The sequence below is a fragment of the Chitiniphilus eburneus genome (assembly GCF_005048205.1).
GTDB classification, from domain to species: domain Bacteria; phylum Pseudomonadota; class Gammaproteobacteria; order Burkholderiales; family Chitinibacteraceae; genus Chitiniphilus; species Chitiniphilus eburneus.
Genome location: NZ_SUMF01000004.1, coordinates 1 through 198,110, shown reverse-complemented (window position 1 = coordinate 198,110; position 198,110 = coordinate 1). Strand labels below are relative to the sequence as shown.

Here is a 198,110-nt window from a genome sequence, read left to right as displayed (position 1 = left end):
GTCCTGGGTGAAGGCGCTGGCGAAGGACGCCAGCAGGTTCGACATATCCACGTCATCTACCCAACAATTTTTGTCAGGCGCGATGGTAAAGATGCCAGGGGCATTCGGGCAAGCCCTCTGCCATTGATTGGCCTTCGGTCGGGGCTGGGCGGATTGTCATGACATCGCGAACCGCGTTTTCCAAAGCTCGGACCCGGGATAAGTAAAGGGTCAGGGAAGCGGGGTTCTCAGGGCAAGGCTAGCTGGCTGGCACGCTGCGCTTCTATGGGAGGGGCAGGTTTGGTAACAACCCAATGGGTGGAGGCAGAAGCGCTGGGAAAAGAAGCTTCAGAGGCGTGAAGAGGAACGAAGCAATTCAATTAGCAAAACAGGGTAAAGGCGCTGGCATGGCCCAGCCCAGCGACACGCCAGGTAGCATGCAAAAAACAAAGCCCTGAAAATCAGGGCCTTATGGCAGAGCGGTGGCGGAAGCGGTGAGATTCGAACTCACGGAGGACTCGCATCCTCGCCGGTTTTCAAGACCGGTGCCTTAAACCGCTCGGCCACGCTTCCGCAGGGTTGCCCCTTGCGGGCAGAGCCGGCATTGTAACGAAGCCGCCGTGGGCGGTCACGGATAAAGTCGCATGAAAGGCTATGGTGTTGAGAATTCTTATCATTTAAAATGAGGCGATGTTGACCTCACGCTATACCGTCGTGGGCGCCGTTTGCGCCGCGCACTTGGTACTGATCTATGCCGCCATGCGGGCTTCGGGCCTGATGGCGCTTCCCGAACCAATTTCGGCCCCGGTGCTCACCTATATCGAGCTGCCCATGGCGCAGCCCGATCCCGTGCCGCAGCCCAAACCCCTGGCGGAACCGCCCAAGCCGCAGTCGGTCAAGCCGGCGCCGCGCCAGCCGGTTCCCAAACCCGCGCCGCGCCAGGCGGAGCCCAAGCCGGTACTGACCGAGCCTTCCGAAACCGCGCTCAGCGCGCTGGCCGAGCCGGCACCTGCCCCGGCGCCTGCTCCCGCCCCGGCGGCAGCGCCGGCACCCGCTCCGGCGCCTGCTGCGGCCGGGCCGGCGACCGACCCGATTTTCGATGCGGCATACCTCAACAATCCCAAGCCCAGCTATCCGCGCCAGTCGCAAATGCTACGCGAGGAAGGCACGGTGCTGGTGAAAGTAAGGGTGAGCGAAGGCGGCCTGCCGTTGTCGGTCACGCTGGCGCAGTCGAGCGGATTCAGCCGGCTGGATAACGCGGCACTCGATTCGGTGAAGCGCTGGCGCTTCAAGCCGGCAATGCGCGGCAAGGAGCCGGTGGAAGCCAATGTGAACGTGCCGGTGCGCTTCGAGTTGCCACGCTAGGGCGTGCCATCCAATGTTTCGCGGCAGCGCTGGTCGCAGCCGAAGAAAAGCTCCCCTCGTGGAGCTTTTTCTTCGACGGGGCGGGCTTTCGAGGCTGTTCCATTGACCGAAGAGTGTCGAGGCCACCCTTGCACCGCCTGAGTCGACCCGCTGGATTTGCATTGCCAGACGCATCTCATGCGAAAATGCGTGCAATTCTCATTTGTATGTCAACCAAGTTTGTGAAGCATGCGTTGCTTGCGACGCCCGGGGCGAGCACGCCCCGACTCCGCAAATGTCGAGCCTTTCATGGATAAGAATCCGGACCGTCAAAACCGGGCATTCTGGTTGAAGCACCTGCACCGCTGGCACTGGATCAGTTCAGCGGCCTGCCTGATCGGCATGCTGCTGTTCGCCATCACCGGCATCACGCTCAATCACGCAGGGCAGATCGAGGCCCATCCCACCGTCACCACGCGTGACGCCCGCTTGCCGCAAGGGTTGCTGCCATTGCTGGCGCGCGCGCCGACTTCGGACAAAGCGCCGCTGCCTGGTGTGATCAGGGATTGGGTCGGTAGTCAGCTCGATGTCGATCTCGCCGGGCGCGAAGCCGAATGGTCGGACGACGAAGTGTATGTCTCGCTGCCACGCCCCGGCGGCGATGCCTGGTTGTCGGTGGATCGCGCCAGCGGTGACATCGCCTACGAACTGACCGAGCGCGGCTGGGTGTCGTATTTCAACGACCTGCACAAAGGACGCAATACCGGCGCGGCCTGGAGCTGGTTCCTCGATATCTTCGCCGGTTTTGCACTGCTGTTCTGTATGACCGGGCTGTTCCTGCTGCACCTGCACGCCGGCAACCGGCCGGCCACCTGGCCGCTGGTTGCGCTTGGGCTGGCGGTGCCGCTGGTGCTTGCCCTGCTGTTCATTCATTAACGTTGCCCCATCACGCGGGTAAACGGGCATCGGTCGTGTACCCCAGGCCCTGTCCGGACACCGCAAAGAGGAGGGAGCAGGTGGAAGGCCGGCACCGGCATTCCCGATCAGGCCCACGGCTTTGCCGGCGGGTGCATCCCTGCTCATCGTTCATAACAGGCTAGGAAAACAAAAAATGCGTAACTGGATACACGTGGCCAGCGTGCCGGCCCTGGTCGGCGCTTTCGGCGGTCAGGCCCTGGCCGCCGATCTGGCGGTGAAACTGGAAATCCCCCGCCTCAACGTCGCCGAGTACCACCGACCCTATGTGGCCGTGTGGCTGGAAAACGCCGACCAGAATGTCGCCGCCAACCTGGCGGTCTGGTACGACCTGAAGGCCAAGGGCACGGAAGGTGCGGGTACCAAATGGCTGAAGGATCTGCGTCAGTGGTGGCGCAAGAGCGGCCGCGATGCGCAGATGCCACTGGATGGCGTGTCGGGCGCCACCCGGCCGGCCGGCGAGCATCAACTGAATTTCAGCGAAGGCAAGGCGCCGCTGGGCAAGCTGGCGCCGGGCCAGTACACCCTGGTTCTGGAGGCGGCGCGCGAAGTGGGCGGGCGCGAACTGGTGCGTGTGCCGCTGACCTGGCCACCCAAGTCGGCGCAAACCCTGAAAGCCGCCGGCGAGCATGAGCTGGGCGCCATCAGCGTGGACCTGAAGCCGTAATCGTCCGCCTTTACCTCCAATGATCAGGATCGACCCTATGAACCGTGTTACCCGTGCCATCGTCCTTGCCGTTGCCGCCGCCTTGCCGCTGGCAGCCCAAGCCCACAGCTACTGGCTGCTGCCATCGTCCACGGTGTTGTCTTCGCCGCAATGGATCACCGTGGATGCCGCCGTCTCCAACGATATGTTCCAGTTCAACCACAACGCGCTGAATGTCGAAGCGCTGGCCGTGGTTGCGCCGGACGGCTCGCGTGTGGCGCCGGAAAACGCCAGCAAGGGCAAACTGCGCAGCACCTTCGACCTCAGCCTGACCAAGCCGGGCACCTATCGCCTGGAAATCGTCCGGGGCGGCATCCGCGCCAACTGGAAGGTCGATGGCCAGCCCAAGCGCTGGATGGGCAGCGCCGAGGCGTTCGCCAAGGAGGTGCCGGCCGATGCCGAAGGGCTGGAAGTATCCGAAACCGCCAGCCGCCTGGAGACCTTCGTCACCGTCGGTGCACCCACCGCGCTCAAGACCACCGGCAAAGGACTGGAGCTGGCGCCGGTAACGCACCCGAACGATCTCTTCGCCGGCGAGACCGCAACCTTCCAGTTCCTGGCCGACGGCAAGCCCGCCGCCGGGGTGGAGGTCACGCTGGTTCGTGGCGAGCGCCGCTATCGCAACCAGCAGGACGAGCTGAAGCTCACCACCGACAAGGATGGGCGCGTCTCGGTGAAATGGCCGCAGGCCGGCATGTACTGGCTGGACGCCGACCTGGAGGACGACAAGGTCACGGTCAAGGCTGCCAAGCGCCGGACGATGGCCTACACCGCCACGCTGGAAGTCCTGCCGCAGTGACGACGGCAGCCGGAACGATGCCCGGGGCGCGGTCGGCGAATCGTGTGCTGATTCCGCCGCGACTGGCACCGTTCCGGCCCGACCCCTTGCTCAGCCATGCCCACGACCTGGCGGGGCAGACCATGGGCACCACCTGGTCGGTGCGTCTGGCAGGCCCTGCCGTCATGCCGCTCGATGCGCTGCGCGCCGGCGTGCAGCGCGAACTGGACGGCGTGGTGGCCCGCATGAGCCACTGGCGTGCCGATTCCGACCTGGGACGTTTCAACGACGCGCCGGCCGGACAATGGCGAACGCTGGCACCGGATTTTTTCGAGGTGCTGGCATGCGCGCAGCAGGTGGCGGCGCAAAGCGACGGCGCGTTCGACGCCACGGTCGGTGCGCTGGTGGATGCATGGGGCTTTGGCCCGCGTGGCCACCGCGACGCGTTGCCCACCGCCGATGAAGTGGCCGCGTTGCAGGCTGCCTGTGGCTGGCGACGATTGATGCTGGACCACGATGGGCTGCGCGCATTGCAGCCGGGCGGGTTGCGGCTGGATTTCTCCGGCATCGCCAAGGGTTACGGTGTCGATCGCGTCGCCGCGCTGCTTCAGCGTTGCGGCGTGCCGGGCTGGCTGGTGGAAGTGGGCGGCGAACTGCGCGGTCATGGCATCAAGCCCGACGGGCAACCCTGGTGGACCGCTCTGGAAACCCCGCCCGACGCGCCCGGCGATCTACCGCTCACGGTGGTCGCGTTGCACGGTCTGGCGGTTGCCACTTCCGGCGACTATCGGCAGCGGTTCGAGCACGATGGCCGCCGCTACGCCCACACGCTCGACCCGCGTAGCGGTTGTCCGCTGCACGACGCCCCGGCCTCCGTCACGGTGCTGCATCCACGCTGCATGCTGGCCGACGCCTACGCCACCGCGCTGACCGTGCTCGGCGTGGCGCGCGGGCTGGATTTCGCTCAGCAGTACGATCTCGCCGCGCGCTTCCTGTCGCGCACCGCGCAGGGTCTGGAAGAACATTACTCACCGGCGTATGCCGCCATGCTCGAATGAAACGTTGCCTGATTCCCGCGCTGACCTTGCTGGCGACGCCGGCCCATGCCGCCGCCCTAGGGCGTCCCGCTGCCGCATTGGGCGTGGTGGTCGCCTACCTTGCCTTCTGCGGCTGGACCGCGTTGCGCCATGCTGGAAAGCAGCGTCGCCTGCGTTCGACTGGCGCAGCGGGAGAGGGCGCCCTGCTGGTGGCCTATGCCAGCCAGACTGGCTACGCCGAACAACTCGCCATCCAGACCGCGCAATCGCTGCAAGCGGCTGGCGTGGCCGTCACCCTGCAACCGTTGGGCGCACTCGACGCGGCCGGCCTGGCGCGTCATCGCCGCGCGCTGTTCGTGGTCAGCACCACAGGCGAAGGCGACGCGCCCGACAACGTGGCAGGGTTCGCGCGAAGGACGATGCCGGTCGGCATCGTGCTGAACGATCTGCAATATGGCGTGCTGGCGCTGGGCGATTCAAGCTATGCGCAATTCTGTGCCTTCGGTCGCGCGCTGGATCACTGGTTGCGGCAGGCCGGCGCCCAATCGCTGTTCGATCGCGTGGAAGTGGATAACGGCGATGCGGGCGCGTTGCGTCACTGGCAGCAGCAACTGTCCGCGCTGGCGGGGCATGCCGAGATCGCCGACTGGCGCACACCGGAGTACCAGGTCTGGCGGCTGGCAGGGCGCGCATGGCTCAACCCCGGCAGCCAGGGCGGTCCGGTCTACCGTATCGCGCTGACGCCGGAACAGGGCGCGCCCACCTGGCAGGCCGGCGATGTCGTCGAGATCGGCCCGCGCAATGCACCGGAGGCGGTTCAGGCCTGGGGCCGTGCGCTGGGTCTGGCGGCGATGCCGGATGATCTATGCCACGCACTGGCCGACCGGCTGCTGCCCGATCCGCATGGCATCGACCCGGCGCAGCTACCCCGGCTGGCGGCGATGCTGCCACCGCTGCCGCATCGCGAGTACTCGATTGCTTCCTTGCCGGCCGATGGCGTACTGGAACTGGTGGTGCGGCAGGAGCGTCGCGCCGATGGCTCGCTGGGCCTGGGTTCCGGCTGGCTGACCGCGCACGCCGGGATTGATGCGGAAGTGGCGCTGCGGATCCGGCAGAACACCGGCTTCCACCCCCCGGCCACACCTTGCCCGCTGATCCTGATCGGCAACGGCACCGGTATCGCCGGCTTGCGTGCGCAGCTCAAGGCGCGTGCGGCGGTGGTGAGTGCAACCGGCCAGCGCGGCGCATGGTTGCTATTCGGCGAGCGCAACGCTGCACACGATGCACTGTTTGCCGATGAGATCGCCGGCTGGCTGGAGAACGGCACGCTGGCGCATGCCGACCTGGTGTATTCGCGCGACGGCACCGCACGCGAATATGTGCAGCACCGCTTGCAGGCCCAGGCCGGGCGGTTGGCGCAATGGGTGGCCGACGGCGCGGCGATCTACGTCTGCGGCAGCCTGGAAGGCATGGCGCGCGGCGTGGACACTGCCTTGCGCGCCATCCTGGGTGACGAGGCCGTGAACGCGCTGAGCGAGCAGGGGCGCTATCGGCGCGACGTCTATTAGCGACTCGTTCCTGCTTCCAAGCGACGCCCACGGCTGTCGTTGGCTTCGGGTATAATCGCGTGTTTTCCGTGGCTTATGGCCGCCGACAGAACCCGTCGGCGACACGGGGCGCGGCATTGTCGCCCCACCCGCCCGTTGCCACGGCACCCCATGCAATCCGCTTGAGAGACAGGTTTCACCCATGCCGATCTACGCCTATCGCTGCACCGCTTGCGGTTTCGAGGACGAGCATATCCAGAAGATGGCCGACTCACCGCTGACCGACTGCCCGAGCTGCCATGCAGCCACCTATGCCAAGAAACTGACCGCTGCCGGCTTCCAGCTCAAGGGCTCGGGCTGGTATGCCACCGATTTCAAGGGTGGCGCATCGTCGTCGGGCGCGTCGTCCGCCCCTTCCGAATCCACTGGCGCCAGCTCGGCTGGCGGTGCCTGCGGCACGGGGACCTGTGGCTGCCACTGAACCCCGCGAAACCACGATGGATCGGGTCAAGCGCTACCTGCTGACCGGGCTGCTGATCTGGGTGCCACTGGCCATCACGCTGTGGGTGGTGCAGTTGATCGTGGGCACGATGGACCAGATCGGCGCGCTGCTGCCGGTACAGTTGCGGCCGGATTACTGGCTGCTGCGCCTGCTGGAACCCACCATGCCGTGGCTGGCGCAACGGCGCGCCATCCCGGGCTTCGGCGTGTTCCTGACCGTGTTCGTGGTGCTGCTCACCGGTGTGGTGGCGGCCAACGTGCTGGGCCGCCGCCTGTTGATCCTGGGCGAGAAGGTGGTCAACCGCATTCCCATCGTCCGCTCCATCTATTCCAGCGTGAAGCAGGTATCGGATACCTTGTTCTCCGATTCCGGCCAGGCGTTCCGTCGCGCGCTGCTGGTGCAGTTTCCGCACCAGGACGCCTGGACCATCGCCTTCCTTACCGGATCGCCAGGTGGCGAAGTGGCGGATCGCCTCGGCGGCGAATACGTCAGCGTCTACGTACCCACCACGCCCAACCCCACTTCGGGCTACTTCATCATGGTGCGGGTGGAGGACGTGCGCGAGCTGGATATGAGCGTGGACGAAGCACTCAAGTATGTGATCTCCATGGGCGTGGTCGCCCCGGCACCGCGTCCGGCCGCCTTCCTCGAAGGCCGGCCCGATAATCTTCCGGGTTGAGCCGACGGCTCAACCCGCCCCGAATCCCCGATCCGAACTCTCGCTAATTTCAAAGAAAGAGCACTCATCATGCGTACCGATTACTGTGGCCTGATCGACAAGCGTTTCCTCGGCCAGACCGTCACCGTCCAGGGCTGGGCCCATCGTCGCCGCGATCACGGCGGTGTCATCTTCATCGACCTGCGCGACCGTGAAGGCATGGTCCAGGTGGTGATCGACCCCGATACCCCCGAAGCCTTCAAGACCGCCGACGCCTCGCGCGCCGAATTCGTGCTGGAAATCACCGGCATCGTGCGCGAACGCCCGGCCGGCACCGCCAACAAGAACCTGATCTCGGGCGAGATCGAACTGCTGGCCAAGGACATCGTGGTCCTGAACAGCGCCGCCACGCCGCCGTTCCAGATCGACGACGAAAACCTCAGCGAAACGGTGCGCCTGCAAAACCGCGTGATCGACCTGCGTCGTCCGCAGATGCAGAAGAACCTGCGCCTGCGCTACAAGGTGGCGCTGCTGGTGCGCAACTTCCTGGATGGTCGCGGCTTCATCGATATCGAAACGCCGATGCTCACCCGCAGCACACCGGAAGGCGCGCGCGACTACCTGGTGCCGTCGCGTGTGCATGACGGCCTGTTCTTCGCGCTGCCGCAATCGCCGCAACTCTTCAAGCAACTGTTGATGGTGGCCGGGTTCGACCGCTACTACCAGATCACCAAGTGCTTCCGCGACGAAGACCTGCGCGCCGACCGCCAGCCCGAATTCACCCAGATCGATATCGAGACCTCGTTCCTCAGCGAGAACGAGATCATGGATATCACCGAATCGATGGCCAAGCACGTGTTCAAGGAAGCCATCGGCGTCGACCTCGGCGACTTCCCGCGCATGCCGTTCGATGAGGCGATGCATCGCTACGGTTCGGACAAGCCCGACCTGCGCGTGTCGCTGGAATTCACCGAACTGACCGAAGTGATGAAGAGCGTGCCGTTCAAGGTGTTCTCCGGCGCGGCCAACATGGAAGGCGGCCGCGTGGTCGGCCTGCGCGTACCGGGCGGCGCGGCGTTCAGCCGTTCCGAGATCGATGCCTACACCCAGTTCGTCGGCATCTACGGCGCCAAGGGCCTGGCCTACATCAAGGTCAACGACGTCACCCAGTTGAACGAAACCGGCCTGCAATCGCCGATCGTCAAGAACCTCACCCCTGAGGCGCTGGCGGCCATCGTCGAGCGCACCGGTGCACAAAACGGCGACATCGTGTTCTTCGGCGCCGACAAGGCCAAGGTGGTGAACGAAGCCATCGGCGCGTTGCGCCTGAAGATCGGCCACGAGAAGGGCGAGGCCGGCGGTTATTTCGTCAAGGAATGGCGCCCGCTGTGGGTCGTCGATTTCCCGATGTTCGAATACGACGAGGACGACAAGCGCTGGAACGCTTGCCACCACCCGTTCACCAGCCCCAAGGCCGAGCACCTGGAACTGCTGAAGACCGAGCCGGGCCAATGCCGCGCCCGCGCCTACGATATGGTGCTGAACGGCTGGGAAATCGGTGGCGGCTCGATCCGTATCCACCGCGCCGACGTGCAGTCCACCGTGTTCGAAGCGCTGGGCATCGGTGCCGAAGAGGCGCAGAACAAGTTCGGCTTCCTGCTGGACAACCTACAATACGGCGCGCCCCCGCACGGCGGCCTGGCGTTCGGGCTGGATCGTCTGGTCACGTTGATGGCCGGTGCTGAAAGCATCCGTGACGTGATCGCCTTCCCCAAGACCCAGCGCGCGCAGTGCCTGTTGACCAATGCACCGAACTCCGTGGATGAAAAGCAGTTGCGCGAGCTGCATATCCGCTTACGCAACAGCCAACCGGCAGCTTGAGGGTGATCAGCGTCGGTTGACAAGCGGTGTTGTTTTATTGAAAAGGCGGCTTTTGCCGCCTTTTCTTTTTTCTGTCTCTCGATGTAAAATGATCTATCTGACAACTGGAGTAATGGGCCATGGACAGGCTGACCAGCAGTTTCCTGACCCACCGTTGTGGGCACACCTTGCAAGAGATGTCGCCGGTTTTCGACCAGCACGAAGCCTACCTGATCCGCGCGGCCTTCCCATGTCCGCACTGCATGGCCGAGCTGGCGCGACGCTACGAACTCCAGACCCGCGTCTATACCAACATGCAACAGGTTGCGCCCGGCATGGCGGCCTTCGTGGTCGAAGTGTCGCGTCCGGTCGATGAGCTGGGTGACCTGCTATCGGTGGTCGGCTATGGTCGCCGCCGCCCATCGCTCGACGAACTGAACCCCGGTGGCACCGCCGAAGGCGCTGCGGACGAGGTGTGGCGCAAGGAATTCTGGTTCGCCACCAACACCGATCCGTTGCACGTCGTCGCGCTGGTCGAGCACATCAAGCTGGAGATGAACTGGCTCGGTGGCTACCTGCCCGCCGGCATGGGCGGAGTGGAGTTCTGTAAATTCCCCGAGTAAGCCCGCCCACGCTTGGTTTCTTCCTCGGCAAGACATGAGGCCCGCATTGGCGGGCTTTTTTTTATAGTGACGCCACACAGCCCATCTACGAGCGATTGCCGCGCACCTTGGCCAGCCACCAGCGCACGCCGACCAGCAGAAAGCGCCAGTCCTTGAAGAACTCCGGCGGCTTGCCTTCGACGGCATGACCGGCGAATTGCAGCACCCAGCCCAGCACGAACAGCGTCAGCGGCAACAGCCACAGGTTGTCCACCCAGATCGCCGCCAGCGCCAGCGGCAACGACAGCACGATCAGTGGAATCCCCACCGTGTGACAGGCGCGGTTGAACGGGTGGCGATGGCTGTGGCCATAGCGCTCGATCCAGTCGTCCCAGCTTTTCCCGGCCAGCATGATTCGTCTCCTTGTCGAGCCGTTGTCGCGTCAGTTCGCCTCGCCCAGCAATGTTTGCCACAACGCCCGTACCACGGCCATCCCTTCGGCCAGCGGTGCCAGCGCGTCCTGCGTCGGATCGCGCCCGGCCAGCCGGCTGGCGTGTTGCAGGCGACGCAGTGCGCGGTAGGTGGTGCGGGCGGTGTCCGCCATCGTGGCGTCGATCAGATTGTGGGTGGCGGCGGTGGCCAGCAGCGCGATGTTGCCCCGGTTGGCCGTCAGGTCGGGATAGAGCCAGGCATAGCCCAGGACCAGGTATTGCACGATGAACTCCACATCGACGATGCCGCCGCGGCAGTGCTTCACCTCGCCGGGGCGCCCGGGATGCGTTTCCAGCATGCGGTTGCGCATCTTCACCACCTCGGCGGACAACGAGGACAGGTCGCGCTGGCGACGCAGCACGGCATCGCGTACCGCTTCGAAACTGCGGCCCACCCGTGCATCGCCCGCGACAAAGCGCGCCCGTGTCAGCGCCTGGTGCTCCCACACCCAGGCCGACGCGCACTGGTATTGCTCGAATGCCTCCACCGTGGTGACCAGCAGGCCAGAGGCGCCGTTGGGGCGCAGGCGCAGGTCGATGTCATACAGCGTGCCAGCCGGGGTCGGCGCGTTCAGCCAGTTGACGATCTTCTTGGCGAAGCGGGCGTAGTTCTCCGCCGCATCGGGGTGGTCGTCGTCGTAGACGAACACCAGGTCCAGATCCGACGCATAACCCAGTTCCTTGCCGCCCAGCTTGCCGTAGCCGATGGCGGCGAACTGCGGCACCTCCACATGGCGGCGCGGCAGCTCGCGCCAGGCTTCTTCCATGGTCACCGCCAGCACCAGGTCGGCCAGGTCGGACAGATGGTCGGACAGCTTTTCCAGCGGCAGCAGCCCGGCGATGTCCTGCGCCACCAGCCGGAACACCTGCGTGTGCTGGAAGTGCCGCAGCAGGTCCATCTTCGCTTCGGTGTCGTCCTCCACCTGCGCCAGTTCGTGGCGGATGGCGTCGCCCGCCGCCGGCCAGTCCGGTGCCTGGTACAGCAGGCGCTGATCGAGCAGCTCATCGAGCAGAATGGGGTGGCGCGTCAGGTACTGCGATACCCACGGGCTGGCGCTGTACAGGTCTGCCAGCCGCTTCAGCGACTGAGGATGTTCCGCCAGCAGCGCCAGGTACGATTCGCGACGGCCAATGGCTTCCAGCAGGTCGAGGATGCGGGCGAAGGTTTCATCCGGATTGGGATAGCCGGCGGCGACCTCGATCAACGGCGGCAGGATGGCGCCGATGCGGCGCTGGCTGCGTTCGCTCATCTGCTGATAGCGGCCGCTGCCCCGGAACATTGCCAGCCGGCGCTGGATTTCCCCGGTATCGGCATAGCCCAGCTTGGCGAGGCCCTGCATGGTTTCGTCGCCGGCCTCCGCGCGTTGCCACAGCGCAGCGTGCGGATGGGTGCGGTCCTGATCGTCCGGCAGCACGAATACCTGCTCGAAATGCCGGGTGACGGTGGCGCGGTGGCGATCCAGCGTGGCGCAGAATTCGTCCCAGCCAGCAAAGCCCATACTGCGGGCGATACGCAGCTTGTCTTCATCATTGGACGGCAGCATCTGGGTCTGCGCGTCGTCCAGATACATCAGACGGTGTTCCAGATTGCGCAGGAACTCATAGGCGACCAGCAACTCGTCCACCGCTTCCGGCGCCAGCAGGTTGAGCCGCGCCAGTTCGCGCAGCGTGGCGCGGGTACTGCGTTCCTGAAGGCTTTTCACCCGGCCGCCACGAATCAACTGGAACACCTGCCCGATGAACTCGATTTCCCGGATGCCGCCCGGACCGAGCTTGATATTGTCGGCCATGTCGCGCCGCGCCACTTCACGCCGGATCTGGCTGTGCAGTTCACGCATCGACGCATAGGCACCGTAATCCAGGTACTTGCGATAGACAAAGGGCGAGATCAGTTGCATCAGGCCGCTGGCCTCGCCGGTCAGCGCGCGGCCCTTGATCCAGGCGTAGCGCTCCCATTCCCGCCCCTGGGTGAGCAGATAGTTTTCCAGCGCGGCAAAGCTGGACACTAGCGCCCCGGAGTCGCCGAACGGGCGCAGCCGCATGTCCACGCGGAACACGAAGCCATCCTCGGTGGTATCGGCCAGCAGATTGATCAGCCGCTTGCCGATGGCGGTGAAATACTCCTGATTGCTGATCCGCCGCTCGCCGTCGGTTTCGCCGGCCTCGTCGTAGACGAAGATCAGGTCGATGTCCGACGATACGTTCAACTCGTAGCCGCCCAGCTTGCCCATGCCGACGACGATCAGCGTCTGCGGCGTGCCGCTGTCTTCGCCGATGGGGGTGCCGTAGCGCGTTTCGTGGCTGACTGCCCAGTCCAGCGCCGCGCACACGGTCAGGTCCGCCAGATCGCTGACGGTGCGTACCGCTTCTTCCAGATCCGAGTAGCCGCCCAGCTCGCGCGCGATCAGGCGCGCCATCACCACCTGGCGCAGCGCGCGCAACTGGCGCTTGAACGCGGCTTCGTCGGCCTCGGGCGGGGTGAGCATCGACTGCATCGCGGCGGCGTCGAATGGCTGCGCCAGTTCATCGGCGGTGCGATCGGCCAGCGCGGGGGTGCGCTGGAACAGACGGGCGAGGCAGCGGCTATGCGCGAGGGCGGGGGCGAGCGTGGGATGATTCACAGCGTCGTTCATGGCGGATGGCGAATGGCGGATTGCAGTTAGAATACGGGCCTGGTCCGCATGTTGCGGACGAGGCCCTACTTTAGACGCTAACGCGCTGCTTCGGGGCGCTTCTCTTTTTCCTGTCCCCAGCATGCCGCGCTTCCTTCCCCCTTCCTGGCTGTCCCTGCTTTCCACGCTTTGGCGCGGCGGCTGGCACGTGCTGGGCTGGCACTGGCGTTGGCTGCGCCGCCTGGTATTCGCGGCGGTGGCGTTGCTGGCCTCCATCGCGCTGACCTGGAACTTCTACCTCGCGCCCCGGCTGGATCAGTATCGTCCCACGGTGGAGCGCATGTTCTCCGATGCCGTCGGCAGCCGGGTGACGATCCGCACGCTGTCGGGCGGCTGGCGCGGACAGCGTCCGCACCTCGCCATCGACGGTGTGACGCTGCACGCCCGCGACGGTCGCCCAGCGTTGAGCTTTTCCAGGCTGGACGCCGATCTGTCGTGGTGGTCATTGCTGGTGGGGCGGTTGCAGTTCAGCCGACTGGCGATCCAGGCGCCCGACATGCAGGTCCGGCGCGACCCGCAAGGTATCTGGCACGTGGCCGGCGTCCGGCTGGACCCGGATCGACACCGTGGCGACGCACGCTTTTTCGACTGGCTGCTGGAGCAGGGCGTGCTGGAAGTGCATGGCGGCCGTCTCGAATGGTTGGACGAACTGCATGGCGTGCCGGCGCAATCGCTGCATGATCTGGTGCTCACCGTCGAGCGCAGCCTGGGCGCGCATGAGTTCAACCTGTCGTTCCAGCCCCCGGCCGGGCTGGCCGATCCGATCCAGGTCAGTGGCCGCTGGCGGGGCGGCCCGCTGGCCGAGTGGCGCGGCTGGCGTGGCCAGGCAAGGCTGTCGCTGCCCCGGCTGACGCTGGATACCGCCGATGCGCAATGGCCCGTGGTCGCCAAGCTGTTCCAGAGCATGCGCGGCACCATCGGCGGTGAAACGCAGGTGTCCTTCGCGGACGGGCGCATCACGCGGGCCGAGGGCGAGTTGTCGATCCAGCGCCTGCGGCTGATGCGCGAAGGTCAGACCCTGGCGCTGCCACGCTTCCAGGGCAAGTTCGACTGGAGCGACCTGAGCCGGCAGCGTGGCCTGCGTATCGACGCCACGCGCATCGACGGCGCCAATGGCCCGCTGTGCACCAATTGCGAACTCGACTTCACCCGGCGCGCCGACGGCAGCGGTGCCATCCGCCTGACCCGGTTGCAACTGGATGCGCTGTCGAGCTATCGCCCCTGGCTGCCCGCCGAAGTGCGCGAGCGCCTGCGCGACATCGAGGTCGCGGGCAGCCTGCGTGAAGGTCAGTTCCAATGGAGCGGTGACCGCAAGCGCTACCAGGGCGAAGTGATACTGGACAATGCGCGCCTGTCGTGGGGCGAGACGCTGCCGCTGTTGAGCGGGATCAGCCTGAACGCTCGCTTCGACCAGGACAGCGGGCGGATCAACGTCAGCAGCCAGGACTTGACGCTGTCGGCGCCGCGCTGGATGCCGGAACCGCTCGACTTCTCCCGCCTGGACCTGGGCGGAAGCTGGCACCGCACCGCCTCCACCTGGGAGGTCCAGGTGGATCGGCTGACGCTGCGCAACGACGACCTCACGCTGTCGGGCAGCGGACGGTATCGCCACGAAGGCCAGGGGCCGGGCACGGTGGAAATGAGTGCCGACCTGCCGCGTCTGCGCGCCGAGCGCGTCCATGCCTACCTGCCGCTGGTGATCGGCCCGCATACCCGCGAATGGCTGGTGACCGCCTTGCGCGATGGCGACGGCGAGGGGGGCCGTATCGAACTCTCCGGGCCGCTGGCGCGCTTCCCGTTCCCCGACGATCAGGGCGGGCGCTTCCGCGCCTTCGCGCGCGTGCGCAACGGGCGGCTGGCATACGCGCCGGGCTGGCCGGAAATCACCGGCATCAATGGCAGCATCGAGTTCCACGGCGACGCAATGGATATCCGCGCCAGCCAGGCGCGCATCCTGGGCGCGGCGGTGGGCGAAACCCATGTCTGGGTGCCGGACCTGTACCACCATCAGCAGCACCTGTACGTCGATGGCCGCACCGCATCCGCCACCGCCGACTTCCTGGATTTCCTGCGCCAGTCGCCGCTACACCGGGTGTCCGCCGCCTATACCGAGGGCCTGAAGGCCCAAGGCCAGGGCGCGCTGGCGCTCAAGCTGGATATCCCCCTGCACGATGTGGCCGCCACACGCGTGGCTGGCGACTACCGTTTCACCGACAACACGCTGGACTTCGGTGGCGTGGTGCCGCCACTGACCGCCGCTGCCGGGCAGATCACCTTTACCGAGCACGCGCTGGCGATCCAGGAAGGGCGCGCCCAGTTGCTGGGCGGCGCCACCCGCTTCTCCGGCGCCAGCCAGAACGGGGATTTCATGCTGCAACTGGCCGGGCAGATGCGTTTGCGCGACGCGGTGGCGCGTTACGACGTGCCACAGCCGGAACGCTTCTCCGGCACCATCGACTATCGGGCAAGGCTGAATGCCGGGCGTGGCGGCTACGAACTCAAGCTGGATAGCCCGCTGGCCGGCGCGGCGATCGATCTGCCGGCGCCCTTGGGCAAGGCCGCGGGCGAAACGCGGCCGTTCAGCCTGGACATCACCGACAAGACCGGCGAAACACACCTGAACCTGGGCTACGGTCGTTTGCTGCAAGCCGCGTTGGTCCGCACCCCGGGCAAGCCATTGAGCGGTACGGTGGCGCTGGGCGCGCAGCCTCCCCGCGTGTTGCCCGCCAGTGGCCTGACGCTCACCGGCGGCTGGCCCGTGCTGGACCTGGACGAATGGCTTTCGTTGGGCGGCATGGCGGGCGGTGAGGCCACCGATGGGCCGTCGCTGTCGCTGCAACTGGCGTTCGCCCAGGTGCGCCTGCGTGGCCGGCGGTTGAACGAAGTGCGGGTACAGGCCAGCCAGGCCGGCGACGGCTGGCGCGGGGCCGTGCAGGCGCGCGAAACCGAAGGCCGGTTCAACTGGCGCGGCGGCACCGCCTCGCCGGTCGAGGTGCGTCTATCGCGGCTGGCGCTGCCGTTGCAGGGCGGCGATGACGACACTCCGACGCAGGTGGCCCCCACCGCGCCGTCCGACACGCGTGCGACATCGGACAACGACCACTATCCCGGTGTGAAACTGACGGTTGACCAGCTCAGCTACCGCATCCGCGAGCTGGGCAAGCTCACCGTGGTGGCATCCCCGCAGGGCCCCAACTGGCGATTGAACGAGGTCACGCTCGAAAGCGACGAAACACAGTTGACGATGAGCGGCCTGTGGCGCCGCCTGCCGGATCGCTCGCGAACCTCCGGCAAGTTCAGCGTCAAGACCACCGACCTGGGCAAGCTGCTGGGACGGCTGGGTTATCCCGATACCCTGTTGCGCGCGCCGGGTGCGTTCTCCGGCGAAGTGGCATGGGACGGCGCGCCGTTCCCGCCCGACTTCAACAGCATGCAGGGCTCGCTGGCGCTGGAGTTGGGCGCGGGGCAGTTCCAGCAGATCGATCCGGGCGCGGCGCGGCTGTTGTCCATCCTCAGCCTGCAATCGCTGGCGCGCCGCGTAAAGCTGGATTTCCGCGACGTGTTCTCCGAGGGCTTCGAGTTCGACACCATCAAGGGCGATGCGCTGATCGAACGCGGCATCGCACGGACCGACAACCTGGTGATTGCCGGTCCTTCGGCGCAGGTGCTGTTCCGGGGGCAGGCCAACTTCGTTGCCGGCACGCAGGACCTGCACGTGCGTATCGTGCCGGTGGTGGGCGACACCGTCGCCATCGCGGCCGGCATCGTCAACCCCATCGCCGGCGTGGCCGCATTCCTGGTGCAACGCGCGCTGAAAGACCCGCTGGGCCAGCTTGTCGCCTATGAATACGACATCAACGGTACCATGCGCGACCCGGTGATCCGCCGCATCAACGGCCAGGAACGCAGCCCCGACCTGCCGCAGCACCGATAGCCGCGCCGGCATGCCCGCGCGCAAGGGGCGAAGGTGGCGGCATTGCCGGCATGCCGCGCAAGCGGATTGCGGTAGCCGGTGCGATAAAGAGACAAGACGCTGAACAGACCCAGAGGTGTCCCATGCAGACCTTCATCGCAGCCGCCATCCAGATGGTTTCCACGCCGGATGTGGTCGGCAATCTCAAGACCGCCGAACGCCTGATTGCCCAGGCGGCGGCCAGTGGCGCGCAGTTGCTGGTGCTGCCCGAGTACTTCGCCATCATGGGCCAGCGCGATAGCGACAAGCTGGCGGTCAAGGAGGCGTTCGGCGGGGGCCCGATCCAGGATTTCCTGGCGGCGCAGGCGGCGCGGCACCAGGTCTGGCTGGTGGGCGGCACCATCCCGCTGGTGGGCGACGACGCCATTCGCGTGCGTAACGCCTGTCTGGCCTACGATCCCCACGGCCGTTGCGTGGCGCGCTACGACAAGATTCACCTGTTCGGATTCGATAACGGCGAGGAACGCTACGCCGAGGCCGACACCATCGAGCCGGGCGGCGAGGTGACTGTTTTCGACACCCCGTTCGGCAGGGTAGGGCTGGCCGTGTGCTACGACTTGCGATTCCCCGAGCTGTTTCGCCGCGAGGCGGTGGATGTCTGGGTGTTGCCGGCGGCTTTCACCGCCACCACCGGCCGCGCGCACTGGGAAGTACTGCTGCGCGCGCGGGCCATCGAGAACCAGTGCTTCGTGGTGGCGGCAGCGCAGGGCGGGCTGCACGTGACCGGGCGCGAAACGTTCGGGCATAGCGAGATCGTCGATCCCTGGGGCCAGGTGCTTGCCTGTCTGCCCACGGGCGAAGGGGTGGCGCAGGCCGAACTGAAATCCAGCCAGCTCGACCGGGTGCGTCGCATCCTGCCGGCGTTGCGGCATCGGCGGCTGGGTTGAACGCCCGCCCCGGCATCGGCATGCCAGCCCCCAGCACCGCCAATTCATAACAGCTTGCCAAGGCCTACGTCTGCTGGCAGTGTGAACCAATCGTAATCAACCAGACTCTCCATCACCCACGCATGAACCCACTCGTCATCGCCGACCAGACCCTGCTCACCCCCTACGATCTCACCGACGCCGCGCTGGAGCGCGTATTCGGCGAGTTGTCCCGCCATGACCTCGACTATGCCGACCTGTATTTCCAGTACAGCCGCTCGGAAGCCTGGAGCCTGGACGAAGGGATCGTGAAGTCGGGCAGCTTTTCCATCGATCAGGGCGTGGGCGTACGGGCGGTGGCGGGTGAAAAAACCGCCTTCGCATATTCGGACGACATCCGGCTCGACCCATTGCTGGAAGCGGCACGCGCCACGCGCGCCATCGGCCGCCAGGGCGGTAACGGCACCGCGGTGCTGCGGCGTGATGTGAACGGGCACCAGTTGTATCGCCCGATCGATCCGCTTGCCAGCCTGGATGAGGCCGCCAAGGTGGCGCTGCTGGGCCGGGTGGAAACCGCCGCACGCGGCATGGACCCGCGCGTGGTGCAGGTGATGGCCAGCCTCGCCTCGGAGTACGAGGTGATTTTCGTCGCGCGGCACGATGGTCACCGCGCCGCCGACGTCCGCCCATTGGTGCGCTTGTCGGTCCAGGTGATCGTCGAGGAAAGCGGCCGGCGCGAGCAGGGCAGTGCTGGTGGTGGGGGGCGGTTCGATTACCGTTACTTCAGCGACGAAACGATCCACGACTACGCCAGAAAGGCGGTGGATCAGGCACTGTTGAACCTGAATGCGCAACAGGCGCCCGCCGGCGAGATGACCGTGGTGCTCGGCTCCGGCTGGCCCGGCATCCTGCTGCACGAAGCCATCGGCCACGGCCTGGAAGGCGACTTCAATCGCAAGGGCAGCTCGGCGTTCTCCGGACGCATCGGCGAGCGCGTCGCCGCGCCCGGCGTCACCGTGATCGACGACGGCACCATCCCGGATCGTCGCGGCTCGCTCAACATCGACGACGAAGGCAATCCCACCCAGCGTACGGTGCTGATCGAGGACGGCATCCTGCGCGGCTATATCCAGGACAACCTGAATGCGCGGTTGATGAACATGCCGGTCACCGGCAACGGCCGCCGCGAATCGTATGCGCACCTGCCGATGCCGCGCATGACCAACACCATCATGCTGGGCGGCGAGCGTGATCCCGCCGAAATCCTGGCATCGGTGAAAAAGGGCCTGTATGCGATCAACTTCGGTGGTGGGCAGGTGGACATCACCAGTGGCAAGTTCGTGTTCTCCGCCGCCGAGGCGTGGTGGGTGGAGGACGGCAAGCTGCAATACCCGGTAAAGGGCGCCACGCTGATCGGCAACGGCCCGGACGTGCTGACACGCGTATCGATGATCGGCAACGACCTGGCGCTGGACCCCGGCGTCGGCACCTGCGGCAAGGACGGCCAGAGCGTCCCCGTCGGCGTCGGCCAGCCCACGCTGCGCATCGACGGCGGCCTGACCGTGGGCGGCACGGGTTGATGGGAAAAGAGGGCTCGTGTCAGTTCTGAAGTTTTTGGTTAGCGCCACAGCCCTCCCTCGGTGACATCCCCCATTTATCCCCCGCGCGGCAGCCGTTAGGCTGCCGTGGTCGTTTCAACGGATGCCCCCATGGTTCATTGCGAACTGCTGCCTGTCGCCAATGGTTTTCAGATCGGCGTGCTGCGCCTCGACTCCCCCGCCCGACTCAATGCCCAGACACTGGCCATGGTGCACGCGCTGGATGCCGCGCTCGGTGCATGGCGCGAGCGCGACGACGTGGTGGCGGTGCTGGTATTGGGCGAAGGCGAACGCGGGCTGTGCGCCGGGGGTGATCTCAAAGCGCTCTACGAGGCGATGGGGGCCGCGGAAACGCTGGCCGACGGCGATGCCTTCTTCGCCGAGGAATATGCGCTGTGTCGGGACCTGCACTTCTATCCCAAGCCAGTGGTGGCCTGGGGACACGGCGTGGTCATGGGCGGCGGCTGGGGGCTGTTCGCCGGTGCCCACCATCGCGTAGTCACCGAATCGACGCGGCTGGCGATGCCGGAAATCGCCATCGGCCTGTTCCCCGATGTCGGTGCCAGCCGCTGGCTGCATCAGCTCCCCGGGCACCTCGGGCGCTGGCTGGCGCTGACCGCCAGCGAACTCAACGCCACCGATGCGCTCTGGGCAGGCGCCGCGCATGCCGCCTTGCCCGACGAAGCGCGGGCTGCATTGCGTCCCTGGCTGGCGGCACTGCCATGGTCCGGCGTACCGCTGGCGGACGCCACCATGCTGCGCACCGCCTTGCTGGCCTGGGCGGCGGCGACGCCATGCAGGCTGCCCGCGCCACGCTGGGCACCTCTGGCGGAGCGGATCGACGCGCTCTGCGGCGGCGCGACCCTGGCCGAGGTCGCCGATGGGTTGCGCGCGCATGCGGACGATCCGGCACTGGCCGATGCGGTGGCACGTTTCCAGGTCGGCTCGCCGACGTCGGCCTGGCTGATCTGGGCGCTGGAACAACGGGCGCGGCAGGTGGCGTTCCACGAAGTGTTCGCACTGGAGACGCAGGTGGCCTGGCATGTCCTGCGCAGCGGCGAGTTCCGCGAGGGTATCCGCGCCAGGTTGATCGACCGGCACGACACGCCGCACTGGCATGCACGCGATTTTTACGGCAATCTGCCCGATGAGATTGCTGCCTGGCTGTCGAGGGACATGCGAACGGCTTGAAACTTTAGCCGCCGCCATCCATCTTATCCGGGCGGGCGATTCGCCCCGATCATCCCTACGGAGACTTGAACATGGAACTGAACACCGCCCGATACGGCGGCGCGTCGCTCGCCGTCGAGCGCAACCGGGTACTGCGCAACACCTACTACCTGTTGTCGCTGTCGATGATCCCGACCGCAATCGGCGCCATGCTCGGCATCGCGATGCAGTTCCGCGTCGGCCTGGGGCTCGGTCTGCTGTTGTTCTTCGGTGTGAGCTTCGGTGCCTTCTATGCCATCGGCAAGACCAAGAACAGCCCCATCGGCGTCGGCATCCTGCTGGCCTGGACGGGCTTCATGGGCCTGTGGATGTCGCAGATGCTGCAACGCGTGCTCACCTTCGCCAACGGCGCCGAACTGATCGGCATGGCCGCCGTGGGTACCGCCGCGATCTTCTTCACCCTGGCCACCATCGCCACCGTGACCAAGAAGGATTTCTCCTTCATGGGGAAATTCCTGTTCATCGGTCTGGTCGTGGTATTGCTGGCCGCGCTGGCGAACATCTTCTTCCAGATTCCGGCGCTGTCGCTGACCATCTCCGCTGTTTGCGTGCTGCTGTTCTCGGCCTACATCCTGTATGACGTGAGCAACATCGTGAACGGTGGCGAAACCAATTACGTGAGCGCCACGTTGTCGCTGTACCTGGATCTGTACAACCTGTTCATCAGCCTGCTGAACATCCTGTCGATCTTCTCGGGCAACAGCCGGAACTGACGCAACCCAAGCAATCGCGTCGCGCAACGCCGCCTTCGGGCGGCGTTGTCGTTTCCGGCGCGGGGAGCGGGACAAGGGTTACTCTGCATAACACCTGGCGATCACCAGCGGCTATCCTTGGCGCATGCGTGTTCCTTCATTCCATGTTTCTCCGCACGGCCGCATGCCGTGGCTGCTGGCCCATGGCGCCATCGGCCTGGTATTGCTGGTGCTGATCGGTTACGCCTGGGTCGATCATCGCCAGACCCACATCACCCAGCAGGCCACGCTGGCGCAGGATCTGCTATGGCAGCAACAGGGCATCCGCCTGCATCTGCAAACCAACCAGAATGTGCTGGAAAACCTGGCTTACGGCCTGGCCGCCCGCGCCATCACGCCGCGCGATTTCGTCGCCCGAGCCGATGCGCTGCTGAAAGTGAATCCGGAAATGCAGTCGCTGGAGTTCGTCAACAACCTGGGCGCGCGCCAGGGCGGGTTACCGATCTATAGCGATCGCCCCAACAGCCTGGTGCCGCTGGGCAACGATCAACTGGTCGAGGCCATCGACGGAGCCGCGACGCTGGGCCATGCGGTCTACTCCAACGTCATCCTGCGCAACGAGCCGATGGTGGTGCTGGTGGTGCCGTACTTCACCGGGTCGGTCTACAGCGGCGCGGTGCTGGCGACCTATTCGCTGCCCCAGTTACTGCAACAGCGCATTCCCTGGTGGATGGTGCAGCGCTACGACCTGGTGCTCACCGACGGGCGCGGCGCGGTGCTGGCGCCCAGCCGGGTGGAGGCGGTGCCGGCCGGCGTGACGCAGACCATCGGCTTCGAGCCACCAGGCCACGCGCTCAAGCTGGTTGCCAGCGTGCGGGAGGCCCCGCGTTCGGCCCGTCATCTGTGGCTGCTGGGGGCGGTGATCGTGCTGCTGGCGGTGCTGTGGTGGGTGCTGGTGCTGCTACGCCAGCGCATGGGCGAACGCCATCGCGCCGAAGCGGCATTGCAGGACGAAATGCGCTTCCGCTCGGCAATGGAGGATTCGCTGATGACCGGCCTGCGCGCGATGGACCTCGATGGCCGCATCATCTACGTGAACCCCGCGTTCTGCCGTATGGTGGGTTGGCGCGCCGACGAACTGCTGGGCCATGTGCCGCCAATGCCGTACTGGCCGCCGGAGGCGCTGGAGGAGTGCGCGGCGGCGCATCGCGCCATTCTGGACGGGCAGACGCCACCCAACGGCTTCCCGCTGCGCTTCATGCGCCGCAATGGCGAGCGCTTCGACGTGCGGTTGTATTCGTCGCGGCTGGTGGACGGGCGTGGCGAATACCGGGGCTGGATGGCATCGATGTACGACGTCACCGAGATCAAGCGCGAGCGTGAGGCGCTGGCCGCATCGCGTACCCAATTGCTGACCGTACTCGAAGGGCTGGAGGCAGCGGTGTCGGTGACCGATGCGGAAACCGGCAAGTTGCTGTACCGCAACCGCCACCACGCCGATACCTTCATGCTGCATGCCGAAGCCGATTGCTGCCTGGTACCCCTGCTACCGGCCGGTTCGCTGGCGGCCGACTGCAACGACCCCGCGTCCGGCCACTGGTACCACATGCAACGGCGCAGCATCGATTGGGTTGATGGCCGCCGGGTCTGGCTGGATATCGTTTCCGACATCACCGAACAGCGCGTGGCCGCCGAAGTCACCCGCATGCAGAGCGAAAAGCTGCAACATACCGCGCGGCTCGTCAGCATGGGCGAGCTGGCATCCAGCCTGGCGCACGAGCTGAACCAACCGCTCGCGGCCATCGGCAGCTATGCGGCGGCGGGCGAGGAGATGCTGGCCCTGCAACCGCCGCGCGTGCAGCGCGCCCGCGAAGTCATGGTCAAGATGGGCGAGCAGGCGCACCGTGCCGGGCAGATCATCCGGGGCATCCGCAACTTCGTTGCCAAGCGCGCGCCGCGTGCCGAGGCCTGCCGGCTGGATGAACTGCTGGCGGTGCCATTGCAGTTGCTCGAACCGCTGACGCGCCAGACCCGAGCCCGGATCAAGGTGGACCTGCCGCCGTCGCTGCCCGTGTTCCCGGGCGACCCGGTGATGCTGGAGCAGGTGTTGTTCAATCTGCTGAAAAATGGCCTGGAAGCGATGGCAGGCATGACCGACGGTGGCGCACGCGAGATCCGTATCGCCGCGCAGGTAGTGGACGACGCGCTGGAAATCAGCGTTGCCGATCGCGGGCCGGGCATGCCGCAGCCCGATGGGCCGTTCCAGCCCTTCTTCAGCACCAAACCCGACGGGATGGGCGTCGGGCTCAATATCTGCCGTTCGGTGCTGGAACAGCACCGGGGCCATCTGCGTGTCGAGCCCAACCCGGGCGGCGGCACGCGCTTTATCTGCCGCCTGCCACTGGCTGGCGCGCTCATCACCGAGGACATCCCGCAAGCATGAAACCAATTGGCATCATCGATGACGACGTGGCGGTGCGCGACGCGCTGACGCTGCTGTTCGAAACCCGCGACTGGCAGACCGCCGCCTTCGAAAGCGCGGAGGATTTCCTGGCCCATGCCGACGTGGCGAACTATGGCTGCCTGATCGTGGACGTGCGCATGACCGGGGCCAGCGGGCTGGAGTTGTTCGACCGCCTGAAGAACCAGCCCTATCTACCGCCGGTGATCTTTCTCACCGGCCATGGCGATGTGCCGATGGCGGTGGCTGCCGTGAAGGAGGGCGCCACCGATTTCCTGGAAAAGCCGTTCGATCACCGGCAACTGGTGACAAAGGTGGAGGCGGCGTTGCTACAGGACGCGTCACACCGTGGCAACTGGGAGGCCCGGCAATCGCTGAACGCCCGCCTGTCCGAACTGACGCCGCGCGAGCGCGAGGTCCTGCGCGAACTGCTGGCCGGCCGGCTCAACAAGCAGATCGCCGATGTGCTCGATATCAGCATCAAGACGGTGGAGGTGCACCGGGCTCGCATCTATACCAAGCTGCGCGTGCGCTCGGCGGTGGAACTGGCGGCCTTGCTCAAGGATGTACCGCTCAACGAAATCGCGGGCTGACGGTCGGCAGGGTGCGCGCGGCAGGTGCCTGGGCCGGGTTTTCGGTCGCGCCGGGCGCTGGTGGAATCCGATGATGTTCGGGCCATCGGTAGGCGCCTGGCTGGCGGTCCCTGCCGATGCCATCGAATCGGCGGATAGGGTTGCCACTGTTCGACGCGGCCCCCGCCGCGCCGGGTGTCGTGCCTTACTTTTTCTTGGCCGCAGCCTTGGCCGGTGCTGCTTTGGCGGCTGGCTTGCCGACGCTTACCTCATCCTTGAGGCGCGCATAGGTGCCTTCCTTGATGCCCGGCACGCGGGTCAGGTCCTGCGTACTCTTGAACGGCCCGTTCTTGCCCCGGTAATCGACGATTGCCTTTGCCTTGGCCGCGCCGATTCCGGGCAGCGTTTCCAGTTGCTCGGCGGTGGCGGTGTTAATATCCACCGCCGCCCAGGCCGAAGCCGCCAACAGCAACCCGACCAGCAGGCCCACGATCTTTTGCATCATCTCTCTTCTCCTGATTTTGAATTTGTGTGCAAATGAATGCACAAAATGAATTTAGAAGTTATTCCCAGAATTTCCAGTAAATTTTGTCAGGCTGTATTCAGACCATGAATGGATTGAGCGCGCAGGCGTCGGTATCCCATTACGAGAATTTCCCGGTGGCATCGTTGCTGATGCCGCGCCGCTATCGCAAGCCGGTGGCCGCCGTGTACCACTTCGCCCGGCACGCGGACGACCTGGCGGACGAAGGCGATGCCCCACCCGAGGTGCGGCTGGCCGCGCTGGCGGAATGCCACGCGGAACTGGCACGTATCGAGCACGGCGAAGTGCCGCAGACCGTGCGTTATCAGGTACTGGCGCAAGCGGTGCGCGATTTCGGCATTCCGGTTTCGCTCTGCCATGACCTGCTCTCCGCCTTCGAACAGGACGTCGTAAAAACGCGCTACGCGGATTTTGGCGAGGTAATCCAGTACTGTCGCCGTTCCGCCAACCCGGTGGGGCGCATCCTGTTGCATTGTTTCGGCGAGGCGGACGAGCGTCATCTGGCGATGTCGGACGGCATTTGCAGCGCGCTGCAACTGATCAATTTCTGGCAGGACGTGGCGGTGGACTGGCGCAAGGATCGCGTATATCTGCCGCAGGATGACCTGGCCCGCTTCCGGGTGACCGAGGCCCAGATCGCCGAAGGGCGGGTCGATGGCAACTGGCGGCGGTTGATGGCCTTCCAGGTGGACCGTACCCGACGCATGCTCCAGGCCGGTGCCCCGCTGGCGCTGGCCTTGCCGGGCCGGATCGGCCTGGAATTGCGGCTGACGGTGCTGGGCGGTGACGCCATCCTCACCAAGTTGCAGCACGCCGGCTACGACATGTTCAACCAGCGCCCCGTCCTGGAGCGCGCCGACTGGCCGCGCCTGCTGTGGCGCGCACTGCGCAAGAAATGAGGCGCCATGTCCTGTGGCTGGCGGCATGGCTGCTGACCGGCTGTCTACAGCTCGACCTGCCCGCTGGCGAGGCCGGGCGTGGCGAAACGGTGTCGGGGCGTGTGGTGGGCGTCGCCGACGGCGACACCCTGACCGTTCTCGACGATACCCTGCACGAGCACAAGGTGCGGCTGGCCTATATCGATGCGCCCGAAAAGGCCCAGGCCTTTGGCGACGTGGCGAAATGGCGGCTGTCGGCGTTGGTCTACGGTCGCGCCGTGCGTGCCGAGGTGATCGAGACCGATCGCTACGGCCGGGCGGTGGCGCGCATCTGGCAGGATGACCAGGACATCAATCTGGTTCTGGTGCGGGAAGGGATGGCCTGGCATTACCGCCAGTTCACCCGTGGGCAGAGCGACGCCGAGTTCGCGCAATACCAGGATGCCGAGACCGGTGCGCGTGCCACGCACGCCGGACTATGGCAGGGCAGGCGGCCGCAGGCGCCGTGGGACTATCGGCACAACCGGCGCAACAAGGGCTGAGTCCGGCGCGGGCTCAGCCGGCTGTCGTCGTGGGTTTACTCGACGAAGCTGGCCGTTGTCACGGCCGGCGCGGAAGCGGCTGGCGTGCCGGGCACCGGTGGCGGATCACCGATGGCGGGTGCGCTGGTTGCGCCTTCGACGGCGGCCGGGATGGGTGTGATGGCCGCAGGGCGGGGTTTGGATTTGACCGTCTGAGGGGGCAGATAAAGATCGCCCTTGAAGCCGCAGCCGGCGAAACCCAGGACGAACAGCAGGGGGAGAAGTACGCGCATCGCCGTGCTTTGGTGGCAAAATCGCGATGTTATCACGCGCCCATTCCGCCGATCCCATGACCGAATCCGAATTCCTCGCCCTGACCGACGCTGTGTTTGCCCAGATCGAGGCCGCGCTCGATGCTGCCGGGATCGACGTCGATCCGCTTCTGGCCGGCAATGTGCTGGAGCTGGAGTTCGACGATGGCAGCAAGATCATCGTCAATCGCCACGCCGCCAACCAGGAGTTGTGGATCGCCGCCAGGAATGGCGGCTTCCACTATCGCCTGGCCGGAAGCGAATGGCGCAATACGCGCGGCGAAGGCGAGTTCTACGCCGATCTGGCGGCGGCCGTGCGCCTGCATGCCGCTGAGGATTTCTCGTTCTGACGCTGTCCTGGCTGCCGGACGCCTGGGCCGCCGGGTTGTTCGCATCGGCTTTCCTTTCTTCCACGCTGCTGCCGGGGAACTCGGAAGTGGCGCTGGCTGCCTATCTGCTCAAATACGACCAGGCCTTCTGGCTGCCGCTCATGCTGGCGACGCTGGGCAATACGCTGGGCGGCATCGTGACCGTATGGCTGGGGACGCGCCTGCCGGCCACGGCCATTCCCCAGCGTGCGGCATGGTTGTCGCGCCACGGCGCGGTGACGCTCGCGCTGTCCTGGGTGCCGGTGCTGGGCGACGCGCTCTGCCTTGCCGCCGGCTGGCTACGCTGGCCGTGGCGCCGGGTGTTGCCCTGGCTGGTCCTGGGTAAATTCGTGCGCTATCTTGCGCTGGCTGCGTCGCTACGCGGCCTGCTTCAATAAAAGTGGTCACGAAGGGCGTTGCATGCGGGTTTTGCCGCCGGACGTGCGACGTGGTTTTTGACAGGGGAAATCAATCGATGTCTTCGCTTCGGCGTCGTTGCGCTGCCGCTGCGCTTGCCTTGCTGGTCGTTCTGCCGACCCACGCCTATGAAAGCCCGCTGCCCGATCTGGGCGACACGTCGAGCGAAGGGCTGTCGGCCAGCGACGAGCGCCAGATCGGCGCATCCGTGATGCGCGAACTGCGGCGCAGCGGCATGTTGCTGGATGATCCCGAGCTGACCGCCTACGTGAATCAACTGGGCGGGCGTCTGGTCGATGCCAGCGAGGACGCGCGGGCCTCGTTTACCTTCCTGCCGCTGCGCGATCCGTCGGTGAACGCCTTTGCGGTGCCCGGTGGCGTGATCGCGGTACATAGCGGGTTGATCGTGATGGCGCAGCACGAATCCGAGCTGGCCAGCGTGCTGGCGCACGAAATCGCGCACGTCACGCAGCACCATATCGCGCGGATGATCGAAAGCCAGCGCGTCACGCCCTGGATGACGCTGGCGGCGTTGGGGCTGGCGATCCTGGCCGCGCACGCCGGTCATGGCGATATGGCTGCCGCCGCTGCCGCGGCCGGCCCGGCCATGGCGATCCAGCGCCAGCTCGATTTCACCTACGGCTTCGAGCAGGAGGCCGACCGCATCGGCATGCAGACGCTGACCCGCGCCGGTTTCGATCCGTCCGCCATGCCGGTGTTTTTCGACCGCCTGCAAAAGCACAACCGCCTGGTCGAGAACAATGCCCCGGAGTTCCTGCGCACCCACCCGGTGACCTACAAGCGGATCGCCGATGCACAGGCGCGACTCAAGGACATGCCCTACCGCCAGGTGCCCGATTCGCAGGACTTCCTGTTCATGCGGGAAAAGGCCAGGGTGTTGCAGGGCGATCAGCGCACCATGCTGGATTTCTACGCCAAGACCCTGAGTGAAGGGCGTTTTGCCAATCGGGCCGCGCACCTTTATGGCTATGCGCTGGCCCAACTGCGTAACCGCGATTTCGCCGGGGCGCAAAAAAGCCTGGATGGCGCCCGCACCGCCTACGGCCGCGCCCATCCGGCGCTGGAGTACCTGCAAGGACAATTGCTGCTGGCGCAGGGCCGGCCGGTGGAGGCCGCCGCGCAGTTGAAACAGGCGGCGCAGCGCTTTCCGGGTAGCCGCGCGCTGGTCTATGGCGAGATCGATGCGCGTCTCGCGGCCGGACAACTGAACGATGCGCTGGCGCTTACACACGACGCACAGGAACTTTATCCCTCCGATGCCGAGCTGTATCAGCGGGAGGCGAAAGCGTATCAGGGGCTGGGCAACGCGCAGCGCCAGCATGCGGCGCAGGCCGAATACTACGTGCGGCTGCTGGAATACACCGCGGCCATCGAGCAATTGCAGATCGCCCAGCGTCAGCCCGGCGACGATTTCTATCTGTTGTCCCGCATCGAGGCGCGGCTGCGCGAGTTGCAGCAGGACGACGAATCGCAACGCCGCAAGGCTGGCAAGCCGTCGTCACTGGACAGCAGCCAGGCCCTGCCGGCTCAGCCTCAGCCGCCGGTGGAGGTGGGGGCGCCGACCAATGCGCGCAGCACGTCCAGATACCGGTCGGGATCGGGCGGCATGCCCTGGCGCTGAGCCTGCCAGATCATCTCGGCCAGTCCTTCGGTCATGGCGTGCAGGGCCGCGTGCTCGTCACCGAGCTTTTCGCAGAGCGCACGATGGAGCGCGCGCACGCCGGCCGGCTGGTCGATCGACAATTGCTCTTCGATGGCCAGATGCATCGAAACATGCAGGAACGGATTGGTCTCGCCGAATTCCGGCGGCCAGTCGCGGTCGAGGTAGTCCAGACTGAGGAAAGGATGGTATTCGGGGTGGCGCAGCAGCACGCCCACCGTCATCAGCTCCAGGTCGGTCAGCGGGGCGGCGGCCTGGTGCTTTTGCCAGGATTCGATGAAGAAGCGGCGGGCTTCGTCGCGGGATGGATTGAACAGCATGGGCGATCTTGAGGCGATGATCGGGCGATTATCCCTCAGAACCGCGTCCATAATCCGCCAGGTGTGCGCAGTGCATGAAGAACGGTTCCGCCCCGGCGAACGGGCGCGGCCGCATCGGACAACGAAAGGAGCAGGGCATGACCACGGTTTATGATTTCCAGGCGCAGGACATCGATGACAAGACGGTGGAGCTGGCCAGCTATCGCGGCCAGGTGCTGCTGATCGTCAACGTCGCCAGCCAGTGCGGGTTCACGCCGCAGTACGAAGGGCTGGAATCGCTGTATCGCCGATACGGCTCACGCGGCCTGACGGTGCTGGCGTTTCCCTGCAATCAGTTCGGCGCACAGGAGCCGGGCGACGCGGCGGACATCAAATCGTTCTGCGCCAGCCGCTATGAAGTGACCTTCCCGGTGTTCGCCAAGATCGACGTGAACGGCGATAACGCGCACCCGCTTTACCAGTTCCTGAAAAAGTCGGAGCCGGGCGTACTGGGTACCGAGGGCATCAAGTGGAACTTCACCAAGTTCCTGGTCGATCGCGAAGGACACGTGGTGGAGCGCTTTGCGCCGACCACCAAGCCGGAGGAGCTGAGCGGGGACATCGAAAAGCTGCTGGGCTGAGCGCCAGCGGGCAGGGGATGCGGCGGTGGGGCGCTCCGATGGATTGTGCGTCGCCGTGGGGCTGGCCGGGCGTTGAAAGAAAAGGCGTTTTGCGGTAGTATCCCGGCAATTTTGCACAGCAAACGGGATGGGGGCGACCTATCCCGTTTTTGTACGTGTACCCCCGGAAATTCGCATTATTTGGGCGCAATGCCCAGGAGCCGCCAGTGTCCCAACCCGCCCTGCTCGCGCTAGCCGACGGCACTCTGTTTCACGGTACTTCGATCGGCGCCGATGGTGAAACCATCGGTGAAGTGGTGTTCAACACCGCGATCACCGGATATCAGGAAATCCTCACCGATCCATCCTACAACCGCCAGATTGTCACGCTGACCTATCCGCATATCGGCAACTACGGCGTCAACCACGAGGATGCGGAAAGCCGCACCGTGTTCGCCGCCGGCCTGATCATCCGCGATCTGCCGCTGTTGCATTCCAATTTCCGCTCGTCGATGAGCCTGGGCGAGTATCTCAAGACCAACAACGTCGTCGCGATTGCCGATATCGATACCCGCAAGCTCACCCGTATCCTGCGCGAGAAGGGGGCCCAGCCCGGCTGTATCGTCAGCGGGGCGAACATCGATGCGGCCGCCGCCGTGGAAAAGGCCAGGTCGTTCGGCTCGATGGCCGGCCAGGATCTGGCCAAGGTCGTCGCCAGCGATAAGCAATACGACTGGAACACCGCCGAATGGCAGCTGGGCGTCGGCTATACGACGCAGCACAACCCGCGTTTCCACGTGGTGGCGTACGACTTCGGCGTGAAGCAGAACATCCTGCGCATGCTGGCCGAGCGCGGCTGCAAGCTGACCGTGGTGCCGGCGCAGACCCCGGCCGCCGAGGTGCTGGCACTCAAGCCGGATGGCGTGTTCCTCAGCAACGGCCCGGGCGACCCCGAGCCTTGCGACTACGCCATTGCCGCCACACGCGAGTTCATCGACCGACGCATTCCCACGTTCGGCATCTGCCTGGGCCACCAGATCCTGGGCCTGGCCGTCGGCGGCGCCACCAGCAAGATGAAGTTCGGCCACCACGGCGCCAACCACCCGGTGCAGGACCTGGATACCCGTCACGTGATGATCACGTCGCAGAACCACGGCTTCCAGGTCGATGAAACCAGCCTGCCGGCCAATGTGCGCGTCACCCACCGCTCGCTGTTCGACGGCACGGTGCAGGGCATCGCGCTGACCGATGCCCCGGCGTTCAGCTTCCAGGGCCACCCGGAAGCCAGCCCTGGCCCGCACGACGTGGCATACCTGTTCGACAGGTTCATCGCCATGATGGGCGCGCCGCGCCAGTAAAGAGGGAAGAAAAAAGGGGGCATTTGACCTGTCCCCTTCGTTTTTTCCGTTACGAAGGTTTTTTCAGGGAGTAGTGGAACCAGGGTCGGCAGGTCGGTGCGGAGGTGTGTTTTGGCCCTTCCCCCTTCCCCCTTCCCCCTTCCCAAACAAGCAATGCCCAAGCGTACAGACATCAAGACCATCCTCATCATCGGCGCCGGCCCCATCGTCATCGGGCAAGCGTGCGAGTTCGACTACTCCGGCGCGCAGGCCTGCAAGGCGTTGCGCGAGGAGGGCTACAAGGTCGTGCTGGTGAACAGCAACCCGGCCACGATCATGACCGACCCCAACATGGCCGATGTCACCTACATCGAGCCCATCACCTGGCAAGTGGTCGAGAAGATCATCGACAAGGAACGCCCCGACGCGATCCTGCCTACCATGGGTGGCCAGACCGCGCTGAACTGCGCGCTGGACCTGTGGCGCAACGGCGTGCTGGACAAATACAAGGTCGAGCTGATCGGCGCCACGCCGGAAGCCATCGACAAGGCCGAGGATCGCCAGAAGTTCAAGGCCGCGATGGAAAAGATCGGCCTGGGTTCGGCGCGTTCGGCCATTGCCCACACGCTGGAGGAATCGCTGGCGGCACAGGCCGACATCGGCTTCCCGGTCATCATCCGCCCGTCGTTCACCATGGGCGGGTCGGGCGGCGGCATCGCCTACAACATCCAGGAATTCATCGAAATCTGTACCCGTGGCCTGGACCTGTCGCCGACCAAGGAACTGCTGATCGAAGAATCGTTGCTCGGCTGGAAAGAGTACGAGATGGAAGTCGTGCGCGACCGCGCCGACAACTGCATCATCGTCTGCTCGATCGAGAACCTGGACCCGATGGGCGTGCACACCGGTGATTCGATCACGGTCGCTCCGGCGCAGACGCTGACCGACAAGGAATACCAGATCATGCGCAACGCCAGCCTGGCGGTGCTGCGCGAGATCGGCGTCGATACCGGTGGCTCCAACGTGCAGTTCTCGGTCAACCCGGCCGACGGCCGCATGATCGTGATCGAGATGAACCCGCGCGTGTCGCGCTCGTCGGCGCTGGCCTCCAAGGCCACCGGCTTCCCGATCGCCAAGGTGGCGGCCAAGCTGGCCGTGGGTTACACGCTGGACGAACTGAAGAACGAAATCACCGGTGGCAAGACGCCGGCTTCGTTCGAACCGTCGATCGACTACGTGGTCACCAAGGTGCCGCGTTTCGCTTTCGAGAAATTCCCTCAGGCCAACGACAAGCTCACCACCCAGATGAAGTCGGTGGGCGAGGTGATGGCCATCGGCCGTACCCAGCAGGAATCGCTGCAAAAAGCGTTGCGCGGGCTGGAAACCGGCATGTCCGGCTTCGACGAAGTGACCACCGACCGCCAGGCCATCGAATCGGAACTGGCCGCGCCCGGCCCGAACCGCCTGTGGTACGTGGCCGACGCGTTCCGCATCGGGCTGTCGCTGGACGAAGTGCACGACCTGTCCAAGATCGACCCCTGGTTCCTGGCGCAGATCGAAGACATCGTACTGATCGAGAACAGCCTGCGCGGCCGCTCGGTGGATAGCCTGGGTCGCGACGAAATCTGGAAGCTGAAGCGCAAGGGTTTCTCCGACCGCCGCCTCGGCGCGCTGCTCGGTTGCGACCAGAACGCGGTGCGCAAGGCGCGCCATGCCGTCGGCGTGCGCCCGGTCTACAAGCGCGTGGACACCTGCGCGGCCGAGTTTGCCACCAACACCGCCTACATGTACTCGACCTACGAGGAAGAGTGCGAATCGCAGCCGACCAATGCCAAGAAGGTGATGGTGCTGGGCGGCGGCCCGAACCGGATCGGCCAGGGCATCGAGTTCGACTACTGCTGCGTGCACGCGGCGCTGGCGCTGCGTGAAGACGGGTACGAGACCATCATGGTCAACTGCAACCCGGAAACCGTTTCCACCGACTACGACACGTCCGACCGCCTGTACTTCGAGCCGCTGACGCTGGAAGACGTGCTGGAGATCGTCGAGGTCGAGAAGCCGTTCGGCGTGATCGTGCAATACGGCGGCCAGACCCCGCTGAAGCTGGCACGCGCACTGGAAGCCAACGGCGTGCCCATCATCGGCACCAGCCCGGACATGATCGATGCCGCCGAGGATCGCGAGCGCTTCCAGAAGCTGTTGCAGGACCTGGGCCTGCGCCAGCCGCCCAATGCCACCGCGCGTAACGAAAAGGACGCGCTGGCCCTGGCCGCGCGCATCGGCTACCCGCTGGTGGTGCGCCCTTCCTATGTGCTGGGCGGCCGCGCGATGCAGATCGTGCACAGCGAGGACGACCTGACGCGCTACATGCGCGAAGCCGTGAAGGTGTCCAACGACAGCCCGGTGCTGCTGGATCGCTTCCTCAACGACGCCATCGAAGTGGACGTGGATGCGCTGTCCGACGGCCAGCAGGTCATCATCGGCGGCATCATGGAACACATCGAGCAGGCCGGCGTGCACTCGGGCGACTCCGCCTGCTCGCTGCCGCCGTACTCGTTGTCCCGGGAACTGCAGGACGAACTGCGTCGCCAGACCGTCGCCATGGCGCGTGCGCTGAATGTCATCGGCCTGATGAACGTGCAGTTCGCGATCCAGGGTCAGGGCGAGAACGCCGTGGTCTATGTGCTGGAAGTGAATCCGCGCGCCTCGCGCACCGTGCCGTATGTGTCCAAGGCCACCGGCATGTCGCTGGCCAAGATCGCCGCGCGCTGCATGGCCGGGCAGAGCCTCGCCAGCCAGAATGTCACCGCCGAGGTGATTCCGCCGTACTACTCGGTGAAGGAAGCGGTCTTCCCGTTCGTGAAGTTCCCCGGCGTGGATACCATCCTCGGGCCGGAAATGAAGTCCACCGGCGAAGTGATGGGCGTGGGCGATACCTTTGCCGAAGCGTTCGTGAAGAGCCAGCTCGCGGCCGGCGTGGTACTGCCGAGCAGCGGCAACGTGTTCATCTCGGTGCGTGAAAGCGACAAGGCGGGCGCGATCGAATGCGCCGGCATCCTGACCGGGCTGGGCTTCAAGGTGATTGCCACCAAGGGCACCGCCAGCGCCATCGCCGCTGCCGGCATCGATGTCACTGCGGTGAACAAGGTGACCGAAGGCCGTCCGCACATCGTGGACATGATCGTGAACGGCGGCATCGCCATGATCGTGAACACGGTGGACGAGCGTCGCCAGGCGATTCAGGACAGCTACTCCATCCGTCACGAGGCGCTGAAGGCGAAGCTGCCGCTGTATACCACCATCGCCGGAGCCAAGGCGGCATGCGTCGGCTTGCGCGACCTGGGCGAGATGCGGGTGTACGACCTGCAGAGCTTGCATCGCCAGTTGAAAGCCTGATACCGTAAGCCGGTACAGCCGCCGTCCTCCGAGACGGCGGCTGTCCTTTTTCCGAGCCGTGGCCGGGCACCGTATCGATGATGCGGAGGCGGGCGGCGGTGAACTGTTCGGCCAAGCCCTGTCTTGGCCCTTTGATTTTACGGGGCATCGCGTGGCGATCCCCGAGGGAGTGAACGATGATCAAGATCCCGTTGACCGTGGTCGGCGCGGAAAAACTGAAGGTCGAACTGCAACGCCTGAAAAGCGTTGATCGACCTGCCGTGATTGCCGCGATCGCCGAAGCGCGCTCGCACGGCGACCTGTCGGAAAATGCGGAATATGACGCGGCCAAGGAAAAGCAGGGCTTCGTCGAAGGCCGCATCGCCGAGCTGGAAGGCAAGCTGTCCAACGCGCAGGTGATCGATCCGCGCGATCTGGCGCACACGGCCGAAGGCCGCGTGGTGTTCGGCGCCACGGTGGAACTGGAAGACCTGGATGCCGCCAGCAAGGTGACGTATCAGATCGTCGGCGACGACGAAGCCGATCTGAAGGATGGCAAGATTTCGGTGTCCAGCCCCATCGCGCGCGCACTGATCGGCAAGTACGCCGGCGACGTGGCCGAAGTGGTTGCGCCGGGCGGCATCCGCGAATACGAAGTGCTGGACGTGCGTTACGTCTGAGCGAGCAGCGTCCCCTTCACTCCTGATACAGCGCAATCATCATGGCCAACGGCTTCAAATCCATTTTCACGGTGCTCTGGATCGGCGGATTGTGGGTGATCGGCGTGATGGTGGCGCCCATCCTGTTCAAATCGCTGGATAACCGCGTGGCGGGGCAGGTGGCGGGGCAATTGTTCCGCGCCATCGGCTGGGTGGGCATCGTGGCGGGCATCTACCTGTTCGTATACTGGCTGTGGGCCGAAGGCCTGCGCGCCTTCCAGGAGGCCAAGCTGTGGCTGGTGATCGGCATGCTGACCTGCACGCTGATCAACCAGTTCGCCGTGTTCCCGATCATCGCCGGCATCAAGCCGGGCATCTCGCAAGCGGCGACCGGCATGTTCGGTGGTGGCCTGGAGCAATGGCATACCATCTCGGCGCTGATCTATCTGGTCCAGACCGTGTTCGGGGTGATCTACGTCTGGCGCGACGCCCGCTGAGTGCCAGACCAATTGCAAACGTCTGCTGAGGCTGATCCGGCAGCGAATTCTCGGCAAAGCCGTGAACCTGAGCATGGGTGGTTTGCATGTGCCGATGCTCCCTTGATCGATGCCACTCCCTCGCCCTCGCCGCCGCGAGGGCGCCTCGGTTTGCCCGGGCTGAGATTTTTAACGTGGATTGGTAAGGTGCCCTTGGCGCATGCAACGAAAAAGGACGGCCTTGGCCGTCCTTGTCGCGCGGATCCGCAAGCGGGATCAGCCGCTCTTCTTTTTGCTCTTGGGCAGCGCGATGCGCGGCTTGTCGATGCTGGACGGGCGGTAGACGATCAACAGCTTGCCCAGATGCTGCACCGGCGCGGCGCCGAGTTCATCGCAAATCTGTTGCAGCAGTTGCTCGCGCAGTGCGCGGTCATCGCCCAGCACACGGATCTTGATCAGCTCGTGGGCATCCAGGTTGATGGCGATTTCGCGGATCACCGCTTCGGTCAGGCCATTGTTGCCGATCATGACCACCGGGTTCAGGCTGTGGGCCAGGCCACGCAGATATTGTCGCTCCACCGGGGACAGTTCGATTTTCATAAGGGTGCTTCGTTTTTCTAAAACCCGGATTTTACTTGATTTTACTGGCGTGAGCGGCGCGTTTTCCGCGCGGACGCCGTGTTTTTGAAATGCAGGCTCGCCTGACCGCTGGGGCGGGCGCGATGTCGTGGAAGAAAGGATAGGCCGATGGCCCGCAGCAAATCGAGCAATGCCTGGTTGCAGGAGCACGTGAACGACCATTACGTGCACATGGCGCAAAAGGACGGCTACCGCGCGCGCGCGGCGTACAAGCTGCTCGAAATCAACGAGAAGGACAAACTGCTCAAGCCTGGCATGTGGGTCGCCGACCTGGGCGCCGCACCCGGTAGCTGGTCGCAGGTGGCCGCGCGCGCGGTGGGCGAAAAAGGCCGCGTGTTCGCGATGGACCTGCTGGAAATGCCGTTCATTCCGGGGGTGGAGTTCATCCAGGGCGATTTTCGCGAGGACGAAGTGCTGGCGCGCTACGCCACGCTGCTCGGCGGCCGCCAGGTGGATCTTGTGATTTGCGACATGGCCCCCAATATCAGTGGCAATGCCGTCACCGACCAGGCCCGCAGCATCTATCTGTGCGAACTCGCCCTTGCATTCGCGCAGGATCATTTGAAACCCGGCGGCGATTTGCTGGTCAAGGTATTCCAGGGTTATGGCTACAACGAATTCCTGGCCGCCATGCGGGAGACCTTCACGCAGGTGGTCACCCGCAAACCCAAGGCATCCCGTGACCGCAGCCCCGAGATGTATTTGCTGGGCAAGCAGAAAAAGGGTTGACGGGGCTGCTGTCGATCATCCTTCGCATTCGCGCTCGAAGGTCGATTCACCCTAGAATGCACATCGTGATTTCGCGTCCGTCGCGCAAGGAGTAAGCCGTGAACAATCTCGGCAAGAACATCGCCATCTGGCTGATCATCGGTCTGGTGCTGATGACCGTGTTCCAGCAGTTCACCAAGCAGCAGGAAACCGCTGGGCAGGTGCCGTATTCGCAGTTCATGAAGGACGTGGAGACCAACCAGGTCACCGACGTCACCATCGAAGGCAACATGCTGCGCGGCTACATCATCCGCGGGCAGCGTACCGATGGGCAGAAGTTCTCCACGCTGGCGCCGTTCGACTTCCGCATGGTCGATACGCTGATCAAGCACAACGTGAAGTTCGCCAGCAAGGCCGAGGAAGAGCCGAGCATGCTGATGAATATCTTCATCAGCTGGTTCCCGATGATCCTGTTGATCGGCGTGTGGATCTTCTTCATGCGCCAGATGCAGGGTGGCGGTCGCGGCGGCGCGTTCAGCTTCGGCAAGAGCCGCGCCAAGATGCTGGACGAAAGCAATAACGCGGTGACCTTCGCCGACGTCGCCGGTTGCGACGAGGCCAAGGAAGAAGTCACCGAGATCGTCGATTACCTGCGCGATCCCTCCAAATACCAGAGCCTGGGCGGCCGCATGCCGCGCGGCATCCTGATGGTCGGTTCGCCCGGTACCGGCAAGACGCTGCTGGCCAAGGCCATTGCCGGCGAAGCCAAGGTGCCGTTTTTCTCGATCTCCGGCTCCGATTTCGTTGAAATGTTCGTCGGCGTGGGCGCGGCCCGCGTGCGCGACATGTTCGAGAACGCCAAGAAGAATGCGCCTTGCATCATCTTCATCGATGAAATCGACGCAGTCGGCCGCCAGCGTGGCGCCGGCCTGGGCGGTGGCAACGACGAGCGCGAGCAGACGCTGAACCAGATGCTGGTGGAGATGGATGGCTTCGAGGGCAATTCGGGCATCATCGTCATCGCCGCAACCAACCGCCCCGACGTCCTGGACCCGGCGCTGCTGCGCCCGGGCCGTTTCGACCGCCAGGTGGTGGTGCCGTTGCCCGACATCCGGGGCCGCGAGCAGATTCTGGGCGTGCACATGCGCAAGGTGCCGATTTCCAACGACGTGGACGCCACCATCCTGGCGCGTGGCACGCCCGGCATGTCCGGCGCCGACCTCGCCAACCTGGTGAACGAGGCCGCGTTGTTCGCCGCGCGCCGCAACAAGCGCCTGGTGGACATGGACGATTTCGAATCGGCCAAGGACAAGATCTACATGGGGCCGGAGCGCCGCACCATGGTGATGACCGAGGACGAGCGCCGCGCCACGGCCTACCACGAGTCGGGCCACGCCGTGGTCGCCGAACTGCTGGAAGGTACCGATCCGGTCCACAAGGTGACGATCATGCCGCGCGGCCGCGCGCTGGGCCTGACCTGGCAACTGCCGGAGCGCGACAAGTTCTCGCTCTACAAGGACCAGATGCTCAACGAAATCACCATCCTGTTCGGTGGTCGCGTGGCGGAGGACCTGTTCGTGCACCGGATTTCCACCGGCGCGTCGAACGACTTCGAGCGTGCCACCCGCATGGCGCGCGACATGGTCACGCGCTACGGCATGAGCGACAAGATGGGCCCGATGGTCTACGGCGAGAACGACGGTGAAGTGTTCCTCGGTCGCTCGGTCACCACGCACAAGAATGTGTCCGAAGCGACCATGCAGCAGGTGGATGCCGAAATCCGCCGCATCATCGACGAACAATACGCCTTGACCGTGAAGCTGCTGGATGGCCATCGCGACATGGTGGAAAAGATGACCGCCGCGCTGATGGAATGGGAAACCATCGATCGCGATCAGGTGCGCGACATCATGGAAGGCCGCGACCCGCGTCCGCCCAAGTACCCGCCGCCGCCGCGTCCGCAGCCGGCGTCCGACCAGCCCAGTGGCGATGCGCCCAGCGCAACCACTACGCCGGCAACGGAAGGCTGATCGTTCGTGTCACCCCAAAGGCGGCCCTCGGGCCGCCTTTGCTTTTTAGAGGCCAATCCATGCAAACCCTTCAATGCGGTCGCTTCGCGCTGCCGCTGTCGCGCCCGCTGGTCATGGGCATCATCAACGTCACGCCGGATTCGTTCTCCGATGGCGGACGGTACGATTCGGTGGCGCGCGCGGTATCGAGGGCCGAGCGCCTGGTCGGCGATGGCGCGGACATGTTGGATATCGGTGGCGAATCGACCCGTCCCGGGGCTGCGCTGGTGACCGAGGACGAAGAAGCGCGGCGCGTGGTGCCGGTGCTGGCGGCTTTGCAATCGCTGAATGTCCCGCTGTCGGTCGATACGCGCCGCCCGGCCGTGATGCGCGCAGGGCTGGAGGTCGGCATCGACCTGATCAACGACGTATCCGCACTGGAAGGGGAGGGAGCATTGCCGCTGGTGGCGGCCTCCGGCGCGGCGGTATGCCTGATGCACAAACAGGGTGAGCCGCAGAGCATGCAGAGCGAGCCGCATTACGACGACGTGGTGGCCGAGGTCTGCGCCTATCTTGCGGGGCGCCGCGATGCCGCGCTGGCCTGTGGTATTGCCGCAGAGCGCATCGTGCTCGATCCGGGTTTCGGCTTCGGCAAGTTGCTGGAACACAATGTGGCGTTGTTCCGTGCCCTGCCTGAAATCATCGCGCAATTGGGCTGCGCACTGCTGGTGGGGGTTTCGCGCAAGACCATGCTGGGCCAGCTTACCGGTCGTCAGGTCGACGAACGCCTTGCGGCCAGTGTGAGCGCGGCCGTGGTGGCAGCCCAGGCCGGCGCTCATATCGTTCGCGTACACGATGTGCGGGAAACAGTGGATGCACTCAAGGTGTGGGCCGCTTTAAAATAGTCGCCAAGCTTTCATGACCTTTTCATAGGAGTAGTGGGATACATGGCTCGCAAGTATTTCGGCACCGATGGCGTGCGCGGTCTGGTTGGCGAATATCCGATTACGCCTGATTTTGCGATGAAGCTGGGCTACGCCGCCGGGCGTGTGCTGGCGGCATCCGAAAAACGCTTGCGCGGTGAGCACGCTGCCGTGTTGATCGGCAAGGACACCCGCGTTTCTGGTTACATGCTGGAGGCCGCGTTGCAGGCCGGCTTGAATGCCGCTGGCGTCGATGTCCACCTGACCGGCCCGTTGCCCACCCCCGGCGTTGCCCACCTGACCCGCGCATTGCGCCTGTCTGCCGGCGTGGTGATCTCGGCCTCGCACAACCCGTACTACGACAACGGCATCAAGTTCTTCGGCGCGGGCGGCAAGAAGCTGCCGGATGAGGTCGAACTGGCGATCGAAGACGCCATCGACGATCCGCAACCGTGCGTTTCCTCCAAGCAACTGGGTAAATCGTGGCGTGTGACCGACGCCAATGGCCGCTACACCGAATTCTGCAAGTCCACCTTTCCCAATGAACTGGACCTGCGCGGGTTGAAGCTGGTGATCGACTGCGCCCACGGGGCGACCTACCAGGTTGCACCACAGGTGTTCCACGAACTGGGCGCCGACATTGTCACCATCGGCAACCAGCCCAACGGCTTCAACATCAACGAAGAGTGTGGCGCCACCCACGTGGAGTTGCTGCGCAAGACAGTGCTGGCCCAAGGCGCCGACTACGGCATCGCGCTCGACGGCGACGGTGACCGGCTGATCATGGTCGATGGCGACGGTACCGTGATCGATGGTGACCTGCTGATCTACGTGCTGGCGCAATACCGCCATGCGCGCGGCACGTTGCCCGGTGGCGGCGTGGTCGGCACCCTGATGACCAATCTGGGCGTGGAGAACGGACTGAAGTCGCAAGGCATCGCCTTCGAACGTGCCAAGGTGGGCGACCGCTACGTACTGGAGCGCATGCTGGCGCGTGGCTGGGTACTGGGTGGTGAGGGCTCGGGCCATATCCTCAGCCTGGATCGCCATACCACGGGCGACGGCATCGTTTCCGCGTTGCAGGTGCTGGAAGCCGTGATCGAACAGGGTAAGACGCTGTCGGCGTTGACCGATACCCTGGCGCTGTCCACGCAGGTGCTGAAGAACGTACGCATCGCCAAAGGCTTTGACGCGATGGCTTCGGTGGCGATCAAGGAGTCGGTCCAGCAGGCCGAAGTGGCGATGGGTCAGTCGGGACGAGTGCTGTTGCGCGCGTCCGGCACCGAGCCGGTGATCCGCGTGATGGTCGAGCATGTGGACGCGGGCGTCGCCGAGAATTGGGCGCAACGCATCGCCACGGTGGTGACCAGCGAGGCCGATACCGAGTAAGCGGCTCTTGCCGGATGCGACAACGCCACCTGAACGGTGGCGTTGTCGTCTGGAAGGCTGGCAGCTCAGCCTGCGCAGCCGCAGTCCTCGGCGTCGAGCGCGCAGGTGGCGGCATCGCCGGCGGTCGCGTAGCCGTCACGCTTCCACCAATCCAGGCCACCCATCAACTCCTTTACCGTGAAGCCCAGTTGAGCCAGTTTGTACGCACCCTTGGTCGAGGCATTGCAGCCGATGCCGTCGCAATAGCTGACGTACAGCGTGGCGCGATCCAGGTGGGCGGTGGTGGCGTGATCCATTGAGCGGTGCGGCAGGTTGATGGCGCCGGGGATGTGCTCACGGGCGTAGGCCGAGGGCGAACGGGCATCGACAACGATCACGTCCTGTCCGGCACGCAGGGCTTCGGACAGATCCCAGGCATCGATCTCGTAGGCGAGCTTGTTGGCGTAGTGTTGGAGTTGGGCATCCATGATGTCTTCAGGTCGCGAACGGATGCCTCAATGTAGCGCTGGTGTGGCACGTCTTGAATGCACAGATTGAGCGGAAACGACCATGACAGTGGGGGGCTGGTATGGCCGAGGCAGAAAAACGGCCCCTGAGGGGCCGTTCAGCATGATCATGCGCGTGTGATGCCGATGGTCGATCAGTGCAGATCGAGCCAGGCGACCACTTCGGCGGAGGTCGGTACGCGACCGCAACTGACGATATGGCCATCCACCTCGATTTCCGGCGGCGCCGTCACATGCGCTGCGCGGATATGCGCGGTATCGCGCACCATTTCCAGTTCCACCGATGCGCCCATGGCCTTCAGCGTTTGGCGCAGCACGACTTCGGCGCGATGGCAGACCTTGGTGTTGGGTCCGTAGAGCGTGACTTTCATGATGCCCTCCTCGGCGAGTATCGCAACCTTTCCACCATACGCCGGGGGAGGGCAGGGCGCATTTTTCGCCGATGATCGAACCGCGGGCGCGGGCGACTCAGCCGAACTTGCCGGTGATGTAGTCTTCCGTGGCCTTTTTCTTCGGCGTGGTGAAGATGCTGTCGGTCTCACCCACCTCCACCAGTTCCCCCAGGTACATGTAGGCGGTGTAATCGGAGACGCGCGCCGCCTGCTGCATGTTGTGGGTGACGATGGCAATGGTGTAGTCCTGCTTCAGCTCATGCACCAGCTCCTCGATATGCGCGGTGGAGATCGGGTCCAGCGCCGAGGTCGGTTCGTCGAGCAGCAGCACTTCGGGCTTCACCGATACCGCGCGCGCGATGCACAGCCGCTGTTGCTGGCCGCCCGACAGGCCCAGGCCGGACTGCTTGAGCTTGTCCTTCACTTCGCCCCACAACGCAGCCTTCTGCAACGCCCACTCGACGCGGTCGTCCATGTCGGCCTTGTTAAGGTTCTCGTAGAGCTTCACGCCGAAGGCAATGTTGTCGTAGATCGACATCGGGAACGGCGTCGGCTTCTGGAACACCATGCCCACCTTGGCGCGCAGCATGTTCAGGTCCACGCCGCTGTCCAGGATGTTGCGGCCGTTCATGTTGATCTCGCCCTCGGCACGGAGCTTGGGGTAGAGGCCGTACATGCGGTTGAAGGTGCGCAGCAGTGTCGACTTGCCGCAGCCGGACGGCCCGATGAAGGCCGTGACCTTGCCTTCGTCGATGTTCAGGTTGATCTGCTTGAGCGCGTGGAAATTGCCGTAGTAGAAGTTCAGGTTGCGAACAGTGATCTTCGGCTGCTTGAGTTCTGCGGTCATTATCGGTCTCGGTCTCGGATTCGTGGGCCGTTCAGTGCTGCGACGGGTTGCGCACCAGCGTGCGGGCAAGAATGTTGATCCCCAGGACAAATACGCCGATCAGCAACGAACCGGCCCAGGCCAGCGCGTGCCAGTCCTCGTAGGGGCTCATCGCGTATTGGAAGATCACCACCGGCAGGTTGGCCATGGGTTGATTCATGTTGGAGAAGAACTGGTTGTTCAGCGACGTGAACAACAGCGGGGCCGTTTCGCCGGAAATCCGCGCAACGGCCAGCAGGATGCCGGTCACCACGCCGGCCTTGGCGGCGCGCAGCGAGATCAGCAGCACCATCTTCCATTGTGGCGCACCCAGGGCGTAGGCGGCCTCGCGCATGGCGCTCGGTACCAGGCGCAGCATGTTCTCGGTGGTGCGCACCACCACCGGGATCACCAGCAGCGACAGCGCAAAGGCCCCGGCCCAGCCGGAGAAGTGCCCGACCTGGCGCACGTACACCTCGTAGATGAACAGGCCGATCACGATGGAAGGCGCGGAAAGCAGAATGTCGTTGATGAAGCGCGTGGTCGGCGCCAGCCAGCCGCGCTGGCCGAATTCGGCCAGATAGGTGCCGGCCAGGATGCCGATCGGAGTGCCGATCAGTGTGCCCATGCCGGCCATTGCCAGACTGCCGACGATGGCGTTGGCCAGGCCACCGGGGCTGCCCGGGGCCGGCGTTTCCATGTACAGCAGCGCGGGAGTGAGGCCGCCCAGGCCGTTCTTGACCAGGGTGTAGAGAATCCACAGCAGCCAGAACAGGCCGAAAGCCATGGCCAGCATCGACAGGGCGAGGCTGATGTAGTTGACGATGCGGCGACGCAGGTAAAGGTTCATGGTCATGGTCCCGGTCAGGCGTTGGCGCCTTCGTTGCGTTGCAACCGGAGCAGCAACAGTTTGGAGAGCGAGAGCACGATAAAGGTGATCACGAACAGCAACAGGCCCAGTTCGATCAACGCGCCGGTATGCAACTCGCCGGTGGCTTCGGTGAATTCATTGGCCAGCGTGGCCGCGATCGATGTGGCCGGATCGAACAGCGATTCGATCGAGCGTTGTGCATTGCCGATGACGAAAGTGACCGCCATCGTTTCGCCCAGCGCACGGCCCAGGCCCAGCATCACGCCGCCGATCACCCCGTTCTTGGTGTACGGCAGCACCACGTTCCACACCACTTCCCAGGTCGTGCAGCCCAGCCCATAGGCCGATTCCTTCAACATGGGCGGGACGACTTCGAACACATCACGCATCACCGACGCGATGAAGGGAATCACCATGATCGACAGGATCAGGCCGGCGCTGAACATGCCGATACCCATCGGCGGGCCCTGGAACAGGCTACCCAGTAACGGAATGCCTTCGGTCCAACTGGTGAGCTTGGGCTGGATATTGTCGGCAAACCAGGGCGCGAAGATGAACAGGCCCCACATGCCGTAGATGATCGAGGGCACGCCGGCCAGCAGCTCGATGGCCATGCCCAGCGGGCGGCGCAGCCATACGGGTGACAGTTCGGTGAGGAAGATGGCGATGCCGAAGCTGACCGGTACACCGATCAGCAGGGCGATGAACGAGGACAGCAGCGTGCCGGTAATGGAGTTCAGGCCGCCGAACTGCTCGGTGACGGGGTTCCAGTCGCCGCTGAACAGGAAGCCGAAGCCGAAGGCCTTCAGCGCGGGCATGGCGCCCCAGATCAGCGAGCCGATGATGCCCAGCAGCAGCACCAGCACCAGGAACGCGAAAAAGCGGGTGGAACCGCGGAAGATCTGATCTTGGATTTTCTGCGCCTTGAGGCGCTGTTCTTGCGATGTCATTCATCGTCTCCGGATTCGCCCTGATGAACAACAGGAGCCCAGGGGGCTCCTGCTGCGAACCGGGGTCGGCCAAGGCGTTGGCCGACCCGGGATTGCCTTACTTCCAGACCGGGCTGTTGGCGGAATCGGTGATCTGCTTCCACGACGCGCGGATGGTGTCCTTCACGTTGGCGGGCATCGGTACGTAGTCCATGTCCAGCGCAACCTTGTCGCCTTCCTTGTACGCCCAGTCGAAGAATTTCAGCGACTCGGTGGCCTGGGCCGGCTTGTCCTGCTTCTTGTGCATCAGGATGAAGGTGGCGCCGGTGATGGGCCAGCTATCCTTGCCGTCCTGGTCGGTCAGCACCACGGCGAAGCCCGGAGTGGCGGCCCAGTCGGCGGATGCGGCAGCGGCCTTGAACGAAGCATCGTCCGGGTTCACGAACGAACCGGCCTTGTTCTGCAACTGGGTGTGCGCCATCTTGTTCTGCTTGGCGTACGCGTATTCCACGTAGCCGATGCCGCCCTTGATGCGCTGCACGTACTGGGCGACGCCTTCGTTGCCCTTGCCACCCACGCCGGTGGGCCATTGTACCGATGCTTCGTTGCCAACCTTGGACTTCCAGTCACCCGACACCTTGGACAGGTAGTTGGTGAAGATCCAGGTGGTGCCCGAACCGTCGGCGCGATGCACCACGGTGATGGCCTGATCCGGCAGCTTCACGCCCGGGTTGGCCTTGGCCAGCGCCGGATCGTTCCACTTCTTGATCTTGCCGAGGAAGATGTCGGCGAGCAGCGTCGGCGTCAGCTTCAGTGCGCCGGCCTTCACACCTTCGACGTTGATGACCGGCACCACGCCGCCCATCACGGTCGGGAACTGGGTCAGGCCGCCCTTGTTCAGTTCTTCAGCGGTCAGCGGCTTGTCGGACGCGCCGAAATCGACGGTCTTGGCCTGGATCTGCTTGATACCGCCGCCCGAACCGATCGACTGATAGTTGAGGCCGTTGCCGGTCTTGCCCTTGTATTGTTCAGCCCATTTCGCATACAGCGGGTAGGGGAAAGTCGCACCGGCGCCGGTAATGTCGGCGGCGTTAGCATGGGCGACGGTCAGGCCGGCGGTCGTGCCGATGATCACGAGCAGATTGCGCGCGAACGTCATGGTCGGTTCTCCAAGATGTGAATAGCGGTCGGTTGACACGCTGCGCATGCTATCGGCGACGTGTTTCCGAAATATTACAAGTGTCCGGTTTTGCAACCGGGCTGCAATCTTCTACCCGCCGGGCGGCCCCCGCGGTTTGACGGAGGAATAGCGTGAGCCTAGAATCCACAGCTTTTGCGAACAGGGCGCCTGCGCGGATGCCGAAACAGACCGTCATCGGCAACTGGAAGATGCATGGCAGCATCGGGCAGATCCGCTCGGTGGTGCCGGAGCTGTTGCGGGCAGGACTGGGCGCGAATGTAGCGCTGTGCGTGGCCTATCCCTATCTGGCATTGGCCAAGTCGATGCTGAGCGAGGCGGAATCGGCCATTCAGCTTGGCGCGCAGGACGTATGCGAATACCACATCGGCGCCTATACCGGCGAAGTATCGGCCGGCATGCTGGCTGATGTGGGATGCGAGATGGTGATCGTCGGGCATTCGGAGCGTCGCCGCTATTTCGGCGAAACCAGCGAGACGGCGGCGCGCAAGGTGCGTGCGACGCTGGATGCGGGGCTGCTGCCGGTGTATTGCGTGGGCGAGACGCTCAAGCAGCGCGATGAAGGTATCGCGCGCGACATCATTGCGGAAGAACTGCAAGTGCTGGCCGGCGTGCCGACCAGCCTGTACGCGGTGGCTTATGAGCCGTCGTGGGCGGTGGGGACGGGTATCGCCGCCACGCCGGAACAGATTGCCGAGATGCATGCCTTCATCAAGAAGACACTCGATGTACGTACAAGGGTGTTGTACGGGGGCAGCGTGAAGGGCGACAACGCGGCGCAGGTGCTGGCCGTGGACGGTGTCGATGGTGTGCTGGTGGGTGGTGCGGCATTATCGGCAACCGAGTTTCTTGAGATATGTCATGAAGCCGCGTAAGGCTCTGTGGCATTGCAATAAACCCTTATCGGCGCTAGAATGCGCGCCTGTCTGAAGAGAGAAGATGGAACTGATTCATAGCCTCGTTTTGGTCTTCAATGTGGTGTCCGCCCTGGCGGTCATCGTGTTGGTCCTGATGCAGCACGGCAAGGGTGCGGACATGGGCGCTGCCTTCGGTAGTGGCTCCGCTGGCAGCCTTTTCGGCTCGTCGGGTTCGGCCAACTTCCTGAGCCGCTCCACGGCCGTGTGCGCCACGCTGTTCTTTGCAACCTGCCTTGCCCTGGTGTTCATGACTTCGCCGCGGCAAACCGCCTCCCTCGGTGTCATGGGCGATGTCAAGCAGGATGCTGTGGTGCAACAACCGGCTTCGGCGCCTGCCCAGAACAAGATTCCCGAATAAGCTCTTCCTCGCTGTTCAGACCGCTATAAAAGCCGACATGGTGAAATTGGTAGACACGCTATCTTGAGGGGGTAGTGGCTGCGGCCGTGTGAGTTCGAGTCTCACTGTCGGCACCATATTCAAAAAACGCCGGGTTGTCCCGGCGTTTTTGCGACCAATAACCATAACAATAACTTTCAGTAGTTTTCCTGTCGTCGTCATTAGAAACTGTCGGGGATCCGAATGCTGCATAACTACTTCCCCATCCTGATGTTCCTGGTGGTGGGTGTCCTGGTCGGTGTGCTGCCGATGCTGCTTGGCTGGGGGGTGAGCAAAGTGCTCGGCACCAGTCGTCCCGATCCTGCCAAGTTGTCTCCTTACGAGTGCGGCTTCGAAGCCTTCGAAGATGCGCGCATGCAGTTCGATGTGCGTTATTACCTCGTCGCCATCCTGTTTATCCTCTTTGACCTCGAAGTGGCTTTCCTGGTGCCGTGGGCCGTGGTGCTCGACGACATCGGCCTGTTCGGGTTCCTGTCCATGATGATTTTCCTCGCGATTCTCGTGGTGGGGTTTGTCTACGAGTGGATGAAAGGCGCGCTGGAGTGGGAATGATGGAAGCTCAAAGCCTCGAAAAAGGTTTTATCACGACCACGGTCGATACCGTGGTCAACTGGACTCGCACCGGTTCGCTGTGGCCCATGACCTTCGGGCTGGCCTGTTGCGCGGTCGAGATGATGCACGCGGGCGCCGCGCGCTATGACCTCGACCGGTTCGGCATCGTGTTCCGCCCCAGCCCGCGTCAGTCCGACCTGATGATCGTGGCCGGCACGCTGTGCAACAAGATGGCGCCGGCATTGCGCAAGGTCTACGACCAGATGCCCGAGCCGCGCTGGGTGCTGTCGATGGGCTCCTGTGCCAACGGGGGTGGTTACTACCACTACTCGTACTCGGTGGTGCGCGGTTGCGATCGCATCGTGCCGGTGGATGTCTACGTTCCCGGTTGCCCGCCGACGGCCGAGGCGCTGCTTTACGGCCTGATCCAGTTGCAGAACAAGATCAAGCGTACCAACACCATTGCTCGTGGCAACGCGCTTGCCGCGGCGCGTGCGTGAGGTAGTCATGACAATCACGCTCAATACCCTGGTTGATCAACTGCGCGCCAGCCTGCCGGAAGCCGCTATCGGCGCACTGAAGGTGGCGTTCGATGAAGTCACCGTCGAGATTCCCGCCGCGCAGTGGCAGGCCGCCTCGCTGATCCTGCGCGACCAGCTGCATTTCGAAGGCTGTGTCGATGTCTGTGGCGTCGACTACAGCGCCTACCAGGATGGTGTCTGGGAAGGCCCGCGCTTTGCCGCCGTCTACCATCTGCTGTCCTACGCCAACAATGTGCGCCTGCGCGTGCGGGTCTATTGCCCGGACGACGATTTTCCGGTGATCCCTTCCATGGTCGAGGTATGGCCCGGGCTGAACTGGTACGAACGCGAGGCGTTCGACCTGTACGGCATCGTGTTCGAAGGCCATCCGGATCTGCGCCGCATCCTGACCGACTACGGCTTTGTCGGCCATCCGTTCCGCAAGGACTTCCCGGTGTCCGGCTATGTCGAGATGCGCTACGACCCCGAACAGGGTCGGGTGATCTACCAGCCCGTGACCATCGAACCGCGCGAAATCACGCCGCGCATCATTCGCGAGGAGAACTACGGTGGCCGCTGAAATCCGTAACTACACGCTGAACTTCGGTCCGCAGCACCCGGCCGCGCACGGTGTGCTGCGCTTGGTACTCGAACTCGACGGCGAAGTGGTCGAACGTGCCGATCCGCATATCGGCCTGCTGCACCGCGCCACCGAGAAACTGGCCGAGAGCAAGACCTTCATGCAGTCGCTGCCGTACATGGACCGCCTCGACTACGTGTCGATGATGGCCAATGAGCACGCCTATGTGATGGCAATCGAAAAGCTGGCCGGCATCCAGGTGCCGCTCCGCGCGCAGTACATCCGCGTGATGTTCGACGAAATCACCCGCATCCTGAACCACCTGCTGTGGATCGGTTCGCACGGTCTCGACTGCGGCGCAATGACCATCTTCCTGTACGCCTTCCGCGAACGCGAAGACCTGATGGATTGTTACGAAGCGGTTTCCGGTGCGCGCATGCACGCCGCCTACTACCGCCCCGGCGGCGTCTATCGCGACCTGCCGGACACGATGCCGCAATACCAGGCGTCCAAGGTGCGCAATGCCGCCGCGATCAAGAAGCTGAACAGCAACCGCGAAGGCTCGCTGCTCGATTTCATCGAAGATTTCACCAACCGCTTCCCGACCTACGTCGACGAGTACGAAACCCTGCTCACTGACAACCGCATCTGGAAGCAGCGCACCGTCGGTATCGGCGTGCTGACGCCCGAGCGTGCCAAAGCGCTGGGCCTGACCGGCGCCATGCTGCGCGGTTCGGGCGTGGAGTGGGATCTGCGCAAGAAGCAGCCGTACGAAGTGTACGACCGGCTGGATTTCGATATCCCCGTCGGCAGGAACGGCGACTGCTACGACCGCTATCTGGTGCGCGTGGAAGAGATGCGCCAGTCCAACCGCATCATCAAGCAATGCGTGGAGTGGCTGCGCAAGAATCCCGGTCCCGTCATCGTCGACGACCACAAGGTGGCGCCGCCTTCCCGTCTGGACATGAAGTCCAACATGGAAGAGCTGATCCACCACTTCAAGCTGTTTACCGAGGGGATGCACGTGCCCGAGGGCGAGGCCTACGCCGCCATCGAGCATCCCAAGGGCGAGTTCGGCATCTACATGGTGTCCGATGGCGCCAACAAGCCTTACCGCCTGAAGATCCGTGCACCCGGCTTCGCGCATCTGGCCGCGCTTGACGAAATGGCGCGCGGCCACATGCTGGCCGACGTGGTGGCGATCATCGGCACGCAGGACATCGTATTTGGGGAGATCGACCGCTAATGCTTACCCCGGAATCCCTCGCGCAAATCGACCGGGAACTGGCCAAGTACCCGGCAGACCAGCGCCGTAGCGCCACCATGAGTGCCCTGCGCATCGCGCAGGTCGAGCATCGCTGGCTGACCAACGAACTGATCGAGTTCGTCGCCGGCTACATCGGCATTGCGCCGGTGGCCGCCTACGAGGTCGCCACGTTCTACAACATGTTCGACCGCAAGCCGGTCGGCCGTCACAAGCTCACCGTCTGTACCAATCTGCCCTGTGCTTTGTCGGGCGGCGCGGACGCCGGCAAGTACCTGCAGCAGAAGCTCGGGATCGGCTACGGCGAAACCACCGCCGACGGCCGCTTCACGCTGATGGAAGGCGAGTGCATGGGCGCCTGCGGCTATGCCCCGGTGATGCTGCTGAACAACCACAGTATGTGCAGCCACATGACGCCGGACGCGATCGACAAGAAACTGGCGGAGCTCGAATAACATGACCGTATATGTAAAGGGCGTCGTGTTCGAGGGCGTCGATTTCGACGATCCGAACAGCTGGAAACTGGACGCATACGTGGCGCGCGGCGGTTATGCCGCGTTGAAGAAGATCCTGCAGACAGGCATGACGCAGGACGAGATCATCGCCGAGATGAAGGCGTCCAGCCTGCGCGGCCGTGGTGGTGCGGGCTTCCCCACCGGGCTGAAGTGGTCGTTCATGCCACGCAATTTCCCGGGTCAGAAATACCTGGTCTGCAATACCGACGAGGGCGAGCCGGGTACCTTCAAGGACCTGGACATCATCGTCAACAACCCGCATGCGCTGATCGAAGGCATGATCATCGGCGGGTTCGCGATGGGTATCACCGTCGGGTACAACTACATCCACGGCGAGGTATTCGAAGCCTATGAGCGCTTCGAGGCCGCGCTGGAAGAAGCACGCGCCGCCGGCTTCCTGGGCGACAACATCCTCGGCACCGATTTCTGCTTCCAGTTGCATGGGCACCATGGTTACGGCGCCTACATCTGCGGCGAGGAAACCGCGCTGCTGGAATCGCTGGAAGGCAAGAAGGGCCAGCCGCGCTTCAAGCCGCCGTTCCCTGCGAGCTTCGGCCTGTATGGCAAGCCGACCACGATCAACAACACCGAGACGTTCGCCTCCGTACCGTACATCATCCGCGAGGGCGGCCAGAAATTCCTTGAGCTGGGTAAACCGAACAACGGCGGTACCAAGCTGTTTTCGATTTCCGGCCACGTCAACCGTCCCGGCAACTACGAAATCCCGCTCGGCACCCCATTCAGCGAACTGCTGGAAATGGCCGGTGGCATGCGTGGTGGCAAGAAACTGAAGGCGGTGATCCCGGGTGGTTCTTCCGCCCCGGTGCTGCCGGCCGACATCATGATGGACTGCACGATGGATTATGACTCCATCGCCAAGGCCGGCTCGATGCTGGGCTCGGGCGCGGTGATCGTGATGGACGAGACCGTCTGCATGGTCAAGGCGCTGGAGCGCCTGTCGTACTTCTATTTCGAAGAATCATGCGGTCAGTGCACGCCCTGCCGGGAAGGCACCGGCTGGCTTTATCGCGTGGTCCATCGCATCGAACACGGCCAGGGCCGTCCGGAAGACCTGGACCTGTTGCTGTCGGTGGGGGCCAACATTGCTGGCCGCACCATCTGTGCGCTGGGCGATGCCGCGGTGATGCCGGTACAGGGGATGCTCAAGCATTTCCGCGCCGAATTCGAACACCACATCGAACACAAGCACTGCATCGTCCCCGGCTACTGAGCCGTGAGCGGGTGGTTCCTGGGTTCGTCGAAGAATTGGATATTGGGATCGAATCGATATGCTCGAAATCGAAATCGACGGTAAGAAACTGACAGTGCCGGGTGGCAGCACGGTGATGGACGCGGCGAATTCCGTCGGCGTGCACATCCCGCACTTCTGCTATCACAAGAAGCTGTCCATCGCGGCCAACTGCCGCATGTGCCTGGTCCAGGTGGAAAAGGCGCCCAAGCCGTTGCCTGCCTGTGCCACGCCGGTGACCGACGGCATGAAGGTCTACACGCACTCCGACATGGCCGTGAAGGCCCAGAAGGGCGTGATGGAGTTCCTGCTGATCAACCATCCGCTGGATTGCCCGATCTGTGACCAGGGTGGCGAATGCCAGTTGCAGGATCTGGCCGTGGGCTATGGCCAATCCGCGTCGCGCTATGAAGAAGAAAAGCGCGTGGTGCCCAACAAGAACCTGGGCCCGCTGATCTCCACCGACATGACCCGCTGCATCCATTGCAGCCGCTGCGTGCGTTTCACCGAGGAAATCGCCGGTTTCCAGGAGCTGGGCATGCCCGGCCGCGGTGAGCACACCGAGGTGATGAGCTTCATCGGCAAGACGGTGAGCTCGGAAATCTCCGGCAACGTCATCGACCTGTGCCCGGTGGGCGCGCTGACCAGCAAGCCGTTCCGCTACAGCGCCCGCACCTGGGAGTTGTCGCGTCGCAAGAGCGTCAGCCCGCACGATGGTCTTGGCGCCAACCTGGTGGTCCAGGTCAAGGATCATCGCGTCAAGCGCGTGTTGCCGCTGGAAAACGAAGCCATCAACGAATGCTGGCTCGCCGACCGCGATCGCTTCAGCTACGAAGCGCTCAACAGTGAGGAACGCCTGACCCGGCCGCTGATCAAGCAGGGTGGCGTGTGGCAGGAAGCCGACTGGCAGACCGCGCTCGAATACGTTGCCAATGGCCTGAAGGACATCGTCGATGCCCACGGCGCCAACAGCATCGCCGGCGTTGCCACCGAGCATGCCACGCTCGAAGAGCTGTACCTGCTCAAGCAACTCTTTGCCGGCCTGGGCAGCCAGAACGTCGAAACCCGTCTGCGTGCCGCCGACCATGGTCTGAAGACTGTCGGCGCCACCTGGCTGGGCCAGTCGATTGCCGATCTGGCCGCGTCCGACGCCGTCCTGGTGATCGGTTCCACGCTGCGCAAGGAACAACCGCTGCTGGCGCAACGCCTGCGCCAGGCCGTGAAGAAGGGTATGAAGCTGTCGGCGCTGAACCCGCACGCCGACGACCTGCTGACCACGCTGGCCGGTCAGATTGTGGTCCGCCCCGACCGGATGGTCGAAGGCGTGCTGTCGCTGATCAAGGCCGTGGCCGAAGCGAAAAACATCGCAGCCGTATCGCAGATCGATCTCGCCGGCGTCGAAGTGACTGACGCGGCACGTGCCATCGCCGCCTCGTTCGACGGCAAGGAAAAGACCGCCATCGTGCTGGGCAACATCGCGCAGCAGAACCCGCGTTACGCCGAACTGCACGCCGCCGCCGCCGCGCTGGCCGAGCTGACCGGCGCCACGCTGGGGGTGCTGGGCACGGCCGCCAACTCGGTCGGCGCGCAACTGGTCGGTGCCACCGGTGCCGGCAATGTGTTTGCCGAACCGAAAAAGGCCTACGTGCTGCTGAACACCGAAGTGGAATTCGATGTCGCGGACAGCCTCCAGGCACTGCGCGCCGTACAGGGCGCCGCAATGGTTGTGGCACTGTCGTCGTTCGGTAGCTGCGCACTGGAACACGCCGACGTGATCCTGCCGGTGTCGCCGTTCTCCGAAACCTCCGGCACCTTCGTCAACATGGAAGGCAAGGCGCAGAGCTTCAATGGCGTGGTGCGTCCGCTGGGCGAAACCCGCCCTGCCTGGAAGGTGTTCCGCGTGCTGGGCAACCTGCTGGGCCTCGCGCAGTTCAATTTCGACAGCTCCGAGCAAGTGCGCGATATCGCCCTGAACGGCGATGTGGCCGCCCGCCTGTCGAACGCGCTGGTCACGCCGCTCACCATCAAGCCGCAGGCCGCCACCGGTGTGGTGCGCCTGGGCGAAGTGCCGATCTACCAGGCCGACATGCTGACCCGGCGCGCACCGGCCTTGCAGGCCACCGTCGACGGCGCCGCCGCCGAACTGAAAGCCAACGGTGTAACGCTGGCCAGGCTGGGCCTGACCATCGGCGGCAAGGCGGTGATCCGGCAAGGGCAGGGCGATGCGCAGTTGGTGGTCGCGTTGGATGCCGGCCTCGCCGACGACGTGGTGCGCGTTCCCGCCAACCACCCGCTGACCCGTGCGCTGGGTGCCTTTGTCGGCCCCGTCGAAGTGACCCAGGCATAAGGACGAGACCAAGATGGAACTGTTGCAAAGCTATCTCGGCGCTGAGCTGGGTTACGTGGTCTGGACGCTGCTGAAGATTGTCTGCATCGTCGCGCCGCTGATGGGCGCCGTTGCCTACCTCACGCTGGCCGAACGCAAGGTGATCGGCTTCATGCAGATCCGGATCGGCCCGAACCGCGTCGGCCCGTTCGGTCTGCTGCAACCGGTGGCCGACGGCGTGAAGCTGCTGCTCAAGGAGATCATCTCCCCGAGCGCGGCCAGCAGCGGCCTGTTCTTCCTGGCGCCAGTATGGGTGCTGGTGCCCGCGCTGGCGGCCTGGGCGGTGGTGCCGTTCTACCCCGGCTTCGTGCTGGCGGACGTCAACGTCGGCCTGCTGTACGTGATGGCCATCACCTCGATGGGCGTGTACGGCGTGATCCTGGCCGGCTGGGCATCCAACTCCAAGTATGCATTCCTTGGCGCCATGCGTGCCGCCGCGCAGGTGATCTCCTACGAACTGGCGATGGGCTTCGCGCTGATTGGCGTGATCATGGTGACCGGCTCGCTCAACCTGTCGGACATCGTGAACCAGCAGGGACATGGCATCGGTGGCGGTTCGATCCTGTCGTGGAACCTGATCCCGCTACTGCCGCTGTTCGTGGTGTATTTCATCGCTGGTGTCGCCGAAACCAACCGCGCACCGTTCGACGTGACCGAAGGCGAATCGGAAATCGTCGCCGGCCACATGATCGAATATTCGGGCATGAGCTTCGCGCTGTTCTTCCTGGCCGAATACGCCAACATGATCCTGGTGTCGGCGCTGGCTTCCACGCTGTTCCTGGGCGGCTGGTTGTCGCCGTTCCCGTCGAGCTGGGCCTTCATCGGTGCGCCGAGCTTCATCTGGTGGGTGCTCAAGGTCGGCTTCCTGCTGTTCTGCTTCCTGTGGTTCCGTGCCACGTTCCCGCGCTATCGCTATGACCAGCTGATGCGCCTGGGCTGGAAGATCTTCATCCCCGTCACCCTGGTGTGGATCGTGTTTATCGGCGCGTGGATGCAAACCCCGCTCTCGCTCTGGAAGTAAGGAACCGGGACATGGAACGAATCAATCATTTCTTCAAGACCTTCCTGCTCGTCGAGCTGGTGAAGGGCCTGATGCTCACCGGGCGCCATTTCTTCCAGCGCAAGATCACCGTGCAGTTTCCGGAGGAAAAGACCCCGCTCAGCCCGCGTTTTCGCGGCCTGCACGCCCAGCGTCGCTACGCCAACGGCGAAGAGCGCTGCATCGCGTGCAAGCTGTGCGAGGCGGTCTGCCCGGCGATGGCGATCACGATCGAGTCGGACCAGCGCGACGACGGCACCCGCCGTACCACGCGCTACGACATCGACCTGACCAAGTGCATCTTCTGCGGCTTCTGCGAGGAAGCCTGTCCCGTCGATGCCATCGTCGAGACCCACATCCTCGAATACCACGGCGAGAAGCGTGGCGACCTGTACTACACCAAGCCGATGCTGTTGGCGGTGGGGGACAAGTACGAGGCCGAGATCGCGGCGCGCAAGGCCGCGGATGCCCAGTATCGCTAGAGCCAGCCATGAATCCGCGACCTATCGCTGCCAACCTCCCGACGTCGAGCCCCCGGCCAAGCCGGGTGCAGACAATTGCTGGGTGCCGGAAACGGCGCTCCCTGATCGATTCCGCTTTCCCCGCCCTCGCCGCCGTGAGGGAGCCTCGCTTTGCTCGGAGGGCTGTTTGATGCGTGCTGATCGATCAACGACGTTGTTTAATCGCCAACGGATAAAGTCATGACCGAAGTGCTTTTTTATGTCTTTGCCACGGTGTTGCTGCTTGCGGGGTTGCTGGTCATCACGGCCAAGAACCCGGTGCACGCCGCGCTCTACCTGGTGCTGTCGTTCTTCACCGCCGCCATGCTGTGGATGTTGATGAAGGCCGAGTTCCTCGCCGTGTCGCTGGTGGTGGTCTATGTCGGCGCGGTGATGGTGCTGTTCCTGTTCGTCGTGATGATGCTGGACATCAATTTCGAAGAACTGCGCAAGGGATTCTGGAAGTTCGTGCCGCTGGCCGCCCTGGTGGCTGCGATCATGGCGGCCGAGATGGTGGCGATCCTGCTGCACCCGGCCGCGCAGATTCCCGGCGCGCAACTGGTCGAACCGCCCCCGGGCTACAGCAATGTCCATGAACTGGGCCGCGAGATCTACACCACGTACTTCCTGCCGTTCCAACTCGCCGCGGCCTTGCTGCTGGTGGGCATGGTGGCCGCGATCGCACTGACGCTGCGCAAGCGCAAGAACAGCAAGTACCTGAACCCGGCCGACCAGATCAAGGTGAAGCGCGACGACCGCGTCCGCATGGTCAAGATGTCGACCGAAGCCAAGCCCACCTTCGAGCAACCGAAGGCGGACGGCGAGTCGCAGAGCTGAGAGAGAAGATACCGTGCTGACACTCAATCACTACCTGGTGCTGGCGGCGATCCTGTTTGCGATCTCCGTATTCGGCATCTTCATGAACCGCAAGAACCTGATCGTCCTGCTGATGGCGATCGAGCTGATGCTGCTCGCGGTCAACATGAACTTCATCGCCTTTTCGCAGTTCCTCGGGGATACCGCGGGCCAGATCTTCGTCTTCTTCATCCTGACCGTGGCGGCTGCTGAATCCGCCATTGGCCTGGCGATTCTGGTCGTGCTGTTCCGTAACCTGCGCTCGATCAACGTCAAAGACCTCGATCACCTCAAGGGTTAACCGGAAAATCTACGGGTACACGCAATGGACATGAAAACAATCTACCTGCTGATTCCGCTCGCACCCCTGTTCGGCGCGATCATCGCAGGCCTCTTCGGCTGGGCCATCGGCCGGCGTGCGGCGCACTGCGTCACCATCGGTGGCGTGGCGGTTTCGTTCGCGCTGTCTGCCTACGTGCTGAACCATCTGGTGTCCGGCGGCGAGTCGTACAACGGCACCGTCTACACCTGGCTGACCATCAACGGCATCGACTTCAATGTCGGCTTCCTGGTGGACAAGCTCACCGCGATGATGATGTGCGTGGTTACCTTCGTTTCGCTGATGGTTCACCTGTACACCATCGGCTATATGCACGAAGACCCGGGCTACCAGCGCTTCTTCAGCTATATCTCGCTGTTCACCTTCTCCATGCTGATGCTGGTTATGGCGAACAACTTCGTGCAACTGTTCTTCGGCTGGGAAGCGGTGGGCCTGGTGTCCTACCTGCTGATCGGCTTCTGGTTCAAGCGCCCGACCGCCACCTTCGCCAACCTGAAGGCGTTCCTGGTCAACCGCGTGGGCGACTTCGGTTTCCTGCTCGGTATCGGCCTGGTGCTGGCCTATTTCGGCAGCCTGGATTACGCCGAAGTGTTCGCCAAGGCGCCGGAACTGAAGGACACCACGATCACGCTGATGACCGGCCATACCTGGTCGCTGATGGCCGTGACCTGCATCCTGCTGTTCGTCGGTGCGATGGGTAAGTCGGCGCAGTTCCCGCTGCACGTGTGGCTGCCCGATTCGATGGAAGGCCCGACCCCGATCTCGGCGCTGATCCACGCCGCGACCATGGTGACTGCCGGCATCTTCATGGTGGCGCGCATGTCGCCGATGTTCGAGCTATCGGATACCGCGCTCAACTTCGTGCTGGTGATCGGCGCGATCACCGCGCTGTTCATGGGCTTCCTCGGCATCATCCAGAACGACATCAAGCGCGTGGTCGCGTACTCCACGCTGTCGCAACTGGGCTACATGACCGTGGCGCTGGGCGTGTCGGCATATTCCGTTGCCGCCTTCCACCTGATGACGCACGCGTTCTTCAAGGCGCTGCTGTTCCTCGGCGCCGGTTCGGTGATCATGGGCATGCACCATGACCAGGACATCCGCAACATGGGCGGCCTGCGCAAGTACATGCCCATCACCTGGATCACCTCGCTGCTGGGTTCGCTGGCGCTGATCGGCACACCGTTCTTCGCCGGGTTCTACTCCAAGGATTCGATCATCGAGGCCGTGGAGTTCTCCACGCTGCCGGGCGCCGGCTTCGCGCACTTCGCCGTGCTGGCCGGGGTGTTCGTCACAGCGTTCTACTCGTTCCGCATGTATTTCCTGGTGTTCCACGGTAAGGAACGCTGGATGCAGAAGGGCCATCACGATCATCACCACGATGATCATGGTGATGAGCATCACCATGGCCTGGGCCCGAACGACAAGCCGCACGAATCGCCGTGGGTGGTGACGCTGCCGCTGATCCTGCTGGCCATCCCGTCGGTGGTGATCGGTTATCTCGCCATCGAGCCGATGCTGTACGGCGGCTTCTTCGACGGCGTGATCAGCGTGAATCACGAATCGCACCGCGCGATGGAAATGATGAAGGAAGAGTTCCATGGCCCGCTGGGCATGGTGACCCACGCCTTCAGCACGCTGCCGCTCTACCTCGCCATTGCCGGTGTGGTTGCCGCCTACGTGTTCTATCTGGTCAAGCCGTCCATTCCGGCCGCCATCGACCGCTTCTTCAGCGCCATCGGCGTGCGCAAGTTGCTGGAAGAGAAGTACTACATGGATCACCTGTACATCAACGGCTTTGCCGCGGCCGGTCGCGCTGTCGGCACCGTGCTGTGGAAGGTGGGCGACGCGCTGCTGATCGACGGCCTGCTGGTGAACGGCTCGGCCAAGGTGGTCGGTTTCTTCGCCGGCGTCGTCCGTCGCCTGCAAACCGGTTACATCTACCACTACGCCTTCGCCATGATCATCGGCGCGCTGCTCTTCATCACGGTATGGCTGGGCGTGGCGCTGGGCTGGTTCGGTCCGGGCGTGTACGAGTGGGTCGGTGGTCTTCTGTATCCGCAAGCCTGATCGCGGCATTGAATCGATAACAAGCAGGTAGATTATGACGGGACAACTTCTGAGCTGCGCGATCTGGGTGCCGATTGTGGCCGGCCTGATCGTGCTCGCCACCGGCGGCGACAAGAACGCCGGGCTCCAGCGCTGGCTGGCGCTGGCGGGGGCCTTGCTGGGCTTCCTGGTGACCATTCCGCTGTATACAGGGTTCGACGTGGCCAGCGCAGGAATGCAGTTCGAGGAACTGCGCCCCTGGGTTTCCAGCTTCAACATCAATTACCACCTGGGTGTCGATGGCCTGTCGGTGTGGTTCGTCATCCTCAATGCCTTTACCACGCTGATGGTGGTGCTGGCCGGCTGGCAGGTGATCGAGCGTCGCGTCGGCCAGTACATGGCCGCCTTCCTGATCATGTCGGGCCTGATCAACGGCGCCTTCGCCGCGCTGGATGCGATCCTGTTCTACGTGTTCTTCGAAGCCATGCTGATCCCGATGTACCTGGTGATCGGTATCTGGGGGGGGCCGCGTCGCGTCTACGCATCGATCAAGTTCTTCCTGTACACCTTCCTGGGTTCGCTGCTGACCCTGGTTGCCTTCATCTACCTGTACTACCAGGCGGGTGGCAGCTTCGAGATTCAGGATTTCCATCGCCTGCCGCTGGGCATGACTGCCCAAGCGCTGGTGCTGGTGGCGTTTTTCTTCGCTTTCGCGGTCAAGGTGCCGATGTGGCCGGTACATACCTGGCTGCCCGATGCGCACGTCGAGGCGCCCACCGGCGGTTCGATGGTGCTGGCAGCGATCACGCTGAAGCTGGGTGCGTATGGTTTCCTGCGGTTCGCGTTGCCGATCGCACCGGATGCCTCGCGTGAATACGCCTGGGTGTTCGTGGTGTTGTCGCTGATCGCCGTGGTCTACATCGGCTTTGTCGCGCTGGTACAGACCGACATGAAGAAATTGGTCGCGTATTCGTCGATCTCGCACATGGGCTTCGTCACCCTGGGCTTCTTCATGTTCGCGCGCGGTACCGATCTGAATTCGTTCGCGGTGGAAGGCGCCATCGTGCAGATGATCTCGCACGGCTTCGTTTCGGCCGCCATGTTCTTCTGCATCGGCGTGATGTACGACCGCGTGCACAGCCGCAAGATCGCCGACTACGGCGGCGTGGCCAACAAGATGCCGATCTTCGCCAGCTTCTTCATGCTGTTCGCCATGGCCAATGCGGGCCTGCCGGGTACCAGTGGCTTCGTCGGCGAGTTCTTCGTGGTGCTGGGCGCTGTGCAGGTGAACTTCTGGTACGCCGTGCTGGCCGCGACCACGCTGATCTTCGGCGCCGCGTACACGTTGTGGATGTACAAGCGGGTGATCTTCGGCGAAGTGGCCAATCACCACGTGGCCGAACTGCTGGACGTGAACAAGCGGGAGTTCCTGGTGCTGGTCATCCTGGCGGTCGCCGTGCTGGGCATGGGCCTGTATCCGAAGCCATTCACCGACCTGATGCACTTCTCGGTCAACGACCTGATCTGGCATGTATCGCAGACCAAGCTGCCCCAATAACGCATTGAAAGAATCAAAGGGTTGAAAGCATGACCTGGACCAGTCTCAACGCCTGGGTGGCGGCACCGGAAATTTTCCTGTTCTGTGCCACCTGCGTCATCCTGTTGCTCGATCTGTTCGTCAGCGACGCCAAACGCGGCATCACGCACGCACTGGCGCTCATCGCGCTCGTCGTTACCGGCGTGCTGCTGGTGTACGGCTATTCTCCGGCCCAGCAGTTTGGCTTCAGCCACATGTTCATCGCCGACCCGCTGGCCACGCTGGCCAAGGTGGGGATGGTGATCGGGGTGGCGCTGGTGCTGATCTATGGCCGCAGCTACGCGATCGATCGCGGCATCTTCAAGGGCGAACTGTATTCGCTGGCACTGTTCTCGCTGCTGGGCATGATGGTGATGGCCTCGGCGATCAACATGCTCACGCTGTACATCGGCCTGGAATTGCTGTCGCTGTCGCTGTACGCGCTGGTTGCGTTGCGCCGCGATTCGGTGGAGTCGACCGAAGCCGCCATGAAGTACTTCGTGCTGGGCGCGCTGGCGTCGGGCATGCTGCTGTACGGCATGTCGATGGTCTACGGCGCCACGGGTAGCCTGAACGTGTTCGAGATCAGCCAGAAGCTGCTGATCGACCACGAGGGCAACAAGCTGCTGGCCGTGTTCGGGCTGGTGTTCATCGTGACCGGTATCGGCTTCAAGCTGGGTGCCGTGCCGTTCCACATGTGGGTGCCGGACGTCTACCAGGGCGCGCCGACGCCGATCACACAACTGATCGGTTCCGCGCCCAAGCTGGCCGCGTTTGCCTTCACCATCCGCCTGCTGGCGCAGGCGCTGGAAGGCTTCACGCCGGAATGGCGCCAGATGCTGGTGGTACTGGCCGTGCTGTCGCTGGCCATCGGTAACCTGACCGCCATCGCCCAGACCAACATCAAGCGGATGTTCGCCTACTCGACCATCTCGCACATGGGTTTCCTGCTGCTGGGCATTCTGGTCGGCAGCGCGGTCGGCTATGCCGCGGCGTTCTTCTACGCCGTGACCTACATGCTGACCGCCGCCGCCGGTTTCGGCGTGGTGATGCTGCTGGCGCGCCAGGGTTTCGAGGCCGATCGGCTGGACGACTACAAGGGGCTGGCTCGCAACCATCCATGGTTTGCCGGCATGCTGCTGATGGTGATGTTCTCGATGGCCGGCGTGCCGGTGTTCGTGGGCTTCTTTGCCAAGCTGGCGGTGCTCAAGGCCGTGATCAACCTGGGCATGGTGTGGCTGGCGGTATTCGCGGTCGCGATGTCGCTGGTCGGCGCCTTCTACTACCTGCGCGTGGTCAAGCTGATGTACTTCGACGAGCCAGAATCCAGCGGTGCGTTGTCGGGTTCGCTGTTCAGCCGCGTGGTGCTGTCGCTGAACTGCCTGGCGTTGCTCTTCATCGGCCTCTACCCCAACGGGCTGCTGTCGCTGCTGACCGACGCCGTCGTGTTCTCGCTGCCGCTCTGACATGGCCGAGTTGTACGTGCTGTACGGGCTGGCGGCGCTGGCCGCCAACCTGCCGTTCCTGAGCGATCGTATCCTGTTCGCGATCCGTCCGGCCGGGCGCAAGGCGTTTGCGTGGCGCGCGGTGGAGATGCTGGCGCTGTACCTGCTGGTGGGCGGGCTGGCGCTGGTGCTGGAGCAGCGCCTGTCGCCGATCCATGCCCAGAAATGGCCGTTCTATGTCACCACGCTGTGCCTGTTCATCGTCGCGGCGTTCCCGGGGTTTGTCTGGCGCTACTTCTGGCGCAAGCCGGGGTTGTAAAAGTTTTGTTTCGAGGCTTGCCAAGGCGGGCCGGAGCGGCTAATATTCGCGCTCTTCGACAGGCACGTAGCTCAGCTGGTTAGAGCACCACCTTGACATGGTGGGGGTCGTTGGTTCGAGTCCAATCGTGCCTACCAACGAATACAGGGAATCAGACCAATGTTCCGAACTCGTACGACTACCCACAGATAACCCGGGTAGCCGTGCGCTGGTCAGAACCAGTCGATTCGATAAAAGTGCGGCCCAGGCCGCACTTTTTTTTTGCCCTGCGGGGCGACAACTCAAAAACTTGGATACAGGTGGCCCCGATGCCAGTGATTACGCTTCCCGATGGTTCGCAACGCCAATTCGACGCGCCCGTGACCGTGGCGGGCGTAGCCGCCAGCATCGGCGCTGGCCTGGCCCGCGCCGCGCTGGCCGGGAAGGTGGATGGCAAGCTGGTCGATACCAGCTACCTGATCGATCGCGACGTGCAGCTTGCCATCGTGACCGAGCGCGATGCTGACGGACTGGACATCATCCGCCACTCCACGGCGCACTTGCTGGCCTATGCGGTGAAGGAGCTGTTCCCTAGTGCCCAGGTCACCATCGGCCCGGTGATCGAGGACGGCTTCTACTACGACTTCAGCTACGAGCGCCCCTTCACGCCGGAAGACCTGGAAGCCATCGAGAAAAAGATGCTCGAGTTGTCCAGAAAGGACATTCCGGTCGAGCGCTATGAGTTGTCGCGCGATGAAGCCGTGGCCTACTTCAAGGGGATTGGCGAAGCCTACAAGGCGGAGATCATCGAGAGCATTCCGCAGAACGAAGTGCTCAGCCTGTATCGCGAGGGTGAGTTCACCGACCTTTGCCGTGGTCCGCACGTGCCGTCCACTGGCAAGCTCAAGGTGTTCAAGCTGATGAAGGTGGCCGGCGCCTACTGGCGCGGCGACTCCCGCAACGAGATGCTGACCCGCGTCTATGGTACGGCCTGGGTCAAGAAAGAAGACCTAGACGCCTACCTGCATCGTCTGGAAGAAGCGGAAAAGCGCGACCACCGCAAGATCGGCCGCGCGCTGGACCTGTTCCACATGCAGGACGAAGCGCCTGGCATGGTGTTCTGGCATCCCAAAGGCTGGAGCCTGTGGCAATCGGTGGAGCAGTATATCCGCCGCCGTCTGGCCAAGGCCGGCTACCAGGAAGTGCGTACGCCGATGATGATGGATCGCTCGCTGTGGGAGAAATCGGGCCACTGGGAGAACTACCAGGAAAACATGTTCATCACCGAATCGGAAAAGCGCACCTACGCCGTCAAGCCGATGAACTGTCCCGGACACATCCAGATTTTCAGCAGCGACTTGCGTTCCTATCGCGATCTGCCGCTGCGCCTGGCCGAATTCGGCGCCTGTCACCGCAACGAGCCCTCGGGCGCGCTGCATGGCCTGATGCGCGTGCGTGGCTTCACGCAGGACGATGCGCACATCTTCTGCATGGAAAGCCAGTTGATCGACGAGGCCAGGACCTTCCACGCGCTGGCGATGAGCGTCTATGAAGACTTCGGCTTCGAAGGCATCGCCATCAAGCTGGCCCTGCGCCCGGACAAGCGCGCCGGCAGCGACGAGGGCTGGGATCGCGCCGAGCACGGCTTGCGCGAAGCGTTGCGCGCCTGTGGCGTCGAATGGGAAGAGCTGCCGGGCGAGGGCGCCTTCTATGGCCCCAAGATCGAATATCACATCAAGGATGCGATTGGCCGCTCATGGCAATGCGGTACCTTGCAGCTCGACTTCGTACTGCCGGAGCGCTTCGGCCCGGAGTACGTGGCCGAGGACAACTCGCGCCAGCGCCCGGTCATGCTGCACCGCGCCATCGTCGGATCGATGGAGCGCTTCCTCGGTATCCTGATCGAAAACTTCGCCGGTTCCTTCCCGACATGGCTTGCGCCCGTGCAGGCGGTGGTGATGAATATCTCGGAATCGCAGCGCGAATACACCGAGCAGGTGGCGCAAACGTTGCGCCAGAGCGGCCTGCGGGTCGATGCCGACTTGAGAAACGAGAAAATAACCTATAAAATCCGCGAACATAGCTTGCAGCGCCTGCCGTACCAATTGATTGTCGGCGACAAGGAAAAAGCTGCGGGCCTGGTGGCCGTGCGTAGCCGTAGCGGCGAGGACCTCGGACAAATGACGGTGCAGGCGTTCCTGGAACGTGTGCAGGCCGAACATCCCGTAGCCTGAAGCCGCGCTCATGCGCACGGTTTTTCTTTTGTCTGATTTGGAGAATAGCGATAGCTGCTCAGGATAAAGAGCCGCGGATCAATGGTGAGATCACCGCGCGCGAGATTCGTCTGCAAGGGTTGGAGGGTGAACAACTCGGTATTGTGAGCCTGGTGCAAGCCATGGCGCTGGCCGAAGAGGCGGAAGTCGATCTCGTGGAGATCGCGCCGACCGCCACACCGCCCGTTTGCCGCATCATGGACTACGGCAAGTACAAGTACGAAAAGTCCAAGAAAGAACATGCGGCCAAGCAGAAGCAGAAGCAGATCCAGGTCAAGGAAGTGAAGCTGCGTCCTGGCACCGACGAGAACGATTATCAGGTCAAGCTGCGCAACCTGGTGCGTTTCCTGGAAGAGGGCGACAAGTGCAAGGTCACGCTGCGGTTCCGTGGCCGCGAAATGGCCCACCAGGAAATCGGCATGGCCCAGTTGAAGCGGATCGAGAGCGATCTGGGTGAGCTGGCCGTGGTGGAGCAGTATCCCCGGCTGGAAGGCCGCCAGATGGTGATGATGCTGGCGCCGAAGAAGAAAGTCTGATTCGTCGCAGCAAGGATTCAAGCGGGGTGGCGACAACCCCCGTCGAGGCCGCAAGGCCGGTTGTCGCGAAAAAGCGTGGTGCCAGGCATCAAGTTCCGGTTCTCCGGGCGCCTGTCGCCAGATCCAACTAGTTCGGAGCATTTCCATGCCCAAGATGAAAACCAAGAGCAGCGCCAAAAAGCGCTTCAAGGTTCTTGGCGGCGGTGGTGTGAAGCGCAGCCATGCGTTCAAGCGCCACATCCTGACCAAGAAAACCACCAAGAACAAGCGCCAGCTGCGCGGCACCTCGATGGTCGATGCGACCAACATGGGCCACGTGCGCGCAATGTTGCCCTACGCGTAACTAAGGAGATAACACATGCCTCGCGTTAAACGTGGTGTAACCGCACGCGCTCGTCACAAGAAGATTCTGGACCTGGCGAAGGGCTATCGCGGCCGTCGCAAGAACGTATACCGGATCGCCAAGCAGGCGGTGATGAAGGCCGGTCAATATGCCTATCGCGACCGTCGTCAAAGGAAGCGTCAGTTCCGCCAACTGTGGATCACCCGGATCAACGCGGCTTCGCGTGAACTGGGCCTGGCCTACAGCCGCTTCATGAACGGTCTGAAGAAGGCCGGTATCGAGGTGGACCGCAAGGTGCTGGCCGACCTGGCCGTGTTCGACAAGCCGGCATTTGCCAAGTTTGTCGAGCAAGCCAAGGCGAGCCTCGCTGCCTGATCGGCAAGTCCTTGAAAGGGGAGGCTCTCAGCCTCCCTTTTTTATTATCAGACGCAAGCAGAACCGATACCCAAGCACAGCTTCGGTATCGCTTCTGACCAGAGAAACCGGGCCCAACCATGGTTGCCAACGTACAAAGCATTCTCGACGAAGGGATCGCGGCGCTGAACGCGACGAACGATCCGGTCGAGCTGGAAAACGCCAAGGCGCGTTACACCGGCAAGGAAGGCGCGATCACCGCGCTGCTCAAGCAACTGGCGACGCTGCCGCCCGAGGAAAAGAAAACCTTCGGTGCTACCGTGAACCAGGCCAAGCAGGCGTTCGAGGCGGCGCTTACCGCGCGGCGCGAAACGCTGGCGGCCGAAAAGCTGGCGCGCCAGCTTGCCGCCGAGGCGCTGGATGTCACCCTGCCGGCGCGCGGGCGCGCCAGTGGCGGCTTGCACCCTGTGACGCTGGTGCAGCAGCGCATCGAAGCGCTGTTCCGCTCCATCGGCTTCGAAGTGGCCGATGGCCCGGAGATCGAAACCGATTTCCACAACTTCAAAGCGCTCAACATGCCGGACAACCATCCGGCACGCGACATGGCCGATACCTTCTACGTAGAAGGTGGCGAGGTGCTGCGTACCCACACCAGCCCGATCCAGGTGCGCTACATGCTGGATCACCAGCCGCCGATCAAGATCGTCGCGCCGGGCCGTGTCTATCGCGTCGATTCCGATGCCACCCATTCACCGATGTTCCACCAGATGGAAGGGCTGTGGGTGGAAGAAGGCGTATCGTTCGCTGATCTGAAAAGTGTGATCACCGACTGGTTGCGCAACTTCTTCGAGGACGAAACGCTGCAAGTACGCTTTCGCCCCTCATTCTTCCCGTTCACCGAGCCCTCCGCCGAGGTCGATGTGCTGGGCCAGCGTGGCTGGCTGGAGATCGGGGGCTGCGGCATGGTGCACCCCAACGTGCTGCGCAACGTGAACATCGATCCCGAACGCTATACCGGCTTTGCCTTCGGCTTTGGGCTGGATCGGTTTGCCATGTTGTATTACGGCGTGAACGACCTGCGCCTGTTCTTCGAAAACGATTTGTCCTTCCTCGGCCAGTTCAAATGATGGCCCGTCGGGCCACCACCGGCCCGGCTAGAAACCGGACTCGCCCGCGCGCCAGAGCCGCGCGGGTGGCAAACGAACTCCGCTGGAGTCTGCATCATGAAATTCTCTGAAAACTGGTTGCGCACCTGGGTAAACCCCGAACTGAGTTCCGAAGAACTGGCGCACCTGCTGACCATGGCCGGACTGGAAGTCGAAGAGACCGAAAGTGCCGCGCCGGCCTTCGACAACGTCTTTGTTGCCGAAGTCCTGTCCACCACCAAGCACCCGGATGCCGACCGGCTCAATGTCTGCACCGTGAACGTGGGCGAGGCGGAGCCGTTGCAGATTGTCTGTGGCGCGCCGAACGTCAAGCCGGGCCTGAAAGTGCCCTGCGCACGCATTGGTGCAGCCTTGCCGGGCGACTTCAAGATCAAGCGTGCCAAAGTGCGTGGCGTCGAATCGTTCGGCATGCTCTGCTCCGGTGACGAACTGGGCATTCCCGATGGGGTGGACGGCCTGCTGGTCCTGCCGGCCGATGCGCCGGTCGGCACGCCGCTGCGCGATTACCTGCAACTGGACGACCAGTTGTTCACCATCAAGCTCACTCCGAACCGTGCGGATTGCCTGTCGATCAAGGGCGTGGCGCGCGAGGTATCCGCCCTGACCGGCGCTGTGGTCAACGCTGGTGCCACACCGCCGGTGGCGGCGACCATCGATGACCAGCGCAACATCAAGCTGGCCGCGGGGACTGCCTGCCCACGCTACGCCGGCCGCGTGATCCGCAATGTCGACCAGGCCGCACCGACGCCCGACTGGATGAAGCAACGCCTGGTCCGTGCCGGCCTGCGTCCGATCTCCGCCATCGTCGACGTCACCAATTACGTACTGCTGGAACTCGGCCAGCCGTTGCATGCCTTCGATAACGCCAAGCTGCAAGGCGACATCACCGTACGTTTTGCCCAGCAAGGCGAGCGCATCACGCTGCTCAACGACAAGGATGTCGCGCTCGATGCCGACATGCTGGTCATCGCGGATGCCACCGGGGCCGTGGCCCTGGCGGGGATCATGGGAGGCGGCCACAGCGCCGTCGAAGCGGGCGCTCGCGACATCTTCCTCGAATCCGCCTATTTCGCGCCCGAAGCCATAGCCGGTCGCGCACGCCGCCTGGGATTTTCCTCCGACGCCAGCCATCGCTTTGAACGGGGCGTCGACTTCGGCGAAGCGCGCGACGCCATGGAACGCGCCACGCGCCTGATCCTCGATCTGTGCGGTGGCGAGCCCGGCCCGGTAATCGAGGCCGTCGAACAACTGCCGGCGCGTCCGCCTGTAGCATTGCGCGTATCGCGCGTCGAGCGCGTGCTGGGTCTGGCGCTGCCGGCCGCCAGGATCGTCGCCATTCTGGAACGCCTGGGGTTGTCCACGACCGTGGATGGCGACACCATCGCCGTCACGCCGCCTTCCTACCGGTTCGACATCCAGATCGAAGAAGATCTGATCGAGGAAATCGCCCGGGTTTACGGCTACGACAACATCCCCGTGAGCATTTCCGTCGCGCGGACACCGATGCTGCCGCAACCGGGGGACGTACGTCCCAAGATAGCGCTCAAGCATATTCTGGTCGCCCGCGACTATCAGGAGGCCGTGAATTACGCCTTCGTCGAAGAACAGTGGGAGGCGGATTTCGCCGCGAATACGCAACCGGTGAAACTGCTCAATCCCATCGCCAGCCAGATGAGCGTGATGCGCTCGACATTGTTCGGCGGCCTGATCAACGGGCTCAAGCACAACATCAATCGCAAGCAGGATCGCGTGCGCCTGTTCGAAGTGGCGCGTGTTTTCCATGGCAAGGGCGCGGATCAGCAGCCGGAAAAGATCGCCGCGCTGGCGTGGGGGCCGCGTGAGGCCGAACAGTGGGGCATTGCGCGCGAACGCATCGATTTCTTTGATATGAAAGCGGATGTGGCCGCGTTGCTGGCCCCGCGCGTAGCGCAGTTCCAGCCGGTCGAGCATCCGGCGCTGCACCCTGGCCGTGCGGCGACGGTACTGCTGGATGGTCAACCCATCGGCGTGCTGGGCGAACTGCATCCGAAATGGGTTCAGGCCTATGAGCTGGTTCATGCGCCGGTGCTGTTCGAACTGGATGTCGCAGCATTGCTCCACGCCCGTAAGGCAGAGGTCGTTGCGGTTTCCAAGTTCCAGCCGGTGCGCCGCGACCTGGCGCTGATCGTCGATGAAGATCGCGCCGCCGGCGAAGTCCTGGCCGTGCTGCAAGAGGCCGCCGCCGCGTTTGTTACCGAGATCGCGTTGTTCGACGTTTACCGGGGCAAGGGTGTTGCAGAGGAGAAAAAGAGCCTTGCTTTCAAGGTGTTAATGCAAGATACTCACAAAACTCTGACCGATGAAGAAGTCGATGCCGCGGTGGCGAAACTCATTCGCCGAGCGGAGGCCGCAGGCGCGACATTGAGAGTTTGAGATCCCATATATGAACTTTCCCTTTCGCCTAAGTACCGACACGAGCGGTACCGAGAAAACAACAATGACGTTGACCAAAGCCGACCTGGCCGATTTGCTTTTTGACAAGGTGGGCCTGAACAAGCGAGAAGCGAAAGACATGGTCGAGGCGTTCTTCGAAGAAATCCGGAGCGCGCTCGAGACCGGCGACGCCGTCAAGCTTTCCGGCTTCGGCAACTTCCAGCTACGCGACAAGCCCCAGCGCCCGGGGCGCAATCCCAAGACCGGTGAGGAAATCCCGATCTCCGCTCGCCGCGTGGTTACTTTTCATGCGAGTCAAAAGCTGAAGGGGCTGGTGGAAATCCACTATGCAAAGCAACAGCAACGTCGTTCCGACCAGTGAACTGCCCTCGATCCCGGCCAAGCGCTACTTCACCATCGGTGAAGTCAGCGACCTGTGTGGCGTCAAGCCGCACGTGCTGCGGTATTGGGAGCAGGAATTCACCCAACTCAAGCCGGTAAAGCGGCGCGGCAACCGTCGCTACTACCAGCATCACGAAGTGCTGCTGGTACGCCGGATCCGTTCCCTGCTCTATGAACAGGGCTTCACCATCAGCGGTGCGCGCAACCAACTGGCCCATCCGGGCGAGGAAGGAAGCGAGGTCGACCCGGTGGTGGAAGTGCGCGCCGCGCTCAAGGAACTGCTCGATTGGCTGGATGAAAGCGAAACCGCGATAAATAGCTAGGCAAGCAGTACGACCCTCGTTATAATCGCGGCTCTTCTTCGGAGCGTAGCGCAGCCTGGTAGCGCACTTGCATGGGGTGCAAGGGGTCGCGAGTTCGAATCCCGCCGCTCCGACCAGAATTAAGCAGTAAAATCAGTATGTTGTACTCGAAAGCGACCGGTCATCACCCGGTCGCTTTTTCGTTGTGTGCCGGATTTTGTGCGGAGCGTGCAATTCTCTCCGCGTGCTCCACCAAATGCTCGGCACCGAAATGGGCATACTTCCGCACCATATCTACGTCCGACCATCCCCCCATTTCCATCAGCGCATGCAGCGATGTTCCCGACTGGATGTGCCGACTGGCCCAGGTATGCCGCAGGCAGTGGAACGTGAAATTCTCCACCCCAGCGCGCGCAACCGCCTCCCTCCATGCTCTGCCGTTCACGCGCAACAACGGTTCGCCGCGGTAGCTGAACACATGGGTCAAGTGCTGGCCCATCTGCTCGCGGAGAATCGTCGCCGCATCGCTGTTTAGCGGAACAGGGATGGCCTTTCTGGCCTTTGCCTGGTCTGGATGAATCCACGCCACGCGCCGTGCCATATCGATTTGCGACCATTCCAGACTGAGGATATTGGACATCCGCAACCCGGTGCATAGTGCAAACCTAACGATGGGCTTCACATGTTGCGGCACTTCCTGAATCAGCCTTGTCTCTTCGGTCTCAGTCAGAAAACGCACCCGGCGAGCCGGTTCGGCCATCGTTTTGACTACCGGCACGCGATCAATCCATTCCCACTCGTGAGCGGCCCGCAACACTGACCGCACAACGTTCAGCACGTCATTGACGGTGCGCGGCTTCACCCCCTCACGTTGCTTGGCCTTCTTGATGTTCTCTATCCGCTCGCGCGTAATGTCGACCAACTTGGTGCCGTGCAGGTGAGGGTGGAGCCACCTCAGTGTGAGCCGCCAGTTGTAGGCCGCTGGCCGATCAATCCGCTCCCCAAACCACTTTTCTACAGCTTCCTCCCACCGGTACTCCGGCCGCTCTCCCAGCTTCACTTGGCGCCAGAGCGACGCCTTGAGCTGGTCGCGCCATTCTTCTGCCGCGACCCTGTTGGTAGTCCCAGTAGACTTTCGTATTTCTCTGCCTTGGTGGACGATCCGCACCCACCAGATCTCGCCCCTTTGGTAGAGGCCGCCATCTTGCTTTCGCGCCATTCTGCATGTCCTTCGTTTGCAGCCTGCGCATCTTGCCGGTGGCTACTGTCGCGCAGCATATTGATCAGGTCAACTTTCCAGAACCGCCACTCACCGCCCGGGCATGGCCTCCACCCTTTGAGGGTTCCGGCCTTGGCCAGGCGGTTGGCGGTCTTGTAGTGGATGCGTAGGAAGTCGGCGGCCTCCCGCAACGTCAGCACTTCGTTTGGCTCTGGCATCACGGTTCCTTTTCCACTTGGGCTACGTAGTTTTCGTGTGAGTCCAACAGCCGCAGGATCGCCCGTGCGTGCATCGGATCGGCCCGGTTCCATTCTGATGTCACCACGAATCCCACTTCGTCGCCGGGAAGCCGGCAGCACTGTCCGGCGAGACGCGTTGCTACCATGCCGATCAACACACCGCCGACCCGTACGTCGTGCCAGCACAGCGGCTGAATTCGATCCGGCGAACGTGGCGTGACGGTACATGCCGCAATGCGTGCCAGATCCGCAGGAGGGAGAGGGGATGGTTCGGTGTAGTCCTGGCGGCCCCAGATGCGGTGGTTTCCTCGCATCACGCACCTCCCTTCACAGACATATCTGCCGCGCGCACATCCTGTACCGCGTTTTCATCACCACCCAGCGGCATCAGATACTGTGGCAGCGCCATCCCAAAACCCGCGCTGCGTCGGCCAGAGTCGGTCACTCCAGTAATTTCAGGGGCAACCACCAGCCATGCAGGCTCGTCTCCCGTGTAGATGTTGAGCACACCGTGAGGGTCGCGGAACTCTTCACCCGGCGACAGCAGTTGAACCAGCTCTACAATCTTTCCGATGTTTTCATGGATAACCCGCGCGTCAATGACGCGCGCCATGTCGCCGGGCTTGAATTGATGCGCCATCACGCACCTCCCTTGGCGTCTGCGGCCTCGCGTCCCATTCTCGCGCGCGCTGCCCAAGTTTCGCCGTCGTCATCCTCGTCCCAGCACTTCGCCATCGCCGCGCAGCAAGCAGCGCAGAAGCGATAGCGCATCAGTTGCCCGTCGAATATTGCTGCGATGACGCGCGATCTCTCGCCGGGCTGGGCATCCTGCATGCAGCAACCGCATTTAGCGGCCTTCCTGGTGGTGACGATCTTGTCCTCAAGCACGCGGTCATCTGGCGCGCCGAAGTCACCTTCAAACGGGTTTACGTCTAGGCACGCTACCTCATCAAACGTACCCATCACGCCTCCACGCCGGCTTCTGCGGCTATGGCTGCGTCAAGGGCTGCATCCAGTTCGTCGGCTCGTAAGGCATCGCCGATGCCGTCAACGACGGACCACTGCTGGCCGCGGCTTAAGAGGCGATACCGAGCCGCATCTCGCGCCACGCGCTCTTCGACGCGCGCTGCGCTCTCGCCAATGAGGCGTGCCATTTCCTCCCGGCCTTGCTTCACGTCTGCAACGCGCACCGGATTGGCGTGGTGGCGCTGAGCAGCCTCAACCACGAGCCTGCTCGACACGCCCGCATGGAAATTGATGCCGCCGACGGTTGCCGGCGCCGACAGGATCGGCCAGCTATCCACCTGCACCGCTGCTGCGGCATTGCCGGGTGGCTGCGGGGCGGGGCGCTCCGGTGTCAGCAATGACTGGAGTCGGCCAGCCATGTCGATTTGCATTTCCGCCACGTCAGCGTTTCCAGCCACTGCCGATTCTCTCGCATCGCAATTGAGGATCGAAACCGCGTAGCTGATGGCCTGCCGGAGTTCTTCCGGCACCTGCGGGGCGGCGGGTGGCAGATATTCGCAATCGGGAAACTGCATCCAGCGCTTCACGATCTCCGCCTTCATGTAGGTTCCGTCTGCGGTCTTGAATGCGTAATTGCCTCGATGCTCGCGCCCTTCGTCCAGGGATCGGAGCACGACGCGATCACCGTAGATCGTTTCAGCGATGAACCACTCTTGATCCTGCGGGAACGGTGGCGAACCCTCGTACCAAGGCAATGGCTGCGGCGCGGCGGGGTGGGTGTAGAGCGGCGACCAATGTGTCGGGCCGTCGTGCGGCGACAGGTGGCTGCCGTCCCATACGATCACCCAGCGGCCGTCCTGATATCTCACCGAGTGAGGAACGTCGCTATCTGTGAGCCTGCCGAGCACAACGGTTCCATCGGTAGGCGCGGTTGCGATGGGCTGCCACGCCGCCTCATCAGCGGCGAGACGGTCGGCGTAGGCGCGGAGCATTTCCCCCACTGACGCAGTTGTTATCTTGGCGGCAGTAGCTCCGTGTTTTGCTCGGTTCAGAAAGTAGTCCGCCATCTCGCGCACTTCCGCTTCGGTGTGTTGGTTCATGCTGCAATCTCCGAAAACAGTCCCCGAGCGTTCATCGACGTCGCCAGGAGCGATATGGCCGGCTGCGATCAGGTTGCGGAGCCATTGCGCGGCGAATTTGTCGTGTTCGTTGTAATAGGCGGGGGCTTTCATGAGGTGGTCGGCTACTCGCATAGTCCATACGCCGAGGCGCAGGCGGTGGGTTCGATCAGGCTGGCCAGCAGGTCGTATTGCCGGCCGCCGCGGCTGGTGCGCGACCACTCGACTACCGAGTAGATGCCATGGTCAGAAGCTTGATCTGGAGTGATGCCGGGCGCAGGTATGAACGTTGCGGCTTGCCGCTTGCTGGCCTGGGACACCAGCGTTTCCCACTCGGCGATGCGGGCAATTTCATCTGGGAACCGGGTGGCGATTTCGCGCATCTCGTTTTTGTTGACGTTGATGCACGGCATGCAGCCGACGCGTGTCATGCCCTGGCGGTACAGGGGATTCGGCTGAATGCCTTCTGCGGCGCAGTGCTTGAAGACGTCTGCCGCAGACCACTCAACCAATGGCCGGTAGATGTAAAGCCCTGGCGCCTGCCGCTCGAACTTCAGCGCGTTCTTACGATTTTCGGATTCATCCCGGCGCACGCCCTGCCAACTGACAACGGAGTGACCTTCGTCCACAAGGCCGAGCTGGTACTCAACTGCGGGAGCCACTTTCAGTTGCTCGGTGCAGAACTGAGCCTTGGGTGAGGGGAACCGTCCTCGCCACAGGCACAGGTCCAGAAAAGAGTTGCCGGTGGGTTGAAGGACACTCAGAGCGCGCCGCTTACCTCGATTACTCCATCTGACCTTGTGTCCGCCGCCGACCTTGCGGGTTTTCTGGATGAGGGCGCAGTACAGCGCACCATCATCCTTGGCCAACGTCCATCTGAGATTGCCTCGGCCGTCGCGTGCCCAGACCGGGTTGTTGTCCGCATCGAAAACCGGCCGGGTGTGATACGCCCGCCTTGTGCGCCGGTCGCGCGCGATGAACATGCGCTTGTTGGCGATCTCTTGGTCAAAGCGGGCCTTGAGGCGGTCAATCGTGATGTCGAGTGCCAGTTCCAGATAGCTGAGGTAGTCGTAAACCGCCTGGTGCTCGTTGCCCGTGTCGCAGAAGATCGCGCGCACTCGATGCCGGCCGAATCGCTGCAGGGCAACCAGAAGCGTCGCCGCGCTGTCTTTCCCGCCCGACACTGAAACCACGTGGATGATGCTCATAGCGCACTCGCTTCAGCCGCATCAACGGGGTACCCAGGGCAGCCGCCATCCTTGTAGTCGAAACCTGCACAGGCGTTGCTGTTGCGGCATGGGTTGCCGCAGCCTTTGTGCATCGGAATCACTTCGTGGCCCTTGGCCAGCTCGTCCATCAGCGCGTCGATCGCTTGATCGCGGTTGAGCGGGCGGCCTTGATCGTCGGTGTACCCGGTGTGCTTCTTGCTGCGGCGCCGGCCTTGTAGATCACGAATGGCACCGCGCACGCAGAGGAACATGTAACTGCGCTGGTGGAAGGTGGTGGGAGTGCTCACAGTTCACCCCCGTCGCTTTCGACCAGATCACATTGGAGACTTTTCATTTTTCACCCCAAAAACTCATGAATGAAAATCGGCGAGAGGATTGCCAAGATGAGAGTGACGAAGACAATTAGTGGCCCATACAGAAGCACCGGCTCTCCAAACCGCTGCAACCAGCTACGTCTTTTCATAATTAATCCTCGATATGGCCCATTCGGCGGTTGCAATCACTACGAGCAACGCAATTGATGAGCATGATGCAGAGATGGCAATTCCATAGCCGAACGCACCATGCATCCAGAGCGCCGCGCCTACTACAACTGCTATAAAGAGGATAACGGCAACGTATGCGAACAACGCGTCATAGGCCCTAGGCATCCCCGCACTCCAGCAAAATCTTTGCTGCTTTCACCAGCGTCCAATCATCGCGATCCATTGCAGCGGTCAGGGTGTTGATGACCCGCTCATCGCGTTCGAAATTGCGCTGTGCCAGTTCGTGATTGCGTTCGAGCAATTCACGCTCGCGATCTGTTTGCCAGTCGTCATCAGGATCGACATGCAGCGGCACCGCGTAAGCACTGCCAATGTGATCGTTGCCCATGTGGTGCTCCAAAATGATTAGAGCCACCTATCTTGTGGCTCTATTGATGTTGTTGGATGATTAATCGCCCCTTATCAGGGACCAGTGATAGGAGCCTCGTTGCTTGTCCCTCATTGCTACGCCTAGATCCATTAGACGCAACAGGGTTTTATTTGCCGTCTGCTGGGTGCAATTGCAATCTGATGCAATTGCCTTGGCTGTTGATAATTCGTTTCGCAGCAGATATGCAAAAATGCGATAGGCAACTGGCATAACTGGCATGATGTCACCCCACTTTGCGTCGGAGTTGATCAAGGGCAGATTGGACATCGCGCCAGAATGCCAACAGGCCAGGCTGAAGAACGCCATCAATATATTGGTCGTTCCTACTGATCCGCTGCACGAACAGCCTCATTTCTGGAGTTTGCCTCGGATCGAAGCTGACGAAATCCCACCATTTCCTGCCAGTGACGAACATGCCGCCCTGAATCTGAGCGATATGTTCATCCGGCATGCCCTCCATCCATGTTTTGATGTGGATCTGCGGATCCTTCGGGCATTTCATTTCGAGTCCGCCATCGTCGTCGATCAGCCCATCGGGGCTGGCTGCGATGAAGTCGAAATCGGGATGGACGACGAGACCGGTTTGCTCGACGAAGTTGCCCGATTTGAGTTCATAGAGTTCTCGAGCCAAGGGCTCATGCTCTTTCCCCCATTCCAATGAGCGAGAGGACACCTCAGGCTTTGGCTGACCGCTCAGAATCTCGGCAATCAGGCTACGCATATAGGTGTTGCGGGTATCGGTCGGCACCAATTTCGTTTTGCGCTCCAAGCCCTGTTTTTTGTTCTCTCGCTGGGTAACTACCTCCTTCATCGCAATGGCCTCAGCGAAACAACTGGCGGTGATCCGCCCAGCGCGGCCATCTCGCCACGCTTGAGAGCCCTGTTCATTCATTCTCGACCTCTCGCGCATCACCTTCGATCACTTCGCCCTGCGGAGCTTTGGCCATCCTATTGATTCGATTGCGTTCTTCAAGCCCGACGTCCGCCTTCTGTTGCTCGGCAAGTGCCGCCCATGCGGTCCGGAAAGCCTGTACTCCGCTCTTCGCCGCCTCCTCCAAGCCCGCGACAAGGGCCTTGGTGGCCTCATCGCTTTTCGGCTCAGGAATTACGCCACTGCTGTAGGTAACATCCTTCTCGACTCCTTCTCCGCCATCTGTGTCGAGATGGTGAATGGCCGTCTGAAGGCGTTCGCGATGAGGCCAGTACTTGCTGGCCTGCTTCACCACCGTCTTCTTGGCCATTTCCTCATAGTCAGTGCCCCATGGGCCTTTCTGCCCGCTTTTCCATGCCTCGGAACGATCACGAATGTCATTGATCTTTTTCGCCGGCATTGTGTGGGTGAGGTAGTCTCCATCGCACGTCTTGACGACGACATATGCGCCCACCACCTGGCCACGATCATCAGGCACGGCGAATGGATCAAACGCATGCTCTGGTGGCGAATCGAGTCCCGTCATTCGGAATTGGTCACGCTCGCGCACGATTTCCGCTTTGCCCCAATAGATAGCGCCGGTCTGCTGCGCCAAATGCAGCAAACCTATGTAGCTGATGTCCAGGCAGATGGATTTAACGCCGTTCTTGTTCTTGCGCGGCACAAGATATGCTTGCTTCTTGGCTGGATTCAAACTTATGCCGAGCGCGGCAACATTCACCACCGCATTGCGCAATGAATCTGGATTGCTGTAGGCGGTTTCGAGCAGATAGCTGCTTTCTTGGAGCAATTGCACCGCGAAACCCGCTTCGCGGTTGAAATTGATCGACTTATCACTGCACACACGGGCGAACTCTTCGCCGAGCGACAGCACAATGCCTTTGACGCTATCAAAGGTTTTGAGCTGGGTAGACATCTTTTCTCCTGAGCCCGAGACTCTGCCGGGCATAGTGGTTTCACATCACCTGTCGTGGTTTGATTCGGCCGGCCAGCTCTTTCCTGAATTCAGTGCACACCTGTACCCCATCATCGGGCGCATCGCACAGCAGGATCTCTGCCTGAGATGGCTCGGGTTCCTTCTGGTATTCAGCCCAATATACGGGCAGCCACATCAGAAACAGCATCGCCAGGACGAAAACAGTGGCCGATAAAAAACCGCCCCAGGTGAGACGGCTCTTGGCGCGGCCGCGAAGTGCGGGATAGTGGTCGGTCATGTCAATTGCTCTTTCGGCTGATATGGATCGAGGTTCCGCCACTCTTTCTCCGTAAGGACAAATGGCATCGCTCTTGGACGGCGACACATGACATAGCCGCCGCTGCGGCACATGAAGACAATCTTGCTTATTTTGTCCTGCCGCTCATAAGGAGCAATTTCTATCTTGCTCATACTGAATTACTCCATATGGCAGCAGCCAAAACACAACTCGTCATTGTGCGACTGTCGGTAGATACATGGGATTGGCTGGTCAACCTGGACGAGATTGCCCGCGCCATCATTCCATTGAGTGTGCGCGGCTATCGTTCGGCCGTTGCCGTGCAGCACTGGCGCACCTGAAAGCGGTCGCGGCGCGTTGTAGCATCCATATGGGTTGCTATCATGCGGTACGCCATTGAGGAGGTATTTCATCGGGCCCGTCTCATGCTGCCACCTCCACTCGCGTGAACTCGACCACCCAGACCCACGGGTTAGCCTGCCAGCTACCAGCGCCGTTGATTGATTCCCACAGTTCCCTGTACCAGTCGAGAGTCGCCAATTCCTCCTGTGCATACCGAGTCCCGGGCGGGGATTGGTATCCCTCGGCGATACAATCGGCAGGGCTGATGTCCTGTAGGCGCTCGACGCGCATGGCAGTGATTTCCAGCAAGATTCGGCTGGCCGCGCGCGGCATGAACATGCCCGGCCGGTATTTGCCAGGCCCTAGGCCGGGGTGCAGTGGAGTCAGATCGCCGTACAGGTCGGCGTCGTACCAAAACGGGACAGCCAGCGTCGATTTCGTGCGTGCGACGGGTAGGTCTCGGGGTTTGATGTGGTCATACTGGAAAGATGTGCGGTATGCCTCGCGCACCCACAGCCGGTCTCCGGGCCGGCCGTAGGGGCACTTTCGTCCAAGTTGCTCAAACAGTGACATCAACTGCTCTGGGCTGCCTTGCCACGGCCTTGTCGCGTGGTCGGCGACCATCATGGGTGGCGGCTCAATAACCCGCCGCGTCTGCGTTTTCCGGCCGTCGAGGATGGCGCGCACCATCGGCGCGCTGAATAGGATGGGGCGCTCTTTCATGCCGCTACCCGCTCCATAGCTATTTCATCGAGACGATCATCTCGATGCTCTTTGACGAAATCAGCCAGGTCGGATGGATGCTTGTCGAGGTAGTCGCTCGCTACATTCCACCAGTAGTCATCAACGATCCTGCCGATTTCCAGATTGCCAACGGCGTAGGCCTGTTCCAGCGCGGATAGCGCCATTTCGCCAAGTGCCTCGGCGATGTTGATGCCACGGCGCGGATTGAATCGCGGATTCGACTCCATCATCTCCGCGATGAGGCGTGCGCGAGCGGTTTCCATGTTCATGATCAGTCTCCAAAAAAGATGCCCCGGACATGCCGGGGCTAGGAGGAGGAGATGAAGCGGTGGTCGCCCACCGGTAGCTATGCGCCCCTCATGTTTCGCGTCAAAGGGTATGAGTTGCGGGGCACATAGCTGCCGCTGGAGACCAGCGGTCGGGTCACGCTTCGATGAATTCACCTTCAGCGTTGAGCGTGTAAAACACGCCAGGCTTGATGCCGTTCTCGCCAACTTTGCTCGCGCGGATGTGGACGATTTCGTCGTCGTCGTTGCGGTAAACCAGCACGATTGCGCCGTTCTCTCCAGCCAAGGCGCGCCCTTCCGAACCGGTCGCGATAGCAACGCTATGAGCGCCTGTGGCCGACGCTGCGCCCTGGTAGCCTGTGGCCGACGCTGCGCCGTAGTCGCCTGTGGCCGACGCTGCGCCCCGGCCGCCTGTGGCCGACGCTGCGCCCTGGTAGCCTGTGGCCGACGCTGCGCCCTGGTAGCCTGTGGCCGACGCTGGCGAATCCTGGTTGATCGGTTCACACCTGGAGGTCGTGTATTCAATCGCCGCCTTCACCAGACCCGCGATCGAGATTTCTGCTTTGACTTCCAGCTTCTTGCTGGCGACCTTCGAGTCATCGCTGTGCCGGCTCAATTCGCCCGACTGCTGCACGACGGCGAACCGGCTTTGCGCGGGCGGGTAATAGCCGAACACATCCAACGGATATTCGCAGGCGTGGAAGCCAGATTCGCAGGCTTTTACGTCGCCTTCATGCTCGAACTTGCCGCCAACCGCGAACTGGTAGCCGCGGCATTTCCAGTTGCTGTCGAAGCCCTTGTAGGACGTGACCACCTCTTCCTGTACTTCCTTCACAGCTTCTTTCTTCTTGCGCGTAGCCATTGCGTGCTCCATGCGTGGGCAAATAAAAACGCGCTGGCATTGCTGCTAGCGCGTGTGGTGGTGTTCGGGTTGTAGCTGGTTACGCCAGCCAGTCGGGCGCGTAGGGTATATGCGCCGCCATCGTGTCGCCATGGCCCTTCCCAAGCGTGTTGGTGGCCGGCGCTGTGACCCGCGGCTTGCTGGTGCACACCGGCCCTATTTCATCCGGCTAAAACGTTGCCAGCGCGTATCCTCTTTGCGCATCAGCCTGCGCATTCACCAACACAGAAGCGGGCCGGTCGCACTGCCGGCTTTGCGTTGCCCAGGGGATTTCAACTGCGCCACTGCCCCCTGTACTCCGTTTCTCGCGCCTTGGGCCGCGCTACCTCGCTATACAGGCTGCCTCGTGGATGCATTCGCCACGCCGCCGCTTTTGTGTTGGTGCCCTACCGCAACGCCCGGGCTGGCGGTTTAACTCCCTCGCGAGCGGTCCTTCGGCCGCGTTGCATGCCCTGCGATTAGGCGTTAGGGATACCTCAACGTACTCTTGCGAATCCGCTCAGGTACTCCGGCTCTTTCGAACCGGATTCCGCACACCACCTTCCGTCCTCTGCGCTCGCGGCCCTTGCCATCGCACCGTCGCCTGCCTGTCGTTGGCCCAGCTCCGGTACGCGCATCCGTCGTGTGGTGTGCGTTGCTCTACCATCGGCCCGTGCATTGCGAGTGGCGGTGCCGTCATTGGCGCCAGGTGGTAGTCGTGGCGCGTTCCCTCTACCGATGTATTCCACGCCGAGGCGGGGAGGGGGGTGCTGGCTGGGTTGTGAAAGATCGGGGCGCTGTGTGTTGCGCTTGGTTGAGTAAAGTCTGCTTTGCGATGGTGCCATTGTCAAGCGTGCTTTGCGATTGACAGTCAATTGAACTTAACAATTTCGACGAGCGGTAGAGTCCAGGCTGTCTGTCGGGCAAGAAAAAGTCCCGCTGAGCGGGACCGGCAGAAGGGGTTACTTGGCTAGGTGACTATCACGTGAATGGCGACGGTTAACCTCCGCGCCATACTACCTTCCCAAGAACAAGCAGTTCTGCATTGCCAGGGACTGATCGATCAGGATGGATTGCCTTGTTCGGGTTGTCGCTGGTCAATGTGATAGAGCCGAACCCTTTTTGTACGCGCTTGATCATAACCTCATCCTCATCCAGGAACGCGTATATCAAACCGTTCTGAATGCGAGTCTCCGCTCGATTGAGTAGCACCAAGTCACCATCGCAAATATAAGGGCTCATGCTGTCACCTTTCGCATGGATGAGCGCTGCATTCTGTGCTGTAACGCCAAGCCGGTCCAACAAGGTACGCGGCATGGAGAACTGACCTTCAATCTCAACACTGTCGTTCATGTAGCCGAAGCCGCACGCCCCGTGAGTGGAATAGATCGGGACGGCTACGTACTTGGCTTCGCCTGCGTTTTTCCCTTGAGAATGGTCTTGGTTCTCATCAAATTGGACGCGTCCCTTACCTGTAGCTAGCCACTGCGGTGATACGCCCAAATATTCCGCCGCCCGCAGAAGATTTTCCCCATCCAACTTTTGTGTCGCTCCGCTGAACCAAAGGCTAACAGCGGTTCGCGACACTCCGGCATGACGGGATAAACCTGCCATGGATTTGTTGGGGCCAGCAGCAGCCAGGGCCAGCTGTAGGCGTTCTTTTAGTGTGTTCATAGTAAGCGAGCTTACCAACCGAGATGTTATCTGCACTTTGCATTTTCTCGTAAAGTATGCTTATCATTGGCATATGAAAGTAAAAGATGCTTTGCGGGCATTCGGCTCTAAAGCCGAGATCGCCCGTGTTCTCGGGATCAGTCGAGCCGCTGTGGCCCAGTGGCCGATGGACGGGTCTGTGCCTTTGCTCCGCGCCTACCAGCTGCAAGACGTGTTGTGTAAGCGCTCAAAGCGAAAGCGAGTTGCCTGATGCACATCCGACGAGCCCAGTTTCCCAGCAACAGCGTGCATAGGCACGCAACTCCGGCTGCACGTGATTGCGCCTTTCTGACTGCGAGTGAATCCAAATTATGAGCCTTGAACAGGAACTACTGCGCCGGCGCTCCGGCAAGAAGGACGCCGAAATTGCCGCGGGAATGGGCAAGGACGCTTCTACGGTGAGCAAGCTGTTCGGCGGTGGGATCGGCGTGCAACTGGCCGACCTTGGGGCGCTGTTGGATTCGCTGGGCCTGAAGTTCGTGGATGCCAAGGACATGACCATCACGCCCTCTGAGATGGATGCGCTGGAGGAGATGGCATACCGCTATCTCGAACTCCGCCGTCGTGGCGCCGTGCGGAGCTGAACGATGCATCTTCATATCGATACGTTTGAGCAGCACATCCAGACTCTGCGCGATGGTATCCGCACCTGCGATGGGCTGATTCAGGACTACCTCATGGCCGGCGAGATGGAGGAGGTGGAGCACATCCGCGTGACCCGCGCGCGCTGTCTGCATGAGCTGGATGCACTCCAGTCCAGCCACGTTGAGGTGAGCGCATGAACGCCGCACGGAATGTCATCCCGTTCCGCAGGCCGGAACAACGTGAGCATCGGCAGATGCAGCAACAGGACGGTTTCATCGCGATCCCCAACGTGGTTGAAGATGCACTGCTACGTTCCCCGCTAACACATCGTCAGGAACGCGTTTATCGCGCGATCCTTCGCAAGACGCTGGGCTACGGCAAAACGTATGACTTCATCGCTACCAGCCAGTTGGCTGTCATGACAGGCGTCGATGAATCGGACGTGCGCAAGACGCTCGCACAACTGGTCGAGATGCAACTGATCGAGCGCGGAAACCGCAAATCCATTGGTACGGAGATGACCCCGAATCTCATGCCTGAATCGTGGAATTTCAAACAGGGCGAATCACCCCGTTTACCACCCCAAACAGGGCGAATCACCCCGAATAAACAGGGTGAATTGCCCCCCACAAAAGACAACTCCAAAAGACAAGAAGATCCCCCTGTAGTCCCCCCAAGCGAAAAGCCGAAACGCAAACCCAGGGCCAAGGGCTGCAAGACCACCTTCGCGCAGTTCCTGGAAGCCTGCCGTGCAAACCATGAGCCACTGCTGGCGGAGGACGACACCATCGTCCAGCAAGTGGAGGACGCTGGCATCCCGGCAGAGTGGATTGGAGTTGCCTGCCATGCATTCAAGTGCCGCTACTTGGACAGCGCCAAGACCTACATCGACTGGCGAGCGGTGATTCGCAATGCGATCCGCGAAAATTGGTTCAAGCTCTGGTACGTCGCAAAGGAAGATGGTCTGCACCACCTCACCACTGTCGGCCTGGAGGCTCAGCAGGCCCGTGAAGCCGCACGAGCGAGGGCTGCGCAATGACTGCCGCTCGCTACGACTCCGCGACTGAACTGGCGCTCATCGGCGCCGTGCTGGCCGACAACAGCGCATTTGACCGCGTAGCCGACCAACTGTCGGTCGAAGATTTTGCTACGCAGGCCGGACAACTGATGTGGGCCGGATTGTGCCGGTTGCTGTCCAACGGGGTGCCGGCTGAAATTTTCTCTCTGGCCGAAGCGCTAGACGAATCTGGCGACCTGGAACGCATTGGCGGGCTGGCGCAAATCTCCGAGGCCGCAACCGCTCTCTTCGTTACCGGCAGCGTAGCAACCTATGCCAGGATCATCCGCGACCTTGCCAAGCAGCGGAAGCTGGGTGCCGCTGCCGTGCAGATCCACGAAATCCTGGAGGGTACTGGCGACACTGACAGCAAAATCGCCGAGTCCGTTGATGTGGTGATGCGTGTGGCTGAGCACTCGACTCGCGCCAACGTGATGAGCGCGGTTGAGATGGCAATGATGGCTGGCAAGGCCATCCTGGACCGTGACGAGAAAGGAGAGTCGGGGCTGCGCTGGGGCTTCCGCGATATTGATGCCATTGCAGGTCGGATGAAGCCCGGGCAATTGATCATCATCGCCGCGCGGCCCGGAATGGGGAAAACGACGTTCGCCCGGAACGTGGCAGAGCATGTCGCACAGTCCCATGGCGTGCTGCATTCATCACTGGAGATGGAGCACGATGAGCTGAGCGAGGGCTACGTCGCCAGCCTAGGGCAAACGAGTTACGAAAGCCTCCAGACCGGGAAGCTAGAGGACCAGTACATTCACGTCACCCGCGGCATTGAGCGATTGTCGTCGCTCAACCTGGCCGTGGTAACCGGCCTGGATACGGTGGCTGCGCTGGCGTCTACCGTACGCATTCAGGCGCGCAAGCTGGGTGGCATCAAGCTGGTGATTGTCGATTACCTGCAACTGATGCGCTCGCCTGGGCAGAAGGATCGCCGCGTTGAGGTTGACGAAATCAGCCGCGACCTGAAGAAGTTGGCCATTGCCAACAAGTGCACGGTGATCGCGCTATCCCAACTCTCCCGCAAGGTGGAAGAGCGCAGCGACAAGCGCCCGATGATTTCGGACATCCGCGAATCTGGCGGAATTGAGGCCGATGCCGACAAGGTGATCGCGCTCTACCGCGACGATTACTACCACCCAAGCAGCCCGTACAAGGGTTTGGCCGAAGCTGGTGTGCTGAAAAATCGACGCGGCAAAACCGGGAAGGTGCCGTTGGCATTCCTGGGCGATCAAGCCCGCTTTGCTGATTCAGCACTGAGCCTGGATGACATTGAGTATGAGGTGCCTAGGCCAGCCAAGCGTTTCGGCGGAGAACCGGCATGAGGCGCAATCGCCCCTGCGGCCACCCTATGACCACGCTCGATTGCGACCAGTGCATCGCCTGGGCAATTGCTGGCAACAAGAATCTGGTCGCTCGTCGCAAATGGATTGAGCAGTTAGAAAAGGAAGCGCCGTTTCGAGTTGGGCGCATTAAATCTTTGGTCATCCAGTACAGGAGCCAAGCATGACACAGTTACAGCACAGCATGTCTCAAATAATGCGCCGGTCGTTTATGCCACAACGCCCGCCAAATCGATTTGAAATCGCCCGAGAGAAACGAGTCATTGAGTTGATCGACCTCATCGCCAAACAGTTGAAGCAGGGGCCATCCACAACGCGCGAATTGGCTCGCAAGGTCGGCGCATCACGACATCACATTGGGATGGCGATTGAGCACCTGATGGCAGATGGCGTTGTCGAGGAATCGTCGGTGCACGCCGACAATGGTCGCGTTTATCCAGGATTTGCACTGAGGGCGGAGCAATGACTACGGATCGTGAATTGCTGGAATTGGCTGCTAAGGCGGCGGGAAGGATCGGCTGCTATTTGGAATGCCCCATGACTGACCTGGTGGGCATCAGCGATGGTGGTTCTGATTCTGGATTATGGAATCCGCTGCGCGACAATGGAGATGCGCTGGCGCTGATGGCTCAGCTTGAACTCCATAGTTCCCCTGAGTTCAGTCATTTCCTCAAGCTGGAGCGTTGTTTAAGTCGCAAGGCAGTTGGATGTGCCACTTATCGTAGAGCGATAGTGAGTGTGGCGGCCGCGTTCGGCAGGGCCATACCATGAGCACCTACCCGACATTTTTCCTCCGCGATCCGCGTATTGCCCACAACGCGGCGCAATACATCGCGGGGCTGCCTACGAGCGCCGATAGCCCGCTCGTGGTCGAAGTGAAAGAGCCGACGCGCACGCTGGAGCAAAACGCACTCATGTGGCCGTTGCTGGAATGCCTATCCAAGCAAACCGATTGGCATGGCATCAAATTGACCGAGCTGGAATGGAAGGACCTTATCTCAGCCGGCCTAGTCAAGTCGAAAGTGGTTCCCAATCTCGACGGCACCGGCTTTGTTATCGTTGGCCAGCGCACCAGCAAAATGGGTAAGCGCATGTTCAGCGATCTGATCGAATTGATTTATGCGGTTGGCGCGGAGCGTGGTGTGGATTTCGATGCGCGGAAGGTGGCATGAAGATCGCCCCACGATCTTCGCAACAGATCGCGGCCAGTGCCGCCTATGGCGAGATCGGCCAATTTGCCATCGCGAAACAGCGCCCGGTTCGATCAAGTGCGTGGCTCGATGCAGTGCGATCCATTGACCACTGCATGTTGTGCGGGTGTGTGTGCCAGGTCCAGGCCGCGCATCGCAATGAAGGGAAGGGCAAGAGTCAGAAGGTTGATGACTGTCTCACCGCGGCACTCTGCCCCGCGTGTCATGCAGAGATCGATCAGGGCAAGAATCTGACGCGCGAGCAGCGCCGCGAGCGCATGAATCACGCAATCGTTGAAACGCTGCGCGAGCTGGCGCGGCAGAACCTGGTGGGAACGATTTGAGCACGAAGGAATTTCTTGATTCGCTGACATATGACCAGCTCGTGTTCTGCCACGAAGAAGCCGGGAAGTTGATTGCGATCCAGCGGCAAAAGGCGCAGGCAATCGTGTACTGCGTCACTGACGGCATCACGAACGATGGCTGGTATCGGGCCAGCGAATATGAAAAGGCGGCGGAACACCTGTTGCGGATCTACAAGGACCGATTCGTTGAGGTCGCCGCGCGATTTAACGAAAGACCCTGTGGGACACAGTATTTCGAAGAGCAATTGCCTTCCATCGAGGTGCGGTTTATTCACGAAGCGGACTGGAAAGAGTGGTTTCCAGATCATCCTTTTGAACCAGCGCCACATATCAAAAGAGGTGACGAATGACCCCTGTCCCGACATTTCGCGAATCGATGCGGGAGACGGTCATTGTGCTTGGTACGACCTGGCGCAGGATTCCTGGCGAGTTACGATCGCTCATATCCGCTCTGGCTGATCTGTATTGGGCTGGTGTAGCTCTGTTACTAGCTGTATTTGGGCCCATTCTGCTACCGCTTGCGCCCCTCTTTGCATGGCTTTACATCGCCGACATCAAGAAGCGGAATGTGGATGAAGTACGTTACATGGCGCAGCTAAAGAAGCATTTCCGAAGAGAAGGGGATGAGGCATGAAAGTCCTATTTCTTGATTTCGATGGAGTGCTAAATAGCGTCAGAACGGCAACTGCCTTTGGCGACTATCCGCACAAGCTCGATCAGATTCAGAAGTTCGATGCCGTGGCTTTGCAACTCATTCGGAACCTGAACGCTGCTGGCGTTTCAATTGTTATCTCCAGCGCCTGGAGGACGTTTTGTACCCAGCGGGATATCGAGCGAGCAATGGGTTTGCGCTTGGCTGGAGAGACGCCCAAAAGTGCAAGTGGTCGTCGCGGCGAAGAGATCAAGACATGGCTTGATGCAAACCCCGATGTGACCGAATACGCCATTGTGGATGACGACAGCGACATGCTCCCGGAGCAGATGGAGCGATTCGTGCAGACCAATCGCCAAGAGGGTCTATCGCTGGCCGACTACTACCGGATTTGCATCATTCTCGGAATCGACCCGAGTTCAGTCATTGCCAGGGATCGGAACTGGAACAACACCAGAAGAGCGCTCGACTGGGGGCAAGGATGAAGCCAAATATCACCTGGGACAGATACGCCAAGTGCTGGCGGTGCCAAGGCTCCGAGTGCACTGCATATGGCAAGAACCCCTCTGCTGCTTTTCTGGCCTGGGGTGATGCAGTGCAGATGACCCGGTTCAAGGAAAAGCATGGATGGGCTGGTGTATGAGCACGATGCAACGACGCAAAGGCGCGGCAGCAGAGCGCGAATTGTTCGGGATTCTGGAGGAAGAGCTTGGCATTGCCGTGAAGCGCAACCTCACGCAGACCCGTGAGCGAGGGTGCGACACGCTCGATATCGCCGGCTGGGCCATTGAATGCAAGCGGCAAGAGTCGCTACAGCTTGGCGCATGGTGGGCACAGGCTCTCCGGCAGGCGGACACAGCCCAGCGCCGGCCCATCCTCTTTTATCGGCAATCTCGGCAGCCGTGGCGCGCAGTTGTTCGTCTCCATGATGTGGCCCCGGCCATCTACGAGCCTGATCACGGCACCACCACGATGGATCTTCAGGCCGCATGTCAGTTGATCCGGTCTCTTGCGCAAATCCCCATGTTCGAGGAGGCATGACCATGCTGGAAACGATCAACATCACGAATCGAAGAGTTGTCACTCAGCGCCCAGCGCCGTCGACCGCGCTGCGTCACTGGGCTATGTGGTCGCTGGACTATGGCTCCTGGCGCCGCTGCTGCCATTCGATCGAGTCGCGCTATGCTCGGGAGCAGGAGCGGTTCAAGTGGCCCGGCGATGCCGAGGTGGCGAACCGGGAGCGCTATGACCAGCTCACCGCCGAGGCCGTCGAGGACATTGTCCGCGAGATGCCCACGCAGGAGCGCGATCTGCTGCGGCTCATCTACATCGAGCATCCGCAGATGGATCCGGGCCACATGGCCCGGCGGATGGGCATGAGCGCTCAGCACTTCGAACTGCTGGAGATGGCTGCTCATACGCGGTTTGCCAGGATCTGGCGAGGTGAGGGCAATGCCGCGGCGTCCTAGAGGCAATGGTCTCTCTGCACGGTTGGTCGAGTTGCTGACCGATGTGCCGCGCCCGCTGTTTCTCGGCGAGATTGTCGCTATGCTGGATTTCGAGTTTGAAGCGGCGGAGGTCGCATCGGCGCTGGTCAAGCTCAAGCGCGAAGGCAAAGTCGTGGCGACCCTGCGGCAGCGCAACGGCCCTGGCCGGCGCCTCGCCATGTCCTACGCCGTCCCAGATTTGGCACTGTGGTCAGACCGTGATTCGGAGGATGGCGAAATTCGGCATATATGCGAAACACCCAATGAGCCCGACGATCTATTGCGGGATTCCGACGATTTGGTACATTGACGGTGTTGGGCAAGAGTGCGCCCAGTGAAAATCCGATTGCAGTGAGAGCCCCGCCATGTGCGGGGCTTTTGCTTTTCTGATGCCGTTACGAGCGAAGCAAACCGAGATGGCACGACCCTCAAAGCTCACTGACGCGCAATGGGAGGCGATTGGCAAGCGGTTGCTACAGGGGGAATCCGCCGCATCCCTGGCGCGAGAGTATGGCATCAGCAAGGCAGCGATTTCTGCACGGTTTTCTGAACGAACGAAGACCGTAAAAACCGTTGCAAATCAAATTGTTGAAACCGAACGCGCTTTGTCGTTGCTGAACGTTTCTGAACAAATCGCTGCGTTTGACCTCGCCGCGCAGCTCCGTTCCATCTCGACACACCTGGCCAGCGCCGCCAATCTCGGCGCGATCACTGCGCACCGGCTGTCTGCCCTGGCGAACACCGAACTGGAGAAGGTCGACGACGTCGACCCGATGGCGAGTGCCGCGACGCTGCAAAGCGTGGCAGTGCTGACCAAAATGGCGAACTCGTCGAGCGAGATCGCGTTGAATCTGCTCAAGGCGAACAAGGAAAAGGTCGATGAGTTGAACCGCGGCGAGACGCCCAGGGATCGGCCGCCGGTCTTCAATGTGACGTTCGGAGAACAGGAGGATGGCGCAGCCGATTGATTTGCGGTTCGCGCCGAAATTCAAACCGCTCTTTCGCCCGGCGCGCTACAAGGTTTTCTACGGTGGTCGTGGTGGCGGCAAGAGCTGGGAGATTGCCCGGGCATTGGTGCTGATTGCCAGCAGCCGAAAGGTGCGCATCCTCTGCGCCCGCGAAATTCAGAACACCATCAAGGATTCGGTCCACAAGCTACTGAAGGACCAGATCGAAGCCCTCGGGCTGACCCCGTGGTTCACGATCACCGATACCAGCATCCGCAGTAGTGTCGGTAGCGAGTTCATTTTCAAGGGGCTGCGCTATGACGTACAGGGTGTGAAGTCGACCGAGGGCGTCGATATCTGCTGGGTCGAAGAGGCACAGACAGTCAGCACTGATTCATGGGACGTGCTGATCCCGACCATCCGCAAAGAAGCGTCGGAAATCTGGATCAGCTTCAACCCGCACGAGGAAAGCGACCCGACGTATCAGCGGTTTGTGCTCAATCCGCCGGACGATGCTGTCGTCGTCGAGGTCAACTACTGCGACAACCCGTGGTTTCCCGATGTGCTCCGCAAGGAGATGGAATATTGCAAGCGGGTCGATTACGAGGCCTACGAGCACATCTGGCTGGGGAAGCCAAAGAAGATCACCGCTGCGGTCATTTTCTCTGGCAAATACGAGGTGCGCGCGTTCAACGATGAGCTGTGGCTGCAAGCGGACCGTTTGTTCTTCGGCGCGGACTTCGGCTTTGCACAAGACCCGTCGACGCTGCTGCGCTCGTTCATCGTCGACAAGACGCTGTACATCGAGCACGAGGCCTACGGCGTTGGTGTCGAAATCGACGAGATGCCCGAGCTATACGACAGCGTGCCCGGCGCGCGCGACTGGCCGATCAAGGCCGACAACAGCCGGCCGGAGACGATCAGCTATCTGCGCCGGCAGGGCTTCAACATCGATGCCGCGGACAAGTGGCCAGGCAGCGTCGAGGATGGCATCGCGCATCTGCGCGGCTTCGAAAAGATTGTGATCCACGAGCGCTGCAAGCACACCGCCGACGAAGCGCGGCTTTACAGCTACAAGGTCGACAGAATCACCAAGGACGTGCTCCCGGTGATCGTCGACAAACACAATCACTGCTGGGACGGTATCCGCTACAGCCTCGATGGGTACATCCAGGCGCGCGGCGGTCTCGGCGTCTGGTCAAGGCTCGCTGGATGACACGCAAACATGAACTGCGCAAAGCGGCACGGGCGGTGCAGCAGCAGACCGCTACCGCATTGCAGACGCAGCACGTCGCACGCAAGAGCTTCGCCACTGGAGACAGCTTCCAGAATTTCGCCGCTCGCGTCGGCCTGGGCACGGCCAATCAGAATGCCGGGAGCCATTACGGGTTTGATTTCGTCAGTCGCAACCGCATCCAGATGGAGGCGGTGTACCGGTCGAGCTGGATTGCCGGCCAAGCCGTCGACGTCGTTGCGCAGGACATGACCCGCGCCGGCATCGAGATGCAATCCGATCTGCCGCCGGGCGACATTGAGAAAATCGAGAAGGCGCTGAACCGCCTCCGCATCTGGGATGCGCTTTGCGACAACGTGAAGTGGTCGCGGCTCTACGGCGGTTCCGTCGCGGTGCTGATGATCGATGGTCAGAACGTCTCGACACCGCTGCGGCTCGACACCATCGGCAAAGGCCAGTTCAAGGGCCTGCTGGTGCTCGATCGCTGGCTGGTTCAGCCGTCGCTGGAAAACCTGATCACCGAGTTTGGCCCGGATATGGGCAAGCCGAAGTTCTACACCGTGGTGGCTGATGCGCAGGCGCTGGTGAACATGAAGATCCATCACAGCCGGGTGATCCGACTGGATGGCGTCGAGTTGCCGTACTGGCAGCGCATCGCCGAGAACGGTTGGGGGCAGTCGGTGCTGGAGCGCTTGTGGGATCGCTTGCTGGCGTTCGACAGCACGACCGAGGGCGCCGCACAACTGGTCTACAAGGCCCATCTGCGGACGTACAAGGTCGAAAAGCTACGCGATCTGATTGCCACCGGAGGGAGGGCATTCGAGGCGCTGGTGAAGCAGATAGAACTGGTCAGGCAATTCCAGAGCAACGAGGGGTTGACCCTCATGGATGCATCCGACGCATTCGAGACGCATCAATACTCGTTCACCGGCCTGTCCGATGTGCTCCTGCAATTCGGGCAGCAACTATCCGGAGCGTTGCAGATCCCGCTGGTGCGTCTGTTTGGTCAGTCGCCCGCCGGGCTGAACAGCTCTGGCGACAGCGATTTGCGGACCTACTACGACAACATCGCCGCGCAGCAGGACAGCGCACTTCGCCCTGGTGTCGAGTTGGTATTGGAGGCGCTGTCGCGCTCGGTGCTGGGCCAGCCGTTGCCGGACGACTTCGCTTTCGAGTTCCGTCCGCTGTGGCAGATGACCGACGAGCAGAAGGCAACTGTTGCGAAATCGGTGACCGATGCGGTTGCGGAAGCCTACGACGCACAGATCATCGACCGGGCCAGCGCGCTGAAGGAGTTGCGGCAGTCGAGCCACGTCACCGGCATCTGGTCGAACATCACCGACCAGGACATCACCGATGCGGAGAACGACCCGGTTCCGGCCGGTGAGAACGATCTGCCGGATGTCACGGAGCTGCTGAATGGCAACCAGAACGATCGACCGCGTGAAGCGGCAGCGGAATCCGGTCAAGACCAGCCGGGCAGAACGGCAGTACGCCAGCAGGCTGCGTAGGATTGCCCAGAGTGTCGGCGCGATCATCGACGGATTTCCCGCTGGTGATCCTGCCAGCGTGCCGCCCATCGAAGCGATGCTGCGGCGGTATGCCGAAGCGTTGACGGATTGGGCCACCGCGACGGCCTCGCAAATGATTGCCGAGGTCAATGCCAGCGATCGGCGTGCGTGGATGCAGATGTCGCAGGACATGTCGACAGCGCTGCGACGTGAGATACAGACCGCGCCGACCGGCGAGGCAATGCGCGGACTGCTGGCCGAGCAGGTGACGCTGATCAAGAGCATTCCGCTCGAAGCTGCGCAGCGTGTGCACGACCTCACGCTCAAGGGCATTGAAGATGCATCGAGGGCCAGGGAGATCGCGTCGGAAATCCAACGCTCGGGCGAGGTGGCAGAAAGCCGGGCGATGCTCATTGCCCGGACGGAAGTTTCCCGAACGGCCTCGACGCTGACCCAGGCGCGTGCCGAGTCGATCGGTAGCGACGGGTACATCTGGCGCACTGCCGGAGATGGTGACGTGCGCCAGTCGCACAAGGATATGCGGGGCAAGTTCGTGCCATGGAGCACCCCGCCAACGCTGGATGGGCTCACTGGGCACGCGGGATGCCTGCCGAATTGCCGCTGTTACCCAGAACCCGTCATTCCCGAGTAACCGACCCGCCCCATGGCGGGTTTTTTCATTGGAGAGTGCCATGGCGCAGACGCGGATCGTCCGCGATGCCTCGGGCAAGTTGCGCTTCTACGCCACCGAGCAACTCGGGCCGAAACAGAGTGCGACGCCGGAGGGATTTCTGATCTGTCACGACGTGGCGATCGCACGGACCGGTGTTCAGCGCTACCTCGCTGACGAAGTGCCCATCGACGCTGGCCCCGGCGGCCAGGTCGAAATCCGCCGCGAGCCGGACGATGTTTTTCGCCCCGAAACGCTGGCGAGTTTCGAAGGCAAGCCGGTGACCGTCGACCACCCGGAAGACCTGGTCAATCCGGACAACTGGAAGGAACTGGCTGCCGGCTTGACGCAAAACGTCCGCCGCGGAGACGGGCTGGACCAGGACCTGGTGTTTGCAGACCTGCTGATCATGGATCGGCAGGCCATCGAGGCAGTACGCGCGGGACTGCGTGAAGTCTCATGCGGCTATGAGGCCGATTACGAGCAGTTGTCACCCGGTATCGGGTACCAGCGAAACATCGTCGGCAATCATGTCGCACTGGTAGAGCGTGGCCGCGCAGGCGCGCGTTGTGCAATTCAAGACAAGGACCCCACACCGATGAGCAAGAAACTCAGTTGGGCGGATCGGCTGCGCCGGGCATTCATGGCCCGCGACGCCGAGGCCGCCGAAGAAGTCGCCAAGGAAATTGAGGCCAAGGACGCCGATGTTGAAGAGGAGGAAGGCAAGGCCAAGACCTCTGATGCGCTGGCCAAGATCCTCGATCGCCTCAACACCATGGACGCGGACATCAAGGCGCTCAAGGCTGGCAAAGCCAATGACGCCAACGACGATCCGGACAAGAAGGAAACCACCGACGACGACCTGGAAGACGATCCGGCCATGACCGAGGACACCATCCTCGAAGCTGAGCCGGCCAGCAAGGCGGACACCGGCGAGACCTACACCGGTGATTCCTATCGCGATGCGGTAAGCCGCGCCGAGATTCTGGCGCCCGGCATCCGCATCGCAACCACCGATGCCGCTCGCAGCAAGCAGGGTGTGGCACTGATCCAGCGCGCTGCATTGCGCAAGGCGCTGGCCGGTGACCACGCTGCCAGGCTCAAGCCGTTGCTGCATGGCCGGGCGCTCGACAGCCTGTCCCGCGATGCACTGCATACGGTGTTTGTCGGTGCCGCCGAACTGGTGCGCAACCTGAACAACGCCGGCGGCACTCGTACCGCGACCAGTACCCGGGATTTCGGCCTTACCGTTACACCCGCGTCGATGAACCAAGCCGCCCAGCAATTCTGGGCCAATCGTAAGTAAAGGAGCTCGAACATGGGCAACGCGATTCTCTATCGCATGGACTCGGGCATCCCGGGTGACATCAGCCGCAAGTCGCAGGCGACCGTTGAACCGGTCACGCTCGACGGCACCAGCAAATTCACCGCCTACGGCCTGTTCGGCAAGATTTCCAGCGGCAAGCTGGTCCCGATCGGCGCCGGCGATGCGGCCAATGCCGTCTATGGCCTGCTGGCGCGCCCGTACCCGACCCAGGGCGCGAATGCCTCCGACCCACTGGGCACGGCGGTACCGCTGGGTACTGGCATTGGCGACTGCATGCGCCGCGGCTACATGACCGTGAAGCTGAATGCCGGCACTGCTGCGCAGGCTGGCCAGGTCTATGTCCGCGTGGCGAATGCCGCTGCCGGCAAGCCCATCGGCGGCATCGAGGCGGCGGCCGACAGTACCAACACCATCGCCATCACCGGCGCCACCTTCATGAGCGCGGCGGATGCCTCCGGCAACGTCGAGATCGCATACAACATCTAAGGGGAGCACCCATGCCTACCTATGATCGTCAAACCATCGACAGCGCTGGTGCTTTCCTGGTCGGCGAACTCGAACGCCTCGACCAGACGTTGCACATGCCGCTGGCGGCGGTGACCTGGTCGCGCGACATCATGCTGCGCGAAGACGTCTCGATTGCCGACGAAACGTCGTCGTTCACCAATTCCTCGTTCGCTGCGGCCGGCGGCCCGTCCCCGGCTGGCAAGAGCTGGATCGGCAAGGACGCCAACGCCATCGCGGGCATCGCGCTGGACATCGGCAAGACACCGAACCCGTTGACCCTGTGGGGTATGGAACTCGGCTGGTCGCTGCCGGAGCTGGCATCCGCGCAGCAATTGGGGCGCCCGGTTGACCAGCAGAAATTCGCCGGCATGAACCTCAAATTCCAGATGGACATCGACGAGCAGGTGTACATCGGCGACACCGTCATTGGTGTGACGGGGCTCGTCAACAACGCGTCGGTTTCCACGTCCAATGCGCAGACCGGTAACTGGGGTGCGGCCACGGTCGACCAGATTATGGACGACATCAACGAATTGCTGAACGCCACTTGGGCGCAAGCGGGCTATGCCGTGTGCCCTGGTGAGCTGCGCCTGCCGCCGGCCAAGTTCGGCTTGCTGGTCAGTCGCAAGGTGTCCGACGCTGGCAACATCAGCGTGCTGGAGTACATCAAGCAAAACAGCCTGTCCAACAGCATCAACGGCCGTCCGCTGAATGTGCAGCCGCTGAAATGGCTGGTGGGGCGCGGCGCCAGCAACAAGGATCGCATGGTGGCGTATACCAACGAATCCGACCGGGTGCGCTTCCCGCTGGTGCCGCTGCAACGCACGCCGCTGGAATATCGTAGCCTCTACCAACTGACGACCTATTACGGTCGCCTGGGGGTGACCGAGATCGTCTATCCGGAAACGCTCAGCTACCGCGACGGCATCTAAGGGGAACTGCCATGAAAACCATCAACGTGATCAAGGCGTTCACCTTGACCCAGGCCAATGGTGAGAAGGCCGCGTTCGAGGTCGGTGAACACGATGTCGATGACGCACTGGCTGAGCACTGGTATGTGAAGGCGCACATCGAAGATCCTGCCGCTGCCAAGGCGGCCCGGGCTTCGAAGAAGAGCCAGCATCCTGGTGGGGAAGCTCCGCCGACCGAACCCAAAGTTGATCCTGCCGACGGCCAGAAACCGCCACAACCCAACAGCTAGAGCCCAGCATGGACGCGCAACAGTTCCGCACCGATTTTCCGGAGTTCGCCAACACCAGCACCTATCCCACGGCAACGGTCGATTTCTGGCTGAGCCTGGCGGAGAAGATGTTGCCGCCTGATCGGTGGTGCGACCTCTGGGGCCATGGCTTGGAGCTGTTCACCGCCCACCATCTGGCGCTCGGTGCTGCAAATCAACGCGCGGCGGCCGTGGGCGGTATTCCCGGCCAGGTCAAAGGCCCTGCCACCAGCAAGGCAGTCGACAAAGTCAGCGCCGGCTACGACAGCGGCGCGGTGACTTTGACCGATGGCGGATTCTGGAATCTGACCACCTACGGGATCGAGTTCCTGCAACTCGCTCGTATGGTGGGGGCCGGCGGCATCCAGTTGTGAGGGGCAACCATGGCGACGGTGAAGATCACCATCGACGACGTCGGCAAAGTGCTGGGCGCCATCGGTGAGCTTGCAGCAAAGCAGGTCCTGGTTGGTATCCCATCCAGCACTGCCGGGCGCGACGACGATGGCCCCATCAACAATGCCGAGATTGGTTACGTGCAGGAGCATGGCTCACCGGCGAACAACGTGCCGGCGCGACCGTTCCTGGTACCGGGCGTGAAAGATGAGATGGAGCCAATCAGCCGCCAGTTGAAGCGCGCCAGTCAATCCGCACTCGACGGGGACAAGACGAAGAGCGAGATGGCATTGAAGACAGCGGGGCTCCTCGGCGAGCGCGGCGCGCGCGGCAAGATTTCCTCCAACATCGCGCCCGCGCTGAAACCGTCGACGATTGCCAATCGCTACCGGGCCAGGAAAACCGCCGCCAGGCGCGCAGGTGAAGAGGCCTATTCCTCGATGGTCGCTGCCGGCGCCCAGGCGGCAGGCATGAGCCTGTCCGAGATCCAGGACGCGGCCGGCATCGTTTCGCTGGTCAATACCGGCCAGCTCCGCAATGCGCTGACCTACGTGATTCGAAAAAAGGGCGATTGAAATGGCCGATCTCGATGTAACGGAAATCCTGTTTGACCCGGATTTCATGGATACCGGCCTAGTCTGCCAGCGCGCTACCCAGGTGGTCGGCGACGACGGCATGGCCGTTAACACGACCTCCAGCACGCCATTCGCGGGTGTCGTCACCAGTGATGCTGGCGACGTCTTGGAGCGCATTGCCAGCGGCGAGCGAGTGAAAGGGTCGATCACCATCCACACCGTATTCCCACTCAGTGATGGGGATGCCGGCCAGACTGCCGACGTCGTCACGTGGCGTGGCCGAAACTACACGGTTACCAACGTCAACGACTACCTGCATTTCGGCGCCGGTTTCGTCTGCGCTACCTGCGAGCCGATTCCTCTGGCTGGATAAATCATGGGCAACACCTCTGCAACCGGCGGGTATCTGACGCCGGAGGCCTCGCCATTGCCGCCGCAAGGCGATGACCTGGACGCCATCCTGCAACGCGCGGTGGTGGGTATGACCGGATTGCCGGGCGCGATGGTGCGGCCCCGATGGCAACCCGGCAATCCCAAGCAGCCGGAAGCGGGCGTCGACTGGTGCGCGATCGGCGTCGGCATGATCCAGCCCGACGACAACTCGGCAATGGTTCATGTGGGCATCGAGGATGGCCACGACATTTACCTGCGGCACGAAGAAATCCAGCTGCAGTGCTCGTTCTACGGGCCGAACAGCATGCGCTACGCGGCGTTGCTGCGCGATGGTATTTACATCCCCCAGAACAGTGAACCTCTGCTGCCGGAGAGCATGGCTTTCGTACGCTCGACCGAGCTACGGGCCGCACCGGACCTCATCAACAACCAGTGGATCAAGCGCTACGACCTGGATATCTGGCTGCGACGCCAGATCCGGCGACGCTATCCCATCCTCAACATCCTGTCGGCACCGCTGAATCTTCAGCCCGACTGAACCTCCCGCTCGGAGAATGCAATGACCCAGGGTCTCGCCGTTTCGGACGTCGTAAACGTCCAGATCGTCATGTCGCCGCGTGCCGCTGCGACCCGCAATTTCGGCGCGCTGCTGGTGCTGGGCTCGTCGCCGGTGATCGATACCACCGAGCGGCTGCGGCAGTACAGCAGCCTGGATGGCGTGGTGAGTGATTTCGGCACCGCTGCCCCGGAGTACGCAGCGGCCAATCTATTTTTCAGCCAGTCGCCGCAGCCGGCGATCCTCTACCTGGGGCGCTGGGCCAAGACGGCGACCTCCGCCGTGCTGCATGGCGCAGTCCTGTCCGCCGCGCAGCAGGACATCGCCAATTTCACGGCGGTGACCGCTGGCGGGATGAAGATCGACATCGATGGCACCACCAAGTCGCTTTCTGCCATTGATCTGTCTGCCGTGACCAACCTTAATGGTGTCGCTTCGGCCGTATCCGCCAAACTCGGCGCCGCCGGCACGTGCGTGTGGGACGCCACCAGCAAGCGCTTCAGCATCACCTGCGCGACCACCGGCGTCACCTCGACCATCGGCTACGCCACGGCGCCGACGTCAGGAACGGACATCTCCGCGCTGCTGGGGCTGCAATCCGGTCAGGCATCATCCCCGGTCAACGGCGTGGCAGCGGAATCGCTGGTGGATGCCGTTGCGACCCTCGCCGGCATGTCGAATGACTGGTATGGCCTGTTGGTGGCTGATGCCACGCTGGCCGAAGCCGATGTGCTGGCCGTCGCCGCATTCATCGAGGGAACCGGGCAAAGCCGGATCTTCGGCTACACCACGCAGAACAGCCTCGCGCTCGATCCGGCCACCACAACCGACATCGCCAGCAAGCTCAAGGATTTCAACTACAAGCGCACCTTCACCCAGTTCTCCGGCTCGTCGCCGTATGCCGGCGCATCGCTGTTCGGACGCGCATTCACGGTCAACTTCCAGGGCAACAACACGACCATCACGCTCAAGTTCAAGCAAGAGCCCGGGGTGATGGCCGAGAACCTGACCGAGAGCCAGGCGGCCACGCTGCGCGACAAGCATTGCAATGTCTTCGTTGCGTACAACAACGACACCGCCATCATCCAGGAAGGGGTGATGTGCAACGGGTATTTCTTCGACGAAGTGCACGGTACCGACTGGTTGCAGAACGAATTGCAGACCGCCGTCTACAACCTGCTCTACACCAGCCAGACCAAGATCCCACAGACCGACGCCGGCATCGCCCAGATCCTCACGACGCTGGAATCGCGCCTGGATCAGTCCGTCGCGAATGGCCTGGTGGCGCCAGGGCAGTGGAACGGCCCGGCGTTCGGCGCGCTGCAAACCGGACAGTTCCTGTCGAAGGGCTACTACCTCTATGCGCCGCCCATTGCAACGCAATCCCAGGCGGATCGCGAGGCCCGCAAGGCGCCGGTGATCCAGATCGCCATCAAACTGGCCGGCGCCGTCCATTTCGTGGACGTGATCGTCAACGTCAACCGTTAACCAGGGGCACGACATGTCCGCATATTCGTTTCTCAACGTCACCTGCACGCTGATTGGCCCGGGTGGCGTCATCGATCTGGGTGCCGGTGCGGCCAGCTCGGAAGAGGGCATCACCGTCACCGCGACCGGGGACAAAAACCAGATGACCGTCGGCGCGGATGGCCAGGTGATGCACTCGCTGCGCGCCGACAAGTCGGGTGTGGTGACCGTCCGCTTGCTCAAGACTTCGCCGAAGAACGCCCAACTGATGGCGCTCTACGATGCCCAGGCGGCCACCTCGGCGCTCTGGGGGCAGAACGTCATCACCGTGACCAATCCGGTCGCCGGGGACAGCACGGCATGCCGCGCCTGCGCCTTCAAGAAGACGCCGGACCTCAACTACAAGACGGCCGCCGACACCGTCGAATGGACGTTCGACGCTGGCTTCATCGACAAAGTGCTGGGGACCTACTGATGGCCGAGTTCGAGATCAACGGAAAACAGTACCGGTCCGGCAAGCTGGATGCGCTCAAGCAATTCCACGTCTCCCGCCGCGTCGCGCCGATTCTGCCGACGCTGCTGCCTATTTTCCTCAAGCTGGCCGAAACGCATCGTGCGTCCGGCAGCGCGCCCGCGGCGTCGGCGATCGAGATCGTCGCCGAACTGGCCGGACCGTTCGCAGATGGCCTGGCGGCCATGTCCGACCAGGACGCGGATTACATCATCGGCACGTGCCTGTCGGTGGTGAGCCGGCAGCAGGGCAGCGCCTGGTCGCCGGTGTGGAGTGGTGCGCAGAATGCCATGATGTTCGACGACATGGACCTGGGCGTAATGCTGCCGGTGGTAGTCCACGTGATCCGGGACAACCTCGGAAATTTTATTCAAGGGCTGCTTACGAGCCAACTGAGCAGCGCCACGGCGGAGGCGTAGCAGGGCCGCGGCTGCCAGGCAGCGAAGAGTGGCTGTTGCTGCCGGTCACGCGCGGCCTGTGCCGCTTCGAGTCGTTGAAGGACGGCACCGTAGACCTCGCCGATATCGCCCTGATGCACGACATGCTGGCCCTGGAGGCCGACTACCAGGCCATCGCGCGCCGGGAAGAGGAAAAGAACCGTGGCTGACCAATCCATCATCAAGGAATTCCTGGTCGCGCTGGGGTTCCAGGTCGATGAGAAGTCGCTGAAGCGGTTCACCGGCGGTATTGAAGACGCGACCAAGAACGTCACCAAATTGGTGACCGTGATCACCGGTGCGGCGCTTACTGTCAGCGCTGGCGTAGCAGCATTTGCCTCCAACCTGGAATCGCTCTATTTCGCCTCGCAGCGGGTCGGCGCCAGCGCGACCAATATCAAGGCGATGGAGTATGCCGCCCGGAACCTGGGCGTCTCTTCGGATGAAGCGCGTGGCTCACTGGAAGGGCTGGCGCGCTTCATGCGTAACAACCCGGCCGGTGAGAGCTACCTGCAAAGCCTTGGCGTGCAGACCCGCGACGTCAACGGCAAGTTGCGTGACACCAGCGATCTGATGATCGATCTGGGGCGGCAGTTCGCCAAAATGCCGCAGTATCTGGCCAACCAGTACGGACCCATCCTCGGCATCAGCGAGAACATGATTCTCGCGCTGCGTAATGGCGAGTTCGCGCGCTACATGGAGGACTTCCGCAAGAAGGCCGCCACCAGTGGCATGGACAAAGCTGCGGCGGATGCACACCAGTACATGGTCAAGCTGCGTGCCCTGGGTGCGCAGTTCGAGCAACTTGGAATAAAGGTAGAGGGGGCACTGCTGGCCAAGGCCGGCCCGGGCATGGATCGGTTTGCCGCCTGGTTCGAGAAAAATGGCGACATGATCGCCGACCGCATCGCCGAAGTGCTGGCGTTGCTGCTGCGCCTGCTGGAAGAGGGCGCGCCGATCCTGCTCCAGTTGCTGGACTGGTTTGTCAAACTGGACAAGGCCACCGATGGCTGGTCCACCAAGATCTTGCTGCTGGTTGGTGCATTCATGATGCTGGGGGGGCCGAAAATCATCTCCGGTCTGGCTGGATTGGCTGCCAGCCTCATGGGCATCAGCACTGCCGCCGGCTCCGCCGCCACGACCGGCGGTGCACTGCTCGGCGTGCTCGGCCGTCTGGGATTGATAGGCGCTGCCGGCGCGGCCGGATATTGGGTCGGATCCAAGATCAATGAAGTGATCGACAGCAAGGTCAAGGAAGCCACCGGCGGCAAGGAAACGTCGCTGGGTGGCTGGCTGTACAGCGCGCTCCATCGTGAAGAGCTAGAGGAACTGAACAAGCCGATCGAGCGCAAGCCCAAGACGTCGCCTGCCAAGTCCGCACCTGCTGCCGGTGCAGGAGCGGCGAATGCGACGCCGCCAGCCTGGAATGACTTGGCAAATTCCGCCTTCGGCACACTGATTGCCAAGGGAGAGGGGGACTACAACAGCGTCAACCGCGGCAAGAGTGGAGGTTACCGATCCGGTACCGAAGACCTGGAGCGAATGACGCTCGCCCAGGTGATGCAGGCGCAAAAGGAAGGCAAATTCAATGCGGCAGGACGTTACCAGGTTATCGGATCGACCCTGGCCGAAGCAGTGAAAACCATGAAGCTTCAGGGGGGCGAAAAATTCGACCGCTCCCTACAGGACCGCATTTTTAGCGAATACCTGGTAGGTCATAAGCGTCGGGCCATTGCCGACTATCTTTCGGGCAAATCGGAGAATTTGGAGGCCGCTATTCGGGCTGCGGCAATGGAATGGGCCAGCGTTGCTGACCCACATACAGGGAAGAGCTACTACGACGGCATGGCGAACAACAGGGCATCCATTTCGGCGGATCAAATGGCGCAGGCTCTGAAAAACTCCCGCAGCGTAGGCAACCCCATGTATCCAGCGTCGACCGTAGCGCCTCGTGGTAACACCGCCGTGCAGATTGCCCAGGAAACCAAGATTTACGTCCAGGGCGGCAATCCCGCTGAAACTGGGCGCCAGGTCGCGGCTGCACAGACGGGCGTCAACGAGGACATGGCCCGCAACTTCCAGGGAGTCATCATGTAATGGCCTTCGACTTCTCCGGCTTGATCACCTTCACCCCGCAACGGGCCATCGGACCGATCTCCGCCTACGTCACGATGGAGGAGGTCGGTACCGACGACTTGCAGATCACCGAGCACCCGGTTGAGCTGGGCGCGAGCGTCACCGATCACGCATTCAAGCGGCCGGCCGAAATCCTGATCCGGTGCGGATGGAGCAATGCCAGTCTCGGCGGCATCGCAGCCATCCTCAACGGCGATGCCTCGACGATATTTGGCGGTGGCGGCGTGCTGTTCGGCTCCGACTATGTATCGAAAATCTACGCGCAGTTGCTGGCGCTTCAGGCGTCGCGCCAACTATTCGACGTGACCACCGGCAAACGCTTGTACCGCAACATGCTGATGCAGAGCCTGTCACAAACGACCGACGACAAATCAGAAAACACGCTGCTGGTGACGGTCCGCTGCCGCGAAGTGATCATCGTCCAGACCCAGGTCACCACGTTGCCACCCCGCGAGGATCAGGCCAGCCCGGCCGCAACTGCGGAAACGGTGAATGGCGGCATCAAGCAGCCGGCGCCGGCCGTGCCGTCTCCGGGCGGCAGCGCGCCACCATCGAGTTGGACCAACTGATGAACATCTACGAAATCCCGCTCACGCCTGATCCGCAGCGGTTTACGGTGACGCTCTCCGGCGTCGACTACCGCATGACGGTCCAGTACCGCGACGCGGTCAACGGCGGCTGGGTGCTCGACATCGGCGATGCCAACGACGAGCCCATCGTAAACGGAATTCCGATGGTCACCGGCGTCAACCTGCTGGAGCAGTACGGTTACCTGGGTTTCACTGGCGGGCTGTGGGTGCAGACGACCGACGATCCGGATGCGGTGCCGACGTTTGAGAACCTTGGCATCGGAGCGCATGTCTATTGGGTAACGAGCTGAAAATGCAGTGGGTTTTGACCTGTCTGGGTTGAGTTGCTACAGTCAGTGGACTCAAGGACTGAGACGATGAACAAGAGCGGATCGAAGGACTTTCACAAGCTGATTGAGGCACTGGGTAAGAGCGGCAAGCAATTCCAGTCCGCTGCGGATGAGTTCGCCCAAGAAATGGCTGAGCGGAGAAAGGCTTTCGAAGAAAAGCAACGCAACATTGAAGAGTCGATACGAGATGGGGCAAAACTCACCAAGCACAGAATTTCTCTTTGATTTCGTATATTTGGATCGCGACAAATTGTCGTCATATTCAGCACAGTTATTTGCTGATGGTGTCTTGACCGGAACTAAGTCCAGTCATCAATCCAGCGAACACAGTGGATCAAAGTTTGATGCGGGTATCAAAGGACTTTTAAGCGCTGGTGGGTCAGATGGCGAATCTATTGCTACGTCATTGGAGCGGCATTTTGACGCTTCATGGACGCTGCCGCTAAATGTAATCAATGCACTTGATGAGAGGGGTATGATTCATCGAGAGTTGTCAACAGCTCGATTTGGCAACTTGGTTATGGTGAAGGGTAGAATTCAATTTGTAGACCTTAGAATGGTCCAAGGTATATGGGGGCCAATCATGGAGTTGAGTGTTGGGAGTCAAAAGAACGCTATGACCTCCGCGCAACGCCGAAAACAATCTGAAGGCGTAAAGACATCTGGTGCTTTGGTTCAAATATTGTCGAAATTGCCACATGCTCTGCAAATGAGAATGTATGGTTTTGGTAACCAGATTTGGGCCTCATTGAAGCACGAATCGATGATTGTCAATCCAGAGGACTTTGCTTTTAAGCACGGGGATAGAATTCCTGGTGAGTGGGTGTGTTTGGGTTTGCTCGATGCCGTACCTGATGCGGACGATGACGATATCCAACCCATAGGATTTGGCGATATTGAAGAGGCAATGCTCAATGTCTTGAATGTGCTTAAGGAGCAATTTGGTAGAAGGCCCTCCGATTACGGTGTGACACCAATTGCTATATTCAGAAAGGTTGACCCGGCGTAATACCCTATCCAAAAGATAACCCCACACGAAAGCCCGCATTCGCGGGCTTTTTGCATGTGATGGGTGTGGGTTATTCATCTTCCGTAGGCAAGAAGTCATAATGGACGGTTGCCATGATTTTTGCCGGATTGCCAGCTGCGATCGCTTGACGCACCGCGCTCCGCACGACGTTTTCAATCGCACCGATACGATATTCAATGGTAGGCCAGTAAACATAGAAGTCTGTCCACCCACCGTCATCCACTGAAATGGATGCATGAATGATGGAAGGGCTGCCCTCATTGCCCAAATCAATGTCGAGGCGTGTGCAAAGATCTTTGTAAAGTTGTTTGGCATGTGTGCGTGTCGTCTCCACGACAAGTAATCCGTGGTTTTTCAACTCATCGGCAGCGCTGTCGATGTCCGACATGCCGTAATAGACCGGTACTTGCATTTTCTGTCCTGAATAGTAATTGACGCTATTCAATATGGTTGATTCTTACCCATGTTGCAGTGCGAAGCCCCGCCCAAGCGGGGCTTTTTCATTTGGAGCCTATCCGCGTGTCCGTCCCCCAATACCTCCGCAAAGTCTCCCTGAAAATCGGCAACGACGACCAGGCGCTGGATCTGAGCGATCTGCACTTCCGCTTCGTGATCCGCCGGGGTGATATTCAAACCCCGAACACGGCTGACATCATCGTTTACAACGTGTCGGATAACACTGCGCAATCGGTGCAGAAGGAATACACGCGCGTCGTGCTCCAGGCCGGCTACGACGGCAGCTTCGGGGTGATCTTCGACGGGACCATCAAGCAAGTGCGGCGCGGCCGGGAATCACCGACCGACACCTACCTGGCGATCACCGCTGCCGACGGCGACAGCGCGTATAACTTTGCCACCTTGAACGTGACGCTTGCCGCGGGTTCTACCGCGAAGGATCGGCTCGATGAGATGGAAAAGGTGCTGGGGCCGCATGGTGTGTCGATTGGCTACACGCCGACACTGGACGATAGCAAGCTACCGCGCGGCCGGGTGTTTTTTGGGCCGGTGAAGAATTATCTGTCTTGGCTGGTGAAAAACGCAGAGGCCAAGTGGAGCATTCAGGACGGCACGGTGCAGATTTGCCCTCTGAATAGCTATGTTCCCGGAACGCCGGTGATCGTGAGTTATGCAACCGGGATGATCGGCCTTCCGGAAGAGACGATCAACGGGTTGAACATGAAGATGCTGCTTAACCCGAACGTTAAAATAGGCACATTGATTCAGATCGATAATGCCAGCATTCAGCAATATAGATTCGGGATGAGCACTTCAAACACTGTCGATAACGAAAACATTTTGCTTATGCGAGACAAGCACAATGACGGCTACTACTACGTAATGATTGCAGAGCATTATGGTGATACCCGTGGAAACGACTGGTATACCGTTGTCCGCTGCCTAGCCGTGGATGCAACATGGGGTACTGGCGACTATGTGAGCAGAGGGGTAGCTCTTGATTCTGGTGCTATCAAGAGCTATGGCTAGTTTCGTTTTACAGATTTCTTCTCTAGTTCTGAATCATCGAGTTTTATTGCCATTTTCTCTGAAATGACTTTGATGGGCATGTACTGCTGTAGATAACCCGCATTGTCCATTCTGCCATCAGAAAATATAACGATTACTCTTTTGTCTAGTGTCAGATACCAGCAGCCGTCAACGGCGCCAAAGTCCTTCATGTGCCGCAGGTTTGGTGACTCGAAGTGCCGCATGTCCTTCGCATTGACGATAGGAAGTGCGCATTTCTTATTCGTAAGCAAGAAAGGTGTTCCGGAGTAGTCGAATTGCTCTCCGGTTTTTACTCCGTAGTTTTGTGTAATAAGTGTGACAATTTCTACTGGTTTTGCTGCAAATGCACACGATGCTAATCCAGTAGAAACTGCAAATATAATCGTCTTCATAGAGAATTCCCATGCTCCAAATTGAACGACACAATAACCCCGTCGCGGATATGCTGATTGGGCTCGAATATCTGCAATCAAACCTCTGGACTGCGCTGCCCGGCTACATCATTTCCTTCAACGTGGAAGCCATGACCTGTTCCGTGCAGGTAACCATCAGCATGAAAGTGCGCGATGAGCACGGCAACGTGAGTTCGGTCGCCATCAAGCCACTCGTTGATTGTCCAGTGTACTTCCCGTCCGGCGGTGGCGCGACCCTGACCTTCCCGGTGAAGCCCGGCGACGAGTGCCTAGTGGTGTTCGCCTCGCGCTGCATCGACAGTTGGTGGCAGTCGGGCGGGGTGCAGGAGCAGGCCGATCTGCGCATGCACGACCTGAGCGACGGCTTTGCGCTGGTCGGTGTCCGCTCGCAGCCGCGCATGCTGCCTGGAATCAGCACCAGCAGCACCCAACTGCGCAGCGACAACGGCTCGGCCTACATCGACCTCAATCCGGGGAGCGGCAAGGTGCGGATCGTCGCGCCCGGCGGATTCGAAGTCGTGGCACCGGAATCGGAGTTCTCAGCGAAGGTGACCATCAAGGGCTTGTTCACGTACCTGGCCGGCATGGTCGGCTTCGGAACGGCGTTCTCGAACAGCACGCGCACCGACGAGACCCACACGCACAGTGGGGTGCAGACGGGTGGTGGGACTAGCGGCCCGGTGGTGTAGAAAACAAAAAGCCCCGCAGTTGCGGGGCTTTTTCATTTCAGGACTTCCCGATGCGATATCGAAAACTCGATGCCAATGGCGACTACTCGTTTGGCGCCGGCCAAGCCGACTTTTACCGTGACCAGCCCGAGGCGGTCGCTCAGGCCGTGCTGACCCGGCTGGAGTTGAACCAGGGGGAATGGTTCGTGGATACGAAAGAGGGCATGCCTTGGGCCACGGACGTGCTGGGCAAATACACGACGTCCAGTTACGACGCGGCGATTCAACGACGCATCCTCGGCACGCTGGGCGTGACCGAAATCACCGCATACCAGAGCGCGCTGGACAGCAACACAAGACGGCTCGTGGTCAGTGCGACCATCAGCACCCGCTACGGCGAAACCACCGTCACCAGGACCTTCTAAATGGCTTCGTCGACAGCCCCCACCATTGACGCCAACGGCATCACCGCGCCGACGTTCCCGGAAGTGCTCACGTGGCTCCAAGGGCAATATCGCTCGATCTACGGCAGCGACGTCTACCTGGAACCGGACGGCCAGGACGGACAATTTCTGGCCATCATCGCCAGGGCCATCAGTGACACCAATGCGGCGATCATCGCGGCGTACCAGTCGTATAGCCCATCAGCGGCGCAGGGCACGGCACTGTCCAGCAACGTGAAAATCAACGGCATCGCGCGGGATGCGCCGAGCGCCTCCACGGTTGACCTGGTGCTGGTCGGAGTAGCCGGAACGGTGATCACCAACGGTATTGCCGTGGACCAGAACAGCAACCGCTGGGCATTGCCAGCCAGCGTGGTCATCCCGCCTTCCGGCGAAGTCACGGCTACGGCAACGTGTACCCAGCTCGGCGCGGTCATGGCCTTGCCGAACACCATCAACAAGATCGGCACGCCGACGCTGGGATGGCAGACCGTGACCAATCCGGTGACTGCAACAGAGGGCGCGCCGGTCGAATCGGATGCAGCGCTGCGGCAACGGCAACGGGTATCTACCGCCATCCCATCGTTGACGGTGATGGAAGGCATCGTCGGGGCAGTAGCGTCGCTACCCGGAGTGCTGCGCTACGCCGGCTACGAGAACGACACCAGCGCGACTGACAGCAATGGCATCCCCTCACACTCGATCTCCCTGGTGGTGGAAGGCGGTGATGCTACCGCGATCGCTCAAGCCATCGCGCGCAAGAAGACGCCCGGCGCCGGCACCTACGGCACCACGGTGGAAACGGTGACCGATACCTACGGCCGGCCGATGCCGATCCGGTTTTTCCGGCCGACCGAGGATCACATCCAGGTGGAACTGACCATCAAGGCGCTGGCGGGATACACCACGGTCATCGGCAATGCCATCAAAGCGGCCATGGCCAATTACATCAACGACCTGACAATTGGCGGCGCTGTGCTACTGACCCGCCTTTATTTGCCAGCGAACCTCTATGGCACGGCGGAAAGCGCGACCTACGAAATCACCGTGCTCAAAATTGGCGTGAACGGCGGAGGCACTGGTACCGCCGACATCCCCATTGCGTTCAACCACGTTGCTGCCTGCCTGGTCAGCGACGTCGCTTTGACGGTGGTGACCTGAATGGCGAGCGCAGAGGATTACGTCGGCCTCATCGCCGGGGGACACAGGGGAAAGCCCAAGTTCACAGCAATGGTGGGGGTGGTGGCTGGCGCATTCGCGGACCAGAACAACGTCGCTGCCGAACTGGCGGAAGAGTTCGACCTTGATAACGCCATCGGCGCGCAGCTCGATGTCGTCGGCGAGTGGGTCGGCATTTCCAGGCGAGTGAATACGCTGCTCACTGGCGTGTACTTCAGCCTCGACACTGATGGTCTGGGCTTCGACCAAGGAGTGTGGAAAGGGCCGTTCGATCCGGATAGTGGCCTAACAGTGCTGGATGACGAAACGTATCGCCTGCTCATCCGGGCCAAGATCGGCGCCAACCACTGGGACGGGACCATGGAGGGCTCCAAGTCGATCCTGGACCTGATTTTCCAGGGCGACACCCACGTGTTCGTAGAGGACAACCAGGATATGACCATGACGGTCGGCGTCTCAGGAAAGCCGCCCTCGGCGTTGTTCCTGGCGCTACTCACCGGTGGCTACATCCCCATCAAACCCGAGGGGGTCCGCATCAATTATTACATCGTGACACCCAGCGATGGGCCGCTCTTTGGATTCGATCTCAACAACGAGTATGTCGCAGGCTTCGATACCGGAGTCTGGGGCGCTGTTTACGCATAGGGGGAGGGCTGATGCCTACCAATGATTTTCTGGTGTTTGGCGGGGATGCCGCTGCCAATGTGATGTCGCAGGCCGCATATGCTGGGCTGGCAGCGCGCACGGCTGGGTTCAGCGCCGGCACAGCGCAATCCGCTCAGCTCAACAAGGTCTGGCGGCAGGCATCGATCATGTCAGCGACATTGGCTCAGTACATCGCCGATCAAACTGGTAATGACGTTCTGGACAACGGAACGGTCTCGACGATCCTGGCCAGCCTGAAAGCAGCAACGGCGGTGACGGTGACCCCACCTCAATTCGACAACGACACGTCGGTGGCCACGACGGCGTTCGTCCAGCGGGCGCTGGGGAATTACGCCGGGAATCTCGCCCTCTCGACCAGTCAGACCCTGACCGCCGCGCACGCCGGACGGACTGTCAACGTGAGCGGCACCATTACGCTGACGCTACCCGCGTCCACCTCGGTCGGAGGTGGAGCGACCTACCAGATCAACAATGCTGGAGTTGGGGTCGTCACCGTACAGGCAGGGGGCGGTGACAGTCTGTACGCAGTTGGCAACGGCACGCCGCGCCAGCTCACGCTGGGCTCTGGCGATACGCTGACGGTGGTCTACGTCGGAGGGACGTCGTGGTATGCCTGGGGCGTCGGACAGTTGGCATTTAGTGCCGTATTCGCGTCGTCCAACCCTGGAATAACCGAGTATCAAAGATTGCCAGGTGGACTGATTGTGCAGTACGGCGCCGCGCAGGCGCTCGCGACCAACGAGACCCGAACGATTACGTTGCCAACCGCATATTTGACTGCGATGCGGTCGGTCGTATTGACGGGCGACGGGGCGCCATCGAGCGCCCGGGTGGCATCGCTGGGCCTGACCAGTTTCCAGATTCAAAACCAGGGTGCTGCGGCACAAAACGTTTACTGGGTAGCACTCGGGAGGTGACATGTTTTATTCCGCAGCAACGGGGGGCTTCTATGACCCCTCCATCCATGAGTCCATGCCAGCCGATGCGGTGGCCATCTCAGCCGCCGATCATGCCGCGCTGCTCGCCGGAAATTCCGCAGGGCTGCAAATCGTGTCCGACGAGAATGGCCAACCGATGCTGGCGCCACCATCAGCGCCATCGCTGGCCGCCCGGCGTAGCCAGGCGCTAGCCCTGCTGCCCGCCTGGGAAGCCGCCGAGCGTGCCGCCGGCATTGAGCACGCCGGCCGGCGCTGGCTGACTACCCCCGAAGCACTCCAGGACATCCGCGATGCCCTGCTCGCCGGCCTGGTGCCGGACGGGGTCTGGGTCGATGCCGCCCGCGAGGTGGTGCCGCTGTCGCTGGCCGAGCTACAGGCCCTGTGGGCCGCATGCGTGACGCGTGGCGCGGCGATCTACCAGCGCCGGCTGGTGATGGAAGTCGAGATAGAGACCATGGACGCCGAGCAACTGGCCGCGTTCGTGCCAGGCTGGCCGGCCTGATCCACTACACCCCAACTCAACCCGCCCACGTGGCGGGTTTTTTCATTTCAGGGAGTAACAAATGGCAGAACCCGTTGCGAGCACGTCAGCCTGGGCGTTGCTGGTGGGCATGCTGGGCATCACGGCGGTGTCGGGCGATCAGGCGGGCATCGTGCTGGGGGCATGGGCAGGTGCGATGGCATTCGTCACGGTGCGCACCGAGATGAGCCTGCGCGCCCGAGCCTGGCAGGGCGTGCTGTCCTGGCTACTCGGCATGATCGGCGCCAGCACCGCCGCCCGGGCCGTCGCCAAGATCACCGTGGGCGCGATCGAGCCGACCGAACCGGTCGGCGCCATCGTCGCGGCGGCACTGTCGCTGGTGCTGATCCGCAGCGCCATGAAATGGGCCGAACGAGGAGGGCAGAAGAATGCTGCTGCTGATCATTAACGCCGTGGCCTGCGCTGCCACCTGCCTGCGACTACTGACCTATCGCCGAGCCGGAGCCCGGCATCGCCCGCTATATGCCTGGCTGGCCTACGTCTTGATCGTGGCGACCGGCACCGTGGCATTGCGCACCCTGCTGGGGGTCTACCCCGCAGCGGTCGACCCTTCCGAGGTGGCGATCAACATCGTGCTGTGCATCGCCGTATTCGGCGTGCGCGGCAATGTCGCGGAACTGTTCCGCATCGGCTCCGTGGCCTGGGATGGAACGGAGCGTCGTAACAAAGGAGCGCCGCAGTGATGAACTTCGACCAAGCATTCGACCGGCTGATCGGCCACGAAGGCGGCTACGTCAATCACCCGTCCGACCCGGGCGGTGAAACCAACTGGGGCGTGACCAAGCGTGTGGCCATGGAGAACGGCTACACCGGCCCGATGAAGGCACTAAGCCGCGACCAAGCCAAGCGCATCTATCAGACCGCGTACTGGGGCAAGGCCAAGTGCGAGCGCCTGCCGGGCGCCATCGCTTTCCAGTTGTTCGACGCCGCGGTCAACCACGGCATCGCCAACGGCACGCGCTTCCTGCAACGCGCGGCGGGCGTAGCCGACGATGGGGTGATTGGCCCCAAAACGCTGGCCGCTGTCTCGTCTGCGGATATCGCCGATGTGCTGCTCGCGTTCAATGCCGAGCGGCTGGCGTTCTACACCCAGCTCTCCACGTTTTCGACCTTCGGCAAAGGCTGGGTGAATCGAGTCGCAGGCAATCTGCGGTATGCGGTGGAGGATGCGTGATGGACTGGAAACAAATCATCGGGACGGTAGCGCCGTGGCTGGGGACGGCGCTGGGCGGCCCCCTGGGCGGACTGGCGGTGTCGGCTGTGGCCGATGCGCTGGGTCTCTCTGACCGAACGGAAGACGCGATCAAGCAAGCTATCAGCGGCGCCACGCCGGAACAGATGCTGGCGATCAAATCGGCGGACCAGCAATTCGCGGCGAGGATGCAGGAGCTGGGTTTTGCCAACCAGCAGGCGCTGGCCAAGATTGCGGCGGACGACCGCGATAGTGCCAGGCGGATGGCGATTGCCGACGGTGGTCGCACGCAGCGCAACCTGGCCTATGTGATCGTCGGTGCTGCGCTGGTGTGCGGGGCAGGGATTTTGTTTGCCCAGGTACAGGCCGACTCTACCTTGGCCGGCGTGGTGATCGGCTATCTGTTCAATGAGGCAGGAGCGGCCAGCGCGTTCTTTTTCGGCGAGGCAAAGAATCGGTTCTGGGTCAAAACTGAGTGAGCCTTTGGGCGACACTTCAATGGTTTATTAGCTCCCGATGCAAACCAAATTCAAGGCAGGTATTGTTCAGATCTGTAGCGGCGGAGTAGGTATCTGCCTCTTCCCATCGAAGCTTGACCACTAGCTGATCATCTTCGAGGTGAAGCTGTTCGAAAGACCGCCCTGTAGCCAAGCTTGCCCAGTGTGAAATGGCGCGCAGGGCGTCTGTGCTGGCGCGTTGGGGGCTCATGAAGGCCATGAGTGAGTCGAGTGAATGGGTAAACCCGTAAGTTGCTTCCATCACGATACCCTTAGGCAGATGTTTTCTTACCGCATCGTATACCTCAGGGGGGGCTTGGGTGAACGAAAGCCATATCAGATTGATGTGCCGGATTTTGTGCGGCACGTAGGCGGAAACAGGTGAGGTTTATGCTCCAATAGGCGTACTACGCACGTGGCAAGATGCGCTAAGCTATTGATTAATAAGTGTTTATTCTGGATTTTCCTTGCATGGGGTGCAAGGGGTCGCGAGTTCGAATCCCGCCGCTCCGACCAGATAAAACAAGGGGTCAGCTTTTGCTGACCCCTTGTTCGTTTCCGCTGACTTTAAGTCCTTCTACATCTTACCCACAACACGCTTTTGGAAGGGCGCAGGCCGCCTCACGTCGCTTGAGGCCACTCTCGGTATATCGAGGAGGCCGTACGAGCGGCGCCAACGATGATCTGGTCGATATCATCTCCAAGCTTCCTGGTGTTGATCATGGCTTGGGTGTGCGGTGCCCTGTGCCATAGCCCGCAAATATCGCTGTGTCATGCACTCCAGCGTTGTCGTGCCATCCCCGCTGTGTAACTCCCAATAGGCAAAAAAAAAGCCCGGCCAAAGGCCGGGCAAGCGCTTCCTGATCGGTCAGAGTCAGGTGCATGGGTCAGTCTGGGCTTGCCGGCGGCACGGCCAAGTCGAGCGGCGAATCACTCGTTTGCCCCGGCTGCCACCGGCATCCGCTTCGCTGTTGCGGGAGCGTTTTATTGCAAGGTGGTCGAAATTGCGTTCGTCGTGCAGACCAGCGAGCCCGAGGGCGAGTAGATGTTCATCCAGCGCACGTAGTTGCCCACCCAGCCGCCATTCGAGAAGCCGAAGCTCGAGGGGACGCCCCCCGCGTACTGGTTGCTTGCATCCGTGACGCCGTTCTTGGTGCCGGACCAATAACCCACAGCGCCGGACGGTAGATTGCTGCCGCTGACGGTGTAGCTGTAGCTGGCATTGCGGGCGACCACGCTGGGACCGCTGAGCGAGCACGTCGGGACCGGGGCCTGATAGGTCACGGTGGCGTTGTTGGTGGTGCAGACCGTATTACCCTGGGCATCCCGGATTTGCGCGTAACGAACGTAAATACCTTGCATGCCTGCGCTGTTCACGTAGGTATTGCTGCCAGGGGCGGGGATCGACTCGGCGCCGTTTGCATCCTGGATGCCATTTTTGGTGCCATACCAATAGCCTCGGGCGCCTGTCGGCAGGTAGTTACCGGAAATGGTGAAGACCATGGAATCCCCCGAGGAGACGTTGGTCTTGGAGGCCGCCAGGCTGCAACTCACGACCGGGGCCTGGTAGGTGAGGGTGACGTTGCCGGTGGTGCAGATCGTCTGCCCTTGGGCATTGCGGATTTGTGCGTAGCGCACGTAGGTGCCCTGCATGCCGGCGCTGTTGACGAGGCTGCTGCTGCCCGGTGCCGCAATGGACTCGCTGCCGCTGGCATCCTGAGCACCGTTCTTGGTGCCGTACCAGTAAGCCCGTGCGCCGGAGGGCAAGCCGGTGCCGGCGACTGTCAAGGTGGTGGAGGCGCCGGTGGCCACGGTGGTGCTGGTGGCGGAAAGGCCGCAGGTCGGGGCGGCCGGGTAGCGTTGGTTCAGCAACGCCATGGCGGCACCCAGGTTCAACACACCGGTGCCGCAGCCGAGGGTGGCGCAACTGCTACCACTGGGGAAAGGGCGGGCGGTGGTCTTGAGGATCTCGACCGCTTCGGCCGCGCCGAGCTGCGGACGATAGGAGAACATCAGCGCCAGCGCGCCGGACACCAGGGGCGCAGCGAAGCTGGTACCTCTGAGCCCGCCACGTTCCAGCGAACCAATGGCCGCCTCGTAGGTTGCCAGGTACTGCGTGGCGCCGCTGGCGGGCTTGAAGGCGGTGGTGCTGTGGATTCCCGCCGTCGGCGCGCTGAGGGTCACGCCTTGGCCGAAGCTGGAGATATCGGTGGCCCGGTCGCCGGTGTAGGGGTTGCTGCCGCCCACCACCACGACGCCCTTGCAGTTGGCGGGCATGTATTCCTTCACATCCTGATCGAAGTAATTGCCTGCGGCCACCACCACCACGGCACCGGTCTGGTTGGCGGCGTCGATGGCATCCTGGTACTCGTCGCTGCAACCGATCTCGCCGGAGCGGTTCGGCACGGCATCATCGCCGCCCAGGCTGAGGTTGAGGATTCTCGCGGGATTGGGGTTGATGGGCAGTGCGACCCCATTGACGGTCACCGGCAGGCCGACGGCCCAGCGGATTGCCTGCGCCGCGGTGTTGGGCGCGAAGTCGCCGGCCTTGGCGACCCGGATCGGCAACAGGCGGGCGGAAGGGTTGAGCCCGGTGATGCCGGTCTGGTTGCTGGCGGCTAGGATGACCCCGGCGACCTTGGTGCCATGCCAGATCTTGTCGCTCGACAGCGACGACTGGAAGTCGGTGTCCAGGCCGCCCGCCACCGGCACGTTGCCGCTCATGACGTAGTAGCGATAGCTCTTGCCATCCGGGCCGGTCAGGAACTGATACTGCGCCGTGCCCTGATTGGCCAGGTCGTAGCCCGGAAGCACGCGGTTTTCGAATTCGGGATGCGGCAGGTAGCCCGAGTCAATGACGGCGACGGTGACCGGCTGGCCCTGGAAATGGTAATCCCATCCGGCGTAGGCATTGATCCCACCCGGCTGGCTGCCCAGGTAGAGATCCATATAGCTCAGACCGGGGTCGGTGGGTGTCAGGGCCTGTGCGGCACCGAGCACCAACGCCGTGCCGAGGGCAAGAATTCTTGCTGCAAATAGGGGTTTTGGCGACTGCATTGCTCATCTCTCTGTGGTTTGTCTGATTTTTTTGCTTACAAAAAAGCAAGAAATTGTAGAGTGAGCAGAACGGTGCAGTCAATAATCTTTCTTGTATCTTTCTTTTTGTTTTTGAATTAATAAAGTTATACAAGGCCGGATGGGTGATCATTGCCATGTGAGCCCACTTGCCGCCGCAGTCGTTATCGACTTCAGCTAGCCCAGCCATCACGGGGAAATTGCTTCGATCATCGGTGAGCCAGGGCCGCGTGTTGAACTGGCCCCGCATCCATCGCTTCGACTCGATCGCCAACAGGTGGCGGCAGCCCGGAGTTGTGCCATTCAGCCCGCGGGGGGCTGCCCGGTGTTGACTGCCAATTGGGCTGCGAAAGCCCGCTGATAGGCGGCCCGGGCTTCACCGCGCGCGACATAGGCCGCCAGGTTCGGAAATCTGTTCAGCGTGCCCGATGGCTTCAGCCGGAGCAGCACGGACACCATCATCAGGTCACCCGCGCTAAACGTACCGTCGAGCCATTCGGCTTCGTCCAGGCGAATGGAAAGCCGGCTCAACGGACGACATACGCGATCCTCCACCAGGGTCAGACGTTCCTCATACCAGGGTTTGTCGCCTTCCAGCAGTCGCGCGTTGGCGAATTCGAGGATGGGCGGCTCCACCGTGTTGAGTGCCGCGAACATCCAGGTAATCGCATGCGCGCGGGCATTGGCATCGCCGGGTAACAGACCTGCATATCGTTCAGCAATATGAAAAACGATGCCCCCGGTCTCGAACAGCACGAGATCGCCTTCTTCATATGTTGGAATCTGGCCAAAAGGATGCAGCGCAAGATGTGCGGCTTCCTTCATGGCGCGGAACGATACGAGACGCACCTCATAGGACTGGCCCACTTCTTCAAGCGCCCAGCGGACGCGTGTATCGCGTGCCAGCCCCTTGCCGCCATCGGGGGACCGTTCAAACGCGGTAATGATGATGGACATCCGGATGCTCCTTTTGTCATGGATTCACGGCAATGCCAGACCTGCCGCCGGTGAGCAGGCGTGGCATGAAGCCGGGATTGGGCCGCCGAGTGGGACGGCCTTGCTACCCGGTAGCCGTGTGCGGTCGCGCGACCACGGTGTTTATCTCTTATGCGCTAGCATGGGCGCGCGAGCCTTCGACTCTGGCCACATCGGTGGGCATGACTTCACCCCAGCCCTAGCGTATCCGCTACCAGCCCTTCGCTGGCGCTGGGGTGATCGCCTCCTGCTCGCCACGCCCGCTCCAGCAGCAGCCCGGTGGCTTCCTGTGCGCTGAAAGCGCCGTATTGCTGATGCCGCGTGCCCAGTCGCGCCGCGCACCAGGCACTGGCGATCGCGGCAGGGGCGTGCCGCAGTAGCTGGCTGGCGGTGGCCAGCAATACCAGCAGCTCGCTGACGATGCGCATGGTGGCGGGTTCGGCGCCGTGCAACAGCGTTGCCAGGTAACCCAGCGTCGCGTCGTAGTGGCGATCCTGTCCGCGCGCCGCGCCCAATTCGGCATGCAGTGCGACAAGCGTGGCGGGGTCGTGTCCCAGCGCACGCAGCACGTCCAGCGCCATGATGTTGCCGGCGCCTTCCCAGATGCTGTTCACCGGCATTTCGCGGTACAGGCGGGGGAGATCGCTTTCCTCGATGTAGCCGTTGCCACCCAGCACTTCCATGGCTTCGGCGATAAACCCTGGGCCACGTTTGCAGAGCAGGTATTTGGCGGCCGGCGTCAGGGCGCGGGCGAGCGCAAACTCCTGGGGATCGTGGTCGCGATCCCACGCTGCGGCCAGACGTAGCGACAGGGCGGTCGCACCTTCGAGTTCCAGGGCCAGGTCCGCCAGTACCGCGCGCATCAGGGGTTGTTCGATCAAGGGCCGGCCGAAGGCTTGGCGTTGCCGGGCGTGGTGCATGGTCAGTGTCAGTGCACGGCGCATCAGGCCGATGCTGCCCAGCGCGCAGTCGAGCCGGGTACGATTGGCGATGCTGGCGAGCAGCCGTGCGCCGTGTCCTTCCTCGCCGACCAGCCAGCCCAGGGCGTCGTCGAATTCCACTTCGGCGCTGGCGTTGCCGCGATTGCCGAGCTTGTTCTTCAGCCGTTCGACGCGCACCGCGTTGCGGCTGCCATCGGGCAGCAGGCGCGGTAGCAGGAAGCAGGACAAACCACCATCCGCTTGTGCCACCACCACGTGTGCATCGCTTTGCGGCACCGAGAAGAACCATTTATGTCCGGTGATGCGATACGGCTGGCCTGGCCCGCTGCCATGGTCCGGCCGTGCGCGCGTGGTGTTGGCCCGCAGATCCGAACCGCCCTGTTTTTCGGTTGCGCCCATGCCGAGCAGCAATCCGTCCTTGAGGCCCGGTGGCAGTGGGCGGGGGTCGTATTGCATAGAGAACAACGCGGGATACCAGGCCCCGATCGGCAGGCTGTCCACATGGTCTTGCAGGATGGGGATCGCGGCGTGGGTCATGGTGACCGGGCACAGGCTGGCCGCATCCACTTGGGCGTGCAGCAGGAAGCGCGCCGCGCGGGCGACCGTGGCTCCGGCCGCGGGCTGCGCCCAGGGGCTGTTGTGCAGGCCGCTTTGGGTGACTTCCGTCATCAGCGCGTGCCACGACAGGTCGAACTGCACATCGTCGATGCGTTGCCCGTGCGCGTCGTAGCGGTGCAGTTCCGGTGGGTTCAGCTCGGCCTGCCGCGCCAGTTCGAATGGCAGCGGCTGCCCCAGCCGTTCGCCCAGCGCGACCAGATCGTCATGGGCCCAGCTCGCGCCATTGCGGGCCAGCGCCTCGACCAGCGGGGTGTCGGTCAGGAACAGGTTGCAGACGGGCAGCGGGCCGGCCTGGTTGAAGACGGTGTGGGTGGCCATGGGTATCCTCCATGGCCTTGATGATGGTTGTTGTGCGGGATTTCGCCAGCCGGGCGGGCGGATGGTCGCTGGCGCCATCCCCGCCGTACGAGATCATTCCTCCGGCGTGCCGGTCTCCGGTTCCACGCGGTTGGCCAGATAATGCGCGCGGCGCGCGTCCTTTTCGGCACGTTTGGCCGCACGGGCGGCGGCCAGCTCGGCCTCCTTTTCGGCACGTGCCGCCTGGGCCGCCGCGGCGGCGGCTTTCTGCTCGGCCTTGATCGCCTCGCGCTGGGCCGCCTTGGCGGCCTCCAGCGCGGCGACTTCTTCGCGACTCAGGCCGGGGCCGGTTTTTTCGAACCAGGCGATCGATTCCACATGCGCGGTATGCGGGAACATGTTGATCACGCCCGCGGCCTTCAGGCTGTAGCCCTTTACGTTGACCAGCACGTTGGCGTCGCGCGCCAGGGTGGAGGGGCTACAGGATACGTAGACGATACGTTGCGGGCCGTGCTCGGGGCTGATCGACTTCACCAGTTCCATCGCGCCGTCGCGCGGCGGGTCTATCAGCATCTTGTCGAAGCGACCCAGCTTGTCCAGCCATTCCTCGGTCATCTCGAACAGGTTGGCCACGGCAAAGTCGGTCAGATGCGACAGGTTGTTGTGCCGCGCCCCTTCGAACGCGCGCTCCACCAATTGCGGGCTGCCTTCCATGCCCAGCACCCTGGCGCCGCGACGTGCGATCGGCAGGGTGAAGTTGCCCAGGCCGCAGAACATGTCGGCGATGGTCTCGCCGGGCTGCGGGTCGAGCAGGGCCATGGCGCGTTCCACCATCACGCGGTTGACCGCGTGGTTCACCTGGGTGAATTCGGTGGGCTTGAACGGCATGTCGATGGCGAACTCGGGCATGTCGTAGGTCAGCGCCGGCGCATCCAGCGGGTAGAGCGGGTAAGCGGTGTCCGGGCCTTTGGGCTGTAGCCAGATCTGTACGTTCCAGGTGTCGGCATAGGCTTTGAAATGCGCTTCGTCTTCGGCGCTGATCGGATCCATGTTGCGGAATACCAGCACGGTCACTCGCGCGCCGACGGCCACTTCGATCTGTGGCATGCGGGTGGCGATCGACAGCTTGGCCACCAGTTCGCGCAACGCCGGCAATTGTTTCGCCACGTGCGGCACCAACACGTGGCATTCGGTCATGTCGGCAATGTAGCTGGAGCGTTTTTCGTGAAAGCCCACCAGCACACCGCCCTTTTTGGGCACCAGCCGCACCGATAGTCGCGCACGATGGCGGTAGCCCCACGGGGCGCCGTAGATCGCGGGCAACATCATTTCTGGCTTTACGTTGCCGATGCGGGCGAGGTTGTCTTCCAGTACCCGCTGCTTGGCGGCCACCTGGCCGTTGAACTCCATGTGCTGCATCGAGCAGCCGCCGCACACGCCGAAGTGCGGGCAGCGTGGCGTGGTGCGCAGATGGCTTTCGACCACGATCTGCTGTACCTGTGCATTCTCGAAGCTGGGCTTCTTGCGGTAGGTGTTATAGGTCACCTGCTCGAAGGGCAGCGCGCCGTCGATGAAGATGGTCTTGCCGTCTACGTGGGCGACGCCGTGACCTTCGTGGTCCAGCGATTCGATGTGGGCGATGCGGGTCATGGCCGGGGCGTGGATCTGGGAAACCGCGCATTATACCGGGCGGCGCGCACGTGCCGCCGCTGTTCGGATGCAACAATTCGATCCATGCCAAACCCGGTGTTGGCGCGGGCGATTATGATGAAGCTCCCGCAGCCCAGCCTGGCGACGCGTCCATGACCACGGTTTCCCATTTCCAGCTCGATATCCTGACGCGCATCCCCGAATGGAGCGCGTTCGCCGCTTCATTGGTCGATCACGCGCTGGCCGCGTTCAAGGCCAAGCGCGTGCTGCTGGCGCTGCCGATGGATGGACACAGCATGATCCACGCCCAGGCCATGGCCGGGCAGCGCGCGCTTTCGTTCGCCGAGCCGCAGCGGCCGGCCGATTTCTACGGCGTGGCGGGCGAAGAGTTGGACTGGCAGTTACGCGAACCGGCGGTGTCGCTGCACGCCGCCAATTTTGCGTCGCAGGAAATCTGGAGCGACGCGACGCCGCAAGGCCCGCTCTATCGATTGATCCTGCCGCTGTATACCGAGGCCGGCATGGCCGGCATCCTATATGCCGATGTGACCGACGTCGTCCATGTCAGCATGGTGCTCGATGGCGCCGCGTTCCGGCTGGAGTGCGAAGCGCTGGCGCACTTGCTGGCCGAGCGCTGGCAGGCATACCGACAAGGGCAGGGGGGCTCGCTGGATGAGCTGACCGCGCACCTGCAGGCCAGCCTGACCCGCGCCGAAGAGTACCGCGCCCTGCTGCAAAGCCTGCACGGCGTGACGCTGACGCTGACCCAGGCGCCGGATCTGGATGCGCTCTACCGAGCCGCCGTGGCGTCCGGCATCACCGAACTCGATTTCGACCGGATGGCGGTCTTCGAAGTGGACCCCGGCCGCCAGACCATGTCCGGCACCTATGGCACCGACAACAACGGCGCGCTCACCGACGAACACTGGTTCAAGAGCGCTTTGCCCACGCATCCGATGTTCCAGGAGGCCTACCGCAAGCGCGACAACGTGGTGGTCAACGAGGATGCGCCGCTTTATTACAACAAGGTAGTGGTCGGGCGAGGCTGGAATGCGCTGGCGGGGCTGTGGATCGACAGCGAGTTCGTCGGCTGGATCGCCTGCGATAACTATCTACGCCGCCGGGCGCTGCAACCGTATCAGCGCGAGGTGCTCAAACTGTTCGCGTCGATCCTGGCGCAGCTGATCCGGGTAAAGCGTGCGGAGCAGGAAACGCGTTTGCTGAATCAGCAACTGTTCGAGCAGGCTGCGGAGCTGGAGCGTGCGCGCGACGTGGCGGAGTCGGCGAATCGCAGCAAGAGCGAGTTCCTTGCCACCGTGAGCCACGAAATCCGTACTCCACTCAATGGCATCCTCGGGTTTCTGCAACTGCTGCGCGAAACCCCGCTGGTGGATGAACAGCAGGAGTACGTCGACAGCATCGCGCATTCGGGCGAGGCCTTGCTCGCACTGATCAACGATCTGCTCGACTTTTCCAAGATCGAAGCGGGCCGCCTCACGCTGGCCCGGCGTCCCTTCGACCTGCGTTCGATCACCGCCCAGGCGTGCGCCATGCTGGCGGCGCACGCTGCGGAAAAAGGGCTGGCGCTGCGGTTGCAGGTCGATCCGGACCTGAATCCCGGCTACCTGGGCGATCCGCTGCGCTTTAAGCAGGTATTGGTGAACCTGATCGGCAATGCCATCAAGTTCACCGAGCAGGGCGAAGTCGTGGTGAAGCTATTGATGAGCCATGGCGAACCGCGTCTCGAAGTGACGGATACCGGCATCGGCATCGAACCCGGCAAGCGTGACCAATTGTTCCAGCGCTTCTACCAGGCGGAAAGCGGCCCCACCCGGCGCTACGGCGGCACCGGCCTGGGCCTGGCGATCTGTCGGCTGCTGATCGAAATGATGGGCGGGGACATCGATGTCGAGTCCACGCCGGGCATGGGGTCGCGTTTCTGGTTCCGCCTGCCTGGCGCCCCCGCCGATCCCGGCAAGGATTGGGCGCTGCACTGGGAGCCGTGGCCGGAAACGCTCGATTTCCTCAATGGGCGAAAACTGGCATGGCATGGCGAATCGCCGTGGCGGGCCGAGATCGAAAGTTACCTGAGCAAGGCAGGCGTGCTCTGGGTACCCCCCGATGAGGCCGATGTCGTGCTGTGCGACGAGGACGACCGGCCGGCCGCCGCGCTGGCGCAGGTGGTGCTGGCCTGGCATCTGCCACGTTTTTCCGAGCAAGGCGTGTGTTACCTGCCAAAACCGGTACTCGGCAGGACAGGGCTGGTCCGGTCGCTCCGCAATCTGCTGGTGGGCACGGCGGTACAGGACAATGTCGAGCCGCCGCCAGTGCGTGGCGCCAGCCGGCGCATTCTGCTGGCCGAGGACAGTCCGGTGAACCAGCGGGTGGTGCAGCGCTATCTGCAACAGTATGGCTATGAGGTGGTGGTGGCCCAAAACGGCGAAGAGGCGCTGGCCTGCGTGCGGCGCGAGCCGTTCGACCTGATCCTGATGGATTGGCAGATGCCGGTGATGGATGGCCTGGAGGCCACGCGCCGCCTGCGTGCCGAACCGGCCAGCCAGTACTGCCCCATCGTGGCGCTGACGGCCAATGCCCAGGGCGAGGCCGAAGTATTGTGCCGCGACGCGGGCATGGATGCCTTCCTGGTCAAGCCACTGGATCTGGCGCGGATGCGCAGCACGATCGAACGCCTGCTCAACCGCTGATTTCCTGGGACGGATCGGCTTTCGACCCATGTTCGAAGGGCGACTCGCCCTCATGGGGTGGCATGATTTTGCCCAGCTTGCGGGGTGTCGGCCGGAGCGGTCGCAGCCGATGCCGGCTTCGTATACTGGGCCGATTCCCCTATTCACGAGGCATTCGAGATGAGCACTCTGCAAGAACGGCTGGGTTTTGCGGTGACCGACCGCGTCCTGATCCTGCACGCTGACGACATCGGCATGTGCGAAGCCACCGTCTCCAGCTGGCGTGCGCTGCTCGACTTCGGTTTGCTGACCTCGGCCTCCGCCATGGCGCCCTGTGGCTGGTTTCCCTACGCGGCCGAAGTTGCCCGTGAGTACGGCGAGCGCGCCGATCTGGGGCTGCACCTGACACTCAACTGCGAGTTTGCGCGCTATCGCTGGGCACCGCTGACCGGCAACGCACCCGAGAGCGGCCTGGTCGACGCGCACGGGTATTTCCATCCCAAGGCCAAGCCGACGCATGCTGCGCTCGATATCGACGCGGCGGCGCGCGAGCTGGCGGCGCAGGTGGCGCGCGCGCAGGCGCTGGGCATCGAGCTCACCCACCTCGACAGCCACATGCTGACGCTGTTCCACCCCGCACTGGCCACTGTCTATCTCGACCTGTGCCGTACCCACCGCCTGCCGCCGCTATTGCTCGACGACGCGGCGGAAATCGCGCGCCTGGGCGTCATCAGCGATGAATGGGCGCAGGACATCGCCCGGCAGGCAAGCGCGGCGGCGGCAGCGGGTGACGCCGTGCTGATCGACCGTTGGGAGGTGCTGCCCTTCAACCGCATGCTCACGCCGGCGGAGCGGTTGGGCTGGGCCTGCAACTGGCTGGACGAATGCGGACCCGGCGTGCATTGCCTGGTGGGGCATCCGGCGGACGACACACCGGAGTTGCGCGCGCTGGCGCCCGACTGGCCAACGCGCGTCGCCGACCGCGCGCTGCTGGCGGATGCCGCGTTCGCCGCCGAGATCGAACGACGTGGCTTCAAGCTGGTGGGCATGCGCGCGCTACGCGATGCCTTGCGCGCCTGATTCCACCCCACCCATGAAGGCCCCGTTCGCGGGGCCTTTGTTTTTGGCGCGTTACGACGCGCCCAGGATGCAGGGGCCTATTTGGTCAAATTGACATTGCCCGGCTTGTCCCCCTGCCTGGCGCGGGGTCGATGGCTGATGGCAGGTTCTTATACTGGTTTCATCGCATTCGATCGATGAAGGAATCATCATGAGTACCCTGCAAGAGAAGCTCGGCTTCGATGTCGCCGACCGGGTCCTGATTCTGCATGCCGACGATATCGGCATGTGTCATGCCACCGTCACCGCCTGGCGTGCGCTGCTGGATTTCGGCCTGTTGACGTCGGCTTCGGTGATGACGCCCTGTAGCTGGGCACCCTACGCCGCCGAGGTCGCGCGCGAATATGGCGAACGCGCCGATCTGGGCGTGCATCTCACCCTCAACAGCGAATTTCCGCGCTATCGCTGGTCGCCACTGACCGGCAATGCGCCCGATAGCGGGCTGGTCGATGCGCAGGGCTACTGTCACCCACTGGCGAAACACACCCACGACCAGCTCGATCTGGCGGTGGTGGCGCGCGAGCTGGCGGCGCAGGTGGCGCGTGCGCAGGCACTGGGCATCGAACTGACTCATATCGATAGTCACATGCTGACGTTATGCCACCCGGCGCTGGTCGATCTGTATTTCGACCTGTGCCGCAGTCATCGCCTGCCACCGGTCCTGGTGGATGATGCGCCGGCGCTGGTCAAACGCTGCGTGATCGGCACGGACTGGGCCGAAGCCATTGCGCGCAAGGCGCGGGCCGCGGCGGATGCCGGTGAGATCGTGCTGGTCGATCGCTGGAATGTGCTGCCCTTCAACCGCGTGCTCACACCGCAGGAGCGCCTGGACTGGGCCCGTGGCTGGCTGGACGAATGCGGCGCCGGCGTGCATTGCCTGGTGGGGCATCCGGCGGACGATACGCCGGAGCTGCGCGCGCTGGCGCCTGACTGGCCCACCCGCGTGGCCGACCGCGCATTGCTGGCGGATGCCGCGTTCGCCGCCGAGATCGCGCAGCGTGGTTTCAAGTTGGTGGGCATGCGCGCGTTGCGCGATGCACTGCGCGGATAGAGTGGCGGCTTCGTTGTTCGCACCATGCAAAACCCCAGGCGCGGGCCTGGGGTTTTGTCTTGCCTGGGGCCGGGCGGATCGCCTAGGGCGTGTCGTCACCTGTTTCGCGGCAGCGCTGGGCCGAAAAAACACCCTCCACTGCGTTGCACTCCTTGGCAATAACCGGTTATTGCCTGCGTCATGCGCCTAGTGGCTGGTGCTTTTTCGGCCCAGCCCTGCGGGTTCGGTGCATTTCGGGCGCCGCGCGGTGTCGCAGGCCGCTTGCGGTATCCATACCGCCGCGCGTCCAGCTCCTGGCGCGGCATCCCGAACTGCACCGAACGCTGTCGTGAAACAGGTGACGACACGCCCTAGCGCTTTTCGCGGTTCTTGGTCATGACCTTGTCGTTGACGAACTGCACCGTGACCGTGGTGCCGCCGCTTTCCCATGTGGCGCGCTCACCGGAGATTCCCAGTAGGCTGGCACCGTCCGATTGATCGGGCTCGCCCAGGATATCCACCACCTGTTCGCGCGCCATCCCGGTTTCGATCTTGGCGTAGTTTTCGGGGCTCAGGCGGCTGCATGCGGTGAGCATCAATAGGGTCAGGCAGATCAGCAACGAACGCATGGCGTGGAAAACAATCGGGTGAACAAGGTCGCCACGATAGCGCAGAATGCGCGTCGGAGACAGCCGCCGTCGGGCAGTGATAGCCGTTTCTGTCACAAGCGATTGATATATTGGGCCTTCCTGGCCGCTTCCGCTGGCTGAAAGCGGTGCCGTGCCGGAAATCGCCGCCCGGGATCGCTCGCGATGCCGCCGGATTCTGATCAATGACTTGAATCGATAACACGTTCTGAGGGTGACTTATGAAAGCACGATACCTGGCCGCTCTGGGCGGCCTGCTGTGGTGGAACGTGGCAGCGGCCCAGCCCGCCACGATCGATGTCGGTCAGGCGCTGCTGAACTATGACAGCAGCAATTTCACGTTCCTGACATTCGACTACGATACGCCGGAGCAGCGCTTCCAACCGCTCTATACCCAGGTAGCGGGTGGCATCGACATGCGCTTCGATCAGTTCAGGCTCGAACATACGACCAACCAACCGGACGATATCGGCCTGGGCATGGTGGGGTTCTACGAAGCGCTGTTCGATTTCCAGGCCAAGCCCGGCTATCGCATCGACGGCTATACGGTGAGCTACAGTGGGCGCTACCAGATCGAGCATGCCGGGGAGGTCAAGCTGGGGTTGTTCGACGATCCGTTCCTCCAGGAAACGCAGCCCAGCACGATGAAGTCGTTCGAACAGTCGATTCATCTGGATGGCGCTGCGATGCCGTTGCTGTATGGGCATCTGGCGGCGATTGCGCAGGCGACGGGCGATATGTCACCGCAGGCGTTCACCACCATTCCGGGCTATGCCTACCTGGAACTCGACAGCATCCGGCTGGTGGCGCTGACGTCGCCGGTTCCCGAGCCGGCCACCGGCCTGCTGGTGCTGGCGGGGGCGGGGTTGTTGACGGTGCGGCGGCGGCTGGCGAAACGCACGGTGTGATGCCTCGTCGCGGTTGAGATACTGAATGCAGAACGGCCCGGTTGGAACCGGGCCGTTTTGTCGCGAGGGGGCGATCAGTATTCGCCTTCGTCTTCCGCCGCCTCACCCGGCGCCGATGCGTGTTGGTCCCACGGCATCGGTACTTCGCGCCCGTTGAGCACGAAGCGCCCGGAGGCCAGCGAGGCACGCGCCGACAGCGTGTTGCCATCGATGCGGATCAGGTTCTGGCTGGCCAGGCGTTGCAATTGCCCTTCGACGAACTGGCTGACCAGATAATCCAGATCAGCCTGGGCGATCTGGCTGTCGGTACCACCAAACATCGAGCGCGCCTGCCAGCCGGCCAGCGATTCGACCACGCGGCGCGGCATGCTGAAATCGGCGTCGGCACTCAGCTTCTTCACGAATTCGGCGGGTTGGTCCAGGTCCGTCTTCACAAAGCCCTTCAGGCCCACCCGACCAGCGAAGCGGATGTCGCCGTCCGGCACGCGCACGTGCAGCGACTTGATCGCCAGTTGCGGATCATGTTCCAGCAGCGGCATACCCTGTTCGCGCGCCAGCTTGAGCACGGCGTCGGTCAACTGCTCGCGGTCCAGCGCCTGTTGTTGCAGGCGCGTCAGCTCGCGGCCCAGCTTGGCCAGTGTCGGGCCATGCAGGTGTTTGGCTTCGGTGCTCAGTTCGGCGGGACCATACTGCTGGCCGTCGAGCAGCAATTTGGCCAGACGCAGGTCAGCGGTGCCATCGACGAAATCGCCGTTCTCGGTCAGCTCGCTGCGGTAACCCAGCTTTTGCAGCTCCACCCGCAGCGGCGGGTTATCGGTCATTTCCAGCGTCAGGCCGTTCACGTTGGCCGACGAGGTCCCCAGCATCAGCCCTGTCTTGCCTCGTTGCTGATCCAGCGCCACTTGCAAGCCGTCGAAGGCGAACCGGCCGCGTTCGCGCACCGTGGCGGTCATGCCGGGCACCTTGGCATCCAGCTTCACGCGGTTGAAGTCGCCGTCGTATTCCAGCCCTGCTTTCAGGCCCTGCCAGTTCACCTTGACCCCGGCCAGCGTTTCTTCGTATTCGAACGCGGGAATCGCGATGGACATATGGCTGTCGTCGGTAAAGCCGATGCGGTTTTCGACGTCGATGGGTTTTTGCTCGCCGAACAGCCTGGTCAGGAATTTCTGCGTTTCCGGCGAGAAAGTGAACTCGGTATTCACCACTGCCTTGTACGGAGTGGGGTTGCCGGAGAACAGCAGCGGCAGCGGGCCGTGACGCACATGCTGCGTATAGCGTACCTCGAACTGCGGCAGCGGCTCGCCGTCGCGCTCCAGTGCAAAGCGGTAAAGCTGCGGATTGAGCTTGATCGTCGCCGTTTCGGTCGAGGAGAACCAGCCGCGCTGGTATTCGCGCTTGGAGACGACGAAGTAGGGCAGGCTGGCCAGCCATTCATGCTGTTTGGCCAGGGTTCTTTCCGCGGCCTGGCCGGCCCACCAGGCACCGCCGCCGTAGGCGACGGCCAGGCCGGCCACCGTGGCCGCTGCGACGATCAACGCTTTGCGTTTCAACAAGCTCTATTCCTCACGGTGAAACCCGCCGGCAGCGGGGCCGGCGGCTTCGGGTGCAACGGGTCAGATACGGCGGGCCAGCGCTTCGGCCTGGCCCAGGTAGGTCCAGGGCGTCAGTGCCTTCAGGCGGGCTTTCTCGGCATCGGGAATCGCCAGGCCGTCGATGAACACGGCCAGCGTTTCACGCGTCATGCCGCGCTGGCCACGGGTGAGTTCCTTCAACTGCTCGTACGGGTTGGGCACGCCGAACCGGCGCATCACGGTCTGGATCGGCTCGGCCAGCACTTCCCAGTTGTGGTCGAGGTCGCGCAGCATCGCATCGCGGTCGGCCACCAGCTTGTTCAGGCCCTTGAGCAGCGACACATAGCCGAGCAGCGCGTAGCCCACGCCCACGCCCATGTTGCGCAATACGGTGGAGTCGGTCAGGTCACGCTGCCAGCGGCTGATCGGCAGCTTTTGCGACAGGTGGGTGAGCATGGCGTTGGCCAGACCCAGGTTGCCTTCGGAGTTCTCGAAATCGATCGGGTTGACCTTGTGCGGCATGGTCGACGAGCCGACTTCGTTCTTGTTGACGCGCTGCTTGAAGAAGCCCAGCGAAATGTAGCCCCACACATCGCGATCCAGGTCGATCAGGATGGTGTTGATGCGGCTGATCGTGTCGTACAGCTCGCTCATGTAGTCGTGCGGCTCGATCTGGATGGTGTAGGGATTGAACGCCAGCCCCAGGCCCTCGACGAAGCGGCGGCAGAAACTTTCCCAGTCCACGTCCGGATAGGCCGAGAGATGGGCGTTGTAGTTGCCCACCGCGCCATTGATCTTGCCCATCAGCTCCACCTTCTCCAGGCGGGCCAACTGGCGATCCAGACGATAGGCGACGTTGGCCACTTCCTTGCCCAGCGTGGTCGGCGTGGCAGGCTGGCCATGGGTACGGCTCATCATCGGCGCGTCGGCCAGCTCGTGCGCCAGCTCTTTCAGCTTGACGGCGATCTCGCGCACGCGCGGCAGCAGCACGGCCTCACGCGCGCCCTTCAGCATCAGGCCGTGCGAAAGGTTGTTGATGTCCTCGGAGGTGCAGGCGAAGTGGATGAACTCGGAGGCGGCGCTGACCTCGGTGTTGCCGGACAGACGCTCCTTCAGCCAGTACTCCACCGCCTTCACGTCATGGTTGGTGGTGCGTTCGATGGTCTTCACCTCGACCGCGTGTTCCGGCGAGAACTGCGCCACCACCAGGTCCAGCTCGGCGATGGTGGCTGCGGAAAACGGTTTGATCTCGGAAATGGCGCTTTCGGCGGCCAATGCCTTGAGCCAGGCCACTTCGACGGCGACGCGGTTTTTCACCAGCGCAAATTCGCTGAAGTGGGCGCGAAGTTCGGAAAGTTGTTTCTCGTAACGGCCGTCCAGCGGGGACAGCGCGGTCAGTGCGGAGAGTTCCATTGGTGCCACAAGCGGTTGAATCAAACCCAAAATTCTAACACACGGCCATGGCCTCGCCGCTGCGCTTTGTTCCGGTGTTACGGATGGCATTTGCAGGCGGGATTCAGGAGGGTGTCTATGCTGCCATGCAGCATGGGTGCGACCCCTGCCGGCTGCGCGCGCTATCGCACCGCACAATCGGAACAGGGTGACAACCTCGGGTTTGTATTTAAGAATGTCGTGACAATCCTTACAAAAACACTGGATGGAGATACCCGATGAGCAAGATCACGCACCTGTCGCCGGAATGGCAGAACTGGATTCTGGAAAACCTCGGTCGCGGCTGCACGCCGCAGTCGGTGGTCGAGATCATGGTCGAAAAGAACTTCGACCCGATGTTCGCCAGCGCCATCGTTTTTCACTTTGTCTCTGGCGGCAACAAGAACCAGGTACCGGGCGCACTGCCCGGACCGGCGATTGCCGGCGCGCCGTCGGCGCAGCAACGCGCCGCGCAGAGCGGCTATGTCTACGAAACCCCGCGCTTTCCCATGGTGGGCAGCGTGATCCGCGCGGCGGATCGCGACGTGCGCGTGGTGTTCCGGGTGGAAAAGCCGGTGGTGGCCGTGCTGGATGGCCTGCTCACGCTGGAGGAGTGCGATGAACTAGTGCGCCTGTCGGAAAAGAAACTCAAGCGCTCGACTATCGTCGATCCGCAGACCGGCCGCGAGGAAGTCATCGACGACCGCTCCAGCTTCGGCACCTTCTTCAATATCCGCGAAAACGAATTCATCGCCCGCCTGGACGAACGCATCTCGGCGCTGATGCACTGGCCGCTCCAGAACGGCGAGGGCATCCAGATCCTGAACTACCGCGTCGGCGGCGAGTACAAGCCGCACTACGACTACTTCCCCGAGCAGGACCCGGGTAGCCATGTCCACCTCAAGACCGGCGGCCAGCGCGTTTCCACGCTGATCATGTACCTGAACGACGTCGAGGATGGCGGCGAGACCATCTTCCCCGAGATCGGCATGACGGTGGCGCCGCGCAAGGGCTCGGCGGTGTACTTCGAATACTGCAACAGCGAAGGACAGGTGGACCCGCTGACGCTGCATGGCGGCACCCCGGTGCGGCGCGGCGAGAAGTGGATCGCCACCAAGTGGATGCGCCAGCGCACCTTTGGCTGAGCGAGCAGGATCGAAATCCACGAAACCCCACGTCTTGAATCACAGCGGACACTGAGAACACGGAGCTACACGGCGCAAACCTTACGTCTGGTCTTGCTCCGTTTTTCCGCTGTGTTCTTGGTGCCCTCTGTGGTTCAGGAGTGGGGTTTCCTTTTACCCGGACCCTGCGTGGCCGAACGGTGCTCAGCGGTTGTTGAACCGTCCCAGCAGCCCGGCGCCCGTCTCGGACAAGGCAAACGTCATCATCGCGCCCATTGCTGCCACAGCCAGCAGCAAGAGATAGAGCCCCATCAGTTGCAGATAGGGCTCGCGCTGGTTCCATTCGCGCGCCACGCCCAGCAGGGCCGCAAACACCCAGCTTGTCATCGACACGGCGCCCAGCGCGGCCACGGTCAGCCGTTCCTGAAGTGGCAGGCCGGTCAGTGGCAGGCGCACGCTGATCAGCGGAAATGCCACGCGATGCAGCAGATAGCCGTTGACGCTGAGCAGGGCCACCACGCTGACCTTGGCCCACAGTTTGGGGTTGGCCAGGTAGGCGGTGCCATGTTCGCTGTAACCCAGCACCACCAGCATCAACCCGGTGCCCCACAGCAGGACCAGCAACTGCGTGACGCGGTGCGTGGTATGGCCGAGATAACGCCGCCGCGATTCATCCAGCGCCCGGTGGCGCCAGTTCCACAGACGGTGATCGGCCTTGAGTATCGTGACCAATGCAAAACAGGCGGCGAGCAGGTGCGAGAACCTGATCCCCAGTTTGAGCAGCTCCATTCCTCGACTCCATCCATACGCCTGCTTTAGCGCAGGCGCTTTATTTGTGTGAGGGGATCATAGTGGGCGAAACAGACAGGCGTGTATCCGCCCGGCGTGCCGTTTCCACCGTTCTGCCGGCTGCAATGCATTGCACGTGAAGCGGGGTGGGATCAGTTTTCCCGCGTATGCCGGGGCAGCGTCGGCAACGGTGCGCCATCCAGCGCGGTGGCGGCGATGGCCGCGATGGCGGGAGCCAGCGCCAGGTTCTGCGCGGCTACCCAGCCGTCGTCGTAATAGGAGTGCCCATAGCGCTCGCCGCTGTCGCAGAGCAGGGTGACGATGCTGCCGACTTCGCCGTGTTGCCGCATCTCGTGCGCCAGCGCCAGCACGCCGACCAGATTGCAGCCGGTGGAGCCACCCACCCGCCGCCCCAGGTGCTCCGCCAGCCAGCGTGTCGCGGCGATGCTGAGCACATCGGGCACCTTGATCATTGTGTCGATCACCTGCGGGATGAACGACGGTTCCACCCGGGGGCGGCCGATGCCTTCGATGCGCGAGCCGCAGGCCAGCGTCAACGTGGCGTCGTTCTGCACATAGCTGTCATAGAACACCGAATGGTCGGGATCGACGCAGGCGACGCGCGTGGCATGGCGGCGATAGCGCACGTAGCGGCCCAGCGTGGCGCTGGTACCGCCGGTGCCGGCGCTGGCGACCAGCCAGCGCGGCTGGGGATGTCGCTCCAGCGCCATCTGGCCGAAGATCGACTCCGCGATGTTGTTGTTGGCACGCCAGTCGGTGGCGCGTTCGGCGTAGGTGAACTGATCCATGAAATGGCCGCCCAGCGCATCGGCCAACCGTGTCGATTCTGCATGCAGTTGCGTCGGGTCGTCCACCAGATGGCAGCGGCCGCCCTGAAACTCGATGGCGGCGATCTTCTCCGGGCTGGTCCCGGCGGGCATCACCGCGACGAAAGGCAGGCCCAGCAGTCGCGCGAAATAGGCTTCCGAGATGGCGGTGGAACCGCTGGACGCTTCCACCACGGTGCTGTGCCGGTGCAGCCAGCCATTGGCCAGCGCATAGAGAAACAACGAGCGCGCCAACCGGTGTTTCAGACTGCCGGTCGGATGGCTGGACTCATCCTTGAGATAGATATCGATTCCCGGCAGACCCGGCAACGGCAAGGGAATCAGATGCGTATCGGCCGACCGGTTGTAGTCGGCTTCGATGATGCGGATGGCTTCGTTGTTCCATTGGCGGGCGGACGACATGGCGGCATTCCGGAGCGGGATGCCACAGCTTGGCAGCCAGGGTACGCCGCGCCAAGACGCAGTGCCCGGTCAGGCCAACCGGAACAATCCGCCGAGGTGATACCACGCATCGAACGCAGCGAGGCTCCCTCGCGGCGACGAGGGCGGGGGAAGTCGGAATAAAGCAGGATGGGCCGTTGCCGGCATTCCCCATCGTGACGCGCCCGGCTTTGTCGGGAACTGGCAGTGGGTACGCATGCCATTGAGGAAGCCATTTTGACCAAGCCCTCCGCCGAGGTCGTACCACGGCATCGAGCACAGCGAGGCCCCCTCGCGGCGGCGAGGGCGGGGGGAGTCGGAACAAAGCAGGAAGGGCCGTTACCGGCATTCCCCGTCGTGACGCGCCCGGCTTTGCCGGGAGCTGGCAGCGGGTGTGCACGCCATTGAGGAAGCCATTGCAACCATGCCCTCTGCCAAAGTGGTACCACGGCATCGAGCGCTGCGAGGCTCCCTCGCGGCGGCGAGGGCGGGGGGGTTGGAACAAAGCAGGAAGGGCCGTTGCCGGCATTCCCCGTCGTGACGCACCCGGCCTTGTCGGGAGTTGGCAGTGGGTACGCATGCCATTGAGGAAGCCATTTTGACTAAGCCCTCCGCCGAAGTCGTACCACGGCATCGAGCACAGCGAGGCTCCCTCGCGGCGGCGAGGGCGGGGGGAGTCGGAACAAAGCAGGAAGGGCCGTTACCGGCACGCATCCGTTGTGACGCGCCCGGCTTTGCCGGGGGCCTGCCTGTGGTGTGCACGCCACTGGGAAAACCATCGTAACCAGGCCCTAGAACAGTGCCCCTTGCTCGCCATCGCCCACCTTCACCTCCGCATCCACCGCGCCATCGGCGAAGCGCAGCCGCAACGCATCGCCCGCGCGCAATTGCGCGGCCTGGGTCACGACGTCGCCGCGCGGGCGTTCGACCAGCGCATAGCCGCGCGCCAGCACGGCCTCGGGGTTGAGCGCGCCGAGGCGGGCGTCCAGTTGTGCCAGCCGGGCGCGTTGGCGCTCGCCGGTTTGCCGCAGACTGGTGGCCAGCCGGGCGCCCAGCGCATCCAGCCGCGCGCGTTCGGTGGGCAGGTCGGGGCGGACATAGGCCAGTTTCAGCCGCAGTCGCGACAGGCTGTCCTGCTTGCGCGTCAGGCGCCGCGTCCGGTGTTCCAGCAGGCGGCGTCCCAGCATCGCAACGCGTTCGCGCTGCATTGCCAGCCGTTCGCCGGGGTGGCGCAGGCGACGTGCCAAGGTATCCAGGCGTTGCATGCGCAGTTGCAACGCGCGGGTCAGGTCGCGTTGCAGCCGATGCGCCAGCGCATCGATGCGGTTACGCCATTCGGCCCGGTTCGGGCTGGCCAGCTCGGCGGCAGCCGTGGGCGTGGGCGCGCGCACGTCGGCTACGAAGTCGGCAATGGTGAAGTCGGTTTCGTGGCCCACGCCGGCCACCACCGGGATCGGGCAGGCGGCAATGGCGCGCGCGACGATTTCTTCGTTGAACGACCACAGGTCTTCCAGGCTGCCGCCGCCGCGACAGACCAGCAGCGTATCCACTTCGCCCCGTTCGCCGGCCAGCCGGATGGCGGCGGCGATCTCCGCGGCGGCGGCGGCACCCTGCACCGCCGTTGGATAGATCATCACCGGCAACCCCGGCATGCGGCGCGCCAGCGTGGTGAGTACGTCGCGCAGTGCCGCGGCCTTGGGCGACGTAACGATGCCCAGCGCGCGTGGAAAAGCGGGCAGGGGGCGCTTGCGCGCCGGATCGAACAGGCCTTCGCCGGCCAGCTTTTTCTTCAGGGCCTCGAACGCCTCGAACAGCCCACCCAGCCCGGCGGGGCGCATCGCTTCCACCGTCAGCTGGAAATCGCCGCGTGCTTCATACAGCGTGATCACCACTCGCGCTTCCACCAGCAGGCCTTCACGCGGCTCGAAGTCGATCAGCGCCGCACGGTTGCGGAACATCACGCAACGTACCTGGGCATTGGCGTCCTTCAAACTGAAATAGCAGTGTCCGGAGCCGTAGCGTTTGAAGTTGGAAATCTCGCCCGTCACCCACATCACCGGAAAACTGCTTTCGAGCAGATCGCGGACTTGCCGATTCAGCTCCGTGATGCTGACGGGGGTGTGTGAAACGCTTGACAATTTGGTGAACATTGTTTGAACGGGCCGATTAATCCACAAAATCCAGCAATGGCGGGCATTACCGGGTGAAACCATGGATGTAGTTGATGTAGTTTCTATAACACTTTGAATTTTAACGATTGTTTTGGTTGCTCAAAATCGCGTCAATCCGTAACAAACCCAATGATTCCGTGCATTTGCCCCGCATCGCGGCAGTTTGTGCACAAAGTTATCCACAGTGAATGTGGGTAAGCCCGGTAAGCGGCGGCCCCATTGGGATTGCGCGTATCTTAAGCTTGGTGCACGGTGACAACCATTCGTTGCCGTACTACATCCCCAGCCCTGCCGCAGAGCAGGCCGGCTGACAAAACGGCGGCCCAATGGCGAGCCCTGGGTGGGGAACGGCCTTCCCGGCTTCGGGCAATCGGGCTAAAGTTACGCGGTTTTATCTATCCGAACACACCCGAGGAAATTCCTGCAATGCTCTCGATCATCGAAGCCGCTGGCTGGCCCATCTGGCTGATCATCGCTGCCTCCGTGGCTGTCGTGACCATCATCTTCGAGCGACTGTTGAGCCTGCGGCGCTCTCTGGTCCTGCCCGAAGGCCTGTTGGCACATGCGGTCAAGGACTACCGCGCCCATGGCGTCACCCCTGACATGCTGTCTCGCCTGGCCGCCTCCTCACCGCTGGGCCGCGTGCTGGCCGCCGGACTGAAGAACGTCAAGAGCAGCCGCGATATCATGAAGGAATCGATCGAGGAAGTGGGCGGTGCGGTGGCGCACGATCTGGAGCGCTACATTCCCACGCTCGGCACGCTGGCATCGGTGACGCCGCTGCTCGGTCTCTTTGGCACCGTGATCGGCATGATCGAGATCTTCGGCGCGCAGTCGCCCACCGGTGCGGCCAACCCGGCCGCCCTGGCGCACGGGATTTCGGTGGCGCTGTACAACACCGCGTTCGGCATCATCGTTGCCGTTCCCGCACTGATGTTCTATCGCTACTTCCGCAGCCGCGTGGATGGTTTCCTGGTGGAGATGGAACAGCAGGCGGTGAAGCTGGTGGAAGTGGTCCACGGCGAGCGTCAGTAAAGGATTCCAGATGAAATTCCGCCGCAATCGCCGCCGTGAGGAGCCGGAGATCAACTTCGTGCCGTTGATCGACGTGCTGCTGGTGATCCTGATCTTCCTGATGGCGACCACCACCTATTCGCGCTTTGCCGAGCTGAAGGTCAACCTGCCTACCGCCGATGCGGAAAAGGTGGTCGAGCAACCGCAGAGCATCAACATCGGCATCTCGGCCAATGGCCAGTACAGCGTCGACAGCCAGATCGTCGGGTTTACCGATCCGGTGGCCTTCGCCGCGCAATTGCGCCGCGTGGGCGGGGACCGCAAGGACCCGATGATCGTCATCAACGCCGATGCCCAGGCCACGCATCAGGCCGTGGTGAACGTGATGGAGGCCGCCCGCCTTGCCGGATACGGCCGGCTGACCTTCGCCACGCAGAATCCCATCAAGTAATGGGCGATCCACGTTGACCAACAACGGGGCGGCAACGCCCCGTTGTCGTTGGCGGCCACGGTCGCCAGCCTGCGTGTCGCCTGCGATACTGCCGCCATGAGTTTTCCAGACCGTCTCTGGTACACCCCCCACCATCCGCTTTCGCTACTGTTGCGCCCGCTGTCCTGGCTGTTCGGCGCCGTGGCGGCACGGCGGCGCGCGCGGTATCTGCGCGGCACCGTGGCCCGCGTCCGGCTGCCCGTGCCGGTGGTGGTCATCGGCAATATCAGCGTCGGCGGCACGGGCAAGACGCCGTTGACCATCTGGCTGGCGCGCGCGCTGGCGGCGCGCGGCTGGCGGCCGGGCATCGTCTCGCGCGGCTACGGTGGTGCGGCGGTGGCGCCACAGGCGGTGAGTCCCGACAGCAACCCTGCGCTGGTTGGTGACGAACCTCTGCTGCTGGCGCGCGCTACCGGTGTGCCGGTCTTCGTCTGTCGGCACCGCGCCGAAGCGGGCCGGGCGCTGCTGGCGGCGTACCCCGAGGTGAACGTGATTCTGTGCGACGACGGCCTGCAACACCTGGCGCTGGCGCGTGACCTAGAGCTATGCGTGATCGATGGTGCGCGCGGCGTGGGCAATGGCGCGCTGCTGCCGGCCGGGCCGTTGCGCGAACCCGTGTCGCGGCTGGCGGAGATGGATGCGCTGGTCGTCAATGGCGAGACCGCCCTGGCGCTGCCCGCGGGCGTGCCGGCCTTCGCCATGCAATTGATTCCCGGTCATTTCCATCGACTGGACGACCCCGGGCGCACGCGCACGGCGACGGATTTCATTACGCCGCCGAGCGCCGTGTGCGGTATTGGCAATCCGGCGCGTTTCTTTACCACGCTGACCGCGCTGGGCCTCGTGTTCCAGCCCCGCCCGTTTGCCGACCATCACCCTTTCACGCTGGTCGACCTGCCACTGGGCGAAGTGGTGGTGACCGCGAAGGACGCCGTCAAGTTGGCGGCGCTGCCCGGATTGGGCGATGCCGGTGCTAGAATCTGGGTCCTTCCCGTCGCCGCCGAGCTATCCCCCGACCTCGCGGCCTGGGTGACGCAACAGCTCGAATCCAGAGAGAAACCCCATGGACCCCAAACTGCTTGAAATCCTGGTCTGCCCGGTCTGCAAAGGGCCGCTTGTCTATGACAAGGCCAAGCAGGAACTGATCAGCAAGGCCGAACGGCTGGCCTACCCGATCCGCGACGGCATCCCCGTCATGCTGGAAAGCGAAGCGCGGGTGCTCGGGCCCGACGAGGACGTGCCCGGCTGAGCCGCTGCCTGCCGCGCCCCCTTCGGGGTGTTCCGCCGTTCGCGCCAGATTCCGCTTTGCCAGCGCGCCAGCCCTGCGCGCTGCCCACCCCGCCACGTACCGCACGAGGTTGCCGATGAGCTTTACCGTGATCGTCCCCGCCCGGTTGAAATCCACCCGCCTGCCGGACAAACCGCTGGCCGACATTGCCGGCCAGCCCATGGTGGTCCGCGTGGTGGAGCGGGCGCTGCAATCGAATGCCGAGCGCGTCTGCGTCGCCACCGACGACATGCGCATCCAGGATGCGGTGGCGCTGGCCGGCTATGCCAGCATCCTTACCGCGCCGGATCATCCGTCCGGCACGGATCGCCTGGCCGAAGCCGTGGACCGGCTGGGCCTGCCCGATGACGCGGTGGTGGTGAACGTGCAGGGCGACGAGCCGCTGATCGATCCCGCACTGATCGATGCGGTGGCCGGCGTGCTACAAGCGCATCCCGAATGGGCGATGGCGACGGCGGCTCACCGGATCGACGACCCGCAGGATTTCCGCAACCCGAACGTGGTGAAGGTGATTTGCGACGCGACGGGGCGCGCACTGTACTTCAGCCGGGCACCCATTCCGTGGGATCGCGATGGCTTTGCCAGCGCCGAAACACCTGCCCTGCCGCGCGATGGCGCACTGCGCCACATCGGGCTTTATGCCTACCGCGCGGGCTTTTTGCGCACCTACCGCACGCTGGCGCCGAGCGCGCTGGAGGCGGTCGAAGCGCTGGAACAGCTCCGCGTGCTGTGGCATGGTTACGCCATCGGAGTGCATGTTGCAGCGCACGCACCGGCTCCCGGCGTCGATACGCCGGCCGATCTGGATCGCGTGCGACAGCTCTTTGAAACGATTTCCAACAACCAGAACCAGGGATAACACGAATGCGACTGATACTGCTGGGCGCGCCAGGCGCGGGCAAGGGAACGCAGGCCAACTTCATCAAAGAGAAGTTCGGCATTCCGCAGATTTCCACCGGTGACATGCTGCGTGCCGCGGTCAAGGCGGGTACCCCGCTGGGCCTGGAAGCCAAGGCGATCATGGATGCGGGCGGCCTCGTGCGCGACGACATCATCATCGGTCTGGTCAAGGAACGCATCGCCCAGCCGGACGCCGCCAACGGTTTCCTGTTCGATGGCTTCCCCCGTACCATTCCCCAGGCCGAGGCCATGGTCGCCGCCGGCGTGGACATCGACTTTGTGGTCGAGATCGACGTGCCGGATGCCGCCATCGTCGAACGCATGGCCGGCCGCCGCGTGCACATGGCTTCGGGCCGTACCTACCATGTCAAGTTCAACCCGCCCAAGGTGGAAGGCCGCGACGACGTCACTGGCGAAGAACTGATCCAGCGCGACGATGATCGCGAGGACACCGTGCTCAAGCGCCTCCAGGTCTATCACGAGCAGACCGCCGTGTTGGTGGGCTTTTACGGCAAGATGGCCGCTTCCGGCGACGCCAAGGCGCCGCGCTACGTGAAGGTGAACGGCACGCAAGCGGTGGAGAAAGTGCGCGACGACGTATTCGCCGCCCTGGGCGCCTGATTCTTCCAGCAGCCTGCCAGTGCCCCGCCAGGCGGGGCACTGGCGTTTTCGCCACCCGCGCGGTGGCCCAGATTTCCCGGTGCACGCCATGCCCACACAACTGTCCGTCAATCTCAACAAGATCGCCCTGATCCGCAATTCGCGCGGGCGCGATTACCCCAGCGTCACCCATTTCGCCGAACTGGCGTTGGGCCATGGCGCGCACGGCGTGACCATCCATCCGCGTCCCGACCAGCGCCACGCGCGCTATGCCGATGTGGATGCGCTCAAGGCGGTGGTCGCGGCGCACCCGGGCAGGGAACTCAACATCGAGGGCTATCCGGACGCGCGCTTCCTCGACGTGGTGCTGGCCGCCTGTCCCACGCAATGCACGCTGGTGCCCGACGAACCGGGCCAACTGACGTCCGACCACGGCTGGGACATCCTGCGACACGGCGAGCGCCTAGCGCAGATCGTGGCGCAGCTGAAAGGCGCCGGCATCCGCGTGAGCCTGTTCGTCGATCCCGATCCTGTGCAGATCGCCGCCACGCCCGCCACCGGTGCCGACCGCGTCGAGCTTTACACCGAAAGCTATGCGCATGCCTATGCCGAAGGCCGGTGGCTGGAAGAATGGGAACGCTTCGCCGTCGCGGCGCGCGTGGCGCGCGAGCTGGGCCTGGGGTTGAATGCCGGCCACGACCTCAACCTGGATAACCTGGGTAACTTCCTGCGGATTCCCGGCATCGACGAAGTGTCGATTGGCCACGCACTGACGGTCGAAGCGCTGGAGCAGGGTTTCGCCGCAACCATCCAGCGTTACGTCGCGATCATGCAGGCGGTTGGCGGGGAGTAGTGCGCAGGGGGGCTGCCTCTCCAGATCGTGAGCCGGCAAGCTGCAACGAAACGCCGGGTCGGAGACGGATCGCCCCGCATGGTCAGCGAGCCTGCGCCGTGCCGGCGATGGCTTCTATTGCACTGATCACGGTCTGGGGCTGATCGCGCTGGATGTAATGACCCGCCGCCGCCACGGCCTCGACGCGCCGGGCGCCGGTCAGAGCCAGCCAATCCTGTTCTTCCCGATGCACCATCGCTTCATAAGCCCCTTGTTCCATCAGGTCGTACCGCGTGCGGGCGAGCACGCGGGTGGGAATGCCGAGGGCGGGTGTTCGCGCGATCCGGTCCAGACATTGATCCTGCGCATCGAACTCCTGGCGCATGGCCGGGGAGAACACGGTGGTGCGCATGCCTTTCAGCAGCGACGCCAGCGCGGGTACTTCGGCTTGCAGGTGTCGCCAATGATCGGGATGGGTCGCATCGACCAGTACCAGCCCCGCGACCTCATCCGGGTACAGGCGGGCGAACACGTATTGATAAAGGCCCCCCAGCGAGTGGCCGACCAGCACATAGGGTGGCCGCGCGCCGGACGCCTGTAGCAGCGCGTGCAACTCGTCCGCGATGGCGCAGGCATCGCGCGAGGATGAGGCGGTGCCGCTGGCGCCGTAGCCCGGGCGATCGTAGGCGAATACCGTGTACCTGGCCGCCAGGATGGGCAGGATGCCGGCCCAGGGTGCGCGATCGTCGCCCAGCCCGGATTGCAGGACCACGGTGGGCGCGCCATTGTCCAGCAGGGTGTACGACAACGTGCTGTCGGCGATCTGCCGGGTGCCCGTGGCGGGAACGGACGCGCAGCCAGCGAGGGACAGGCCGGCGAGCAGGAGCGGGGCAACGAGGCGGCGCAAGGTCATTCGAATGATCCGTACAGGCTGGCGTGGCCAGCGGCGATGCAGTATCGCCAACGGAGATGACATTGCAATCGCGGGTGTGACGGTGCCGACACGCAGACCAAAAAAAGGGCGCGCCGCTCGGACGCGCCCCTTGGCTCCGACTGATCGATCCCTGTACGGCATTGACCGGTGTTCGATGGCCGTCCCCGACCGGTATAACCGTGGCTCAGGGCATGGGTTTACGCATGCCCCGACCGGAACGCCTACTCGCCCAGGTAGTAATGGCGGATCGGCTTGAGGTTCTCGTCCAGTTCGTACACCAGTGGCAGGCCATTGGGGAGTTCGAACTTGACGATGGCGTCGTTCGACACGTCGTCCAGGTACTTGACCAGCGCGCGCAGCGAGTTGTTGTGCGCGGAAATCACCACCCGCTTGCCCGCCTTGATCGCCGGGGCGATATCGCTGTGCCAGAACGGCAGTGCACGCGCCACGGTGTCCTCCAGGCATTCGGTCAGCGGGATTTCGGCCCGCGGCACGCCGGCGTAGCGTGGGTCGTCGTACGAGGCGCGGGGATCGTCCGGTTCCATTGCCGGCGGGCGGACATCGTAGCTGCGCCGCCACAGCAGCACTTGATCCGCGCCGTGCAGCGCGGCGGTCTCGGCCTTGTCCAGCCCGGCCAGCGCGCCATAGTGGCGCTCGTTCAGCCGCCAGGAGTTGATCACCGGAATCCACATCTGATCCATCTCATCCAGCGCCAGCCACAGCGTGCGGATGGCGCGCTTGAGCACCGAGGTGTAGGCAATGTCGAAGCGATACCCCGCGTCGCGCAGCAGTTGCCCGGCGCGCTTGGCCTCTTCGACGCCTTGTTCGGTCAGATCCACGTCCACCCAGCCGGTGAAGCGGTTTTCGAGATTCCACGCCGATTGGCCGTGGCGGATCAGGACGAGCTGGTACATGGCAGGCTCCTTGGGTTGGACGTTACAGCGTAGGATACGGCGCGGCGCTTGGCCGCCTCCCATCGATGCGGCGCTCAGCGGCCGGCGGCCACCATCGCGTTCTGCTTGTCGACGATCTTCTGTCTGATCAGCGGCAGCATGGCCAGCGCGGCCTTTTCGCCTTCCAGGATCGCGACATTGCGCTGGTCGAAGTCGGTCGGGCCGATCTTGCCCACGCGGGGACGGATCACCACGTCGGCGCGCGCCAGCTCCTGCTCGCCCAGCTTCTGGCCCATGATCATGATCGCCTGGTTGACGATGCCCAGCATGTTGGTCGGCGCGGTGCCGCTGGCCTTGGACGAGATATCCACGGCGATGACGAAATCGGCGCCCATCTGGCGCGCGGCGTCCGCCGGCACCGGGCTGACCACGCCGCCGTCCACATAGCGCTTGCCATTGATCAGTACCGGCTCGAACACGCCCGGAATGCTGGACGATGCGCGTACCGCCATGCCGGTGTTACCGCGCGAGAAGACGGTGCGCTTGCCGGTTTCCAGTTCGGTGGCGACGGCGGCGAACGGCTTGCCCAGTTTTTCCAGCGGGCGTTTCTTCACCAACTGGTTTACGTAGTCCTGGAGTTTCTGCCCGCGTACCAGGCCGCCGGAGAGCAGGCTGACGTCACGGATGCTGGCCTCGTCCAGGCCGAACGATTCTTCCTGCAAGGCGAATGCATCCATGCCACTGGCGTACAGCGCCCCGACCACGCTGCCCGCGCTGGTGCCGGCCACGTACTCCGGCTTGATGCCGTTGGCTTCCAGCATCTTGATCACGCCGATATGGGCGAAGCCCTTGGCCGCGCCGCCGCCCAGCGCCAGGCCGATCTTCACATGCGGCAATGCCTTGGGCGGTGGTGGCGTGGGCGTCGGTTGCACCGGGGGCACCTCGCTGGGCGTGGTGCAGGCCGCCAGCAGCAGGGCGGCGAACAGCGGGGCGAGGCGGGGTAGCGAAAAGGTCATGCGTCATCCAGGGCAAGAACATGGGCGTGCGTATCGTCGCAGCGCCACTTGATATCGAAGGTATACAGCCGCACGCCGTAGACGCGGGCGGGGTCGTCGGCATAGGCCGGGCGTGGGTCCTGTGCCAGCACCTCGGCGATCAACGCGCCCAGGTGGGGATACGAGTCGGCCAGCGCCGTCAGCCGTGCCAGCGCTTCGGACGAAAACGAGACGTCCAGCGTCGGCGGCGTGCCATCGACAAAGCCGCCGCGCGCGTCCGGCACGCTTTCGACGAAGGGAACATAGGGCTTGATATCGACAATGGGCGTGCCGTCCACCAGATCCACACCCGCGAAGGTGAGCACCACACCGTCGCGGGTATCGACATCGACGAGTTCGACCAGCGACAGCCCCAATCCGTTCGGGCGGAACGGACTGCGGCTGGCGAACACGCCCACCCGCGTGTTACCGCCCAGGCGTGGCGGCCGCACGGTGGGATGCCAGGTGTCGGCGCTCTGGTGGAAGATGAAACTCAGCCAGACATGCGAAAACGCCGCCAGCCCCCGCACCGCTTCCGGGCGGTCATAGGGTGGCAACAGACGCAACACCCCCCGCGCATGCGGCGCCAGCCGAGGCTGACGCGGAATGCCGAATTTATCGGGGAACGGCGTGGCGAGATGGCCGAGGGGATCGAGACGGTAGGACACCGGCCGATTGTGCCGTGGCGGGACGGGGTTTGGAATAGGCAGGAGTTGGCAGGAAAACGGGAAGAGGGAAGAGGGAAGGGGCAAGTAAAAGGCAACGGCACCCGTGGCACTGCGGGTTTTGCCTTTCCCCCTTCCCGGTTTTCCACTTACAAATTGTGATACCAGATCACCCCGATCAGGATCGGCGCGACGATGGCGCAGATGAAGCGAAAGGCCGGCAGGATGGGGCCGGCGCCTTCGGCGGCGAGTTCGTCGCGCACACGCGGCCAGATCGCCCAGCCAACGAACAGCGCGGCCAGCAGGCCGCCCGCCGGCATCATGATGTTGGAGGCCACGTAATCCATCAGGTCGAACGGGCTCTTGCCGAACAGCGTCAGGTGCGACATCGGCCCGAAGGACAGCGCCGCGGGAATGCCAAGGATGAAACTGGTGATCGCTACCAGCAATGTCGCCGGATGGCGCTTCATGCGGAACTCGTCGATCAGGAACGACACGATGGGTTCCAGGATCGAGATCGATGAGGTCAGCGCGGCGAACAGCAGCAGCACGAAGAACGCCACCGCGAACCATTGTCCGGCCGGCATCTGGGCGAAGATCGCCGGCATGGTGATGAAGGTCAGGCCAGGGCCGGCGGCGGGATCGACATGGAAGGCGAACACGGCCGGCAGCACCATCAACCCGGCCAGCACGCAGGCCAGCGTCGCCAGTGTGGATACCCACAATGTGGCGCCGACCAGCTTGGTATCGCGCGAGACGTAAGAACCGTAGGCGATGATGATGCCGCCGCCGATCGACAGCGAGAAGAACGCCAGCCCCAGCGCATCGACCAGCATGGCACTGGTCAGCTTGGACCAGTCGGGCGTGATGAAATAGCGCACGCCTTCGATGGCGCCCGGCAGCGTCAGGGCGCGGCCAATCAATAGCAGCATCAGGAAGAACAGCGCCGGCATCAGCACCTTGCTCATGCGTTCGATGCCTTGCTGCACGCCGGCGAACACCACCGCCACGGTGATGCCGAGGAAGATCGCGGTATAGCTCAGTGCCTGCGTGGGGCTGGCGATGAAGGTCTCGAAGGCGGTGGCCAGTGCGGCGGTTTCGCTGGTGATGGCCTCGCCGGTGATCGAGCGCCAGATGTATGCCACGGTCCAGCCGCCCACCACGCAGTAGTAGCTGAGGATGATGAACACGCACAGCACCGACAGCCGCCCGGCCCAGGGCCACAGCGCCCCCTTGAGGTCGCGGTAGGCGGTGGTGGCGGAGCGGTTGGCGGTACGGCCGATCACCATTTCCGCCAGCAGCAGCGCAATGCCCAGTGTGAACACGCAGACCAGATAGGCGATCAGGAAGGCGCCGCCGCCGTTCTTGCCCGCCACGTAGGGAAACTTCCAGATCGCACCCAGCCCAACCGCCGATCCGGCCGCAGCCAGGATGAAGCCGAGCTTGGAGCCCCAGTTGGCGCGTGCATTGTCTTCGGCCATGAGCGGATACCCTGTTTTTGTTGGACCTGTGGATTGTCCAGCGTGGCACGCACATGCCAATTGGAGAAACCCCCAGCGGCATGAATGGCGTGAAATTGACGCGCACCAAGGCATGAGGCGTGGGACGAGGGGCGAAAAAAAAGCAGGCCCTGGGGCCTGCATAACAAGGATGCTCTGGTCAGCAGTCCGTGATCGGTGGTCGCGGCCGTGACCGCGAACGGAAAATCAGCGCGCGCCGCCGAGCAGGGCGGTCAACTGGTCGTAGCGGCGGTACAGCACTTTCTCGCGCGTCTGGCGCTGGCTGGCGTCCAGCTCGGGCATCAGCGCCAGGCGGAACAGCGCGTCGTAGAGTTGCAGGTCGGTCACTTCGCGCAATTGCCGGTTGGTCGCCGGGAGGAAGCCGTCGAGCTGGTCGGCCCAGTACAGCTTTTCCTTGGCGCGCGTAGCCTGCGGCCCGGTGCGGCCATAGTCGAGGAAGAACGCCACAATGCGTGAACGGGTGGCCGCGGACAGGTCGCGCCGGATCACCAGTGGGTCGTAGGAGAATGGCGGCGATTGCCACAACACACGCAGTTGCTGGTAGTCGCGGGGGTACTTTTCGGCCAGCTTGGGCAGGTCGTCGCTGTTGCTGACCGCCACGTCCACGCGACGATCGACCAGCGCGCGGAAATTGTCTTCGGCGTTGCCGACGGTGACCGAGCGGAAAAAGCGCTCGGGCAATACATTGTTGCGCACGAAGGCATGGTATTGCGGGATCAGGTAGCCGGCGGTGGAGCCCGGATTGCCGCTGGCGTAGCGCCATTGCTGGCGCTGGCTGAGCAGGGCGTCCAACGACGGCGGGCCGTCGCGGCGCACCAGCAGCAGCGAGCGGTATTCGGTAAGCCGCCCGGTCAGTGCCAGCCGAGCGAAGATGTCGCCCTTGCCGCCTTCCACGGCGGACAGCGCCAGCTTGCTACTGCCGCGCAGCACGTCGATCTCGCCACGCTGGAAGCTGGCCAGCAGTTCCGCCTCATCCTTGGTGGCGACGACGCGCACCGGCTGGTTCAGCGCCTGCCCCAGGTCGTCGGCGATCGGTTGCCAGTCCAGGCGCGTTTCCTCGACACCACGGTTGGCGACCAGGCCAAGCACGATTTCGGCGTGCGCGGACAACATGGAAAACAGCAGGAAAGCGGTGAATGCAATGCGAGGCATGGCAGGGGTGTAAGTCACGAAAAGCCGGCAGCTTAGGCCGGCCGTGTGACAGTGGCATGACTTGTCGTCGCCACGTGCGCCTGCAACGGATTACGCGCCCCGCTGGCGAATCGACCCGCACCCCGTGGTGGCAGGCCGATTCGCCCGGCCGGTCATTCGGCGGCGGACAGCGGGATGCCCAGTGCCTCGACCAGCGGGCCGCTCACGAAATCGGCCAGTTCATTCAAGCGCTTCTGCGCATAGCGGCGTTCGCCATCGGCGCTGCTCAGATCGTCCGGCAGGCCGCTCACGGCGATGCGGGCATTGGCCAGACGCAACTTCAGGTCGTCGATGACCGCATCCTTGCCACGGGTGGCCAGGAAGTCGTCGAAGCCGGCACCGCCGCCGGCGCCCAGCAGCACCCGTTCCACTGTTTCCAGGCCGGATTCCAGGCTGCGCTTGCTCACGCCGGCGCGCCAGTCGGGGAAATCGCTACGCACGGGTGTCGCGGTCTGCTGTGCCAGCTTCCAGCCCGCCAGCTCACGAACCCCCGCGACCACGCGGGTCAGCGATTCGGACAGGAAGGGGCGCGGATAGGACGGATCGTAGTTCAGGCCACGGCGCAGGCCCTGCCATTCGTAGACCAGTTCCTGGGCACGGCGCGCCAGCCCGGCTGATATCCACAGGCCATAGCGGCATGCGGTGTCGATTTTCTTGGCGGCCAGCGGCGCCTGTTGCGGCGTGGTGTCGCCAAACAGGATGTACTCCAGCGCCGGCAGGCCCTGCTTCAGTTCGCGCGATGCTGCCAGCGCCTGCATGCTGGTCGGGTCCGTCGGCGTATCGCGCGCGATCTTGGCCACGGTCTTCACGTCGAAAGGCCACGGGTCGAACTGGCTGACCAGTGCATCGACGCGGCTGGGGCCCATGCGTACAGCGTCGATCCGGCGCCACGCCTGATCGGCGGCGATCCAGGCCTCGCGCGCGGCAGCCAGCGTGGTGGGATTGGGCGCTTCGCACAGGGCGGAAAGACGACCAGTGAGCCGGCCGGTATGTTCCAGCAGCGAAACCTGCGCTGGCAGGTAGACCGTCTCCACCAGGCTGATCGCCAGTTGCGGCGGCGACAGGCGCGGCGTGGCCGGCGCAGCGGCGGCCGTCGGCGCGGGGACGGTATCGTTGGCGTGCGCCAGGGCGGCGCAAAGCAGCAGGGCGAGTGCCGCCGGCAGGGAACGGGTCATTTCTATCCTCCTTGTTGGGGCGGCCGGCCTATCGGCGAATTGCCGGGACCATGCCGACCGCCTGGCGCTCTGTGGGCGCGAGTCGGGCAATGGTAGAGCATCCCTCGCGTCCGGGACAGACGAACGGTCGGCCTCTGCGTGCCGGTGGTCGCCCCCGATGGCACGATCCGGGCTTGCTTTTTGAGGCCGCGCAAAAGAAACTCCGCTCGCGGCCGAGCGCCTGCGTGGCGCTGCACACGAATGGCAAGCCGGCGACCGTCGAGCCCCCCGATCCCGTCTTCGCCCGTGCGAAGCCCGGTTCGACCTTTTTCCTCGCGGCAATGCCCGCGATACGTTCCATCCAGAAGAGAACCCATCATGACTTTCTACTACCGTGCCGACGATGTGCCCGAACTCAAGGGCCTGTCCCGCTGGGAGCAACGCGTGCTGCTGCGCGGCACCTTCATCAAGGAACGCGCCGTTTCCACATTGGTTCTGCTGGCGGTGGTGATCGGTACCGTGCAATTCGGCCTGAATCCGTTGATCGAGCATCTGTCGCCGGGGCTGCGCAACAACACGTTGCCCTATGCCGTGGTGCTGCTGGCGTGGCTGTTCCTGCTGATGTGGGTACGCGATGTGGTGATGATGAACGTGCTGCGGCCCAAGATCTCCGCCAAGCGCGTAGAGCTGGAAAAAGCCAACGCCGCCGCTGCGGCAGCCGAAGCCGATGCGACGCCGGATAGCGAGCGCTAGCCTCGTCCTGGCGTTGCCGCTGCACGCAGCGACCATCGCGGTCGATGTCGGGCATTCGCTGGGCGCGCCGGGCGCCACCAGTGCCTATGGCGAACCGGAGTTCTTCTACAACCGGTCGCTGGCGCTGGAAGTGGCGCGCCAGTTGCGCGGTGCAGGCCACCTGGTGCTGCTGGTCGGCGCCGACGGCGAGGAAGCCGGCCTGCGCTCGCGGCCCGAAATGGCCGCCGTTGCGCACGCCGACCTGTTTGTCTCGATCCATCACGATTCGGCGCAGCAACGTTTTCTGCATCCGTGGACCGTGGATGGCGTGCAGCGCTGGTATACCGATTTTTCGGGCTATTCGCTGTTCGTCTCGCGGCAGAATCCGGCCTTTGCCGCCAGCGCGGCCTGTGCCCAGGCGATTTCGCGCCAGCTACGCCAGCGTGGCTTTCAGCGTACCTTGCACCACAGCGCCGAGATCGCGGGGGAGGGACGGCCGCGGTTCGACCGCGCGCTCGGTGTCTACGAGGCGGACTTCGCTGTGTTGCGCCATGCCAGCATGCCGGCGGTGCTATTCGAGGCCGGCGTCATCCTCAATCGCGACGACGCGGTGAGCCTGCGACGCCCGGCCACGCGCGCCAGGATGGCGGGCGCGGTGACGGCGGCGATGGGCGATTGCCTGGCGGCCCGCCCGCGCGAGTGATCGGCTGCCCACCCGGGCGGATGCGGGGCGCGGGCTGCACGGGGGTTTGGTGATAAGATTCCACGCTTTCACCGAACCTCTTACACGGCTCCCGACACCGCCATGCGTACCTCCCAACTCTATCTTTCCACCCTCAAGGAAGCGCCCTCCGAAGCCGAGCTGGTTTCGCACAAGCTGATGCTGCGCGCGGGCCTGATCAAGCGCCTGGGTTCCGGCCTCTATACCTGGATGCCACTGGGCATGCGTGTGTTGCGCAAGGTAGAGGCGGTGGTGCGCGACGAGATGAACCGCGCCGGTGCGCAGGAACTGCTGATGCCCACCATCCAGCCGGCCGAACTGTGGCAGGAGACCGGCCGCTGGGAGCTGTTCGGGCCGCAGATGCTGAAGATCAAGGATCGCCATCAGCGCGATTTCTGCTTCGGGCCGACACACGAGGAAGTGGTCACCGACATCGCGCGGCTGGAGCTGCGTTCCTACAAGCAGTTGCCGGTGAACTTCTACCAGGTGCAGGTGAAGTTCCGCGACGAGATCCGTCCCCGTTTCGGCGTGATGCGCGCGCGCGAGTTCGTGATGAAGGACGCCTATTCCTTCGATGCCACGTTCGAAGGCCTGCAAGCCAGCTACGACAAGATGTACCGCGCCTACAGCAATGTATTCGCGCGCCTGGGCCTGAAGTTCCGCGCGGTGGCGGCCGATACCGGCGCCATCGGCGGCTCGGGCAGCCATGAATTCCACGTGCTGGCCGATGCCGGCGAAGACCTGCTGGCCTATTGCCCCGATTCCGATTACGCCGCCAACGTGGAACTGGCCGAAGCGCTGGCGCCCACCGCGCCGCGTGCCCAGCCGGCCGAAGCCATGCGCGATGTGGAAACGCCCCGGCAGACCACGTGCGAACAGGTGGCCGAGCTGATGGGGATTCCGTTGCAACGCACGGTCAAGCTCATCGCCGTGATCGATGCCGGCGGCAAGCTGGTGATCGTGCTGTTGCGCGGCGACCATAGCCTGAATGAAGTGAAGCTGAGCAAGGTGGCCGGTATCGGCGAATTCCGCTTTGCCTCCGAAGAGGAAATCCGCGCGGCCTTCAATTGCCCGCCTGGCTTCCTTGGCCCGGTCGGCGCGCCGGATGGCACCCGCGTGATCGCCGATCGCACGGTGGCGGCAATGAGCGATTTCGTCTGTGGCGCCAACAAGCCCAAGTACCACATCGCCGGGGTGAACTGGGGACGCGATCTCGCCGAGCCGGAAACCGTGGCCGATGTGCGCAATGTGGTCGAGGGCGACCCCAGCCCCGACGGCAAGGGCACGCTGTCGCTGTGCCGAGGCATCGAGGTCGGCCACGTGTTCCAGTTGCGCACCAAGTATTCCGAGGCGATGAGCGCCACCTTCACCGATGTGGATGGCGCGCAGAAGCCGTTCGAGATGGGTTGCTACGGGATTGGCGTCTCGCGCATCGTCGGCGCGGCGATCGAGCAGAATTTCGACGAGCGTGGCATTGTGTTCCCGCAGGCGCTGGCGCCGTTTGCGCTGGCGTTGGTGGCGGTCGGGTACCACCGTTCGGATGCGGTGCGCGAAGCGGCCGACAAGCTCTACGCTGAACTGGGGGCCGCTGGCGTGGACGTGCTGCTGGACGACCGCAACGAGCGTCCGGGCTCGATGTTCGCCGACATGGAACTGATCGGCATTCCCCACCGGCTGACGATCGGTGACAAGGGTTTGGCCGAAGGTGTAGTTGAATATGCGGTACGCGCGTCGGGCGCGGTCAGCAAGGTGCCGCTGGCCGACGTGGTTCGCCACTGCCAGGATGTGCTGGCTGGCTGAATGTAAAAAGGGCGGCCATGCCCTGGCCGCCTGTGCCACTGGCGCCGGTGTGTTCTACTCGTCGAGTGCCTTGGTGGTGACGGGGGCCGGTGTTGCAACCGGTGCGGGCAGTGCCGATGCCTGGTAGGTCAGGATGGCCCTGCGGATATCCGCAGCCATGTTGCGGGTCCAGTTGATGTATTTGTTGTGGATCATGGTGGGCTGCCCCCCCATGGCTTCGCGGTAGTTGAAGTTCTCGCTGCCGGCATAGGTGATCGTGACGTTGCGGTCGGTATACGCGATATCCACCGCAACCCAGAATTTGGTACGGTCGATCTTGGCCTCGATATGGCCCGGCGCGGTCTGGCGGGTAATCCAGCCCCGGCCGGCAACGGCGGCGGGAATGAGCTTGGCGACGGCTTCGGCCGGAATCGGATCGAATTCGATCGGCGGCTGTTCCACCAGTGGCGTATCGGCGAACGCGGCGAGGGCCGACATGGCCATGAACAGACCGAGCAAGACTTTTTTCATAGGAAACGACGCGCTTTCTGTAAGAGAAACCGTCATTATCGTGGCATGGTTATGAAAGCACAACGGCTCTTCCTTTCAATGGTGCTCGCCTGTACGGCACTGGCCGCGCACGCCGGCGCGCAGCGCGAAGAGGCATTGTCCAGCTCCGTGCAATCGACCATGCAGCGCTCCATTGCCGATGGCGCACAGCCCCGGCTGGTATTTGCCGACCCCAGGGAAGGCGAGGCATGGCTGGCCGAGATGTCCGAGCGCCTGGCAAAGCGGATTCCCGACGAATTCATGCGTCGCAAGATTCTGGTGGCGGCCCACTACGAAGCCACCCGAGCGGGTCTCGATCCGCAGATGGTACTGGGGCTGATTCACGTGGAAAGTGGCTTCAACCGCTATGCGCTCAGCCCGGTGGGTGCGCGCGGGCTGATGCAGGTGATGCCGTTCTGGCAACGATTGATCGGCTCGCCCGGGCAAAGCCTGTTCGATATCCATACCAACCTGCGCTACGGCTGCACCATCCTGCGGCATTACCTGGATATCGAGAACGGCGACGTGTTCCGCGCGCTGGGGCGCTACAACGGCAGCCTGGGGCGGGCCGAGTATCCCAACCTGGTGTATGGCGCGTGGAAGAACCGCTACGCTTGGGATGCCAAGGCCGCTACCCAGCAGGTGGCGCAGCGGTGACCTTGCCCACGCCGGGCAGCCTGTTCGTCGGGCTGATGCTCAATGCGCTGGGCATGGCCTATTTCTGGTTCGGCCGGCGCCAGCGCCATCTCGTATCGCTGCTCAGCGGTATCGGGTTGATGGTGTTGCCTTATGTGGTCTCGGGCGCGGCCTGGAGCCTGGGCCTAGGAGCGGTGCTGCTGGGCTTGCCGTTCTTCGTCGATTTCTGAGCCGCACCGCGCGTTCGCGACCTGCCGCAAAATCCCTGCTTATTGTTCATCGTTCGCCCGCGTTCTTGAGCGCGTGCCGGATCATGGTGCGCAGGCTGACGTGCTGGGTGGCGGTGTTGACGGCGATCCAGCGCAGCACGGCCCAGTTGCGGGTCCAGGCGAATTGATGGGGTTCCAGTAGCTGGGCATCGGGCAGGGTCTCCACGAGGCGGAGCAACGCTGCCATGGCAGCGTCCAGGCGCAGCCGCAGCGTGTGCCACGGGCAACTTGCCGCGCGGTCGACGATGGCCCGGTTCAGTTGCGGTGTTTGTTGCCAGGAATAGCCCGGTGCCGGTGTCGCCGGGTTTTCGCCACGCAGACCGGCCTCGATCCAGGCCAGCGTCATCTCCGCCCAGCCGGTGCGCACTGCCAGCGTGTCGTGGATCGTCCAGTCATCGACGCAGGACAGGGTGCTCAGCCCGGCGTGTTCCACCCGATCCAGTTCCGCATTCAGCCGCCGATGGCCATCGGTCATGGCATCGCGCAGTTCGGCGCGGGTGCGTGGGATGGGCATGCGGCGGAGTCAGCCCGGCAGGCTATCCACCTGACGCAGCCGGATATAGCCGTGTTCCAGCGCGACCCAGCCCTGTTCCACCCAGGCGTTTAGTTGCTTGTTTACCGATTCGCGGCTGGCGCCGACCAGGTTGGCCAGTTCCTGCTGCGTCAGTTTCAGGTCGATCAGGATACTGCCGTCGGCCTCGGTGGAACCATGGGCGTCGCCAAGCTGGCGCAGCATCTTGCCCAGGCGCTCGGGCAGGTTGAGGAACAGGATGTCCTGCAGCAGATTGTCCGCCGCGCGCAGGCGCTCGCAGAGGGCGGCAATCAGCTGGCGCATCACCTTGGGGTGCGATTCCAGATAGCCCATCACCGCGTCGCGGTGCAGCACCAGCAGTTCACACGACTCCAGCGCTTCGACGCTGGCGCTGCGTACGCCGCCGTCGAGCATCGCGATCTCGCCGAATACTTCGCCCGCTTCCAGGATGCACAGCGTGGCCTCGCGGCCATCCTCGGTATGGCGCGATACTTTCAGCCGGCCGCGCAGCACGGCATACATCTCGTCGCCGGCCGTGCCCTGCTGGACCACGGTCTGCTTGGCACGCGTCTCGCGCAACTCGGCATGCAGGGCAAGTTCTTCGAGTTCCTGTTCGCTGAGTTCGCAAAACAATGTGCTGCCGGACAGCAGGCGGGCCTTGTTCATGGGGTGTCCTTCAGGGCTCTGGATGGTTGCGGGCGCGAGCGAATTCTACGCTCCTTGCCGTGGGTGGCGTATGCCAGGGGTGTCATTCGGCGAAGCCGGCCCAGATGGGCGTGTGGTCGGACGGCCGCTCATGGCGGCGTGGCTCCACGTCGATGGCGCATCCGGTCAGCGCGGGTGCCAGCGCGGGCGAGATCAGCAGGTGATCGATGCGCAGGCCGGCGTTGCGCTTGAAGCCAAACAGGCGGTAGTCCCACCAGGTGAACGATTTTTCCGCCTGCTCGAAGGCGCGGAAGGCATCGACGAAGCCCAGCGACAACAGATCGGCGAACGCCTCGCGCTCGGCGGGCGACACCAGCACCTGGCCCACCCATTTCTTCGGGTCGTGTACGTCACGGTCCTCGGGGGCGATGTTGTAGTCGCCGGCCAGGATCAGGCGCGGGTGGGCGATCAGTTCCTCGGTCAGCCAGGTGGTCAGCGCCTTCAGCCATGACAGCTTGTACGGGTACTTGTCGGAATCCAGCGCCTGGCCATTGGGCATGTAGGCGCAGATGAAGCGCACGCCATTGACCGTCGCCGCGATCACGCGCTTCTGCTCATCGACGTAGCCGGGGATATTGATGGTGACTTCTTCAAGCGGCGCACGGGCGACGATGGCGACGCCGTTGTAGGTCTTCTGCCCGGCGAACACTACGTGATAACCGGCGTCCTCGAAGGCCGCGCGCGGGAAATTGTGGTCTTCCAGCTTGGTTTCCTGGATGGCCAGCGCGGTCATCCCGGGGTGCGTGGCCAGCCAGTCCAGCACTTGTGGCAGGCGAACCTTGAGGCTGTTGACGTTCCAGGTGGCGAATTGCATTGAAACCCCTCGCACAATCGTTAAGAAAAAGGCGCGCCGCAATCGACGCGCCCTCGGTATTCGTGCACCCCGCCTCAGCGCGGCGCGGCGGGTGCCGCGTCCAGTGGATACCCTGCCAGCTTCAATGCGTTGCTCCAGGTATCGCGCTGCCAGCCCTTGAAGAACTGCCCATCCAGTTCCAGTACCGGTGGCGCCAGATTCTCGACACCAGCCCGATTCACCATGTCTTCGACGCGTGCACCACCCTCATCGGTGGACACCACTTCGTACGGCACCTTGTTGGCGTCGAGGAAGGCGCGTGCTTCGTCGCATGGTACGCATTGCGGGAACACGTAGATCACGGCCTTGGCTGCGGCGGTCCTGGTCGGCTGCGGCCTGGCTGCGGCGCTCGATCCGATCACGTTGGGCTTGATGGTGCGTTCGCGCGCGATATTGCCCGGCGGGGGGCGGTCGCTGTAGAACACATTGCCATCGGCGTCGCGCCATTGGTAGACCTTGGCGGCCAGCGCGGGTGCGGAGGCAACGATTGCGAGGATGAGGAGGATTGCCGGTCGGTTCATGATCTAGGGATTATTACTTATTGTGCCGGAACGGTCAGCCAGTCGAGCGGGTTTCGATGACGATTCTTCTGTCGTCGATCAACAGGATCAGTTGCCAGTCCCGCCGGGCTGCCGAACAAAATGGCAGGGCGGTCTGCAATTGCCACTGCGAATCGCCGTACGGCTGCATTGGCCTGCGATTCGGCCCCATGTCCATCTCCGCCATGCGCCATTCTGCCTCCACCGTCTGCGCGGGGCCGTGCAAACTCAGCCGAAAGATACGGTTGGTTGCCAGCGGCTGATCGCTTTCCAGCCGGTAATGCACGGTGTCCAGCGTGAACGCACAACCCTGCTCCAGTGCGGGACAACTCACGCTGACCGGGGGCGTCGGGCCGGCGCGCGGCGAGAGGTCGATCCAGCCCAGGTATTGCGCGGCGAATACGGTGACGGCCAGTAGCGCAGCTACCCGGCCGATGGCGGCGAGCTTCATGCCCAGACCGCCGACAGCATCGCCACGCCGTGTCCACCGCTGGCCTTCGCCTGTGCAACATCGTGCGCATCCAGCCCGCCCAGCGCGTACACCGGCAGCGGCCAGCCATGATCCACCGTGGCCGCGAATCCTTCCCAGCCCAGCGGTGGCTGGTCCGGGTGAGAGGCGGTTGGCGCCACGTGGCCGAGCAGGGCGTAATCGGCGCCGATCCGCTGCGCAACCGTCAGTTCGGTGGCGTTGTGGGTGGATACGCCCAGCCAGTCGAAACCATGGGGCCGGTGCCGCAATGCAGCAGCTTCGCGGGCTGACAGGTGCAGGCCATTGGCGCCTGTCGCCGCAACCAGCGGCCCCACCTGCTCCAGCGCGCCGTGCAGCAGCACCCGGCAACCGTGCCGGCGGGCGCGGCTGACGGTCTCGGCGGCCAGTGCGCCGTAGTGTTCCAGGTCCAACTGCGGCTCGCGCAGGACCAGCATCGACAGGTCATGCGCCAGTGCATGGTCCAGCCGGTGCAGCCAGTTTTCGCGGCCGAGCCGGTGGGCGGCGGAGATCGCCAGCGTATCGGGCAACGCCAGGCCACGCAGGATCGGGCCGTTGGCGGGCAGGATGGGCGAGACATTCAGGGCGCCGACACGCTGCCAGGCGAATTGCTGGCCTTCGTGCGGATGCGGATCGCCCAGCCAGCCGGTCACGCGAAAGAAATGCAGCCGGACGGTGGCGTGGGGATAAGTAAAGGTTTGTACGATCCATGGCGTTGCCGCCGTGATCGTCACGCCCAGTTCTTCGACCAGCTCGCGGGCCAGCGCCTGGTGGGCGGTTTCCCCGGCTTCCAGCTTGCCACCGGGAAACTCCCAGTAACCGGCGTAGGGCTTGCCTGCGGGCCGGCTGCCGAGCAGGAAGCGACCCTCACGGTCGATGAGTATGCCTGCTGCCACTTCGACGATTTTGTGATCGGACATGCGGTTACTGAAAACCTTTGGTTTGGAGTGGTGTCGGGAATATCATTCAATGATTGAATTCTGATTGATGGCTGATGTAAGGAATTCGCTCATGAAGCGTTTGATCGTTGAGATCCAGTCGACCCAGGACGACCGTCTGAGGCGACAGATCATCACCCTGGCCACGGAACCGCAGACGCTGTGCTGCATCCTTGCCGTTTCCACCCGTGCGATCCATGGGCTGGCGGTGACGGCCGTGATTGTACAGGACGCGCACAACTACCTTTTGCGCGCTACGCCCGCGCGCGGCCTGGGCGAGATGGCGGAGGGGTTGCTGAGTGCCGGGCATCCCACGTTCTTTCTTCCCGATCGCCTCAACGCGCTGGACGATATGCCCAACGAGCTGCTGGTGGCCTGGCTGCTCAATGCGCCGCCGCGCGTGCTGACCGAGATCACCTTGCAGGAGCTGCTGCTGCTGGCGCGGCCGGGCGGCGTGCCGCCGGCCTCGCTGACGCGACGGTACGGGCCGCTGGATCTGACGCAATCCGGTTCCCGTTGGAAAGCCGGTTTCTGAGCGCAGGGAGGACGACGCGCGGCTGAATCGCGCGTCGCCCGTGCCAGGCGCCACCGCAGCCGTGGTGCCCACGGCTGCGGATGAACCGGCGCCCCAGGCGGGGCGCGGTGGCGATTTCAGCGCGCGTTACCGCCGCCGGCCCAGTCGCGCGCGAATTGCCACGCGATGCGCCCGCTGCGCGCGCCCCGGCCCTGCGCCCATTGCAGCGCGGCCCGTTCCGCCTCGGCGTCCCATTCGGCGACGCCGAATTCGCCCAGCCAGTTGCGGACTGCTGCGAGGTATTCGTCCTGCGAAAAGCCGTAGAACGACAGCCACAGACCGAAACGCTCGGACAGCGCCACTTTTTCCTCGATGGCTTCGGCGAAATGGATTTCGCCGCCTTCATGGCGCGTCTGTGCGTTCTCGCTGAAGTACTCGGGCACCAGATGGCGCCGGTTGGACGTGGCATAGATCAGCACGTTGGCGCTGGTGGCGGCGATGGAACCATCCAGCGCGGTCTTCAGCGCCTGATAGCCGTGGTCGCCTTCCTCGAACGACAGATCGTCGCAGAACACGATGAAGCGTTCCGGGCGCGCACCCACCTGTTCGACGATGTCGGCAAGGTCGTGCAGATGGGTTTTTTCCACTTCGATCAGGCGCAGCTCGCGGTCGCGGAATTCGTTCCACACCGCCTTCACCAGCGAGCTTTTGCCGCAACCGCGCGCGCCGGTGAGCAGCACGTTGTTGGCCAGTCGTCCTTCGACGAACTGGCGGGTGTTGGCGACCAGCCGTTCGCGTTGAAGCGATACGTTCACCAGTTGGTCCAGCGCAATGGCGTGCGGATGGCGCACCGCCTCCAGTTGGCCGCGGCCGTTGCGCACGCGCCAGCGGAAGGCTTGCGCCGACCAGTCGGTGTCGTTGACGGCGGCAGGGAGCAGGGGATCGGCGCGATCGAGCAAAGCTTCGACGCGATCGAGAAAGGCAAGCAGACGTTCGTTTGGGATCATGGTTTTTTAGGCTTCTGCAACAGAGGTTGAAGCAGGCTTTCGAGCTTGGCGCCCTTGAGTCGGCCCAGCTCTACAGCCACCTTGTTGCCCTGCGCGTCGTACAACGCGGTGAACGGCAGGCCGCCCACCGTGTTGCCTTCGACTTGCATCGCCTTCATCGCATTGCCCTCGCCGATCAGGCTCGGGTAGTTCACCTTGTATTGCTTGATGAAGGCGCGTACGGCGGCGGCATCGTCGATAGCGATGCCGACAAACTGGACGCGGTCAGCGTATTTTTTTTGCAAGGCAACGAATTCGGGGATTTCTTCACGGCACGGCGAACACCAGGTGGCCCAGAAATTGACCACTAGCGGCTTGCCGCGCCACTGCGCCAGCGTGGCGCGCTTGCCGTCCAGCGTATGGAGCGGCGTCTTGAACAACGGCGATTCGGCGGCCTGGGCCACTGGCAGGGAAAGGGCGGCGACCAGCGTGGTGGCAAGCAGGCGGGGCAGAAGCGTCATGGCAGGGAATCCAGGGTGGCGGAGAAAGCGGTGGCGTCCTGAAAGCCGACCACGCGGCGTGGCAGCAGGCGGCCGTCGCGGTCGTAGAATAGCAGCGCAGGCGGGCCGTACAGGCCGAAATGGCGCAGCAGGGCGGCATCGTCCGGGCTATTGCCGGTGAGGTCGGCGCGCAGCAGCACGTAGGACTGCAATCGGCGGCGCACGCCGGCGTCGGTCAGGGTCTGGCGCTCGAATTCGACGCAACTGGTGCACCAGTCGGCGTACATGTCGAGCATTACCGGCTTGCCGCGCGCATCGGCCAGCGCCCGATCCAGCTCGGCCACGCTGGCGACGTTGCGGAACGCGGGAACATCGCCTTGCGGCAGATAGTGCAGCCACAATGGCCGCGCCATCCAGACCGCCGTGCCGAGCAGCACCACGCCGAACAGCATCTTCACCGCGCGCATCACCCGCAACGACAGGCGTGGCAGCATGGTGGCGCCGAAGGCGCCGACGATCATCAGCGGTGTACCGATGCCCAGCGCCAGCGCATACAGCGACGCGCCGCCCAGCCAGGTGTCGCCGGTCCGGCCGAGATAGGCCAGGGCCGCGACCAGCGGCGGCGCCACGCAGGGGCCGACGATCAAGGCCGACAGTGCGCCCATCGCGAACACCGAGCCGCCACGCCCGCCCGGCAACCGGTGTGCCAACTGGTTGAACACGGTCTGGACCTGGCTGGGAAACTGGAACTGGAAGGCTCCGAACATGGCCAGTGCCATGGCAACGAACAACATGGCGGTGGCGGCGATCACCCAGGGCTGTTGCAGCGCCACCGTCAGCAGCGTGCCGGTGGCGGCGGCGGCGATGCCGGCCAGGGTGTAGGTCAGTGCCATGCCCTGGACGTAGACGGCGGTCAGCATCAGCCCCCTGCCACGCGAGCCATGGTTGCTGCCGTTGCCGACGACGATGCTCGATACGATGGGTAGCAGCGGGTACATACAGGCGGTCAGCGCCAATCCTATGCCAGCGGCATAGAAGAGGGCGAGTGTCAGCCAGAGTCCGCCACGAAAAAAGCCGCTCTCGTCCGTGGCGGACGAGGCGCCCCGGCTGCTGCCGAACAGCGCGCCCACTGCGTCCACGTTGCCGGAGGATTCGCCGGGCGCCAGCACGGCCGTCTGCGGCGGATAGCAGATGCCTGCATCGGCGCAGCCCTGGAACTTCACCTTGAGTCGCACGTTGGCGGGCAGGGCAGCGGGTGCTTCCAGGGTCATCGCCACGTCGCGGTGGAACACCGCCACGCGGCCAAAGCTGGGGTCGTCCTTGATATCTCCGTCGGGCAGCCTCACCTTCAAGGTCTGCGCCGGTTCCGCCGTCACGCTGATCCGATCGCGATACAGGTAGTAGCCCGGCGCGATCTGGAAGCGTAGTTCCAGCGTGGTGTCGGAAGGCCGCGTCAGCGCCGCGCGGAATGCCTGGTCGGGCGGCAGCAATTCTTCGCTCGCGCTTGCGCCAGCGGTGAGCAATAGGGCCAGCAGGGCAAAAAGAAAACGGCGGATCAAGGGAGTCGGGCCTGTGGTTCGGTTGCGATGCGGCGTCGGTCAGCCGCTCGTGGCGTCGCCCACCCAGCGCAGGTAGGCCGGCAGGCCGGCGACCACGGGCAGGGCGATGATCTCGGGCAAGTCATAAGGATGCCGCGCCTCGAGCCATGCCTGCAATGCCGGATACCGCGCGCGGGTGGTTTTGATCAGCAGTGGAACTTCCGCAGCGATTTCGGTTCTTCCCTGCCAGCGGTAGACTGACTGTACCGGCGCCAACTGGTTCACGCACGCCGCAAGGCCTTCCTCCACCAGCCCGCGCGCCAGGGTTTCGGCGCAGCCGGCATCCGGGCAGTTGCACAGTACCGCCAGAATTTCTCGGGAATCATCCATGCCTTACCTCTTGCTTGTCCTGCTGGCTTATCCGGCAGCGGAAATCGTCGTCATGATCCTGGCCGCCAAAGCCATCGGCACCGGCTGGCTGCTGGCCTGGATCGTCCTGAGCGCCGTTGCCGGTGGCCTGATGCTGCGGCATCACCGTGTTGCAGTGGCATGGTCGCTGGTCTCGGACCTGCGCAGCGGCCGCCTGACCATGGGCAGCCTGTTCTGGGTGGCGCGCTACTATGTTGCCGCGTTGTTGCTGTTGTTGCCGGGGTTGATTGGCGATGCCGTGGCGCTGGTGCTGCTGTTGCCCTGGGGCAAGCGCCCGGCTACGCCGGACCTGCCCAAGGACGTGATCGACGGCGAATACCGCCGCATCGACCACGGTGGTTCGCTGCGCCACGAAACGGGCCGGGAAGAACACAAGGGCTGATGGCCGGCCAGGCATCGGGGCAGGGCGATGTCGCGGCGTCATGCGGCATCCGGCCCCGACCCCATTGCCTGCTCGGGGGCCAAGGCGCTGCCAGACACGCGGATCACCTTGCGGCGCGACGAAGCGCCGCTTTTCAGTTCCACCTGCCGGCGCGGTATGGCGAAGGCCTCGGCCACGAAGGCCAGCAACGCGGTGTTGGCCTTGCCGTCCACCGGTGGTGCGGCCAGCCTCAGCTTGAGCGCGCCGTCGTACAGGCCGGCGACCTCGGTTTTCTTCGCGCCGGGCTGCACGTGCAACTGCAACAGCCAGTCCGCGCCATCCTGGCGATACCAGCCTTCAGCCATCAGGCCGGCCCCACCATCGACACATAGGCAAGGATGGTGCTTTCCAGTTGCGGGATCAGCACGCTGAGAAAGAGCTGGATCACCAGCAGCAGGATCAGCGGCGTGATATCGACATGGCCCACGGGCGGAATCACCCGCTGCAATGGTCGCAGGAACGGGCCGGTCAGCGCGTTGAACAATGGCATCAACGGGTTGTAGGGCGAGAACCAGGACATCAGCGCCTGTCCGATCACCGCGGCGGTGAGCAGGTACAGCGACATCTTGAACAGCTCCAGCACCGATACCACCACCAGCGCCAGCAGCGATGCGGGCGCGGTGAAGACGAAGCTCCACGGCGTCAGTGCCAGCATCAGCGCGTGCATCAGGAAGGCGGTGAAACCGGCCAGCACGAAGCTGGCGGTATCGTAGCCGCGCAGCGGCGGCAGCAGACGCCGGGCGGGCAGCACCGCCCAGTTGGTCAGCGCCAGGACAAACTGCCCCAGCGGGTGGCGGAACGATGCCTTGAAGGCCTGGAGGTAGAAGCGGGCCAGGAACAGCAGGATCAGAAAGCCGCCAATGCTGCGCAGCAGGAAATGCAGGGCGTCGAGCATGGCGGCTCCTCAATCGGCGTCGCGGCCCAGTTCCTCGCCCAATTCGCGGGAACGGGCGGCGGCGGCGGCGGCGGCGGCAATGATGGTGGCGCGGAGCTGGCTGGTCTCGAACGCATTGATGGCGCGCTCGGTGGTGCCACCCTTGCTGGTGACCTTGGCGCGCAGCGTGCCGGCGTCGTCCTCGCTTTCCAGCGCCAGTTTCACCGCGCCGTAGAACGTCTGGTAAGCCAGCTTGCGCGCGGTGTCGATGTTGAAACCCTGCGCACGGGCCGCCGCTTGCAGCGCTTCCATGAAATAGAACACATAGGCCGGGCCGCTGCCGGAAATCGCGGTGATGCCGTCGATCTCGGCCTCGCTTTCCACCCACACCACTTCGCCAATGGCGCCGAGTACGCGATCGGCGAGCGCCCGATCCGACGTATCCACGTCGGCGCCGGCGTAGGCGCCGGACAGCCCGGCCTGGACCAGCGCCGGCGTGTTGGGCATCACCCGGACCACGCGGGTATGGCCGCCCAGCCAGCGCGACAGGCTGTCGGCGCGGATGCCGGCGGCGATGGAGATCACCAGCGCGCCGCCCAGCGATGGGGCCAGGTGCTGCGATACCGCCTTCAGTTGTTGCGGCTTGACCGCCAGGACCACGACATCGCTGGTGGGCAGGGCATCGTCCGGCGAACCGCCGGTGACGCCGTAGCGCGTGGCCAGCTCGGCGAGCCGGGCGGCTTCGGGGTCGATGACATGGAGGTCGCTCGCCGCGGCGCCGCGACTGATCAGGCCGCCGATGATGGCGCTGGCCATGTTGCCGCCGCCGATGAAGGTGATCTTGCTCATCCTGGAATTCCTTGGTCCTGGTTCGAGTTGTAGGTTCTGGCGCCAAACAGCGCAGTGCCCACCCGCACGATGGTGGCGCCTTCCCGGATCGCGAGATCCAGATCGGCGGACATGCCCATCGACAGGGTATCGAGCACGAGTCCTTCGCGCTCCAGTTGTTGCTTCAGCGCTGCGAGTGTTGCGAATTGCGCACGCAGCCGTTCGTCGTCGCCTGTCGGCTCGGGGATGCACATCAGGCCGCGCAGCCGCAACCGCGGCAGCGCCGCCATCGCGTGCGCCAGCGCCGACGCGGCTTTGGGCTCCACCCCCGACTTGCTCGCCTCTCCCGAGACATTCACCTGGATGCAGACGTTCAATGGCGGCAGCGATTCGGGTCGCTGCGCCGCCAGGCGTTCGGCGATCTTCAAGCGGTCGACGGTATGGACCCAGGCTGCAATTTCCGCCACGTGGCGGGTCTTGTTGCTTTGCAACGGGCCGATGAAATGCCACGCCAACCCGGGCAGATCAGCCAGTTCCCGCGCCTTGGTTGTCAGCTCCTGCACGTAGTTCTCGCCGAACGCGCGCTGGCCGCAACCATGCAGTTCGCGGATCGATTCCGCCGGAAAGGTCTTGCCGACCGCCAGCAGGTGCACGCTTTCCGGGGAACGCCCGGCGGCTTGTGCGGCTTTCGCCATGCGCGTCAGCACGCCTTGCCACGCTGTAAAAATCGTTGCCATAATGCTTCGCAGTTCGCGCCAGCCCAGATTTCACGCCGCTTGCGGCCCCTTCGGGGCGCCCGCCGGCGCTACGCCGAAGGACAAAATTATAAATGGAAATTTCCGAACTCTTGGCCTTTGCCGTCAAGAACAAGGCATCCGACCTGCACCTTTCCTCCGGCCTGCCGCCCATGATCCGCGTTCACGGGGACGTGCGGCGGATCAACCTGCCCGCGCTCGAGCACAAGGATGTGCACGACATGGTGTACGACATCATGAACGACGGGCAACGCAAGGTTTACGAGGATACGCTGGAGGCGGACTTCTCGTTCGAGATCCCCAACCTGGCGCGTTTCCGGGTCAATGCCTTCGTGCAGCAACGCGGCGCGGGCGCCGTGTTCCGGACCATTCCCTCCAAGGTACTGACGCTCGAGGAACTGAACGCCCCCAAGGTGTTCCAGGAAATCTCCGAAAACCCGCGCGGACTGGTGCTGGTGACCGGGCCGACCGGCTCGGGCAAATCCACCACGCTGGCCGCGATGGTCAACTACATCAACGAAAACGAGTACGGACACATCCTCACCGTCGAGGACCCGATCGAATTCGTGCACCAGTCCAAGAAATGCCTGATCAACCAGCGTGAAGTCGGCCCGCATACCTTGAGCTTCTCCAACGCGCTGCGTTCCGCGCTGCGGGAAGACCCGGACGTGATCCTGGTGGGCGAAATGCGCGACCTGGAGACCATCCGCCTGGCGTTGACCGCCGCGGAAACGGGCCACCTTGTGTTTGGTACGCTGCACACCAGCTCGGCCGCCAAGACCATCGACCGTGTGGTCGACGTGTTCCCGGCAGCGGAAAAGGAGATGGTGCGTGCGATGCTGTCTGAATCGCTGCGCGCGGTGATCTCGCAAACGCTGCTCAAGACCAAGGACGGGCAGGGCCGCGTGGCGGCGCACGAGATCATGATCGGCATTCCGGCTATCCGTAACCTGATCCGCGAGAACAAGATCGCGCAGATGTATTCATCGATCCAGACCGGCCAGCAATACGGGATGCAGACGCTGGATCAGAGCTTGCAGAACCTGGTGCAACGCAATGTTGTCTCGATCGCCGAGGCACGCACCAAGGCGGCCATCCCTGATAACTTCAAGGGATAACCCAAAGAACCCGCGGGACGGGGTATAACGACGATAACAACCACGGGTACGGCGATGGAAAAGGAACAAGCAGCGAAATTCATGCAGGATCTCCTGCGGCATATGCGCGCCAAAGGCGCCTCCGATCTGTTTATTACCGCGGATTTTCCGCCCGCGATGAAGATCGACGGCAAGGTGACGCCGGTGTCGGCCCAGGTTCTGACCGCGCAGCACACCAAGGAGCTGGCCCGGTCGATCATGAATGACCGGCAGGCAGAGGAATTCGAAGCCACCAAGGAATGCAATTTCGCGATCAGCCCCGGCACGCTCGGGCGTTTTCGCGTGAATGCCTTCATGCAGCAAAGCCGCGTGGGCATGGTGCTACGGACGATCAACTCCGAAATCCCGCGCCTGAGCGAGCTGGGCCTGCCGCCGGTATTGCAGGATATCGCCATGACCAAGCGTGGGCTGGTGATCTTCGTCGGTGGCACCGGCAGCGGCAAATCCACGTCGCTGGCCGCGATGATCGGCCATCGCAACGAAAGCTCGTACGACCACATCATCACCATCGAAGACCCGATCGAATACGTCCACGAGCACAAGAACTGCATCGTCACGCAACGGGAAGTGGGGGTCGATACCGACTCCTGGGGCGCTGCGCTGAAGAACACCCTGCGCCAGGCGCCGGACGTGATCCTGATCGGCGAAATCCGCGACCGCGACACCATGGACTACGCCATTGCCTTTGCCGAGACCGGTCACCTGTGCATGGCCACGCTGCATGCCAACTCGTCGAACCAGGCACTGGACCGGATCATCAACTTCTTCCCCGAAGAGCGGCGCGCGCAGTTGCTGATGGATCTGTCGCTCAACCTGAAAGCCTTCGTCTCGCAGCGCCTGTTGCCGCACCGTTCCGGCAAGGGCCGGGTGGCTGCGGTGGAGGTGATGCTCAACTCGCCGTTGATTTCGGAGCTGGTGTTCAAGGGCGAAGTGCACGAGATCAAGGAAATCATGAAGAAATCTCGCGAACTGGGCATGCAGACCTTCGACCAGAGCCTGTTTGACCTGTACGAAGCAGGCAAGGTCAGCTATGAAGATGCGTTGCGCAATGCCGATTCCGTGAACGATCTACGCCTTCAGATCAAGCTGCAGGGTTCCGAAGCCAAGCAAAAGGACGTGTTGTCGGGTATCGACCACCTGGATATCGTCTGAGCGCATTGCGTTCGACGTCAGGCGACTCAATGAATTTACCTTTTAGTCCGTCCCGCCTTTGTCTTTCGCTGGCCGCACTAGGCGGCGCGCTGGCTTTTCCTTCCACGTTTGCCGCCTCCCTGGGCGACATCGACGTGCAGTCGGCGCTGGGTGAACGTCTTCAGGCCAGCATTCCCGTCGTCGCGAACGGCGACGAGATGCTGTCCATCCGCTGTTTCCGCCTGTTGCCCGGCACCGACGAAGGCGCCGCCCACTTGACGCGCGCCCGGCTGGCGTTCGACGGCACGCCCGATGGCGGCACGCTGCGTATTTTCAGCATCGATGCCGTCCAGGAGCCGGTGATCGGTGTTTCGGTGCGGGTGGCGTGTCCGACCAGCAGCACCGGCGAATTCCAGCGTGACTACTCCCTGCTGCTCGATCCCCGTGAGTACACCGCGGCACCGGTCGTCTCGCCACGCCGTTCCGCCGCGACGCGGCGCGCCAGCGACGAATCGCGCCGCGCCGTACCGGCATTGGGGGGGATCTGGCGTACCGAATCGGGCGACTCGGTCGAGCGCATCGCCCGTCGTTACTTCCCCAGCGACGCGCAGGAGCGGGCCTGGCTGATCGATCAGATCCACGCCATGAACGATGGTCTGCCGCAGAGTTCGCGCACGCCGCTCGAGCGCGACCTCGCCATCTACCTGCCGGCGCCGCGTATCCGCCCGCAGGAACCGGAAGACGTCGTGAGCCAGGTGCTGCCGCGTGAGCCGGTCCGCCCTGCCACGAAGCCTGCCCTGACCATCGAGCCGCTGCCCCCCGCCGTCGGCAGCGTGGCACCGGACACGCCGCGTCCCACTGAGGCGGACGGCACCTATCGCTTGCAGCTTTCCGCCCCGACGCTGGACCTGGAATACCGTGCGCCGATGACGCCCGAGGAAACACTACGCCTGCGGGAAAACCTGTTGCTGCTGGAGTCGGACGACCAGACTGCGCAGTTGATGCAGTTGAAATACCAGATCGCCCAACTGGAAAAGCAACTGGCACAGATCAAATCAAGGGCTGGCCTGAAGTCAGGCGCCGAGCCGCAGACCGGCAGAACCGAAAAACCGGTCGTTTCGTCGGAGGGCGGCTACTGGATGTGGGGCGGCCTGCTCGCACTGCTGTTGTTACCGGGCGGCTATCTGCTGTGGCGCTGGCGTGAGCGGCGGCTGGCCGAGGAGTACGAGCCGTTCTCGATGGCTACCACGCTGGAGCCGCGTTTTGGCGCGACCGGCAAGCTGGTCACTGGATTCGGTGAGGGCCCGGTACCGGTTGCCGGCGCGGTGACTGGGGGCGCGGGGGCCAGCGTTCGCGATCTGGCGCATAACATCGCGCAGATGGCCAACGAGTGGCATAACGACGAAGTGGACGTGGTGCTGCCGGGCAATGTGTCCGAGGAAGCGCAGTTGCTGATCGATCACGGTCTCGTGCAACAGGCCGTGAACCTGTTGTCGCATGAGATCGAGCAACATCCCACGGCACTTGCGCTCTGGATGAAGCTGTTCGAAGTGCTGCGTCACAACGACATGAAGCAGCCCTATCAGGAGCGGGCCGTGGCGTTCCGGCTGCAATTCGCCAGCGATGCGCTATGGCAGCAGGTGCAGGCCCTGGGGCGCGACCTCGACCCGGGCAATCCGCTCTACGAGCCGCTGGATGATGAGGAAGGCTTGCTACAGGCAACCGCGCGGCCTGTGCCGCCGCCACCGGTTCAACCCGAAAAGCCCCCCGTTTCGATGCCTGCGGCCACACCGCTGCGCGATGCGCTGGGGCCGCGTGACGACGAACCGATGATGTCCGTGGAGATGCCGTCGCTGGAATTCATCCTGCCCCCGGCAGTGGAGCCGGAGCCGCCTTCCAACATCATCGAAACGCTGGAGTTGCCGGCGCTCGACAGCGAGCCGTTCGAACTGGAGGCCACGCCGGCACAGGAGCCACCACCCGCCGAAGGCGAGCCGCTGTTCAAACCGGCGGATTTCCTGATCGCCGAAGTGGCGCCGAGCGAGAAGCCTGCCACGACGGAAGTAAACCCGACCGAGTTCCTCACCGACGATCCGGTCCTGCGGCCTGTATCCGAGCTGCTGGCCAAGGGCGATACCGGCACGGTATTCCGCCTGCTGGAGGAAACGCTCTACAACGGCACGCTGGAGCAACGGCAGACCGCTCTGAAATGGCTGGATCGATTGTTTCCCATCAAGCACCGTTGAACGCCGCCCGCTTGCCGGGCGGCTTTTTATTTTGATGAGCTTCGGGAAATGGTGCCGTCAGTTTTTGCGTAATGCTGGACAGTAAGCGTGCGGCAGGCTGCGCCGGTTACATTCAGAAGCAAACTGTAAATGTCGGTGGAATCGGCTGGCGGAAACGAAAAAACGGCGTCGTGGATCACGACGCCGTTTTCTTCATGAAGTGGCGGAAAGGGTGGGATTCGAACCCACGTTAGACCGGAGCCTAAACCAGATTTCGAGTCTGGCGCATTCGACCACTCTGCCACCTTTCCGCGAGGAAGGCCGGATTCTAGCCGGGTTTATTAGCAAATGCAAAGTCTTTACGTTTGAGATGAACGGCAAAGATGTGCAAAATGCGCCCGTCCTAACCCGAGGTCCCCTACAACTACATTTCGTTAGGGACTTCATTGATGGAGTCGCATGAAACACTGGTTGATGGCCTTGTTCGCCACTGCGCTGGTCGGATGCTCCGACATGCCGAATCAGCAAACCAATCGTATCCAGCCCTGGAACGAGTCCAAGGAACTGGTGGTGCTGGTGCAAAACAGCCCCACGACGCTCTATGTGGATGCCGACGGCAAATACGCCGGGCTTGAGTACGATCTTGTCAAACGCTTTGCCGACGCCAACGGGCTGAAGGTCCGGTTCATCGTCGAAAGCAACTATCACCGCCTCCTCGAACGCCTGGAACGGCACGAGGCGCACCTTGCCGTGGGCATCCATCGCGACGACGAACATCCGTCGCTGGCCTTCGGCCCGGCCTACCAGCAAGTACAGCCGGTACTGGTCCATTCCTCCCGCATCAGCGCCGCCAAGGCACTGGATTTGCTCCAGGCAGGCAGCGGCACGGTAAAGACGTTACCGCAATACCTGATGGCAATGAACCGCTACAGGATGGAGCACCCCGCATTCACCTGGCGCATGGTGGAAGGCGAGGATGCCGAAGGGCTGATCGAAGGCGTGGCCGCTGGCGAATACGACTTCGCCGTGCTCGACTCCAACCTGGCCGACGTTGCGCAGAACTACTTCCCCAACGTCACGGTATCCAGCCCGTTCGAGAGCGAACAGGCGCTGGCCTGGGCCATGCCCAAGGAAGACACCGTGCTGCTCGGCCAATTGAGCGGCTATTTCAATCAACTGGCGCAGGATGGCAGCATCAAGCGCCTGATCGACCGTTACTACGGCCATCTGGACCGCGTAGACCCTGTCGATGCACTGGCCTTCCTCGGCAAGCGTGAAACCACGCTGCCGCGCTATCGCGACTGGTTCCGCGAGGCCGAGCAGAAAACCGGTATCGACTGGCGCCTGATCGCCGCGCTGTCCTACCAGGAATCGCACTGGGACCCGGCGGCCGTTTCCGCCTACGGCGTGCGCGGCATGATGATGCTGACCACCGACACGGCCAACCGCCTGCGCGTGAACCGTCTGGACCCATACCAGAGCATCCAGGGGGGCGCGCGCTATATGGAGATGATGCGCAAGGCCATCCCGGAAACCATTGCCGAGCCGGATCGTACCTGGCTGGCGCTGGCCGCCTATAACGTCGGCATCGGGCATCTGTCGGATGCGCGTATCCTGGCCCGTCGCCTGAACAAGAGCCCGGATAGCTGGGCGGACCTGAAGACCGTACTGCCGCTGCTGCGCGATCCCAAGTATTTCTCGACGCTGCGCTATGGCTATGCCCGCGGTGGCGAGCCGGTGATCTTCGTCGAAACGCTGCGCACCTACTACGATATCCTGGCGCGCTTCGAAGAGCCGGCGAAGCCGGATCTGCCGATGCTGGCCGAGGATGTGGTGATCCAGAACCCGGACAACCTGCCGTTGAAGATCAACAACCGCGTGGTGCCGGCGCGCGAGCCGATCCGCCAGGCATCCCTGTAATCGATTGTCGCTCCGCTTGATCGCCCGGCCATGGCCGGGCGATTTCGTTTGTGCCGCCCCGGCGGCGCGTCCCGCCGCTACAATACCGGCTTCGTTTTTTTCTGCCCGGATTGACCATGAGCCAGACCCGTCCCGTTCGCACGCGCTTCGCGCCCAGCCCCACCGGCCTGTTGCATATCGGTGGCGTACGTACCGCCCTGTTTTCGTGGGCGCACGCGCGCAAGCACGGCGGGCAGTTCATCCTGCGCATCGAAGACACCGACCTGGAGCGTTCCACGCCGGAATCGGTGGCGGCGATCCTGGATGGCATGCACTGGGTCGGCCTGGGCTACGACGAAGGCCCCTTCTACCAGATGCAGCGCATGGATCGGTACAAGGAAGTGGTTGGCCAGATGCTGGCGTCCGGGCATGCGTACCACTGCTATTGCAGCAAAGAGGAACTGGACGCGATGCGCGCCGAGGCCGAGGCGCGTGGCGAAAAGCCGCGCTACGACCGCCGCTGGCGCCCGGAGGAGGGCAAGGTGCTGCCCGCGCCGCCCGCCGGCGTAACGCCGGTGGTGCGCTTCCGTACCCCCATCGGCGGTGCCGTGGCGTGGGACGACCAGGTAAAGGGCCGGATCGAGATTTCCAACGATGAACTGGACGACCTGATCATCGCCCGGCCGGATGGCACCCCCACCTACAACTTCTGCGTGGTGGTCGACGACTGGGATATGCAGATCAGCCATGTGATCCGGGGTGACGATCACGTCAACAACACGCCGCGCCAGATCCACATGTACCAGGCGCTGGGCGCCGAGGTGCCGCTGTTCGCGCACTTGCCGATGATCCACAACGATCAGGGCCAGAAGCTCTCCAAGCGCCGCGACGCGGTGTCGGTGGTCGATTACGACAAGATGGGCTTCCTGCCCGAAGCGTTGCTCAACTATCTGGCCCGCCTGGGCTGGGGCCATGGCGACGACGAGTTCTTCACCCTCGACCAGTTCGTCGAATGGTTCGAGCTCGCGGATGTCTCTCCCAGCCCCAGCCGGTTCGACCGCGACAAACTGCTGTGGCTGAATGCCCAGCACATCAAGCAGGCCCAGCCAGCCCGGCTGGCGGCACGCGTCGCCGGCTTCCTGGAGGAGCGCGGCGTGAGCACCGACGGCGGCCCACGACTGGCCGACGTTTGCGTGCTGCTGAAGGATCGCAGCCAGACCCTGCTGGACATGGCCAACCAGGCAGAATACTTCTATCGCGCGCTGACCCCTACCGCCGACATCGTCGAAAAGCACCTCACGCCGGACGACGAAGCGCGACTGGGCTTCTTCGCCGAAGGCGCCGCGCGCCTGCCGGACTGGACGGTCGAAGCGCTGTCCGCCTACATCAAGGATTTCGTGAAGCAGCAGGGCGTGAAGATGCCGCTGGTGGGCATGCCGTTGCGCGCCAAGGTATGCGGCACCACCAGCACGCCGTCGGTGGACGCCGTGCTGGCCTTGCTGGGCCGGGAGGAAGTACTGCGCCGGCTGGCGGCCTGAACGCAAGGCCGGGCGCATGGCTGCGTTGTGCCTCGCTCGTGGGTATCACCCCATTTCGCTTGGCACGCCTTGCCCTGCATCCGGCCTTCCTCCTTCGCACCCATGTTTGAATGTCGATTCACCCTAGTGGATCACCCCGCAGGCGATCCGGTCGCCGGAGGCGCCGGAAGGCTGGGTGCGCAGATCGTCCGGCTTGTCGTGCACTACCAATGCACGGCCCTTGAGATCGGCGGCGGTCAGGCCAGGGACCACCACTGCCACCGTGGCGCGGCCCTGCGCATCGGCCTCAATGTTGCCCAGGTCGCCGGCATGATGGCGTGACGGGTCGGGGTCGCCGTGCGGGTGTGCATCCGGGTTGTAGTGATCGCCCGCGCTACTGGCATCCGGGGCCGAACAGTTACCGCGCACATGGACATGGAAGCCATGGGCGCCGGGGCTCAGGCCAGTGATCTCGCCTGCGACCCGCAGGCCGTCGGCGGTATCGATCAGCGTGACGCCGCCGCGTACCTGGCTGCCCGAGGCCGGCGACAGTTGCGTGATGGGGGGCGCCGTGGCGGCCAGGGCGGGGAGAGAGAATGCCGCAGCCAACAGCAGGCTCAAGTGCTTCATGATGATCTCCTTTCGATGGGTGTACCGGCCGGTGTGCCGACCTTCAAGAGCGACAACTTGCAATGGCATTAAGTTCTAAGGCTGAGATTGGTCAGTGTTTCATGGTGGGCTTCGACGGACTGGTGCCGAATGCCCATATCGAACGGCTGATACGCGAATACCGCGTCGGTGGCGTGATCCTGTTTCGCCGCAACGTCGATACCCCGCGGCAGGTGGCGGCGTTATGCCGGCGGCTCCAGGAGATCAATGCCGAAGTCAGCGAGATACCGCTGCTGATCGGTATCGACCAGGAGGGGGGGATGGTGACGCGCATCGAGGCCGGCATGACGCCGTTGCCGTCGGCGCTGGCCTATCAGGCCGCTGGCTCCGCCGCCGATTGCGAGGCGCTCAACCGCGTCGGCGCGACCGAGCTGGCCGCGTTGGGCCTGAACATCAACTTTGCGCCCGTGCTCGACGTGAACAACAACCGTCTTAATCCGGTGATCGGGGTGCGTGCCCACGGCGAGGATGTTGCAACGGTGTGTGAGTATGGACTGGCCGCAATGCGGGGCATCCAGGCCGCCGGGCTGGCCGCCACCGCCAAGCATTTTCCCGGCCACGGCGATACCGATACCGACTCGCACCTGGGCGTACCGCGCGTGGGGCACGATCGGGTGCGGCTGGACGCGGTGGAACTGGCGCCATTCCGCGCCGCAATCGCTGCCGGCGTCGATGCCGTGATGTCGGCACACGTGGCCTTTCCCGCCGTCGAGCCCGATCCCGATACGCCGTCCACGTTGTCGCATGCCGTATTGACCGGCCTGTTGCGCGAACAACTGGGTTTTGCCGGCGCGGTGTTCACCGACTGCCTGGAAATGGACGCCATCGGCCGTGGCGTCGGCACCGTCACCGGCTCGCTGCGCGCCTTCCAGGCCGGCGCCGACATGCTGCTGGTGTCGCATCGCGAATCGATCCAGATCGACGCCATCGACAACCTGGCGCGCGCGGTGGCGCAGGGTGAGGTTCCGCGCGAGCGGCTGGCGGTGTCGCTGGCGCGGATCGACGCGCTGAAGCAACGCCGAAACATCGCCGGGTGGCGCGCGCTGCCGGTGGACCCGACGCCGCGCCTGCGCACACCCGAGGCGCTGGCGTTGTCCGCGTCGGTCCATCGCCGTGCCGTCACCGGGCATTGCCGCGCGCTCGACGCCACCCAACCGGTACTCCTGATCACGCTGGAGGTCCGTACCCGTACCGAGATCGACGAAGTGGCGATGGGGCGGGCCATGGTGGCACGCGATACGCTGGCCGACCCACTCGCCGCGCTTGGATATGCGGTCAGCGAGATCGCCTTGCCACTGGCGCCCACGCCGGAGGAAATCGCCGCTGCCCAGGCTCGGGCCGCCGAGGCGCCGCAGGTGGTGGTCGTGAGCTACAACGCCGTGCTGTTCCCGGCGCAGCGTGCGCTCCTGGCCAGCCTGCCCGGCGAGCGGACGTGGCTGGTGGCCGGGCGGCTGCCTTATGACATCGATTTATTACCGAACTCGGCCGGCCATCTGGCTTGTTATGCCAATCGTCCGGCGGCGCTGACGGTATTGGCGGATTTGCTGGCGCAGGGCGGCTAGCGTGACGCAAGGCCGCGTCCGCGCGACGTCGGGGCTGGGTATACTGGGCGGCGCCGCACTCGCGGCCCGCCAAGAAAAAGGTTTGCGCCAATATAGATTGGCGCTATAGACTGACACCGCCAAAATTCACACCCGGTTGTTCAAAAAGGATGGGGTCATGAAAAAGTTGTTGCTGTGCGTGCTGGCCCTGGCCTTTACGCCCGCCTTCGGGGCAGATCTGATGGTGGCCGATGCGCCGCTGCCGTTCGATGAACCCGCTTACGCCGTACCCGTTTCCCGCCCCGTATCGGCCCAGGCCAAGAAGAACGTCAAGGTGGCCAGCAAGCAGGAGGCCCGCAAATCCGGCCGCCAGTACGCCAGCGCCAAACGCAACAAGCAATATGCCTCCGCCAAGCGGGGCAACAAGGTGTATGCCTCCAAGGCCCAGCGCAACAAGGTGGCCAAGCGCGATGTGCGCGTCGAGGGCCGTCAGTACGCCGCCAATACCCGCCGCTGAGCGCGCCGGGCAAAAAAAGAAGCCGGGAGATTCCCGGCTTTTTTTGTTGCCTGCCGCAGGCGAACCCTGCTGCCCGGAACCACGCGGCCAAAAACATCGGGGGCGCCATGGCGCCCCCGATGATCACCCGGACATGATGCTTAACGCAGCGTCACGCCCCAGTTGGCTTCCACGCACTTGGCGTACTGGCCTTCGATCAGCGCGTTATACGGCGTCTGGTAGCTCACCAACTGGCACTGGTAGTCGCCACCGACATTCCAGTTCTTCTCCCAGTAGATGTTGTACGCGGCCGAACTGCCGGACCCGAAGCGCTGCATGGTGGCGCAGGACAACTGCTCGTTGCTGTAATCCCAGCCCAGTTCGCGCGAGAACTCCTTGTAGTAGTCGATCCGGTTCTGCGCGGCCTGCTTCTCCGTTCCCAGCCCGCACTCGGCGTTGATGATCTGGATGGTGGTGGCGAAGTTGTTGCCCGTGCCCGCCGTCTTGTCCACCTGGTTCGGTACCCAGGTTCCGTCCAGCACATGCAGCATCGACGGCTTGGGCGGTTGCGGATAGACGAAGAAGAACGTCGCCGAGGCCAGGTTCAGCCAGGTGGACGCCACCAGATCTGGCTCGTTCAGCAGCTTGAACTGGTCGCCCGAGTACATCACCTGCGAGAACGGCCCGTAGTTGTAGTTGTACGAGAGCTGCTTGGCGCCGCGCCCGAAGTACTTCTTCCAGCTACCGTCGGCGTTCTTGCCGCAGGTCCATACCTTGTTGAACACCGGGTCGGCGCATTCGGTGTTGTAACCGCAGCCCGGCCCGGTTTCGTCGCAACCCATCTCGCGCAGGTACTTCAGCGCCTGGCGCCATTCCGGCACCGTGTCGTTGCGGTTGTGATCGCCGGTTTCCTGCGCGAAGTGCGCGAACATCGTTGCCAGCGAGTGACGGCAGATGGCGTCGGCATTGCGACCGTCGCTGTAGTCATCGCAGATCGCCGGGAACTTGGCGATGGCCTGGAGGAAGCGGGTATAGGTGTAGCTCGCCTCGCGACGCGGGAACAGGTATTCCCATTGCGCGGCGGGCAGGATGCCTTCCACGCGCTTCACGTTCTTCGGGTTATCCGCGCGGCCCGGTGCCACGGCATCGACCACGGCATTGGGCGCGGTACGGATCGACGCCTTTACGGTGCGGAAGAAATCGTTGTTGGTCAGGTCGGCTTCACGTGCCTGGGCCTGGGCCAGCGACGGTACGCCGGTCACCACGGGCGTCGGTGTCGGACCAACCGGTGTGGGCGTTGGTACGACCGGTGTCGGTGTGGGGCCGACCGGGGTAGGCGTCGGGACAACGGGCGTCGGGGTGGGATTGCCGCCACCGCAGGCGCCGATGTCCTGCCACAGCGTACCGCTGGCTGCGGGGTTCCAGTTGGCGCCGACATAGGCGACATGGGTGACCAGTGCGCGGTAATTGCGGCCGTTGTAGGTCACCGTGGCGCCGGCGGCGTAGGTGTTGCCTTCAGCCCAGGCGGCATTGCAGGTGGTGCCGGATGGGGTCGGAGTGACTGCCGGGGTAGGCGTGACGCTGGGGGTCGGGGTGACGGGGCGAGGCGTCGGGGTCACGGTGGGCGTCGGCACGGCGGTGGGAACCGGCGTGGCGGTCGGGGTCGGCGTGACGACCGGGGTAGGCGTCGGCGTGGCGGTGCCCACCAACTGCCATGGGCCCCATTGCTCGGCGCCGGGCACGTTGCCCTGCGTCCACCACTTGGCCTTGTAGCTACTGCCCTGGTAGGTGACTTCCTGCCCGGCGGTGTACACCGCCGTGTTGCTCCATTCGGCCGCGTGGGCAACACCCACAAAGGCCAATGCCACGACGAGCGCGTGGCGGCTGCCTGGAATAAGCGCCATTGTTTGAATCCTCCATCCTTTGTCTTTGTTTGTGCTTCGGTCTCAAGGGCCGAATGGCAAGGATGGTATCAGCGCGAGTGATCACTTCCTAGCGGTTTACAATGCGATGGATTCTCAAAAAATCGTGTTAAATCAACAAAATATAATTAATCAATGATGTAGTGATGGTTATCGCTTTCACCGATTTTCACCACAGGCTGAGCACAACGACAACGCTAAGTCATTGATATCGGCGGCAGTGCGATTTCTTGCGCCGGCTGGGTCAAAGCCTGGAAAAAGGCAGGGCGGGGCAGCAAAAACGCCCGTGCCGCAGGCCAAAGCCTGCGGCACGGGCGCCGGGGTGTCGGACAGGTGGCCGGAAAGCCGCGTCAGACGGTGATGCGTGCCAACTCGTCGAAATAGGTGGGGAAGGTCTTGGCGGTGCAGCCGGGGTCGAGAATCCGCACCGGCGCGCCCAGCGATACCAGCGAGAAGCACATCGCCATGCGATGGTCGTCGTAGGTGCCGATTTCCGCGTTCGGCGTCAGCGCGGCGGGCGGCGTGACCACGATGTAGTCGCGGCCTTCCTCGACGGTGGCGCCCACCTTGCGCAGCTCGGTGGCCATCGCGCTCAGGCGGTCGGTTTCCTTGACGCGCCAGCTCTCGATATTGCGAAGGGTGGTGGTGCCTTCGGCGAACAGCGCGGCCACGGCGATGGTCATTGCCGCATCGGGGATATGGTTGAGGTCCACGTCCACCGCGCGTAGCCGGCCGCTGGTCGGGCGGGTGGCGCTGATCCAGTTGTCGCCACGTTCGATCGTCGCGCCCATCTGCTCCAGCACTTCGGCGAAGCGCACATCGCCCTGGATGCTCTGTTTGCCGACGCCCGTGACGATCACCGGCTGGCCGGGCGCGGCGGCGATGGCGCCCGCCGCCAGGAAGTACGACGCCGACGATGCATCGCCCTCGACGAAAATCTCGCCGGGGCTGGTGTAGGCCTGGCCGCCGGGAATGAAGAACTCGCTCCAGCCGCGCCGCTCGATGGCGATGCCGAAGCGTGTCAGCAGGTTGAGCGTGATCTCGATATAAGGCTTGGAGATCAGCTCGCCCTCCACGGTCACGGTCATGTCGCGTCCGGTGAGCGGCAGCGCCATCAGCAGGCCGGTGAGGAACTGACTGGAAACGTTGCCCTTTACCGATACCCGGTCGCCGGCGATGCGGCCGGGGTGGATCGCCAGCGGCGGATAGCCTTCCTGACCCAGGTAATCGACCAGCGCGCCGGCCTGGCGCAGGGCATCCACCAGATCGCCGATCGGGCGCTCGTGCATGCGCGGCACGCCGGACAGGCGATATTCGCCGCCGGCCAGTGCCAGGGCGGCTGTCAGCGGGCGGAACGCGGTGCCGGCGTTACCCAGGAACAGGTCGGCCTGCTTCACCGGGAAATCGCCGCCGCAGCCGTGGATGCGGAAATCGCGGCTGTCTCCCAATTGTTCCCACTTCACGCCCAGCGCGGTCAGTGCTTCCAGCATGCGCTGGGTGTCGTCCGATGCCAGCAGGCCCTTGACCAGCGTCTCGCCCCGGCACAGTGCGGCCAGCAGCAAGGTGCGGTTGGAGATGCTCTTGGAACCGGGCAGCGCCACGGTGCCGGCCACGTGGGAAATCGGGGAGAGGTCGAGATGTTCCATGGGGAGTCGCGGTTGCGTGGGCTTTGGGGAAGGCCGCAATGATAACGTGGCCCGCCGGATGTTTATACCGGCGCGACCGCAGGGCGATGCTCAGGCCGACGGTATCGGCGCAATGTCGATGACGGGCGGCTCGAACAACGCTGGCACCAGCTCGCGTAGCGCCGATTCCACCTGATCCGGCCCCAGGTCGTTCAGGCATTTCATGTGGCCGAGTGGACAGGTGCGCTGGAAACAGGGGCTGCATTCCACGTTCAGCGTGACGATGCGCGCCTTGTGCGACAGCGGTGGCGTGAACTTGGGCGAGCTGGAGCCATACACCGCTACCAGTGGCCGGCCCAGCGCGGCCGCCACATGCATCAGCCCGGAGTCGTTGCACACCACCGCGCTGGCCAGGCTCATCAGGTCGATGGCCTGTGCCAGCGTGGTCTTGCCGGCCAGATCGACCACGCCCGGCGCCAGTGCGACGATCTCGTCGCAGATTTCGCGATCCTTGGTCGAGCCGAACAGCCATACCTGCGCACCCAGCGCCATCATCGTGCGCGCCAGCGCCGCAGCGTGGCGGGCCGGCCAGCGCTTGGCCGGGCCATACTCGGCGCCTGGGCACAGTGCCAGGATCGGGCGATCGGCGTCCAGACCCAGCGCCGCCAGCGCCGCGCGACAGGCGCTGTCGTCCACTTCCAGCCGCGGGTTGGGAATCGGGTGGACCACCGGCTTGCCGGCACGCTCGGCCAGCGCGGAGAAGCGCTCCACCATGCGCGGCAGGGCGGCCTTGTCCAGTTTGCGCCAGTCGTTGAGCAGGCCGTAACGCGATTCGCCCAGCCAGCCGGTGCGCACCGGAATGCCGGCGAAGTACGGTACCAGCGCGCTCTTGAGCGAATTGGGCAGCAGGATGGCCTGGTCGTACTTGCGGCGCGCCAGTTGGCGGCCCAGCTTCCAGCGCGCCAGCAAGGCCAGTTGACCGTGGCCGAACGGCGCGTCGATCGCTTCATCGATCTCGGCCATGCGTGCGTGCAGCGGCCGCGTCCAGGCGGGCGCCAGCACATCGATCACCACATTGTCGGCGTAGCGATCATGCAAGCGCTGGTACAGCGGCTGCGCCATCACCGCATCGCCCACCCAGGCCGGGGCCACGATCAGGATGCGTTTCATGCGTTGGCCTCCTGTGGGGCCGTATGGCGATCGGTATGGGATGGCGGCTGGGAGATCACAATGAACTGGGCATCCTGGTCGCCGGTATTGCGAACCTGATGTGCCACGCCGGGAGGAACTTCCAGCCCCTGTCCGGCCGTGACGGCGTGGAGTCGCTGATCGAGTTCGATCTGCAACGTGCCCGCCAACACCTGAAAGAACTGGCGCGAGATATGATGCACATGGCGTGTTTCTGCCGTGCCCGGAGGCATCCGCTCGCGAATCACCGACAGTTCGGGGGTGCGTAAGAGGTGCCAGCCATCACACGCCTCGCCCCAACGATAATGCTCGGCATTTTGAAGGTCGACGACCGACATGGCTTCCTCGCGTTGCAAAAACAGAAGCGGCGCCGGGCGCCGCTTGAGGGGAGTATTACAGGAGATCAATGCCCTTTGACCACTTCGCCCGCCTTCAGGCGATAACGGGTGCCACAGTAGGGACAGAGCGCCTCGCCGGTCTTTTCGATCGGCAGGAACACGCGCGGGTGCGAGTTCCATTTCACCTGGTCGGGCGTCGGACAGTGCAGCGGCAGGTCCTGGGCGGTGACTTCGATTTCGCGTTGGGTGTTTTCGTGCAATGCCATGGTGTACTCCGTGTCGGCCGGGGCGGAGCGGCTGGCTCCGCGCCCGTTTCACAGTTCTTGTTCTGATCAGACCAGGGTCAGCCACTCGGCGCGGCGTTCGTCGCGGCCTTCGACGATATCGAAATAGCGCTTCTGGATCTCGGCGGTGATCGGGCCGCGGCTGCCAATGCCGACCGGACGGTTGTCCAGCTCACGGATCGGGGTCACTTCGGCGGCGGTACCCGTGAAGAATGCTTCGTCGGCGATGTAGATTTCATCGCGGGTGATGCGCTTCTCGATCACTTCCACACCCATTTCCTGTGCGATCTGGAACACCGTGTTGCGAGTGATGCCGTCCAGGCAGGAGGTCAGGTCCGGCGTGTACAGCTTGCCGCCGCGCACCACGAAGATGTTCTCGCCAGAGCCTTCGGCCACATAGCCGTCCACGTCCAGCAGCAGCGCTTCGTCGTAACCGTCGGCGGCGGCCTCCTGGTGGGCCAGGATCGAGTTCATGTAGTTGCCGTTGGCCTTGGCCTTGCACATGGTCACATTGATGTGATGGCGCGAGAAGCTGGAGGTCTTCACGCGGATGCCCTTTTCCATGCCTTCGGCACCCAGGTACGCGCCCCACGGCCAGGCGGCGACGATCACGTGCACGTCGTTCACCGGCGGCGCAACGCCCAGCTTGGCCGAGCCGTAGAACGCCATCGGGCGCAGGTAGCCGGATTTCAGGCCGTTCTCACGCACCACGGCGCGTTGCGCTTCGTTCAGTTCTTCCTTGGAGCACGGCAGGGCGATGCCCAGGATCTTGGCGGAGTTGAACAGGCGGTTGGTGTGGTCCTGCAGGCGGAAGATCGCCGAGCCACGGCTGGTTTCGTAGGCGCGCACGCCTTCGAAGACGCCCATGCCGTAATGCAGAGTGTGGGTCAGGACGTGCGTGGTGGCTTCGCGCCAGGGAACCAGTTTGCCGTCGTACCAAATGACGCCGTCGCGGTCGGCCATCGACATGATGCTTCTCTCCTGCCTGTGAATTCGTGGGTGCGTGAAGGCCGAAATTGTAGCCGAAAACGTTGGCGAGAGCGCGCCGCCGCAACCGGCGCAAGCGCCCGGCCATCCGGCGTCACCGCCATGGCTCACGGGCATGGCACGCAGCGCGGCCCGCATGCGTGGTGCGGCGCGACCGCCACCGGTCGGACGAAGATGCCGGCTGCACTCGGCCGGCGCTGGGCAGGGCTGTCAGCTTCGATATCAGCGGGCGATATCGGCGGATGAATGGTGGAATTAATAAGTAAATGATTTTATTGTGTTTTTGAGATATTTGGTTACCGATCCGGGCGAGACGGCTAATTGCTGTCTAAGATAGACAGGATTGTTTGGGGTAACCAATTGATCCGTCAGTGATTCTTGACTGCATTTAGCTGATTGGCATAAACACCAATATGCCCAACCGAAGAGTTGGCTTACCTGAAGAGTGTTTGGCTTCTGACTGGGAAAGTGCTTGGGGGTCTTATCGATGGAAAACCTGTCCCGCTTCAACCTGATCGGGTCGTCGCCGCAATTCCAGGCGGCGCTGCGCCAGGTCGAAAAGATGGCACGTGTCGACGTGCCGGTATTGATCGTCGGCGAAACGGGGACAGGCAAAGAGCTGGCTGCGCGCGCCCTGCATTACACCGGTGCCCGCGCGGCCGGGCCGTTCGTGCCGGTGAACTGCGGCGCGCTGACCGAGGCGCTGCTGGAGAGCGAGCTGTTCGGCCATGAGCGCGGCGCGTTCACCGATGCAAAGCATGCGTCGCCGGGATTGGCGGCCGAAGCCGATGGCGGCACCCTGTTCCTCGATGAAGTGGATGCGCTCAGCCTGAAGGCGCAGGCGGCGCTGCTGCGCTTTCTTCAGGACGGCACCTATCGTCGCGTCGGCGGCAGCCAGTCTCGCCAGGCCGACGTGCGCGTGCTGGTGGCCACCAATGCCGCACTCGATCAGTTGGTGGAAACGCGGCAATTCCGTCGCGACCTGCTGTACCGCATCAACGTGTTGACGCTGGCGATGCCGGCGCTGCGACAGCGCGACGGCGATGCGCGCGAACTGGCGCAGACCTTCCTGCGTCGTTTCTGTCACCAGTATCGCGTCCAGCGGCAGTTCCACCCCGATGCCTTCGATTACATTGCCCGGCATGAGTGGCCCGGCAATGTGCGCGAACTGGAGAACCAGGTGCACCGCGCCTTCCTGCTGAGCGAGGACGGCTACCTGCGCCTGGGCACCACGGCGCCCGCCGCCGCGCCGATCCAGGCATCCGGCACCATGCCGTACAAGACCGCCAAGGCGCGCGCCATTGCCGAGTTCGAACAGCGCTACGTGGAAGGGTTGTTGCGGTGCACCGAAGGCAACATCAGCCGCGCGGCACAGCTGGCCGGCCAGGATCGCAGCGCCTTCGGCAAGCTGGTGCGCAAGCTCGACCTGCAAGGCATGGGGCGCGTGCTGCCCAACCTGGTGAACAAGAGCTAGGGCGATCCGTCGCAAACGCGGCAGGCCTGCCGCAATTGTCATACTTTGTGAAAGCGCAACCAGCCAGGCCGGCAAGTTGCTATCTAATCGTCCAACCTGATCGCACGGCCCGGCCGCGCGCAGGGGAGGGCTGACCGGATGGCGGCGGCTACTTGGTGTTTGCGCCAGTTGCCCACGGGCCTTGCCTCGTGCATCGTGCACCGGCGTGACCGTATCGGCCCTGATATCGGACCAGAACCCAAGAGCCAGTGGCATGGATGAACTCCTGATCGAGACAGCGATGAAGGCGATCCGCGATTACCTGCGGACGCGGCCCGACGCTGCCGATACGGTGGAGGGTATTCACGAATGGTGGATCACATGGCCCGGCGAGGCGGAGCCGCTGACGATCACCCGCGCGGCGCTGGAGCGGCTGGAGGCCGGCGGCGAACTGGAACGGCGGCGTATCGGCAAGCGCGAACTGTGGCGCGCGCGCCGCGAAGGCTGAGTTCGCGCTAGGGCGTGTCATCCAATGTTTCGCGGCAGCGCTGGGCCGAAAAAGCACCAGCCACCAGGCGCGCGACGCAGCCAATAACCGGTTATTGGCAAGGAGTGCAACGCAGTGGATGGTGTTTTTTCGGCCCAGCCCTTCGGGTTCGGTGCATTTCGGGCGCCGCGCGACGTCGCCGGCCGCTTGCGGTATCCATACCGCGGCGCGTCCAGCTCCTGGCGCGGCATCCCGAACTGCACCGAACGCTGTCGTGAAACATTGGATGACACGCCCTAACGCTCAGGGGCGCGCCGGCATGTCCCGCCGTCGCCACGATTCGTTCAGCCAGAGCGCCAGCGCGATCACCGCGCCGCCCGCCGCCAGGCGCAACACGTTTTCATCGCTACGCCAGATCAGCATGTTCAGCGCGATCCCGACCGGGATGTGCATGTTGTTCATGGCGCCCAGTGTGCCCGCGTCCACCAGCGACGCGCCCTTGTTCCACCAGAAGAACCCCAGCGCCGACGACACTAGCCCCATGTAGACCAGTACGGCCCACTGCGTGGCGGTACTCGGCAGCCGGTCGGGATTGCCGAAGATCAGGAACGACGGCAACGCCACCAGGAATGCGCCGACGAAGAACCAGCCGAAGCCGGCGCGGGCCGGTTGCTCGCTGGGATAGCGCGCCACCAGCCACTTGTAGCCGATCTGGCCCAGCGCGAACGACAGATTGGCCACCTGTAACAGCAGAAAGCCCGCGAGAAAGTGCCCGCTCAGCTCGTCGTAACGGATGATGGCCGAGCCTGCAATGGCGATCAGCGCCGCCAGCGAGGCGCGCGGGGTGAAGCGGCCCTTGAAGGCGTCGTCCAGCAAGGTGATGTAGATCGGCGTGAAGATCGTGAACAGCAGCACCTCGGGGACGGTGAGATAAGCGAAGGAACGGTAGAGCAGCAGATAGGTCAGCCCGAACTGCAACGCACCGGCCACCGCCGTGCCCAGGATGCGGGCATTCGCGAAGCCGCGTGCCCGCAGAAAGGGCAGGAACACCAGCCCGGCCAGTACCACGCGGCTGAGCACCGCGAAATCGCTATCCACCCGCCCGGCCAGGAACTCGCCGATCAGGTTGAACGAAAACGCCCAGACCACCGTGATGAACGCCAGATATGCCATGGTTTACGCCCCGACAGGCCGCAAGCAAAGCGGCGATGATACCGGCCCCGCGGCGCGGTATGTTTCCTGCTTGGAAAGCGTGGCCGCGCAGTGGGCTTGCCGGTCATTCGGCTGTTATGGCTTTGTCTGGCCTGAATCAAAGTAGCGCGCGCCAGAACGACACATCGCGCGACTACAATCCAACAGGTTGCCTCCGCCTGCGCGCGGCCCTTTTCATCGAATGTCGAGCACATCATGAAGCAGCACTATCTCACTCCCTTGTTCGATCCCCAGTCGGTTGCCGTGATCGGCGCCACCGAGACCGAGAGCGCGGTGGGCCGGACCGTGTTCAGCGGGCTGGTGGAGGGCGGCTATGCCGGCCGCCTGTTCCCGGTGAACCTCAAGCGGGAACAAGTGCTGGGCATCAAGGCCTACAAAACGGTGAAGACGATCGAGGGCGACATCGACCTGGCCATCATCACCACGCCCACGCGCACCCTCAAGGCCATGGTCGAGCAATGCGGCAAGCGCCGGGTGAAGGCGCTGGTCATCATGTCGTGCGATTTCGTCGGCACCGACGATGCGTCGCGTCGCCTGCTCGATCAGTTGCGCGCCACCGCGCGCCAGTACGACATGCGCATCTTCGGCCCCACCGTGTTCGGGCAGGCACGGCCGATCTCGCGCTTCCAGGCCGGCAACTACCAGGGCAGGATCAAGGGCGGCAACCTGGCGCTGGTGTCGCAGTCGTCGTCGGTGGCATCCGCCATCCTCGACTGGGCGGAAGCGCACGAAGTGGGGTTTTCCAGCGTGGTGTCGCTGGGCACCGAGGCCGATGTCGATGTCGGCGAAACGCTGGACTACCTGGTGTCCGACCCGCGCACGCGCAGCATCCTGATCTACCTGGAGGATGTCGGTGATGCGCGCATGCTGATGTCCGCGCTGCGCGCCGCTGCGCGCACCAAACCGGTGATGGTGCTCAAGGTGGGGCGCTATGACGAAAAAGTGACGCTCGGTCGTACTCACAGCGAGCGCCTGATCGGACGCGACGACGTGTTCGAGGCCGCGCTGCGCCGCGCAGGCGTGCTGCGCATCCGCTCCATCAACCAGTTGTTCATCGCCGCGCGCGTGGTCAATGCGGGCTATCGCACCAAGGGCCGGCGGCTGGCCATCGTCACCAACGGCATGGGCGCCGGGATGATGGCGGTGGACCGCGCGCACGACCTGCACATCCAGTTGTCGCAACTGGCGCCGGAAACCATCAGCCGGCTGGCCGACTGGCTGCCACCGCACAGTGAGCGCAACAACCCCGTGGATATCCTGGGCGATGCGCCGGCCGCGCGGTTTCGCGGCGTGACGCAGGTGCTGCTGGACGATCCGAACGTCGATGGCGTGGTCGTGGTGTTCACGCCGCAGGTGGGCACAGACCACATGGCCACCGCCGAGGCGATGATCGAACTCCATGCGGGCAGCGACAAACCCATCCTGCTGGCGTGGATCGGCGGCAAGAAGGTGGAGGGCAGCCGCCGCCTGCTGGGCAAGCAGAACATCGCGTACTTCCACGCGCCGGAGCACGCGGTGGAGGTGTTCTATTCGCTGGCCGCCTGGGAATACAACCAGCAACTGCTGCTTCAGACCGCCGCGCCGCTGGGCGAGTGGGAGGCGCCGGACCTGGAAACCGCGCGCATGATCATCGACACCGTGCTCAACGGCGGGCGCACGGTGCTGGACGAGATCGAATCCAAGGCCATCCTGCGCGCCTTCCATATCCCGGTGGTGCCCACGCTGCGTGCCGCCAGCCCCGACGACGCGGTGACAGTGGCCATGGGCCTGGGCCTGCCGATCGCGCTCAAGCTCGACGTCGAAGGCGTGATGCACAAGACCGACATCGACGGCGTGGTGCTCAATATCCAGAGCCTGGTCGGCGTTGCCGCCGAGGCGGCGCGCATGCTCAGCCGCGCCAAGGAGCGCTTCGGCGACAAGGTGCATGGCCTGACCATCCAGCCCATGCACGGCAAGAAGTTCGGCCGCGAGCTGATGTTGGGCGTGGCGCGCGACCGCGCCTTCGGCCCGGTGATCTCGTTCGGCGCGGGCGGTATCGCGGTGGAGATCTTCAACGACGTCGCCGTCACGCTGCCGCCGCTGAACGAATACCTGGCCGCCAACCTGATCCGCCGCACGCGGGTGAAGCAAATGCTGGAAGCATTCCGCAACCAGCCGCCGGTCAAGCTGGATGCCGTGGTCGATGTGTTGCTGCGCCTGTCCGAACTGGTGTGCGAATTGCCGCAGGTACACCAGCTCGACCTGAACCCGCTGGTGGCCGACGAGAATGGCGTCATCGCCGTGGACGCGCGCATCGTGGTGGCGCCGGTGCCGGACAAGGCACGCCGCTACGAACACATGGCAATCCACCCGTATCCGTCGCAGATGGTGCAGGTATCGCAGCTCAAGAGCGGCGTACCCATCGTGATCCGCCCGGTGCGACCGGAGGACGCCGAAATGATGGCGCGCTTCGTCGCCGAACTGTCGGATGAATCGCGCTACAACCGCTACATGAACACGCTGAAGACCCTGCCGCAATCGATGCTGGCGCGCTTCACCCAGCTCGACTACGCCCGCGAAGTAGCGCTGGTGGGCACGATGGGCGAGGGCGACGACGAGCGCATCCTGGGCGTATCGCGCTTTACCGTGAACCCTGACTACGACAGTTGCGAGTTCGCCATCGTCATTGCCGACACCATGCAGGGCAAGGGCCTGGGTGCGCGGCTGATGGAAGCACTGTTCGCCGCCGCGCGCGACATGAACCTGGAACTGGTCGAAGGCGAAGTGCTGGCCAGCAACAAGACCATGCTCAACTTCATGAAGCGGCTGGGCTTCGAAATCCACAAGCACCCGGAGGATTCCGGGCTGAAATGGGTGGTGAAGCGGCTGTGACCACGCCGCGCCCGCACTGACCGATGCCCGCGTAGCGCGGGCGACCCGGAGTAAAGCCATGTCCTGCATCTTTTGCGACATCGTCGCCAGCAAGGCGCCGGCCCATGTGATCTGGGAAAGCGCCGACCACCTGGCGTTCCTGTCGATCTTTCCCAATACCCAGGGCTTCTCGGTGGTGGTGCCCAGGCGGCATTACGACAGCTACGCCTTCGCCCAGGACGACGCGGTCCTGTCCGGGCTGATCGTCGCCGCCAAACAGGTGGGACTGCTGCTCGACCGCGCGCTGCCCGACGTGGCGCGCACCGGGCTGATGCTGGAGGGCTACGGCGTCGATCACCTGCACGCCAAGCTGTTCCCCATGCACGGTACCGGCGGCGACAGCGCGTTTCGCCCGCACCATTCCAAGGTCGACAAGTACTTCGAGCAGTACGAAGGCTATATTTCCTCGCACGACTGGCAGCGCGCCGACAATGCCGAACTGGCGCGGCTGGCGGCGCACATCCGCGCGCACATCGGCTGAGCCGCGGCGCGCTTTCAAGGAGGAGTTCCGGCGACGGAGCATGCCGGAGCAAGCCCGGCAGGCGCGGCGTCCGTGTGGGTAATGTGGGGTGCTTCGAGCGTCCAGACATCGATTCGCCCGACCCGGCACCTGGCCGGGTTTTTTCATGCCAGATGGTCTGGAAGGTGGGCAGTGCTTGCCTATAACGGAGGAACCCCCTTCGCCCCCCAAGGCTAATCCGGAGTCCATGATGCCTGTCCCCGATGCCCTATTGCCCCGCTTCGCGGTCTCACTGGCCACTGCAATGCTGGCGCTGGCCGGCCATGCCGTTGCCGCCGACCTGCCGGTCGGGACCGCCACCGCGCACACCCGCGCCGCTAACCAGGCGGTGTTGCAGCAACTGGATTTCAACGACCGCGACAGCTTCGACGCCGTCAATCGTGGCCTGATTGCCAAGCTGCCCGACGCCAGGATCAAGGGCAAGGACGGCAAGCTGGTCTACGACGCCGACAACTTTGCCTTCCTGCGCGACAAGCCGGCGCCCGATACGGTCAATCCCAGCTTCTGGCGCCAGTCGCAGCTCAATGCCGAGCATGGCTTGTACAAGGTGGCGGATCGCATTTACCAGTTTCGCGGCTACGACATTGCCAATATGACGCTGATACAGGGCGATACCGGCTGGATCATCATCGATACCACTACCTCGACCGAAGTTGCTGCCGCCGGGCTGAAGCTGGCGAACGAAAAACTTGGCCAGCGCCCGGTGAAGGCCGTCATCCTCACCCACAGTCACGCCGACCATTTCGGCGGCGTGCTTGGCGTGGTCAGCCCCGAGGACATCAAGAACAAGAAGGTGGAGATCATCGCGCCGGTCGGTTTCCTGGAAGAAGCGATCAGCGAGAACCTCTACGCCGGCAACGCCATGGGACGGCGCGCCCGCTTTTCCTACGGCGACGGCCTGCCGCTCGATGCAGCCGGCTCGATCGGCACCGGCCTGGGGGTGAACCTGTCGCAGGGCACCATCAGCATTGCCGAGCCGACCCGCACCATCACCCACACCGGCGAGCAACTGACGGTGGATGGGCTGGACATCGTGTTCCAGAACGCGCCCGGCACTGAGGCGCCAGCGGAGATGCTGTTCTACTTCCCGCAGCTCAAGGCGCTGTGCCTGGCCGAGGATTCCACCTACGTCATGCACAACCTGTACACCCTGCGCGGTGCCAAGGTGCGCAGCCCGCTGGTGTGGGCCAATACGCTGAACACCACGCTGGAGCTGTTCGGTGACAAGGTGGAGGTGGCATTTGCATCGCACACCTGGCCCACCTGGGGTAACGCCACCATCCGCGAGCACCTGAGCAAGCAGCGCGATATGTATCGCTTCATCAATGACCAGACGCTGCGCCTGGCCAACCAGGGTTACGACGCGGAAGAGATCGCCGAGCGCCTGACGCTGCCCGATGTGCTGGGCAAGGAGTTCTACAACCGTGGCTACTACGGCAGCCTGAAGCACAACGTAAAGGCCACCTACCAGCTCTACCTGGGCTTCTTCAACGGCAACCCAGCCACGCTCGACGCGCTGCCGCGCGTGGAGGCCGCCAGGCGCTACGTGGAGGCTATGGGCGGCGCGGCGCAGGTGCTGGAGCGTGGCCGCAAGGCCTTCGACGCGGGTGACTATCGCTGGACCGCCGAGCTGGTGGACCACGTGGTGTACGCCGACCCGGGTAACCAGGAGGCCCGCGCCTTGCAGGCCGCGGCGCTGGAGCAGCTCGGCTTCCAGGCCGAATCGGCCACCTGGCGCGGCTTCTACCTGATGGGTGCCAAGGAACTGCGCGGGGCGAAACGGATGGCGGCCGCCACGCTGGTGGACCCGCGCGCTATCCCGGTGCCAATGGCGGTGGACTACGCCTCGACGCTGATCGAACCCGCGCGCGCCATAGGCAAGACCCTGCGCATCGGCCTGCGCATCGCCGGCGCCGAGCCGCAGCGCTATACGCTGTCGCTGGAAAACGCCGTGCTGTTCCTGAACAAGCCGGTGGCGGGTGAGAAGCTCGACAGCACGGTGACGCTGACCGCCCCCGAGTTCGGCGCCATCGTCGGCGGCATGGCCAAGACGGTGGATCTGGTGAAAAGCGGCAAGGTGAAGGTAGAGGGCGACGCTGACGCGCTCGACCAGCTTGCCGCGCTGTTCGACCGTCCCGATCCGGCCTTCCCGCTGATCGAACCGGTTGCCGCGCCGAAGTGATCGACCCCGGAGCAGACGCCCCAAACGAAACAGCCCGGCGTTGAGCCGGGCTGTTTCTTTGCAGCGTGTGGGCCAGCGCTGCCACGGAACATGTAATGACACGCCCTTGGCGCGGCGCCTCTTTCACTTCGACGAAATTGCCCGGCTTCCCACTGCGCTCGAACGCGGCCCGCTCCGGGGTCGTAGGTACGGAAGTAGGCGAACCAGCCATGCCCCGGCTGGGTCAGGGGCGGGCCTCCCGGGCGGCGCTGCGTTTCGCACGGCTTTTTTGGGGGGAGCGGCCCGGCATGACTCGCCACGCCGGGGAGGGGTGTTCAGTCGAAGGTGAGGTTCAGGCCGCCGAACACGGTGAACTTGGGCTGGTTGTCGCCCTCGTGCGCCACGGTCCATTGCGGCTCGATGAACAGGTTCATGATGGTCTTGCCTTCCTTCCATACCTTGCCGCCACCCAGTCCGATCGGGATGTAATAGTTGCCGTGCTCGATATCGAAGGTCCAGATACCGGTGGAGCGCACGTACCAGCCGTGGGGCAGGTTGAAGATGCCGAAGGGCTGGAAGGTGACCGACCCGACATCGGGACGGTCGTCGTCACCCGCGAACGATTGCTGCCATTGCAGCAGGCCACCGAGCAGTCGCTTGGGGCTGGGCGAGATCACCACCGCGGCCAGGCCGCCCTGCCATTTGCCGGTGCCCAGCTCGTCGCTGCTGGCGGTGGGCAGGGTCAGCAGCGGGCCGACGCCGACCTCGATGGCACCGGTGTGCAGCAGAAAGATATCGAACAGGTTGATGTCGCCCAGCCCGGTCTTGTAGCCGCCTTCGGGGTCGGGGCGGGTGCTGAGCGGCATGGTCAGGCGGAAGATCTGCGGCACGCCCACCAAGCTGTTGGGCATCACGGGCAAGGTGCCGCGCAACAGGAAATCGTTGGTGTGTTTGTCGCTGCCGTAGAGCGTGGGTGTGTAGTAGTCCTGGAAGTTGAGCCCCGGCGCCGGGTTGAGCGGGTTGTTGCTCTTGTTCGCGGTCTCGGCGTCATCAGCCAGAGCCGGTTGCGCCAGGGCCAGCAGCAGCGTACCGCCGGCAAGGGGAAAAAGATGCTTCATGGGGGCTCCTCGGGTTTGGGGCAAATCGGCCTTCGAGCGGGGGATGCGTTGATGCGTGAACGGGGCGGGCAGCGCGAAGCGTGGCGCGATCACCGCTTTTCTCCAGGCCCGCCGTGCGGCAAGCCAGGTGCCAGCCCGCAATCCGCTTTTTCGTCCTTCGCAGCCATGCTTGCTGGTCGCCTAGAAGAACAGGCGGCGGTACGACAGCATGAACAACTGCACGTCCGGCGCATCGTCCGGTTTGGAGACGGTATTGATGTAGGCGGCGCTGACGGCGTCCTTGGGTGACAGTGCCAGTTGCGCGCCCACGCCCATCTGCCAGGTATCGGCGCGGTTGTCCTGATCCGTGCCGTCGATCTGCGTTTCGCCGCCCCAGGTGTAGAACACATCGGCCGATACCCAGAACGCCGGGGTGAAGTTGTAGCTGTAGTGCGCCTCCAGGCCCAGCTTCATGTCCTGGCTGAGCGTGCTGCCGCCCTGGTAGTTGTCGTTGTCGGTGTACCACTGCAACCAGCCGTTGACCTCGATCCAGCTATTGCCGAACGGGTGCCCGAACGCCAGCTCCGGTTTGAACGCCCAGCGATTGGCGCCGATGTTGATGGTGCGGTTGCCGTCGTACGAGCCGGTGGGCGCTGTGACCCACACCGCGCCGGAGAGAAAGGTTTCCGGCTGGAATTTGGCGAACTCCTCCAGCGTCAGCGCCTTGCCGCCGAAGATGTTGGTGGCGAACACCAGGCTGGTGTCGCCCCAGGCGGCCTGCTTGGCATGAAAATCGGTCTGGTCCAGCGCCAGATCGACCGAGGCATAGGGTTGCAGGACCTGCACGGCGCTGACGAGGCCATTGCCCAGGTCGAAGGCATAGGCAAAGCGCAGCAGGCCGGCGTCGATATTGGTGTCGGCGCCCTTGATCGGCAGGTTGGTATCGAAGGCGGTGTTGGAATCGATATTGAAGTAGTAGGCGAATCCCACCGGTACGTTGATCGGCATGTTCTGCCAATCGCGGGCATTGTCGGCGTGAGCGACGGGCAGCGCGCAGAGCGAGGCGAGGCACGCGGCGCCCAGGTTCAGGGGGCGCAAGCTGAAAGTCATATTTTTTTGACCATTGATTAAAGGTGTTGCTTTCGGATGGGGCCGCCTTGCGGGGTCCGGCCACTCTCTGGCCACTATAGAAAACGCCGATCACCAAACACAAACCGAGCTGCTTCCTTCTTTTCCAAACAAAAACCCCCTGGTCAAGCATGTGGTTATCGCGCGATGAATCCAATGCGGATGCCCCCGGGATAAGGCTTTTGCCGCGTGAAGCGGTGATGCTTACGGCAAGCGGGCCAGATCGCCCGTCACCTTGCACCATGACACCGGTGATCGATTCCCCCCGACCAACCCGCATGGCCTATTACGGGCGATGCGTCACGCTGGCGCCACACGCGATCCGATAGCTTTCTCATGAAGAAAGCAGAATGAGTTTGCCGGCCAGGGGAGGCGTGGCCCTGCGCGAATCCTGAGCGTGCCACCGCAGCGGCTGCCCGCTAAGGCGATGCCCGGCTTGCCCATCCACCGGGCCGGCCGCCTCGCAATTACCGTGGTTTGCCTTTCTATTGATTTACAAATCAATGAGCATCGGTGATGCTTTTCATTTTTCAGGGTGGTCCGGTGGATGCCGGGGCGGAGAACAAGATGAAACAGTGGCTCGCGCAGCGCGGCAACGCGCGCAAGATCGGCATTGGGGCGGTGGCGGCGGTGGTGCTGGCTGCCGCGGTCGGTGGCGGCTGGTGGTGGGGGCATCGTGGCGGCACATCCGGCGCTGCGTCGGACGTGGCGACGGCGCAACAGTCGGCGCCCGATGCCGAATTCGCCATGCTCGGCTGCAAGGCCAGCTACTGGGATGACTCACCCGCGCTGGCGATCAGTTTCAACCGCCCCTTGTCGCGCAAGCAGGATCTGAACAAGCTGTTCACCGTGACCGACGTCGGCGTGATGCCCGAGGGCAAGGCGATCGACGCCTCGGCCGCCGCCGAAAAGCCGAAAAAGGTGGAAGGCCGCTGGGAGCTGGACGATGGCGCCCAGCTTGCCTACTTCGTCACCACCGCCAAGCGCCGCTACACCATCGACGTCGCGCCCGGTGTGCTGGCCGACGACAACGCCCGCATCGATGAGCGCCAGCAGTGCGACGTGGCACTGGAAACGATGCCGCCCGCGTTCTATTTCGCCAGCCGCGGCGTGGTGCTGCCCGCCGCGCAGAACGGCGGCCTGCCGGTGGTCACCGTCAACACACCCGAGGTGGACGTGCAGTTCCTGCGCGTCTCGCCGCAGCATCTGCCGCGCTTCCTGGAGCAAGTGGTGGCGCAGCGCCGCAGCGAGCCGGCGCCCGACGACGAGGAGGGCGACGAATACGGCTACGACAGCAACCGGCTCACCTTGTCCGGCGCGGTCAGCGGCTGGACCTTGCAGAACCTCAAGCGCATCACCCAGAGCGTCTACCTGGGGCGCTTCGAGACCGACGCTCGCAAGAACCGCCGCAACGTGTCGTTCCTGCCGGTCGAGGACATCAAGGAACTGAAGGAGCCGGGTATCTACGTGGCGGTGATGAGCCAGCCTGGACGCTTCTCCTACGAATACCAGGTGACGTACTTCTACGTGACCGATATCGGCCTGCACGTGCATCGCGGGCAGAAGCAGATCGACGCCTTCGCCACCTCGCTCAAGCGCGGCAAGGCGTTGTCCGGCGTATCGTTCGAACTGCTCGACCAGTACGGCAAGGTGCTGTCGCGCGCCGATGGCGATGGCGAAGGCCACGCGCTGCTGGCCGACGTGCCGGACGGCGCCCGCGCGCTGGTGGCGCGCAAGGATAAGGAAATTGCCACCCTGGCATTGTTCGAACCGGGGCTGGATCTGTCCGAATACGATATCGGCGGCTACCTGCCGCGTAACACCAAGCTGTTTGCCTACAGCGGGCGCGACCTGTATCGCCCTGGCGAGAAGTTCTTTGTTTCGGTGATCGCACGCAACACCGATGGCCGCCCGCTGCCGGCGCTGCCGATCACTGCCACGCTCAAGCGCCCGGACGGGCAGACCGTCCAGAGCGCCACCTGGCAGGCTGATCCCAAGCTGCCCGGCTACTATCAGCGCCAGCTCAGCCTGCCTGCCGATGCGCAGACCGGTGCCTGGCTGCTGGAGCTGCGCGCCGATCCGGCCGCCAAGGACGCCGACACCGTGATGAAGGTGCAGGTGGAAGAGTTCCTGCCCGAACGCATGAAGCTGGATCTCACCGCCGACGCGGGGGCGCTGACGCTGGGCGAGGAATTCGACGTCGCGGTGAAGGGCAACTACCTGTTCGGCTCGCCCGCATCCGGCAACCGCCTGCTCGGCAGCGTCTACACCGAGCGCCAGCGCTATCCGCTCGCCAAGCAATGGCCCGGCTTCCTGTTCGGCGACTTCGCCGACGACAGCCGTACCCAGCGCCGCGAACTGGAGGAAACCGCGCTGGACGACGCCGGCCGCGCCAACGTTACCGTGCCGCTGGAGCTGGACGGCGCCAGATCGCCGATGCTGGCACGCGCCACGTTCAGCCTGCTGGAATCGGGCGGGCGCCCGGTGGTGCGCTCGATCGACCGCACCATCTGGCCCGCCGGCAAGATGATCGGCATCCGCCCGCTGTTCGACCGCGATGTGGCGCGCGAAGGCGACAAGGCCGCGTTCGAGATCGTGCGTGTGACCAATGCCGGCGCCAACGCGCCGCTGGCACAGGCCAAGGTGCGGCTGGTGCTGGAGAACCGCGATTTCTACTGGCGCTACGACGATCAGCGTGGCTGGCATTCGGGCTACACCGAGACCGACGAGCCGATATATACGGGCGAACTGGTACTCAAGGGCCGCGCGCCGCTGGCGCTGCCGGTGGAGTGGGGCCGCTACCGTCTGGAAGTCGAAGACCCGGAAACCAAGCTGGTCGCACGCTACCGCTTCTATGCCGGCTGGGGCGCGCAGGACGCCGAGGCGATGGGCAACCGCCCGGATCGCGTCAACCTCAAGCTCGAAGGCGTGCCGGCCAAGCCGGGCGACGACGTGGCGTTGACCATCCTGCCGCCGCACGACGGTGAAGCACTGGTGCTGGTCGAAGGCGACAAGGTACTGTGGCAGAAGCGCGTATCGGTATCCGCCAAGGGCACCAAGATCGACATCCCGGTGAGCAAGGACTGGAAACGCCACGACCTGTACATCTCGGTGGTGGCGTTCCGCCCGGGGAGCGAGGGTGACCGCGTCACTCCAGCGCGCGCGCTGGGCCTGGTCTACCTGCCGCTGGCGTCGGCCGACCGCAAGTTCAAGGTGGCGCTCACCGCGCCGCAGCAGGCACGCCCGGAAACCCGCGTGCCGGTGAAGATCAAGGTGGACGGTGCCACCGGTGACAACGCCTTCGTCACACTGTCGGCGGTGGACGTGGGCATCCTCAATATCACCCGCTTCAAGACGCCCGACCCGTTCGATTTCCTGTTCGGCAAACACCGCTACAGCCAGGACCTGGCCGATATCTACGGCAAGCTGATCGAGAAAATGGAAGGCAACACCGGCAAGCTCAAATGGGGTGGCGACAGCGGCATGCGCGACAGCCAGGATCGCCCCAAGAAAGTGAAGCTGGTGGACCTGTTCAGCGGCCCGGTGCGGCTGGATGCCAAGGGCGAGGCCACCATCCCGCTCAATATCCCCGACTTCAACGGCACGCTGCGCCTGATGGCGGTGGCCGCCAGCGCCGAACGCTATGGCAACGCCGAGGCCGAGGTGACCGTGGCCGCGCCGGTGGTGGCCGAACTGGCGACACCGCGTTTCATCTCGCCGGGCGACGAAGCCACGCTGGCGCTGGACGTGACCAACCTGACCGGCGCCGCGCAGACCTTCACCGTCAAGCTGGCAGCCGGCAAGCCGGTACGTATCCGCGAGGGCGAACAGAAGATCACCCTCAAGGACAAGGAGCGCCGCACGCTGCGCTACACCGCCGAAGCCACCGACGCCTACGGTCTGGCGCGGCTGGATTTCAGCGTGAGCGGCACGCTGGCCGGCAAGCCACTGACCATCAAGCGCGATGCCGCGTTGCAGGTGCAACCGGCGGCGCCGCTGGAGCGCAACGTGCTGCGGGTGAAGCTGGACCCGGGCGCCGAGCAGGCGGTGGCGGGCGATCTGATCGCACGCTACTTTGCTGATTCGGCCAACGTTTCGGTCACGCTGTCGAACAAACCACCACTCAACGTGCGTTCGCTGGTCAAGGGCCTGCTCGATTATCCCTACGGCTGCCTGGAGCAGACCACCAGCGCGGCATACCCGCACCTCTTCATCGACGAAGCGGCGGCCAGGGAATACGGGCTGACCCCGCGTACCCGCGAGGAACGCGCGCGCTTCGTTGAAGGCGCGATCGCCCGCATCGCCGGCATGCAGAAGAGCGATGGTGGTTACTCGCTGTGGAGTAGCGGCCCGTATGAATACTGGCTGTCGCCGTACGTGGCCGGCTTCTTCATGGATGCGCGCGAGGCGGGCTTCAGCGTGCCGGACGTGCTCTACAAGCGCACGCAGGACTGGATGCTCACGCAATTCCAGCGCGCCCCGGCCGACTTCCCCATCTACGGCAAGGCGCTGGCCGACAAGCTGAACGACAACGGTGAGATCACCGCCGCGCTGGTGGGCAACGAGTACGAACAGCTACGCATCGACCACCAGCGCTTCGCCGCCGCCGCGCACCAGGGCTACATGCTGGCGCGCGACCAGAAGGCACCGCTGGCCACCCTGCGCGTGCTGTACGACAAGTTCGCCGGCCGCGCCCGTTCGCCGTTACCGCTGGTGCACCTGGGCCTGGCGCTCAAGCTGATGGGTGACGACAAACGCGCCAAGGGCGCCTTCGACTTGGCGATGAAGCGCCCCTATGGCATCACGCCGAACAACAGCGACTGGTGGTGGGGCGAATGGCTGGGCGACTACGGCAGCAGCACGCGCGACCGTGCCATGGCCTACGCCCTGCTGGTGCGGCACGACATCAAGCACCCGCAACGCGAGAACCTGCTGTTCGAACTGGCCGATTCGCTGAAGAACCGCCGTTCCTACTATTACTCGACGCAGGAACGGCTGGCGCTGCTGCTGGCCGCGCGCGCCGCCGGCAGCCAGACCGATGCCGAATGGAACGCGGTGCTGGCGGTGGGCGACGCGCCGCGCGGGCTGGCCAGCAAGCGTAGCGAGATTGTCTCGCTGGACGCTGCGCAACTGGCCAAGGGCGTGAAGCTGACCAACAAGAGCAGCGGCGTACTGTTCGCCGAGATCGAAGCCAGCGGTTACCCGCGCGAAATTCCCAAGCCGCAGAGCGACCAGATCCAGCTCGAACGGCGCTGGTTCTTCGCCGATGGCCGCCCCTACGACAACCGGCCGCTGAAGGTAGGCGAAACGCTGATCGCACGGCTGAACGTCACCGCGCGCCAGCGTATCGAAGACGGCCTGATCGTCGATCGCGTGCCGGCCGGGCTGGAGATCGAAAACCTCAACCTGTCCGATGGCGAGCGCCTGGACAGCCTGCAAGTGGAAGGCCAGCCGATCCGTGCCGCGCTGGAGGACAACCGCGTCAAGCACACCGAGTTCCGCGACGATCGCTACGTGGCCGCGGCGCGCCTCGACGGTGGCAAGCTGCAACTGTTCTACCTGCTGCGCGTGGTCACCCCGGGCAAATACGTGGTACCGCCCAGCTACGCCGAAGACATGTACCGACCGCAACTGGTGGGCATCGGCGCCGCCGGCACACCGATCACCGTGGTCGATCCGCGACGTTGAGCTGGTTGTTTCGATAGGTAGAAAAATCTGTAGACACAGAGCGCCCTGAGCACACGGAGAACACAGAGGAAAGACAAGACCATCGATACACTTCGTCTTTCCTGTTTGGTTTTCTCCGTGTCCTCTGTGCGCTCAGTGCGCTCTGTGTCCACAGGTTGATGGGTTTTTCCTCTTCATGCATTTCTCCCCGTTATCCCGCCTGGCCTGGCTGCGCTGGCCGCTGGGCTTGTTGCTGGCGGCTTGTCTGCTGGCGCTGGTGCTCGACTGGCTGTTCCCACTGCCGTTGCCGCGTGATGAGGCCGGGCTGGTGGTGGTGGACCGCCACGGGCGGCCGTTGCGCAACTATCCGTCCAGCAGTGGCGTCTGGCGCTATCCGGTGACGCAGGAGGAAGTGTCGCCGCTGTACGTGCAGGCGCTGCTCACCTACGAGGACCGCTGGTTCTACCGCCATGTCGGGGTCAACCCGGCGGCGATAGTGCGGGCGGCCTGGCAGTGGGCCAGCAGCGGGCACATCGTTTCGGGCGGTTCCACGCTGACCATGCAGGTGGCCCGCATCCTGGAGCCGCCGCCGCGTACGCTGTTCGGCAAGGCGCGGCAGGTGTTGCGCGCCTTTCAGCTCGAATGGCATCTCTCCAAGCGCGAGATTCTGGCGCTGTATCTCAACCACGCCCCCATGGGCGGCATCGTCGAAGGCGTCGAGATGGCCAGCCGCGCCTACCTGGGCAAGCCGGCGCGCGAGCTGAGCCACGCCGAGGCCGCGCTGCTGGCTGCGTTGCCGCAGGCACCGTCGCGGTTGCGGCCGGATCGGGCGCCCGAGCGTGCGCTGCGTGCGCGTGACAAGGTGCTGGATCGGCTGGCCGATTACGGCGTCTGGACCACCGACACCGTGGCCGACGCCAAGATCGAGCGCGTGATCGCCAACCGGAAATGATCCCGGTTCTGCAAACCAAGCTGTTCATCATCGCCGGTCTGCTCGACGCCATCTCGATGA

211 protein-coding genes, 5 tRNA genes and 1 pseudogene are annotated in these 198,110 nt (G+C 63.4%); 140 read left to right on the top strand and 77 right to left on the bottom strand.

Annotation, left to right across the window (positions count from 1 at the left end; all coding sequences use genetic code 11):
- Window positions 1-462 precede the first annotated feature (462 nt).
- Window positions 463-552, bottom strand: a tRNA-Ser gene (locus FAZ21_RS07185).
- Between the two features lie 117 nt (window positions 553-669).
- Between FAZ21_RS07185 and FAZ21_RS07180 the strand changes: the two genes are divergently transcribed.
- The 10 genes from FAZ21_RS07180 (at window position 670) to FAZ21_RS07135 (ending at window position 10,009) form a co-directional block, all read left to right on the top strand.
- Window positions 670-1,344 carry an energy transducer TonB gene (locus FAZ21_RS07180; protein WP_136772597.1) on the top strand — a complete coding sequence of 225 codons (675 nt, stop codon included), beginning with the start codon at window positions 670-672 and terminating at the stop codon, window positions 1,342-1,344.
- Between the two features lie 288 nt (window positions 1,345-1,632).
- Window positions 1,633-2,259, top strand: a complete 627-nt coding sequence (locus tag FAZ21_RS07175; RefSeq protein WP_136772596.1) for a PepSY-associated TM helix domain-containing protein — start codon at window positions 1,633-1,635, stop codon at window positions 2,257-2,259.
- Between the two features lie 175 nt (window positions 2,260-2,434).
- Window positions 2,435-2,965, top strand: coding sequence for a DUF2271 domain-containing protein (locus FAZ21_RS07170; protein WP_136772595.1), 531 nt, complete (start codon window positions 2,435-2,437; stop codon window positions 2,963-2,965).
- A gap of 37 nt (window positions 2,966-3,002) precedes the next feature.
- On the top strand, window positions 3,003-3,803 hold the full coding sequence (locus FAZ21_RS07165; RefSeq protein WP_136772594.1) for a DUF4198 domain-containing protein: 801 nt from the start codon (window positions 3,003-3,005) through the stop codon (window positions 3,801-3,803).
- Window positions 3,804-3,847: 44 nt separating this feature from the next.
- A complete protein-coding gene (locus FAZ21_RS07160) occupies window positions 3,848-4,840 on the top strand; it encodes an FAD:protein FMN transferase (protein ID WP_246038522.1) in 993 nt (330 codons plus the stop codon).
- A complete protein-coding gene (locus FAZ21_RS07155; RefSeq protein WP_136772592.1) occupies window positions 4,837-6,387 on the top strand; it encodes a sulfite reductase subunit alpha in 1,551 nt (516 codons plus the stop codon). Before FAZ21_RS07160 ends, FAZ21_RS07155 begins: the two co-directional genes overlap by 4 nt.
- A gap of 181 nt (window positions 6,388-6,568) precedes the next feature.
- Window positions 6,569-6,847 carry an FmdB family zinc ribbon protein gene (locus FAZ21_RS07150; protein ID WP_136772591.1) on the top strand — a complete coding sequence of 93 codons (279 nt, stop codon included), beginning with the start codon at window positions 6,569-6,571 and terminating at the stop codon, window positions 6,845-6,847.
- Window positions 6,807-7,547, top strand: coding sequence for a DUF502 domain-containing protein (locus FAZ21_RS07145; protein ID WP_373279531.1), 741 nt, complete (start codon window positions 6,807-6,809; stop codon window positions 7,545-7,547). Before FAZ21_RS07150 ends, FAZ21_RS07145 begins: the two co-directional genes overlap by 41 nt.
- A 69-nt stretch (window positions 7,548-7,616) precedes the next feature.
- Window positions 7,617-9,407 carry an aspartate--tRNA ligase gene (gene aspS / locus FAZ21_RS07140; protein WP_136772589.1) on the top strand — a complete coding sequence of 597 codons (1,791 nt, stop codon included), beginning with the start codon at window positions 7,617-7,619 and terminating at the stop codon, window positions 9,405-9,407.
- A gap of 119 nt (window positions 9,408-9,526) precedes the next feature.
- Window positions 9,527-10,009 (top strand): hypothetical protein, encoded by a 483-nt coding sequence (locus FAZ21_RS07135; protein WP_136772588.1) that lies wholly within the window; start codon window positions 9,527-9,529, stop codon window positions 10,007-10,009.
- Between the two features lie 85 nt (window positions 10,010-10,094).
- On the opposite strand, the gene FAZ21_RS07130 is transcribed toward FAZ21_RS07135, so the two are convergent.
- Window positions 10,095-10,400 carry an Mpo1-like protein gene (locus FAZ21_RS07130; protein ID WP_136772587.1) on the bottom strand — a complete coding sequence of 102 codons (306 nt, stop codon included), beginning with the start codon at window positions 10,398-10,400 and terminating at the stop codon, window positions 10,095-10,097.
- Window positions 10,401-10,430: 30 nt separating this feature from the next.
- Window positions 10,431-13,112 (bottom strand): bifunctional [glutamate--ammonia ligase]-adenylyl-L-tyrosine phosphorylase/[glutamate--ammonia-ligase] adenylyltransferase, encoded by a 2,682-nt coding sequence (gene glnE / locus FAZ21_RS07125; RefSeq protein WP_136772586.1) that lies wholly within the window; start codon window positions 13,110-13,112, stop codon window positions 10,431-10,433.
- 121 nt (window positions 13,113-13,233) lie between these two features.
- Here glnE and FAZ21_RS07120 point away from each other — a divergent pair, with 121 nt between their 5' ends.
- From FAZ21_RS07120 to FAZ21_RS07090, 7 genes are all read left to right on the top strand, one after another.
- Window positions 13,234-17,085 carry a YhdP family protein gene (locus tag FAZ21_RS07120; RefSeq protein ID WP_169307290.1) on the top strand — a complete coding sequence of 1,284 codons (3,852 nt, stop codon included), beginning with the start codon at window positions 13,234-13,236 and terminating at the stop codon, window positions 17,083-17,085.
- Window positions 17,086-17,207: 122 nt separating this feature from the next.
- Window positions 17,208-18,011, top strand: a complete 804-nt coding sequence (locus FAZ21_RS07115; protein ID WP_136772584.1) for a carbon-nitrogen hydrolase family protein — start codon at window positions 17,208-17,210, stop codon at window positions 18,009-18,011.
- A 122-nt stretch (window positions 18,012-18,133) separates the two neighbouring features.
- A complete protein-coding gene (gene tldD / locus FAZ21_RS07110; protein ID WP_136772583.1) occupies window positions 18,134-19,570 on the top strand; it encodes a metalloprotease TldD in 1,437 nt (478 codons plus the stop codon).
- A gap of 129 nt (window positions 19,571-19,699) precedes the next feature.
- On the top strand, window positions 19,700-20,779 hold the full coding sequence (locus FAZ21_RS07105) for an enoyl-CoA hydratase/isomerase family protein (protein ID WP_136772582.1): 1,080 nt from the start codon (window positions 19,700-19,702) through the stop codon (window positions 20,777-20,779).
- Between the two features lie 71 nt (window positions 20,780-20,850).
- On the top strand, window positions 20,851-21,531 hold the full coding sequence (locus FAZ21_RS07100; RefSeq protein WP_136772581.1) for a Bax inhibitor-1/YccA family protein: 681 nt from the start codon (window positions 20,851-20,853) through the stop codon (window positions 21,529-21,531).
- 163 nt (window positions 21,532-21,694) lie between these two features.
- Complete coding sequence (locus tag FAZ21_RS07095; RefSeq protein ID WP_169307289.1) at window positions 21,695-23,953, top strand: PAS domain-containing sensor histidine kinase; 2,259 nt, start codon at window positions 21,695-21,697, stop codon at window positions 23,951-23,953.
- Window positions 23,950-24,564: a response regulator transcription factor gene (locus tag FAZ21_RS07090; RefSeq protein WP_136772579.1), complete on the top strand. Its 615-nt coding sequence runs from the start codon at window positions 23,950-23,952 to the stop codon at window positions 24,562-24,564. Before FAZ21_RS07095 ends, FAZ21_RS07090 begins: the two co-directional genes overlap by 4 nt.
- Window positions 24,565-24,748: 184 nt before the next feature.
- Here FAZ21_RS07090 and FAZ21_RS07085 read toward each other — a convergent pair whose 3' ends face one another.
- Window positions 24,749-25,048 carry a ComEA family DNA-binding protein gene (locus FAZ21_RS07085; RefSeq protein ID WP_136772578.1) on the bottom strand — a complete coding sequence of 100 codons (300 nt, stop codon included), beginning with the start codon at window positions 25,046-25,048 and terminating at the stop codon, window positions 24,749-24,751.
- A gap of 104 nt (window positions 25,049-25,152) precedes the next feature.
- On the opposite strand from FAZ21_RS07085, the gene hpnC reads away from it, so the two are divergent.
- Both hpnC and FAZ21_RS07075 read left to right on the top strand, forming a co-directional pair.
- Window positions 25,153-25,986, top strand: coding sequence for a squalene synthase HpnC (gene hpnC / locus FAZ21_RS07080; RefSeq protein ID WP_136772577.1), 834 nt, complete (start codon window positions 25,153-25,155; stop codon window positions 25,984-25,986).
- Window positions 25,983-26,507: a thermonuclease family protein gene (locus FAZ21_RS07075; RefSeq protein WP_246038520.1), complete on the top strand. Its 525-nt coding sequence runs from the start codon at window positions 25,983-25,985 to the stop codon at window positions 26,505-26,507. The genes hpnC and FAZ21_RS07075 overlap by 4 nt, the downstream gene beginning before the upstream one ends.
- Before the next feature lie 35 nt (window positions 26,508-26,542).
- Here the strand turns inward: FAZ21_RS07075 and lptM are convergent, their stop codons facing one another.
- Window positions 26,543-26,779, bottom strand: coding sequence for an LPS translocon maturation chaperone LptM (lptM, locus tag FAZ21_RS07070; protein ID WP_136772576.1), 237 nt, complete (start codon window positions 26,777-26,779; stop codon window positions 26,543-26,545).
- A 56-nt stretch (window positions 26,780-26,835) separates the two neighbouring features.
- On the opposite strand from lptM, the gene cyaY reads away from it, so the two are divergent.
- The 3 genes from cyaY (at window position 26,836) to FAZ21_RS07055 (ending at window position 29,224) form a co-directional block, all read left to right on the top strand.
- Window positions 26,836-27,147, top strand: a complete 312-nt coding sequence (gene cyaY, locus FAZ21_RS07065; RefSeq protein WP_136772575.1) for an iron donor protein CyaY — start codon at window positions 26,836-26,838, stop codon at window positions 27,145-27,147.
- 35 nt (window positions 27,148-27,182) lie between these two features.
- Entirely contained in the window at window positions 27,183-27,563 is a 381-nt protein-coding gene (locus FAZ21_RS07060) for a YqaA family protein (RefSeq protein ID WP_246038518.1), read from the top strand.
- A 77-nt stretch (window positions 27,564-27,640) separates the two neighbouring features.
- Window positions 27,641-29,224: a M48 family metalloprotease gene (locus FAZ21_RS07055; protein ID WP_136772573.1), complete on the top strand. Its 1,584-nt coding sequence runs from the start codon at window positions 27,641-27,643 to the stop codon at window positions 29,222-29,224.
- On the opposite strand, the gene FAZ21_RS07050 is transcribed toward FAZ21_RS07055, so the two are convergent.
- Complete coding sequence (locus FAZ21_RS07050) at window positions 29,137-29,583, bottom strand: DUF1841 family protein (protein ID WP_211243396.1); 447 nt, start codon at window positions 29,581-29,583, stop codon at window positions 29,137-29,139. The genes FAZ21_RS07055 and FAZ21_RS07050 overlap by 88 nt on opposite strands.
- A 137-nt stretch (window positions 29,584-29,720) precedes the next feature.
- Here FAZ21_RS07050 and FAZ21_RS07045 point away from each other — a divergent pair, with 137 nt between their 5' ends.
- The 5 genes from FAZ21_RS07045 (at window position 29,721) to FAZ21_RS07025 (ending at window position 36,050) form a co-directional block, all read left to right on the top strand.
- Window positions 29,721-30,203: a glutathione peroxidase gene (locus FAZ21_RS07045; RefSeq protein WP_136772572.1), complete on the top strand. Its 483-nt coding sequence runs from the start codon at window positions 29,721-29,723 to the stop codon at window positions 30,201-30,203.
- A gap of 206 nt (window positions 30,204-30,409) precedes the next feature.
- A complete protein-coding gene (carA, locus tag FAZ21_RS07040) occupies window positions 30,410-31,540 on the top strand; it encodes a glutamine-hydrolyzing carbamoyl-phosphate synthase small subunit (protein ID WP_136772571.1) in 1,131 nt (376 codons plus the stop codon).
- Window positions 31,541-31,693: 153 nt separating this feature from the next.
- A complete protein-coding gene (gene carB / locus FAZ21_RS07035) occupies window positions 31,694-34,915 on the top strand; it encodes a carbamoyl-phosphate synthase large subunit (protein ID WP_136772570.1) in 3,222 nt (1,073 codons plus the stop codon).
- Window positions 34,916-35,091: 176 nt separating this feature from the next.
- Window positions 35,092-35,574 (top strand): transcription elongation factor GreA, encoded by a 483-nt coding sequence (gene greA / locus FAZ21_RS07030; RefSeq protein ID WP_136772569.1) that lies wholly within the window; start codon window positions 35,092-35,094, stop codon window positions 35,572-35,574.
- Window positions 35,575-35,615: 41 nt separating this feature from the next.
- Window positions 35,616-36,050: a DUF4149 domain-containing protein gene (locus tag FAZ21_RS07025; RefSeq protein ID WP_136772568.1), complete on the top strand. Its 435-nt coding sequence runs from the start codon at window positions 35,616-35,618 to the stop codon at window positions 36,048-36,050.
- A gap of 255 nt (window positions 36,051-36,305) precedes the next feature.
- Here FAZ21_RS07025 and FAZ21_RS07020 read toward each other — a convergent pair whose 3' ends face one another.
- Window positions 36,306-36,629 (bottom strand): YhbY family RNA-binding protein, encoded by a 324-nt coding sequence (locus FAZ21_RS07020; RefSeq protein ID WP_136772567.1) that lies wholly within the window; start codon window positions 36,627-36,629, stop codon window positions 36,306-36,308.
- A 147-nt stretch (window positions 36,630-36,776) separates the two neighbouring features.
- Here FAZ21_RS07020 and FAZ21_RS07015 point away from each other — a divergent pair, with 147 nt between their 5' ends.
- The 4 genes from FAZ21_RS07015 to glmM all read left to right on the top strand — a co-directional run bounded on the left by FAZ21_RS07015 (window position 36,777) and on the right by glmM (window position 41,697).
- Window positions 36,777-37,397, top strand: a complete 621-nt coding sequence (locus FAZ21_RS07015; RefSeq protein ID WP_136772566.1) for an RlmE family RNA methyltransferase — start codon at window positions 36,777-36,779, stop codon at window positions 37,395-37,397.
- A gap of 98 nt (window positions 37,398-37,495) precedes the next feature.
- Complete coding sequence (gene ftsH, locus FAZ21_RS07010; protein WP_136772565.1) at window positions 37,496-39,406, top strand: ATP-dependent zinc metalloprotease FtsH; 1,911 nt, start codon at window positions 37,496-37,498, stop codon at window positions 39,404-39,406.
- 59 nt (window positions 39,407-39,465) lie between these two features.
- A complete protein-coding gene (folP, locus tag FAZ21_RS07005; RefSeq protein WP_136772564.1) occupies window positions 39,466-40,290 on the top strand; it encodes a dihydropteroate synthase in 825 nt (274 codons plus the stop codon).
- A gap of 42 nt (window positions 40,291-40,332) precedes the next feature.
- Window positions 40,333-41,697 carry a phosphoglucosamine mutase gene (gene glmM / locus FAZ21_RS07000; protein ID WP_136772563.1) on the top strand — a complete coding sequence of 455 codons (1,365 nt, stop codon included), beginning with the start codon at window positions 40,333-40,335 and terminating at the stop codon, window positions 41,695-41,697.
- A 65-nt stretch (window positions 41,698-41,762) separates the two neighbouring features.
- Here glmM and FAZ21_RS06995 read toward each other — a convergent pair whose 3' ends face one another.
- The 6 genes from FAZ21_RS06995 to pstS all read right to left on the bottom strand — a co-directional run bounded on the left by FAZ21_RS06995 (window position 41,763) and on the right by pstS (window position 46,419).
- A complete protein-coding gene (locus FAZ21_RS06995; RefSeq protein WP_136772562.1) occupies window positions 41,763-42,164 on the bottom strand; it encodes a rhodanese-like domain-containing protein in 402 nt (133 codons plus the stop codon).
- 173 nt (window positions 42,165-42,337) lie between these two features.
- A complete protein-coding gene (locus FAZ21_RS06990) occupies window positions 42,338-42,574 on the bottom strand; it encodes a thioredoxin family protein (RefSeq protein ID WP_136772561.1) in 237 nt (78 codons plus the stop codon).
- 97 nt (window positions 42,575-42,671) lie between these two features.
- The gene (gene pstB, locus FAZ21_RS06985) at window positions 42,672-43,442 is read right to left on the bottom strand and encodes a phosphate ABC transporter ATP-binding protein PstB (RefSeq protein ID WP_136772560.1); all 771 of its coding nucleotides are present in this window, start codon (window positions 43,440-43,442) and stop codon (window positions 42,672-42,674) included.
- A 31-nt stretch (window positions 43,443-43,473) separates the two neighbouring features.
- Window positions 43,474-44,310: a phosphate ABC transporter permease PstA gene (pstA, locus tag FAZ21_RS06980; protein ID WP_136772559.1), complete on the bottom strand. Its 837-nt coding sequence runs from the start codon at window positions 44,308-44,310 to the stop codon at window positions 43,474-43,476.
- A 14-nt stretch (window positions 44,311-44,324) separates the two neighbouring features.
- Window positions 44,325-45,281, bottom strand: coding sequence for a phosphate ABC transporter permease subunit PstC (pstC, locus tag FAZ21_RS06975; RefSeq protein ID WP_136772558.1), 957 nt, complete (start codon window positions 45,279-45,281; stop codon window positions 44,325-44,327).
- 97 nt (window positions 45,282-45,378) lie between these two features.
- A complete protein-coding gene (gene pstS, locus FAZ21_RS06970) occupies window positions 45,379-46,419 on the bottom strand; it encodes a phosphate ABC transporter substrate-binding protein PstS (protein ID WP_136772557.1) in 1,041 nt (346 codons plus the stop codon).
- 197 nt (window positions 46,420-46,616) lie between these two features.
- Between pstS and tpiA the strand changes: the two genes are divergently transcribed.
- The 28 genes from tpiA (at window position 46,617) to FAZ21_RS06830 (ending at window position 70,866) form a co-directional block, all read left to right on the top strand.
- A complete protein-coding gene (tpiA, locus tag FAZ21_RS06965; protein ID WP_136772556.1) occupies window positions 46,617-47,333 on the top strand; it encodes a triose-phosphate isomerase in 717 nt (238 codons plus the stop codon).
- Window positions 47,334-47,397: 64 nt separating this feature from the next.
- Window positions 47,398-47,733 carry a preprotein translocase subunit SecG gene (gene secG, locus FAZ21_RS06960; protein ID WP_136772555.1) on the top strand — a complete coding sequence of 112 codons (336 nt, stop codon included), beginning with the start codon at window positions 47,398-47,400 and terminating at the stop codon, window positions 47,731-47,733.
- A gap of 31 nt (window positions 47,734-47,764) precedes the next feature.
- Window positions 47,765-47,849, top strand: a tRNA-Leu gene (locus FAZ21_RS06955).
- Between the two features lie 106 nt (window positions 47,850-47,955).
- On the top strand, window positions 47,956-48,324 hold the full coding sequence (locus FAZ21_RS06950; protein ID WP_136772554.1) for an NADH-quinone oxidoreductase subunit A: 369 nt from the start codon (window positions 47,956-47,958) through the stop codon (window positions 48,322-48,324).
- Complete coding sequence (locus FAZ21_RS06945; RefSeq protein WP_136772553.1) at window positions 48,321-48,824, top strand: NuoB/complex I 20 kDa subunit family protein; 504 nt, start codon at window positions 48,321-48,323, stop codon at window positions 48,822-48,824. Before FAZ21_RS06950 ends, FAZ21_RS06945 begins: the two co-directional genes overlap by 4 nt.
- A 7-nt stretch (window positions 48,825-48,831) precedes the next feature.
- A complete protein-coding gene (locus tag FAZ21_RS06940) occupies window positions 48,832-49,425 on the top strand; it encodes an NADH-quinone oxidoreductase subunit C (RefSeq protein ID WP_136772552.1) in 594 nt (197 codons plus the stop codon).
- Window positions 49,415-50,671 carry an NADH-quinone oxidoreductase subunit D gene (locus FAZ21_RS06935; protein WP_136772551.1) on the top strand — a complete coding sequence of 419 codons (1,257 nt, stop codon included), beginning with the start codon at window positions 49,415-49,417 and terminating at the stop codon, window positions 50,669-50,671. Before FAZ21_RS06940 ends, FAZ21_RS06935 begins: the two co-directional genes overlap by 11 nt.
- A complete protein-coding gene (nuoE, locus tag FAZ21_RS06930; RefSeq protein ID WP_136772550.1) occupies window positions 50,671-51,144 on the top strand; it encodes an NADH-quinone oxidoreductase subunit NuoE in 474 nt (157 codons plus the stop codon). The genes FAZ21_RS06935 and nuoE overlap by 1 nt, the downstream gene beginning before the upstream one ends.
- Before the next feature lies 1 nt (window position 51,145).
- Complete coding sequence (nuoF, locus tag FAZ21_RS06925) at window positions 51,146-52,435, top strand: NADH-quinone oxidoreductase subunit NuoF (protein ID WP_136772549.1); 1,290 nt, start codon at window positions 51,146-51,148, stop codon at window positions 52,433-52,435.
- 58 nt (window positions 52,436-52,493) lie between these two features.
- On the top strand, window positions 52,494-54,800 hold the full coding sequence (gene nuoG / locus FAZ21_RS06920) for an NADH-quinone oxidoreductase subunit NuoG (protein ID WP_136772548.1): 2,307 nt from the start codon (window positions 52,494-52,496) through the stop codon (window positions 54,798-54,800).
- 13 nt (window positions 54,801-54,813) lie between these two features.
- Entirely contained in the window at window positions 54,814-55,860 is a 1,047-nt protein-coding gene (gene nuoH / locus FAZ21_RS06915) for an NADH-quinone oxidoreductase subunit NuoH (protein ID WP_136772547.1), read from the top strand.
- Between the two features lie 11 nt (window positions 55,861-55,871).
- Window positions 55,872-56,360, top strand: a complete 489-nt coding sequence (gene nuoI / locus FAZ21_RS06910) for an NADH-quinone oxidoreductase subunit NuoI (RefSeq protein WP_018748776.1) — start codon at window positions 55,872-55,874, stop codon at window positions 56,358-56,360.
- Window positions 56,361-56,579: 219 nt separating this feature from the next.
- Window positions 56,580-57,215 (top strand): NADH-quinone oxidoreductase subunit J, encoded by a 636-nt coding sequence (locus FAZ21_RS06905; RefSeq protein ID WP_136772546.1) that lies wholly within the window; start codon window positions 56,580-56,582, stop codon window positions 57,213-57,215.
- Between the two features lie 13 nt (window positions 57,216-57,228).
- Window positions 57,229-57,534 carry an NADH-quinone oxidoreductase subunit NuoK gene (gene nuoK, locus FAZ21_RS06900; protein ID WP_136772545.1) on the top strand — a complete coding sequence of 102 codons (306 nt, stop codon included), beginning with the start codon at window positions 57,229-57,231 and terminating at the stop codon, window positions 57,532-57,534.
- Between the two features lie 24 nt (window positions 57,535-57,558).
- On the top strand, window positions 57,559-59,643 hold the full coding sequence (gene nuoL, locus FAZ21_RS06895; protein WP_136772544.1) for an NADH-quinone oxidoreductase subunit L: 2,085 nt from the start codon (window positions 57,559-57,561) through the stop codon (window positions 59,641-59,643).
- A gap of 34 nt (window positions 59,644-59,677) precedes the next feature.
- On the top strand, window positions 59,678-61,180 hold the full coding sequence (locus FAZ21_RS06890; protein ID WP_136772543.1) for an NADH-quinone oxidoreductase subunit M: 1,503 nt from the start codon (window positions 59,678-59,680) through the stop codon (window positions 61,178-61,180).
- Between the two features lie 29 nt (window positions 61,181-61,209).
- Window positions 61,210-62,664 (top strand): NADH-quinone oxidoreductase subunit NuoN, encoded by a 1,455-nt coding sequence (gene nuoN, locus FAZ21_RS06885; protein ID WP_136772542.1) that lies wholly within the window; start codon window positions 61,210-61,212, stop codon window positions 62,662-62,664.
- 1 nt (window position 62,665) lies between these two features.
- The gene (locus FAZ21_RS06880) at window positions 62,666-62,962 is read left to right on the top strand and encodes a DUF2818 family protein (RefSeq protein ID WP_136772541.1); all 297 of its coding nucleotides are present in this window, start codon (window positions 62,666-62,668) and stop codon (window positions 62,960-62,962) included.
- 60 nt (window positions 62,963-63,022) lie between these two features.
- Window positions 63,023-63,099 (top strand) — tRNA-Val (locus FAZ21_RS06875).
- A 171-nt stretch (window positions 63,100-63,270) separates the two neighbouring features.
- Window positions 63,271-65,175, top strand: a complete 1,905-nt coding sequence (gene thrS, locus FAZ21_RS06870) for a threonine--tRNA ligase (protein ID WP_136772540.1) — start codon at window positions 63,271-63,273, stop codon at window positions 65,173-65,175.
- Complete coding sequence (gene infC / locus FAZ21_RS06865; RefSeq protein ID WP_444542047.1) at window positions 65,172-65,750, top strand: translation initiation factor IF-3; 579 nt, start codon at window positions 65,172-65,174, stop codon at window positions 65,748-65,750. Before thrS ends, infC begins: the two co-directional genes overlap by 4 nt.
- A gap of 145 nt (window positions 65,751-65,895) precedes the next feature.
- Window positions 65,896-66,093, top strand: coding sequence for a 50S ribosomal protein L35 (gene rpmI, locus FAZ21_RS06860; RefSeq protein ID WP_018748785.1), 198 nt, complete (start codon window positions 65,896-65,898; stop codon window positions 66,091-66,093).
- A gap of 15 nt (window positions 66,094-66,108) precedes the next feature.
- Complete coding sequence (rplT, locus tag FAZ21_RS06855; RefSeq protein WP_136772538.1) at window positions 66,109-66,468, top strand: 50S ribosomal protein L20; 360 nt, start codon at window positions 66,109-66,111, stop codon at window positions 66,466-66,468.
- 119 nt (window positions 66,469-66,587) lie between these two features.
- Window positions 66,588-67,574, top strand: a complete 987-nt coding sequence (gene pheS, locus FAZ21_RS06850) for a phenylalanine--tRNA ligase subunit alpha (protein ID WP_136772537.1) — start codon at window positions 66,588-66,590, stop codon at window positions 67,572-67,574.
- 96 nt (window positions 67,575-67,670) lie between these two features.
- Window positions 67,671-70,025 carry a phenylalanine--tRNA ligase subunit beta gene (gene pheT, locus FAZ21_RS06845; RefSeq protein ID WP_136772536.1) on the top strand — a complete coding sequence of 785 codons (2,355 nt, stop codon included), beginning with the start codon at window positions 67,671-67,673 and terminating at the stop codon, window positions 70,023-70,025.
- Between the two features lie 64 nt (window positions 70,026-70,089).
- Window positions 70,090-70,407 carry an integration host factor subunit alpha gene (locus FAZ21_RS06840; protein WP_136772535.1) on the top strand — a complete coding sequence of 106 codons (318 nt, stop codon included), beginning with the start codon at window positions 70,090-70,092 and terminating at the stop codon, window positions 70,405-70,407.
- Complete coding sequence (locus tag FAZ21_RS06835; protein ID WP_136772534.1) at window positions 70,373-70,750, top strand: MerR family transcriptional regulator; 378 nt, start codon at window positions 70,373-70,375, stop codon at window positions 70,748-70,750. Before FAZ21_RS06840 ends, FAZ21_RS06835 begins: the two co-directional genes overlap by 35 nt.
- Before the next feature lie 39 nt (window positions 70,751-70,789).
- A tRNA-Pro gene (locus tag FAZ21_RS06830) sits at window positions 70,790-70,866 on the top strand.
- Window positions 70,867-70,913: 47 nt separating this feature from the next.
- Here the strand turns inward: FAZ21_RS06830 and FAZ21_RS06825 are convergent.
- From FAZ21_RS06825 to FAZ21_RS20215, 14 genes and pseudogenes are all read right to left on the bottom strand, one after another.
- On the bottom strand, window positions 70,914-71,948 hold the full coding sequence (locus FAZ21_RS06825; RefSeq protein ID WP_136772533.1) for a tyrosine-type recombinase/integrase: 1,035 nt from the start codon (window positions 71,946-71,948) through the stop codon (window positions 70,914-70,916).
- 62 nt (window positions 71,949-72,010) lie between these two features.
- Window positions 72,011-72,166 (bottom strand): annotated as a pseudogene (locus FAZ21_RS21255) (helix-turn-helix domain-containing protein); the annotation flags it as partial.
- A complete protein-coding gene (locus FAZ21_RS06815) occupies window positions 72,166-72,501 on the bottom strand; it encodes a hypothetical protein (RefSeq protein ID WP_136772532.1) in 336 nt (111 codons plus the stop codon). The gene FAZ21_RS06815 and the pseudogene FAZ21_RS21255, both read right to left, overlap by 1 nt.
- On the bottom strand, window positions 72,501-72,827 hold the full coding sequence (locus tag FAZ21_RS06810) for a hypothetical protein (protein ID WP_136772531.1): 327 nt from the start codon (window positions 72,825-72,827) through the stop codon (window positions 72,501-72,503). Before FAZ21_RS06810 ends, FAZ21_RS06815 begins: the two co-directional genes overlap by 1 nt.
- Entirely contained in the window at window positions 72,827-73,150 is a 324-nt protein-coding gene (locus FAZ21_RS06805) for a hypothetical protein (RefSeq protein WP_136772530.1), read from the bottom strand. The genes FAZ21_RS06810 and FAZ21_RS06805 overlap by 1 nt, the downstream gene beginning before the upstream one ends.
- Window positions 73,150-74,385: a hypothetical protein gene (locus tag FAZ21_RS20545; protein WP_211243393.1), complete on the bottom strand. Its 1,236-nt coding sequence runs from the start codon at window positions 74,383-74,385 to the stop codon at window positions 73,150-73,152. Before FAZ21_RS20545 ends, FAZ21_RS06805 begins: the two co-directional genes overlap by 1 nt.
- Window positions 74,386-74,396: 11 nt before the next feature.
- A complete protein-coding gene (locus FAZ21_RS06795; RefSeq protein ID WP_136772529.1) occupies window positions 74,397-75,479 on the bottom strand; it encodes a phosphoadenosine phosphosulfate reductase domain-containing protein in 1,083 nt (360 codons plus the stop codon).
- Window positions 75,476-75,787 (bottom strand): hypothetical protein, encoded by a 312-nt coding sequence (locus FAZ21_RS06790; RefSeq protein ID WP_136772528.1) that lies wholly within the window; start codon window positions 75,785-75,787, stop codon window positions 75,476-75,478. The genes FAZ21_RS06795 and FAZ21_RS06790 overlap by 4 nt, the downstream gene beginning before the upstream one ends.
- 355 nt (window positions 75,788-76,142) lie before the next feature.
- Window positions 76,143-76,373 carry a hypothetical protein gene (locus FAZ21_RS06785; RefSeq protein ID WP_136772527.1) on the bottom strand — a complete coding sequence of 77 codons (231 nt, stop codon included), beginning with the start codon at window positions 76,371-76,373 and terminating at the stop codon, window positions 76,143-76,145.
- A 60-nt stretch (window positions 76,374-76,433) separates the two neighbouring features.
- A complete protein-coding gene (locus FAZ21_RS21250; RefSeq protein WP_373279530.1) occupies window positions 76,434-76,625 on the bottom strand; it encodes a helix-turn-helix domain-containing protein in 192 nt (63 codons plus the stop codon).
- Window positions 76,626-76,638: 13 nt separating this feature from the next.
- Window positions 76,639-77,307, bottom strand: a complete 669-nt coding sequence (locus FAZ21_RS06775; RefSeq protein WP_136772525.1) for a lambda exonuclease family protein — start codon at window positions 77,305-77,307, stop codon at window positions 76,639-76,641.
- A complete protein-coding gene (locus tag FAZ21_RS06770; protein ID WP_136772524.1) occupies window positions 77,300-78,262 on the bottom strand; it encodes a recombinase RecT in 963 nt (320 codons plus the stop codon). The genes FAZ21_RS06775 and FAZ21_RS06770 overlap by 8 nt, the downstream gene beginning before the upstream one ends.
- A gap of 40 nt (window positions 78,263-78,302) precedes the next feature.
- Window positions 78,303-78,560, bottom strand: a complete 258-nt coding sequence (locus FAZ21_RS06765; protein WP_136772523.1) for a hypothetical protein — start codon at window positions 78,558-78,560, stop codon at window positions 78,303-78,305.
- The gene (locus FAZ21_RS20215; protein ID WP_169307286.1) at window positions 78,557-78,733 is read right to left on the bottom strand and encodes a hypothetical protein; all 177 of its coding nucleotides are present in this window, start codon (window positions 78,731-78,733) and stop codon (window positions 78,557-78,559) included. Before FAZ21_RS20215 ends, FAZ21_RS06765 begins: the two co-directional genes overlap by 4 nt.
- A gap of 15 nt (window positions 78,734-78,748) precedes the next feature.
- Here FAZ21_RS20215 and FAZ21_RS20210 point away from each other — a divergent pair, with 15 nt between their 5' ends.
- Window positions 78,749-78,901 (top strand): hypothetical protein, encoded by a 153-nt coding sequence (locus FAZ21_RS20210; protein ID WP_169307285.1) that lies wholly within the window; start codon window positions 78,749-78,751, stop codon window positions 78,899-78,901.
- 82 nt (window positions 78,902-78,983) lie between these two features.
- Here FAZ21_RS20210 and FAZ21_RS06760 read toward each other — a convergent pair whose 3' ends face one another.
- The 4 genes from FAZ21_RS06760 to FAZ21_RS06745 all read right to left on the bottom strand — a co-directional run bounded on the left by FAZ21_RS06760 (window position 78,984) and on the right by FAZ21_RS06745 (window position 82,487).
- Window positions 78,984-79,625: an ASCH domain-containing protein gene (locus FAZ21_RS06760; RefSeq protein WP_136772522.1), complete on the bottom strand. Its 642-nt coding sequence runs from the start codon at window positions 79,623-79,625 to the stop codon at window positions 78,984-78,986.
- Entirely contained in the window at window positions 79,622-79,915 is a 294-nt protein-coding gene (locus FAZ21_RS06755) for a hypothetical protein (protein WP_136772521.1), read from the bottom strand. The genes FAZ21_RS06760 and FAZ21_RS06755 overlap by 4 nt, the downstream gene beginning before the upstream one ends.
- 154 nt (window positions 79,916-80,069) lie before the next feature.
- On the bottom strand, window positions 80,070-80,795 hold the full coding sequence (locus tag FAZ21_RS06750) for a DUF7666 domain-containing protein (protein ID WP_136772520.1): 726 nt from the start codon (window positions 80,793-80,795) through the stop codon (window positions 80,070-80,072).
- Between the two features lie 1,017 nt (window positions 80,796-81,812).
- Window positions 81,813-82,487 carry a S24 family peptidase gene (locus FAZ21_RS06745; RefSeq protein ID WP_136772519.1) on the bottom strand — a complete coding sequence of 225 codons (675 nt, stop codon included), beginning with the start codon at window positions 82,485-82,487 and terminating at the stop codon, window positions 81,813-81,815.
- Between FAZ21_RS06745 and FAZ21_RS21245 the strand changes: the two genes are divergently transcribed.
- The 36 genes from FAZ21_RS21245 (at window position 82,426) to FAZ21_RS06570 (ending at window position 105,022) form a co-directional block, all read left to right on the top strand.
- A complete protein-coding gene (locus FAZ21_RS21245; RefSeq protein ID WP_373279529.1) occupies window positions 82,426-82,737 on the top strand; it encodes a Cro/CI family transcriptional regulator in 312 nt (103 codons plus the stop codon). The two genes, FAZ21_RS06745 and FAZ21_RS21245, sit on opposite strands and share 62 nt — an antisense overlap.
- Before the next feature lie 100 nt (window positions 82,738-82,837).
- Window positions 82,838-83,110, top strand: a complete 273-nt coding sequence (locus tag FAZ21_RS06735) for a helix-turn-helix domain-containing protein (protein WP_136772517.1) — start codon at window positions 82,838-82,840, stop codon at window positions 83,108-83,110.
- A 3-nt stretch (window positions 83,111-83,113) separates the two neighbouring features.
- Complete coding sequence (locus FAZ21_RS06730) at window positions 83,114-83,308, top strand: hypothetical protein (RefSeq protein WP_136772516.1); 195 nt, start codon at window positions 83,114-83,116, stop codon at window positions 83,306-83,308.
- On the top strand, window positions 83,305-84,150 hold the full coding sequence (locus FAZ21_RS06725) for a replication protein (protein WP_136772515.1): 846 nt from the start codon (window positions 83,305-83,307) through the stop codon (window positions 84,148-84,150). The genes FAZ21_RS06730 and FAZ21_RS06725 overlap by 4 nt, the downstream gene beginning before the upstream one ends.
- On the top strand, window positions 84,147-85,499 hold the full coding sequence (locus FAZ21_RS06720) for a replicative DNA helicase (RefSeq protein WP_136772514.1): 1,353 nt from the start codon (window positions 84,147-84,149) through the stop codon (window positions 85,497-85,499). Before FAZ21_RS06725 ends, FAZ21_RS06720 begins: the two co-directional genes overlap by 4 nt.
- The gene (locus FAZ21_RS06715) at window positions 85,496-85,684 is read left to right on the top strand and encodes a hypothetical protein (protein ID WP_136772513.1); all 189 of its coding nucleotides are present in this window, start codon (window positions 85,496-85,498) and stop codon (window positions 85,682-85,684) included. The genes FAZ21_RS06720 and FAZ21_RS06715 overlap by 4 nt, the downstream gene beginning before the upstream one ends.
- Window positions 85,681-85,983 carry a hypothetical protein gene (locus FAZ21_RS06710; protein WP_136772512.1) on the top strand — a complete coding sequence of 101 codons (303 nt, stop codon included), beginning with the start codon at window positions 85,681-85,683 and terminating at the stop codon, window positions 85,981-85,983. Before FAZ21_RS06715 ends, FAZ21_RS06710 begins: the two co-directional genes overlap by 4 nt.
- Complete coding sequence (locus FAZ21_RS06705) at window positions 85,980-86,288, top strand: hypothetical protein (RefSeq protein ID WP_136772511.1); 309 nt, start codon at window positions 85,980-85,982, stop codon at window positions 86,286-86,288. Before FAZ21_RS06710 ends, FAZ21_RS06705 begins: the two co-directional genes overlap by 4 nt.
- Window positions 86,285-86,689 carry a recombination protein NinB gene (locus tag FAZ21_RS06700; protein WP_136772510.1) on the top strand — a complete coding sequence of 135 codons (405 nt, stop codon included), beginning with the start codon at window positions 86,285-86,287 and terminating at the stop codon, window positions 86,687-86,689. Before FAZ21_RS06705 ends, FAZ21_RS06700 begins: the two co-directional genes overlap by 4 nt.
- Window positions 86,686-87,051 carry a hypothetical protein gene (locus FAZ21_RS20775; protein WP_246038516.1) on the top strand — a complete coding sequence of 122 codons (366 nt, stop codon included), beginning with the start codon at window positions 86,686-86,688 and terminating at the stop codon, window positions 87,049-87,051. The genes FAZ21_RS06700 and FAZ21_RS20775 overlap by 4 nt, the downstream gene beginning before the upstream one ends.
- Window positions 87,048-87,422, top strand: a complete 375-nt coding sequence (locus FAZ21_RS06690; RefSeq protein WP_136772509.1) for a hypothetical protein — start codon at window positions 87,048-87,050, stop codon at window positions 87,420-87,422. The genes FAZ21_RS20775 and FAZ21_RS06690 overlap by 4 nt, the downstream gene beginning before the upstream one ends.
- A gap of 280 nt (window positions 87,423-87,702) precedes the next feature.
- A complete protein-coding gene (locus FAZ21_RS06685; RefSeq protein WP_136772508.1) occupies window positions 87,703-88,209 on the top strand; it encodes an HAD domain-containing protein in 507 nt (168 codons plus the stop codon).
- Between the two features lie 154 nt (window positions 88,210-88,363).
- Window positions 88,364-88,765, top strand: a complete 402-nt coding sequence (locus FAZ21_RS06680; RefSeq protein WP_136772507.1) for a putative PDDEXK endonuclease — start codon at window positions 88,364-88,366, stop codon at window positions 88,763-88,765.
- A 2-nt stretch (window positions 88,766-88,767) separates the two neighbouring features.
- Window positions 88,768-89,193, top strand: coding sequence for a sigma-70 RNA polymerase sigma factor region 4 domain-containing protein (locus FAZ21_RS06675; protein ID WP_136772506.1), 426 nt, complete (start codon window positions 88,768-88,770; stop codon window positions 89,191-89,193).
- A gap of 31 nt (window positions 89,194-89,224) precedes the next feature.
- Complete coding sequence (locus FAZ21_RS06670; protein ID WP_136772505.1) at window positions 89,225-89,521, top strand: hypothetical protein; 297 nt, start codon at window positions 89,225-89,227, stop codon at window positions 89,519-89,521.
- Between the two features lie 106 nt (window positions 89,522-89,627).
- Entirely contained in the window at window positions 89,628-90,179 is a 552-nt protein-coding gene (locus FAZ21_RS06665; RefSeq protein ID WP_211243392.1) for a helix-turn-helix domain-containing protein, read from the top strand.
- On the top strand, window positions 90,163-91,374 hold the full coding sequence (locus tag FAZ21_RS06660; protein WP_136772504.1) for a PBSX family phage terminase large subunit: 1,212 nt from the start codon (window positions 90,163-90,165) through the stop codon (window positions 91,372-91,374). Before FAZ21_RS06665 ends, FAZ21_RS06660 begins: the two co-directional genes overlap by 17 nt.
- A 35-nt stretch (window positions 91,375-91,409) precedes the next feature.
- Window positions 91,410-92,903, top strand: a complete 1,494-nt coding sequence (locus FAZ21_RS06655; RefSeq protein ID WP_211243391.1) for a DUF1073 domain-containing protein — start codon at window positions 91,410-91,412, stop codon at window positions 92,901-92,903.
- Window positions 92,812-93,555, top strand: coding sequence for a phage head morphogenesis protein (locus FAZ21_RS06650; protein WP_136772502.1), 744 nt, complete (start codon window positions 92,812-92,814; stop codon window positions 93,553-93,555). Before FAZ21_RS06655 ends, FAZ21_RS06650 begins: the two co-directional genes overlap by 92 nt.
- Window positions 93,556-93,595: 40 nt before the next feature.
- Window positions 93,596-94,879, top strand: coding sequence for a DUF2213 domain-containing protein (locus tag FAZ21_RS06645; protein ID WP_211243390.1), 1,284 nt, complete (start codon window positions 93,596-93,598; stop codon window positions 94,877-94,879).
- A 12-nt stretch (window positions 94,880-94,891) separates the two neighbouring features.
- On the top strand, window positions 94,892-95,386 hold the full coding sequence (locus FAZ21_RS06640) for a structural cement protein Gp24 (protein WP_136772501.1): 495 nt from the start codon (window positions 94,892-94,894) through the stop codon (window positions 95,384-95,386).
- Between the two features lie 11 nt (window positions 95,387-95,397).
- The gene (locus tag FAZ21_RS06635) at window positions 95,398-96,339 is read left to right on the top strand and encodes a DUF2184 domain-containing protein (RefSeq protein WP_136772500.1); all 942 of its coding nucleotides are present in this window, start codon (window positions 95,398-95,400) and stop codon (window positions 96,337-96,339) included.
- 11 nt (window positions 96,340-96,350) lie between these two features.
- Window positions 96,351-96,608: an STY1053 family phage-associated protein gene (locus tag FAZ21_RS06630; protein ID WP_136772499.1), complete on the top strand. Its 258-nt coding sequence runs from the start codon at window positions 96,351-96,353 to the stop codon at window positions 96,606-96,608.
- An 8-nt stretch (window positions 96,609-96,616) separates the two neighbouring features.
- Entirely contained in the window at window positions 96,617-97,000 is a 384-nt protein-coding gene (locus tag FAZ21_RS06625) for a DUF4054 domain-containing protein (RefSeq protein ID WP_136772498.1), read from the top strand.
- 9 nt (window positions 97,001-97,009) lie between these two features.
- The gene (locus FAZ21_RS06620; protein WP_136772497.1) at window positions 97,010-97,594 is read left to right on the top strand and encodes a hypothetical protein; all 585 of its coding nucleotides are present in this window, start codon (window positions 97,010-97,012) and stop codon (window positions 97,592-97,594) included.
- A gap of 1 nt (window position 97,595) precedes the next feature.
- Window positions 97,596-97,967, top strand: coding sequence for a hypothetical protein (locus tag FAZ21_RS06615; RefSeq protein ID WP_136772496.1), 372 nt, complete (start codon window positions 97,596-97,598; stop codon window positions 97,965-97,967).
- A gap of 3 nt (window positions 97,968-97,970) precedes the next feature.
- Window positions 97,971-98,525 carry a phage neck terminator protein gene (locus FAZ21_RS06610; RefSeq protein WP_136772495.1) on the top strand — a complete coding sequence of 185 codons (555 nt, stop codon included), beginning with the start codon at window positions 97,971-97,973 and terminating at the stop codon, window positions 98,523-98,525.
- A gap of 21 nt (window positions 98,526-98,546) precedes the next feature.
- Window positions 98,547-100,031, top strand: a complete 1,485-nt coding sequence (locus tag FAZ21_RS06605; protein ID WP_136772494.1) for a DUF3383 domain-containing protein — start codon at window positions 98,547-98,549, stop codon at window positions 100,029-100,031.
- Window positions 100,032-100,044: 13 nt separating this feature from the next.
- Window positions 100,045-100,485, top strand: a complete 441-nt coding sequence (locus FAZ21_RS06600; RefSeq protein WP_136772493.1) for a phage structural protein — start codon at window positions 100,045-100,047, stop codon at window positions 100,483-100,485.
- The gene (locus FAZ21_RS06595) at window positions 100,485-100,940 is read left to right on the top strand and encodes a phage tail assembly chaperone (protein WP_211243389.1); all 456 of its coding nucleotides are present in this window, start codon (window positions 100,485-100,487) and stop codon (window positions 100,938-100,940) included. Before FAZ21_RS06600 ends, FAZ21_RS06595 begins: the two co-directional genes overlap by 1 nt.
- A 35-nt stretch (window positions 100,941-100,975) precedes the next feature.
- Window positions 100,976-101,128 carry a DUF6889 family protein gene (locus FAZ21_RS20205; protein WP_169307280.1) on the top strand — a complete coding sequence of 51 codons (153 nt, stop codon included), beginning with the start codon at window positions 100,976-100,978 and terminating at the stop codon, window positions 101,126-101,128.
- Entirely contained in the window at window positions 101,121-103,055 is a 1,935-nt protein-coding gene (locus FAZ21_RS06590) for a lysozyme family protein (protein WP_136772492.1), read from the top strand. The genes FAZ21_RS20205 and FAZ21_RS06590 overlap by 8 nt, the downstream gene beginning before the upstream one ends.
- Window positions 103,055-103,663: a phage baseplate protein gene (locus FAZ21_RS06585; RefSeq protein WP_136772491.1), complete on the top strand. Its 609-nt coding sequence runs from the start codon at window positions 103,055-103,057 to the stop codon at window positions 103,661-103,663. Before FAZ21_RS06590 ends, FAZ21_RS06585 begins: the two co-directional genes overlap by 1 nt.
- Window positions 103,663-103,974, top strand: coding sequence for a phage baseplate plug family protein (locus tag FAZ21_RS06580; protein ID WP_136772490.1), 312 nt, complete (start codon window positions 103,663-103,665; stop codon window positions 103,972-103,974). The genes FAZ21_RS06585 and FAZ21_RS06580 overlap by 1 nt, the downstream gene beginning before the upstream one ends.
- A 66-nt stretch (window positions 103,975-104,040) precedes the next feature.
- Window positions 104,041-104,238, top strand: a complete 198-nt coding sequence (locus FAZ21_RS06575) for a hypothetical protein (protein WP_136772489.1) — start codon at window positions 104,041-104,043, stop codon at window positions 104,236-104,238.
- Window positions 104,201-105,022: a DUF6414 family protein gene (locus tag FAZ21_RS06570; RefSeq protein WP_169307284.1), complete on the top strand. Its 822-nt coding sequence runs from the start codon at window positions 104,201-104,203 to the stop codon at window positions 105,020-105,022. The genes FAZ21_RS06575 and FAZ21_RS06570 overlap by 38 nt, the downstream gene beginning before the upstream one ends.
- 70 nt (window positions 105,023-105,092) lie before the next feature.
- Here FAZ21_RS06570 and FAZ21_RS06565 read toward each other — a convergent pair whose 3' ends face one another.
- Window positions 105,093-105,455, bottom strand: a complete 363-nt coding sequence (locus FAZ21_RS06565; RefSeq protein WP_136772487.1) for a hypothetical protein — start codon at window positions 105,453-105,455, stop codon at window positions 105,093-105,095.
- 107 nt (window positions 105,456-105,562) lie between these two features.
- Here FAZ21_RS06565 and FAZ21_RS06560 point away from each other — a divergent pair, with 107 nt between their 5' ends.
- Complete coding sequence (locus FAZ21_RS06560; protein WP_136772486.1) at window positions 105,563-106,528, top strand: phage protein; 966 nt, start codon at window positions 105,563-105,565, stop codon at window positions 106,526-106,528.
- On the opposite strand, the gene FAZ21_RS06555 is transcribed toward FAZ21_RS06560, so the two are convergent.
- Window positions 106,525-106,941, bottom strand: a complete 417-nt coding sequence (locus FAZ21_RS06555; RefSeq protein WP_136772485.1) for a hypothetical protein — start codon at window positions 106,939-106,941, stop codon at window positions 106,525-106,527. The two genes, FAZ21_RS06560 and FAZ21_RS06555, sit on opposite strands and share 4 nt — an antisense overlap.
- Before the next feature lie 11 nt (window positions 106,942-106,952).
- On the opposite strand from FAZ21_RS06555, the gene FAZ21_RS06550 reads away from it, so the two are divergent.
- The 10 genes from FAZ21_RS06550 to FAZ21_RS06505 all read left to right on the top strand — a co-directional run bounded on the left by FAZ21_RS06550 (window position 106,953) and on the right by FAZ21_RS06505 (window position 113,068).
- Window positions 106,953-107,651 carry a Gp138 family membrane-puncturing spike protein gene (locus tag FAZ21_RS06550; RefSeq protein WP_136772484.1) on the top strand — a complete coding sequence of 233 codons (699 nt, stop codon included), beginning with the start codon at window positions 106,953-106,955 and terminating at the stop codon, window positions 107,649-107,651.
- Window positions 107,652-107,701: 50 nt separating this feature from the next.
- A complete protein-coding gene (locus FAZ21_RS06545) occupies window positions 107,702-108,055 on the top strand; it encodes a contractile injection system sheath initiator (RefSeq protein ID WP_136772483.1) in 354 nt (117 codons plus the stop codon).
- The gene (locus FAZ21_RS06540) at window positions 108,056-109,234 is read left to right on the top strand and encodes a baseplate J/gp47 family protein (RefSeq protein ID WP_136772482.1); all 1,179 of its coding nucleotides are present in this window, start codon (window positions 108,056-108,058) and stop codon (window positions 109,232-109,234) included.
- Window positions 109,235-109,897, top strand: a complete 663-nt coding sequence (locus FAZ21_RS06535) for a DUF2612 domain-containing protein (protein WP_136772481.1) — start codon at window positions 109,235-109,237, stop codon at window positions 109,895-109,897.
- Between the two features lie 11 nt (window positions 109,898-109,908).
- Window positions 109,909-110,835, top strand: a complete 927-nt coding sequence (locus FAZ21_RS06530) for a gp53-like domain-containing protein (protein ID WP_136772480.1) — start codon at window positions 109,909-109,911, stop codon at window positions 110,833-110,835.
- Between the two features lies 1 nt (window position 110,836).
- Window positions 110,837-111,358 (top strand): DUF4376 domain-containing protein, encoded by a 522-nt coding sequence (locus FAZ21_RS06525; RefSeq protein ID WP_246038514.1) that lies wholly within the window; start codon window positions 110,837-110,839, stop codon window positions 111,356-111,358.
- Window positions 111,359-111,419: 61 nt separating this feature from the next.
- Window positions 111,420-111,785, top strand: coding sequence for a putative holin (locus FAZ21_RS06520; protein ID WP_136772479.1), 366 nt, complete (start codon window positions 111,420-111,422; stop codon window positions 111,783-111,785).
- Window positions 111,766-112,080 (top strand): phage holin family protein, encoded by a 315-nt coding sequence (locus tag FAZ21_RS06515; RefSeq protein WP_136772478.1) that lies wholly within the window; start codon window positions 111,766-111,768, stop codon window positions 112,078-112,080. Before FAZ21_RS06520 ends, FAZ21_RS06515 begins: the two co-directional genes overlap by 20 nt.
- On the top strand, window positions 112,080-112,571 hold the full coding sequence (locus tag FAZ21_RS06510; protein ID WP_136772477.1) for a glycoside hydrolase family 108 protein: 492 nt from the start codon (window positions 112,080-112,082) through the stop codon (window positions 112,569-112,571). Before FAZ21_RS06515 ends, FAZ21_RS06510 begins: the two co-directional genes overlap by 1 nt.
- On the top strand, window positions 112,571-113,068 hold the full coding sequence (locus FAZ21_RS06505; protein WP_136772476.1) for a hypothetical protein: 498 nt from the start codon (window positions 112,571-112,573) through the stop codon (window positions 113,066-113,068). Before FAZ21_RS06510 ends, FAZ21_RS06505 begins: the two co-directional genes overlap by 1 nt.
- Window positions 113,069-113,084: 16 nt before the next feature.
- Here the strand turns inward: FAZ21_RS06505 and FAZ21_RS06500 are convergent, their stop codons facing one another.
- The 5 genes from FAZ21_RS06500 to rlmD all read right to left on the bottom strand — a co-directional run bounded on the left by FAZ21_RS06500 (window position 113,085) and on the right by rlmD (window position 120,642).
- Window positions 113,085-113,348, bottom strand: a complete 264-nt coding sequence (locus FAZ21_RS06500) for a hypothetical protein (protein WP_136772475.1) — start codon at window positions 113,346-113,348, stop codon at window positions 113,085-113,087.
- Window positions 113,349-114,070: 722 nt separating this feature from the next.
- Window positions 114,071-116,143, bottom strand: coding sequence for a S8 family serine peptidase (locus FAZ21_RS06495; RefSeq protein WP_136772474.1), 2,073 nt, complete (start codon window positions 116,141-116,143; stop codon window positions 114,071-114,073).
- Between the two features lie 321 nt (window positions 116,144-116,464).
- Entirely contained in the window at window positions 116,465-117,118 is a 654-nt protein-coding gene (locus FAZ21_RS06490; RefSeq protein ID WP_136772473.1) for a glutathione S-transferase family protein, read from the bottom strand.
- A 206-nt stretch (window positions 117,119-117,324) separates the two neighbouring features.
- Entirely contained in the window at window positions 117,325-119,013 is a 1,689-nt protein-coding gene (locus tag FAZ21_RS06485; RefSeq protein WP_136772472.1) for an isovaleryl-CoA dehydrogenase, read from the bottom strand.
- Between the two features lie 93 nt (window positions 119,014-119,106).
- Complete coding sequence (rlmD, locus tag FAZ21_RS06480) at window positions 119,107-120,642, bottom strand: 23S rRNA (uracil(1939)-C(5))-methyltransferase RlmD (RefSeq protein WP_136772471.1); 1,536 nt, start codon at window positions 120,640-120,642, stop codon at window positions 119,107-119,109.
- Between the two features lie 152 nt (window positions 120,643-120,794).
- Between rlmD and FAZ21_RS06475 the strand changes: the two genes are divergently transcribed.
- The 3 genes from FAZ21_RS06475 to FAZ21_RS06465 all read left to right on the top strand — a co-directional run bounded on the left by FAZ21_RS06475 (window position 120,795) and on the right by FAZ21_RS06465 (window position 125,496).
- Window positions 120,795-123,347, top strand: coding sequence for a hybrid sensor histidine kinase/response regulator (locus FAZ21_RS06475; RefSeq protein WP_136772470.1), 2,553 nt, complete (start codon window positions 120,795-120,797; stop codon window positions 123,345-123,347).
- Window positions 123,348-123,506: 159 nt separating this feature from the next.
- Window positions 123,507-124,406 (top strand): ChbG/HpnK family deacetylase, encoded by a 900-nt coding sequence (locus tag FAZ21_RS06470; protein ID WP_136772469.1) that lies wholly within the window; start codon window positions 123,507-123,509, stop codon window positions 124,404-124,406.
- Between the two features lie 190 nt (window positions 124,407-124,596).
- Window positions 124,597-125,496, top strand: coding sequence for a ChbG/HpnK family deacetylase (locus FAZ21_RS06465; RefSeq protein ID WP_136772468.1), 900 nt, complete (start codon window positions 124,597-124,599; stop codon window positions 125,494-125,496).
- A gap of 350 nt (window positions 125,497-125,846) precedes the next feature.
- Here the strand turns inward: FAZ21_RS06465 and FAZ21_RS06460 are convergent, their stop codons facing one another.
- Complete coding sequence (locus FAZ21_RS06460) at window positions 125,847-126,104, bottom strand: DUF3862 domain-containing protein (RefSeq protein WP_136772467.1); 258 nt, start codon at window positions 126,102-126,104, stop codon at window positions 125,847-125,849.
- 239 nt (window positions 126,105-126,343) lie between these two features.
- Here FAZ21_RS06460 and FAZ21_RS06455 point away from each other — a divergent pair, with 239 nt between their 5' ends.
- Window positions 126,344-127,030 carry a PEP-CTERM sorting domain-containing protein gene (locus FAZ21_RS06455; RefSeq protein ID WP_136772466.1) on the top strand — a complete coding sequence of 229 codons (687 nt, stop codon included), beginning with the start codon at window positions 126,344-126,346 and terminating at the stop codon, window positions 127,028-127,030.
- A 74-nt stretch (window positions 127,031-127,104) separates the two neighbouring features.
- Here the strand turns inward: FAZ21_RS06455 and FAZ21_RS06450 are convergent, their stop codons facing one another.
- Together FAZ21_RS06450 and purB are read right to left on the bottom strand one after the other, a co-directional pair.
- Window positions 127,105-128,583, bottom strand: a complete 1,479-nt coding sequence (locus FAZ21_RS06450; protein ID WP_136772465.1) for a YdgA family protein — start codon at window positions 128,581-128,583, stop codon at window positions 127,105-127,107.
- 60 nt (window positions 128,584-128,643) lie between these two features.
- Window positions 128,644-130,014: an adenylosuccinate lyase gene (gene purB / locus FAZ21_RS06445; RefSeq protein WP_136772464.1), complete on the bottom strand. Its 1,371-nt coding sequence runs from the start codon at window positions 130,012-130,014 to the stop codon at window positions 128,644-128,646.
- A 257-nt stretch (window positions 130,015-130,271) separates the two neighbouring features.
- Here purB and FAZ21_RS06440 point away from each other — a divergent pair, with 257 nt between their 5' ends.
- Window positions 130,272-131,177, top strand: a complete 906-nt coding sequence (locus FAZ21_RS06440; protein ID WP_136772463.1) for a 2OG-Fe(II) oxygenase — start codon at window positions 130,272-130,274, stop codon at window positions 131,175-131,177.
- Window positions 131,178-131,360: 183 nt separating this feature from the next.
- Here the strand turns inward: FAZ21_RS06440 and FAZ21_RS06435 are convergent, their stop codons facing one another.
- From FAZ21_RS06435 to xseA, 3 genes are all read right to left on the bottom strand, one after another.
- Window positions 131,361-131,945, bottom strand: a complete 585-nt coding sequence (locus tag FAZ21_RS06435) for a hypothetical protein (protein WP_136772462.1) — start codon at window positions 131,943-131,945, stop codon at window positions 131,361-131,363.
- A gap of 152 nt (window positions 131,946-132,097) precedes the next feature.
- On the bottom strand, window positions 132,098-133,195 hold the full coding sequence (locus tag FAZ21_RS06430) for a PLP-dependent cysteine synthase family protein (RefSeq protein WP_136772461.1): 1,098 nt from the start codon (window positions 133,193-133,195) through the stop codon (window positions 132,098-132,100).
- 809 nt (window positions 133,196-134,004) lie between these two features.
- A complete protein-coding gene (xseA, locus tag FAZ21_RS06415) occupies window positions 134,005-135,363 on the bottom strand; it encodes an exodeoxyribonuclease VII large subunit (RefSeq protein WP_136772458.1) in 1,359 nt (452 codons plus the stop codon).
- A gap of 447 nt (window positions 135,364-135,810) precedes the next feature.
- On the opposite strand from xseA, the gene FAZ21_RS06410 reads away from it, so the two are divergent.
- The 7 genes from FAZ21_RS06410 to FAZ21_RS06380 all read left to right on the top strand — a co-directional run bounded on the left by FAZ21_RS06410 (window position 135,811) and on the right by FAZ21_RS06380 (window position 140,529).
- A complete protein-coding gene (locus FAZ21_RS06410; protein ID WP_136772457.1) occupies window positions 135,811-136,419 on the top strand; it encodes a MotA/TolQ/ExbB proton channel family protein in 609 nt (202 codons plus the stop codon).
- 10 nt (window positions 136,420-136,429) lie between these two features.
- Window positions 136,430-136,849: an ExbD/TolR family protein gene (locus FAZ21_RS06405; protein WP_136772456.1), complete on the top strand. Its 420-nt coding sequence runs from the start codon at window positions 136,430-136,432 to the stop codon at window positions 136,847-136,849.
- Window positions 136,850-136,945: 96 nt separating this feature from the next.
- Window positions 136,946-137,971, top strand: coding sequence for a tetraacyldisaccharide 4'-kinase (gene lpxK, locus FAZ21_RS06400; protein ID WP_136772455.1), 1,026 nt, complete (start codon window positions 136,946-136,948; stop codon window positions 137,969-137,971).
- A complete protein-coding gene (locus FAZ21_RS06395) occupies window positions 137,952-138,137 on the top strand; it encodes a Trm112 family protein (protein WP_136772454.1) in 186 nt (61 codons plus the stop codon). Before lpxK ends, FAZ21_RS06395 begins: the two co-directional genes overlap by 20 nt.
- A 115-nt stretch (window positions 138,138-138,252) precedes the next feature.
- The gene (kdsB, locus tag FAZ21_RS06390) at window positions 138,253-139,035 is read left to right on the top strand and encodes a 3-deoxy-manno-octulosonate cytidylyltransferase (RefSeq protein ID WP_136772453.1); all 783 of its coding nucleotides are present in this window, start codon (window positions 138,253-138,255) and stop codon (window positions 139,033-139,035) included.
- 5 nt (window positions 139,036-139,040) lie between these two features.
- Entirely contained in the window at window positions 139,041-139,697 is a 657-nt protein-coding gene (gene adk / locus FAZ21_RS06385) for an adenylate kinase (RefSeq protein WP_136772452.1), read from the top strand.
- 88 nt (window positions 139,698-139,785) lie between these two features.
- A complete protein-coding gene (locus FAZ21_RS06380) occupies window positions 139,786-140,529 on the top strand; it encodes a pyridoxine 5'-phosphate synthase (RefSeq protein ID WP_136772451.1) in 744 nt (247 codons plus the stop codon).
- A gap of 82 nt (window positions 140,530-140,611) precedes the next feature.
- On the opposite strand, the gene FAZ21_RS06375 is transcribed toward FAZ21_RS06380, so the two are convergent.
- The 7 genes from FAZ21_RS06375 to FAZ21_RS20200 form a co-directional block, all read right to left on the bottom strand.
- A complete protein-coding gene (locus FAZ21_RS06375) occupies window positions 140,612-141,421 on the bottom strand; it encodes an alpha/beta fold hydrolase (RefSeq protein WP_136772450.1) in 810 nt (269 codons plus the stop codon).
- A gap of 242 nt (window positions 141,422-141,663) precedes the next feature.
- Window positions 141,664-142,356, bottom strand: coding sequence for a 2,3-diphosphoglycerate-dependent phosphoglycerate mutase (gene gpmA, locus FAZ21_RS06370; RefSeq protein WP_136772449.1), 693 nt, complete (start codon window positions 142,354-142,356; stop codon window positions 141,664-141,666).
- 74 nt (window positions 142,357-142,430) lie between these two features.
- Window positions 142,431-143,351: a patatin-like phospholipase family protein gene (locus FAZ21_RS06365; protein ID WP_136772448.1), complete on the bottom strand. Its 921-nt coding sequence runs from the start codon at window positions 143,349-143,351 to the stop codon at window positions 142,431-142,433.
- Entirely contained in the window at window positions 143,348-144,037 is a 690-nt protein-coding gene (tsaA, locus tag FAZ21_RS06360; RefSeq protein ID WP_136772447.1) for a tRNA (N6-threonylcarbamoyladenosine(37)-N6)-methyltransferase TrmO, read from the bottom strand. The genes FAZ21_RS06365 and tsaA overlap by 4 nt, the downstream gene beginning before the upstream one ends.
- Window positions 144,038-144,183: 146 nt before the next feature.
- On the bottom strand, window positions 144,184-145,515 hold the full coding sequence (locus tag FAZ21_RS06355; protein ID WP_136772446.1) for a sodium-dependent transporter: 1,332 nt from the start codon (window positions 145,513-145,515) through the stop codon (window positions 144,184-144,186).
- A 225-nt stretch (window positions 145,516-145,740) separates the two neighbouring features.
- Window positions 145,741-146,724 (bottom strand): PhnD/SsuA/transferrin family substrate-binding protein, encoded by a 984-nt coding sequence (locus FAZ21_RS06350; RefSeq protein ID WP_136772445.1) that lies wholly within the window; start codon window positions 146,722-146,724, stop codon window positions 145,741-145,743.
- 134 nt (window positions 146,725-146,858) lie between these two features.
- Window positions 146,859-147,920, bottom strand: coding sequence for an imelysin family protein (locus FAZ21_RS20200; protein ID WP_169307283.1), 1,062 nt, complete (start codon window positions 147,918-147,920; stop codon window positions 146,859-146,861).
- Between the two features lie 357 nt (window positions 147,921-148,277).
- On the opposite strand from FAZ21_RS20200, the gene FAZ21_RS20195 reads away from it, so the two are divergent.
- The 3 genes from FAZ21_RS20195 to FAZ21_RS06335 all read left to right on the top strand — a co-directional run bounded on the left by FAZ21_RS20195 (window position 148,278) and on the right by FAZ21_RS06335 (window position 151,152).
- Entirely contained in the window at window positions 148,278-148,652 is a 375-nt protein-coding gene (locus tag FAZ21_RS20195; RefSeq protein WP_169307282.1) for a hypothetical protein, read from the top strand.
- Window positions 148,627-149,334 (top strand): N-acetylmuramoyl-L-alanine amidase, encoded by a 708-nt coding sequence (locus tag FAZ21_RS06340; protein ID WP_136772443.1) that lies wholly within the window; start codon window positions 148,627-148,629, stop codon window positions 149,332-149,334. The genes FAZ21_RS20195 and FAZ21_RS06340 overlap by 26 nt, the downstream gene beginning before the upstream one ends.
- A 102-nt stretch (window positions 149,335-149,436) precedes the next feature.
- Window positions 149,437-151,152, top strand: coding sequence for a proline--tRNA ligase (locus FAZ21_RS06335; protein ID WP_136772442.1), 1,716 nt, complete (start codon window positions 149,437-149,439; stop codon window positions 151,150-151,152).
- Window positions 151,153-151,206: 54 nt separating this feature from the next.
- On the opposite strand, the gene FAZ21_RS06330 is transcribed toward FAZ21_RS06335, so the two are convergent.
- Entirely contained in the window at window positions 151,207-151,662 is a 456-nt protein-coding gene (locus FAZ21_RS06330) for a hypothetical protein (protein ID WP_136772441.1), read from the bottom strand.
- 51 nt (window positions 151,663-151,713) lie between these two features.
- Between FAZ21_RS06330 and FAZ21_RS06325 the strand changes: the two genes are divergently transcribed.
- Window positions 151,714-152,337 (top strand): lytic transglycosylase domain-containing protein, encoded by a 624-nt coding sequence (locus FAZ21_RS06325; RefSeq protein WP_246038512.1) that lies wholly within the window; start codon window positions 151,714-151,716, stop codon window positions 152,335-152,337.
- Entirely contained in the window at window positions 152,334-152,546 is a 213-nt protein-coding gene (locus tag FAZ21_RS06320) for a hypothetical protein (protein WP_136772439.1), read from the top strand. Before FAZ21_RS06325 ends, FAZ21_RS06320 begins: the two co-directional genes overlap by 4 nt.
- A gap of 46 nt (window positions 152,547-152,592) precedes the next feature.
- Here FAZ21_RS06320 and FAZ21_RS06315 read toward each other — a convergent pair whose 3' ends face one another.
- The 6 genes from FAZ21_RS06315 to FAZ21_RS06290 all read right to left on the bottom strand — a co-directional run bounded on the left by FAZ21_RS06315 (window position 152,593) and on the right by FAZ21_RS06290 (window position 156,621).
- Window positions 152,593-153,099: a ClbS/DfsB family four-helix bundle protein gene (locus tag FAZ21_RS06315; RefSeq protein ID WP_136772438.1), complete on the bottom strand. Its 507-nt coding sequence runs from the start codon at window positions 153,097-153,099 to the stop codon at window positions 152,593-152,595.
- Between the two features lie 9 nt (window positions 153,100-153,108).
- On the bottom strand, window positions 153,109-153,783 hold the full coding sequence (locus FAZ21_RS06310; RefSeq protein WP_136772437.1) for a Crp/Fnr family transcriptional regulator: 675 nt from the start codon (window positions 153,781-153,783) through the stop codon (window positions 153,109-153,111).
- An 82-nt stretch (window positions 153,784-153,865) separates the two neighbouring features.
- The gene (xth, locus tag FAZ21_RS06305) at window positions 153,866-154,636 is read right to left on the bottom strand and encodes an exodeoxyribonuclease III (RefSeq protein WP_136772436.1); all 771 of its coding nucleotides are present in this window, start codon (window positions 154,634-154,636) and stop codon (window positions 153,866-153,868) included.
- Between the two features lie 74 nt (window positions 154,637-154,710).
- Entirely contained in the window at window positions 154,711-155,196 is a 486-nt protein-coding gene (locus tag FAZ21_RS06300; protein WP_136772435.1) for a glutaredoxin family protein, read from the bottom strand.
- 34 nt (window positions 155,197-155,230) lie between these two features.
- Window positions 155,231-155,665 (bottom strand): hypothetical protein, encoded by a 435-nt coding sequence (locus tag FAZ21_RS06295; protein WP_136772434.1) that lies wholly within the window; start codon window positions 155,663-155,665, stop codon window positions 155,231-155,233.
- The gene (locus tag FAZ21_RS06290) at window positions 155,662-156,621 is read right to left on the bottom strand and encodes a Nudix family hydrolase (protein ID WP_136772433.1); all 960 of its coding nucleotides are present in this window, start codon (window positions 156,619-156,621) and stop codon (window positions 155,662-155,664) included. Before FAZ21_RS06290 ends, FAZ21_RS06295 begins: the two co-directional genes overlap by 4 nt.
- A gap of 91 nt (window positions 156,622-156,712) precedes the next feature.
- Between FAZ21_RS06290 and FAZ21_RS06285 the strand changes: the two genes are divergently transcribed.
- Entirely contained in the window at window positions 156,713-157,174 is a 462-nt protein-coding gene (locus FAZ21_RS06285; protein WP_136772432.1) for a hypothetical protein, read from the top strand.
- Window positions 157,175-157,290: 116 nt separating this feature from the next.
- Here FAZ21_RS06285 and FAZ21_RS06280 read toward each other — a convergent pair whose 3' ends face one another.
- Genes FAZ21_RS06280 through cutA form a run of 4 tightly spaced genes read right to left on the bottom strand, consistent with a single transcriptional unit; the run spans window position 157,291 to window position 160,567 of the window.
- Entirely contained in the window at window positions 157,291-158,160 is an 870-nt protein-coding gene (locus FAZ21_RS06280; RefSeq protein WP_136772431.1) for an ATP-binding protein, read from the bottom strand.
- Window positions 158,157-158,660, bottom strand: coding sequence for a TlpA family protein disulfide reductase (locus tag FAZ21_RS06275; protein WP_136772430.1), 504 nt, complete (start codon window positions 158,658-158,660; stop codon window positions 158,157-158,159). The genes FAZ21_RS06280 and FAZ21_RS06275 overlap by 4 nt, the downstream gene beginning before the upstream one ends.
- Complete coding sequence (gene dsbD, locus FAZ21_RS06270) at window positions 158,657-160,198, bottom strand: protein-disulfide reductase DsbD (RefSeq protein WP_136772429.1); 1,542 nt, start codon at window positions 160,196-160,198, stop codon at window positions 158,657-158,659. Before dsbD ends, FAZ21_RS06275 begins: the two co-directional genes overlap by 4 nt.
- 39 nt (window positions 160,199-160,237) lie before the next feature.
- Window positions 160,238-160,567, bottom strand: coding sequence for a divalent-cation tolerance protein CutA (cutA, locus tag FAZ21_RS06265; RefSeq protein ID WP_136772428.1), 330 nt, complete (start codon window positions 160,565-160,567; stop codon window positions 160,238-160,240).
- On the opposite strand from cutA, the gene FAZ21_RS06260 reads away from it, so the two are divergent.
- Window positions 160,566-160,988, top strand: a complete 423-nt coding sequence (locus FAZ21_RS06260; RefSeq protein ID WP_136772427.1) for an FxsA family protein — start codon at window positions 160,566-160,568, stop codon at window positions 160,986-160,988. The genes cutA and FAZ21_RS06260 overlap by 2 nt on opposite strands.
- A gap of 38 nt (window positions 160,989-161,026) precedes the next feature.
- Here the strand turns inward: FAZ21_RS06260 and FAZ21_RS06255 are convergent, their stop codons facing one another.
- Genes FAZ21_RS06255 through FAZ21_RS06240 form a run of 4 tightly spaced genes read right to left on the bottom strand, consistent with a single transcriptional unit; the run spans window position 161,027 to window position 163,466 of the window.
- Window positions 161,027-161,332: a DUF167 domain-containing protein gene (locus tag FAZ21_RS06255; protein ID WP_136772426.1), complete on the bottom strand. Its 306-nt coding sequence runs from the start codon at window positions 161,330-161,332 to the stop codon at window positions 161,027-161,029.
- Window positions 161,332-161,922: a YggT family protein gene (locus FAZ21_RS06250; protein ID WP_136772425.1), complete on the bottom strand. Its 591-nt coding sequence runs from the start codon at window positions 161,920-161,922 to the stop codon at window positions 161,332-161,334. Before FAZ21_RS06250 ends, FAZ21_RS06255 begins: the two co-directional genes overlap by 1 nt.
- 9 nt (window positions 161,923-161,931) lie before the next feature.
- On the bottom strand, window positions 161,932-162,750 hold the full coding sequence (proC, locus tag FAZ21_RS06245) for a pyrroline-5-carboxylate reductase (RefSeq protein WP_136772424.1): 819 nt from the start codon (window positions 162,748-162,750) through the stop codon (window positions 161,932-161,934).
- Entirely contained in the window at window positions 162,747-163,466 is a 720-nt protein-coding gene (locus tag FAZ21_RS06240; RefSeq protein WP_136772423.1) for a YggS family pyridoxal phosphate-dependent enzyme, read from the bottom strand. Before FAZ21_RS06240 ends, proC begins: the two co-directional genes overlap by 4 nt.
- Before the next feature lie 92 nt (window positions 163,467-163,558).
- Between FAZ21_RS06240 and FAZ21_RS06235 the strand changes: the two genes are divergently transcribed.
- The 3 genes from FAZ21_RS06235 to FAZ21_RS06225 are packed head-to-tail and all read left to right on the top strand — an operon-like array spanning window position 163,559 to window position 168,018.
- Window positions 163,559-164,602, top strand: coding sequence for a type IV pilus twitching motility protein PilT (locus FAZ21_RS06235; RefSeq protein ID WP_136772422.1), 1,044 nt, complete (start codon window positions 163,559-163,561; stop codon window positions 164,600-164,602).
- A 54-nt stretch (window positions 164,603-164,656) separates the two neighbouring features.
- Window positions 164,657-165,793 carry a PilT/PilU family type 4a pilus ATPase gene (locus FAZ21_RS06230; protein WP_136772421.1) on the top strand — a complete coding sequence of 379 codons (1,137 nt, stop codon included), beginning with the start codon at window positions 164,657-164,659 and terminating at the stop codon, window positions 165,791-165,793.
- A gap of 29 nt (window positions 165,794-165,822) precedes the next feature.
- Window positions 165,823-168,018 carry a type IV pilus assembly protein FimV gene (locus FAZ21_RS06225; RefSeq protein ID WP_136772420.1) on the top strand — a complete coding sequence of 732 codons (2,196 nt, stop codon included), beginning with the start codon at window positions 165,823-165,825 and terminating at the stop codon, window positions 168,016-168,018.
- Between the two features lie 200 nt (window positions 168,019-168,218).
- On the opposite strand, the gene FAZ21_RS06220 is transcribed toward FAZ21_RS06225, so the two are convergent.
- Window positions 168,219-168,308 (bottom strand) — tRNA-Ser (locus FAZ21_RS06220).
- Window positions 168,309-168,456: 148 nt separating this feature from the next.
- Between FAZ21_RS06220 and mltF the strand changes: the two genes are divergently transcribed.
- Both mltF and gltX read left to right on the top strand, forming a co-directional pair.
- Window positions 168,457-169,917 (top strand): membrane-bound lytic murein transglycosylase MltF, encoded by a 1,461-nt coding sequence (mltF, locus tag FAZ21_RS06215; RefSeq protein WP_136772419.1) that lies wholly within the window; start codon window positions 168,457-168,459, stop codon window positions 169,915-169,917.
- Window positions 169,918-170,033: 116 nt separating this feature from the next.
- Window positions 170,034-171,434, top strand: coding sequence for a glutamate--tRNA ligase (gltX, locus tag FAZ21_RS06210; RefSeq protein ID WP_136772418.1), 1,401 nt, complete (start codon window positions 170,034-170,036; stop codon window positions 171,432-171,434).
- Window positions 171,435-171,557: 123 nt separating this feature from the next.
- On the opposite strand, the gene FAZ21_RS06205 is transcribed toward gltX, so the two are convergent.
- Entirely contained in the window at window positions 171,558-172,043 is a 486-nt protein-coding gene (locus FAZ21_RS06205; RefSeq protein ID WP_136772417.1) for a superoxide dismutase family protein, read from the bottom strand.
- A 62-nt stretch (window positions 172,044-172,105) separates the two neighbouring features.
- On the opposite strand from FAZ21_RS06205, the gene nagZ reads away from it, so the two are divergent.
- A complete protein-coding gene (gene nagZ, locus FAZ21_RS06200; RefSeq protein ID WP_136772416.1) occupies window positions 172,106-173,644 on the top strand; it encodes a beta-N-acetylhexosaminidase in 1,539 nt (512 codons plus the stop codon).
- 157 nt (window positions 173,645-173,801) lie between these two features.
- Entirely contained in the window at window positions 173,802-174,140 is a 339-nt protein-coding gene (locus FAZ21_RS06195) for a hypothetical protein (RefSeq protein WP_136772415.1), read from the top strand.
- A gap of 140 nt (window positions 174,141-174,280) precedes the next feature.
- On the opposite strand, the gene FAZ21_RS21040 is transcribed toward FAZ21_RS06195, so the two are convergent.
- The 6 genes from FAZ21_RS21040 to FAZ21_RS06155 form a co-directional block, all read right to left on the bottom strand.
- Window positions 174,281-176,023, bottom strand: coding sequence for a glycoside hydrolase family 19 protein (locus tag FAZ21_RS21040; protein ID WP_169307281.1), 1,743 nt, complete (start codon window positions 176,021-176,023; stop codon window positions 174,281-174,283).
- Between the two features lie 368 nt (window positions 176,024-176,391).
- Window positions 176,392-177,687: a 3-phosphoshikimate 1-carboxyvinyltransferase gene (gene aroA, locus FAZ21_RS06175; RefSeq protein WP_136772414.1), complete on the bottom strand. Its 1,296-nt coding sequence runs from the start codon at window positions 177,685-177,687 to the stop codon at window positions 176,392-176,394.
- Window positions 177,688-177,777: 90 nt separating this feature from the next.
- Window positions 177,778-178,836, bottom strand: coding sequence for a lipopolysaccharide heptosyltransferase II (gene waaF, locus FAZ21_RS06170; protein WP_136772413.1), 1,059 nt, complete (start codon window positions 178,834-178,836; stop codon window positions 177,778-177,780).
- On the bottom strand, window positions 178,833-179,192 hold the full coding sequence (locus FAZ21_RS06165; RefSeq protein ID WP_136772412.1) for a cupin domain-containing protein: 360 nt from the start codon (window positions 179,190-179,192) through the stop codon (window positions 178,833-178,835). Before FAZ21_RS06165 ends, waaF begins: the two co-directional genes overlap by 4 nt.
- A gap of 65 nt (window positions 179,193-179,257) precedes the next feature.
- Window positions 179,258-179,458: a zinc-finger domain-containing protein gene (locus FAZ21_RS06160; RefSeq protein WP_136772411.1), complete on the bottom strand. Its 201-nt coding sequence runs from the start codon at window positions 179,456-179,458 to the stop codon at window positions 179,258-179,260.
- Between the two features lie 66 nt (window positions 179,459-179,524).
- Window positions 179,525-180,445 carry a branched-chain amino acid transaminase gene (locus tag FAZ21_RS06155; protein ID WP_136772410.1) on the bottom strand — a complete coding sequence of 307 codons (921 nt, stop codon included), beginning with the start codon at window positions 180,443-180,445 and terminating at the stop codon, window positions 179,525-179,527.
- 505 nt (window positions 180,446-180,950) lie between these two features.
- Between FAZ21_RS06155 and FAZ21_RS06150 the strand changes: the two genes are divergently transcribed.
- On the top strand, window positions 180,951-181,937 hold the full coding sequence (locus FAZ21_RS06150) for a sigma 54-interacting transcriptional regulator (protein WP_136772409.1): 987 nt from the start codon (window positions 180,951-180,953) through the stop codon (window positions 181,935-181,937).
- Between the two features lie 253 nt (window positions 181,938-182,190).
- On the top strand, window positions 182,191-182,424 hold the full coding sequence (locus FAZ21_RS06145; RefSeq protein ID WP_136772408.1) for a hypothetical protein: 234 nt from the start codon (window positions 182,191-182,193) through the stop codon (window positions 182,422-182,424).
- A 282-nt stretch (window positions 182,425-182,706) separates the two neighbouring features.
- Here the strand turns inward: FAZ21_RS06145 and FAZ21_RS06140 are convergent, their stop codons facing one another.
- Window positions 182,707-183,576, bottom strand: a complete 870-nt coding sequence (locus FAZ21_RS06140) for a carboxylate/amino acid/amine transporter (RefSeq protein ID WP_136772407.1) — start codon at window positions 183,574-183,576, stop codon at window positions 182,707-182,709.
- A gap of 234 nt (window positions 183,577-183,810) precedes the next feature.
- Between FAZ21_RS06140 and FAZ21_RS06135 the strand changes: the two genes are divergently transcribed.
- From FAZ21_RS06135 to FAZ21_RS06125, 3 genes are all read left to right on the top strand, one after another.
- On the top strand, window positions 183,811-186,486 hold the full coding sequence (locus FAZ21_RS06135; RefSeq protein ID WP_136772406.1) for a bifunctional acetate--CoA ligase family protein/GNAT family N-acetyltransferase: 2,676 nt from the start codon (window positions 183,811-183,813) through the stop codon (window positions 186,484-186,486).
- Between the two features lie 58 nt (window positions 186,487-186,544).
- Window positions 186,545-187,006, top strand: coding sequence for an HIT family protein (locus tag FAZ21_RS06130; protein WP_136772405.1), 462 nt, complete (start codon window positions 186,545-186,547; stop codon window positions 187,004-187,006).
- Between the two features lie 229 nt (window positions 187,007-187,235).
- Window positions 187,236-189,227: an alkyl/aryl-sulfatase gene (locus FAZ21_RS06125; RefSeq protein ID WP_136772404.1), complete on the top strand. Its 1,992-nt coding sequence runs from the start codon at window positions 187,236-187,238 to the stop codon at window positions 189,225-189,227.
- Window positions 189,228-189,541: 314 nt separating this feature from the next.
- On the opposite strand, the gene FAZ21_RS06120 is transcribed toward FAZ21_RS06125, so the two are convergent.
- Together FAZ21_RS06120 and FAZ21_RS06115 are read right to left on the bottom strand one after the other, a co-directional pair.
- Window positions 189,542-190,324, bottom strand: a complete 783-nt coding sequence (locus FAZ21_RS06120; RefSeq protein WP_136772403.1) for a hypothetical protein — start codon at window positions 190,322-190,324, stop codon at window positions 189,542-189,544.
- 180 nt (window positions 190,325-190,504) lie between these two features.
- On the bottom strand, window positions 190,505-191,413 hold the full coding sequence (locus FAZ21_RS06115) for a transporter (RefSeq protein WP_136772402.1): 909 nt from the start codon (window positions 191,411-191,413) through the stop codon (window positions 190,505-190,507).
- Window positions 191,414-191,998: 585 nt separating this feature from the next.
- Here FAZ21_RS06115 and FAZ21_RS06110 point away from each other — a divergent pair.
- Window positions 191,999-197,119, top strand: coding sequence for an alpha-2-macroglobulin family protein (locus FAZ21_RS06110; protein ID WP_136772401.1), 5,121 nt, complete (start codon window positions 191,999-192,001; stop codon window positions 197,117-197,119).
- A gap of 175 nt (window positions 197,120-197,294) precedes the next feature.
- Window positions 197,295-198,050, top strand: a complete 756-nt coding sequence (locus FAZ21_RS06105; RefSeq protein ID WP_246038510.1) for a transglycosylase domain-containing protein — start codon at window positions 197,295-197,297, stop codon at window positions 198,048-198,050.
- Window positions 198,051-198,110 lie beyond the last annotated feature (60 nt).

Coding starts and splice junctions, on each gene's coding strand:
- aroA (WP_136772414.1), bottom strand. CDS start 177,687: ATGGAACATCTCGACCTCTCCCCGATTTCCCACGTGGCCGGCACCGTG.
- FAZ21_RS06240 (WP_136772423.1), bottom strand. CDS start 163,466: ATGGCAACGATTTTTACAGCGTGGCAAGGCGTGCTGACGCGCATGGCG.
- FAZ21_RS06355 (WP_136772446.1), bottom strand. CDS start 145,515: ATGGCCGAAGACAATGCACGCGCCAACTGGGGCTCCAAGCTCGGCTTC.
- FAZ21_RS06760 (WP_136772522.1), bottom strand. CDS start 79,625: ATGAAAGAGCGCCCCATCCTATTCAGCGCGCCGATGGTGCGCGCCATC.
- gpmA (WP_136772449.1), bottom strand. CDS start 142,356: ATGTACCAGCTCGTCCTGATCCGCCACGGCCAATCGGCGTGGAATCTC.
- FAZ21_RS06490 (WP_136772473.1), bottom strand. CDS start 117,118: ATGTCCATCATCATTACCGCGTTTGAACGGTCCCCCGATGGCGGCAAG.
- FAZ21_RS06940 (WP_136772552.1), top strand. CDS start 48,832: ATGACAATCACGCTCAATACCCTGGTTGATCAACTGCGCGCCAGCCTG.
- FAZ21_RS06620 (WP_136772497.1), top strand. CDS start 97,010: ATGGCGACGGTGAAGATCACCATCGACGACGTCGGCAAAGTGCTGGGC.
- FAZ21_RS06815 (WP_136772532.1), bottom strand. CDS start 72,501: ATGCGAGGAAACCACCGCATCTGGGGCCGCCAGGACTACACCGAACCA.
- FAZ21_RS06205 (WP_136772417.1), bottom strand. CDS start 172,043: ATGAAGCACTTGAGCCTGCTGTTGGCTGCGGCATTCTCTCTCCCCGCC.
- FAZ21_RS06825 (WP_136772533.1), bottom strand. CDS start 71,948: ATGGCGCGAAAGCAAGATGGCGGCCTCTACCAAAGGGGCGAGATCTGG.
- FAZ21_RS06675 (WP_136772506.1), top strand. CDS start 88,768: ATGCTGGAAACGATCAACATCACGAATCGAAGAGTTGTCACTCAGCGC.
- nuoL (WP_136772544.1), top strand. CDS start 57,559: ATGGACATGAAAACAATCTACCTGCTGATTCCGCTCGCACCCCTGTTC.
- FAZ21_RS06255 (WP_136772426.1), bottom strand. CDS start 161,332: ATGGCTGAAGGCTGGTATCGCCAGGATGGCGCGGACTGGCTGTTGCAG.
- nuoF (WP_136772549.1), top strand. CDS start 51,146: ATGACCGTATATGTAAAGGGCGTCGTGTTCGAGGGCGTCGATTTCGAC.
- FAZ21_RS06595 (WP_211243389.1), top strand. CDS start 100,485: ATGGCCGAGTTCGAGATCAACGGAAAACAGTACCGGTCCGGCAAGCTG.
- FAZ21_RS21245 (WP_373279529.1), top strand. CDS start 82,426: ATGGATTTGTTGGGGCCAGCAGCAGCCAGGGCCAGCTGTAGGCGTTCT.
- FAZ21_RS06810 (WP_136772531.1), bottom strand. CDS start 72,827: ATGGCGCATCAATTCAAGCCCGGCGACATGGCGCGCGTCATTGACGCG.
- FAZ21_RS06585 (WP_136772491.1), top strand. CDS start 103,055: ATGGCCTTCGACTTCTCCGGCTTGATCACCTTCACCCCGCAACGGGCC.
- FAZ21_RS20200 (WP_169307283.1), bottom strand. CDS start 147,920: ATGACCCGTTCCCTGCCGGCGGCACTCGCCCTGCTGCTTTGCGCCGCC.
- mltF (WP_136772419.1), top strand. CDS start 168,457: ATGAAACACTGGTTGATGGCCTTGTTCGCCACTGCGCTGGTCGGATGC.
- FAZ21_RS06460 (WP_136772467.1), bottom strand. CDS start 126,104: ATGCGTTCGTTGCTGATCTGCCTGACCCTATTGATGCTCACCGCATGC.
- FAZ21_RS06835 (WP_136772534.1), top strand. CDS start 70,373: ATGCAAAGCAACAGCAACGTCGTTCCGACCAGTGAACTGCCCTCGATC.
- FAZ21_RS06410 (WP_136772457.1), top strand. CDS start 135,811: ATGCTCTCGATCATCGAAGCCGCTGGCTGGCCCATCTGGCTGATCATC.
- FAZ21_RS06785 (WP_136772527.1), bottom strand. CDS start 76,373: ATGGGCAACGATCACATTGGCAGTGCTTACGCGGTGCCGCTGCATGTC.
- FAZ21_RS06665 (WP_211243392.1), top strand. CDS start 89,628: ATGGCACGACCCTCAAAGCTCACTGACGCGCAATGGGAGGCGATTGGC.
- FAZ21_RS06685 (WP_136772508.1), top strand. CDS start 87,703: ATGAAAGTCCTATTTCTTGATTTCGATGGAGTGCTAAATAGCGTCAGA.
- FAZ21_RS06890 (WP_136772543.1), top strand. CDS start 59,678: ATGACGGGACAACTTCTGAGCTGCGCGATCTGGGTGCCGATTGTGGCC.
- FAZ21_RS06160 (WP_136772411.1), bottom strand. CDS start 179,458: ATGGCATTGCACGAAAACACCCAACGCGAAATCGAAGTCACCGCCCAG.
- FAZ21_RS20210 (WP_169307285.1), top strand. CDS start 78,749: ATGGCAGCAGCCAAAACACAACTCGTCATTGTGCGACTGTCGGTAGAT.
- FAZ21_RS06105 (WP_246038510.1), top strand. CDS start 197,295: ATGCATTTCTCCCCGTTATCCCGCCTGGCCTGGCTGCGCTGGCCGCTG.
- FAZ21_RS06600 (WP_136772493.1), top strand. CDS start 100,045: ATGTCCGCATATTCGTTTCTCAACGTCACCTGCACGCTGATTGGCCCG.
- FAZ21_RS06195 (WP_136772415.1), top strand. CDS start 173,802: ATGAAAAAGTTGTTGCTGTGCGTGCTGGCCCTGGCCTTTACGCCCGCC.
- FAZ21_RS06515 (WP_136772478.1), top strand. CDS start 111,766: ATGCTGCTGCTGATCATTAACGCCGTGGCCTGCGCTGCCACCTGCCTG.
- FAZ21_RS06605 (WP_136772494.1), top strand. CDS start 98,547: ATGACCCAGGGTCTCGCCGTTTCGGACGTCGTAAACGTCCAGATCGTC.
- FAZ21_RS20775 (WP_246038516.1), top strand. CDS start 86,686: ATGAAGATCGCCCCACGATCTTCGCAACAGATCGCGGCCAGTGCCGCC.
- FAZ21_RS06730 (WP_136772516.1), top strand. CDS start 83,114: ATGCATCTTCATATCGATACGTTTGAGCAGCACATCCAGACTCTGCGC.
- FAZ21_RS06775 (WP_136772525.1), bottom strand. CDS start 77,307: ATGAATGAACAGGGCTCTCAAGCGTGGCGAGATGGCCGCGCTGGGCGG.
- purB (WP_136772464.1), bottom strand. CDS start 130,014: ATGGAACTCTCCGCACTGACCGCGCTGTCCCCGCTGGACGGCCGTTAC.
- FAZ21_RS06525 (WP_246038514.1), top strand. CDS start 110,837: ATGTTTTATTCCGCAGCAACGGGGGGCTTCTATGACCCCTCCATCCAT.
- FAZ21_RS06905 (WP_136772546.1), top strand. CDS start 56,580: ATGACCGAAGTGCTTTTTTATGTCTTTGCCACGGTGTTGCTGCTTGCG.
- FAZ21_RS06285 (WP_136772432.1), top strand. CDS start 156,713: ATGAAGCGTTTGATCGTTGAGATCCAGTCGACCCAGGACGACCGTCTG.
- FAZ21_RS20215 (WP_169307286.1), bottom strand. CDS start 78,733: ATGAGCAAGATAGAAATTGCTCCTTATGAGCGGCAGGACAAAATAAGC.
- FAZ21_RS06375 (WP_136772450.1), bottom strand. CDS start 141,421: ATGACCTTGCGCCGCCTCGTTGCCCCGCTCCTGCTCGCCGGCCTGTCC.
- glnE (WP_136772586.1), bottom strand. CDS start 13,112: ATGAACGACGCTGTGAATCATCCCACGCTCGCCCCCGCCCTCGCGCAT.
- FAZ21_RS06755 (WP_136772521.1), bottom strand. CDS start 79,915: ATGAACATGGAAACCGCTCGCGCACGCCTCATCGCGGAGATGATGGAG.
- cyaY (WP_136772575.1), top strand. CDS start 26,836: ATGACCGAATCCGAATTCCTCGCCCTGACCGACGCTGTGTTTGCCCAG.
- FAZ21_RS06395 (WP_136772454.1), top strand. CDS start 137,952: ATGGACCCCAAACTGCTTGAAATCCTGGTCTGCCCGGTCTGCAAAGGG.
- FAZ21_RS06150 (WP_136772409.1), top strand. CDS start 180,951: ATGGAAAACCTGTCCCGCTTCAACCTGATCGGGTCGTCGCCGCAATTC.
- FAZ21_RS06640 (WP_136772501.1), top strand. CDS start 94,892: ATGGGCAACGCGATTCTCTATCGCATGGACTCGGGCATCCCGGGTGAC.
- pstC (WP_136772558.1), bottom strand. CDS start 45,281: ATGACATCGCAAGAACAGCGCCTCAAGGCGCAGAAAATCCAAGATCAG.
- FAZ21_RS07045 (WP_136772572.1), top strand. CDS start 29,721: ATGACCACGGTTTATGATTTCCAGGCGCAGGACATCGATGACAAGACG.
- FAZ21_RS06950 (WP_136772554.1), top strand. CDS start 47,956: ATGCTGCATAACTACTTCCCCATCCTGATGTTCCTGGTGGTGGGTGTC.
- FAZ21_RS06235 (WP_136772422.1), top strand. CDS start 163,559: ATGGAAATTTCCGAACTCTTGGCCTTTGCCGTCAAGAACAAGGCATCC.
- FAZ21_RS06130 (WP_136772405.1), top strand. CDS start 186,545: ATGTCCTGCATCTTTTGCGACATCGTCGCCAGCAAGGCGCCGGCCCAT.
- FAZ21_RS06650 (WP_136772502.1), top strand. CDS start 92,812: ATGGCAACCAGAACGATCGACCGCGTGAAGCGGCAGCGGAATCCGGTC.
- FAZ21_RS06500 (WP_136772475.1), bottom strand. CDS start 113,348: ATGGAAGCAACTTACGGGTTTACCCATTCACTCGACTCACTCATGGCC.
- FAZ21_RS06155 (WP_136772410.1), bottom strand. CDS start 180,445: ATGTCGATGGCCGACCGCGACGGCGTCATTTGGTACGACGGCAAACTG.
- lpxK (WP_136772455.1), top strand. CDS start 136,946: ATGAGTTTTCCAGACCGTCTCTGGTACACCCCCCACCATCCGCTTTCG.
- pstA (WP_136772559.1), bottom strand. CDS start 44,310: ATGAACCTTTACCTGCGTCGCCGCATCGTCAACTACATCAGCCTCGCC.
- FAZ21_RS06610 (WP_136772495.1), top strand. CDS start 97,971: ATGGGCAACACCTCTGCAACCGGCGGGTATCTGACGCCGGAGGCCTCG.
- FAZ21_RS06290 (WP_136772433.1), bottom strand. CDS start 156,621: ATGTCCGATCACAAAATCGTCGAAGTGGCAGCAGGCATACTCATCGAC.
- FAZ21_RS06120 (WP_136772403.1), bottom strand. CDS start 190,324: ATGAAGCATCTTTTTCCCCTTGCCGGCGGTACGCTGCTGCTGGCCCTG.
- FAZ21_RS06540 (WP_136772482.1), top strand. CDS start 108,056: ATGGCTTCGTCGACAGCCCCCACCATTGACGCCAACGGCATCACCGCG.
- FAZ21_RS06995 (WP_136772562.1), bottom strand. CDS start 42,164: ATGGATGCCCAACTCCAACACTACGCCAACAAGCTCGCCTACGAGATC.
- FAZ21_RS06250 (WP_136772425.1), bottom strand. CDS start 161,922: ATGCTCGACGCCCTGCATTTCCTGCTGCGCAGCATTGGCGGCTTTCTG.
- FAZ21_RS06495 (WP_136772474.1), bottom strand. CDS start 116,143: ATGCAGTCGCCAAAACCCCTATTTGCAGCAAGAATTCTTGCCCTCGGC.
- FAZ21_RS06765 (WP_136772523.1), bottom strand. CDS start 78,560: ATGACCGACCACTATCCCGCACTTCGCGGCCGCGCCAAGAGCCGTCTC.
- FAZ21_RS07135 (WP_136772588.1), top strand. CDS start 9,527: ATGGACAGGCTGACCAGCAGTTTCCTGACCCACCGTTGTGGGCACACC.
- cutA (WP_136772428.1), bottom strand. CDS start 160,567: ATGGATGATTCCCGAGAAATTCTGGCGGTACTGTGCAACTGCCCGGAT.
- carB (WP_136772570.1), top strand. CDS start 31,694: ATGCCCAAGCGTACAGACATCAAGACCATCCTCATCATCGGCGCCGGC.
- nuoN (WP_136772542.1), top strand. CDS start 61,210: ATGACCTGGACCAGTCTCAACGCCTGGGTGGCGGCACCGGAAATTTTC.
- FAZ21_RS07090 (WP_136772579.1), top strand. CDS start 23,950: ATGAAACCAATTGGCATCATCGATGACGACGTGGCGGTGCGCGACGCG.
- rplT (WP_136772538.1), top strand. CDS start 66,109: ATGCCTCGCGTTAAACGTGGTGTAACCGCACGCGCTCGTCACAAGAAG.
- FAZ21_RS07015 (WP_136772566.1), top strand. CDS start 36,777: ATGGCCCGCAGCAAATCGAGCAATGCCTGGTTGCAGGAGCACGTGAAC.
- FAZ21_RS07180 (WP_136772597.1), top strand. CDS start 670: ATGTTGACCTCACGCTATACCGTCGTGGGCGCCGTTTGCGCCGCGCAC.
- tpiA (WP_136772556.1), top strand. CDS start 46,617: ATGCCGAAACAGACCGTCATCGGCAACTGGAAGATGCATGGCAGCATC.
- FAZ21_RS07020 (WP_136772567.1), bottom strand. CDS start 36,629: ATGAAAATCGAACTGTCCCCGGTGGAGCGACAATATCTGCGTGGCCTG.
- nuoI (WP_018748776.1), top strand. CDS start 55,872: ATGGAACGAATCAATCATTTCTTCAAGACCTTCCTGCTCGTCGAGCTG.
- FAZ21_RS06380 (WP_136772451.1), top strand. CDS start 139,786: ATGCCCACACAACTGTCCGTCAATCTCAACAAGATCGCCCTGATCCGC.
- FAZ21_RS07155 (WP_136772592.1), top strand. CDS start 4,837: ATGAAACGTTGCCTGATTCCCGCGCTGACCTTGCTGGCGACGCCGGCC.
- FAZ21_RS21040 (WP_169307281.1), bottom strand. CDS start 176,023: ATGGCGCTTATTCCAGGCAGCCGCCACGCGCTCGTCGTGGCATTGGCC.
- FAZ21_RS06705 (WP_136772511.1), top strand. CDS start 85,980: ATGACTACGGATCGTGAATTGCTGGAATTGGCTGCTAAGGCGGCGGGA.
- pheS (WP_136772537.1), top strand. CDS start 66,588: ATGGTTGCCAACGTACAAAGCATTCTCGACGAAGGGATCGCGGCGCTG.
- FAZ21_RS06505 (WP_136772476.1), top strand. CDS start 112,571: ATGGACTGGAAACAAATCATCGGGACGGTAGCGCCGTGGCTGGGGACG.
- FAZ21_RS06455 (WP_136772466.1), top strand. CDS start 126,344: ATGAAAGCACGATACCTGGCCGCTCTGGGCGGCCTGCTGTGGTGGAAC.
- FAZ21_RS07150 (WP_136772591.1), top strand. CDS start 6,569: ATGCCGATCTACGCCTATCGCTGCACCGCTTGCGGTTTCGAGGACGAG.
- FAZ21_RS06700 (WP_136772510.1), top strand. CDS start 86,285: ATGAGCACCTACCCGACATTTTTCCTCCGCGATCCGCGTATTGCCCAC.
- FAZ21_RS06520 (WP_136772479.1), top strand. CDS start 111,420: ATGGCAGAACCCGTTGCGAGCACGTCAGCCTGGGCGTTGCTGGTGGGC.
- FAZ21_RS06660 (WP_136772504.1), top strand. CDS start 90,163: ATGGCGCAGCCGATTGATTTGCGGTTCGCGCCGAAATTCAAACCGCTC.
- nuoG (WP_136772548.1), top strand. CDS start 52,494: ATGCTCGAAATCGAAATCGACGGTAAGAAACTGACAGTGCCGGGTGGC.
- FAZ21_RS06435 (WP_136772462.1), bottom strand. CDS start 131,945: ATGGAGCTGCTCAAACTGGGGATCAGGTTCTCGCACCTGCTCGCCGCC.
- FAZ21_RS06795 (WP_136772529.1), bottom strand. CDS start 75,479: ATGAGCATCATCCACGTGGTTTCAGTGTCGGGCGGGAAAGACAGCGCG.
- FAZ21_RS06335 (WP_136772442.1), top strand. CDS start 149,437: ATGCGTACCTCCCAACTCTATCTTTCCACCCTCAAGGAAGCGCCCTCC.
- proC (WP_136772424.1), bottom strand. CDS start 162,750: ATGAGCAAGATCACCTTCATCGGCGGCGGCAACATGGCCAGCGCCATC.
- FAZ21_RS06465 (WP_136772468.1), top strand. CDS start 124,597: ATGAGTACCCTGCAAGAGAAGCTCGGCTTCGATGTCGCCGACCGGGTC.
- FAZ21_RS06340 (WP_136772443.1), top strand. CDS start 148,627: ATGCGACGCCGGATAGCGAGCGCTAGCCTCGTCCTGGCGTTGCCGCTG.
- waaF (WP_136772413.1), bottom strand. CDS start 178,836: ATGAAACGCATCCTGATCGTGGCCCCGGCCTGGGTGGGCGATGCGGTG.
- FAZ21_RS06630 (WP_136772499.1), top strand. CDS start 96,351: ATGAAAACCATCAACGTGATCAAGGCGTTCACCTTGACCCAGGCCAAT.
- thrS (WP_136772540.1), top strand. CDS start 63,271: ATGCCAGTGATTACGCTTCCCGATGGTTCGCAACGCCAATTCGACGCG.
- FAZ21_RS06135 (WP_136772406.1), top strand. CDS start 183,811: ATGAAGCAGCACTATCTCACTCCCTTGTTCGATCCCCAGTCGGTTGCC.
- FAZ21_RS06710 (WP_136772512.1), top strand. CDS start 85,681: ATGACACAGTTACAGCACAGCATGTCTCAAATAATGCGCCGGTCGTTT.
- FAZ21_RS06725 (WP_136772515.1), top strand. CDS start 83,305: ATGAACGCCGCACGGAATGTCATCCCGTTCCGCAGGCCGGAACAACGT.
- FAZ21_RS06645 (WP_211243390.1), top strand. CDS start 93,596: ATGGCGCAGACGCGGATCGTCCGCGATGCCTCGGGCAAGTTGCGCTTC.
- FAZ21_RS06535 (WP_136772481.1), top strand. CDS start 109,235: ATGGCGAGCGCAGAGGATTACGTCGGCCTCATCGCCGGGGGACACAGG.
- FAZ21_RS06365 (WP_136772448.1), bottom strand. CDS start 143,351: ATGACCTTTTCGCTACCCCGCCTCGCCCCGCTGTTCGCCGCCCTGCTG.
- FAZ21_RS06530 (WP_136772480.1), top strand. CDS start 109,909: ATGCCTACCAATGATTTTCTGGTGTTTGGCGGGGATGCCGCTGCCAAT.
- FAZ21_RS06735 (WP_136772517.1), top strand. CDS start 82,838: ATGAGCCTTGAACAGGAACTACTGCGCCGGCGCTCCGGCAAGAAGGAC.
- nuoE (WP_136772550.1), top strand. CDS start 50,671: ATGCTTACCCCGGAATCCCTCGCGCAAATCGACCGGGAACTGGCCAAG.
- FAZ21_RS06720 (WP_136772514.1), top strand. CDS start 84,147: ATGACTGCCGCTCGCTACGACTCCGCGACTGAACTGGCGCTCATCGGC.
- adk (WP_136772452.1), top strand. CDS start 139,041: ATGCGACTGATACTGCTGGGCGCGCCAGGCGCGGGCAAGGGAACGCAG.
- FAZ21_RS06260 (WP_136772427.1), top strand. CDS start 160,566: ATGCCTTACCTCTTGCTTGTCCTGCTGGCTTATCCGGCAGCGGAAATC.
- nagZ (WP_136772416.1), top strand. CDS start 172,106: ATGGCATTAAGTTCTAAGGCTGAGATTGGTCAGTGTTTCATGGTGGGC.
- FAZ21_RS06745 (WP_136772519.1), bottom strand. CDS start 82,487: ATGAACACACTAAAAGAACGCCTACAGCTGGCCCTGGCTGCTGCTGGC.
- FAZ21_RS06315 (WP_136772438.1), bottom strand. CDS start 153,099: ATGCCCATCCCACGCACCCGCGCCGAACTGCGCGATGCCATGACCGAT.
- FAZ21_RS07075 (WP_246038520.1), top strand. CDS start 25,983: ATGAGGCGCCATGTCCTGTGGCTGGCGGCATGGCTGCTGACCGGCTGT.
- lptM (WP_136772576.1), bottom strand. CDS start 26,779: ATGCGCGTACTTCTCCCCCTGCTGTTCGTCCTGGGTTTCGCCGGCTGC.
- FAZ21_RS06300 (WP_136772435.1), bottom strand. CDS start 155,196: ATGAACCGACCGGCAATCCTCCTCATCCTCGCAATCGTTGCCTCCGCA.
- FAZ21_RS07095 (WP_169307289.1), top strand. CDS start 21,695: ATGCCGTGGCTGCTGGCCCATGGCGCCATCGGCCTGGTATTGCTGGTG.
- FAZ21_RS06945 (WP_136772553.1), top strand. CDS start 48,321: ATGATGGAAGCTCAAAGCCTCGAAAAAGGTTTTATCACGACCACGGTC.
- FAZ21_RS06140 (WP_136772407.1), bottom strand. CDS start 183,576: ATGGCATATCTGGCGTTCATCACGGTGGTCTGGGCGTTTTCGTTCAAC.
- FAZ21_RS06470 (WP_136772469.1), top strand. CDS start 123,507: ATGAGCACTCTGCAAGAACGGCTGGGTTTTGCGGTGACCGACCGCGTC.
- FAZ21_RS06510 (WP_136772477.1), top strand. CDS start 112,080: ATGAACTTCGACCAAGCATTCGACCGGCTGATCGGCCACGAAGGCGGC.
- FAZ21_RS07115 (WP_136772584.1), top strand. CDS start 17,208: ATGCAGACCTTCATCGCAGCCGCCATCCAGATGGTTTCCACGCCGGAT.
- FAZ21_RS06680 (WP_136772507.1), top strand. CDS start 88,364: ATGAGCACGATGCAACGACGCAAAGGCGCGGCAGCAGAGCGCGAATTG.
- pheT (WP_136772536.1), top strand. CDS start 67,671: ATGAAATTCTCTGAAAACTGGTTGCGCACCTGGGTAAACCCCGAACTG.
- FAZ21_RS06990 (WP_136772561.1), bottom strand. CDS start 42,574: ATGAAAGTCACGCTCTACGGACCCAACACCAAGGTCTGCCATCGCGCC.
- pstB (WP_136772560.1), bottom strand. CDS start 43,442: ATGACCGCAGAACTCAAGCAGCCGAAGATCACTGTTCGCAACCTGAAC.
- FAZ21_RS06615 (WP_136772496.1), top strand. CDS start 97,596: ATGGCCGATCTCGATGTAACGGAAATCCTGTTTGACCCGGATTTCATG.
- rlmD (WP_136772471.1), bottom strand. CDS start 120,642: ATGACCCGCATCGCCCACATCGAATCGCTGGACCACGAAGGTCACGGC.
- nuoH (WP_136772547.1), top strand. CDS start 54,814: ATGGAACTGTTGCAAAGCTATCTCGGCGCTGAGCTGGGTTACGTGGTC.
- glmM (WP_136772563.1), top strand. CDS start 40,333: ATGGCTCGCAAGTATTTCGGCACCGATGGCGTGCGCGGTCTGGTTGGC.
- FAZ21_RS06805 (WP_136772530.1), bottom strand. CDS start 73,150: ATGGGTACGTTTGATGAGGTAGCGTGCCTAGACGTAAACCCGTTTGAA.
- FAZ21_RS06635 (WP_136772500.1), top strand. CDS start 95,398: ATGCCTACCTATGATCGTCAAACCATCGACAGCGCTGGTGCTTTCCTG.
- FAZ21_RS06115 (WP_136772402.1), bottom strand. CDS start 191,413: ATGACTTTCAGCTTGCGCCCCCTGAACCTGGGCGCCGCGTGCCTCGCC.
- FAZ21_RS07100 (WP_136772581.1), top strand. CDS start 20,851: ATGGAACTGAACACCGCCCGATACGGCGGCGCGTCGCTCGCCGTCGAG.
- FAZ21_RS06165 (WP_136772412.1), bottom strand. CDS start 179,192: ATGTCGGTCGTCGACCTTCAAAATGCCGAGCATTATCGTTGGGGCGAG.
- FAZ21_RS06280 (WP_136772431.1), bottom strand. CDS start 158,160: ATGATCCCAAACGAACGTCTGCTTGCCTTTCTCGATCGCGTCGAAGCT.
- tldD (WP_136772583.1), top strand. CDS start 18,134: ATGAACCCACTCGTCATCGCCGACCAGACCCTGCTCACCCCCTACGAT.
- rpmI (WP_018748785.1), top strand. CDS start 65,896: ATGCCCAAGATGAAAACCAAGAGCAGCGCCAAAAAGCGCTTCAAGGTT.
- FAZ21_RS07055 (WP_136772573.1), top strand. CDS start 27,641: ATGTCTTCGCTTCGGCGTCGTTGCGCTGCCGCTGCGCTTGCCTTGCTG.
- FAZ21_RS06430 (WP_136772461.1), bottom strand. CDS start 133,195: ATGTCGTCCGCCCGCCAATGGAACAACGAAGCCATCCGCATCATCGAA.
- FAZ21_RS06225 (WP_136772420.1), top strand. CDS start 165,823: ATGAATTTACCTTTTAGTCCGTCCCGCCTTTGTCTTTCGCTGGCCGCA.
- FAZ21_RS06570 (WP_169307284.1), top strand. CDS start 104,201: ATGGGGCAAAACTCACCAAGCACAGAATTTCTCTTTGATTTCGTATAT.
- FAZ21_RS06575 (WP_136772489.1), top strand. CDS start 104,041: ATGAACAAGAGCGGATCGAAGGACTTTCACAAGCTGATTGAGGCACTG.
- FAZ21_RS07050 (WP_211243396.1), bottom strand. CDS start 29,583: ATGCTGTTCAATCCATCCCGCGACGAAGCCCGCCGCTTCTTCATCGAA.
- FAZ21_RS06625 (WP_136772498.1), top strand. CDS start 96,617: ATGGACGCGCAACAGTTCCGCACCGATTTTCCGGAGTTCGCCAACACC.
- FAZ21_RS06840 (WP_136772535.1), top strand. CDS start 70,090: ATGACGTTGACCAAAGCCGACCTGGCCGATTTGCTTTTTGACAAGGTG.
- FAZ21_RS06550 (WP_136772484.1), top strand. CDS start 106,953: ATGCTCCAAATTGAACGACACAATAACCCCGTCGCGGATATGCTGATT.
- FAZ21_RS21250 (WP_373279530.1), bottom strand. CDS start 76,625: ATGCCAGTTGCCTATCGCATTTTTGCATATCTGCTGCGAAACGAATTA.
- FAZ21_RS06880 (WP_136772541.1), top strand. CDS start 62,666: ATGGCCGAGTTGTACGTGCTGTACGGGCTGGCGGCGCTGGCCGCCAAC.
- kdsB (WP_136772453.1), top strand. CDS start 138,253: ATGAGCTTTACCGTGATCGTCCCCGCCCGGTTGAAATCCACCCGCCTG.
- FAZ21_RS07105 (WP_136772582.1), top strand. CDS start 19,700: ATGGTTCATTGCGAACTGCTGCCTGTCGCCAATGGTTTTCAGATCGGC.
- FAZ21_RS06565 (WP_136772487.1), bottom strand. CDS start 105,455: ATGCAAGTACCGGTCTATTACGGCATGTCGGACATCGACAGCGCTGCC.
- secG (WP_136772555.1), top strand. CDS start 47,398: ATGGAACTGATTCATAGCCTCGTTTTGGTCTTCAATGTGGTGTCCGCC.
- FAZ21_RS06110 (WP_136772401.1), top strand. CDS start 191,999: ATGAAACAGTGGCTCGCGCAGCGCGGCAACGCGCGCAAGATCGGCATT.
- FAZ21_RS07165 (WP_136772594.1), top strand. CDS start 3,003: ATGAACCGTGTTACCCGTGCCATCGTCCTTGCCGTTGCCGCCGCCTTG.
- FAZ21_RS07170 (WP_136772595.1), top strand. CDS start 2,435: ATGCGTAACTGGATACACGTGGCCAGCGTGCCGGCCCTGGTCGGCGCT.
- FAZ21_RS07175 (WP_136772596.1), top strand. CDS start 1,633: ATGGATAAGAATCCGGACCGTCAAAACCGGGCATTCTGGTTGAAGCAC.
- FAZ21_RS06330 (WP_136772441.1), bottom strand. CDS start 151,662: ATGAAAAAAGTCTTGCTCGGTCTGTTCATGGCCATGTCGGCCCTCGCC.
- gltX (WP_136772418.1), top strand. CDS start 170,034: ATGAGCCAGACCCGTCCCGTTCGCACGCGCTTCGCGCCCAGCCCCACC.
- greA (WP_136772569.1), top strand. CDS start 35,092: ATGATCAAGATCCCGTTGACCGTGGTCGGCGCGGAAAAACTGAAGGTC.
- pstS (WP_136772557.1), bottom strand. CDS start 46,419: ATGACGTTCGCGCGCAATCTGCTCGTGATCATCGGCACGACCGCCGGC.
- hpnC (WP_136772577.1), top strand. CDS start 25,153: ATGAATGGATTGAGCGCGCAGGCGTCGGTATCCCATTACGAGAATTTC.
- FAZ21_RS06325 (WP_246038512.1), top strand. CDS start 151,714: ATGAAAGCACAACGGCTCTTCCTTTCAATGGTGCTCGCCTGTACGGCA.
- FAZ21_RS20545 (WP_211243393.1), bottom strand. CDS start 74,385: ATGAAAGCCCCCGCCTATTACAACGAACACGACAAATTCGCCGCGCAA.
- FAZ21_RS06545 (WP_136772483.1), top strand. CDS start 107,702: ATGCGATATCGAAAACTCGATGCCAATGGCGACTACTCGTTTGGCGCC.
- FAZ21_RS06750 (WP_136772520.1), bottom strand. CDS start 80,795: ATGGCTACGCGCAAGAAGAAAGAAGCTGTGAAGGAAGTACAGGAAGAG.
- FAZ21_RS06770 (WP_136772524.1), bottom strand. CDS start 78,262: ATGTCTACCCAGCTCAAAACCTTTGATAGCGTCAAAGGCATTGTGCTG.
- aspS (WP_136772589.1), top strand. CDS start 7,617: ATGCGTACCGATTACTGTGGCCTGATCGACAAGCGTTTCCTCGGCCAG.
- FAZ21_RS20195 (WP_169307282.1), top strand. CDS start 148,278: ATGACTTTCTACTACCGTGCCGACGATGTGCCCGAACTCAAGGGCCTG.
- FAZ21_RS07085 (WP_136772578.1), bottom strand. CDS start 25,048: ATGATGCAAAAGATCGTGGGCCTGCTGGTCGGGTTGCTGTTGGCGGCT.
- FAZ21_RS06275 (WP_136772430.1), bottom strand. CDS start 158,660: ATGACGCTTCTGCCCCGCCTGCTTGCCACCACGCTGGTCGCCGCCCTT.
- FAZ21_RS06405 (WP_136772456.1), top strand. CDS start 136,430: ATGAAATTCCGCCGCAATCGCCGCCGTGAGGAGCCGGAGATCAACTTC.
- FAZ21_RS06145 (WP_136772408.1), top strand. CDS start 182,191: ATGGATGAACTCCTGATCGAGACAGCGATGAAGGCGATCCGCGATTAC.
- xseA (WP_136772458.1), bottom strand. CDS start 135,363: ATGTTCACCAAATTGTCAAGCGTTTCACACACCCCCGTCAGCATCACG.
- FAZ21_RS07120 (WP_169307290.1), top strand. CDS start 13,234: ATGCCGCGCTTCCTTCCCCCTTCCTGGCTGTCCCTGCTTTCCACGCTT.
- FAZ21_RS07130 (WP_136772587.1), bottom strand. CDS start 10,400: ATGCTGGCCGGGAAAAGCTGGGACGACTGGATCGAGCGCTATGGCCAC.
- FAZ21_RS06125 (WP_136772404.1), top strand. CDS start 187,236: ATGCCTGTCCCCGATGCCCTATTGCCCCGCTTCGCGGTCTCACTGGCC.
- FAZ21_RS07025 (WP_136772568.1), top strand. CDS start 35,616: ATGGCCAACGGCTTCAAATCCATTTTCACGGTGCTCTGGATCGGCGGA.
- FAZ21_RS06310 (WP_136772437.1), bottom strand. CDS start 153,783: ATGAACAAGGCCCGCCTGCTGTCCGGCAGCACATTGTTTTGCGAACTC.
- FAZ21_RS06475 (WP_136772470.1), top strand. CDS start 120,795: ATGACCACGGTTTCCCATTTCCAGCTCGATATCCTGACGCGCATCCCC.
- folP (WP_136772564.1), top strand. CDS start 39,466: ATGCAAACCCTTCAATGCGGTCGCTTCGCGCTGCCGCTGTCGCGCCCG.
- FAZ21_RS06295 (WP_136772434.1), bottom strand. CDS start 155,665: ATGAAGCTCGCCGCCATCGGCCGGGTAGCTGCGCTACTGGCCGTCACC.
- xth (WP_136772436.1), bottom strand. CDS start 154,636: ATGCAATTCGCCACCTGGAACGTCAACAGCCTCAAGGTTCGCCTGCCA.
- FAZ21_RS06555 (WP_136772485.1), bottom strand. CDS start 106,941: ATGAAGACGATTATATTTGCAGTTTCTACTGGATTAGCATCGTGTGCA.
- FAZ21_RS06485 (WP_136772472.1), bottom strand. CDS start 119,013: ATGGCCACCCACACCGTCTTCAACCAGGCCGGCCCGCTGCCCGTCTGC.
- FAZ21_RS06230 (WP_136772421.1), top strand. CDS start 164,657: ATGGAAAAGGAACAAGCAGCGAAATTCATGCAGGATCTCCTGCGGCAT.
- FAZ21_RS06580 (WP_136772490.1), top strand. CDS start 103,663: ATGAACATCTACGAAATCCCGCTCACGCCTGATCCGCAGCGGTTTACG.
- FAZ21_RS06715 (WP_136772513.1), top strand. CDS start 85,496: ATGAGGCGCAATCGCCCCTGCGGCCACCCTATGACCACGCTCGATTGC.
- FAZ21_RS06440 (WP_136772463.1), top strand. CDS start 130,272: ATGAGCAAGATCACGCACCTGTCGCCGGAATGGCAGAACTGGATTCTG.